General features: G+C 34.8%; 162 protein-coding genes and 3 tRNA genes (2 of these 165 cut by a window edge). 84 read left to right on the top strand and 81 right to left on the bottom strand.

Annotation, left to right across the window (positions count from 1 at the left end):
* Positions 1-202 carry the final stretch of a bifunctional aconitate hydratase 2/2-methylisocitrate dehydratase gene (locus C1H87_RS04775; RefSeq protein WP_102754720.1) on the top strand. Its footprint begins 2,573 nt before the window's first position, so 202 of the gene's 2,775 nt are visible here — the last part of the coding sequence; the start codon falls outside the window, past its left edge; its stop codon occupies positions 200-202.
* A 253-nt stretch (positions 203-455) separates the two neighbouring features.
* On the top strand, positions 456-2,723 hold the full coding sequence (locus C1H87_RS04770) for an aconitate hydratase (protein ID WP_102754719.1): 2,268 nt from the start codon (positions 456-458) through the stop codon (positions 2,721-2,723).
* A 143-nt stretch (positions 2,724-2,866) separates the two neighbouring features.
* On the opposite strand, the gene C1H87_RS04765 is transcribed toward C1H87_RS04770, so the two are convergent.
* Both C1H87_RS04765 and C1H87_RS23270 read right to left on the bottom strand, forming a co-directional pair.
* Entirely contained in the window at positions 2,867-3,766 is a 900-nt protein-coding gene (locus tag C1H87_RS04765; RefSeq protein WP_158655121.1) for a C1 family peptidase, read from the bottom strand.
* A gap of 8 nt (positions 3,767-3,774) precedes the next feature.
* Positions 3,775-3,927, bottom strand: coding sequence for a hypothetical protein (locus C1H87_RS23270; RefSeq protein WP_158655120.1), 153 nt, complete (start codon positions 3,925-3,927; stop codon positions 3,775-3,777).
* Positions 3,928-4,136: 209 nt separating this feature from the next.
* Between C1H87_RS23270 and mazG the strand changes: the two genes are divergently transcribed.
* Positions 4,137-4,910, top strand: a complete 774-nt coding sequence (mazG, locus tag C1H87_RS04760) for a nucleoside triphosphate pyrophosphohydrolase (protein WP_102754717.1) — start codon at positions 4,137-4,139, stop codon at positions 4,908-4,910.
* Between the two features lie 26 nt (positions 4,911-4,936).
* Here mazG and C1H87_RS04755 read toward each other — a convergent pair whose 3' ends face one another.
* The 8 genes from C1H87_RS04755 to C1H87_RS04720 form a co-directional block, all read right to left on the bottom strand.
* Positions 4,937-5,335, bottom strand: coding sequence for a polymer-forming cytoskeletal protein (locus C1H87_RS04755; RefSeq protein ID WP_199769332.1), 399 nt, complete (start codon positions 5,333-5,335; stop codon positions 4,937-4,939).
* A gap of 246 nt (positions 5,336-5,581) precedes the next feature.
* Entirely contained in the window at positions 5,582-7,846 is a 2,265-nt protein-coding gene (locus C1H87_RS04750; protein WP_233783349.1) for a DUF349 domain-containing protein, read from the bottom strand.
* 108 nt (positions 7,847-7,954) lie between these two features.
* Positions 7,955-8,692 carry a shikimate dehydrogenase family protein gene (locus C1H87_RS04745; RefSeq protein WP_102754716.1) on the bottom strand — a complete coding sequence of 246 codons (738 nt, stop codon included), beginning with the start codon at positions 8,690-8,692 and terminating at the stop codon, positions 7,955-7,957.
* The gene (locus C1H87_RS04740) at positions 8,689-9,705 is read right to left on the bottom strand and encodes a DUF368 domain-containing protein (protein ID WP_102754715.1); all 1,017 of its coding nucleotides are present in this window, start codon (positions 9,703-9,705) and stop codon (positions 8,689-8,691) included. The genes C1H87_RS04745 and C1H87_RS04740 overlap by 4 nt, the downstream gene beginning before the upstream one ends.
* Entirely contained in the window at positions 9,706-10,626 is a 921-nt protein-coding gene (locus C1H87_RS04735; RefSeq protein WP_102754714.1) for a DUF368 domain-containing protein, read from the bottom strand. It abuts the gene before it with no gap.
* Positions 10,627-10,762: 136 nt separating this feature from the next.
* Complete coding sequence (locus tag C1H87_RS04730) at positions 10,763-12,151, bottom strand: tetratricopeptide repeat protein (RefSeq protein WP_102754713.1); 1,389 nt, start codon at positions 12,149-12,151, stop codon at positions 10,763-10,765.
* A 162-nt stretch (positions 12,152-12,313) separates the two neighbouring features.
* Positions 12,314-13,492, bottom strand: a complete 1,179-nt coding sequence (locus tag C1H87_RS04725; RefSeq protein ID WP_102754712.1) for an aspartate aminotransferase family protein — start codon at positions 13,490-13,492, stop codon at positions 12,314-12,316.
* Between the two features lie 17 nt (positions 13,493-13,509).
* Positions 13,510-15,306 (bottom strand): OstA-like protein, encoded by a 1,797-nt coding sequence (locus C1H87_RS04720; protein ID WP_102754711.1) that lies wholly within the window; start codon positions 15,304-15,306, stop codon positions 13,510-13,512.
* A 281-nt stretch (positions 15,307-15,587) separates the two neighbouring features.
* Here C1H87_RS04720 and C1H87_RS04710 point away from each other — a divergent pair, with 281 nt between their 5' ends.
* Together C1H87_RS04710 and C1H87_RS04705 are read left to right on the top strand one after the other, a co-directional pair.
* Entirely contained in the window at positions 15,588-16,805 is a 1,218-nt protein-coding gene (locus tag C1H87_RS04710) for a BspA family leucine-rich repeat surface protein (protein ID WP_102754709.1), read from the top strand.
* A gap of 314 nt (positions 16,806-17,119) precedes the next feature.
* The gene (locus C1H87_RS04705; RefSeq protein WP_102754708.1) at positions 17,120-18,982 is read left to right on the top strand and encodes a BspA family leucine-rich repeat surface protein; all 1,863 of its coding nucleotides are present in this window, start codon (positions 17,120-17,122) and stop codon (positions 18,980-18,982) included.
* Positions 18,983-19,120: 138 nt separating this feature from the next.
* On the opposite strand, the gene C1H87_RS04700 is transcribed toward C1H87_RS04705, so the two are convergent.
* From C1H87_RS04700 to C1H87_RS04685, 4 genes are all read right to left on the bottom strand, one after another.
* The gene (locus tag C1H87_RS04700; RefSeq protein ID WP_102754707.1) at positions 19,121-20,407 is read right to left on the bottom strand and encodes an adenylosuccinate synthase; all 1,287 of its coding nucleotides are present in this window, start codon (positions 20,405-20,407) and stop codon (positions 19,121-19,123) included.
* A 12-nt stretch (positions 20,408-20,419) separates the two neighbouring features.
* Positions 20,420-20,872 (bottom strand): Fur family transcriptional regulator, encoded by a 453-nt coding sequence (locus tag C1H87_RS04695; RefSeq protein WP_102754706.1) that lies wholly within the window; start codon positions 20,870-20,872, stop codon positions 20,420-20,422.
* Positions 20,873-20,898: 26 nt separating this feature from the next.
* Positions 20,899-23,118, bottom strand: coding sequence for a RelA/SpoT family protein (locus C1H87_RS04690; protein ID WP_102754705.1), 2,220 nt, complete (start codon positions 23,116-23,118; stop codon positions 20,899-20,901).
* 71 nt (positions 23,119-23,189) lie between these two features.
* Positions 23,190-23,762, bottom strand: a complete 573-nt coding sequence (locus tag C1H87_RS04685) for a non-canonical purine NTP diphosphatase (RefSeq protein WP_102754704.1) — start codon at positions 23,760-23,762, stop codon at positions 23,190-23,192.
* A gap of 151 nt (positions 23,763-23,913) precedes the next feature.
* Between C1H87_RS04685 and hpf the strand changes: the two genes are divergently transcribed.
* The 8 genes from hpf to C1H87_RS04645 all read left to right on the top strand — a co-directional run bounded on the left by hpf (position 23,914) and on the right by C1H87_RS04645 (position 33,289).
* Positions 23,914-24,213 carry a ribosome hibernation-promoting factor, HPF/YfiA family gene (gene hpf / locus C1H87_RS04680; RefSeq protein WP_102754703.1) on the top strand — a complete coding sequence of 100 codons (300 nt, stop codon included), beginning with the start codon at positions 23,914-23,916 and terminating at the stop codon, positions 24,211-24,213.
* 21 nt (positions 24,214-24,234) lie between these two features.
* On the top strand, positions 24,235-24,594 hold the full coding sequence (locus C1H87_RS04675; RefSeq protein ID WP_102754702.1) for an MmcQ/YjbR family DNA-binding protein: 360 nt from the start codon (positions 24,235-24,237) through the stop codon (positions 24,592-24,594).
* A 176-nt stretch (positions 24,595-24,770) separates the two neighbouring features.
* The gene (locus C1H87_RS04670; protein WP_102754701.1) at positions 24,771-25,301 is read left to right on the top strand and encodes an RNA polymerase sigma-70 factor; all 531 of its coding nucleotides are present in this window, start codon (positions 24,771-24,773) and stop codon (positions 25,299-25,301) included.
* A gap of 277 nt (positions 25,302-25,578) precedes the next feature.
* On the top strand, positions 25,579-26,109 hold the full coding sequence (locus tag C1H87_RS04665; protein ID WP_102754700.1) for a sigma-70 family RNA polymerase sigma factor: 531 nt from the start codon (positions 25,579-25,581) through the stop codon (positions 26,107-26,109).
* Between the two features lie 91 nt (positions 26,110-26,200).
* On the top strand, positions 26,201-27,421 hold the full coding sequence (locus C1H87_RS04660) for a FecR family protein (protein WP_102754699.1): 1,221 nt from the start codon (positions 26,201-26,203) through the stop codon (positions 27,419-27,421).
* 92 nt (positions 27,422-27,513) lie between these two features.
* Positions 27,514-27,999: a hypothetical protein gene (locus tag C1H87_RS04655; protein ID WP_102754698.1), complete on the top strand. Its 486-nt coding sequence runs from the start codon at positions 27,514-27,516 to the stop codon at positions 27,997-27,999.
* Positions 28,000-28,576: 577 nt separating this feature from the next.
* The gene (locus C1H87_RS04650) at positions 28,577-31,840 is read left to right on the top strand and encodes a SusC/RagA family TonB-linked outer membrane protein (RefSeq protein WP_102754697.1); all 3,264 of its coding nucleotides are present in this window, start codon (positions 28,577-28,579) and stop codon (positions 31,838-31,840) included.
* 18 nt (positions 31,841-31,858) lie between these two features.
* Positions 31,859-33,289, top strand: a complete 1,431-nt coding sequence (locus C1H87_RS04645; RefSeq protein ID WP_233783347.1) for a RagB/SusD family nutrient uptake outer membrane protein — start codon at positions 31,859-31,861, stop codon at positions 33,287-33,289.
* A 254-nt stretch (positions 33,290-33,543) separates the two neighbouring features.
* Here the strand turns inward: C1H87_RS04645 and C1H87_RS04640 are convergent, their stop codons facing one another.
* From C1H87_RS04640 to rlmH, 3 genes are all read right to left on the bottom strand, one after another.
* Positions 33,544-35,139, bottom strand: coding sequence for a MauE/DoxX family redox-associated membrane protein (locus C1H87_RS04640; RefSeq protein WP_102754696.1), 1,596 nt, complete (start codon positions 35,137-35,139; stop codon positions 33,544-33,546).
* Between the two features lie 241 nt (positions 35,140-35,380).
* Positions 35,381-35,665, bottom strand: coding sequence for a DUF6520 family protein (locus tag C1H87_RS23710; RefSeq protein ID WP_394337955.1), 285 nt, complete (start codon positions 35,663-35,665; stop codon positions 35,381-35,383).
* Between the two features lie 455 nt (positions 35,666-36,120).
* Positions 36,121-36,594 carry a 23S rRNA (pseudouridine(1915)-N(3))-methyltransferase RlmH gene (gene rlmH / locus C1H87_RS04635; protein WP_102754695.1) on the bottom strand — a complete coding sequence of 158 codons (474 nt, stop codon included), beginning with the start codon at positions 36,592-36,594 and terminating at the stop codon, positions 36,121-36,123.
* 146 nt (positions 36,595-36,740) lie between these two features.
* On the opposite strand from rlmH, the gene nadC reads away from it, so the two are divergent.
* From nadC to priA, 4 genes are all read left to right on the top strand, one after another.
* The gene (gene nadC / locus C1H87_RS04630; RefSeq protein ID WP_102754694.1) at positions 36,741-37,601 is read left to right on the top strand and encodes a carboxylating nicotinate-nucleotide diphosphorylase; all 861 of its coding nucleotides are present in this window, start codon (positions 36,741-36,743) and stop codon (positions 37,599-37,601) included.
* Between the two features lie 71 nt (positions 37,602-37,672).
* Positions 37,673-38,614, top strand: a complete 942-nt coding sequence (locus tag C1H87_RS04625) for a YihY/virulence factor BrkB family protein (RefSeq protein ID WP_102754693.1) — start codon at positions 37,673-37,675, stop codon at positions 38,612-38,614.
* Entirely contained in the window at positions 38,614-39,039 is a 426-nt protein-coding gene (locus tag C1H87_RS04620; protein ID WP_102754692.1) for a DUF2147 domain-containing protein, read from the top strand. Before C1H87_RS04625 ends, C1H87_RS04620 begins: the two co-directional genes overlap by 1 nt.
* An 18-nt stretch (positions 39,040-39,057) precedes the next feature.
* Positions 39,058-41,511 (top strand): replication restart helicase PriA, encoded by a 2,454-nt coding sequence (gene priA, locus C1H87_RS04615; protein WP_102754691.1) that lies wholly within the window; start codon positions 39,058-39,060, stop codon positions 41,509-41,511.
* 43 nt (positions 41,512-41,554) lie between these two features.
* Here priA and C1H87_RS04610 read toward each other — a convergent pair whose 3' ends face one another.
* Positions 41,555-42,250: a LytR/AlgR family response regulator transcription factor gene (locus C1H87_RS04610; RefSeq protein ID WP_102754690.1), complete on the bottom strand. Its 696-nt coding sequence runs from the start codon at positions 42,248-42,250 to the stop codon at positions 41,555-41,557.
* Positions 42,251-42,452: 202 nt separating this feature from the next.
* On the opposite strand from C1H87_RS04610, the gene rpsF reads away from it, so the two are divergent.
* From rpsF to hisS, 10 genes are all read left to right on the top strand, one after another.
* Entirely contained in the window at positions 42,453-42,791 is a 339-nt protein-coding gene (rpsF, locus tag C1H87_RS04605; protein WP_102754689.1) for a 30S ribosomal protein S6, read from the top strand.
* 2 nt (positions 42,792-42,793) lie between these two features.
* Entirely contained in the window at positions 42,794-43,090 is a 297-nt protein-coding gene (gene rpsR, locus C1H87_RS04600) for a 30S ribosomal protein S18 (RefSeq protein WP_019388303.1), read from the top strand.
* Between the two features lie 13 nt (positions 43,091-43,103).
* Positions 43,104-43,550: a 50S ribosomal protein L9 gene (rplI, locus tag C1H87_RS04595; RefSeq protein ID WP_102754688.1), complete on the top strand. Its 447-nt coding sequence runs from the start codon at positions 43,104-43,106 to the stop codon at positions 43,548-43,550.
* Between the two features lie 133 nt (positions 43,551-43,683).
* Complete coding sequence (locus tag C1H87_RS04590; protein WP_102754687.1) at positions 43,684-46,836, top strand: TonB-dependent receptor; 3,153 nt, start codon at positions 43,684-43,686, stop codon at positions 46,834-46,836.
* A 160-nt stretch (positions 46,837-46,996) separates the two neighbouring features.
* Positions 46,997-47,464, top strand: coding sequence for a DUF6495 family protein (locus tag C1H87_RS04585; RefSeq protein ID WP_102754686.1), 468 nt, complete (start codon positions 46,997-46,999; stop codon positions 47,462-47,464).
* 52 nt (positions 47,465-47,516) lie between these two features.
* On the top strand, positions 47,517-47,978 hold the full coding sequence (locus tag C1H87_RS04580; protein WP_102754685.1) for a hypothetical protein: 462 nt from the start codon (positions 47,517-47,519) through the stop codon (positions 47,976-47,978).
* 99 nt (positions 47,979-48,077) lie between these two features.
* Positions 48,078-48,986 carry an MBL fold metallo-hydrolase gene (locus tag C1H87_RS04575; RefSeq protein WP_102754684.1) on the top strand — a complete coding sequence of 303 codons (909 nt, stop codon included), beginning with the start codon at positions 48,078-48,080 and terminating at the stop codon, positions 48,984-48,986.
* A gap of 43 nt (positions 48,987-49,029) precedes the next feature.
* On the top strand, positions 49,030-49,728 hold the full coding sequence (locus C1H87_RS04570; RefSeq protein ID WP_102754683.1) for a hypothetical protein: 699 nt from the start codon (positions 49,030-49,032) through the stop codon (positions 49,726-49,728).
* 162 nt (positions 49,729-49,890) lie between these two features.
* Positions 49,891-50,367 (top strand): nuclear transport factor 2 family protein, encoded by a 477-nt coding sequence (locus C1H87_RS04565; protein WP_102754682.1) that lies wholly within the window; start codon positions 49,891-49,893, stop codon positions 50,365-50,367.
* 256 nt (positions 50,368-50,623) lie between these two features.
* On the top strand, positions 50,624-51,994 hold the full coding sequence (gene hisS, locus C1H87_RS04560; protein WP_102754681.1) for a histidine--tRNA ligase: 1,371 nt from the start codon (positions 50,624-50,626) through the stop codon (positions 51,992-51,994).
* A 93-nt stretch (positions 51,995-52,087) separates the two neighbouring features.
* On the opposite strand, the gene C1H87_RS04555 is transcribed toward hisS, so the two are convergent.
* The 3 genes from C1H87_RS04555 to C1H87_RS04545 all read right to left on the bottom strand — a co-directional run bounded on the left by C1H87_RS04555 (position 52,088) and on the right by C1H87_RS04545 (position 67,581).
* A complete protein-coding gene (locus tag C1H87_RS04555) occupies positions 52,088-56,989 on the bottom strand; it encodes a LamG-like jellyroll fold domain-containing protein (RefSeq protein WP_102754680.1) in 4,902 nt (1,633 codons plus the stop codon).
* Positions 56,990-57,343: 354 nt separating this feature from the next.
* Positions 57,344-62,263: a LamG-like jellyroll fold domain-containing protein gene (locus C1H87_RS04550; protein WP_102754679.1), complete on the bottom strand. Its 4,920-nt coding sequence runs from the start codon at positions 62,261-62,263 to the stop codon at positions 57,344-57,346.
* Positions 62,264-62,472: 209 nt separating this feature from the next.
* Positions 62,473-67,581, bottom strand: coding sequence for a LamG-like jellyroll fold domain-containing protein (locus tag C1H87_RS04545; RefSeq protein WP_158655119.1), 5,109 nt, complete (start codon positions 67,579-67,581; stop codon positions 62,473-62,475).
* A 587-nt stretch (positions 67,582-68,168) separates the two neighbouring features.
* Between C1H87_RS04545 and C1H87_RS04540 the strand changes: the two genes are divergently transcribed.
* Both C1H87_RS04540 and C1H87_RS04535 read left to right on the top strand, forming a co-directional pair.
* Positions 68,169-72,569, top strand: coding sequence for a sulfatase-like hydrolase/transferase (locus tag C1H87_RS04540; RefSeq protein ID WP_102754677.1), 4,401 nt, complete (start codon positions 68,169-68,171; stop codon positions 72,567-72,569).
* 187 nt (positions 72,570-72,756) lie between these two features.
* Complete coding sequence (locus tag C1H87_RS04535; protein ID WP_102754676.1) at positions 72,757-76,008, top strand: LamG-like jellyroll fold domain-containing protein; 3,252 nt, start codon at positions 72,757-72,759, stop codon at positions 76,006-76,008.
* A 92-nt stretch (positions 76,009-76,100) separates the two neighbouring features.
* Here the strand turns inward: C1H87_RS04535 and C1H87_RS04530 are convergent, their stop codons facing one another.
* Together C1H87_RS04530 and C1H87_RS04525 are read right to left on the bottom strand one after the other, a co-directional pair.
* On the bottom strand, positions 76,101-81,353 hold the full coding sequence (locus C1H87_RS04530) for a LamG-like jellyroll fold domain-containing protein (RefSeq protein WP_102754675.1): 5,253 nt from the start codon (positions 81,351-81,353) through the stop codon (positions 76,101-76,103).
* A 521-nt stretch (positions 81,354-81,874) separates the two neighbouring features.
* On the bottom strand, positions 81,875-82,726 hold the full coding sequence (locus C1H87_RS04525) for an AraC family transcriptional regulator (protein WP_102754674.1): 852 nt from the start codon (positions 82,724-82,726) through the stop codon (positions 81,875-81,877).
* 153 nt (positions 82,727-82,879) lie between these two features.
* Here C1H87_RS04525 and C1H87_RS04520 point away from each other — a divergent pair, with 153 nt between their 5' ends.
* The 9 genes from C1H87_RS04520 to C1H87_RS04480 all read left to right on the top strand — a co-directional run bounded on the left by C1H87_RS04520 (position 82,880) and on the right by C1H87_RS04480 (position 95,522).
* Positions 82,880-83,962, top strand: coding sequence for a mandelate racemase/muconate lactonizing enzyme family protein (locus tag C1H87_RS04520; RefSeq protein WP_102754673.1), 1,083 nt, complete (start codon positions 82,880-82,882; stop codon positions 83,960-83,962).
* A 1-nt stretch (position 83,963) separates the two neighbouring features.
* The gene (locus tag C1H87_RS04515) at positions 83,964-84,725 is read left to right on the top strand and encodes an SDR family NAD(P)-dependent oxidoreductase (protein WP_102754672.1); all 762 of its coding nucleotides are present in this window, start codon (positions 83,964-83,966) and stop codon (positions 84,723-84,725) included.
* Positions 84,726-84,734: 9 nt separating this feature from the next.
* The gene (locus C1H87_RS04510; RefSeq protein ID WP_102754671.1) at positions 84,735-85,673 is read left to right on the top strand and encodes an aldo/keto reductase; all 939 of its coding nucleotides are present in this window, start codon (positions 84,735-84,737) and stop codon (positions 85,671-85,673) included.
* 1 nt (position 85,674) lies between these two features.
* Complete coding sequence (locus C1H87_RS04505) at positions 85,675-86,691, top strand: zinc-binding alcohol dehydrogenase family protein (protein WP_102754670.1); 1,017 nt, start codon at positions 85,675-85,677, stop codon at positions 86,689-86,691.
* A gap of 22 nt (positions 86,692-86,713) precedes the next feature.
* Positions 86,714-87,973, top strand: a complete 1,260-nt coding sequence (gene fucP / locus C1H87_RS04500; protein WP_102754669.1) for an L-fucose:H+ symporter permease — start codon at positions 86,714-86,716, stop codon at positions 87,971-87,973.
* Positions 87,974-87,978: 5 nt separating this feature from the next.
* Positions 87,979-88,677, top strand: coding sequence for an L-rhamnose mutarotase (locus C1H87_RS04495; RefSeq protein WP_102754668.1), 699 nt, complete (start codon positions 87,979-87,981; stop codon positions 88,675-88,677).
* 26 nt (positions 88,678-88,703) lie between these two features.
* Entirely contained in the window at positions 88,704-90,218 is a 1,515-nt protein-coding gene (locus tag C1H87_RS04490) for an alpha-L-fucosidase (RefSeq protein WP_102754667.1), read from the top strand.
* 192 nt (positions 90,219-90,410) lie between these two features.
* Positions 90,411-92,219 carry an arylsulfatase gene (locus C1H87_RS04485; protein ID WP_233783343.1) on the top strand — a complete coding sequence of 603 codons (1,809 nt, stop codon included), beginning with the start codon at positions 90,411-90,413 and terminating at the stop codon, positions 92,217-92,219.
* 48 nt (positions 92,220-92,267) lie between these two features.
* Positions 92,268-95,522 carry a glycoside hydrolase family 2 TIM barrel-domain containing protein gene (locus C1H87_RS04480; protein ID WP_102754666.1) on the top strand — a complete coding sequence of 1,085 codons (3,255 nt, stop codon included), beginning with the start codon at positions 92,268-92,270 and terminating at the stop codon, positions 95,520-95,522.
* 428 nt (positions 95,523-95,950) lie between these two features.
* Here the strand turns inward: C1H87_RS04480 and C1H87_RS04475 are convergent, their stop codons facing one another.
* Positions 95,951-97,519 (bottom strand): alpha-L-fucosidase, encoded by a 1,569-nt coding sequence (locus C1H87_RS04475; protein WP_102754665.1) that lies wholly within the window; start codon positions 97,517-97,519, stop codon positions 95,951-95,953.
* Positions 97,520-97,977: 458 nt separating this feature from the next.
* Here C1H87_RS04475 and C1H87_RS04470 point away from each other — a divergent pair, with 458 nt between their 5' ends.
* The 3 genes from C1H87_RS04470 (at position 97,978) to C1H87_RS04460 (ending at position 101,374) form a co-directional block, all read left to right on the top strand.
* Positions 97,978-98,187 (top strand): hypothetical protein, encoded by a 210-nt coding sequence (locus tag C1H87_RS04470; RefSeq protein ID WP_102754664.1) that lies wholly within the window; start codon positions 97,978-97,980, stop codon positions 98,185-98,187.
* A gap of 435 nt (positions 98,188-98,622) precedes the next feature.
* Positions 98,623-100,833: a M48 family metalloprotease gene (locus C1H87_RS04465; protein ID WP_102754663.1), complete on the top strand. Its 2,211-nt coding sequence runs from the start codon at positions 98,623-98,625 to the stop codon at positions 100,831-100,833.
* Positions 100,834-100,840: 7 nt separating this feature from the next.
* Positions 100,841-101,374, top strand: coding sequence for a hypothetical protein (locus tag C1H87_RS04460; RefSeq protein WP_102754662.1), 534 nt, complete (start codon positions 100,841-100,843; stop codon positions 101,372-101,374).
* Positions 101,375-101,501: 127 nt separating this feature from the next.
* Here C1H87_RS04460 and C1H87_RS04455 read toward each other — a convergent pair.
* Positions 101,502-101,575 (bottom strand) — tRNA-Met (locus C1H87_RS04455).
* Positions 101,576-101,707: 132 nt separating this feature from the next.
* Here C1H87_RS04455 and C1H87_RS04450 point away from each other — a divergent pair.
* Together C1H87_RS04450 and C1H87_RS04445 are read left to right on the top strand one after the other, a co-directional pair.
* On the top strand, positions 101,708-102,097 hold the full coding sequence (locus C1H87_RS04450; RefSeq protein WP_102754661.1) for an START-like domain-containing protein: 390 nt from the start codon (positions 101,708-101,710) through the stop codon (positions 102,095-102,097).
* A gap of 62 nt (positions 102,098-102,159) precedes the next feature.
* Positions 102,160-103,002 carry an aminotransferase class IV gene (locus tag C1H87_RS04445; RefSeq protein WP_102754660.1) on the top strand — a complete coding sequence of 281 codons (843 nt, stop codon included), beginning with the start codon at positions 102,160-102,162 and terminating at the stop codon, positions 103,000-103,002.
* Here C1H87_RS04445 and C1H87_RS04440 read toward each other — a convergent pair.
* The 5 genes from C1H87_RS04440 to C1H87_RS04420 all read right to left on the bottom strand — a co-directional run bounded on the left by C1H87_RS04440 (position 102,999) and on the right by C1H87_RS04420 (position 107,532).
* The gene (locus C1H87_RS04440; RefSeq protein ID WP_102754659.1) at positions 102,999-103,559 is read right to left on the bottom strand and encodes a YqgE/AlgH family protein; all 561 of its coding nucleotides are present in this window, start codon (positions 103,557-103,559) and stop codon (positions 102,999-103,001) included. The genes C1H87_RS04445 and C1H87_RS04440 overlap by 4 nt on opposite strands.
* Before the next feature lie 121 nt (positions 103,560-103,680).
* On the bottom strand, positions 103,681-103,953 hold the full coding sequence (locus C1H87_RS04435) for an HU family DNA-binding protein (protein ID WP_102754658.1): 273 nt from the start codon (positions 103,951-103,953) through the stop codon (positions 103,681-103,683).
* A 189-nt stretch (positions 103,954-104,142) separates the two neighbouring features.
* Entirely contained in the window at positions 104,143-105,090 is a 948-nt protein-coding gene (fmt, locus tag C1H87_RS04430) for a methionyl-tRNA formyltransferase (RefSeq protein ID WP_102754657.1), read from the bottom strand.
* The gene (locus tag C1H87_RS04425) at positions 105,087-106,991 is read right to left on the bottom strand and encodes a RecQ family ATP-dependent DNA helicase (protein ID WP_102754656.1); all 1,905 of its coding nucleotides are present in this window, start codon (positions 106,989-106,991) and stop codon (positions 105,087-105,089) included. Before C1H87_RS04425 ends, fmt begins: the two co-directional genes overlap by 4 nt.
* A 1-nt stretch (position 106,992) precedes the next feature.
* Positions 106,993-107,532: an AAA family ATPase gene (locus C1H87_RS04420; RefSeq protein WP_102758174.1), complete on the bottom strand. Its 540-nt coding sequence runs from the start codon at positions 107,530-107,532 to the stop codon at positions 106,993-106,995.
* A 358-nt stretch (positions 107,533-107,890) separates the two neighbouring features.
* Between C1H87_RS04420 and C1H87_RS04415 the strand changes: the two genes are divergently transcribed.
* The 3 genes from C1H87_RS04415 to murA all read left to right on the top strand — a co-directional run bounded on the left by C1H87_RS04415 (position 107,891) and on the right by murA (position 110,213).
* Complete coding sequence (locus tag C1H87_RS04415) at positions 107,891-108,184, top strand: DUF493 family protein (protein ID WP_102754655.1); 294 nt, start codon at positions 107,891-107,893, stop codon at positions 108,182-108,184.
* A gap of 67 nt (positions 108,185-108,251) precedes the next feature.
* Complete coding sequence (locus C1H87_RS04410; RefSeq protein WP_102754654.1) at positions 108,252-108,893, top strand: DUF4290 domain-containing protein; 642 nt, start codon at positions 108,252-108,254, stop codon at positions 108,891-108,893.
* A 9-nt stretch (positions 108,894-108,902) separates the two neighbouring features.
* Entirely contained in the window at positions 108,903-110,213 is a 1,311-nt protein-coding gene (gene murA / locus C1H87_RS04405; protein ID WP_102754653.1) for a UDP-N-acetylglucosamine 1-carboxyvinyltransferase, read from the top strand.
* Positions 110,214-110,271: 58 nt separating this feature from the next.
* Here murA and C1H87_RS04400 read toward each other — a convergent pair whose 3' ends face one another.
* The gene (locus C1H87_RS04400) at positions 110,272-110,496 is read right to left on the bottom strand and encodes a KTSC domain-containing protein (RefSeq protein ID WP_102754652.1); all 225 of its coding nucleotides are present in this window, start codon (positions 110,494-110,496) and stop codon (positions 110,272-110,274) included.
* Between the two features lie 207 nt (positions 110,497-110,703).
* Positions 110,704-111,528, bottom strand: a complete 825-nt coding sequence (locus C1H87_RS04395) for a class I SAM-dependent methyltransferase (protein WP_233783341.1) — start codon at positions 111,526-111,528, stop codon at positions 110,704-110,706.
* Positions 111,529-111,895: 367 nt separating this feature from the next.
* On the opposite strand from C1H87_RS04395, the gene C1H87_RS04390 reads away from it, so the two are divergent.
* Positions 111,896-112,231: a hypothetical protein gene (locus tag C1H87_RS04390; protein WP_233783339.1), complete on the top strand. Its 336-nt coding sequence runs from the start codon at positions 111,896-111,898 to the stop codon at positions 112,229-112,231.
* Between the two features lie 68 nt (positions 112,232-112,299).
* Here C1H87_RS04390 and C1H87_RS04385 read toward each other — a convergent pair whose 3' ends face one another.
* The 12 genes from C1H87_RS04385 to C1H87_RS04335 form a co-directional block, all read right to left on the bottom strand.
* A complete protein-coding gene (locus C1H87_RS04385; protein ID WP_102754650.1) occupies positions 112,300-113,796 on the bottom strand; it encodes a PA14 domain-containing protein in 1,497 nt (498 codons plus the stop codon).
* Between the two features lie 344 nt (positions 113,797-114,140).
* Complete coding sequence (locus tag C1H87_RS04380) at positions 114,141-115,445, bottom strand: cryptochrome/photolyase family protein (protein ID WP_102754649.1); 1,305 nt, start codon at positions 115,443-115,445, stop codon at positions 114,141-114,143.
* Positions 115,446-115,509: 64 nt separating this feature from the next.
* On the bottom strand, positions 115,510-115,971 hold the full coding sequence (locus tag C1H87_RS04375) for an SRPBCC family protein (protein WP_102754648.1): 462 nt from the start codon (positions 115,969-115,971) through the stop codon (positions 115,510-115,512).
* A gap of 2 nt (positions 115,972-115,973) precedes the next feature.
* Positions 115,974-116,435: a TspO/MBR family protein gene (locus C1H87_RS04370; protein ID WP_102754647.1), complete on the bottom strand. Its 462-nt coding sequence runs from the start codon at positions 116,433-116,435 to the stop codon at positions 115,974-115,976.
* A complete protein-coding gene (locus C1H87_RS23265) occupies positions 116,432-116,599 on the bottom strand; it encodes a Lacal_2735 family protein (protein ID WP_158655118.1) in 168 nt (55 codons plus the stop codon). Before C1H87_RS23265 ends, C1H87_RS04370 begins: the two co-directional genes overlap by 4 nt.
* A 5-nt stretch (positions 116,600-116,604) precedes the next feature.
* Positions 116,605-117,144, bottom strand: coding sequence for a glutathione peroxidase (locus tag C1H87_RS04365; RefSeq protein WP_102754646.1), 540 nt, complete (start codon positions 117,142-117,144; stop codon positions 116,605-116,607).
* A 3-nt stretch (positions 117,145-117,147) separates the two neighbouring features.
* Positions 117,148-117,831: an SDR family NAD(P)-dependent oxidoreductase gene (locus C1H87_RS04360; RefSeq protein WP_102754645.1), complete on the bottom strand. Its 684-nt coding sequence runs from the start codon at positions 117,829-117,831 to the stop codon at positions 117,148-117,150.
* A 10-nt stretch (positions 117,832-117,841) separates the two neighbouring features.
* Complete coding sequence (locus C1H87_RS04355; RefSeq protein ID WP_102754644.1) at positions 117,842-118,057, bottom strand: hypothetical protein; 216 nt, start codon at positions 118,055-118,057, stop codon at positions 117,842-117,844.
* Between the two features lie 167 nt (positions 118,058-118,224).
* Entirely contained in the window at positions 118,225-118,449 is a 225-nt protein-coding gene (locus C1H87_RS04350; protein WP_102754643.1) for a hypothetical protein, read from the bottom strand.
* A 4-nt stretch (positions 118,450-118,453) separates the two neighbouring features.
* Positions 118,454-119,140: a GTP cyclohydrolase I FolE gene (folE, locus tag C1H87_RS04345; protein WP_102754642.1), complete on the bottom strand. Its 687-nt coding sequence runs from the start codon at positions 119,138-119,140 to the stop codon at positions 118,454-118,456.
* Between the two features lie 88 nt (positions 119,141-119,228).
* Entirely contained in the window at positions 119,229-119,657 is a 429-nt protein-coding gene (locus tag C1H87_RS04340; RefSeq protein ID WP_102754641.1) for a hypothetical protein, read from the bottom strand.
* Positions 119,658-119,988: 331 nt separating this feature from the next.
* On the bottom strand, positions 119,989-120,645 hold the full coding sequence (locus tag C1H87_RS04335; RefSeq protein ID WP_102754640.1) for an MIP/aquaporin family protein: 657 nt from the start codon (positions 120,643-120,645) through the stop codon (positions 119,989-119,991).
* Positions 120,646-120,855: 210 nt separating this feature from the next.
* On the opposite strand from C1H87_RS04335, the gene C1H87_RS04330 reads away from it, so the two are divergent.
* Positions 120,856-121,704, top strand: a complete 849-nt coding sequence (locus C1H87_RS04330) for a DUF2911 domain-containing protein (RefSeq protein ID WP_102754639.1) — start codon at positions 120,856-120,858, stop codon at positions 121,702-121,704.
* Between the two features lie 66 nt (positions 121,705-121,770).
* Here the strand turns inward: C1H87_RS04330 and C1H87_RS04325 are convergent, their stop codons facing one another.
* The 7 genes from C1H87_RS04325 to C1H87_RS04295 form a co-directional block, all read right to left on the bottom strand.
* The gene (locus C1H87_RS04325; RefSeq protein WP_102754638.1) at positions 121,771-121,971 is read right to left on the bottom strand and encodes a helix-turn-helix transcriptional regulator; all 201 of its coding nucleotides are present in this window, start codon (positions 121,969-121,971) and stop codon (positions 121,771-121,773) included.
* Positions 121,961-122,437 carry a hypothetical protein gene (locus C1H87_RS04320; protein ID WP_102754637.1) on the bottom strand — a complete coding sequence of 159 codons (477 nt, stop codon included), beginning with the start codon at positions 122,435-122,437 and terminating at the stop codon, positions 121,961-121,963. The genes C1H87_RS04325 and C1H87_RS04320 overlap by 11 nt, the downstream gene beginning before the upstream one ends.
* A 111-nt stretch (positions 122,438-122,548) precedes the next feature.
* On the bottom strand, positions 122,549-123,535 hold the full coding sequence (locus C1H87_RS04315) for a Gfo/Idh/MocA family protein (RefSeq protein WP_102754636.1): 987 nt from the start codon (positions 123,533-123,535) through the stop codon (positions 122,549-122,551).
* On the bottom strand, positions 123,513-125,225 hold the full coding sequence (locus tag C1H87_RS04310) for a sodium:solute symporter (protein WP_102754635.1): 1,713 nt from the start codon (positions 125,223-125,225) through the stop codon (positions 123,513-123,515). Before C1H87_RS04310 ends, C1H87_RS04315 begins: the two co-directional genes overlap by 23 nt.
* A 116-nt stretch (positions 125,226-125,341) precedes the next feature.
* A complete protein-coding gene (locus tag C1H87_RS04305; protein ID WP_102754634.1) occupies positions 125,342-127,864 on the bottom strand; it encodes a PIG-L family deacetylase in 2,523 nt (840 codons plus the stop codon).
* Between the two features lie 96 nt (positions 127,865-127,960).
* Positions 127,961-128,482, bottom strand: coding sequence for a mechanosensitive ion channel domain-containing protein (locus tag C1H87_RS04300; RefSeq protein WP_102754633.1), 522 nt, complete (start codon positions 128,480-128,482; stop codon positions 127,961-127,963).
* Positions 128,483-128,518: 36 nt separating this feature from the next.
* Entirely contained in the window at positions 128,519-129,475 is a 957-nt protein-coding gene (locus C1H87_RS04295; RefSeq protein WP_102754632.1) for a septum formation inhibitor Maf, read from the bottom strand.
* 209 nt (positions 129,476-129,684) lie between these two features.
* Between C1H87_RS04295 and C1H87_RS04290 the strand changes: the two genes are divergently transcribed.
* Positions 129,685-131,625 carry a right-handed parallel beta-helix repeat-containing protein gene (locus C1H87_RS04290; RefSeq protein WP_102754631.1) on the top strand — a complete coding sequence of 647 codons (1,941 nt, stop codon included), beginning with the start codon at positions 129,685-129,687 and terminating at the stop codon, positions 131,623-131,625.
* 20 nt (positions 131,626-131,645) lie between these two features.
* Here the strand turns inward: C1H87_RS04290 and C1H87_RS04285 are convergent, their stop codons facing one another.
* From C1H87_RS04285 to C1H87_RS04265, 4 genes are all read right to left on the bottom strand, one after another.
* Positions 131,646-132,239 carry a Maf-like protein gene (locus C1H87_RS04285; protein WP_102754630.1) on the bottom strand — a complete coding sequence of 198 codons (594 nt, stop codon included), beginning with the start codon at positions 132,237-132,239 and terminating at the stop codon, positions 131,646-131,648.
* Complete coding sequence (locus C1H87_RS04280; RefSeq protein WP_102754629.1) at positions 132,239-133,156, bottom strand: geranylgeranylglycerol-phosphate geranylgeranyltransferase; 918 nt, start codon at positions 133,154-133,156, stop codon at positions 132,239-132,241. Before C1H87_RS04280 ends, C1H87_RS04285 begins: the two co-directional genes overlap by 1 nt.
* A 589-nt stretch (positions 133,157-133,745) precedes the next feature.
* Entirely contained in the window at positions 133,746-134,276 is a 531-nt protein-coding gene (locus C1H87_RS04270; protein ID WP_102754627.1) for a KdsC family phosphatase, read from the bottom strand.
* A complete protein-coding gene (locus C1H87_RS04265) occupies positions 134,257-135,024 on the bottom strand; it encodes a Rossmann-like and DUF2520 domain-containing protein (RefSeq protein WP_102754626.1) in 768 nt (255 codons plus the stop codon). The genes C1H87_RS04270 and C1H87_RS04265 overlap by 20 nt, the downstream gene beginning before the upstream one ends.
* Positions 135,025-135,320: 296 nt before the next feature.
* Here C1H87_RS04265 and C1H87_RS04260 point away from each other — a divergent pair, with 296 nt between their 5' ends.
* The 3 genes from C1H87_RS04260 (at position 135,321) to C1H87_RS23410 (ending at position 139,481) form a co-directional block, all read left to right on the top strand.
* A complete protein-coding gene (locus C1H87_RS04260; RefSeq protein WP_102754625.1) occupies positions 135,321-135,704 on the top strand; it encodes a group III truncated hemoglobin in 384 nt (127 codons plus the stop codon).
* Between the two features lie 421 nt (positions 135,705-136,125).
* Positions 136,126-139,311 (top strand): cytochrome c biogenesis protein CcsA, encoded by a 3,186-nt coding sequence (gene ccsA / locus C1H87_RS04255; RefSeq protein ID WP_102754624.1) that lies wholly within the window; start codon positions 136,126-136,128, stop codon positions 139,309-139,311.
* Positions 139,312-139,319: 8 nt separating this feature from the next.
* On the top strand, positions 139,320-139,481 hold the full coding sequence (locus tag C1H87_RS23410; protein ID WP_199769330.1) for a hypothetical protein: 162 nt from the start codon (positions 139,320-139,322) through the stop codon (positions 139,479-139,481).
* Here C1H87_RS23410 and C1H87_RS04250 read toward each other — a convergent pair.
* The gene (locus C1H87_RS04250) at positions 139,475-140,140 is read right to left on the bottom strand and encodes an HAD family hydrolase (RefSeq protein WP_102754623.1); all 666 of its coding nucleotides are present in this window, start codon (positions 140,138-140,140) and stop codon (positions 139,475-139,477) included. The two genes, C1H87_RS23410 and C1H87_RS04250, sit on opposite strands and share 7 nt — an antisense overlap.
* A 197-nt stretch (positions 140,141-140,337) precedes the next feature.
* Here C1H87_RS04250 and C1H87_RS04245 point away from each other — a divergent pair, with 197 nt between their 5' ends.
* Genes C1H87_RS04245 through rlmF form a run of 4 tightly spaced genes read left to right on the top strand, consistent with a single transcriptional unit; the run spans position 140,338 to position 143,463 of the window.
* Complete coding sequence (locus C1H87_RS04245) at positions 140,338-141,744, top strand: MATE family efflux transporter (protein WP_102754622.1); 1,407 nt, start codon at positions 140,338-140,340, stop codon at positions 141,742-141,744.
* A gap of 6 nt (positions 141,745-141,750) precedes the next feature.
* The gene (locus C1H87_RS04240; RefSeq protein ID WP_102754621.1) at positions 141,751-142,104 is read left to right on the top strand and encodes a DUF1801 domain-containing protein; all 354 of its coding nucleotides are present in this window, start codon (positions 141,751-141,753) and stop codon (positions 142,102-142,104) included.
* A gap of 7 nt (positions 142,105-142,111) precedes the next feature.
* Positions 142,112-142,543, top strand: coding sequence for a VOC family protein (locus tag C1H87_RS04235; protein ID WP_102754620.1), 432 nt, complete (start codon positions 142,112-142,114; stop codon positions 142,541-142,543).
* A complete protein-coding gene (gene rlmF, locus C1H87_RS04230) occupies positions 142,543-143,463 on the top strand; it encodes a 23S rRNA (adenine(1618)-N(6))-methyltransferase RlmF (RefSeq protein ID WP_317048200.1) in 921 nt (306 codons plus the stop codon). The genes C1H87_RS04235 and rlmF overlap by 1 nt, the downstream gene beginning before the upstream one ends.
* A gap of 231 nt (positions 143,464-143,694) precedes the next feature.
* Here the strand turns inward: rlmF and C1H87_RS04225 are convergent, their stop codons facing one another.
* The 3 genes from C1H87_RS04225 to C1H87_RS04215 all read right to left on the bottom strand — a co-directional run bounded on the left by C1H87_RS04225 (position 143,695) and on the right by C1H87_RS04215 (position 147,984).
* Positions 143,695-144,378, bottom strand: a complete 684-nt coding sequence (locus tag C1H87_RS04225; RefSeq protein ID WP_102754618.1) for a DUF2490 domain-containing protein — start codon at positions 144,376-144,378, stop codon at positions 143,695-143,697.
* 116 nt (positions 144,379-144,494) lie between these two features.
* Positions 144,495-146,117, bottom strand: a complete 1,623-nt coding sequence (gene pckA, locus C1H87_RS04220) for a phosphoenolpyruvate carboxykinase (ATP) (RefSeq protein WP_102754617.1) — start codon at positions 146,115-146,117, stop codon at positions 144,495-144,497.
* Between the two features lie 37 nt (positions 146,118-146,154).
* Positions 146,155-147,984: an SLC13 family permease gene (locus C1H87_RS04215; protein ID WP_102754616.1), complete on the bottom strand. Its 1,830-nt coding sequence runs from the start codon at positions 147,982-147,984 to the stop codon at positions 146,155-146,157.
* Positions 147,985-148,386: 402 nt separating this feature from the next.
* Here C1H87_RS04215 and bshB1 point away from each other — a divergent pair, with 402 nt between their 5' ends.
* From bshB1 to C1H87_RS04200, 3 genes are all read left to right on the top strand, one after another.
* Entirely contained in the window at positions 148,387-149,106 is a 720-nt protein-coding gene (gene bshB1, locus C1H87_RS04210; RefSeq protein ID WP_102754615.1) for a bacillithiol biosynthesis deacetylase BshB1, read from the top strand.
* A 117-nt stretch (positions 149,107-149,223) separates the two neighbouring features.
* Positions 149,224-149,297, top strand: a tRNA-His gene (locus tag C1H87_RS04205).
* A gap of 777 nt (positions 149,298-150,074) precedes the next feature.
* Complete coding sequence (locus C1H87_RS04200; RefSeq protein ID WP_102754614.1) at positions 150,075-154,913, top strand: galactose-binding domain-containing protein; 4,839 nt, start codon at positions 150,075-150,077, stop codon at positions 154,911-154,913.
* A gap of 131 nt (positions 154,914-155,044) precedes the next feature.
* Here the strand turns inward: C1H87_RS04200 and C1H87_RS04195 are convergent, their stop codons facing one another.
* From C1H87_RS04195 to C1H87_RS04185, 3 genes are all read right to left on the bottom strand, one after another.
* Entirely contained in the window at positions 155,045-156,052 is a 1,008-nt protein-coding gene (locus tag C1H87_RS04195) for a M28 family metallopeptidase (RefSeq protein ID WP_102754613.1), read from the bottom strand.
* Between the two features lie 61 nt (positions 156,053-156,113).
* Positions 156,114-157,166, bottom strand: coding sequence for a M28 family peptidase (locus C1H87_RS04190; protein ID WP_102754612.1), 1,053 nt, complete (start codon positions 157,164-157,166; stop codon positions 156,114-156,116).
* Positions 157,167-157,325: 159 nt separating this feature from the next.
* Positions 157,326-157,643, bottom strand: a complete 318-nt coding sequence (locus C1H87_RS04185) for an FUSC family protein (RefSeq protein WP_102754611.1) — start codon at positions 157,641-157,643, stop codon at positions 157,326-157,328.
* A 276-nt stretch (positions 157,644-157,919) separates the two neighbouring features.
* Here C1H87_RS04185 and C1H87_RS04180 point away from each other — a divergent pair, with 276 nt between their 5' ends.
* Both C1H87_RS04180 and C1H87_RS04175 read left to right on the top strand, forming a co-directional pair.
* Entirely contained in the window at positions 157,920-158,759 is an 840-nt protein-coding gene (locus C1H87_RS04180) for a universal stress protein (protein WP_158655117.1), read from the top strand.
* Between the two features lie 92 nt (positions 158,760-158,851).
* The gene (locus C1H87_RS04175; protein ID WP_102758172.1) at positions 158,852-159,193 is read left to right on the top strand and encodes a DUF4870 domain-containing protein; all 342 of its coding nucleotides are present in this window, start codon (positions 158,852-158,854) and stop codon (positions 159,191-159,193) included.
* 255 nt (positions 159,194-159,448) lie between these two features.
* On the opposite strand, the gene dnaN is transcribed toward C1H87_RS04175, so the two are convergent.
* The 7 genes from dnaN to C1H87_RS04140 all read right to left on the bottom strand — a co-directional run bounded on the left by dnaN (position 159,449) and on the right by C1H87_RS04140 (position 165,353).
* On the bottom strand, positions 159,449-160,567 hold the full coding sequence (gene dnaN / locus C1H87_RS04170; RefSeq protein ID WP_102754609.1) for a DNA polymerase III subunit beta: 1,119 nt from the start codon (positions 160,565-160,567) through the stop codon (positions 159,449-159,451).
* A gap of 86 nt (positions 160,568-160,653) precedes the next feature.
* Complete coding sequence (gldG, locus tag C1H87_RS04165) at positions 160,654-162,321, bottom strand: gliding motility-associated ABC transporter substrate-binding protein GldG (protein ID WP_102754608.1); 1,668 nt, start codon at positions 162,319-162,321, stop codon at positions 160,654-160,656.
* Entirely contained in the window at positions 162,314-162,799 is a 486-nt protein-coding gene (locus tag C1H87_RS04160) for a hypothetical protein (RefSeq protein WP_102754607.1), read from the bottom strand. The genes gldG and C1H87_RS04160 overlap by 8 nt, the downstream gene beginning before the upstream one ends.
* The gene (gldF, locus tag C1H87_RS04155; protein ID WP_102754606.1) at positions 162,796-163,515 is read right to left on the bottom strand and encodes a gliding motility-associated ABC transporter permease subunit GldF; all 720 of its coding nucleotides are present in this window, start codon (positions 163,513-163,515) and stop codon (positions 162,796-162,798) included. The genes C1H87_RS04160 and gldF overlap by 4 nt, the downstream gene beginning before the upstream one ends.
* A gap of 153 nt (positions 163,516-163,668) precedes the next feature.
* Positions 163,669-164,214, bottom strand: coding sequence for an isochorismatase family protein (locus tag C1H87_RS04150; protein WP_199769329.1), 546 nt, complete (start codon positions 164,212-164,214; stop codon positions 163,669-163,671).
* Positions 164,215-164,216: 2 nt separating this feature from the next.
* The gene (locus tag C1H87_RS04145; protein WP_102754604.1) at positions 164,217-164,513 is read right to left on the bottom strand and encodes a putative quinol monooxygenase; all 297 of its coding nucleotides are present in this window, start codon (positions 164,511-164,513) and stop codon (positions 164,217-164,219) included.
* Positions 164,514-164,519: 6 nt separating this feature from the next.
* A complete protein-coding gene (locus C1H87_RS04140) occupies positions 164,520-165,353 on the bottom strand; it encodes an SAM hydrolase/SAM-dependent halogenase family protein (RefSeq protein ID WP_102754603.1) in 834 nt (277 codons plus the stop codon).
* 145 nt (positions 165,354-165,498) lie between these two features.
* Here C1H87_RS04140 and C1H87_RS04135 point away from each other — a divergent pair, with 145 nt between their 5' ends.
* Together C1H87_RS04135 and C1H87_RS04130 are read left to right on the top strand one after the other, a co-directional pair.
* Positions 165,499-166,452 (top strand): PhoH family protein, encoded by a 954-nt coding sequence (locus C1H87_RS04135; RefSeq protein WP_102754602.1) that lies wholly within the window; start codon positions 165,499-165,501, stop codon positions 166,450-166,452.
* A 132-nt stretch (positions 166,453-166,584) separates the two neighbouring features.
* Positions 166,585-167,532: a phosphoribosylaminoimidazolesuccinocarboxamide synthase gene (locus C1H87_RS04130; RefSeq protein ID WP_102754601.1), complete on the top strand. Its 948-nt coding sequence runs from the start codon at positions 166,585-166,587 to the stop codon at positions 167,530-167,532.
* Positions 167,533-167,741: 209 nt separating this feature from the next.
* Here C1H87_RS04130 and C1H87_RS04125 read toward each other — a convergent pair whose 3' ends face one another.
* The 6 genes from C1H87_RS04125 to C1H87_RS04100 all read right to left on the bottom strand — a co-directional run bounded on the left by C1H87_RS04125 (position 167,742) and on the right by C1H87_RS04100 (position 171,758).
* Entirely contained in the window at positions 167,742-168,659 is a 918-nt protein-coding gene (locus tag C1H87_RS04125; protein ID WP_102754600.1) for a tail fiber protein, read from the bottom strand.
* Positions 168,660-168,776: 117 nt separating this feature from the next.
* Positions 168,777-169,292, bottom strand: a complete 516-nt coding sequence (locus C1H87_RS04120) for a cupin domain-containing protein (RefSeq protein ID WP_102754599.1) — start codon at positions 169,290-169,292, stop codon at positions 168,777-168,779.
* Positions 169,293-169,295: 3 nt separating this feature from the next.
* Positions 169,296-169,913, bottom strand: coding sequence for an FMN-dependent NADH-azoreductase (locus tag C1H87_RS04115; RefSeq protein ID WP_102754598.1), 618 nt, complete (start codon positions 169,911-169,913; stop codon positions 169,296-169,298).
* Between the two features lie 268 nt (positions 169,914-170,181).
* Positions 170,182-171,012 (bottom strand): sigma-70 family RNA polymerase sigma factor, encoded by an 831-nt coding sequence (locus tag C1H87_RS04110; protein ID WP_102754597.1) that lies wholly within the window; start codon positions 171,010-171,012, stop codon positions 170,182-170,184.
* Positions 171,013-171,094: 82 nt separating this feature from the next.
* A complete protein-coding gene (locus C1H87_RS04105; RefSeq protein WP_102754596.1) occupies positions 171,095-171,541 on the bottom strand; it encodes a PaaI family thioesterase in 447 nt (148 codons plus the stop codon).
* A gap of 132 nt (positions 171,542-171,673) precedes the next feature.
* Positions 171,674-171,758: transfer RNA gene (locus C1H87_RS04100), tRNA-Leu, on the bottom strand.
* A gap of 252 nt (positions 171,759-172,010) precedes the next feature.
* Here C1H87_RS04100 and C1H87_RS04095 point away from each other — a divergent pair.
* Complete coding sequence (locus C1H87_RS04095; protein WP_102754595.1) at positions 172,011-173,825, top strand: sodium:solute symporter family protein; 1,815 nt, start codon at positions 172,011-172,013, stop codon at positions 173,823-173,825.
* 214 nt (positions 173,826-174,039) lie between these two features.
* On the opposite strand, the gene C1H87_RS04090 is transcribed toward C1H87_RS04095, so the two are convergent.
* The 5 genes from C1H87_RS04090 to C1H87_RS04070 form a co-directional block, all read right to left on the bottom strand.
* A complete protein-coding gene (locus C1H87_RS04090; RefSeq protein WP_102754594.1) occupies positions 174,040-174,561 on the bottom strand; it encodes a sigma-70 family RNA polymerase sigma factor in 522 nt (173 codons plus the stop codon).
* An 80-nt stretch (positions 174,562-174,641) separates the two neighbouring features.
* The gene (locus C1H87_RS04085; protein WP_102754593.1) at positions 174,642-175,745 is read right to left on the bottom strand and encodes a cadherin repeat domain-containing protein; all 1,104 of its coding nucleotides are present in this window, start codon (positions 175,743-175,745) and stop codon (positions 174,642-174,644) included.
* A 17-nt stretch (positions 175,746-175,762) separates the two neighbouring features.
* Positions 175,763-177,181: a RagB/SusD family nutrient uptake outer membrane protein gene (locus tag C1H87_RS04080; protein WP_102754592.1), complete on the bottom strand. Its 1,419-nt coding sequence runs from the start codon at positions 177,179-177,181 to the stop codon at positions 175,763-175,765.
* Between the two features lie 11 nt (positions 177,182-177,192).
* A complete protein-coding gene (locus C1H87_RS04075) occupies positions 177,193-180,786 on the bottom strand; it encodes a SusC/RagA family TonB-linked outer membrane protein (RefSeq protein ID WP_102754591.1) in 3,594 nt (1,197 codons plus the stop codon).
* Between the two features lie 90 nt (positions 180,787-180,876).
* A complete protein-coding gene (locus C1H87_RS04070; RefSeq protein WP_102754590.1) occupies positions 180,877-182,001 on the bottom strand; it encodes a FecR family protein in 1,125 nt (374 codons plus the stop codon).
* A gap of 106 nt (positions 182,002-182,107) precedes the next feature.
* Between C1H87_RS04070 and C1H87_RS04065 the strand changes: the two genes are divergently transcribed.
* The 17 genes from C1H87_RS04065 to C1H87_RS03985 all read left to right on the top strand — a co-directional run bounded on the left by C1H87_RS04065 (position 182,108) and on the right by C1H87_RS03985 (position 213,074).
* Positions 182,108-182,650 (top strand): RNA polymerase sigma factor, encoded by a 543-nt coding sequence (locus tag C1H87_RS04065; RefSeq protein ID WP_102754589.1) that lies wholly within the window; start codon positions 182,108-182,110, stop codon positions 182,648-182,650.
* A 110-nt stretch (positions 182,651-182,760) separates the two neighbouring features.
* Positions 182,761-183,909 (top strand): FecR family protein, encoded by a 1,149-nt coding sequence (locus tag C1H87_RS04060; RefSeq protein WP_102754588.1) that lies wholly within the window; start codon positions 182,761-182,763, stop codon positions 183,907-183,909.
* A 9-nt stretch (positions 183,910-183,918) separates the two neighbouring features.
* Positions 183,919-185,124 carry a TlpA disulfide reductase family protein gene (locus C1H87_RS04055; RefSeq protein WP_102754587.1) on the top strand — a complete coding sequence of 402 codons (1,206 nt, stop codon included), beginning with the start codon at positions 183,919-183,921 and terminating at the stop codon, positions 185,122-185,124.
* A gap of 51 nt (positions 185,125-185,175) precedes the next feature.
* Positions 185,176-186,372: a TlpA disulfide reductase family protein gene (locus C1H87_RS04050; protein WP_102754586.1), complete on the top strand. Its 1,197-nt coding sequence runs from the start codon at positions 185,176-185,178 to the stop codon at positions 186,370-186,372.
* A 19-nt stretch (positions 186,373-186,391) separates the two neighbouring features.
* Entirely contained in the window at positions 186,392-187,558 is a 1,167-nt protein-coding gene (locus tag C1H87_RS04045; protein ID WP_158655116.1) for a TlpA disulfide reductase family protein, read from the top strand.
* Position 187,559: 1 nt separating this feature from the next.
* Positions 187,560-188,060 carry a protein-disulfide reductase DsbD domain-containing protein gene (locus C1H87_RS04040; RefSeq protein ID WP_233783336.1) on the top strand — a complete coding sequence of 167 codons (501 nt, stop codon included), beginning with the start codon at positions 187,560-187,562 and terminating at the stop codon, positions 188,058-188,060.
* A 155-nt stretch (positions 188,061-188,215) separates the two neighbouring features.
* A complete protein-coding gene (locus tag C1H87_RS04035; protein WP_102754584.1) occupies positions 188,216-191,008 on the top strand; it encodes a M16 family metallopeptidase in 2,793 nt (930 codons plus the stop codon).
* Positions 191,009-191,427: 419 nt separating this feature from the next.
* Positions 191,428-194,007 carry a ligand-binding sensor domain-containing protein gene (locus C1H87_RS04030; RefSeq protein WP_102754583.1) on the top strand — a complete coding sequence of 860 codons (2,580 nt, stop codon included), beginning with the start codon at positions 191,428-191,430 and terminating at the stop codon, positions 194,005-194,007.
* Positions 194,008-194,014: 7 nt separating this feature from the next.
* Positions 194,015-194,419 (top strand): ATP-binding protein, encoded by a 405-nt coding sequence (locus C1H87_RS04025; RefSeq protein ID WP_102754582.1) that lies wholly within the window; start codon positions 194,015-194,017, stop codon positions 194,417-194,419.
* 11 nt (positions 194,420-194,430) lie between these two features.
* Positions 194,431-195,180, top strand: a complete 750-nt coding sequence (locus C1H87_RS04020; RefSeq protein WP_102754581.1) for a LytR/AlgR family response regulator transcription factor — start codon at positions 194,431-194,433, stop codon at positions 195,178-195,180.
* 74 nt (positions 195,181-195,254) lie between these two features.
* Positions 195,255-195,425 carry a LytTR family transcriptional regulator DNA-binding domain-containing protein gene (locus tag C1H87_RS04015; RefSeq protein ID WP_102754580.1) on the top strand — a complete coding sequence of 57 codons (171 nt, stop codon included), beginning with the start codon at positions 195,255-195,257 and terminating at the stop codon, positions 195,423-195,425.
* Between the two features lie 344 nt (positions 195,426-195,769).
* Positions 195,770-196,540 carry a hypothetical protein gene (locus C1H87_RS04010; protein WP_102754579.1) on the top strand — a complete coding sequence of 257 codons (771 nt, stop codon included), beginning with the start codon at positions 195,770-195,772 and terminating at the stop codon, positions 196,538-196,540.
* Positions 196,540-204,774 (top strand): PKD domain-containing protein, encoded by an 8,235-nt coding sequence (locus tag C1H87_RS04005; protein WP_102754578.1) that lies wholly within the window; start codon positions 196,540-196,542, stop codon positions 204,772-204,774. The genes C1H87_RS04010 and C1H87_RS04005 overlap by 1 nt, the downstream gene beginning before the upstream one ends.
* A gap of 790 nt (positions 204,775-205,564) precedes the next feature.
* Positions 205,565-208,723, top strand: a complete 3,159-nt coding sequence (locus tag C1H87_RS04000; protein WP_102754577.1) for a SusC/RagA family TonB-linked outer membrane protein — start codon at positions 205,565-205,567, stop codon at positions 208,721-208,723.
* Positions 208,724-208,744: 21 nt separating this feature from the next.
* Positions 208,745-210,631 carry a RagB/SusD family nutrient uptake outer membrane protein gene (locus C1H87_RS03995; RefSeq protein WP_102754576.1) on the top strand — a complete coding sequence of 629 codons (1,887 nt, stop codon included), beginning with the start codon at positions 208,745-208,747 and terminating at the stop codon, positions 210,629-210,631.
* A gap of 48 nt (positions 210,632-210,679) precedes the next feature.
* Positions 210,680-211,873: a DUF5000 domain-containing lipoprotein gene (locus C1H87_RS03990; protein WP_102754575.1), complete on the top strand. Its 1,194-nt coding sequence runs from the start codon at positions 210,680-210,682 to the stop codon at positions 211,871-211,873.
* Between the two features lie 55 nt (positions 211,874-211,928).
* Positions 211,929-213,074, top strand: a complete 1,146-nt coding sequence (locus C1H87_RS03985; RefSeq protein WP_158655115.1) for a DUF4998 domain-containing protein — start codon at positions 211,929-211,931, stop codon at positions 213,072-213,074.
* Positions 213,075-213,520: 446 nt separating this feature from the next.
* Here C1H87_RS03985 and C1H87_RS03980 read toward each other — a convergent pair whose 3' ends face one another.
* Positions 213,521-223,192: a DUF4332 domain-containing protein gene (locus C1H87_RS03980; protein ID WP_102754573.1), complete on the bottom strand. Its 9,672-nt coding sequence runs from the start codon at positions 223,190-223,192 to the stop codon at positions 213,521-213,523.
* Positions 223,193-223,975: 783 nt separating this feature from the next.
* On the opposite strand from C1H87_RS03980, the gene C1H87_RS03975 reads away from it, so the two are divergent.
* The 3 genes from C1H87_RS03975 to C1H87_RS03965 form a co-directional block, all read left to right on the top strand.
* Positions 223,976-226,771, top strand: a complete 2,796-nt coding sequence (locus C1H87_RS03975) for a helix-turn-helix and ligand-binding sensor domain-containing protein (protein WP_102754572.1) — start codon at positions 223,976-223,978, stop codon at positions 226,769-226,771.
* A gap of 226 nt (positions 226,772-226,997) precedes the next feature.
* Positions 226,998-230,033 (top strand): SusC/RagA family TonB-linked outer membrane protein, encoded by a 3,036-nt coding sequence (locus C1H87_RS03970; protein ID WP_102754571.1) that lies wholly within the window; start codon positions 226,998-227,000, stop codon positions 230,031-230,033.
* A gap of 5 nt (positions 230,034-230,038) precedes the next feature.
* Positions 230,039-230,686, top strand: partial view of a RagB/SusD family nutrient uptake outer membrane protein gene (locus C1H87_RS03965; RefSeq protein ID WP_102754570.1) — the beginning only. 906 nt of this gene lie beyond the right edge of the window; the window shows 648 of its 1,554 coding nt (coding positions 1-648); the start codon lies at positions 230,039-230,041; its stop codon lies beyond the right edge, outside the window.

The raw sequence follows: 230,686 nt of genomic DNA, 5'->3' as shown, positions 1-230,686 counted from the left end.
GGCTACATCTACACGTTTATTCCAGGGAAGGGTTGTTAAAGATTCTGGAGAGAAAAAGGGAGAGTCCTTATTATCATCAACACCAGTAGTAGTGTTGTCTACAATATTAGGTAGAACACCTACTATGGAAGAATATGAAAAGGCTGTTGAAGGCATCGTATTAACTAAATTCAAGCCATCGCAGAAACAGTTAGTAATGTAATTTAAAGTTAAACCATTATAAAAAGAAGGAGGCTGTCTAAAAAGTGTCATTCAGAACATAGTGAAGAATCTCTTAAAAATTAAACATTTGTTTATTAGGGTATTGAGATTTTTCGACTGCGCTCAAAATGACAATTAAAAAACTTTTTAGACAGCCTTTTTTACGTTTATGCAGGAGCGATTTTCTGTTTTTCAATCGTGTACATATTTTGTATCTTGGTGGAGCACTTAAGCAAAAATAATAATACACTTTTATGGCATTTGATATTGATATGATAAAAGGGGTTTACGCTAAAATGAAAGACCGCGTAGATGCTGCCCGAGAAATTGTTGGACGACCACTAACACTTTCTGAAAAAATATTGTACAATCACCTCTGGGATGGTACACCTACCAAGGCCTTTGAAAGAGGAAAAGATTATGTGGATTTTGCACCAGATAGAATTGCATGTCAGGATGCTACGGCGCAAATGGCTTTATTGCAATTTATGCAAGCTGGAAAATCTAAAGTCGCAGTGCCAACAACGGTGCATTGCGATCACTTAATTCAAGCAAAGGTAGGAGCGGCTGTAGATTTAAAACACGCTAACAATGTTAGTAGTGAAGTTTTTAACTTCTTAGAGTCCGTTTCTGATAAATATGGTATAGGTTTCTGGAAACCAGGAGCCGGTATTATCCATCAGGTGGTATTAGAAAATTATGCATTCCCTGGAGGGATGATGATTGGTACAGATTCACATACCGTAAATGCTGGCGGACTAGGAATGGTTGCTATTGGTGTTGGTGGAGCCGATGCCGTAGATGTTATGGCAGGTATGGCTTGGGAGTTAAAATTCCCTAAATTAATTGGTGTACGATTAACAGGAAAACTATCTGGTTGGACAGCTCCGAAAGACGTGATTTTAAAAGTAGCCGAAATTCTTACTGTAAAGGGAGGAACCGGGGCAATAGTTGAATATTTTGGTCCGGGAGCAATAGCAATGTCGTGTACAGGTAAAGGAACTATATGTAACATGGGCGCAGAGATTGGTGCGACCACATCTACGTTTGGCTATGATGAATCTATGGATCGTTATTTACGAGCTACAGACAGAGCAGATGTGGCTAATGCTGCTAATGAAGTTAGAGATTATCTAACTGCAGATGACGAAGTATACGCGAATCCAGAACAGTATTTTGATCAGGTTATTGATATAAATTTATCTGAACTTGGGCCACTTTTAAACGGACCATTTACTCCAGATTTATCTACTCAGGTTGGTTCAGATATGACCAAAAAAGCAACTGAAAATGAATGGCCATTAAAAGTAGAATGGGGCTTAATAGGGTCTTGTACCAATTCATCTTACGAAGATTTGTCGCGCGCATCATCAATTGCCCAACAAGCTTTAGATAAAGGCTTAAAAACAAAAGCTGAGTTTGGTATTAATCCGGGCTCAGAGCAAGTACGTTTTACTGCAGAGCGCGATGGTATTTTAGAAGTATTCGAAAAATTAGAAGCCAAAATATTTACGAATGCCTGTGGGCCATGTATAGGGCAATGGGCTAGATATAGCGATCCAAAAAATGCACCTAAAAACAGCATAGTGCATTCGTTTAACAGAAACTTTGCTAAACGTGCGGATGGTAATCCAAATACACATGCATTTGTTGCTTCACCTGAATTAACAGCCGCGATAGCTATTGCTGGACGTTTGGATTTTAATCCATTAACAGATAAGCTTATCAACGAAAATGGAGAAGAGGTGATGTTAGATGAACCAACAGGATGGGAATTACCTCCAAAAGGTTTTGATGTAAAAGATAATGGCTATTTAGAACCAGTTGAAGATGGTAGCGGAGTTAATGTGGTTGTAAAAGACGATTCGGAGCGCTTACAATTATTAACACCTTTTGTACCTCTTGGAGATACTATTACTGGTGCTAAACTATTAATTAAAGCATTTGGTAAGTGTACTACAGACCATATTTCTATGGCGGGACCTTGGTTACGTTTCCGTGGTCATTTAGATAATATAGCTAACAATACGTTGATTGGAGCAGTAAATGCCTTTAACCAAAAAACAAACTTTGTTAAAAACCAATTGACAGGCGATTACGGAGGCGTACCAGATGTGCAAAGAGCATATAAAAAGGAAGGCATAAAAACGATTGTTGTTGGTGATCATAACTATGGAGAAGGATCTTCTCGCGAGCACGCCGCCATGCAACCAAGGCACTTGGGTGTAGCAGCTGTAATCGTAAAGTCGTTTGCCCGAATTCATGAAACAAACCTTAAAAAGCAAGGGATGTTAGGGTTAACATTTGCTAATGAGACAGATTACGACTTAATTCAAGAAGACGATACCTTTAACTTCCTAGATTTAAATGCATTTGCTCCCGGCAAGCAACTAACATTAGAAGTTGTACATGCAGACGGTAGTAAAAATGAAATTAAATTGAACCATACGTACAACGATTCTCAGATAGAATGGTTTAAAGAAGGTTCTGCATTGAATTTGATTAAGAAACAAAACGCTTAATTAAGGTTTAAGTTTTTGTAGAGACCTGTCAGGTTTTTAAAACCTGACAGGTCTTTTTTATTCTCAGTCTAAACTCTTGGCTAGTGGCTTGTTTAAACGAGTGTTATTTTGCTTTTTTATTAGAAGTAAGGCTGCCAGTGATTTTATATTTCGATTAAGTATGATTCTTTTACTAGTTTTTCAAAATCTGCATAACTTATATATCCATATCCATTATCACCCCAATTTTTACCCCATGAATTTTTAAACTTGATAAGTTGTTTATTATCATCATATCCTACCAAGCAAATAGCATGTCCACCCATAGGTTGTTCATCAACTTTCGGGTAAGTCATTAGTCCATTCTTATTATTGTAATTTGATTGATAAATAATCAAACCTGACACAATAGCCTTATTTATATTTAGAAGATTCTTGGTTTCTTCTATAGAACTAGAAGTTCTTCTGAAATATTTTATTTTAAAATGTCTTTTATCTTTTGACTCTGAGGGAGGTTTTAGCTTATATTCCCCTGGCTTATATTCCCAAAACCTACTTTCTATAATTCCCGTTTTTATAGAAAAATTAAAAGCATCAACGAAAGTAGCACCATAATCCTGTCCATTATTAATATTATTGTATAAGTATCTAGGACTCAAATCTATCTTAAGTGATTGCTTTTTTAAGTATAAAAATTCTATGGCTGATGTAACCGCAAATGCTACTGTTGAACCTTCTGAACCTTGATCTTTAACAATTCCATAATCGCTAGAATGATCAACATTACTTTTTATATCGCTAACAACTGTAGTGTCTAAAATTGTATTTCTTGATCCAGAAATTGGGGATGTTGAGATATTAATTTCGGAAATTTTCTGTCTAGTATATACCTCTAATTGGCTTTCAATTATCGATTGTTTTGAGTTTAAAAGAGTGGCTACTTGGTTTTCTGTTTCATTCCGTAAAAGCTGATTTAGCTGTTCTTCTGTAATTTCGTTAAGTCTCTTTTGAGCAATTTCTTTTGAATAGTCAATAACTGATTTAATTCCAAATAGCCCTATCACAAACAAGGTTATTCCTCCAATTGTGTACCATTGAACAAGTTTTTTTTAGCTTTTTCAAATACTCTTTTAGCCATCAACTCCTCCTCAAGAGTTTCATAATCTTTGAGCTTACTCTTTAAAAGCTTATTCTCTTCTAATACTTTTTCAATATCTTCTTCCATTTTTAATTCCCCATGATGCAAAAATATAAGTCGTTTTTAATGACCTTTATCGGTTGTTAAACGAAGTTAATGTATTTTTCTTACAACATCAAACAATGTATTTAATGCTCCTACTAAATTTTTGGGGACAAATTATTTGTTAATTGCTTTTGAATAAATTATTATCAATTTAAGGCTGTCAAAATTGTATTTTTACAAAAATTTCTAAAATGAATTCCAGACAAGACCAACTTAAAGCCTTCGATAGACTGTTAACCATAATGGATGAACTTCGTGAGCAATGCCCATGGGATAAAAAACAAACCATGGAAACGCTTCGTCATTTGACTATTGAAGAAACTTATGAGTTAGGAGATGCTATCTTGGATAACGATCTGGATGAAATAAAAAAAGAGTTGGGGGATGTGTTGTTGCACATTGTTTTTTATTCAAAAATAGGAAGTGAAACTAACGATTTTGATATTGCCGATGTTTGCAATAGTATTTGCGAAAAACTAATTAACAGACACCCGCATATTTATGGCGATGTAAAAGTTGAGAACGAGGAAGATGTTAAACGAAATTGGGAAAATTTAAAGCTAAAAGAAGGTAAAAAAAGTGTTTTAGAAGGTGTGCCCAAAAGTTTACCTGCATTAGTAAAAGCTAATAGAATTCAGGAAAAGGTAGCCGGAGTTGGTTTCGATTGGGAAGAGCCTAATCAAGTTTGGGAAAAAGTAGAGGAGGAGTTGGCCGAATTTAAAGCAGAGGTACAATCTGGTAATCAAGACGCTATAGAAAGCGAATTTGGAGATGTTATGTTTTCTATGGTAAACTATGCTAGATTTTTAAATATAAACCCAGAAAACGCTTTAGAACGAACCAATAAAAAGTTCTCAAAACGATTTCAATACTTAGAAGAAAAGGCTACGGCCATTAATAAGCCTTTAAAAGATATGTCTTTAGCAGAAATGGATGTATTTTGGGAGGAGGCTAAGAAGCTTTAAGGTTTGATGTAATATCTCACATATATCTAATAAGCATCCTTGAAAAAGAAAAAGAAGAATCCTGCGGTCCATTTACGATTACCATCTTCGCATTTACCAATTTTACTTCCTTTATAATAAACATCTCCATCATTTTCAACTTTACCTATCTTTGAACCTTTCATGTATACATCGCCATCAGATTCAATTTTACCAATTTTTGCCCCTTTTTTGTATACGTCACCATCACTTTCAATCTTACCGATTTTACAACCTCCTATATAAACATCCCCATCAGACTCGAACTCACCTTCACGGGAGCCATTTACATAAACATCTCCATCGTTTTCAATTTTACCAATCTTACTTCCTTTGTAATAAATACTTTGCCCATAAAAGGTATTTCCAAAGCATAGAACCAATGTTAACAATAGTAGTCTTTTCATTTTTTAAGATTTGAACATGAAGCTTACTACAATAATTGTTCCGATTACTATTACCTAGCATTATAATTAAAAGAAAAGTATGCAGTGAATATTCTTCAAATAAGATAAATGAAGAAGGTTTTTTAATAGGTTTACGATCGATTCGAATCTGAAAATGTAAATGATACTCACGATCTTAGGCAAAATCGTGAGTTATAATTTCTGTTCTAAATGGTTCTAGTTTAGTACGCTATAATGCATTCTAGATTAATAAAACCCTTTAATTTTTTTAAGCTTGGTTTCCCAAAGCTTAAGAGCTTCTTTATGAGTTTTAATGTTTTGATGCACTTCCTTTACAAGCGGGTTGTCGTCATTAACATTGGTGAAAAACTGTAAATTGTTTTCCAACTGGTTGATTTGACTTTTTACCTCGTCTATTTTCTTACGAATAAAGGAGTGTTCATTGTCTAAATTTCTGTGATCGACATCAGACTCGTTGATATTATCCAGCTTGTTTTCAAACTTAATCATTTCAACCTCGTTCTTATCCATTTCTAAGCTAGCAAACAAGCCATCAATCGCTTTTTGAAACTTACCTTCTATATAGCGTTTGTCGTTAGGTACTTTTCCAATGTTTCTCCACTTTGCGATTTGTTCTTTTATAGCTGCCAGATTTTCATCCTTAGACCCTGATAATTCTAAATCTTTTAGGGTATTTAAGAACTCATTCTTTTTATTAAAGGCATCAATATTTTCTTGACTTGCAGCATTTCTTTTGGTATGTAGTTTATCAAAATAATAGTTACATGCTGCTTTAAATTGCTTCCAGATTTTATCACTGTCTTTTCTAGGGACGTGGCCGATTTTTTTCCAATCACTTTGGATTTTCTTCATTAAAGGCGTGATAGTTTCAAAATCTTCACTGTCCTTGTTATCTTCGGCTATTTTAATTAAATCTAATTTGAGCTGTAGATTTTTGTACTGTTCTTTTTTAAGTCCTTTGTAAAACGCATTTTTTTGTCTGTTAAAATGACGTACAGACTCTTTAAATTTAGCCCATGTACTTTCGTTTACTTTTATAGGAACTTTTCCAGCATTAAAAAACGCATTACGTAGTTCTTCAACTTCTTTGATTTTCTTTTGCCAAGCACTGTGCGATTTGCTTTCTTGTGTGTTAATAGCATCAATACCAGCTATAATCTCAAGCTTAGTTTCAAGATTTTTTTCGTAGACCTTATCTATTTCTTGGTAGTAAACCTGTCGTTTATCGTTAATAATTTTTGTGGCAGCTTTAAAGCGTTCCCAAATCTCTTCTCTGTGCTCTCTAGCTACAGGTCCAAGTTCTTCCTTCCACATTTTATGTAACTCTTGCAGCTCTCTAAAAGCACGCATTACATTATCATCCTGAGCCAATTCTTCAGCACGATTAATAATCATTAACTTCTTTTCTAAGTTATGTTTGAAATCTAAATCGCGTAAGTCTCTGTTTAGGTGTAAGAAATCGTAAAATATCTCTACATGGTGGTGGTAACTATTCCAGGCATTATTGTACTTGTCTCTTGGAATAGGTCCTGTTGCACGCCAACGTTCTTGTAATTCTTTAAAGTGTTTGTACGTGGTATTTATGTTCTCTTCGAGATTAATTAAGCCTTTTAATTCTTCAATAATCGCGAGTTTATCAACTAAGTTTTGCTTTAGGTTTTTTTCTAAACTTTGGTAATGCTCGTTTAGCTTTTTTCTATAGCCTCTGTAAGCTTCCTTATACCTTTTTTGAATAGGGGAAGAGTAGTAGAAATCGATTTCGTTGCCGCCATCATTTAAAAATTCTTCCTTTTTTTCGTCTATAAGAGCTTGAAACTTGCTTTTAAATACATTATTTATCTTATCTACATGAGATTTTATAGCTTGTACTTTTTCGTTTTTTATAAGCTTCTCTAACTCAATAGCTAAAGCTTCTAACGACATGCCATCGTACTCTTTAACCTCTATAGTGTGTCGCTCTTTGTTACCTTCGTCTTCGGCGTCTTCGGCGTTAGACTCTTCTATTTCATTAATAACTTCATCATTTTCTTTTGCCTCAGAAGTTTCATCCTTTTTCTCTGCCTCAACATTTTCATTTGTATCTGGCTTTTCAATGGCTTCATCCGGAGCTTCATTAGTCGGTTCGGTGGAAGTGTTATCTACTTCCTCTGGAGTGGCAGCAGTTTCTACTTTTTGGGTTTCAACCTCAGGCGCTGAGCTTTCATCGGTTTGATCTGTAACCTCAGTGTTACTTTCTTCTGTTACTGAAGCTTCAGTTTTTTCATCTGTCCCAACATCTTCGCTTGCATTAGGCGTTTCATCACTTTCACTTGGGGCTTCTTCAACAACTTCATTAGTTACATTAATCGTTTCCTCAGGATTGGCAGTATCTGCTTTTTGAGTGTTATCTATTTCTTGTGAAGTGTCATTCGTTGAGTCGTTTTTAGATTGACTTACGGTTTTATCTTCGTTACTTTCCCCTACTTCTTGAAGTTTGTTAATATCAGACATTTTGAAAAATGTTAAGGTTCATCAAATACTTTCGACTTTAAAGATACTAACAAGTCTAGTATTTACAAAGATTAAGAAGGGGTTTTAACTATTACAAACGCATTTTATCTATAAATTCCATATAGACCAAGCTTTTTCGGCTTGTAATTTTAACATATTTAACCCATTAATTGTTATAGCACCGTTCGATTTGCCAGATTTTAGGAATTTAGTTTCTTCTGGATTATATATTAGGTCGAATAAAATGTGTTGGTTGGATATGGCTTGATATGGGATATCAGGGCAATCGTCTACATTAGGAAATGTTCCCAGCGGTGTGCAATTTATAATTATTTGATGTTGTTTTATGGCATCTTCTGTTAACAAATCGTAGGTAAAACCAATACCTTCAGATTGTTTTCTTGATACGTATTGATACGTAATGCCTAATTTTTTTAAGGTATATGCTATGGCTTTACTGGCACCTCCTGTACCTAAAATTAAAGCGCTTTTGTGGTGTGGTTTTAAAAAAGGTTCAATGGATTTTTTAAACCCGTAACAGTCTGTATTGTATCCTACCAGTTTCCCTTTTTTAGTAACTTTAATTGTGTTTACTGCGCCAATAGCCTTTGCTTTTTTGTTTACTTTGTCAAGGTATGGCATAACAACTTCTTTGTACGGAATTGTTACGTTTAAACCTTTTAAGTCTGATGTGTTTTTTATTATGGAAGGAAATAAATCGATGCTTTTTATATCGAAGTTTTCGTAGGTTGTATTTGTTATGTTTTCGTTTTCGAATTTCTTTTTAAAATATGTTCTCGAAAACGAGTATGAGATATCCTTGCCTAATAATCCTAATTTGTTCATTTATTTTTTCTAGTTTTTTGTCCATACCATTCTAAAGCCAATACAATAATAATTCCTAAAAACGTGAATGCTATGGCGTAATAAGTTTCAGTATTTAGTTCTGGTATGAAGCGCTCGTAATTTTCTATTATTTTTTGGCCTGTAGAATCTAATACATAGCTGCCATCTGTAGCTTTTTTATATGTTGTTTCTTTCCATGGCCATACAACCCCTAACGACCCAATAATAAAGCCTATAATGGCAGATAATGTTATACTCTTGTAGTGCTTTAAAATATAGCTTAAGGCATGCGAAAAAGTAACCAAACCGGTTATAGACCCTAAGGTAAATACGACTAATACTTTAAGCATTCTTATGCGTTCTGTATTATTAACAAAGGTGAAATTTCCTCCTAGAATTTCATAAAAAGTGTCGTAAAGCGCATTTACCGAATCTACCAGTAGTAATACGTAATTACCAAGGAGTATAAGTATAAAAGACCCGGAAAACCCAGGAAGTGTCATGCCAGATACGCTTATGATGCCGCAAAAGAATACAAACCAAAGATTATCGTTTTCCTTTGCTGGGTTAAAAAAGCTAATGCCTAAACCTACTATGATTCCAATGGCTAAGGATGTGTAGGTTTTATAATTCCAATCTTTAAAATCTTTATTGATGTAATAAATGGAGCCGACAATCATTCCGAAGAAAACACTCCAAACATAAAGCTCGTAGTGCTTTATTAAATAATCTAAAACTTTAGAAATACTAAAATAGCTAATAACCATCCCTAAAAAGAGAAGGCCTAAAAACCGACCGTTTATGTAATTGAAAAAGCTTTTAAACCGGCCGTTTATAAATAGTTTAAATGCTTTACTGTTTACTTTTTTAAGAGAGTATATAAATTCTTCGTAAAAGCCAGCCACAAAAGCAACAACACCGCCAGATACACCGGGAACTTTATTAGCTGCTCCCATGCCCAATCCTTTTAGAATAAGAAAAATTTTATCGGCAAGTGTTCTGGTACTCTCCATTTATTGTTTTTTTGAACCTATTTTTTCTAGAATAAAAATAGTTAAAAAACCAACAATCATTAAAATTATGGAAAACATAAGTTGATTTTCGCCATCGAAAGAAAAAGGAGAAATGCTTTCTTGTAAAACAGGCGTTTTTATGCCTTTGGAATTTGTGTGCCATGTTAAGGTTTTTTTCCAAGGCCATACTTTGTTCAGTGATCCAAAAATAAAACCGGTAAGTAATGCTAGTGTAATATTGTGATAGTGTTTGAAAAGCCACTTTAAAACATGACTAAAACTAAGAAGACCAATTACGGCACCACTGGCAAAGATTGCGATCTTTTTTATATCTACATCGTGAATGGCATTACTGAGAGTTTTATAGGCGCCTAGTATTATTAATATAAAAGATCCTGAAATACCAGGTAATATCATGGCGCAAATAGCAATAGAACCTGCTAAAAACAAAAACATTGAGCTTTCGTTCGATGCTAAAGCAGGAAGTCTTGTAATGTAAAACGCTATACTGGCTCCTATAATTAAAGCCAGGATTATTGGTATGCTCCATTTGGTGATCTGTTTTCCAACAAAATATATACTGGCTACTATGAGCCCAAAAAAGAACGACCAAATTAAAATAGGGTGATTTTCTAATAAATACTTAGCTAGCCTCATAAAAGAAACAAAACTTACTATAATGCCAGATGCCAGTGCTAGTAGGAAGTTACCATTTAATTGTTGCCAGAAGGCCTTAAAACCTTTACTGAAAAGTGTTTTAAAAAGCGATGCGTTTATATTACTGATTGAGGAAATTAATTCTTCATAAATACCAGATATAAACGCAATGGTACCTCCTGAGACCCCTGGTACGGCGTCTGCTGCTCCCATAGCTAAACCTTTTAGAGAAATAACGAAATAATCAATTAAGCGTCTTTGCATGTTCTAATTTTTAAATGATAATCAAAGGTATGTTTTAATATGCTGCTATTAAAAATTCTATAGGGAGAAAGAATAACTTTATATTAATGTATCTCTAATTTCTTTAAAGGATAACAAAATTATATGATACGTTAGCTTATAGACTTGTTTTAAGTAGTTTTTTTACCAAGATTCTATTGGACACTTCGGGGAAAAGTTCTTCAATTATAAAAGCGTAATCTTCATTGTAGCGTATACCGTTTTTTAAATGAAAAGTACCTTTGTCAATTTCATTTAAAGAAAAGTATAAACCTGCCAGACGATATTCCAATTCTGCGTTTTCTGGATAAAATTCCAAAGCTTGTTCAAAATTATAAATAGCGGCTTGTGATTCGCCGAGTTTAATTAATAAATCACCTCGAGATAGCCATGTGTTGAGTTCGTAATTTCCTAACTCTAAAGTTTTTTTAAATCCGCGTTCTGCTTCTTCGTAAAGATTAAGGCGTTGGTTAATTTGCGAGTATAGTTTCCAATAGATAACATTCTCGGTGTCTATATTGATTGCTTTGTTTATGTAGTACAAAGCTTTTTGGTAATTTTTCTTTCTGTTGTAATACTTCGTTATGGCAATCCACCCTTTATCTAATAAGGGATCTTCATGTACGGTTCTATAATAGTACTGAACTGCCAAACTATCATTTTTTAACTGTTCGTAACAACTACCAATACGCAATAAAGCGAAGGATGTTGGTTCGTCTAGTTTTAAGGAAATACTGTAATTTTCGATAGCATCTTCGTAACGGTTCAATTTTTCAAGAACTTTTCCTTTTTCAAGGTATGCTCCTACAAAGGAATCGTCTGAGATAATTGCAAAATCGAAAGCAGCAAGGGCTTTTTTATAATTGCCTAATGCGTAGTATTGTTTTCCTAATTGATGCCAGGCTACTTCGCAATACGGGTTTTTATCTAAAAATATATTTAAATAGGTAATGGCTTCTTCATTCTGTCCTAAGAACTCAAAGCAATAGATAACATTATATAGTGCTGAATAATCCTCTAAATCTACTTCCAAACATTTCATGAAGTACACTTTGGCTTCTTCAAATTGGTCTAAAAACAAATACTCCATACCAATTAGAGAGTATAAGTCTACAACATCGTCGGTAAGCTCTAATGCTCTTTTTAATACATCAATGGCTTGTTGGTGCTCATCTTTTTTCGATAGTATATTTGCTTTTTGAATGTAGATTTCCTCATTCGTAGGATCTAAACTATGGAGTTCGTTAAGTAAGGTATCTGCTTCTATTAACTTATCTTCTAATACATAAACTTCAACTTTAAAAAGCCTTAAGTTAATTGAGGTGGTGTGCTGGTCTAATCCTAATTTGATAGCCTTTTTTGCTAAGGCAATCTTTCCCTGATTAAGATAGTGGTGAATAATGTTTTCAAATTCTTCTGAATCGAAAAACAAAACATGGTTTGTTTTTAACATCGATTCAAATTTTGATAGAGGCAAATTGTTGTTGTCATTATGACTAAACTCCATAAGCACTTTTATAAGTTTCTACTTCGAATAAATTTAAGCTTCTATTTGTCTTTATGTCGACAGACAAAGCAAATGTTTTTAACAAAGTAATCAACAACTATGCCTTTTGCTAAGTTTGTCACCCTTTATTGTGGTTTTCAGAACATTGAACTGACAAAAATGTTATGAGATGCTGTTTAAAACATCAATAATTATAGCACACCCTTTAGTTATTTCTTCATTTGTAATGGTTAATGGAGGCGTAATTCTTACAGCTTTAGGTTCAAAAAGGAGCCAGAATAGTATTAAACCTGCTTCTTGGCATTTAAGAATTAGGGTATTTGCAATGTCTTCTGAAGTCATTATAAGAGCAAGCATGAGCCCTATACCTCTAACTTCTTTAATGAGCGGGTGGACTAAAAGTTGACGGAACAACGTTTCTTTTTCCAATGCGTCATGCATGAGGTTGCTTTCTGTAATTTCTTGTAAGGTCGCTAAGGCAGATGCCGCTATAACCGGGTGGCCACCAAAAGTGGTAATGTGTCCTAGTTTAGGTTTATCCTGCAATAAGTCCATGAGTTTGGCAGATGCTGTAAAAGCGCCTATAGGCATACCGCCGCCTAAACCTTTACCAGTAACTAATATGTCTGGAGTGCAGTTATAATGCTCAAAACCAAAGAGTTTTCCTGTTCTGCCAATACCGGGTTGTATTTCATCTAAAATTAAAAGTGCACCTACTGCGTTGCAGCGATTCCTTACCTTTTCTAGATACCCATTTTGAGGTGCTATAAAACCAGCACCGCCTTGTATGGTTTCTAAGATAACACATGCAGTTTTTGTGGTGATGTGCTCTAGATCGGCTTCATTGTTAAATGAAATAAATTGCACATCGGGAAGTAGTGGTCTGTAGGCTTGTTTTCTTTCTTCATACCCCATAACACTCATAGACCCCATGGTGTTGCCATGGTATGCCTTATTTGCGGCTATGATTTGACTTCTCCCAGTAGCTCGTTTAGCTAGTTTTAAGGCACCTTCAATAGCTTCGGTACCAGAATTGGTTAAATATGTTTTTTCTAAAGGGAGGGGTAGGTTTTTTGCTAATAATTTAGTGAGTTCTACGGCTGGTTTTAATATGTATTCGCCATAAACCATAACGTGTAAATAGCTATCCAGTTGCTTTTTAATAGCATTTATAACTTTAGGGTGATTATGTCCTAAGGGGCAAGCAGAAACACCAGCAACAAAATCCAGATAGGCTTTGTTATTAATATCGTAAATATAAGAACCATTGGCATGGGAAATTTCCATAGCCAATGGGTGAGGGGTTGTTTGTGCTTGATATTTAAAAAAATCAGACGTCATTATTTTTAACCTAAACCTTAACTTTTTTCTTCAGTCTTTTTTAAAACATTTGGTATTGATGCAGGTTTTGGCACCTTTTTTATAGGAGCAGGTATATGCCTTGACGCCTTCGAAGGTGTCTTTTTGTCAGCTTTATCCCTTTTATCGGCAGCTTCAACACGTTTTCGCATGTCTTCATCAAAGAAATCCTCTTGTGGAACATAATCTTCCAACCCTTTTATAACTGGTAAATCCAGAGGTGGGTCGTCACTAAACAGATCTTCAACACTCATGGGACGTTCATTTTCGCGCCAATCAAAACCTTTTAAAATCTTTTCTTTTTCAGGGTATTTAGATTCTGGATGCAGTTTACCATCAACTTGATTTATTCTGTTGTATTCTTCAATATCGCCATCGGCAAAAAGCATGGATATGCTTCCGGATTTAGCTTTGTCTATACCTATAAGTTCTTGCTTATCGTTACGTGTGTAAAAAATAGATTGGGCGTTTTTAATAATATCTACTTGTCGTAATTCATTCTCGTCGTTAAACAACCCAATTAATCTCATACCGGAAATTTGGTTATATCCGTTTTCGCTTATAGTATCTTTACTAATAATAAAGGCATTATTGAAAACTCTTAAGGAGTCTATGCGTTCTGTTTCGGAATTTGAAATTAAATGAATGGTATCTCCAGTCATTTGGTTTGCAACATTCCAGAGAATAGGTCTACGTTTGGTAGAAAACTTATCTCTGGACGAAAATCGGTCTAAGTTTATTAATTCGGTAATCCCGGTTTTTTGATTTGAACATATGGAATCTGCTTTTCCGCTAAGATCGGTTTTATATAGTTTAGCATTGTAATAAGCCCGGACAATACGGTGATCGGGTTTGCCGGTTACCATAATCTTATCGGCGTGTATATAAATAGAATCGTTTTCTTGTTTGGTAATAGCTAAAGCGCGTTTGGTAATAAATACGGAATCTTTTTCTTTAAAAACCTCGGCATAATGGCCTTTTATAACACTATTGTTAATGGTATCGGTAACCTTTATATTGTTACTTGCCGAAGCAAAACTTGTATTATTATCAAAATATAAGCTGTCTCCTTCTACAATACGGTTGTCGTAATCAATTCTTGCTTTTTTTACAGCATACCCTACGTCACTCTTGGTGTCGTAAAATCCTTTTTCGCAATAGGTAACACTTGTTTCGGTTGTTATTGTTGAAGGGCCATATAAATAAGCATAACCACTATCTGGATAGAAATCGAAAAAATTAGAGTTAATAGTTGATTCCTTGTTTACCAGTACTACATCTTCAACAAACTGATATTTTGGTATGGCCATGTAGTAGCGCCCAATTTTACTGGTAATCGTTCCAGAAGAGTCTTTTACAACCGTACCACCATTTTTATAATAGGCTTGTTGCTTAATACGATCGAAATATAAAGTGTCTGAAGATATTGTAGAGTTTGGATCTTTTAAAATAACATCGCCACTGGCAAAGGCCAAGCCAGTTGCACCGCTATACTCAACATATTTTGAAGTCATGTTAATGGTATCACCTTGTTTTATGATTACATTACCATAAGCCTCAATAAAGTTTTCTTTGCCGTAGTGTATGGCTTTATCGCACCACATGTTGGCTCCTTTATGTTCTATATGTACTTGCTGCGCATCGTCGCGCGTTAAAACTTTGGCGCCCGGATAATTTTCTTCATCTACGTGTAAAAATCCCGAATACTTAATTTCTATTTTCTTTTTCTCTTGTGCCTTTGTTATTGAAACAAATCCAATAAGAAGAATAAAAAGTAAAACGTGTAGTTTGTTCAAAATATAAAAAGTTTGTCGCAAAAATAACGATTATAATAATGTTTAATTATGTGTTACCATTTTTTTATGATTTGAGTAAAATATTTTTTGAATGCCCTTTTTTAAACAAGATTCAATTTAAAATAAATAAAAATGGTTTATGTGTAGTTATAGAAATCGCTTACCCTTTTTTTGTATTGGTTAACCATGAAAACGATACTGTTTACCATATTAATTTTACTGTACTTTTTTAACTGACTAAGTTTATATGAAATAAAAATAAATTTTTAACCCCCCAAATTATGATTAAATTATCTAAAATTACAATGGCACTTACAGTTGCCATATTAGTTTCTTGTTCTAAGGAAGAACCGAACTTAGAACCAAGTGCAGACACAATTTCACCCGAAGCTCTAGAAGGAAAAGTAGCCAAAATTACAAAAGGCTCTGAGTTTATTACTACCTGGGAAGGTACAGAGATTACCATACCTACAGCTCCTGTTAATACTTATAGTTATAATGTTGATTGGGATAACGACGGCATTGCAGACCAAACCGGAATTACGGGCGATGTAACTCATACATTCGACACACCTGGAAAACATACTATTCGAATTACAGGCTTGTTTCCTTCAATTAACTTTAATCTTTCCAGTGAGGAAAATGCTGATCAAATTATCTCAATAGACCAATGGGGAATTAATGCCTGGGAAAGCTTTAGTTTTGCTTTTACATCTTGCAGTAACCTCAAAATAATGGCAACCGATGCTCCAAATTTAAGTAAAGCAACCTCTTTGGGAGCAATGTTTTATAATTCAGGCGTAGGTAGTTTTGATGCGAGTAATTGGGATGTTTCAAATATTACCAATATGTCACATATGTTTAGAGAAACATCATTTGCCAACCCAAATGTAAGTAATTGGAATGTTTCAAATGTTATAGACATGGAAGCTATGTTTTATCACGCAAAATCGGCCAATCCTAATGTTAGTAAATGGGATGTTTCAAAAGTGCAAGACATGGATCAAATGTTCATGGCGGCGGTATCGGCTGATCCTGATGTGCGTAATTGGGATGTTTCCAGTGCATATGACCTGAGTTTAATGTTTGCTTGGGCAACATCGGCTAATCCAGATGTAAGCAACTGGGATGTTTCAAATGTGATTAAAATGGATCATACGTTTGCAGGAACAGTATTGGCTAATCCAGATGTAAGTAACTGGGACGTTTCAAAAGTTATAGATATGGACGGTATGTTTAGCGGAGCGAAATCTGCAAACCCCGATGTAAGTAAATGGAGAATAACTAGTCTCTACCACATGAATGGTATGTTTAGGGAAGCTCCGGCATTTTCTAATGCAAATTACGAGAAACTTTTAATAAACTTTGCTTACCAGCCGCATCGAGGGTATATGTTACTTACAACAGAAGCGACGGCTGTATCTGCCGAAGCAATAGCTGCAAGACAAGTTTTAATTAATGACGGTTGGATTATAAAGGATGGTAATAATACGCCATAATATAATGTGAAAAGGCCCAAGAAGTATGTTCTACTTTTAGTTACAGTTTAATAGCTCACAACCTGATAAATTAAATAGTAACAGCTTTTTAGACCTTATATAGCCTCGAAAGCCTCGTCGTTTTTAGTAACTGCGGGGCTTTTTAATTAAGTAAATTGTAATTATGAGGCTGCTTTTTTAAGGATGCCATTCACCATTTCATTTTATTAATTAACCATGAAAACAACCCCACTGACCATATTAATTTTAAGTGGGGTTTTATATTGTCTAAGTTTATAACAGTTTCAACTTAAAAATCTTAAAACCCCCAAATTATGATTAAACTATTTAAAATTGCAATGCTATGTACGGTATTAGTTATGGTATCATGCTCAAAAGAAGAGCAGCCCGACGAGGCTGCCTTAAAAAAAGAAACGGTAGAAAAAGAGATAGAAACTAAAATTGTTTTAAAAGGATTAACAAGACAATTGAAACTAGCCGATATGCCGTATGGAAATAAAAATATTATTTGGAGCAGTGATGACGCTTCAGTCGCAACGGTAGATGACACAGGGCTTGTTAAAGGTGTTGCTTTAGGAGAAGTTACCATTAAAGCAGAAACACCGGAAGGAAAAACTCTTAAATGGATTCTAGCCGTAGAAAACCAACCTGCCCCAGGAACAGAGTTTATTACTACCTGGATAGGAGAGGAAATAACTATACCTACATGGCCTTTTTATAAATATGATTATAATATTGACTGGGATAATGATGGCATTGTTGATGAAATCGGAATCACTGGTGATGTAACGCACAAGTTTAAGTCTTATGGAGAGCATACCATTCGAATTAGCGGACGCTTTCCCTATATTCTTTTTTCCGTTTCGGAGCCAGAGAATCGAGATAAAATTATCTCTATAGATCAATGGGGAACTGGAGAATGGGAATCTATGGATCAGTCGTATTATTATTGTACCAACCTTATTGTCCGGGCAACCGATGCTCCTAATTTGAGTAAAACTACAAGTCTGGGCGGAATGTTTTATAGGGCTCATGCTGAAGCATTGAATACAAGTAATTGGGATGTTTCAACCATAACAAACATGGCTTATATGTTTTACGGAGCAACATTAGGTAAAACCGATGTTAGTAACTGGGATGTTTCAAATGTAACAGACATGACAGCTATGTTTTCGGAAACACAACTATTGAACCCAGATGTTAGTAAATGGGATATTTCAAAAGTAGAAAGTATAAATGGAATGTTCGATAAAGCTTTATCTGCTAATCCAGATGTTAGTAACTGGAATGTCTCACATTTAACTGAAATGATTTCTGTATTTTCAGATACAGAATCTGCGAATCCCAATGTTAGTAGTTGGGATGTTTCTAATGTAACAGATATGTCTTTTTTGTTTAGTGGAGCAAAAGCGGCTAACCCCGATGTTAGTAAATGGGATGTCTCTAAGGTAACCAATATGAGGTTTATGTTCGAAGAGACTGTGTTGGCTAATCCTGATGTAAGTAACTGGGATGTTTCAAACGTAACCGTTATGGCCAATATGTTTAATGATTCTCAATTAGCTAATCCTGATGTGAGTAACTGGAATGTTTCTAAAGTAACAACAATGGGACGTATGTTTGATGGGGCACTATCTGCAAACCCCGATGTAAGCAATTGGAATGTTTCAAATGTTACACGAGCGTATTATATGTTTGCTAATACACCCTTAGCAGATCCGGATGTTAGTAATTGGGATGTTTCAAATGTTACAAGTTTTCAGTCTATGTTTGAAAACACAACTTTAGCGAACCCAGATGTAAGTAACTGGAATACTTCGAACGTAACAACTATGAGATTTATGTTTGAAGACGCTGTATCTGCCGATCCAGATGTGAGTAAATGGGATGTTTCGAACGTAACAGATATGTGGAAAATGTTTAAAGGAGCCACATTGGCTGAGCCTGATGTTAGCAATTGGAACATTGGAAATGTAACAAATATGAAAGAGATGTTTACCGGAGCTGTTTCATTTTCTGTTGAAAATTATGAGCAGGCGTTAATCAATTTTGCGAATCAACCACATCAAAAAAATGTTGTATTGGATGCAGATGTTATGCCTGCTTCAAAAGAGGCATTGACAGCGATGAAAGCACTAATAAGTGATGGATGGGTTGTAAACGGATTGCCGGAATAAGCTACAAGAATTGTTGATGGTAGTTCTATACCTTAAATAAAATAGAGTAGTCGCTTTTATAGTTCTTTGCTAAACCATCTAAAAAGCCTTGTAAATAATGAATTTACAAGGCTTTTTTTATAAAAAATATTATAATTTTTAAGAAACCAACTGCTCCCTAAAAATAGTCTGTTTTCTATCTGGTCCTACAGAAACAATAGTAATAGGAATTTCCAATTCTTTTTCTAAAAAGTCGATATACTCGTTTAAGGCTTGTGGTAATTGAGAGGTTTCAGACATCGTAGTTAAATCTTCTTCCCAACCATTCACTTCTGTGTAAATAGGCTCTACATTTTCCGGTTCAATATTATAAGGGAAATGTTTAATGGTTTCACCTTTATATTTATAAGCGGTACATACTTTTAAGGTTTTAAAACCAGAAAGTACATCGCCTTTCATCATCATTAATTGGGTAACACCATTAACCTGACATGCATATTTTAAGGCAACTAAATCTAACCAGCCACAACGTCTTGGACGTCCTGTGGTAGCACCAAATTCATTACCGACACGTGCCATAGTTTTACCATCTTCATCAAAAAGCTCTGTTGGGAAAGGTCCAGAACCTACACGGGTTGTGTAAGCTTTAAATATACCGAATACTTCACCAATTTGGTTTGGTGATACACCTAATCCGGTACAAGCTCCTGCAGCTGTTGTATTACTTGATGTTACAAACGGATAAGTTCCAAAATCAATATCTAATAACGAGCCTTGCGCACCTTCGGCAAGAATAGTTTGTCCTGATTTTTGAGCCTGATAAATGTATTCTTCAGAATCTATGAATTTTAAAGATTTTAAAGTTTCAACGGCTTTAAAAAACTCTACTTCAAGTTCTGCTAAATCGTATTCTATATCTACATCGTAATAAGCGATCATAGATTCGTGCTTATCAGCCAAAGCTCTATAACGTTTTTTCCAGTCACTTAGTTCTAAATCACCTACACGAATACCATTTCTGCCGGTTTTGTCCATGTAAGTTGGACCAATGCCTTTTAGGGTTGAACCTATTTTAGCTTTTCCTTTAGAAGCTTCGCTTGCCGCATCTAATAAGCGGTGCGTAGGTAAAATGATGTGGGCTTTACGAGAAATTACCAAGGATTTTCTGTAATCTACATGTTGTTCTTCTAACTTATCCAGCTCTCCTTTAAAAATAACTGGGTCTATAACTACGCCATTACCGACTAAATTAGTTGCATCGTCATGAAATATTCCTGAAGGAATGGTGTGTAAAACATGTTTTCTTCCGTTAAACACTAAAGTATGTCCTGCATTTGGACCTCCTTGAAAACGAGCAATAATATTGTAGTTAGAGGTAAGTACATCAACAATTTTTCCTTTGCCTTCGTCTCCCCATTGTAGTCCTAGTAGTAAATCTACTGCCATCGTAAAAATTAATTATTTAGTTGTTTTTCTATTTCCGTAAAAATAGAGTGAATGGTTATTGATTTCGATATCGAAAATTTCTTCGATAGTTTTTTTTATGGATTGTATTCTGGGATCACAAAATTCTATAACTTCCCCAGTGTCTGTAAGTATCACATGATCGTGCTGTCTGTCGAAATACGATTTTTCGTAATGGGCTTGGTTTTGTCCGAACTGATGTTTTCTTACCAAACCACATTCCAGAAGCAATTCTATGGTATTATAAAGTGTAGCACGAGACACACGATACTTTTTGTTTTTCATAGTAAGATATAGCGATTCTATATCGAAGTGTTCCGTACTGTTATAAATTTCTTGCAGTATAGCGTATCTTTCGGGGGTTTTGCGGTGCCCGTTGCCTTCTAAAAAGCTGGTAAATACGCTTTTAACTATGTCTTGATTTTTTGTATCTGCCTTTGCATTCATAATTCCATCGCAAATTTACACTTTTTTTACACTCTGGTAACCTTATCTATACCATTAATTTTTTTAAGTTTTTCCAAAAGTTTTTTAATTATCGTGTTATTTTTAACAATTACACTGATTTTTCCGGAAAATAACCCATCTTCACTTTCAAAACTTAGGCTTTTCATATTAACATGCATGTTGTCTGAAACAATAGATGTAATGTCGCTTACCAGTCCAATATGATCTATTCCTGTAATTCTAATTTGGGCTAAAAATTCTTGTTGGGAAGAGTCGACCCACTTGGCCAACATAATTCTATAAGCATAATTAGATTGCAAACTAAGTGCATTGGGACAATTTTTTTTATGTACCTTAATTCCTTCGTTAACAGTTAGAAAACCAAAAACGTCGTCGCCCGGAATCGGGTTACAGCAATTCGATATTTTATAGTCTAGTTTTTCTTCCTCTTTACCAAAAACTAAAGAATCGTATTTGGCTGTAACTTCTTCTTTTTCTAACTCTTCCTTATTAATAACTGTTTTTCTTGAAATTTTATTTTTAATAAAACTCATTAAAACGTTACTTCTGGACGTTGCATAGTTTTTAAGCATGGTATTGTCGATAGTACCAATGCCGACTCTATAAAACAGATCGAGGCTCGTTCTAAGCTTAAAATAATTAACTAGTTCGTTTGTAGAAGCTTCATTCAGCGTAATTTTTAGTTGTTTTAGTTTTCTTCTAAGAATTTCTTTACCATCTTCGCCAATACGTTTTTTATCTTCTCTTAAAGCAGATTTAATTTTACTTCTAGCTCTGGCCGTGGTAGCATAGTCTAACCAGTTTGCATTAGGCTTGGCACTCTCTGAGGTTAAGATATCTACTTGGTCGCCACTTTGTAGTTCATGGCTCAACGGTACCAATTTACCATTAACCTTAGCACCTCTGGTTCTCATACCAACTTCGGTATGAATGTTAAAAGCAAAGTCTAAGGATGTGGCACCTTTAGGTAAGGATTTTAATTCTCCTGTGGGCGTAAACACAAATATTTCTTGCGAATAGAGGTTGAGTTTAAATTGCTCAACAAAATCTACAGCATTGATATCTGGGTTTTCTAAGGCTTCCTGTAGTTTATTAATCCAGCTTTCTAAATTGTCTTCTTTTTCGCTTCCTTGTTTGTATTTGTAATGAGCGGCATAGCCTTTTTCTGCAATTTCATTCATGCGCTCGCTACGTATTTGAACTTCAACCCAACGACCTTTTGGCCCCATAACGGTAATATGCAAAGCCTCGTAGCCTGTAGATTTAGGTGAAGAAATCCAATCGCGGAGACGTATGGGGTTGGGACGAAAATGGTCTGTTACTACAGAGTATATTTTCCATGCGAAAAACTTTTCATTAACCTCGTCGCTTTTATAAATAATCCGTATTGCGAATTTATCGTAAACTTCGTCAAAGGACACGCCTTGTTTAAGCATTTTTTTTCGAATGGAAAAAATAGACTTTGGGCGTCCTTTTATAGTATATTCAAAATTTTCTTTATTTAATGAGGTTTTTATAACTTCACTAAATTCTTCAATATATGTATCTTGCTCTTCCTTGCTTTCTTTTATTTTATCGAAAAGATCATTATAAACATCCGGTTCTGTATATTTTAAACCAAGATCCTCCAGTTCGGTCTTTATATTGTACAAACCGATTCTGTGTGCTAAGGGCGCATAAATATATAAGGTTTCCGAAGCTATTTTTTCTTGTTTATCGGGACGCATAGACTCCATGGTTTGCATATTATGGAGTCTGTCTGCAATTTTTATTATAATAACTCGAACATCGTCATTAAGGGTAAGCAGCATTTTACGAAAGTTTTCTGCTTGCAAAGACACATTCATGTCTTTTTCCTTACTTAGTGAGGATATTTTTGTGAGTCCATCTACTATAGTGGCTATAGTTTTTCCAAAAAGTTTCTCAATATCTTTTACTGTATAATCCGGACTATCTTCAACAACATCGTGGAGTAGGGCAGCTGCAATAGATGTGGCATCCAGCCCAATTTCCTGGGCCACTATTTTAGCTACAGCTAAAGGGTGAAAAATATAAGCTTCACCAGACTTTCTACGTTGATCCTTATGACCGTCTATGGCAACATCAAAAGCTTTACGAATTAGTTTTTTATCATCATCAGATAATGTCGTGTAACTAACTTTTAATAATTCTTTGTAGGCTTTAGTAATTGCTGCATTCTCTTTTTCTATATCTTCCTCTGTCATAAATTAAAAGTAACATAAAGAATATTAATCACCAACATGAAATTTGGTTTTTTATCCCTCTTTTATTAAGATTAAGCATTTAAAAAATTTACTAATTGAAGAATGGCTTTACCACGGTGTCCGATACTGTTTTTTAGCTTTAAATCCATTTCTGCAAACGTTTCTTGGTGTCCTTTTGGCTTAAAAATAGGATCGTAACCAAAACCCTGCTCGCCACTTTTGGAGCTGGTTATTTCTCCTTCACAAATACCAGTAAAGGTATGTTGTTTGTTATTAAGTTGAAGTGTGATTACGGTTTTAAATTGTGCGTTTCGGTTGGTTTTAGCATTTAGTTCAGTTAGTAATTTATCCATATTGTCATTAGCATCGCGTTGTTCGCCTGCATAACGAGCAGAGTACACGCCCGGAGCACCGTTTAAAGCATCTACTTCCAGTCCGGTATCGTCGGCAAAACAATCATAGCCGTAATGTTTCTTTACGTAAGTTGCCTTTTGAATACTATTGCCTTCAATGGTATCTTGGGTTTCGGGAATATCTTCTAGGCATCCAATGTCATTTAAGCTTAATAGCTTAATATGCTCTGGAATTAAGGCTTGTACTTCTTTTATTTTGTTAAGATTGTTGGTTGCGAAAACGAGTTGCATGAATGAAATAAATTTTAATCTTCAAAAATACATATATATTGATTTATAAGTAAAAATTTTTTTATGACTTTTTTATGACTTTTGTTACGGTTAATTACTTAAAATTCGTGTATTTTAGATACATAATTAAAACCAATAAAGAGAAATAGATATGACAGTAAATATTCAATATGTTGGAGTAGATGTAAGTGAAACACTTTCAAAGTTTACAGAAGAAAAGTTAAAGAAAATATTTAAGAAGTACGAGTTTTTAATAAGTGCAACAGTGTACTTTAAACAGGATGAGAACCAACATGATACTGGGAAGATTTGTAATATAGAGTTGAGTTTACCTGGGCCTCGTATTTTTGCAACATCTAACGAACGTAACTTTGAAGTGTCGGTAAGAGAAACCATTAGTGATTTAGAGCGTCAGTTGCAGAAAAGGAAAGAGGTTTTTAAAACGCATTAATCAAGGTTCAGATATATATTTATGAATATTGAAACGTATAGGCAGTATTGCTTATCTAAAAAAGGAGTAACCGAATCTATCCCATTTCCTAAGCTACCCAGTGTTCTTGTCTTTAAGGTAAAAGGGAAAATGTTTACGGCTACAGATGTAGATACGTTTAAAAGTTTTAGTATTAAATGCGAGCCGGAAACTATAGAGGAACTTCGTGCGCAGTATGATGCCTTACAAGAGCCGTCATATTTTAGTAAAAAGCATTGGAGTAGCGTTGTGGTTGATGGCTCAATTCCAGATAAAATCTTATATGAATGGTTGGATGTTTCCTATAACTTAGTTGTAGCTAAACTTACCAAGAAAGAGCGATTAGAATTAGAGAATTTATAACTAACTAAATATTTAAAAGACACCTTAATAATTCATTTCGATAAATTCTTTGTTTTTTCGGAAAGACTTTAATTATACTAACAGTTTCCTAAACATGTATTTTTAAACCCCGAAAGGTACAGTGATCGTTATTTAAAATAGGTGTTTTCCCTAAGGACCTTTTCTAAAACGAATAGATGGATCAAAACAAGCTACGCAAGTTAACCTCGAAGGAGTTTGAAGAGATTTTCAATCGTCTATACGATTCACTATGTCTTTTTGCCCATAAGTACGTTAATGATTTAGGTGTTTCTGAAGATATCGTTCAGAATGTGTTTATAAAAGTGTGGGAAGACAAGGTTGTGTTTCGTGACGAAGATAGGATAGTAGGCTTTTTTTATACTGCGGTAAAAAATAAATCCCTCGATTATTTAAGAAGCAAATATGCTAAAGATGTTAAGGCTTATACTTCAGAGGATTTAGAGACTCTACAAACGGAAAATTACTTTTTATCGGAAGCTATTCTAATAGAAACATCGGATGTTATTGAAAAAACAATGAAATCGCTGCCTAACAAATGCGCTGAGGCTATGAGATTAAGCATTGAAAATTATACAAACAAAGAAATAGCCGAAGAAATGAACATATCCATTTATACGGTCAAGGAGTATAAGAAAATGGCATACCAAAAATTCCGAAAAGCTTTAAGTTACTTAAGGATTAAATAATTTTTTAATCTTTTACCCCCTCTCTTTCTTTTTCTTTACGTTATAGTTATAAACAACTGTATACAATTTTAAACGACTATATACAGAGATGTGCAAACGTAATTATTTTTTGATTTTTTGACGGTTCAGATAAAATTAAATCCTTTATTATTCTGGAAAAAACAGATAATTCATTGCTAAGTTTTTTTGAAGACAAATTTTTAGTATCCCCAAAGATACAGTGATCGTTCTTATTTAAAATGGATGTTTCTCTTACGAACATTTTTTTAGCGAATAGATGGATCAAAACAAGACATACAAGTTAACTTTGAAGGAGTTTGAAAAGGTTTTCAAACGTCTATATGAACCATTTTGTCTTTTAGCATATAAGTATATTAAAGATTTAGATCAGGCTAAAGATATCGTTCAGGAGGTCTTTGTAAAAGTATGGGAGAAAAAGGTGCCCTTTGAAAATGAAGACAAGATTGAAGGCTATATTTATAAAATGGTAATTAATAAGGCTATCGATTTTTTAAGAAGTAAAGACGTAAAATATTTTGAGACGCACTCTCTGGAGAAATTGAAAACGCTACAAAAAGAAAATTACTTTCCATGGGAAGACGTTATAACAGTGTCATCAGATCTTATTGAAAGCGCATTGAAATCACTACCTAATAAACAAGAAGAGGTTATGAGATTAAGTATTGAAGATTATAAGAACAAGGAAATAGCAGAAAAAATGAGCATAGCCGTTAATACGGTTAAGGGGTATAAGAAAGAAGCCTATAAAACACTCCGAAAAACTTTCAGTTATATAAGAGATATTTAAAAGTTATTTAAGTTTTTTAAACTTTTTACCCCCTCCCTTTCTTTTTCCTTACGTTATTATAATATAAGAGATTATTAATTCTTAAAAAATTATGAACAATTCAGATAAAATCAAATCACTTTCGGAGAAGATTGTAGCTTCGTTATTAAAAGGTGAAGCCCCAATTGATTTAGAGGAATTTAATGAGCTTACCGAAGATGATAAAGAATACATCCTTTCCAGTATAAAAAATAAAAGCAAAAGAGAAGAACGTCTAGAACTTAGAAAGAAAATAAATAAACAAAAAGCCTGGGAAACGATAATCGGTAAAGAAAAACAAAGTTACTTCAAACCAAAAACGTTTTGGTATAGAGCGATTGCGGCATCTATAGTCATTTTAATTGGCATTGTATTTCTTTTAAATAAAAATGAAGGGTTGCAAATTGATACAGTAGTTACAGCAGAAAACAATATTAAAATAGGCACAGACCAAGCAATTTTAACATTGGATGACGGTTCTGAAGTGTATTTAGAAAAAGGTCAAGTTTACCAATCAGGTAACGTTAATAGTAACGGTGAAGAAATAATATATCTGGCAGACCACTTAGAAACAAGAACAAAAGATATTGCTTATAACATATTAACGGTTCCTCGAGGGGGGCAGTTTCAAATAAAACTATCAGATGGTACTAAAATCTGGCTAAATTCTGAGTCCCAACTAAAATATCCAGTAACATTTAATGGTATGGAAAATAGGCGAGTGGAGCTTATTTATGGCGAAGCCTATTTAGATGTGTCACCAAGTACATTACACCAAGGAGCGAAGTTTAATGTGTACAATCAATATCAAGAAGTCGAAGTTTTAGGAACCGAGTTTAATATCAAGGCCTATAAAGATGAAACAAATATTTATACCACTTTAGTAGAAGGCAAGGTGCTTGTTAAAACAAATACTTATACCTCTTTAGTGGAAGACAAAGTACTTGTTGACTTCCAAGATAAAAAACAACATCTTGTGCCTGGCCAACAATTAAATCTAGACATCCAAAATAACAACTTAAGCGTAACAACAGTTGACAATACGTACAAAGACATCTCTTGGAAAAAAGGCAAATTTAGTTTCAGAAAAAAAACCTTAAAAAATATCATGAAAGACCTTTCCCGTTGGTATGATATGAAAGTGATATTTGAAAACAAAGAAACGGAAGATAAAGTGTTTACGGGGTCATTTAAGAAAAGCTTTTCAATAGAAGAGGTCATGACATTCATTAAACACTCAAATAGCATCAATGACTATTATATAAAAGATAAAACATTAACTATTATTAGGTAGAAGACATTATGTAAAAGTACCTAGAGCCTATTTTAAAGAATGAGCTAGAGATAAAACAAAAAAATTAAACTAACGATTAAATGGCCCTACCCATGAAAACAAATATAATTTTATTCAAATTTTTTGATTTTGATACGAATACCACCGGTAACAGAGATGGTGTCACAGAAATAGATGGTGATATTATCGTAACCTTATCAGGTGTATCAGGACTAGGATTGTCCCAATTAGGCCCAACAGGAGGTGAAGCCCCAAATCTCATCTCCGTTGGTCTAAATTGTATCGATACCATTTCCTTTACAGTAAAAGCATCTGCGATTGAAATTGATGATGTATTAGCCGATTCTTTTCAAACAAAAGTTAATAATAATGATGATCCAGATTCGGTAGAATATATGTTGGATGTAAAAGATGTCTCAGGCTTTAAGTTTATACAAGTATTTAATGATTTACACGAAAAGGTGTTACAGGTTAAAAGTAAAAGTGCTGAGGCCAGCCGTCTAAAAAAAGGTTTGTATTTTTTTAAAGATTTACAGTTTAGTGCGGTGCAGAAACCAAACAGTATGAATGATAAATAGGGCATGGAACGTATAAAAAATAATCTTGTGGATTATTTTGATGGACGAACAACCAGCTAACGAGAGACAAAAGCGCATAAAAAACAAATAAAATAAAAAATCAATTAAAAAAAGGGAACAAGAATGTTTTTAGATTTATTAAATTGGAGAGATAAAAAAATTTAAATCATCTTTTCCCTTTTTTGATTAAGTATAGTATCTTAAAAAAAGCTTATGCAAAATAAAACTGATGGTTTATGAATCATATCAGTATGAATGAGAAAGATAAGAATAATATAAATTGAAGACAAATCGGTTTATCCGAAACTTAATAAAAACGCACGAACTAACCTCATGAAAAAGGGCATGACTATTTTAAAAAATTAAAACTGAACAAATAAAATGAATATAAAATAAAACAAGCATAAAAAATATTAAGAAGGAAGGAATGTAACTTACGTCTAACAGTTTAAGATTACATTCCCTTTTTTTGGTGTTTATTACTTAACTAAACTTTTTTAATTAAGTAATAGCAGTCAAATTACAGAAATTAGGTGAACCATGTTTTTATTTAATAAAAACACTCTCAAAATTTATTATGCGCACATTTATACTGTTGTTTTGTGTCACATTTTTCAGTTTTACACCAAAACATACTAACTCTCAAAACACCAAGGTTGTTATAGATTCAACCATGGAGGTGACCGTTTATAAGGTATTCGATATTATTACAAAAGCGGATTTTTCGTTCTTTTATGAAGAAGATTGGTTTAAAGACTATCCTAAAGTTGTGCTCAAAAAAGGAACTATTCGTGTTAAAAAGTTATTAAATACCTGTATTCCAACCGAGGCTTTTGATCTCAAGATAGTGGGGAAAAGTATTTTTATTAAGAAAAAAACAAATGAAGATAAAAACTCACAACGAAGATTTTTTGGTGTAGTTAAAAATCAGGCTGGTCAAGCCATAATGGACGCTACCGTTTTAATAAAAGGATCGGGTAAAGGAACTGTCACCAATTCCGATGGTCGGTTTAGCATTACTGAAGCTCACCCAAAAACAGTTTTAGTATTCTCATCATTAGGTTATAAAACAGAGGAGATCACAATCGGTAATCAAAATAGTATTAATATTACCCTAGAAGAAGATGTCTATAAATTAGAAACTGTAGAAATCGTGGGGCACTACTATGAAAGATCTCAACGAGAGAATCCAGGAAGTGTTTATAAAATAGAAGCTAAAACCATAGAAAGGCAACCCGTATCTAATCCGTTAGCAGCTATGAATGGTTATATTCCGGGAGTCAATATTGTTCAAAACACAGGACTTCCCGGTAGCGGTTATAAGATTGAGATACGTGGTAAAAACTTTATAAATGCAGATACAGAACCACTTTACATCGTAGATGGTGTTCCTTATAGTTCCAAATCATTGTCATTTCCTCTTGTTAATTCTATCTTACCAAAAGAAAGCCCGCTTAGTTTAATAAATCCTATTGATATTGAAAGCGTTGAAGTGTTAAAGGATGCAGATGCCACGGCTATTTATGGCTCACGTGGCGCCAATGGTGTAGTGCTTATCAAGACTAAAAGAGGTAAAGAAGGAAAAACCCGAATTAGAGTTAATGTCTCTACGGGACTGGCAAGCGTGCCTCGTTTTATAAATTTATTAAATACAGAGCAATATTTAAACATGCGATTGGAAGCGCTTGCTAATGATGGTTACACACCTGAAACGGCACCGGATGCTATACAAGAAATTATGCCGGACTTATTTGATTGGGATCAAAATCGTTATACAGATTGGCAAGAGGAGCTTATAGGAGGTACAGCTAATCGGAATATGGGACAGATATCTTTTTCAGGAGGTAATGAACAGACACAGTTTTTATTTAGTGGCAGTTATCAAAATGAAACTACAGTATTTCCCGGAAATTCAAAATATGGAAAGGCTTCGGTACAAAGCAATATAAACCACCAATCACCAGATGAGCGTTTTCAGGTAAATGTCTTAACGAATTATGTTGTTGACGATAATCGTCTCCCGCTTGGTGAGCTTACAGTAGAAGCCTATAACTTGGCACCAAATGCTCCGGACCTTTATAATGACCAAGGCAATTTGAATTGGAATGGATGGACTCTATCATTAGTAGATAACCCATTGAGGCTATTAGAAGGGGAATATCGAGCAAAGAATAAAAGTCTTCTATTGAGCACAGTGATTTCTTATAACCCCATACCTGATCTGGAATTCAAGGCCAATTTAGGTTACACAGATTACCGCAGGGAGGAGTATAAGGCATCTCGACATACGATGTTTAATCCTGATTTTGGGTTTACAAGTGCTAATGGGTCGTCGATTGTTACTAATAATGCCTCGCGCCAATCCTGGAATGTGGAACCACAGGTTAAGTGGGAAAAGAACTGGGGCGAAGCTAATTTTAATATTCTGGTAGGAACCACATTCCAGCAACGTTTAACACACCAGGTTAGTATAACGGGACAAGGGTTTCAAAATAACAATCAAATCCTGGATGTTTTCGCAGCCATTGAAATCGAAGATGGGATAGATCAAGAATCCAAATATAATTACCATGCCATATTTGGGAGACTAAATTTTAAATGGGCAGGGAAGTATATTATGAATCTTACAGGTCGACGGGATGGCTCCAGTCGGTTTGGACCTGGCAGACAATTTGGTAATTTTGGCGCTGTTGGAGCAGCCTGGATCTTTTCAGAAGAAACTTTCTTAGAAGATTATGAGTTTTTAAGTTATGGGAAGCTCCGTACCAGTTATGGGGTTACAGGTAGTGATAATATAGGGGATTATGGCTTTTATAATACCTACGATACTTTTACTTTGAATGATAGAAGTTATATCGCATCAATACTACTGCCAAACAAGTTATTCAATCCAACATTTGGATGGGAAGAAACCACAAAGTTTGAAGTAGGTCTGGAATTGGGCTTTTTAAAAGATCGCGTACTATTTACAACTGCATGGTACAGTAATCGCTCTTCAAACCAACTGATTGGAATTCCTTTACCTAGAACTACTGGTTTTAATTCTGTGAATGCCAACTTTGATGCTACGGTAGAAAATACAGGTTTCGAAATAGACTTTCGGTCTACAAATGTTGAAAAGAACGATTTTAAATGGACCACAACTTTTAATATTTCGATACCCAAAAACAAGCTGGTAAGATTTGATGGGTTGGAGCAGTCTACTTTTGCAGATCAGTTTGTAGTTGGGCAGCCCTTAAGTATTCAGAAGCTGTATCATGCAACCGGTGTCGATCCGGAGACAGGTGTGTATCAGTTTGAAGATTATAATAAAGATGGCGATATAGATCCAAGTGCTCTTTCGGAAGATCGCCAATGGATTGAGGATACATCTCCAGAGTTTCATGGAGGTCTTAACAATAGTTTTAGTTATAAAAACCTGAACTTGGATATATTTTTCCAGTTTAAGAAACAAAGAGGAACTAATGTTTTCTATAATTCAAGTTATCCTGGCGATTTTTTTAATCAACCCGAGTCTGTATTAAATCGCTGGCAGAAAAATGGAGATGTGGCTCCGGTACAGAGATATAGTGTCGTAGGTAGTGAGGCAATATCTGCTTTTTCTAATTATCGTAATAGTAGTGCGATGTATACGGACACTTCCTTTATCCGACTAAGAAATGTCTCTTTAAGTTATACTATTCCAAAAGCGTTCATTCCTGGATTGGATGCCAATATCTTTTTCCAAGGACAGAACCTCTTAACGATTACAAAATCCCTAAAGGCAGATCCGGAACACTCAGGAGTCATGACGCTTCCTGTGTTGCGACACTTTACAGTAGGATTAGAACTAAGTTTTTAACATGAAAATTAGATGTTTATGAGATTTAAATACAGAGATACAATGCTATATCAATGGTTTTTTGCCTTAGCTTTCCGAGGGTACAATCTATTACACTCAATTATTTTAATGGGATGTTTAACAGCCTGTACAGATTTTGTAGAGGTAGATCTACCAAAAAACCAACTATCGTCCGAGTCCATTTTTGAAGATGTATCAATGACGGAGTCCGCGATCTATGGAGTCTACTATCAAATGCGCACCAGTGGATTGGTATCTGGTGACGGTTTGAATGTCTCTATGGGTGTATATACCGATGAGTTGGATTATTACAAGCTTGGTCGGGGAGAAGCGCTAGAGAATTACCAGAACCATACCGTAGGAGCAAACGACCTTATTATTGCAGATTTGTGGAACAATGCCTATACCCAAGTTTATACGGTCAATGCAATTATAGAAGGGGTTGAGGGTTCAGTGAGTTTTACCTCAGAAGATAAGGATCTATTTAAAGGAGAAGCTTTGTTTGTAAGATCTTATCTGCATCTATTGCTTGTAGAATTCTTTGGAGACATTCCCTATATTACTGGGACAGATTATGTAGAAAATCGAACCGCAACGCGTATGTCCAGAGCTTTGGTTTACGATCGCATTATAGAAGATCTAAAGTTGGCTATAGACTTGTTACCTGATTATGATATTAGTGGCGAGCGTATACGTCCCTATGCTGCAGTTGCAAAAGCAGTACTTGCTCGAGCTTATTTATATACTGAGCAATGGGGCTTGGCAGAAGCGATGGCAGATCAGGTTATTAATGAATTTGGGGCTTTTTTGGAACCTGATTTAAACAAGGTCTTTCTAAAAGAGGCTTCCGGAACGATCTGGCAATTTAAACCAAATGCCGATGGCAATAATACTAGTGAGGGAACAAGGTTTATATTCGCAACCGGACCTCCATTAAATATAGCGATGAGCGATCTCTTATTTGATGCATTTGAACCTGGTGATCTGCGCCAATCTTCTTGGGTGAAAGAAGTTAATAATACTACAAATACACAAACATGGCACCATGCTTTTAAGTATAAGGAACAAGGTAATACTGATAGTTCTGTAGAATATTCGGTACAGTTGCGTTTGGCGGAACAATATTTAATTCGTGCAGAATCGAGAGCACACCTGGATGACATCTCTGGAGCGCAAGCCGATATAAATGCTATCAGAAACCGAGCTGGCTTGAGCGATACATATGCCGCTACGTTAAATGAATTGCTAGATGCTATTTTGCATGAACGTCGTGTCGAATTGTTTACAGAACAAGGACACCGTTGGTTCGATTTAAAACGTATGGGTAAAGCCGCCGAAGTATTAGGAGCAATCAAACCCAATTGGAAGGACACTCATGTATTGTTGCCCATTCCTGATGCGGAGTTAACGCTTAATCCGAATTTATTGCCGCAGAATAAAGGCTACTAAGAAACCAGATAAAAAGTAAGTTTAAATACCATGAATCTTGGATAAGAAAATTTATGTCAGTGAGACATCCAATAAAAATTTTATCTAGTGTAAAATATTGACGTAATGCCTCCTCGAGTACTTCGGCTGTGCTCAGCATAAACTGAAGTCGAGAGGTCTTAAGGAGGTCTCGACTGTGCTCGACCAGACACAGGTTTAAGGATATAAGAACAATGTTCTCACTAATTTTATGCTGGTGATTCCAGAACTCTATTCTAGATTTTGGGATCTACGTTCTCTTTTGAATCGGGTAATAGATTCTTAAACAGATTCGTGTTGAGTTGGTAAGTTACTATGTGATTGCCAACGAGCCCGATAAACTTATCATGAAGTACCCTGAATGATCTTAGTTTGTCTTTTTTAATACCATAAACATAAAAGCTAAATTCGTAAGTGTTATCTACAAGGTTGTATACATCAATAATTGAAGCCCGTTTCCATATATGTTTAGGCTCATTTTTCCCGATCAATTTAGAGTTTACAAAAAGGTAGTCGCCATAGGTTGTACTACTTCTATTTACTATTAGAGGTGGTGCGGCCATTTTTAGCTGATCTTTAGATGCTATGGTTCCCACTTCTATTTGAGCATGGCTTATGGTGTCTATGGTTTTTCCAAGATGGCTTAATTGGAGATTGGTATCGGCAACTATAAATTGATTACGATAATAATAGGTATACACCAACTTTTGTAACTGGCGATTGTATTGGAGGGAGCCATCGGTATCAAAAATGCCGTCGATTTGCTTTTGCAGCAGGTCGTGAGTGAGGTCAATCTTGCCTGATTCTAAAAGGTTTACTTTACCCAGAACATTTTCTCTGGTCTCACTGCTTACGCCTCTAATAAGCAAGCTAACTGAGTCTATAGGTTCTACTTGTGAAAAATAGACTGGTTTATTTATAACAGAACTAGCTTTCCAATCGGTTGTATTACCCCTAAAAATATAAGACTTAACACCATCCATAAGAAAAAAATGAGGTGGGATTACCCGGAGCTGCATAGATTTGTAAGGAAGACTGTCTTGGTCTAAAGTCAAACGAATGGTTTCTTTGTTCTGAAGTGTCGTATCTAAAGTAATCAAATGAAATGGAGAGATGCTGTTTCCCAAATATATTTTCCCCTGGTCGGCTCCGGCAATATAATAAGAGTTGTAAGCCAGATCCAATTCTTTTGATTTTATTGCAGGATGACCAGCAAACAGGCGTGTAAAACTATTGTCCCTGTGTATTTTATGTTCTGAAAGAGAGAATAATAAAAACATGAGCCCTACACCACATACCATACAAATAAAAAGGAGAGCGTATGGTTTTTTATGTGGCATAAGGCTCTTTATTACATATTTAGGGTTATCGTCATTTTTTTGTGGACTTAATATTATAACCCCAATAAAGGCAAGAACAACAAAAATGATATTAAATACTAAATGCTCGGTCCAATTCAATTTTTCCAAAACACCTCCACAAGAACAGGGAATAAAATCACTAAAATTCAAAACGATAAAAATATAGGAAGTAAACATGACCATGAGCATAAAAGCAGCATACAAGGCCGGTAACCTAAATCGTGGAATGACCAACATTAATGAAATTAGGATCTCAACAGAAGGTACTATCCAAACCACCCACCCAGCATAAGCTGTAAGAACGGGAGATTGCCCTATTTGAATCTTAAATTCGTCAAAAACTAAAAGTTTGCTTACAGCGGCATATACAAACAATAGTATATATAGCATACAAATAAGTTCTAACAAACTATTTTTATGTTTACTGTAGGTTTTTATAACATTGTAGTGAAAATAATTTTTTAGCAACATAAATACGAATTAAAAAATGTTTTTGAATGGTAAATGTTTGAGCAAGAAATTTTTAGGAAAGGGTGGGGTTGGTTTTTTGAAGGGGTAATAGTTTATGCTAATTTTAGCAACGAAACTTATCTGTTTTTTAAGGGTGGGATGCTGCCACTATGTTCGGTTATTGAAAATAAAAATATGTATTCCTAATAATACAAATAAAGAAGGTTGCTGAAAAAAGCAACCTTCTTTATTAAGTTTTATTTTATAGAGGCAACCTGTATGGATCCATACATAGAAGTCCCCAGGCTCTAGAATATAAGTCCCGAGTTACCCCTGACTCAAAAGTCGTACATTGCGCTCCCCAGTTGTTGATTGAGCAACCGTATGGTAGTGACATTGTTTGTAGTTCACAATTGGTTGGAAGGGCTCTCTGGATGTATACATCACCCGAGACATCATTTGGAGCAGGTGTAAAAGCAAATGAGGCTACAATGGCCAGCAGAAAAACAAAGGCAGGCAAAACTTTTTTTAAAGATTGACGTTTCATAATATAAATATTTTAAAATTAAAAATTATTGACCTACTCGTTTTTACAGGTTTTCGGTCTAACTCCTGACTGTACAGTATGTTTTGTCTCGAATTTATCATTCGTGAGTGTAATTCAGGGATAGTTTTGAAGCGTATAATGGTTTTTAAAACAATTTTTGTTTATAGCTCATCAAAAAAATTCATGAGTTTATCTAGAGTGCTAGAACTATTTGGCACTGAAGTTAAATAACTTGAATTCTTGATGTTATAAACACCTATGGAGATAACGGTTTTAATGGTAGTACAATCTGGTTAGCTTGTCTATTTAAATATGTTTACCCAAAGGTTTGTGTTAAAAAAACAAACGTAGATGAAAAAACTTACTTCAGAGGGATAAAAACTTACCTGAGAGGGATTAATGTGATTGAGGGGTCGTTGTTTACTTTTTTGTCTTGTACTAAAGTTTAATTGGTGTTACCTATGATGATAAGGTTCATTCTTTAAAATAGTAAACCCTCTATATAATTGTTCAATAATAAATAAACGTACCATTTGGTGGGAAAAGGTCATTTTAGACAAGGATATTTTTCCATTAGATTTGTTATAAACTTCCTGAGAGAATCCGTAAGGACCACCAATAACAAAAACCAGTTGTTTAATACCAGAATTCATATGCTTTTGTAAGTAATTTGAAAATTCAATAGAGTCCAGTTGCTTACCCTTTTCATCCAATAAAATTAAAACATCCGTGGTATTCAGTTTGCTTATAATGAGTTCACCTTCCTTTTGTTTTTGCTGTTCTTCACTTAAATTTTTAACATGTTTTATATCTGGAATAATTTCTAAAGAAAACTTTATATAAAACCCTAAGCGCCTTGTGTATTCATCAATTAGGGATTTAAGTTCCTTATTATCGGTCTTTCCAATGGTGAGAAGTTTAATAGTCATAATAGCAAAATTACTATTTAGTATTTACGAAAAACATATTTAATAATTAAAAAAATAAAAATTTAATAAACGTAAATTTAATTTAGTAAATCAATTTCTTATTTTTGTTGCAAACCAACTAACTTATACAATAACAGACTAATTATATGATAACACAAGAGCAGTTTGATACAGAAGTTAAAATGATAATTGCTAATGCTATACGAGAAGATGTTGGAGACGGAGATCATAGCTCTTTAGCTTGTATCCCTGAAAACGCAAAGGGTAGAGCAAAAATTTTAGTTAAAGACAAAGGTATTATAGGCGGGGTTAATTTTGCCAAAAAAGTACTGGCTTACGTAGATAAGAATTTAAAATTGGACGTGAGAATCGAAGATGGCACAGAAGTTACCTATGGTGATGTTGTTATGTATATTGAAGGGTCTTCGCAATCTATTTTAAAAGCAGAACGCACTGTTCTTAACGCTATGCAGCGTATGAGTGCGATAGCTACTAAAACAAGAACCTTTGTTGATTTGGTTAAAGGAACGAATACTAAAATTCTCGATACCCGTAAAACAACACCAGGAATTCGTGTTTTGGAAAAATGGGCTGTTGTGATTGGAGGTGGAGAAAACCACAGGTTTGCATTGTATGATATGATTATGCTTAAAGACAATCATATCGATTTTGCTGGCGGGATTACCAAGGCCATTGAAATGACAAAATTATATCTAAGAGAGACCAATAAGGATTTAAAGATTATGGTAGAGGCCAGAAATTTAATGGAGGTTGAAGAGATATTAAAAAGCGATAATATTTATAGAATATTACTTGACAATTTTGATTATGAAGATACCAGAAAAGCTGTAGAGCTAATTGGTAATAAATGTCTTATTGAATCTTCTGGTAATATAAATGAAACCACCATCAGGCATTATGCAGAATGTGGTGTAAACTATATTTCGTGCGGCGCTTTAACCCATTCTGTTTATAACATGGATATAAGTTTAAAAGCTATTAAATAGTTCTTTATTACTTTTTTAATTAGTTTAGTTTTTTGTGCTAAACACGAAATTTTAAACTTTTAAATTAAATAATGACCAAACCCATTGAAGACAAGCTTGATAAGATTCCAGTAATAAATGTCTTGGTACGGTTTTTTAAACGAATTAAATTACCAGGTCTAGAAGGGTTGTCGTTTTACGATTTATTGGAATTGTATATTATTGGAATTGTAAAAGGAGCTTTAACAACTCGTGCCAGTGCCATTGCCTTTAGCTTTTTTATGGCATTATTTCCATTTTTGTTATTTGTACTAATTGTTATTCCGTACGTACCCATTGACGATTTTAAAATAGAGTTCCTAACTTTTTTAGAATCCTTTTTACCCCCAAATACATCCGATTTTTTCTTCGAAAATATCTTCGAAAATATAGATCAAAGACAACGTGGAGGTTTGTTATCATCTGTTTTTGTACTATCCATTGCTTTAATGGCAAACGGGGTAAATGCAGTGTTTTCCGGTTTCGAAAACTCGTATCACGAACAATTAACCCGTAACGTTTTTAAACAATATTTATATGCTTTGAGCATAGCATTGATACTGGCATTTCTACTTATTGTTACCATAGTGGTTTTAGGGTATTTTCAAATATATGTGGTACAAGAACTGTTTGAGGTGTTAGAAGGGCAGGGGTATAAAGTGGATAGCCAAAATGTACTGTGGACAGATTTGGCAAAATATGCTTTCTTTATTATGATGGTGTACTTGGCCACAGCAACGCTGTACTATTTCGGAACACAGGAAGGCAGACATTCTAAATTCTTTTCTGTAGGCGCCTTGTTTACAACTGTACTCATTATTCTGTCGTCATATTTATTTGGTATTTATATTGAAAATTTCGGGCAATACAATAAGCTTTATGGTTCCATTGGTGCATTATTAATTCTGTTGTTTTATTTGTGGCTAAATGCCAATATTTTATTGTTGGGCTACGAATTAAACGCCTCTTTAAATAAATTGCGTAAACAATGTTGATGTTGAAGAAAGGTCTTTTAATAGTCTGTTTTTTTATTAGCCTAAGTTCTTCTTCTCAAAGTATTTTTGGAAAGTGGCGAACGATTGACGATGTGAGTAAAGAAGCAAAATCTATAGTAGAGATTTACAAAGAAAACGGAAAGATTTTTGGAAAAATAGTACAGATATTAAATCCAGAAAAAAAAGATGCTTTATGTAAAAAGTGTTTAGGCGATGAAAAGGATAAACCTGTTTTGGGGTTGGTATTAATTAAAAATATGGAGCGTGATGGCGAATATTATGAGAACGGAACGATTTTCGATCCGGAAAAAGGTAAAACGTATAAGTGTAGACTAGGATTAACAGATAATCCGAATATTCTACAAGTTAGAGGTTACATCGCCTTTTTATATGCAACCCAATATTGGGAACGTGTTATTGAATAACTTAAAATCCCACTTTTTTTGAACCACTTTATAGACGTTATAATTCCCGTACCCTTAAAAAAGCTCTTTACCTATAGTATAAGTGCTTCGGAATTTGATTTCTTAAAACCCGGAATGCGCGTTGCTGTTCCCTTCGGAAAGTCGAAAATCTATACAGGTATTGTTTTTAGGGTTCATAACGATCCACCTATAGCATACGAAGCCAAAGATATCCAGCAAATTTTAGATGACACACCAATAGTAAACAACAAACAGTTGCAATTGTGGCAATGGATAGCAGATTACTACATGTGTACATTAGGGGATGTAATGCGTGCCGCTTTGCCCAGTGCTTTTATTTTAGAAAGCGAAACGGTCATCTTAAAAAATAACATCAAAACCATTGACGAATCTATATTAAAGGATGATGAGTTTTTAGTGTATGAAGCTTTACATCATCAATCATCTTTAAAGATTCATGATATCTCTAATATTCTCGATAAAAAAAATGTGTTGCCGGTAATTAAGCGATTAATTGAAAAGGAGGCTATTTCTGTTGAAGAAGAGGTATATGAAAAGTACAAGCCTAAATTGGTTCGTTATGTCAAGTTACATTCGAGGTTTTCTTCAGAAGAAGGACTTCAAAAATTATTAGACGATTTAAGCAGGGCACCAAAGCAACGTCAGGTAATCTTAACCTTGTTTTCAGTTTCGGCAACGACAAAAAAGCCTGTAAAAGTTTCAGATTTAGTTGCTCAAAGCGGGGCATCCACAGCTATTATAAAATCATTGATAGATAAAGAAGTTCTTGAGGAATATTATATTCAAACCGATCGTGTTCAATATTCGGGAGAAGAAAACGAAGCTACAAAAAAACTTAACGAACATCAGGAAACAGCCCTAAAGGAAATTAAAGAATCCTTTGAAAAATATATGGTTACATTGCTTCATGGGGTTACTTCTTCTGGCAAAACCGAAGTATATGTTAAGCTTATAGAAGAGGCCCTAAATATGGGGCAGCAGGTTCTTTATTTATTACCAGAAATAGCTTTAACGGCGCAATTAATTACGAGATTACAGAATTATTTTGGAGAACAAGTAGCCATTTTTCATTCAAAGTATTCAACTCAGGAGCGGGTTGAGGTCTGGAACCATGTTTTAAATAAATCTGAGAAAGCTAAAGTAGTTTTAGGAGCACGCTCTTCCATATTTTTACCATTTGATAATATAGGACTTATTATTGTTGATGAGGAGCATGAGCAATCTTTTAAGCAATTTGATCCCGCGCCACGTTACCATGCACGCGATACCGCTGTTGTGCTCGCAAATATGCATAAAGCAAAAATACTTTTAGGGTCTGCTACACCAAGCCTGGAAAGTTATTTTAATGCCAAGCAAAACAAATATGGCTTTGTTGAGATAACAAAACGTTACAATAATGTTTTAATGCCGGATATTGAGCTGATCGACATTAAAGATAAGTTCAAGAAAAAGTTAATGAAAGGGCATTTTAGCGATAGGCTTATTGAAGAAATGACTGAGACTTTACAAGAAGGCCATCAAATAATATTATTTCAAAACCGACGTGGTTTTTCTCCTATCGTAGAGTGTAATACCTGTGGTAATTCACCTCAGTGCCCAAATTGCGATGTAAGTTTAACGTATCATCAATATAGAAACCAATTGCGTTGCCATTATTGTGGCTATAATTCTTCAATGATAAAGGATTGTGCGGCTTGTGGTAGCCCGGAATTAGATACTAAAGGATTTGGTACGGAGCAAATAGAGGAAGAGGTAAAGTTATTATTTCCAGATTACAAAGTAGCAAGAATGGATTTAGATACTACCCGAGGAAAATACGGGTACGAGAAAATAATAACGGCTTTAGAGCAGCAGGAGATAGATATTTTAGTAGGAACACAAATGCTAACGAAAGGCTTGGACTTTAGGCATGTTAAATTGGTTGGTATTATGAATGCCGATAACATGCTTAACTTTCCAGATTTTAGAGCGCACGAACGTAGCTTTCAGCTTATGTTGCAAGTGTCGGGTAGAGCAGGGAGAACAGATCAAAGAGGAAAAGTGTTGATACAAACATATAATCCGTATCATAACATTTTACAGCAGGTATCTACCAATAATTATATAGATATGTTTAACGAGCAAATGAACGATCGGTATAATTATAAATACCCGCCTATTTACAAGCAAATAAAAATCACGTTAAAACATAAAGATTATAGTAAAGTAGATGCAGCTTCGGTTTGGTTGGCGAAATCTTTACGACAGGTTTTTAGGGAATATGTTTTAGGGCCGGAATCGCCACCTATTTCCAGAATAAGAAATCAGTTTCATAAAAACATTCTCGTGAAGATTCCTAAACAGCAATCTTTGTCAAAAACGAAAGAAGCTATCATTAAAATAAACAATAGCTTCTTGAATATAAAAGATTTTCGGTCGGTTAAAATAATCTTAAATGTCGATAACTTTTAAATTTAGCTAAGCCTTTGGTTAAATTTTGGTTAGTTAGTTAGATCTAAATATTGTTTAAGGCATCAACCAACTGAGTCTTTTTATTTCTACTTAACGGAATTTCATAAGCTCCGACTTCAACGTTCTTACTGTTAAACCTGTCAATTTTATCAAGATTAACAATGTACGATTTATGAATTCTTAAAAACTTACCTTCGGGTAGTTCAGCTTCAAAAGATTTCATTGTAGATAATACTACCAAACTAGTTTCTTCTGTAACTAATTTTACATAATCACCTAGAGCTTCGATCCATTTAATATCTTTGATATAAACTTTACGTTTTTTAAGGTTACTCTTTACAAAAATATGTTCACCTTCTTCTTCGTTAAAGTCTAGAGTCAATCTATGTTGCTCTAAGGCTTTATCAACAGAAGTGTTAAAACGTTCTCTTGTAATTGGCTTATGCAAATAGTCGGTAGCATCGTAATTAAATGCTTTAAATGCATACTCTGTTTTACCAGTTACAAAAATAATTTGAGGTTTGTTGTTTAATACATCCAAAAGCTCAAATCCATTTAACACTGGCATTTCAATGTCTAAAAAGATTAAGTCCACTTGATGGGTATTTAAACCATTTTTAGTTTCTAAGGCACTACTATACTCTGCAATTAAGTTAAGTGATGGATGATTTTCTACTAACTTCACTATTGAAAGACGTTGTATTGCCGAATCGTCTACTACTACACAGTTTAATGTCATAACATTTTATATTATTTCGGTTAAGATATCGACAATAGTACAAAAAATTCGGCTAAAAACCAAAAATCATCGTTAAAGCGTTCGTTTTAACATAATTTTAACATTTAAATTAATCCAATATTATACTTAAAAATAATTGTTGTTTTATATGTATATATTAACTATTTTTGCACCCAATTTTTAATAATAAATATAGATTTTTATGAATCATTATGAAACTGTTTTCATCTTAAATCCCGTTTTATCTGAAGATCAGATAAAGGAAACAGTAAAGAAATACGAAGATTTTCTTGTTTCTAACGGAGCTAAGATGGTATCTAAAGAAAATTGGGGGCTTAAAAAACTGGCCTACCCAATACAAAACAAGAAAAGTGGATTCTATCACTTGTTTGAGTACACCGTGCCAGGTGAAGTAATTAATGCTTTAGAAGTAGAGTTTAGACGTGATGAGCGTTTTATGCGTTATTTAACGGTATCGTTAGATAAACACGCTATTTCTTGGGCAGAGAGAAGAAGAGAAAAACTTAAACAAAAAGCTTAATTATGTCATCGATAGAACAACAATCAAAAGGAAAAAAAGACGGAGAAATTAGATATTTAACGCCGTTGAATATTGAGACAAACAAACAAAAGAAATACTGTCGTTTCAAAAAATCTGGTATTAAATACATAGATTATAAAGATCCAGATTTCTTATTAAAGTTTGTAAACGAGCAAGGTAAAATTTTACCAAGACGTTTAACAGGAACTTCTTTAAAGTATCAAAGAAAAGTATCTGTAGCCGTAAAAAGAGCACGTCACTTGGCCTTAATGCCTTACGTAGCAGATTTATTAAAATAAAATACCGATAACAATGGAACTTATATTAAAACAAGACGTTGAAAATTTAGGATTTAAAGACGATGTTGTAACAGTTAAGAACGGTTATGGTAGAAATTTTTTAATTCCTCAAGGACAAGCTATTCTAGCTACAGTTTCTGCAAAGAAAGTTTTAGCGGAGAATTTAAAGCAAAGAGCTTTTAAAGAAAAGAAAATAGTTGACGATGCTAACAAAGTTGCTGAAGCTTTAAAAGCATTAGAAATTAAGATACCTGCGAAAGTAGGAGCAGGAGACAAATTATTTGGTTCTGTAAATAATATCAACATAGCTGAAGCTTTAGAAAAAGAAGGTCAAGCTATCGATAAAAAATTCATTACAGTTACTACAGTTAAACGTACAGGTAAATATAATGCTGTTGTACGTTTACACAGAGAAGTATCTGTTGATTTACCTTTCGAGGTTATAGCACAAGCTAAATAGTAGTATTAACAATTAGTTAATAAAACTTTTAAATATTGTAAAGCCATTCTTATGAATGGCTTTTTTTTCTTTATTTTTGTTTCGACATGTTACTATGCATGCATAGTAGACAACTAAACTAAACTATACTCATATGAAAAAAACTACCCTCGCAATTTTTTTCTTGTTCTTTGGTGCGCTTGCATTTTCGCAGGTCACAACATCGAACATTAAAGGTCTAATTCTAGACGAAAAATCCGAACCTCTTCCAGGAGCCAATGTACTGGCCATTCACACACCAACTGGTACAAAGTATGGAGCAGCTACGAACTTTGATGGAAGATTTAACTTATTAAATTTAAGAGTAGGGGGACCTTACTCGATTACAGTGAGTTTTATAGGGTTTCAAGAACAAACATTTAATAATGTGTTCTTAACTTTAGGTAAAACAACCAATTTAGATGTTACGTTAGTAGCAGATAACGAAGAACTGGAAGCGATAGTTATTCAGGGAACCGGAGGAACAGGAACTTTTGGTAGCGATCGTACTGGTGCAGAAACCAGTGTGGGACGCCGTGAATTAACACGCCTACCAACTATTTCCAGATCGGCAGCAGATTTTACAAGATTAGAACCATCTGCTAGTGGAAATTCTTTTGGAGGTAGAAACGATCAATACAATAATTTTTCTCTGGATGGTGCTATTTTTAATAATCCTTTTGGTTTAGATGCTCCTACTCCCGGAGGACAAACTGGAGCGCAGCCTATCTCATTAGATGCCATAGACCAAATATCTGTTTCAACGGCACCATATGATGTTACCCAATCAGGATTTACAGGAGCTTCAGTTAATGCGGTTACTAAAAGTGGAACAAATGAGTTTCATGGTACTGTTTACGGGTTCTTTAGAAATGAGGATTTAACAGGAGGAAAAATAAAAGGAGAAGATGTTACGAAACCAGATTTAGAGCAAGTACAATATGGTATTAGTATTGGAGGCCCTATAATAAAAAGTAAACTGTTCTTTTTCGCTAATTTTGAAAAAGATGATAGAACAGATTTAGGAACTAATGGTTGGATACCTAATACAGGTTCTGGAGCAATTAACGAATCTAGAGTAAGTGAAAGTGACTTAATGAGTGTATCAAATGCTCTGGCAACATTAGGATACAATACAGGTGCTTACGAAGGATTTACCTATGGATCTGAATCTACCAAAGGAATTCTTAAACTAGATTGGAATATCAATGATAATAATCGTTTAGCGATTATCTATAACTTTTTAAACGCATCAAAAGAAAAACCAGCACACCCCACCGCTTTAGGGGTTAGAGGGCCAAGCTTTACAGTACTTCAGTTTGAAAATTCAGGATACGAAATAAATAATGGGATACAATCATTGCAATTAGAACTAAATTCAACATTATCTGGAGATATGACAAACAAATTCCAAGTAGGTTATACTCATTTTGATGATTTTAGAGATCCTTTATCGACTCCAGCACCAGCTATTACTATTCAAGATGGAAGTGGTTCTAATTATATTATCGCAGGTCATGAGCCATTTTCTATTAATAATAGATTGGATCAAAAAGTATTTCAACTTACCAACAATTTAAATGTAGTTAAAGGAAGTCACACATTTACTATAGGATTCTCTTTTGAAAAATTTCAATTTGATAACTCTTTTAATTTGGGAGCTTTTGGCTATGATGAAGATGGTGATTTTAATCAGGAAGTGGGAGCATTTGCAGCTTATCCTGATTTAAATGCTTTTCTAACTGATGTAAATGATGGTACATTAGCTGCTGCATTAGCTAATGCAGATAATGTTTTTAATACTAATAATGCTTTGGCTGCTGGCGATGGATGGTCTTTAGCCGAGACAAATGTTGGACAATTGGCGTTTTATGTACAGGACGAATGGAATGTAAATGATAATTTCAAATTAACTTACGGTATTAGATTTGATAAGCCATTATATTTTGATACCAAGAATAAAATAGATGAAAACATAGCAAGAAAACCTTTTACTTTCGATCCAACGATTCCTTATTTTAACCCCAACACAAATCAAGAAACTTTAATAGATTCTAGAAAATTACCAAATAATAAATTTCTTATTTCTCCACGTTTAGGTTTTAACTGGGATGTTAATGGGGAAAGTAAAACACAAATAAGAGGTGGTACAGGTGTATTTACTGGTCGTTTTCCATTTGTATGGCTAGGAAATCAAGTACAAGGATTAGATTTTTTCTTTTATCAAGTGGTAGACCCAGAATTTAAATGGCCACAAGTATGGAGAACCAATGTAGGAGCCGATCATAAATTTGAAAATGGTATTGTTTTAACAGGAGATGTATCTTATACTAAGGATATTAATGGTGCTCATGTACAAAACTGGGGATTAAGAAATCCATCAGGTACACTTAATGCGCCTGGCGATAACAGACCAACTTATTTACCTGCTGATAGAGGTAATAATGCCTATGTATTTACAAATTCTGATAAAGGGCGTATTTGGAATGCTAGTTTAAAAGCTCAAAAAACGTTTGAGAATGGTATTTATACAAGTTTAGCATACAACTATTTAAATGCTAAAGACGTAAACTCCATAGAAGCTGAAATTACAGGGGATGCTTTTGATTTTAACCCTAATTTAGGTAACGCGAATAATGATGTGTTGTCTTATTCCAAATATGGAGATACACATCGTTTTATAGGTTTAGCTAGTAAAAAATGGTCGTATGCAAGTGATAAAATGGCGACTACAGTTTCTGCATTTTGTGAATATGCGCAAGGTGGTCGTTTTAATTATACATATGCAGGTAATATAAATGGAGATAGTTCTTTCCAGAACAATGACCTTATTTATATCCCTACAGCAAGTGAAGTACAACAGATGCAATTCTCTGGTCCTGGACAAGCGGAAGATTTTGAAAGATTTATTCAACAGGACGATTATTTAAGTGAAAACAGAGGGCGTTATTTTGAAAGATATGGCGCTTTATCGCCATGGAGAAGCAGATGGGATATTAAAATCTTACAGGATTTTAAATTTAATGTAAGTGGAGATAAAACAAATACACTTCAGTTAAGTATTGATGTTCTTAATTTTGGAAACCTATTAAATTCAGATTGGGGTGTGGTAGAGCAGCCTAATAACATGTCTCCTATAAGTGTTGATACTTCTGGAGCTACACCGGTTTACACTTTTAGTGAAGGATCTGATGCTCAAAGTTTCGGGTTTGATTCCAGTTTAGCTTCCAGATGGCAAGCTCAATTTGGGTTACGTTATATTTTCTAAAAATAATACCATATATATTCTTAAATTTGCGCCTCTGAAAAGAGGCGCAAATTTTTTTAGTGAAACTCAAGTTTTAGGAGTTAATAAACGAACTAAAACTTGTTAGTTGAACTAATCCCGCTTTTTAGCGGGATCTCATTATAATTATATTTTAACTTAAATGAAGTACGCAAGACTTACCAAAGAACAGTTTGAAGAGTTACATCAGGAGTTCATTAACTTTTTGGCAACACAATCCGTTACTGCAGAGGAGTGGACCAATTTAAAAACAAATAAGCCAGAGTTAGCAGAAACAGAACTGGATGTTTTTAGTGATTTAATTTGGGAAGGTGTTTTAAATAAAGCAGAGTATTTAGAGCACATATCGCCACAGCATATGTATTTGTTTCATTTAAAGGAAGATAAAATGCAGGCTATAGTGATTAACTTAAAAAATGACATAGATATTACTACGAAAGAAGGCTATGCTTGGTTACGTGAAAACTTAATGGATGAAAATGTTGAGTTTTTACAAGCCGATAAGGATTATACAGACGATAAAAATCTGGATAAGTTTAAAATGATTGAACAGGGTGCTGTTATTACTAAAGGCGACTTGTTTAATTATTTTGATAAGTTGATAAACTGATTGCTTGTTTAGAACTCAAGCCAAAAATACATTATTACTTAACCGATAAATTTTGGCGGATATTCATAACATAGCTAATCTTATTTTTGAAAAATCACTAGATAAAAATAAAGGTTCTCGAAAATTTGTTGAGAATATTAGTACTGGAAATCTCGAAGTTTATGTTGCCTGGACAAAGCGTAAATACAAACTCAATATAAAATACAGAAAATCTAACTTATTCGAGGATTTTCCGAAGTGTATCATCAAAAGATCTGTTTTTATGGAATTTGTTACGCGCTCTGAGTTTCTAACAATGAGCGGAAAAAAAAGTAAAGCCAATGCATTTTTACTATCAAATGAAATCGCTATTTCAATTCTTGATTTAAAAGGTTCAAAAATTGGTGTTGATGGTAAGTTCTTAACATTTCAAATGCATGTTAATAGAGACGATAAGAGTTTTATTTCCGATTTGTTCTGGTCTCTTGAGGTTCTTGGCGAACAATTTGATGCCTATTTGAAGAATAACCGATAATGTTACATAACGGCAAGCGATGAATCCCTAATATTTGGTAACTTAGGGCTTATCCAGTCTCAACCATAAACAAATACCCTTTTAATTAAATTTGAAACGATGCACAGAAAAAAAAGTATTATAAATGTCTTAATCATAATTCTTGTTAATTATACCTGTTGTTTATCTGTGATAGGACAGGTTGATCTTGAAAAACTAAATTGGATTCACGGATCGGAGGACTGTAAAAAAAACACAGACGATTTAATACAAGTCGTAAAGTATGATGCCAATACTTGGATATTAAGGCAAAATAAGTGCACAAACTACGAAGCACCGTTTATGTTTTTATTTTTAGGTAAGGATAAGGCGCTATTAATGGATACGGGAGCAACAAAAGAGGAAGAAACATTTCCTTTATACCGAACCGTTAATAAGATCGTAAAAAATTGGGAGGAGCAACAAAGCAAAAAAATAGAATTAGTAGTAGCGCATACGCACAAACACGGTGACCATTATGCCGCAGATACACAATTTATCAATAAGCCAGAAACAACAGTTGTGGGTCTTGAAAAAAATGATGTTATAGCGTTTTTTAGGTTTACCAACTGGCCTAAAGATATAGTGGATTTTGAACTCGGAGATAGATTGATAAAAATAATTCCTATACCGGGGCATCAAGAAACATCAATAGCATTATACGATACCTCTTCTAAGCTGTTGCTAACAGGAGATACTTTTTACCCTGGACGTTTATATGTTGACGACTGGTTATCATTTAAAGCGAGTATTAGCAAACTTGTCGATTTTACAAAAACACATGAGATTAAGTATATTTTAGGTAATCATATTGAAATGTCAACAACAAGTGGTGTGGATTACCCTATAGGATCTACCTATCATCCCAAAGAACAAAAGCTACAATTAACTGTAGAGGACTTAAAAGAACTTCAATCAACTCTTAAGGAATTAGGAGACAAACCAATTAAAAAGGTATTTGAAAAATTTATCATTTACCCAATCAAATAACAATAGACTTTGTATATCAATAACAATTTTATTTAACTAACTAATGAAAAAAATAACGCTCATCATCGCTTATGTTTTATTTTCAATAAGCACCAATGCACAGCATGAACATGCACAACACAGTAAAGATAAACCGTCAACTCATGGTATGCTTCTTTTTGGAAGTGAGATGATTTATGCGTCTCATTTACCAATGTTCCATACTCCTCACGATTATCAGGTTATATTGAAATTAACGTTATCAAATAAAGATAAGGCGTCCTATCTGGCAGATAAAAAAGAACATCCTAACAATCCAACGTATACTATCGAGCCAGAACGATTTGTGTTGCCGGATATGGTTAGTGACCCTAAACCATTTAAAATAAACCTTTATAGAGGCCATTTTGAAAGAGGGGGCGTAGCGATATTAAAAAATATTGAAGTTACAATTAAGGAGGTTGTTTACTTTAAAAAGTTTAATCCAGAAGAAGCTAAAGCAACAACAGCTAATTATATTTTATTCGGAAATAAAAAGCAACAATTTATAGCTCATGAAATAACAAATAAGCCAGATTTTGAGCAAATTATTGAAGTGAATACCGATATAGACGCCATTTTAAAAGGTGAAAAATTTTCTATTCTTAAATTGAGCGAAACAGGTAATACCCCTATAGGTGTTAGTGGTAATAAATTAAAGATAAATGATTCTTCGTTGCATCTATTAGAACAAGTGTATTTAGAATTTGGTGATTTAAAATAATAGAAAGTATTCTGATTTTTAATTCCTCGGATGTTATATGAAAAAGTAATATTTTTAATAACAAGTTAAAAATATTGTTAGAAAACATTAGTTTTAGTGTTGAGAGATTAAGTAATAAAGTGTTGTGTGCTAGCTTTTTATTAGAATCAAAAACCCAAACTTATGAAGTTATTTAAAACATTTTTATCCATGGCATTGGTTTTAGCTTTTTTCAACTGTACAGATAAGGAAAAAGTAAAGAAAACCCCAGAAACCGATTTAACTCAATTAATGGAATCGATAGATAAATTTAACAAAGCTTTTCAAGAAGGTCATGTAAAGGTTTTGGAATCTATGATAACCGAAAATTATCTGCATACTAACGGTAATTTAAAATCGATAAGAAAAAATGATTGGATTAATTACTTGAGCAAAAGGGAAAAGGAAATTCAATCGGGAGCATTAGAAGTCATTGAATATAAGCTGGAAGAAACAGAAATTGAATTGCATGGAAATACAGCCATTGTAACAGGAAAGGTTACTGTATCAAATAAAAGGAACAATGACATTAAAAAGAATGAATATCGAATTACTAATATTTGGGTGTATGAATCTGGAGCGTGGAAAAGAGCTGGATTTCATGATGGGAAAATAAAATAACGAAAGTATCATTGTGAGGAAGCACGACGAAGCAATCTGCTTTTTTTTAATTCAGTTTCAATTTAATAAACCCTCAGGCTTTTTTCTATTGAAAAAGCAGGTAATAACAATTTCATTATATATTTTTGCCGTTGATTAAAACATTGCGTTGTTTTGTCATTCCTGCTTGGTCACTGAGCGAAGTCGAAGTGATAGCAGGAATCCACTATTGAAAAATAATAATTTAAAGAGATTCCCGACTGAGCGGGAAGTTGATATGGCTCAAAAACCAAGTATACCAAAAGGAACCAGAGATTTTAACCCAGAACAGGTAGCAAAGCGTCACTACATCTTTAATACCATTCGAGGCGCTTTTGAAACGTTCGGATTTCAACCCATTGAAACACCTAGTTTTGAAAACTCTGATACCTTAATGGGTAAATATGGGGAAGAAGGCGATCGCTTGATTTTTAAGATTTTAAATTCGGGAGATTATTTATCTAAAGCTAACAGTGAAGCTTACGATTCTAAAAACTCCAATAAATTAACGCCAAGTATTTCGGAAAAAGCACTTCGTTATGATTTAACGGTGCCTTTTGCACGCTACGTAGTACAACACCAAAACGAAATTGAATTTCCATTTAAGCGTTACCAGATTCAACCAGTTTGGAGAGCAGACAGACCGCAAAAAGGGCGTTTTAGAGAGTTTTTTCAATGTGATGCCGATGTCGTTGGTAGTCAATCGCTTTGGCAAGAGGTTGAGTTTATTCAATTGTATGATACTGTTTTTTCAGCCTTAAAATTAGAAGGTGTCACCATAAAAATTAATAACCGTAAAATTCTATCTGGAATAGCTGAGGTTATTGGTGCTTCAGATAAGTTAATAGATTTTACTGTTGCGTTAGATAAATTAGATAAAATAGGCGAGGAAAAAGTAAAAGAAGAAATGCTAGGTAAAGGGATCTCGGAAGAAGGTATTGCTAAGCTTCAACCATTATTTACATTGTCGGGTTCTTTTGAGTCTCAAATAGATAGTTTAAAAACTATTTTATCGGCTTCTGAAGAAGGACAAAAAGGGATTGAAGAATTAGCGTTTATAAATACAGCGATTTCAGAATTAGGATTAAAAACAGCAGCTTTACAATTGGATGTAACGCTTGCCCGTGGATTAAACTATTACACCGGAGCTATTTTTGAGGTGTCTGCACCAAAAGATGTGAAAATGGGTTCTATTGGCGGAGGTGGTCGTTATGATGACTTAACGGGTATTTTCGGCATGAAAAACGTGAGCGGAGTTGGTATTAGCTTTGGGTTGGATAGAATTTTTTTAGTGCTTGAAGAGTTGGACTTATTTCCAGAAACAGTGAATAAAAATGTTGAGGTTCTGTTTATCAATTTTGGTGAGAAAGAAGCGTTATTCAGTTTAAAGGCTATTAACGAATTACGATCTCAAGGTATAAATTCTGAACTGTATCCAGATACTGCAAAAATGAAAAAGCAAATGAATCACGCCAATAAACGTGCTATTCCGTTTGTTGTTTTGGTAGGCGATCAGGAAATAGAATCTAATACCTATACCCTTAAAAACATGGCTACCGGGGAGCAACATAAAGTGCCTTTAAAGGAGTTGATTTCTCTTGTAAAATAAAAAGAGTCCTAAAAATTAATTTAGGACTCAAAGTATGGCTAAGCGGAAAATAGATTTGGGGTTTGACTAACTCAAATAATTAAACTTAACATACTATTTTATTAATACTTTTTTAGAGAGTGTTCCATATTCGGTTTGTATTTTCACGATATAACTTCCCGTTTTTATTTGACTGGCATTATACGATAGATGCTTTTTATTGGTGTTGGTTTGAAATTTAAATAAGGACTGTCCCAGTATATTAAACATTTCAACAGTCTTTATTAATTTAGATGCTGGATTGTTAATGATAATAGAATTCTCTTCGTTAGAAAAGTAAACGTCTATAGGATTATCGTTACCAACATCGTTTACATCTAAGGTTTGAGCGTTTGAGAATGCAATTTCAAAACGATTTAAATACTCCCCAGCTGTTAAAAAGATATCATAATTACCTTGCTTTAAATTTTGGAAGACGCCTGACTCTTTATCGTGTAAATACAGCTCTAAGTTATCGGATGCGTTTTCTAATTCATCAATTGTTATGGTGTTAATGCCATCATTTTTAATGTGAATACCAATAGGGATAATGGTTTGTTCGTTAATTTCATTAATACCTTGAATAACAAATTTTTCGTTATTGATCATCCAGTACATGTCGTCAATCTGGGTATCTATATTTTTTGAATCGTATCCCCAATCGTAATCAGCAGTGGCATTTTCGTCAACAGTAACCAATAACTGTCTGTGAATTTCATTTACAGAGTTAAAGCCAATTCTTAGTTTCATTCTAGTATCTCCATGGTTGGATTTATTACTGGAATTTGCGTTGCTTTTTTTAGTATTGGATGACTTTACAAATAATGAGTTAATGCCATCTTCGGTTTGAAAAACACGCTGTCCGTTGTTAAACCTGATAGTTCCACCGGTTTCAGCAGTTACAAAGAAACCTTGTGCAACAGGTATATATCTGCCCGGTATTTTAGTTGGAGTACCTCCGGTAGCCACATCAGGATCGTTTGTACCTATCGATGCTGCTGGTACGCCTCCAGAAAGTGAGTAGGTTGCGTAACCCCCTTGGTATTCGCGAAGAATATGAGAACCACCTCCCCAGTGTTCCCAGAAATACAATGTTCCGGTTGTAGAACCTGCACCAGCAATAGTAGCGCCATTATCTAAAATAAATTGTACAGCATCTATCGCAGATGGATATGGATTACCAACTAAATAATCGTTTCCTGAACTTATAGTTAAGTTTATATCGCCATTATTAGGCTTGCCATTTAGTACATAGTTTTGGGGTGTGCTAATTGAACCGGTACCAGGACCTTTCATAATAAAACCTTCCCCTGCAAGCAATGTTCCGGTACTTCGCACATGTTGCCATTTGGAGTAGTTGTCGCTTTCTTGATTGCTAAATTTCCAGATCCAATAGTCAGCAACTGCTACGGGTGATGCAGAACCATCGTACCCAGAGGTTAAAAAACCAACATTGGTGATAACATCGGGTACTTTATAACTATTATTGTTAGTGGTGTTATTGGAAACTCCAACGGGAGACGACCAATAATTATAGGTGTAAGTATCTGCTGTTCCTTGTTGATCTTTTTCAAGTGTTCCGGAACTGGTTGCATCTAGCGTACTATCTTCGGTTTGAATTAACTGGGAGTCGCCTTCTAAATCAATATCACCATCCAGTTTTAAATACCAGGAGTTGTATAATCCAGAATCTCCGTTAACTTCAAGGGAGCTACCACTATCAATAATAAGCCCAACCGTAGAAAGATCGCTGCTTATTTCTAGATTACCTTTTATTTGAACAATAGAACAACCAGGAGCTGTACTACTAATATCCCATGAATTTCCTTGTTCCCAATTACTTGAATTTGTCCAATTACCACTACATGATACTGTCGTAACATAAGGAAGCGGAGCTGTTTGTCCATCAATGAGTTTGGTGTTGTAAATTTTGGCACCTGAGCCTACATCTACAGCAGCTGTTGTTAAATCATCAATAATATCATCTTTATAGGTGTCTAATCTGTAATATCGCTGTAAAGCGTTCCAATTAAGAGGTGTAATGGTAGACGTATCAACAAAATCTGTGATGTCTAAAGGAATAGTAGAACCTCTCACGATACCACCATTATTTTCTATTTCCTGATGTATCATTTTATGGAGTTCGTTTTCGGATAAGGCTTTATTAAATACCCGAATTTCATCTACATACCCTTTAAAATAATTGCTATTTGTATCTGGTTGCCTGCCAATGGTAAAACTGGAACTATCTGAGTTAAGTGCTCCAGAAATCGGTAGGCTGGCACTCATAGTACCGTTAACGTATAATTTAAAAATACTATTAGAATCGCTGTAAGTAGCAGCCACATGTATCCATTGGTTTGTGTTTAATGGTGTGCCATTAGTAATGGTGTTACCATCTGCAAAAGCAGATACGCTTTTATCTGCATTAAGGCGCACATAAAATTCGTTTTGCCCTAATACTATTTGTGTTCCTGTGGCTGAAGGATCGATTTTTATCCAAGCCATTATTGAGACTTCGCCCCAACCATCAATTACAGAACTTTCGGCAGCATAATCGTTGCGACCGTCAAAGTACAATTGTAATTTTCTGTTTAAATCTCGTGGAGAGCCAAAAACAGTATCGTCTGTATCGAATAAATCAAGAATACCATCGCCTTCCGCATCATTCGTATCATCAATTAAACCATCGTTATTGGCATCTAAGTTTGCGTATAAAGTATGCGAAATATCGAAAGTTGATCCATCTGAGGTTACGTCGAGATAATCCGGTATATTATCATTATCGGTATCGGCTACATAATATGCCCAACCCGATCCTGTAGCCCCTTGATTGGAATTACCATATGCTGTTGCAAAAGTGCTACCATTAAAGAAATCGTATAAATCTAAAATACCATCGGTAAAGTATTCTGAGGTACCATCGGAATTAATATCGGTTTCCCTAACGGTATCCGTGTCGGTTCCATCGCCAACACCATCCCCGGTAATATCGCCATCCCCGTTTTGATATGTGGCACTGCCAGAGTTTGTGGCTCCCGATTCATCTACATCAAAAATCGTATCGTTATCAGAGTCTAAGTCTAAATAATTTGGCGTACCATCTAAATCTGAATCTAAAGCCGTATGGCCTTCACTTAAATCGTGCATACCATTGTTGTTGGCATCTACCCAGCTTCCGCTATTGGTAAGCGTTGCGTTACCATCGCTATAGTTTCCTAAACCGGCTTCAACCACATCTGGGATACCATCGTTGTCTGAGTCTAAATCGAAAATGTCTGCAACATTATCACCATCGGTATCACATAATGTTTGCGATATTACAATATCGTCTATAGCTAAATCGTTACCAGCGCCACCAACTTCATTATTAATAAAGTAAACATAAAACTCGCTAACATTAAAAGTAAGATTAGCTGTAAATTGATGCCAGCTTCCATCTGGATCGCCATTTATTGAAGGCGGAATGTCTCCTGTGGTTATAGAGGCTAAGAGATTATTATTTACATCTCTAAACTCTACCAATATGTCTGGTCGTAATCGGGTTGCTATACCCGGAGCTGTAGTTGTATCTAAATTTAACACCCAAAAGCTATAGGTAATAGGTACATTTGGCAATGATCCTATAATGGTTGCTGTATAAAAAGTACCAGGGTCGTAAGAGGCATTAAACATGGCCATTCTTCCGTTGGTATCTCCCGGGGTATGATCTTCGCCGGTATACCAGTAGTTATCTGCCCAACTTGCAACTTCTGCATTGGGGGTATCGTCTGTGCCATCACCGTCACCAGCTTTGTAGTACACAACATATTCGCCATCACTTAAGTCGTCATTACCTAAACTAGGGCAAGTGGTTGTGCTTGCCCCGTTAGATCCGTCTTCATAGCAATAGGTTGTTATAGCGTCGTACGTAGTATTAATAGTTGTTCTGTTTCCATCCCCAAATGTTTCATTTAAGAATTTATAATTTGTTGTTGTAGCTATTGAAGATGTACTACAAGCGTTCTCTTCTTGCGAATCCAATATACCATCATTATCATCATCGATATCATCATTATCAAGTATACCATCGCCATCACTATCAAAAAAGTTCTGTTCAGAACGGGCATCGATATCAAATTGATACGAGCCTTCATCCGAATCGTTATTGGTAACCGTAACGGTACATGTTTTTGTTCCTAATGTTGGCGGATTAAATTGTATCGTAAATGCTGTTGTTCCTGTTGATGGTAGTACCGGGGATGCATATAACGGTGCGATGATTGAAAAATCGGTGGTATTTGATAAGGCTATATTTGAAATTGTTAGGTTGCTACCGCCTTTGTTGTAAACCATATACGTTCTTGTAACCAGAGTTCCTGCATTTGAGGTCCCAAAAGAGGTGTGATCTGCATTCGTAGGGGTAATATCGCCATTTGAAATGGACAGGCCGTTACCTGCAATATCTATTTCGGGTGCAGAAACCTTTACTAATATGTCGTCAAAATAACTGTATTCTCCGTTAGCATTTGCTGTACTACTAAACCTGAAACGCGAATTAGAAGAAAGTCCACTGTTTATGGTTTGGTAAAAGGTGTAGACGTAGTTATTTGATGTAAAATCTGTTCCTAATACATAGGTTTTAATTGTAGACCAGCTAGACCCGTTGTAATACTGTAAAGAAAAACCTTCTCCTGTATCGATACCACTACCTATAAACGAAAACGAAAAATCGATGGAACTATATGCTGAAAGGTCTAAAACTGGCGATGTTGTATAGTTTTGTGATGTGTCGTCGTCTTTTGAGTAAATAGATTGAGAGCTATTGTTAGCATATATGGCATTCGTATTTAAACCAGAATCTGAGCCACCATCTGTCCAACTTTGCAGACCGCTTTCAAAATCATAAGACGCTATGGTTTGCGACATGGTATCATGACAAACATATAAACAGAATGCAAGAGTGAATAATGAGTATTTACAGATAATACTTCTCATAAGTAGGTTAATTTAGTTTGGGACTAAAAGGTTACTTGTTAGAGTTTGGTTAAACGAATTTCGGGGTAAATATACATTTTTATTTTATAAAAATACGACGAAATGTATAAAAAAATCGACAAAGTGTAGTTTTTTGAACAAATGACATCTTTTGGCTCGTGTGTCGTGAGCAAAAAAAAGAAGCTTAAATTTTGAGTTTTAACTCAGATCTAAGCTTCTTTTTATTAGTGAAACTCTATTTTGAATAGTTGCGAAGCAACGCATTCAAAATAGTAAGAAGAACTAATCCCGCTTCTTGTGCTGAACTCGTTTCAGTATCCAGCGGGATCATTTACTTAATACAGTGCTTTACTTTTAGTGCATAAGTATCTTTTTTGATTGTACTCCGTTTTCTGTATTTATATTAACAATATAAATACCGGTCATGGTTTGTTTTAAGCTATTCTCTTCAATAAATTTTTTATTTGTGTTTTTACTTTTTGAAAGTAACTTTTGCCCTAGGGTTGTGAAAATTTCAATAGATTCAACGGTTATACTTTTGGGATTGTGTATAATTAAACTATGCTTTTCTTTGGAATAATACACTTGCAGTACATCTTGCGTTTCTATATCATTTTTAGATAGTACCGTATTCGAAAATACAATTTCAAACCTATCGTTATACGTCCCTTTTTCTAAGTAGGTTTGATAGTCACCGTTTATGAGATTATGATAAGTGTCTAATTTTTTGTCATGTAAAAAGACATCTAAATCGTCATCAATATTATTTAGAGAATCAATTTTTATATTTATAATTCCTGTTCCATTGGTTTTAATTCCTAAGGGTAATTGTTGATCGTGATTAAAGTTATTTACGGCCTGAATAACCATTTGGCGGTCATCAATAATCCAATACATATCTTCTTTTCCGTCTTCTATTAATGGGGCATCGTAACCAATATCGAAGTTATTGGTAGTATTATTATCTGCTCCTACCAACAATTGACGGTGATATCCGTTAGGCGAATCGAACATTAATTGAATCTTTTGTCTATCATCTATATTCTTGTTGACTTTTGAGGTTGATTTAATAAAAACCGAAGCCCCAGAACTTTGTTTTTGGAAGACTCTTTGGCTGTTTTTAAAAGTAATGATTCCGCCTTGGTCTGCAATTAGGTAAAACCCTTGTGCTACGGGAATGTATCGTTCCGGAACTTTAGTCCCTAATTTGCCAGTAGCATCTATCCTTTCATCATTGCTTATGGCAACCACCGATCCCATTAATGAATATGCGGCATAGCCTCCTTGATACTCTCTTAGTATATGGCTATTAACAGCAAAGTGATCCCAAAAGTATAAGGAGCCATTAATAATATTGCTAGAAGCTCTTCCAGCTCCATCTCTTATGTTGTCGAGAATAAACTCGTTGGCATCTAGTGCAGACGGATAAGGGTTACCAACTAAATAGTCATTTCCGGCGCCTATTGGTAGTCTTATATTTCCGTTATTAGGTTTTCCGTCAAAAACATAGTTTTGGGTTGAGTTATACGAAGATTCTGAGTGTTCAACACCTTTCATTGTAAAGCCTTCTCCAACATGGATTAATCCGTAACTTCTAACTTGTTGCCACTCCGAATAGGTGTCGTTAGGTTTATTGGCATATTTCCAAATCCAATGATCTGCTATGGTAATATCACTCCCGGAAACACTACCATCGAAAGTAGATTGCGTAAAATTTATTTCGGTTGGTGTAGAAGCGTTTGTCCCATTCTTTAAAATATTGTCAATTAACCTGTAACTTTTATTATTAGAACTAGGACTCATTACGCTTACAGGGGAAGACCAATAGTTATAGGTATAGAGATCTTTAGTACCTTGTTGATCTCTCTCCAACCTTCCAGAACTGGTAACATCCAGTATACTGCCTTCGTTTTGAATTAATTGAGATTCTCCTTCTAAATCGATAGTACCATCTAATTTTAAATACCAGGAATTGAATAATCCGGAATCGCCGTTGACTTTTAGTGAGCTATCTGTATCAACAATTAGTCCGACGTTAGATTGGTTGGAATTGGTTTTCAAATGTCCTCGTACTCGAACAATGGCACAATCTGGAGTATTACTGTTTATATCCCAAAAATCACCATTTTCCCAGTTACTGGAATCGGACCAATTACCGTTACAATCTACTTTTGTAACATAGGGTAGCGGGGCGGTTTGCTTGGTGATAATTTTTGAATTGTAGATTCTGGCACCTGAGTCAACATCTGTATCTGGGGTTGTTAAATCATCTATAATATCGTCTTTGTACGTGTCTAACTTATAGTATCGTTGTAAGTAACTCCAGTTAAGTGGTGTTGAAGTTGAGGAATCTACATAATCTGTAATGTTTAAAGGAATAATGGCGCCTCTAATAATACCTCTGTTGTTGTAGATTTCCTGATATACCATTTTTTTAATTTCGTTTTCGGTTAGTGCTTTGTTAAAAACCCTTACTTCGTCTATGTATCCATGGAAATAGTTGCTATTTGTATCGGGGTGTCTTCCAATGGTAAAACTTGAGCTATCTCCGGTTAAAGGACCATAAATGGTTTGACTGGAAACTAATGTACCATTTATGTACAGGCTGAAAAGGTTGTTCATATTGCTGTAGGTAGCTGTTACATGAACCCATTGATTGATGTTTAATGGTGTGCCATTGGTTATAGAGTTTCCTCCTGCTAATGCCGTAATACTTTTATCGGCGTTAAGGCGTAAATAAAATACATCTTGTCCAACTATAGTTTGCATGCCAGCGGCAGCTGGGTCAATTTTAATCCAAGTCATTATAGTGGTTTCGCCCCAGCGATTAATAACGGTACTTTCTGCGGCGTAATCATTTCTACCATCAAAGAATAGTTGCAAATTTCCGCTTATATCTCTGGGAGAACCAAAAGAAGCATCGTTTGTATCGAACAGATCAACAATTCCGTCGCCATCAGTATCATTAGTGTCATCAATTATTCCATCGCTATTTGCATCTAAATTAGCGTACAGGGTGTTGGAAATATCGAAAGTTGCACCATTTGAGGTTACGTCGAGGTAATCGGGTATGTTATCGTTGTCGGTGTCTACCACATAATCTTTCCATCCTGGACCCGCAGCTCCTTGGTTGGAATTGCCGTATGCTGTTGCATATGTACTCCCGTTAAAGAAATCGTATGAATCTAATATACCATCGGGGTAAAGCTCTATGGAACCATCAGAGTCAATGTCCGTTTCTCTAACAGCATCTGTATCTGTACCATCTCCAACACCGTCTCCGTTAATATCTCCGTCTCCGTTTTGGTATGCGATATTTGCGGTATTTCCGGCACCGGACTCATCGACATCAAAAATAGCATCATTATCGGAGTCTAAGTCTAAATGATTAGGGGTGCCGTCGCCGTCTGAGTCTGGTATAGTACGTCCTTCGCTAAAATCGAGCATACCATTATTGTTGCTATCTACCCAACTGCTGCTGTTAGTTAGTGTTGCATTTCCTTCGCTGTAATTCCCTAAGCCATTTTCAACAACATCCGGAATACCATCGTTATCTGAGTCTAAGTCGTAAATATTGGCTACACCATCACCATCTGTATCGCACAATGTTTGTGAAATAACAATGTCGTCCAAGGCAAGGTCGTTTCCTAAGCCACCTATTTCGTTATTAATAAAATACACTTTAAACTCACTAACGTTAAAAGTTACACTTGCTGTAAAATTATGCCAGCTGGCATCTGGGTCGCCATTAACCGATGGCGGAATATCTCCTGTTGTTATAGAGGTTAGAAGGTTTTCGTTTGCATCTCTAAATTCTACCAATATATTAGGTCTGAGTTTGTTTTCAATACCCGGAGACGTTGCGGTATCTAAATTTAGAACCCAAAAACTGTACGTAATAGGTACGTTTGGTAAGGCACCTACAATGGTTGCCGTATAGAAGGTTCCAGGTTCGAACGAGGCATTAAACATAGCCATTCTTCCTTTTGTATCTCCAGGAGTGTGGTCTTCACCTAGATACCAATATCCGTCTGCCCAACCGGCAATCTCACCATCTGGAGTATCGTTTATACCGTCGCCATCTCCTGTTCTGTAATAAACGACATATTCCCCATCGTTTAAATCGCGATCGTTTAAATCTGGACAGGTCACTTCACTAGTACCATAGAATCCGTTTTCATAACAATATCGAGTATCGGTGTCGTAGGTAGTGTTAATTGTTGTTCGGTCTCCTTGTCCAAAAGTCTCATTTAGATATTTATAGTTTGTAGTAATCCCAACAGAGGAAGTACTACATGTTGATTCTTCATCTAAATCGGGGATACCGTCGTTGTCGTCGTCTATATCAATATTGTCCAATACACCGTCGTTATCGCTATCGAAGAAGTTTTGTTCGGAACGTGCTTGAATATCAAATTGAAAAGAGGCTTCATCGGAATCGTTGCTGGTAATGGTTACAGTGGTTGTTTTTAAGCCCATAGTAGGGGCATTAAATTGTACTGTAAATGTTGTACTTCCTGTTGATGGTATTACTGGTGATGTATAGAATGGTGCTATTATAGAAAAATCGGTTGTATTGGATAGACTAATATCCGAAATCGTTAAATCTGTTCCACCTTTATTATAAATAGTAAATGTTCTGATTGCTGAAGAACCAAAATTTGAAGTACCGTAAGCCGTATGATCTGAGTCGGATGGCGTTATGTCTCCATTCGAAATGATTAGGCCGTTACCGGTTACGTCAATTTCTGGTTCTGAAACCTTTATTAATACATCATCAAAGTAACAATATTCATTATCATCACTGGTTGTACTGGTAAATCTGAATTGGGAATTCGCAGAAAGTCCGGTACTAATAGTGTGGTAAAATGTGTAAATACGGTTAACTGAAACAAAATCGGTTCCCAAGGCATAGGTTTTAATGGTAGACCAACTGGTACCATTATAGTACTGTAACGAGAAGCCTTCTCCAATATCAAGTCTTTGATGCCCTATGAATGAAAAAGAAAAATCTATCGAACTGTAAGTTGATAGATTTAAAACGGGGGAGGTGGTGTAGTTTTGGTTGGTGTCGTTGTCTTTTGAATAGATCGATCGGGTTCCGCCACTGGCATAAATATTATCGTAGTTTACGCCGGAGTCGTAGCCACCGTCGGACCAGCCTTGCAGGCCGGTTTCAAAATTGTAAGTGGCAATTGTTTGTGAATGTGCGTTATAAAAGAGTAATAACGCCAGCACCAATAACAGTTGGTAGCTGAAATAGTTTGTGTTCATAAGTAGGTAAATTAGGGTTAAAAATTTGTATGTAAAAAATTACTAACCAAATATAATTTTTATTACCATATGTATGAACATGAGTGTTAAAAACACGATGAAGTGTATGTTTTTTATCGAGGTTTTTATTATATGTTTGTTTTTTAAACAAAAAAAATCCGGGTATAGATTTTACCCGGATTTTTCTCCTCATTTTCAATGTGCTAGAATTACGGTATGCGTATTTTTTTTGAAAATGATGTGCTGTCTGTATTAATATTTACAATATAAATTCCTGAGGAAAATGGTTTAAGTTGATTTTCAATGTATTTTATATTTGTGTTACTAGCTAGGGCTAACACCTTTTTACCTAGGGTTGTATAGATTGTAATCGTGTTAATGCGTACTGTGTTTGGGTTGTGTACGATTAAACTATTTTTTTCTTTTGAATATGCCACTTGTAGGTTGAGCTCTTCTTTATGGGTATTAGACAATGATGCATTCGAGAACAGCACCTCAAACCTATCGTGATAACTACCTTGTGCTAAATACACTTCGTAAGCCCCATCTTTAAGGTTGTGATGTATATCCAGTTCCTTATCATGTAACACAATGTTGAGTGTATTGTCTATGTTTTCCAAGCTATCAATTTTTATAGAAGCTATACCGGCATGACCAATTTTTATGCCTAAAGGTAATTTTTGGTCTTGTCCAAAGTTGTTTACAGCCTGAATAATCATATGTTCGTTGTCATTAATCCAGTACATGTCTTCCATATTATCTTCAATTAAAGGCGCATCGTAACCGATATCGAAAGCATTAGAGGTGTTTTCGTCTACACCAACTAATAATTGACGGTGGTAACCTTGAGGTGAATCGAACATTAATTTTATCTTTTCTCTCTGGTCTGTAGTTGTTTTACTGGTCTTGCTCTTTTTTTGATCTGATTTTAGGAATAGGGACGAGGCTGAACCTTCAGTTTGAAAAACACGTTGACTGTTTTTAAACGTGATCGTACCGCCTGTATCTGCAATTACAAAAAAGCCCTGGGCTATTGGAATATACTGTCCCGGAGTTTTAGAACCAACTGCGCCAGTTGCATCAATTCTTGTATCATTGCTTATGGCTACAGCGGTACCCAGTAACGTGTAAGTGGCATACCCGCCTTGATAATCGGTAAGTATATGGGAATTAACAGCAAAATGGTCCCAGAAATATAGAGTTCCGTTTATAATATTACTGCCTGCTCTACCGGCACCATCGCTAACGTTGTCTAAAATAAATTCATCAGCATCAATAGCAGATGGGTACGGGTTTCCAACTAAGTAATCATTACCAGCATTAAGGGTTAAGGTAATGTCGCCATTGTTGGGTTTTCCATCAAAAACATAGTTTTGAGTGGATGTAAAGGAGCTTCCGGAAGTTTCTACACCTTTCATTATAAATCCTTCCCCGGCATTAATCAATCCATTGCTTCTTACATGTTGCCATAAGGAATAGGTGTCGCTTGTATTGTTGGCATATTTCCAAATCCAATAGTCCGCTATACTAATGTCGTTACCAGAAACGCTACCATCGAACGAAGAGGTTAAAAATGTTATATTATTTGGTGTAGAGGCTATCGTTCCGTTTTTTAAAATATTATCACTAAGCCTATAGCTATTGTTATTGGTGGAGGTGTTACTAACACCTACTGGCGAACACCAATAATTATAAGTGTATAAATCTTTAGTGCCTTGCTGGTCTCGTTCCAATACCCCGGAACTTGTAACATCCAGGTCGCTATTTGTTGTTTGTATAAGTTGCGACTCACCCTCAAGATCAATTTTACCATCTAGTTTTAAATAATGGGATACTGTAATACTATACCCGGTGTTGGTAGATGTGTTCCCAGCTAATTCTAATTCACCACCACTATTAACCATTAAGCCCAGTACGGTTCTGTTTCCATTTCTGGTAGCTGGAATAAGGGATGTGTCTGAGTTGTCCATAGTTATGTTATGGTCGATTTGTACAATATTATAATCGATGGTTTCTAATGCATCTAAGTAAGAATCCACCCCAGGGAGATATTGCACATCGCCATTTTCCCATGTGGTTGAGGTATCCCAATCACCATTTTGTGTTGTTTTATATGGTAGTGGTGCAGTTTGTTCGTCTAGGTCGTCATATCGTATCATTGAGGCATCGTTACCGCTATTGGATTCATCTTTTACACAACCAAATACGATATTACTCATGGGGTAATAGGCAATTAAATTACTCCACGGAATGGGATTTATTTCATTTTTGGTAGTAGCAGTTGGTAAAATTTTACCGTCTGCAAAATTGGAATTGTTCTCAATTTCCTGATTCATGATATATCTGATCTGATCGCCAGAAAGCGCAACATTCCATACACGTACTTCGTCTACACTACCTCTCATTTTTTGCTGTCTTTTTATATGATGCGCAGCACCTATTAAAAAGTGGGAATCTGATGGTGTATTGATTGGGTCTAAAGTATCATCGCTATCTTCTAAATAACCATCAATATATAAGCTTACCATATTGGTTCCAGAATCGTAAGTTGCTGCAATATGATGCCATTCGTTTTCTGGTATAGTCGCTGAGGTTTGCATCACATTGTTAGCACTATCGTTGGGATCTCTCCATACCATTCTAAACTGACTGGTCGAGTTTATTCTAAACGCATAGCCGTGCGTATAAGTTTCGGAAGGAGGTCCCGGTGCTTCATGGAAATAATTCCTTTTGGAGACAATATCGAATTTGTTTTCACCAGCATCACGTTTTACCCAGGCGCTAATGGTGAAATCTGTATTATCTAAGTCGTTTACATCACCGGCATCTAAATAGGTATCGGTAGTTGTATAATTTCCAAAATATGCTGAACGGTCGCCAAGAGCGACTTCTGGCGCAGAGCCAAAAGTGATGTATTTTGTACCTTCAAAATAAAAGTCAACTTCTAATTCTGTACCCACATCTTCCATAGTGGCAGATGTTACGTTGGTTGTAAAAGATTCGTCGTCTGCAACGATCATCACATAATCTTCTCCACCGGCATTGGTACCCGATACCATGGATTCGGGAATAGAAAGTTTTATAGTAGGTATAGAATCTGTAACTACCATTTTCCATTTTCTGGTAATTGGCGTAACACTAGCGCTACTGGTAACCGTGGTACCAGCACTAAAGTCTTTGATAATATCGGTGGCAGATGATGTGGAACCATTGTCGTGCCCCCACATTAAAAAGGTTTTATCGGCCATAAAAGTATTGGAGTTGCCTTTGTTTGTTGTACTTATGCCTTTTATACCTACTGTAATATCGTCTGTAGCGTTAATCGATTTGGATTGTTTTTGATTTAATCTGGAGCTATTGTCCTGACCTATACCAGAAACATTATAGTTATACCCGACATTAGCGGATTGATCCCAGATAACACGTCCATCTGAATCTACATAGTCTTGGGATGTACCATTAGCACCCAATGTAACGCCATACTTAATAGCTAAGTAAGATTCAATCTTGTCTCTTTCGGCATTTGTTATAGATCCGGTATATATAATAACTTCTGCTATACCACCATCCCATCTTTTTGCTGTATTTGAAGGGTGTCCACCTATATTGGCTATTGGACTTGTTGGGGCATAGGTGTTTGTGGCGTCTGTACCAATTGAAGTACCGTTAATAAAGAGCTCGGAGTTGCTGCCTGAGTATACATCGTAATTTGCAATAACGTTAACGTTATTTGCTACAGCTGTCGTGGTTTGTATTTCTCCTGTATCCACACCGTCATACATTCTTGCTCTAAAAGTAGGTGTGGCATCTTCAAACTCTACAATAATATTGTCGCCACCGTTTAAGTTTAATATTTGTTTTTGAACGCCACTTACCCCTTCAGCAACAGTAAATACCGTCATATCGGAATTAGAGGCTACAGCAGGAGTTTGTAAAAGGTCGTCACCATCAAAATCAATTGTTGGGTTAAAGTTAATGGCGTCTTCGTCTAGTACGGGCTGATTGCCTACTGTTATTTGAGTTGCGTCGTTGTTGTTATCTGTGTTATCCAACCAGTTTAATATAGAATCTGCATCTTCAGCACTATCGCCTACAGCTTCTTCGACTCCAGAATCGGCTTTGAGCCATAATTCAAGGTTAGCAGTAATACCTCCGGGTGCTGTGGTATAATCGAAATTAACAATTTGGATGTTAGTACCTAAGGTAGAGGTACCACTACCTGCACGGTGTACCCAATGCTCGGCTTGTGTTAAAGAGTTTAGTTTGTAATTTCTCCATCCTCTACCATATCCGGCTCCTGTTCCACTGTGATATGTGGAGCCAACAATCATAGCTTGGTTTAAATCTGTTAAGCCGGCAGAGGTGATATCTATAGTAAATGAACCTGCAGTAGAGGAATCGCTATATCTGGTTACAACTATTTCGGGATTGTTCAGTACATGTACGAAATGGCGATTCGTTCCATCTGAATCGTGAGAATTATCAAAAGTCCAATTTACACTTCTGGTATCGCTTCCGGGATCGGTCATAGGCCAGTTATCGGAATTTGCATCGTTCGCGCCAGCCGTAGCAGTATCTCCCCTGTGTTGACTGAATATAATAGCATTGGACCAACTAGTTACGTCTGTTGTAGTACCAGTACCATCAGACATAGCTTTAAGGGTAATGGTTCCGGTATCGTTGGCTGAATCGCCGGAATCACCATGAAGTACAGTCCAATTTGAACCTGTAAACTCAACCAAAGTAATATAAACTCTAACATTAGGTGTATTGGTTCCTCCTTTTTCTACACGTAGGTTTGTTCCAGATGTTAAATAGGCAATCGCTGTTGCCGAATCGGCATCATCGGTACCAGAATCGTTCATTATCCCTGTAATGAAAGGGATACAGTTATCTTTATTTATAATTCCAGAGATGGTTTGGTCTACTGTGTAAGTGCCTCCGTTGAGGTCTATAGCATACCTGTCTCTTACTATAAATTCGTTAGCATCGCCTGGAGCACCTGTATATTCCCAGATAGATGTGTTAAATCTGGTGTTTTCGTTTTGAGAGCCGGATTCACGATAGTACGTAAGAGTTCCTACGGTTGTTAATACACGGCCTCCCGCCATATCGTCTCCTTCTCTGGCTGCGGTGACGCCGTTCGATCCACCATGCGTTTTTCTATTATTGTTGGCTAAAGCGACGGCATTGTTTAATGAAGAAACAGCTGTAAAACTGGTATTGCTGCCTCCACCATTACCAATATCATCTTGTATATGTTGTACTTTGAAATCTTGTGCAAATGCATTAGAGCAGAAGCATAAAAATATCCCCATAAGGATAAATTTAGAAAGAGTATGAACCTTTTCCATAAGCGGTTAGAATTTTAGTTTGGGACTAATAATTTGAAGCAAACTTACTACAAAATTCTATGAAATGCAAAAAAAGACGACAAAATACATAAGTTTTGGAGTACGGTTTTATTTTTGAATTGACTATAATGTGCTGTTTATCAGTTATTTAGTGCGTATTTTGTTGTATGTAATATTTGTATTATATATTGTAATATTTAACACTTTTATTTATAGTATTTTTCTTTATTATTTATTGTAAATATTTTAAAATAAGGTATTTGTAATATTGTTTTTTAAGTATTATTTATCAGTTTTAAATTGAAATAAAGTGTATTTCGTCGAGTTATTTGATTTTTGCGTTTGTATTTTATGAAATGAGTGTAGGAGTAGCGTAATTCTTATGTTTTAAGTCTTATATGTAATGCTCTGTAAATCTTTTAGTTATACTGTTAAAATAATTTGTAATTGTTAATAAAGTAGGATAATGTTTATTAGTTTTGTTGGAATAATCACATTTTTTTAAAAAAAAGCACTAAATTGTTTTCTTACTAACCAATCTTTTTTTAAACATGAAAACAATAAAGCGTTTATGTTTATTGCTATTTATTCTATTTTTTAACTTTCTCTCCTCTCAATCCCCAAATGTTATAGTTGTAATCGCCGACGATATGGGTTGGTCTCAAGTTAGTACAGGGCTTACGAACTTGAACAATCCCAGCGATTTTTATGAAACTCCAACCTTGGAGACATTGGCGTCTGAAGGCATAGCATTTCCTTATGCTTATGTTAACGGAGCCAATTGTGCCCCTACAAGGGCAGCAATGTTAAGTGGTCAATATGCTGCAAGACCAACAAATAACATATTTAACGTCTATGACTTAAATAGGGGTAATACCAGTTCTAATTCTACTTTAATTGGACCTGATATGGGATTAGCCTCTAATAACAATATAGACGAGATCCCATCAAGTGCCATAACTATAGCCGAAACTATGAAAACAGCGGGATATACTACGGCACATTTAGGTAAGTACCATGTTGGGGAAAATGAATCTTCAAATACATCGAACAATGCACCTACAGACCAAGGGTTCGATTATAATTATGGAGGTGGTACATCTGGAGCGCCGGGAAGTTATTTTGCTTCAAGTAGTTCACCCTACACTTTTAGCGGTAATATAGGGCCGGAACTGGATGCCTACGCAGCACCTTATACAGCCGCAGAATCTTTAATGCTTGCCGGAGATAATTCTTTAGAGGGAACAGCAAAGCATGTTACAGATGCCATGGCAGATGCCGCAATTGATTTTATGGAAGCTGAAAAGAATAATCCTTTTTTCGTTCATTTTAGCAACTATGCTATCCATGGGCCGTTTAATCCAAGCGATGCACGACCAGATTTAAGAGCTAAGTATGATGCTAAAGCGATTAGCAACCCTAGTTCGATGGGGCATGATAGAAAACCAGGGCAGGCAGCTTTGGCAGAAGGCATGGATCAAACCATTGGAAGGTTGATCGATTATTTAAAAACCACTGCAGACCCAAGAAACCCAGGTAATATGCTATCTGCTAATACTTTGGTTTATTTTATATCAGATAATGGGGGGGCTGTACATAGTGACGATGCCGGACCATTACGTGGTATGAAGGGCGAGTATTATGAAGGCGGTATTAGATCGGTAACTCTTGCTTGGTCTGAAGCTTCTTGGTTGGCTAACAAGGGAACGGTAAATACCACACCAATAATAGCATTCGATTTATATCCTACTTTAGTAGAAATGGCAGGTGGTGCGTTGCCCGGAGGTGGTTACGATATTGACGGTGCCAGCCAATGGCAAATGCTTACCAATGGAACCAGTATGACTCGGGAGTCCATTTATTGGCATTTTCCTGGATACCTTATTGATTCTAACAGAGATCAAAGACCGGTATCTATAGTACGAAAAGGCGATTATAAATTGATTTACAATTACGAAACAGAATCGTACGAGTTGTACCATCTTATAAATGATATTAGTGAAACCACAAACCTATTGTCTGGTAGCCCAGATCAGGCTACTTTAATAATAGGCAATGATATGAGTACCGATTTACGGAATCATCTTATAAATACATCGGCACCATTGCCTACATACAGAAGCGATGGTACTACAGTTGATTTACCTTATATAATAAGCACCAGTGGGAATCCTAATTCTACAGATGGTTGCCAGGCTATAAGCGGATATGATGCTTATTGGGATTTCGATACGGCTAGTGATGCTAACGACGCTTCTGGAAACGGTAATGACCCTAATCCTATAAATGGCACATTAACTTATGATACTGTAGATTTTAAAGAAGGCGATCAATCTGTTGTTTTTGATGGTACTGTGGATATTAATTATAGTTCTGCCACTTTTATGTCGCCAGCAACATCAACCAGAACAGTTTCGGCTTGGATAAAACCAACAGGATTAAGTGGTATTCAGGAAATTTTTGATGAAGGCGGAAATACGGTAGGTATGGCTATTCGTTTAAATGGTACTAATTTAGAGTCCATTGTTAGGAGTTCGTTAACTGTAGCAGACAGTTTAGCAACAGCATTTCCTAATGATGGGGATTGGCATCATATAGCACTAGTTTATGATGGCGCAAATACTAGTCAGAAGTTATTTATTGATGGCGTGGTACAAGTTTCTAGTAACACAGCACCAAGCACCCTTGGTTCCCATAACACAACCGGTGGAGGTATTGGCGGTGTTATTGGTAGTTGGGATAGTTTTGAAAATGCTGCCGACAGTTATTTTACGGGGAAAATGGATGCTTTTGCTGTATATGATGCTGTGTTGAGCGATTCACAGATATACGATGCTGCTTGTGTGGCGCTAACGAATTCAACAGCAGGATGTCAGCCAACAAATGGGTTTGAGGCATTTTGGGATTTTGATATTGTAAGTGACGCCAATGATGCTTCTGGAAATGGACATGACCCTAGTCCAATGAACGGTACATTAACTTATGATACTTCCGATTTTAAAGAAGGTGATCAATCTGCCGTTTTCGATGGCACTGTAGATATTCAATATAGTTCGGGCTCTTTTTTAACGGCTGCCCTTACAACTAGAAGTTATACAGTTTGGATAAAACCGACTGCATTATCCGGAATTCAGGAAATCATGGATGAAGGAGGCGGAAATCAAGGATTGGCCGTAAGACTCAACGGGAGCAATCTGGAAGCTATTATTAGAAGTGGTACGACCAGTTTTACACAAATAAGTGCGGCGTATCCAAATGATGGTGATTGGCATCATGTTGCTTTTGTTTACGATGGGGGTATTACCAGTATGAAGCTTTATATAGATGGAACAGAAGTAGCTTCAGACGGTAGTGCCTTGAGTTCGGTGCCTTCACATACGGGCATAGGAGGTATAGGAGGTGTTATTGGCGGAAAAGATAGTTTTGACAATACTTCGGATAGTTATTTTATTGGAAAAATGGATGCCTATGCAGTATACGATAATGCGCTGTCGCTTACCGAAGTTCAGGAATCAGCCTGCGTTAGCCAACAAGTTGTTGCCAATGCCGGACCGGATGTTACTATTTGTGATGGCGATACCACCACGCTAACGGCTTCTGGTGGTACCACATATTTGTGGAGTACTGGAGCCACTACGGCTAGTATTAACGTGAGTCCAACTTCAACAACCACATACACGGTAACTGTTTCAGATGGAGTGACTTCAGATGATGACGATGTTGTTGTAACCGTTAACCCGATACCAACAGCCAACGCAGGCGCAGATGTAACCATTTGCGATGGTACTTCCACAACGTTAACTGCAACTGGTGGCGATACTTACCTGTGGAGTACTGGAGCGACCACGGCGAGCATAAATGTGAGCCCTTCGAGTACAACAACCTATACGGCAACAGTAACCTTAAACGGTTGTAGTGCGAATGATGATGTGGTTGTAACTGTAGACCCATCACCGACAGCAGATGCCGGACCTGATGTAACGATTAATGATGGCGATTCCACTACATTAACTGCGAGTGGTGGCGGGACTTATTTGTGGAGTACCGGAGAAACTACAGCTAGTATTACAGTAAGTCCAAGTGTAACAACTACGTACACGGTAACTGTTACGCAAAGTGGTTGTAGTTCTAATGATGATGTGGTGGTTACGGTAAACACGGGCGGGTGTACTTACTCTGTTTTAGATACTGAAGGGTTTGAAACAGGCTGGGGCATATGGAACGATGGTGGCTCCGATTCTTTCAGAGATGGCAATTCGGTTTATGCGACTACCGGAAGTTATAGTATGCGACTTAGGGATAATACATCAACTTCTGTTGGTACTACAGACGACATGGATTTAACGGCTTATGAGGAAATTACGGTAGATTTTGGTTATTACTGTAGAAGTATGGATAATAGTAATGAAGATTTCTGGTTGCAAATATCTACAAATGGAGGAAGCAGTTATACAACGGTAGAGGAATGGAATAGGGATGATGAGTTTGTTAATAATCAATTTTATACAGATCAGGTTATCATTTCAGGGCCTTTTACTTCAACCACCAGATTACGATTTAGAGCTGATGCCTCTGGAAACTCAGATTGGGTGTATTTAGATGATATTGTTATTAGTGGATGCAGCTCGGGAGGATCTTCTAAAACAATTTCCAAAGAAGAAATAGCACCAGATTTTGCGAATAATGAAAAAGAGGAAGTGTTTAAGCTTGGAGAGCTAGGAGCTGTACTTTATCCTAATCCATTTAAAGAGCAATTCATTATTAGAATTCAAGGGGAGTATACGCAAACGGACGTGAGCATGTTTAATGTACTTGGACAATTAATTTTTGAAAAACGTTATTTTAAAGAACGATTAGTTAAAGTACCAACTTCCAATTTAAAAAGTGGTCAATATTTAATCCATATAAACATTGATGGAAAAACCATTCGTAAGCGGGTTATAAAAGATTAAAATAAGCTAATTATTTTGTGATTTTACTGAAAAGAGAAGGAAGAAAACCTTCTCTTTTTTGTGTTGTTATGTAGGGTTATTACTAGTATAAATGTAATATTTGTAATAATAAATCGACAAAAAGCTTTTTTTATCGATTAAATGCTATTATATTTGTCAACATAATTAATTGCTAACCACAAATCTTATGAAAACAATAACTACTTATTTATTGCTATTATTTTTTATTGTAGTTACCAAAGTTTACTCTCAATCTCCAAACGTCATAGTTATTATAGCAGACGATATGGGGTGGTCTCAAGTTAGTACAGGATTAACGAATTTAAATAATCCAAGTGATTTTTTTGAAACGCCCAGATTAGCAACATTAGCCAGCGAAGGCATTGCTTTTCCTTATGGTTATGTTAATGGTTCAAATTGCGCACCAACAAGAGCCGCAATTTTAAGTGGGCAATATGCTTCGCGACCAACTAATAACATTTTTGCTGTCGATAATTTAAACAGAGGCGGGAATTCAACTTTACTTATAGGTCCGGATAATGGCTTGCCAAGCGGTGTAGATGAGCTACCAGTAGCTGCGATAACCCTTGCGGAAACCATGCAAACAGCAGGTTATGAAACAGTGCATTTAGGAAAATATCATGTTGGAGAAAATGAAGCTACGAATGTAACAAATAATGCCGCAACAGATCAGGGGTTCGATGTTAATTATGGAGGAGGTACCAAAGGGAATCCAGGTAATTATTTTGCTTCCAATAGTGGCGTTCCATATACTTTTGGTAGTAGTATTGGTCCTGAATTAGACCCTTATGCGGAGCCATATACTGCAGCAGAATCTTTAATGTTGGCTGGCGATAATTCTTTAGAAGGTACAGCAAAACACGTTACAGATGCCATGGCAGATGCCGCCATGGATTTTATTGATGCAAATATCAATAGTCCATTTTTTATGCACTTTAGCAACTTTGCAATACATGGTCCGTTTAATCCAAGTGATGCACGACCAGATTTAAGAGCCAAATATGAAAACAAGGCAATTAGCAACCCAAGTTCTATGGGGCACGACAGAAAACCGGGACAGGCAGCTTTGGCAGAAGGTATGGATCAAACCATAGGTAGATTGATTGATTACTTAAAAACGACTGCAGATCCAAGAAACCCTGGTAATATGCTATCTGAAAATACTCTGGTTTATTTTATATCAGATAACGGAGGAGCGGTTCATAGTGATGATGCTGGACCTTTACGGGGTATGAAAGGCGAGTGGTACGAAGGTGGTATTAGGTCTGTTAGTATTGTATGGTCTGAGGCTCCATGGTTATCAAATAAGGGAACTATTAATACGACACCTATTATTGGATTTGATATATATCCAACTTTTGTTGAAGCAGCGGGAGGTACTTTACCTGGCGGCGGTTACGAAATAGATGGTGTAAGCCACTGGCAAATGTTAACCAACGGAACTGCGTTAAGCAGAGATGCATTGTATTGGCATTATCCTGGATATCTTATAGATTCAAATCGAGATGCCAGACCTGTTTCTATTATTAGAAAGGGGGATTATAAATTAATTTATAATTATGAAACTGAATCGTACGAGTTATACGATCTTATTAATGATATTAGTGAAGTAACGAACTTATTGTCTGGAAGTCCAGATGAGGCTACTTTAATAATAGGTAACGATATGAGTACTGATTTGCGTAATCATTTAATCAATATATCTGCCCCGTTACCAACTTATCGGGTTGGTGGTGCAACGGTAGATTTACCTTATATAATAAGTACTAGTGGAGGTGGTTCTAACTCATCCGATGGATGTCAGGCGGTGAGTGGTTATGAAGCGTATTGGGATTTTGACACAGTGAGCGATGCCAATGATGTTTCTGGGAATGGCCATGACCCAAATCCTGTAAATGGTACTTTAACGTACGACACGGTAGATTTTAAAGAAGGGGATCAGTCTGTAGTGTTTGACGGTACGGTGGATATAAATTATAGCAGTGCGACATTCATTTCCGAAGCGACCACAGCGCGTACGGTTTCGGCGTGGATAAAACCAACCAGCTTATCCGGAGTTCAGGACATATTTGATGAGGGCGGTAATACTGTAGGTATGGCAATGCGTTTAAATGGCTCAAATTTAGAATCTGTAGTAAGGCAAACAACAATCATTACAGATGTTTTGACTGCTACATTTCCTAATGATGGCGATTGGCATCATGTTGCTTTTGTTTATGATGGAGGTAATACAAGTCACAAGCTATATATAGACGGTGTAGAAGTTGCCACAAGTAGTTCTGCGCCAGCTTCTATTGGATCTCATAATACTACTGGAGGTGGTATTGGAGGTGTTATTGGCAGTTGGGATAGTTTTGCTGTTTCAGCAGATAGCTATTTTACAGGGAAAATGGATGCGTTTTCTGTTTATAATACAGCTTTATCTGCTTCACAAATTGAAGATGCTGCCTGTCTGGTAATTGCTAATTCAACGGCAGGTTGTCAACCCACTAGTGGTTATGAAGCTTTTTGGGATTTTGATCTGGCCAGTAATGCCGATGATGCATCAGGAAATAATCATGATCCAACAGTAGCGCCTTCTGGAGCGATTACTTATGATGATGTAGATTTTAAAGAAGGGGATCGATCTGTTGTATTTAATGGTACTGAGGCTATTCAATATGCCACAAATTCTACTTCGCCAGATAGTTTTTTAAATATAATAACGAATTCCAGAAGTGTTATGGCATGGATTAAACCTTCGTCTTTAACGGGTATTCAAGATATTTTTGATGAAGGTGGACAAAACAGAGGCATAGCTATTAGGTTGAATAATTCTAATTTGGAGGCTATAGTAAGAGAGACATCCAGTGTGGCTGATCAAATAAGTGCTGCATTCCCTAATGATAGCGATTGGCATCATATCGCATTTGTATACGATGAGCTAAGTACATCTCAAAAATTATACATTGATGGTGTTGAGGTGGCTAGTAGTAATAGTGCTCCTGCATCGATAATAAGTCATTATAGCTATGGAGGTATTGGAGGTAAGCTAAGTGGAAATGATAGTTTTCAAAATGCATCGGATGCTTTTTTTACAGGAAAAATGGATGCATTTACTGTGTATAATGATGTTGTTTTAACACCAACCCAAATATCAGATTCAGCATGTTTGGGTACTTTGGGAGAGCAAGAACGACGTGCTGGTTTTATTGTTGTACATCCAAATCCGTTTGTAGACCATTTACAGGTTAGTATTAAAGGTGTTACTGATCATGTAGAAGTTACATTATACGATATTCTCGGCAAAACAATTTTAAACAAAAATTATAAAGAACATTCTTTTACATTACCATTAGAGCATTTAGATAGGGGTATTTATTTGTTGCAAATTAAATCGAATGGTAAACTAAAAACCGAAAAGGTTGTAAAAGAATAAATAGGAGGTAGTTTTATAAAGCTAAAGCCTTAAATTAAATTTAAGGCTTTAGCGTTTTTAGCAAAATACAGACGAGGGATAAGAGAGAATAATTATTGTTTTACTAGTACTTTTTTAGAGATGGTTTCTGCATCCGTTTTCATTTTAACAATGTATGTACCAGTTGTAATATCTTGTGTTTTGTGTTCTATGTATTTTTCGTTGGTTTCAATATTGAGTTTGTAAACAAGCTGTCCTAAAATATTGTATATTTCTATAGATTTAATTTGTTTTAAAATAGGGTTGTGAACAATGAGGCTTTTCTTTTCATTGGAATAATAAATTTGTAATTCATCATGTTCGATAGCCTCTATATTTAATAGCGTATTATTCTTCGAGAATGTAATTTCAAAACGTTCTAAGTAATCGCCAGGAGTTAAATAAACCTCATAGTTACTTTGTTTTAAGTTATGATAGGTGTTAAGTTCCTTGTCGTGCAAATAAATATTTTGACTGTTATCGATATTTATCAATTCATCAATTTTTATTGTTGTGATGCCTTCGGTATTTATTTTAATACCTAAAGGGAGTACTTGTTCTTCGTTAAAATTATTAACGGCCTGAATAATGAGGTTGGAATTATTCATATGCCAGTACATATCTTCGTTATTCGATTCAATAAGCAGTGCATCGTAACCTATATCGAATCCGTTGGATGCTTTTTCGTCTGCACCAACTAGTAATTGACGATGATAACCACCTGGAGAGTCAAACATTAACCTGATTTTTTTTCTTTGGTCTGCTTTTTTAAGTGCTGTAGCTGCTTTTCCTTTAGAATTATTTTTTAGGAATAGAGACCCTGTATTGGATCCGGAAACAATTTCTCTTTGGAATACACGATGACTATTTCTAAATGTAATAGTGCCCCCATTAACGGGTAAGGTTATTCCGGGGTCGTTTGCTTCTCCAATTAAATCGGGATCTAATACAGCAGAAACAAAGAATCCTTGGCCTACAGGAATGTATCTTTCGGGGAGTTTGGTTCCTGCGGCTCCACTAGCGTTAATTCTTGTGTCATTTGAAATGGCAACTGCACCTCCCATTAGGGTGTAAGTAGCATAACCACCTTGGTATGCTGCCAATATATGAGTGTTATTTGCAAAATGATCCCAGAAATAGAGCGCGCCATTTATAATATTTTCTGTTAGGTTTGAGTAGTTTCCACCTTCTGTAACACTAATATGATCTAAAATAAAAGCATCTGCATCAATCGCCGAAGGATAGGGATTTCCTACTAGATAGTCGTTGTCGTCACTTAGGGTTAATGTTATATCACCGTTATTCGGCTGTCCTAAGAACTCGTAATTTTGATCTGAGGTTAATGTCCCAGGTCCTTTCATTGTGAATCCTTCTCCTGGTGAAATTGTTCCTGTGCTTCTAACATGTTGCCACGCAGAATAGGTGTCGCTAACTCTATTGGCATATTTCCATATCCAATAATCTGCAACAGCAACAGGTGCTGCTGTACCATTATAGCCAGAACCCAAGAAATTAATGTTGCTGAATATACTTAGCGGGGTGTAATTAGCATTACTTGTAGGAGCTATGGGCGATGACCAATAGTTGTACAAATAAGTGTTTGAGGTACCTTGTTGGTCTCTTTCTAAAGTACCGGTACTTGTAGTATCAAAATCACTACCTGTAGTTTGGATGAGTTGGGATTCTCCTTCTAAATCTATAGAACCATCAAGCTTTAAATAGTGCGTTACGGTTAGTCCATGTCCTGTATTTAATGACGTATCACCATTTACAGTAAGTTCGTTATTGTTTGAAATTAAAGCTAAAACACTTAAATCTCTATCAACAGAAATATTATGATTAATTTCTACAATATTCCAATCTACAGCTGTTCCATTAATTGTCGTGTTAGGAATGTACTGTACACCATTGTTTAACCATGTTGTTGCAACATCCCAGTCTGTATCAGCATCCGAAACAAATGGTAGGGGGGCAGTTTGGCTTTCAAAAGAACTGGTAGGTATGTTATAAAGTCTTCCGTTTTCTGTTGTGTTTGATGATTCGTTTAACACGCAATTACCTCTTACTTGAGAGAATGGGTAGTATGCCATTAAATCTGCTAAAGGTATACTACTGGTTTCGTGTTTTGTTACGGTTTGAGGAATTATTGTACCGTATATGTTTCCACCGGAAATTTCAATTTCCTGATTCATAACAAATCGAAGTTGGTCTACGGTTAAAGCACGGTTCCAAACTCTTAGCTCATCCATTTCTCCAGAAAAGAAGTTGCTGGGCGAGCTTCCAGAAGCCCCAATTAAAAAGCTTTCTGAGTTGGCAACCGGATCGGTGCTAATATTAGCTGTACCATCTTCTATACCATCAATATAAACTTTTGTAGTTGACCCGTTGTAAATTACAGCAACATGATGCCAAACATTTTGAGGCACATTGTTGGTAGACGTTACGGTTTGTGTACCGGAATTAAAACTCATAACCAGATTTCCGGAACTGTTAATAGTAAACTCATAGCCCGCAGCGCTTCCTTTGGAAACTATGGTTCTACCGTTGGCATTACTTTTAATCCATGCAGAAATCGTGAAATTTTCGGTTAGATCGTTGGTGTCTCCTAGATCAACATATCTGGTAGTACCATTAAAACTTAAATGGTAATTGCTTGTGTAGCTTTCAGTAGTACCTAAGGTGAAATATTCTGCGTCTTCAAAATTTATACCTGTAAAGGTTAAAATATCTGTAGTTGCGTTATAAGAACCTGCTATATTTTTGTAATTATTGAAGCTGGTATTATCAGCTATTAATAATTCTAAATTGGTTGCTTCTGCATCAGTAATGGAAGATGTGCTTAAATCGAATTCTAAAGTAACTGTTCCGGCATCATTAGTACTTTCTCTGGCACGCCATCGTCTTTCTAAAATATTTGTTGATCGTACAGGAAGTCCTGTAGTGATTAGCGCTACATTATCGCTATTGTTACCAATTAGTAAATAACTTAAATCGGCATTTAAAGAACCAGCCTCAGCTTCCATGGTTAAAATAGCTTCTGGAATAATACTAACACTTTTAGACCTTTGTTGTAATAAATTAGAATCGTCGTCTCTGGCGACACCAATAATATTATATCCAAAACCGGCATTTGTTGTGCCATTCCAAATGATACTGCTATCTGAGGCTACATAATCATTACTGGTTCCTGCATACCCAAATGGGGAAGAGGTGTTTGTTGAGGAATCCCAATAAGCATCATTAGAGCCTAAGGTAATACCGTATTTTATAGCCAGATAGGTTTCTACTTGTTGTTGTTCTGTGGCATTAAGGTCCCTGTCGTACATTATAATTTCTGCAATGTCTCCATTAAAACGAAAGCCCGAACCGGTATTAATACCATTTCTTCTTGCCCCAACCAGAACGTCTGTAACAGAGCTTCCTGTTGAAGTTCCGTCGTTTCTATCGGCGGGATCAATCACTCCATTTACATATGGAGATAATCTGGTAAGGCTGTTACCGGTGTCTGCAACAATACCAGTTGTAAGTTTAGGTTCATTTAATGCATAAATGGTTCCCCAACGCACTGCTTGATTTCCTCCTTGTCTTCCCAGTGTATTGTGTAATACACGGTCTGTTGATCCAAACCAAACCTGATAGTTACGTGTAGAGTTATTTGATTTGCCAAATACAGTCCCGGATCCGTTTGCAACTACCACAGTAAATATGGTCATTTCGTCTGTATTGGGTTGTAAGTCTAATTGGGACGGGTTACCTAAATTATAAAATGAATTACCAGAAAACCTTATAATAGGATTAAAGTTAAGATCTGAAGTAACGTATTCGGCATCTGCACTTCCTCCTGACGCACCAGTAAATCCGTTGGTAGATTGATCTGTCCAAGAGTCTACATCTGTTCCCGTTAAGGCAATCCCTTGATCTGCACGTAACCATAATTGTAAATTGGAGTCGACATCTCCAGGTGAATGATTTAGTAAAGCAGAGCCCTGTACCACAAAGGTGTATGGGTTTTCGTCGCTATCGTCATTGTCAATAGAAACAGTAGCTTGTAAATTGGAGCCAACGACCGTAGGAGCAAACCTAACTACAAAGGTTAAATCGCCACCACTGGTTATACTACTGGAACTTGGTTGCGTTAAAATAGAAAAGGCTGCGTTACCGCTAATATCTACTAAAGGAGCGCCTCCGGTTAAATTTAAGGTAGACGTACCTGTATTTTGAATGGTAAATGTGTGGTCAATTGTTGTTGAGGTGGTAGTTACACCAAATTCTGTATCATCACCAAAAGCAGGTGTGTTATCACCTGAGGCAATATCGATCGAATTTCCCTGAATGTTTATTTCGGGAGCCAAAATAACAGAAGTACCTTGAACCGTAAACGTATAAGGATCTTCGTCGCTATCATCATTATCAATGGAAATAGTGGCCTGTAAATTAGTACCAACTGCAGAAGGAGCGAACCTAACTACGAAAGTTAGGTTTCCTCCACTAGTAATCGTGTTTGAACTTGGTTGTGTTAATATGGAAAAAGCGGCATTGCCACTAATGTTAACTAATGGTGTTCCTCCTGTTAAATTTAAGATAGAATTGCCTATGTTTCGAATGGTAAATGTACGATCTAAGGTTGTTGTATTAGCAATAGTACCAAATTCGGTATGATCTCCGCTTGTAGGTGTTGTGTCTCCTGAAACAATACTGGTCGCGTTACCTTGTATTTCCATTTCTGAACCAACAATTAAGGTGCCGTTTATTAAGAGATCATCAATGGCAAAATCACTTTGATAATAATCGCCAGTGTTTGATGTGGTACCATGAAATCTTATTTGAACAGTATCTCCCGTATATGCAGAAAGGTCTATGGCAGAAGACAATGTATTAGACCAGGCAGCTCCATTACTAAATTGTTGTTGCCCGGATATAGTAAGTAGAGTTGTCCAACCGCCGCCATCGTTAATGTCAATATTTAAATCCCCCATATTACTTCCATACATATGATAGTAGAAGGACAGAGTAGGATTATTGTATCCTGTTAAGTTTATAGAAGGGCTGGTCATTATAGCTTCTTTAAAAAAAGCATTGGTTCCCGAAGATTCAACAAAAGCATAATAACTCCCTGTATTAGCTCCACTAGGTCCTGTTCCTCCAGATGGTGTTCCTCCATTTCCTCCTTCCCAGTTCATATTGCTGGTAGGGCTAGATAATGTCCAACCATTTGTATCCACATCGAAGTCTGTTTCGAAATCTTCAGAGTATATTACCTGAGAGAAAGTACTAATAGAAATTAGCAAACTTAATATGTAAGTTATTGATTTAGTGTGAGAGACCATTTTTTTTAAGAGTGGTTAACGATAGTTTTAGGGTTATAATTTTAGTTTCAAATGTATAGGTGAAATCGATGAAACGCAAAAAAAATCGACGAAGTGTATTTTTGATGTAATTTGTTGATTATCAATAAATTAAAATGAAAGATTTTTCAACAATATCGCTTTTTTGTAAGTGTATATTTATTGCTTGTAAGTGTAAGTTTATTAGTTTTTTTCGAGTTTTTCATTTAATAGCTCTAATCGTTTGCTTTTTTATTAAAGGCTTTTATAGGGTAAATGGGTTATTATGAGCTATCCAGATTCGGTGCTTTTAATAATGATGTAATTGTTGTAAAACAGTTCGTCGGATATTTGGATGATAAATTCTTTATACCAGAATTTATACGCATTTCAATCTAGGTAGAGCGATTGGTTTTTAACATAGAAACTCATGTTAGTTAGCGCTAGAATTATAACTTTAGCTCTGTAACCCTAATTGGTTATTCCCAAATATTTGAATAAGGTTACACTAAAAAAGATATATTCTAAATCCTCTGATACAATTGCCTATAAGTATTCGGAGATTTTTGTTTGTACTTATTAAACTGCCTATGGAAGAAAGAAAGGTTGTTAAACCCAGACTCATAACCGATTTCGGAAACAGATAAATCCGTTTCTATAAGCATTTTACTGGCAATAGTAATTTTATATTCATTAACGTAGTTCGAAAATGTTTTGTCGAAAGTCTTTTTAAAGAAACGGCAAAAAGCCTCCTTGCTTAGAGATAGCTTATTGGAGATTTCCTCTAAAGAAGGTTGGTTTAAAAAATTATCCTTTATATAATTGTTTACAACATTAACGCGATGACTCTCTTTTGGAGAAAGTGCTTTACCAAAACTGGGACCTGCCAATAATTTAATGGAAGCCTTGGTAGCTAACACATTTAAAATATTTAAAAAAGTTAAGAAACGCTCAAAAGGATTTTGATTAAAAATAGAATTAAAGGAACTTTCTAAAGAAAATGCCGTATCCTGATCGAAAGCAATGCCATACGACGATTTTAAAAGCATATTTTTTATACTTGTAAACTCGGGTTTTTCAATCCAATCCTTAAATAAGGCATCGTCCCATTGTATTACAACACACTTAACCTGCTCGTTTTTGGTGTCTATCGTCTTCCAGGAGTGCGGTACATTTTTTCCAACTAAAACCAAATCACCTCTTTCAAATGGATGCATAGAATCTCCCACATATCTAATTCCTGTGCTTTGTATAATATAGGTAAGTTCGTATTGTGGATGAAAATGCCACTCTGCCTTAAATTCCTTTTCCTCAAATACTTTAACTTTAAAAGAATTGTTGGGAGAGGTTGTTACTTGTCTTAATTGCGCTTTCATGAGATTAAAAATACTAAAAAACGACAATTATTGGTTAAAATAAAATATTAATGCCTTAAAAAAATCAATATAGTGTACAATAAGTGTAGTATTCTGTATAGTTTCAAAAATCAATTTAAAGATATTTGTAACGATAAACTAAGTAATACAAAAATGAACGATTTAGACATAAGAGATTTAAAGATTTATAAAGCTTCTACAACGTTAAAAAAACCGATTTCGGATGCAACACACACACTAACTGAAATCTCATTTGTTGTTTTAAGAATACAATTAGAAAATGGAATAATAGGAGAGTCTTATCTACTATCATTTCAATATTCACCTAATGCTATTATAGGAGCATTAAAAGATTTAATTCCAATAGTTAAAGGATATAAAGCATACGAAACTGGATTATTGTACCAAAAGCTTGAAGGCTTATTCGAATATTTTGGAAATCAAGGTCTATTAAGATGGGCACAAGCTGCTATTAATATTGCCATGTGGGATGCCTGGGGAAAAGCTCAAGGAAAACCTGTATATAAATTATTGGGTGTTACAAAAGAAAAAGTAAGCATATATGGTAGTGGTGGCTGGATATCTTATACTATTGATGAGCTTATTGAAGAGGTTACCGATTATGCAAGCAGAGGATTTAAGGCCGTAAAAATTAAAGTAGGCTCTCCAAAAGTGAGTACCGATTTAGAACGCTTGAGACAAGTAAGAGAAGCTGTTGGAGATCAGGTGGATATTATGATGGATGCCAATCAAGGTATGGATTTACCCTCGGCTATTAAACTTTCAAATGGTGCCAAAGATTTAAATATTAACTGGTTTGAAGAGCCTGTAAATCATCAGGATTTTCAAGCTTACCAAATATTAAAGAATCAAACCGGTATTTCTTTAGCCATGGGAGAACGGGAGTACGATACCCTGCCACTTCGAGAACTGGTTACCAGAAATGCTCTGGATATTTGGCAACCAGACATATTAAGAATAGGAGGCGTAGAGGCTTGGAGAGAAAGTGCAGCTTTGGCAGATAGTTTCCACTTACCAGTATTGCCCCACTATTATAAAGATTACGATGTACCATTACTATGTACCATACCAAATGGCGTTGGAGCAGAATCTTTTGATTGGGTAGACCCTTTAATTGATAACCCAATGAAAATTGATAATGGTTTTGCTAAACCTCATGATTTACCAGGATGGGGATTCCGTTTTATTGACGATTGTTTAACAGAAATTAAATAATATGGCACTATCTGTTTTTTCATTAAAAGGAAAACTAGCTTTAGTAACCGGTGGAGGCACAGGGATTGGAGCGGGTATTTCAAAAGCTTTTATAGAAGCTGGCGCACGTGTTGTTATTACTGGGCGTAGAGAAGATGTACTAAAAAGCGCTGTTAAAGAATTGGGAGAAGGTGCCCATTATCGCGTAAACGATATTACGGATAAAAAAGGAATTCCGGATTTAGTAAACGATATTGAAACTAATATTGGTCCTATCGATATATTGGTAAATAATGCAGGCATTCATCATAAAGGTATGGCGCAAGATACTACCGATGAAGATTTTGAAAGAATCTTGCAGACCAATGTAATGAGTGTATTTGCCTTAACCCGCGAGTGTGCTAAATATATGTTAGAAAGGAAAAAGGGTTCTGTTATTATGATAGGCTCTATGGCCGGATTATTTGGTATAGATAAAGTTGTAGCCTATGGTACTTCAAAAACCGCTTTAACAGGATTGGTAAATGCTTTGGTAACCGAATATTCCACAAGTAATGTACGTGTTAATGCGATAGCGCCCGGTTGGATAGAATCTAACATGTTTTTAAACGCGATTAATAATGACGAAAAAAGAAAACAGCAAATTACAAACCGAATAGCTATGGATGGCTTCGGGAAAACAAGTGATATTGGTAATGCAGCAGTTTTTTTAAGCTCGGAAGCAGCAAGATATATAACAGGAGTCGTGCTTCCGGTTGATGGTGGTGCAACAGTAAATTTTTAAATATATTAGATGAAACCAACATATATAAAAGGAGACCATTCTAAAAGCCCAGCATTTAATAACGAAAGCAGATTAGTTTACGGTACTTCAGGTTTAGGTGGTGTTTGGGGAGAAGTTGATCAAAGAGATTCTATAGATGCTTTATTATATGCGCTAGAACATGGTATTTCTACTTTAGATATGGCACCATCTTATGGGAATGCCGAATATTATGTAGGAATGGCTTTGAGAGAATGGAAAGGCAAAAAGCCCTTTGTGAGCACTAAGATAGGACGTTTAAAAGGAAAAGGTGCTTTTGAAATGAATCTGGATTATAGTACCGATGGTATGAAACGCAGTCTGGATAATAGTTTAAAAACAATAGGACTAGATAAAATAGATTTGTTGTTTTTACACGAACCTCAATTGGTTCCAATTGAAAACATAGAAGACATATTAAATACTTTAAAGGGCTTCAAATCTGAAGGATTAGTAGATTCCATTGGAGTAGGAGGAAACCCATCACCTGAATTTATGCCATTTGTTACCAAAGAAAACTTTGATGTAGTTTCTGGGTTTTTACGTATGGATGCCTGTAGTTTATCGGCATTTAATGGTGAAATTCAAACGTACAAAAAAGAAGGGATAGCCTATTATGCGGCTTCGGCATTACATTTTTCATTACTGGGAAATCGTTTTGAAGCCTATAAAAAAGAAGGTGCAGATGGTAAATGGATAACACAACTAGATTTGGATAATGCTATTAGGGTAAAAACAGTGGCAGATAAATATGATATGCCACTGGCAACTTTATCGCAGCGCTATTTGTTTTCAATTAAAGAAGCAGATAGGGTGGTTATGGGAGCAAGAACCCCGGCACAAATTAAAGCAACAATAAATGACTGGAACACTGGAAAATTGTCTGAAGAAATTTTTAATGAAGTTACAGCTTGCATTTTAACGAAATAATATGAAGGTAATTAGATTAAAAGAACCCGGAGCATGGGAACATTTAGATGTTGAAAAACCAGGCGATGCCTTATCATCTGGAAATGCACTTTTAAGAGTAAAGAAAATAGGTGTCTGTGGTACAGATTTACATGCTTTTAAAGGGCAACAACCCTTTTTTAGTTATCCACGAATTTTAGGACATGAATTAGCTGTTGAGGTTGTTGCTGTAGCAGATGATGTAACCCATGTATCAATTGGAGATAAATGTTCCGTAGAGCCTTATTATAACGATATTATCGGGCAAGCAGTACGAAGAGGTAAAACCAATTGTGGAGAACATTTACAAGTTTTGGGAGTGCATGTAGATGGAGGTATGCAGGAATATTTTGTATATCCAGCTAAATTTTTACATGCGACCAACTCATTAACAGATGACCAATTGGCCATGATCGAGCCTTTGGCTATTGGATGTCATGCCGTTGATAGAGCTGATATTAAAGAAGATGATATTGTACTGGTCATTGGAGTAGGGCCTATTGGTTTAGGAACCATACAGTTTGCCCAGTTAAAAGGCGCAAGGGTGATTGCTATGGATATTGACGATACTAAATTGAAAAAGTGTCGGGAGATTACCAAAGTAAAAGATACTGTTAATGCTTTGGGTGATGTGGAGGCAGAATTAGCAACACTTTTAAATGGAGATTTACCTACGGTAATTTTAGATGCTACAGGTAATTCAACGTCTATGATGAACACTTTTAAGTATGCGGCAGCAGGAGGAACCATTGTTTTTATAGGACTTTTTATGGGCGATGTCGTTTTTCATGATCCGTCTTTTCATAAAAAGGAATTGACCTTAAAAGCGAGTAGGGCAGCTATGGGTGAGGATTTTGGAAGGATTATCAGATTAATCGAGGCAGGTAAAATTGATGCAACATCTTTTATTACACATCGTATGAATTTTGATGATATTCCAACAGAATTTGAAAAGCTTTATACGCATAAAGATTTAATAAAAGCCATTATAGAATTTTAACTAACTAAAAAAATAAGATTTAATGCAATCAAAAAAAGAAAGTTATTCGCAGTTTTTAGTGCCGCTAATTATAGTAATGGCATTGATGTTTTTTTGGAATTTAAGCAGAAATATTAATGATGTATTAATACCTCACCTTAAAAGAGCATGTCAGCTGACTGATTTTCAGTCATCATTAGTGCAATCTGCTTTTTTTGGAGCTTACTTTGTGGTCGCATTACCTGCAGGTTGGTATATCCAGAAAAAAGGGTACCGTATGGGAATGATTACTGGGTTGCTTATTGCAGCAATTGGAGCTTTTCTATTCTATCCGGCAGCAGAAACACGCGTATATTCATTTTTTTTGTTAGCCTTATTTGTTATGGCTGCAGGATTTGCCGTTTTAGAAGTTACAGCATCTCCTTATATTACCAAGTTAGGGAGTCCAGAAGGCGCTTCAAGTCGTTTAAGTATGGCATCAGCTATTGGTTCGGTAGGAGCAACTATTGCACCTTCATTAGCGGCAGTACTACTTTTACATGAAGTGGATGTGCCACAATCAGCAATTGATGCTTTTACACCCAGTGAGTTAGAAACGTTTTTATCTGGAGAGGCCAATTTAGTAAAACCACCATATATCGTACTAGGAGCTATACTGGTTTTAATAGCCTTAGTGGTCGTTTTTACAAAATTACCAACCATTAAAGATGAAGCAGGAGGAGATAAAAAGCCGCTAATTGATATATTAAAATTTAAACACACGCTATATGGTGTTGGAGCAGAGTTCTTTTATGTAGGTGCCGAAGTAGGAATTGTTAGTTTTATTATTAGGTATGCTAAATGGTTTAACCTGCCAGAACTTACAGAACAAAAATCAGCACAGTATATTACTGCATTTATGGGTTTAGTGCTTATAGGCAGGCTCTTAGGTGTTTATATCTTAAAAAGATTCAAACCTCAAAACGTACTAGCCTTTTGCAGTATCAGTGCTTTTATTATGGTACTTTTAGCAATCGTTACTAATGGCTACTTCTCATTAACATGCTTATCTATAGTTGGGTTTTTCACCTCTATTATTTACCCGATTATATTCAGTTTAAGTATGAAAGATTTAAAGGAATATACAAAAACAGGTTCCTCGGTATTTTTATTAGGAATCGTTGGTGGAGCTATTGTACCTCCTTTAATGGGATATATTTCAGATACCGTTGGAATTAAATATTCGTTTATTATTCCACTAATTTGTTATGTATACCTGTTGTTTTTTGCATTAAAAGGTCACGTGGTAAAAATTAAAGCCTAGCTAAAATGAATGCTAACCAATTTCGTCGGTTCACTTATCTGGTTACTATAGAAAATCTGGATATTTCAGAATTTGTAGCGCAGATAAAATCAGAGCGTATTCAAAAGCAGTTGGAAGTATTAGGGGTGTTCTCCTTTGAAATATATCAAAAAGAGCAAGACTGTTTTTTGTTGGTGGATACATCATACAATATGGATAGCTTAACCCTAAGTAATACCTTGTCAAGTGTACAGGTAGACATTAATTTTCAAGGTTTTTTACAAGAAGAAAATGAAGCGTTTTCATTTGAATCATCCCCATTAGAGCGTATTTATAAATTTGAACAGAAGAAGGTATATAAGGCTAAAGAGGGACAACTAAAAACCGACATTGGACCAAAAAAACGTTTTGTTTGGACCTTATTATTGCAGGAAGATCCAGAATTGATGGCCGAATACAAAAGAGTTCATAGCATGGGTCAGGCATGGCCCGAAATTACTGCAAACATGGAATCTGTTGGTGTCAAGGATATGGAAATCTATTTATCAGGGACGCAAGCTATTTTAATTATGGATACCATACCCGATTTTAATCTAGAAGAAATAGGACCAAAATGGCAAAAATTACCAAGAGAAGAGGAATGGCAAGCGTACGTTGCTAAATTTCAAAGAACAGATCCAGATAGCTCTATTCAGGAGAAATGGAAAGATATGATTGCTTTATAATTATAAAATACTAACAATAATCAGTAATGAATAAAAACATAATAGTACTGTTGCTTTTAACGGTTATCTGCTTTAACTGTAAAAGTAAAAAGGAAGAAGAAGTAAAAGAAGATACAGTTTTTAAGTATGAAGAAAACTGGGAAAGTTTAAAAGAATACAGTATCCCACAATGGATGAAGGATGTTAAATTCGGAATTTTTATTCATTGGGGACCTAACTCTGTAGCCAAACTTCACACCGATTGGTACCCACGATGGATGTATCTGGATTCGGGAATTGTTAATCCGCAAACAGGTGAAGTGATTAACGACAAACCTCACCCAGCGGTAGCTTACCATAAAAAAACATTTGGTGATCAAAAAGACTTCGGATATAAGGATCTTATCCCTATGTTCACCATGGAAAAATTCAACCCTAAAGAATGGGTAGATATATTCAAAAAGTCCGGAGCGCAATACGTGGTGCCTGTTGCCGAACATCATGATGGTTTTGCTTTATACGAATCGAGTATTACACCATACAATGCTGTAGATATGGGACCAAAACGCGATATATTTAAAGCACTTACTAATGAAATTAAAAAACAAGGATTGATATCTGGGGCGAGTTCGCACTTGGCTTTCAATTGGAATTATTACAATCAGCAAGATTATTTTGATACAGGAGACCCAAAATACGCCGATTTATATGCACCGCCTCATAAAATGGGAGATTCGGTAAGTACAAAGTGGTTAGCTGATGTTTGGTGGCCTAGAACAAAAGAAATTATAGACTTATATCAACCAGATATTTTGTGGTTTGATTTTTATTTAGATAGACCGGAATTTGTACCATACCACAAAAAGTTAGCAGCCTATTACTATAACTCTGGAGTTGCTAGAGGTAAGGATGTGGTGTTACAAACTAAAAACTACAAGTTCGAATCGTATCCAAAAGGAACGCATATGCTGGATTTAGAGCGTAGCAAATTAGATTCCATTCGAAATGAATATTGGCAAACCGATACCTCTATAGGGAAAAATTCATGGTATTATGCAGAGAATTGGATTCCAAAATCGGCAGAAGAACTGGTAGCGGATTTAGTAGACATTGTTAGTAAAAATGGATGTCTGCTTCTTAACATTGGACCTAAATACGACGGTACTATTCCCGAAGACCAACAAAAAACATTATTGGATATGGGTAAATGGTTAAAAGTTAATGGCGAAGCTATTTACGGAGCAACGTATTGGGAAGTCTACGGAGAAGGGCCTACAAGAACAAATTTAGGACACCTTTCTGAAAGTAAAAACAAGAAGTTTACACAGCAAGATATTCGATTTACAACAAAAGGCGATGCACTTTATGCTACGGTATTAGTTCCTCCAACTGAAGAGGTTCAGATTAAATACCTGAAAACTTCAAAAATTAAGGTGAAATCAATTGAACTCTTAGGTTATGAAGGAGAAATAAAATTTGAACAAAACGATGAAGGGTTAAAGATAGCATTGCCAAAAGAAGAAAATTTGGAGTATGCCTGGGTGTTTAAGATTAATAAATAATAAAGACTATCTGAGGCAATATATTAGAGTTGTTGATATTTAAGACAGGAATAATCAAATACAATAAAACAGTATACAGAGAACATCAATCTTTGTACGTTTTACCAATATTTTACGATTTCAATATGCTATAGCGTATGGCATTGTTGATAGTGTAGTGAGTATATTTTAAAATACATTGCTTAAAAAACTATGGGGGGTTATAGAACATATTCAGTAAAAAGTTTATTACCAAGTATGTGGTTGCTTTTGTCTGTACTTTCCTGTTCGCCAAATACTCAACAACCAAATGTTATTTTAATTGTTACCGACGATCAAGGTTATGGCGATTTGGCCTGCCATGGTAATCCGTATATAAAAACACCCAACATAGATAAGTTACACGGACAATCGGTTCGTTTTACAGATTTTCATGTCGATCCCACTTGCGCACCAACGCGTGCCGCACTTATAACAGGGAAATATGCACATCATGTAGGCGTTTGGCATACGGTTAGTGGTGGCAATCATTTGCGTGCATCTGAAGTTACCATGGCAGACGTTTTTAAATCTGCAGGCTATAGAACAGGGCTATTTGGAAAATGGCATTTAGGTTCAAACTATCCGTATCGTCCAATGGACAGAGGCTTTGATGAATGGCTAGGACAAGGCGATGGTGGTACGGGAACCACCGATGATTGGTTCGATAATGATCGTGTGAATGATTATTACTGGCATAATGGAGAACGAGAGCAACGAAATGGATTTGCCCCAGATGTATTTTACGAAGCAGCAATAGATTTCGTAAATAAAACAAACGAAAAGGATAAGCCTTTTTTCTTGTATCTACCTACTTATTTGCCTCATCATCCGCACACCCTACCAGACAAATCATGGGCGAATAACGAGAACTCGGAAGTGTCTAACTATGTATCTTACTTTTTTGCTGGGATAGAACGTATAGATTGGAATATTGGTCGATTACGAGAAGCATTGGAAAAATCTGGTCAGTCAAAAAATACCATTCTCATTTTTATGAGTGATAACGGAGGAACAGCGGGAGTAAAACTGTTTAATGCCGGAATGAGAGGTCATAAAGGACAGGTTTACGATGGTGGTCATCGGGTGCCATTCTTTGTACATTGGCCAAAAGGAGCGTTAAGTCAGAATAAAGACGTAAAAGACCTTACATCTCACATAGACGTATTACCAACATTAATAGACTTATGTAAGCTAAAGTTGGAAAATGAAATAGATTTTGATGGACGTAGTTTTAAACAACAACTTTTTAATCCGGAATTAGCACTTTCTGAACGTACACTATTTGTAGAAACCCAACGAAACTATAAACCCGAATCATGGGAAAATACCGTAGGAATGACTAATGAATGGCGATTGGTTGATGACAAGGAACTGTATAACATGAGTAACGATCCTGCACAAACACAGAATGCGATAGATGCGCATCCAGATATTGTAAAAAAGATACGTGAGTCGCATGAGGATTATTGGACTAAAGTTACTCCCGGAGATCGCGATCGACCTAGGTTTATTATTGGACATCCAGACGACCCTGAAACATTTTTGACTCCATCCGATTGGTATTTACCCAATGTGCCTTGGAATCATGCACAGGTTGCAAAAGGGAGTCCGCAAGTAGGTAGTTGGCAGGTGACCATTTCAAAAAAAGGGATGTATAGATTCGAAGTTAGGCGATGGCCTAGAGAAGCTGATACTGAGATACAAGGCGTTCCGGTATTTAAAAAAAATGTGGATGCCTGGGATGCTAACGGTGGCATAGATAAACTTATTTATGGCAACACGATTACGCCGATGCCTATTGAGACCATTACGTTAGAAGTAAACGGATTTTCCAAGACAATTGAAGTTAACCCAGAAGATAAGAGGATTATATTCGATATACCCCTAAACCCTGGAAATACAGAAGTAAAAGGAACTATGTTTAATAGTGAAGGTAAAGCGTTAGCAGGAACCTATTATGTGTATGTAAACCTTTTGTAGCATACATGGTAAAACCTTAAAGCAAAATTTAAAATTAAAAAAGACTAAATGAAACAGATTGTATTTGCTCCAATTTTTAAACGATTGTTGACAAACGATATCATGTTTAACTCAAGTAATCTAAGATTTACCTTTGTGCTAAGTATGCTTGTATTGTTAAGTGGGTTTAATGTAGACGGACAAACGGTTCAACCGGAATTATGGCAAAACCAACATGTTTTCGGTATTAATAAGTTGCCAGCCAGAGCTACTTCATATTCTTATAAAGAAACAGGGAGCGCTTTAGAAGGAAATAGGGAAGCCTCCAGGTTAATGATGCTTAATGGCGCGTGGAAATTTAAATTTGCTAAGCAAGTAAAGGACAAACCCAATGATTTTTACAAACTAGACTTTGATTATAGCTCTTGGGGTTCCATAGAAGTACCTTCATGTTGGGAAATGAAAGGCTATGGAACTCCAATTTATACCAATTCAACATACCCCTTTTCAGCCAATCCACCATACATAGATCGAGCTAACCCAGTTGGCTCCTATATTAAAGAATTTGAAATTCCATCCAATTGGAATGATGATGAGATTGTACTTCATTTTGGAGGCGTAAGTTCTGCATTTAATTGTTGGCTAAACGGTGCGTTTATAGGCTATAGTCAAGATAGTCGATTACCAGCAGAGTTCAATATTACCAAACTTTTAAAGCCCGGGAAAAACACGTTGGCAGTACAGGTTTACCGTTGGAGTGATGGTAGTTATTTAGAAGATCAAGATCATTGGCGGATGAGTGGAATTCACCGAGAGGTTATGTTGCTGGCGCAGCCTAAGGTTGCAATTAACGATTTTTTCGTTCGTACCAAGCTAGATTCAACTTATACCAATGCTGTGCTTCAGGTAAGACCAGAAATAGCCATAGACGAAGCGTTAGATGCTAAAGCGTATACTATAACAGCACAGCTTTACGATCATGAAAATAAACCGGTTATAAAAAATGATTTAAGCATTAATGTGGATGACATTGTAAATGAATTTTACCCACAAAGGGATAATGTATATTTCGCATTGCTTGAAACCGAGCTTAAAGGCATTAAAACATGGAATTCGGAACATCCATACTTATATACACTTGTATTTAACCTTAAAGATAAGGCCGGGAATACGGTAGAGGCTAGAAGTACTAAAGTTGGGTTTAGAGATATAAGATTCTCTTCATCCCATGAACTATTGGTTAATGGCGTTCCGATTAAGATTATAGGGGTTAATCGTCATGACCATAGTCCAACAGGAGGGAAAACTGTTACCAGAGCCGAAATGGAACAGGATATATTTCTTTTAAAACAAAACAATTTCAATTCAATTCGTACGTCCCATTATCCCAACGATCCTTTTATCTATGAGCTTTGCGATAAATATGGTATTTATGTCATGGACGAAGCTAATATTGAGTCTCATGGTGTACGTGGTGAATTGGGAAATACCCCATCTTGGAATGCGAGTATGATGGATCGGGTTATTCGTATGGTGGAGCGCGATAAAAATCACCCTTCTATTATTTCATGGTCTTTTGGAAACGAATCTGGCTGTGGACCAACATTTGCAGGTATGTCTGGCTATGTAAAAGATTTTGATCCGTCCCGATTTATTCATTACGAAGGGGCACAAGGAGACCCAAATCATCCGGAGTATGCCAAAATAGAATCGGAAAAGTATGAGGCTTATATGGAGAAGTTTTATTCTAATCCAACCGATCCAAGATATGTAGATGTGCTTAGCCGCATGTATCCTTATTTGGAACAACTGGAAGGTATGGCAATCAGTCCATATATTAACAGACCTATCTTAATGTGTGAGTATGCACATTCTATGGGGAATTCCCTTGGAAACCTTAAAGAATATTGGGACATGATTTATTCTTATGATAATTTGATAGGGGGCTATATATGGGATATGATCGATCAGGGAATTGAGCGAACAGCAAAAAACGGTAAAAAATACTTTGCCTATGGTGGTGATTTTGGAGATACTCCCAACGATGGTAATGTAAGCATAAATGGCGTTTTCAATTCAGATAAAAGCTTACGTCCGCAGTCTTACGAGTGTAAATATGTATTCCAACCTGTAGTAATAAGTGCGGTAGATATTAAAAAAGGTACGATTGCATTAGAGAATCGTTTCAACTTTACAGATCTTTCGTCTTACCAATTTACTTGGGAGCTTGTTAGAAATGGAAAGAAAATGCAACAAGGAGAGTTTGATGGACCAAACATAAAGCCAGGAAAGACAGGAGAAGTGGATTTGAATTTCAAAAAGATCAAATTTCAAAAAGAAGATGATTATTGGGTACAGATTAAAATGTTTAGTAAACAAAAGAAAGATTGGGCAGATACTGGATACTTAATTGCCGAAGAACAATTAATGATTCAAGAAGCACAACCTCAATTAAAACAAATAAAAACCAAGTCTCCTGAGTTAATTGAGGATGATAAACTTATCCAGATAAAAGGCGCTGGCTTTTCGGTGGTTTTTAACAAAGAACTTGGAGCCTTGTCTACAGTAGCCATTAAAGGAAAAATAGCCGTTGAAAAGCCATTACTACCGAATCTATGGCGAGTACCTACCGACAATGATGGTTGGGGATGGAATACACCAAGAGAACTTGAAGTTTGGAAGAATGCTAAAACCAATATGAAACTTGAAAGCTTGAATGCTGAAAAACAAGCTAACACGATAGTGGTGAAAATAAAACGTGAGGTACCGGATGCTGCAATAATTGAAGAAACGTATACTGTATTTGGTAATGGAGCCATTGATGTTGATTTTAATATTCAGGTTAATGAAACTGCACCAGAACTAATCCGTGTGGGGATGCAAACAGCCATTAACAAGAATTTTGTAGATGTTCAATATTATGGAAAAGGGCCTCACGAGAATTATATTGATCGTAACCGTTCGGCATTTAAGGGCATTTATTCTATGAAGACAGATGCATTAACCGAATCTTATGTTAAACCTCAGGAATGTGGAAATAGAACAGGAGTAGAGTGGTTAGTACTTAAAGGAGATAAAGGATCAAAGTTAAAGGTAGAGGCAAAAGATAAAATTGCATTTTCTGTTTGGCCTTTTAGTGAGGAAAATTTAGCGACATCCGATTTTACATGGCAACTTGAGGAAGCCAAGTATTATACCTTAAATATCGATTTGATTCAGGCAGGAATAGGAGGTATTGATTCTTGGAGTATAAAAGCCCGACCAATAAATACCTACCGTTTGTTGAAAAAAGAATATGCATTTGGGTTCAGATTGAGTTTTTAGTTGTTCTCTAGTTGCTTGTTTATAGTGTAGTTATTTTGAGTTAAAAAGGAAGCTACTAAAACCCTTAAATGCTGAATTTCACGAATTATCACAAATGGTTCTAAATATGAACTGTTTACAAATAAGTAATTTTAGTTTACTTATTTGTAAATTAAAACACGGAAATATAATAGAATTAAATCGGGTTTGGATTGTAAAAACAGACTGAAAGCCTGATTCGTGATTATGAATAGTCTAGAGAGCTATTCATTATGTTGAGGCTTTATTCGTGTAAATTTGTGTAATTCGTGGCTTGATTAAAGAGTCTTGATTTCTATTACGAGTGTAACATAAATTTTCATCTTAATTTCTTTTTAATAAGGATGAAAAAAAAAGATTGTTACATAATCAAAAATGTTAAATGATTGAACTTATTTAAGTTGTATCAATTATTTAAACGCTACCTTAAAAACAGTTGCAATCTCGTCCATCTCAGAAGCTTCTGGAGTTGTCACAGTAAGATTATCACCATCTATAGACCACTTTATCTCAGTTTTACTGCCAACTAAAGCGACATTTTTAATGGATTGGTTTTTCGAATTATCTATTACATGTCTAATTTCTATATTCATTTTTTCATCAGGAAGCCCTAGAATATAAATGTATAAGGTCTTTTTATCTTTTGATGTTGTAAATCGTATGTCGTCTTTAGTGTATTTCATTGTAGCAGATTGTCCACCATGAACATTATCTTCTGAAGCAGCGATTCCGTAACCATACGTTGTATGAGTTCTTGTTCCATAAACCGCTTCTTTGTGTTTTTTTATCCAGCTACCAATAGATTTTAGAACATCTTGCTGCTCATTCGGTATTGCTCCACTAGCACGAGGGGATACATTTAATAAGACGACTCCTTTTTTACTCCAAACGTCTATCATGTTACGAATCAGCATTTCTGCGCTCTTGCATTCTAATTTATCCGTATAACTCCAGCCCCATTTTGTTATTGTTATATCTGTTAACCAATACTGTTCTGATATTCCTTTTTTGCCGCCTTGTTCAATATCTAAAAGACCAATATTATTGGGTAAATCTTGTTGTTTATAAAATACAACGGGTTCCTGTCCACGGTTGATACCAGAATTAAAGTGATGAGCTACCATTTTTTTTCGATGATTTTCAGGGATTAAATGAAGCCAGGAATCAAACCAAATCATATCGGGAGCATATTTATCAACAACTTCGTTCACCTGGTTCAACCAGTAGTCGTTAAACTCTTGTTCTGAAAGATTTCCGTACAAATACTTTAATTCAGGATCTTTGGTAGATGTTATTAATTGAGGGTGGTATGGATAGTAGCTGTTGTTAGACATCATTGGAGCAGTGCACTTATCTGCCCATTGCGTTGTATCTTTTGCATGACGTGCTAAGTTTCGGGCATGATGAAATGTTGCAATGGTTTTAATATTACGGTTTTTCAACTCCTCAAATAATTCACCAGTAATATCTTTATGTGGCCCTTTATCTTTTGCATTAAATGGGTTTACTTCACTGTCCCACATCGCAAAACCATCATGATGTTGAGCTACTGGTCCTGCAAATTTAGCACCAGATAATTCAAATAAGTCTACCCATGCTGCTGCATTGAATTTTTCAGCCTTAAACATTGGTATAAAATCATGATAGTTAAAGTTTTCAATACCTCCATAGGTTTCATTATGGTAAGGACGAACTGGTCCTCCCCATCCTTTTACGGGGAGTTTTTCAAAATACATCCATCTTGGGTACTTTTCATCATAATACTCTGGAACCGTGAATAATCCCCAGTGAAAGTATATTCCAAATTTTGAATCTTTAAACCATTCTGGTTCTGTATTATGCGTTGCTAAAGACTCCCATGTCGGTTCGAAGATTACTTTTTTACTATCTGTTTTTGCTTTGTTATTGTTGCAGGATGCTATTGTTAAGGCTATCGAGAGTACTAACACTATATATATTCTTCCTTTTAATCTAATCATATTATACCGTATTATTCGTTTTCTAGTTTGTTTAACCATATGACCGTTTACGATTTGTGTATAGTTACGTAGTTAAACAACTAATTTAATAAAACATGGAACGAATCAGGGGAAAATCCACAGGATTTTTCGGGTAGACTAGAACCAAGCTATTATTTTTATTCAGTTTCGGTTTAATGTTCTCTAAATTAATGGGCGCAAATCTCTTTAACCGTAAAAAAAGCATTAGCTTTGGTAAACAATTTCCCTAGTAAAGTTTGGCCTTCAAATTTGTTTAGTAAAGCACAAATTAAATTTTAAGTTAAGAGCAAAATGTATATATTTACAATCATCACTCTTCCTTAATTAATCATTAATAATTAAAATTTTATAGAATTTTAACTTAAGGTTTCTTTATGTTGAATTTTAAGTAACAGATAACTAATCTTGAATTATATGTTCACGAAACTTTTTAAATTATGAGTGATAAAACAAAAATATCAAAAGAGTTTTTGAAAGATTTTAACTGGGGGTATCAGGTTGCTAAAGAACTTGGATTAAAACCTAATGATATTACAGGTATGAGTGCCAGTAAAAATAGAACACAAGCAATTAAGGATGGTGTAAAGCAATACCAAAAAGAGCAGGCCCATAAAAAGAATAGGGAAGAAGAAGGCATTAAAAGGTAAATCCTTTTAGGTACCTTGTTCGTAAGATGAGTAGGTTGTGTGGGGAGCATTGAACCTCTTGAAAAATTTAAAGTTATATCCGTTAACAACAACGATCGTTCTTCAAGAAATGTCTCCTTAAAACTAAACAGATAAATCTTTAAAGATAGTGTTATAAGATAATCTTGATTTGTTAGGTATGCTTTATAAAAGTAAAACCCAAGATTATAAATCTTGGGTTTTTATTTCCTTGTTGTTCCTGAAAAAAAGGTTAAGCTCCTATATTCCTATTATTATTAAATAAACTTAAGAAGAAATGTCGCAGGGACTCTTAAGTAGAAAGAACTTTCTTTTTTGATTTAGATATTTCAGTATAATTTTAAATTCTAAAATGTTTAAAATGATATGCTTACATTTAAGATTTTTATTACAATACACTTTAATTTGTAAATTAATATGGATTTTAAATCAATTTATATTCAATTATGTATTACCGTTTTGTTTTCATGTTCGACTAGAGTAGTAGCGCAAAAAGAAGAAATCTGGAAAGAAGCAACTGTTTTCGAGTTTAATAAACCTTATGAAACTATTACTGTTAATTATGACGGTGAAGAGTTTGTTTTAGATGTAACGAGAAAAACGAAATTTTTACTTGGAGAGAAAAAATATATTTCTAAAGAAAAAATTTTCATAGGAAGTATTGTAGATGTTGCTATAGTTATAGAAAGTAGGAAAAGAGTATTAACTAAAGTATCACTTAATAAAGATGAATATGGAGATATAAAAAAGTTTGAGGGCGTTATTGAATCTTATAAAGGTGATACAGCAATTATAGATGGGAGAAAAGTAGCATTAACCGATAAAACTACTATTAAATGCAACGGAGGATCTGATTGTGCTTGTAGCAAAGGAAGAAGCTTTTTAGGTTTTAACGAGCTACAGTTAGGAAGTTTTTTAACCGTTTATGTAGATCGAAATGATAATGGTGTTTATATGGCATCTAAAATAGAGGTTTGTAAAAACACTTATGGTAAAGTAGATCAGGAATTTATGCTAAGCTTATCCAATGATTTTGATGCCACTAACCTGAATCAATTTAAAAGCATACCAAGTAATGTGTTTAAAGCGGCTAACGGATTGCATAATGGTACCATAAAACTAGGGAATTTAGAATTTAAATTATTAGATGATATCCGGGTTCAAGGTTATATTAATATGATAGGGAATAATGTATTACCTGTTTATGCTAAAGAAGAGAGTTTTTCTAAAGAACACAAAGTGATTTTTAGGTTTTACGTTATTGAAAGTGATATACCTAATGCCTTTGCACTGCCCAATGGGATGATATTTATAAATACTGGTTTGTTAAAACTTATGGAAAATGAAGCTCAATTAGCTGCAGTCTTAGGACATGAAATTGCACATGTCACACATGAACACAGTATAAAGGAGTATAAGATCACCAGATTTACCAATAGTAATATTGGTAAAAAGACTTCTAAATGGTTAAAACAGACTGTAAAAAAGAAAATGAATGTTGGGGAAGGTACCCTGGTAGGAAAGGCTTTAAATACAGCTTTAGAGCGTACAATTCCAGAAACAGTCATGAATTTATATAGTAAAAGATATGAAACACAATCAGATAGAGTGGGCTTGTATTATATGATAGAAGCTGGGTATGACCCAAGAGAAGCCGCGAATTTTTGGAAGATTATGATGAAAAAAACTAGTGATCGAAAATTTAAGAATAATATTTTTACTTCCACCTTAAGTATGATAAATAATATAAGAGTAGATGAGGTAGATTATAGTGTTTTAACTGAAGATGGTATAGATATATTAGTTGAAAGTCTTTTAGAAACCATATATACATCACACCCGCTTGTTATTAAAAGACTTGGTGATATTAACTACTTATTGAGTACGACTTATAGAGATAAAGATTTTAGTCTGTATGATATTAATAAAGGAGAGTTTGACCAACATTTTAGATTTGAAATAATAAATAATAAATTATTAAAGAAATATTATAAAGCTGAAAAAATGTACGATAAAGGGAATAATTTAGAAAAGAAAAATGCATTAAGAATTTGGCTAGATATCGAAGATGATGTAATTTCTTCAAAAGAAAACCTAGCTTTTTTTATTAAACTCTATAAAAACATAGCAAAAGCTTATCTGAATTTAAATGAAATAAAACTATCAATATTATATTTCAAGAAAATAAATTCTTTGAAAGATAAAGCTTTAAATGATGATTTATATAAAATACTGTCTTCTGATTCTTTAATTGAGGATTTAAACCGTAATTCAGCTAGTTTTGATGAAACGTTTATTTTGAAAACAAAGAGAATAATATTAGAAGAAACTGGCTCTAAAAAACTAGCGGATATGATGAAAAATTCAAATCAGTGTTTTGAAACACTCGAAACATTAGCTTATTTCAAAGAAAAGGTAAAAATGAATTTAACTTCTAAAAAAGAAGGTACTAAAGTATTTTATAGAAGATGGGTTAACAGAAACAATGAAAAGGCTTGGAAACCAGTATTTACTGATAAAACTTTTCCAGTTTCCAGAGCGAGGTATCAAGTAAAATATATGAAAAATGGTATCGAGATTATAGAGGATTTACCTTGCTCACAAGAATGTCATTATCAATTTAACTAAAACTAACATGTCGATTTATTTCTCTAACTTTTTGAATAAGCTAAAGAAAAATGCTCATTTATTAGGTTCAGTGGTTACTTCTTTTTTGGGTTACTTTGCCATATACAAAATAATACCAGAACCAATATACGGTTTTAAAACTTTTGGAACATTTATAATAGCTTTGGCTGTATTGGGAGCTTTTTATTGTAAAGAAAAAATTAAAAAGAATTTTATAAAATCTTTATTAGCCACTCTATTTTTATTGGCATTATTAGCCATAATGCACTTTAAATATGTTGTAAAAGTGGATTATAATGATGGCTACTATTCAAACGTTCTTATAGGGACAAGTATTTCTGATTCAGAATTAAAAATATGGAATACTCATTCAGATATCATTAAGCAAATTGGAAAAGATATGGAGGATATAAAAAACAGTTATAACAACTACTATTTGATATTAGTTATATATTCAATGTTATCATTAAGTTTTATTTTTTCCTTTGTGTTTTGTCTCAGTGGTATTTTAGAAATAAAATCTAAAAAAGAATTAGCATGAGCTTTTTTATTCATTTTGATTAATCTGATTCTCAATTATTATATTAGATAATTGAATCAAACTATGTTGTACCCAAGCAAAAAAACCAAGATCTTCTAAAATCCTGGGTTTTCCTTTGTTTACTTTGTAGCGAGAGGGGGGCACGATCCCCCGACCTCCGGGTTATGAATCCGACGCTCTAACCAACTGAGCTACCTCGCCGTTAATTGCGGGTGCAAATATAAAAACATTATTATTGTAAGCAAACAGATATCTAATAAAATATTATTAAAAATAGTTGTAATACTTGTCAATTAATGTATATATTGGGATCATAAAATTTTTAAGGTATTTATGAACGATAAAATTAGATTTGATATTGAGTTTCCAATACACGCGTCGCCACAGCTGTTATATCAATATATTTCGACTCCCTCTGGTTTATCTGAATGGTTTTCAGATAACGTAAACTCTCGTGGTGAATTGTTCACTTTTATATGGGATGATAGTGAAGAACAAGCAAAATTGCTAAGTAAGAAAAGCGGCGAACGTGTTAAATTTAGATGGCTGAATGATGAAGACGATCAGGTTTCGTATTTCGAAATAAGAATCCAGGTAGATGAGATTACAAAAGATGTATCATTAATGATTACAGACTTTGCAGAAGAAGATGAAGTTGACGAAGCTAAGATGCTTTGGGAAAACCAAATTTCCGATTTAAAGCATGTATTAGGTTCTGTTTAATTCTATATTTTAAATTATATTTGCCCCGCTCTTATAATACCCATTAGAGTGGGATTTTTTTTATGATAAATTTTAACGGAAATATTCTAGAAGAAAACAGTGTTCTTCCTATTGAAAATAGAGGCTACAGTTATGGTGACGCCCTGTTTGAAACTATAAAAGCAAGTTTTGGTAAAATTTTATTTTGGGAAGATCATTATTTTAGACTCATGGCTTCTATGCGTATTATGCGTATGGAAATTCCAATGAATTTTACCATGGAATATCTAGAAGAACAGATTCTTAATACCTTAGAGTCTAATGGGCTGCTAAAGTCATCAGCAAGGGTGAAACTCATGGTGCATAGAAATGAAGGGGGATTATATACCCCAAATTCTAATGAGGTGAGTTTTATTATTTCTGTAAAGCCTGTTCAAGATGATTTTTATATGCTTCAGGATAGCTTTTATGAAATAGATTTGTTTAAAGACTATTATGTATCGCCTAGTTTATTATCTACCTTAAAAACGAATAATAAGGCGTTAAATGTGGTTGGAAGCATTTACGTAAAGGAAAACAATTTAAACAATGGTTTGGTTTTAAATACCAATAAGCATGTCGTAGAAGCTCTTAATGGCAATATTTTTGTTGTAAAAGGTAACGTTATTAAAACAGCTCCGATTAGTGATGGTTGTTTAAAAGGCGTGATGCGTAAACAGATTATAGACATTATAAAAAGTATACCAGATTACGAAATTGTAGAAGACTCCATATCTCCGTTTGAGCTTCAAAAAGCCGATGAAATTTTTATAACAAACGTTATTGTAGGAATCCAACCAGTTACGAAGTATAGAAAGAAGGTTTACGCTAATGGAGTATCTAAGGATTTATTGCAAAAGTTGAATGTAAAAATAAGGCTGAACTAATTATAGTTTGGGTTTTCTGGCGCATTAGACCAAATACTGTACTCTCCACCAAACTCTAGCATTTTCTCTTTCCAAAATGATTTATAGTCCTTTTCTATAATACCATTTTTGTAAATATTCTCGGTAACAACCCAGGAATTAGCTTTAAGCTCATCTTCTAATTGGTTTGCTTCCCAACCGGAATACCCAAGAAAAAAGCGGATATCATTTTCCTTTATTTCCCCTTTGGTAATAAGCTCGACAACTTTGCTAAAATCGCCTCCCCAAAAAATACCTAAGGAAATCTCAATGCTTTCAGGAATTAAATTAGGGATTTTATGAATGAAGTATAAATTATCCTGTTCTACAGGTCCGCCATTATAAACCTTAAAAGCAACATCAATTTCGGGAACTAATTCATTAATAGTATAATCTAAAGGTTTGTTAAGAATAAAACCTATAGAACCATCTTGGGAATGATCTGCAATCAATACGATCGATCTGTTAAAAGAAACATCACCTATTATTGCAGGTTCAGCGATTAACAAATTACCTTTTTTGGGTTTTAATGTTATCATTCTTTCGAGGTTTAGCAATTAAATCTAACATTTATTTATTAAAAAAGCAACTGTTTTACTGATATAAAAAAAGATGCCTTTAAAAATTAAAGGCATCTTTTTAATATAAAAGAAGTAAATATTAGTTTACTGCATTTGATAAATCTGATCCAGCTTTAAACTTAACAACGTTTTTAGCTTTAATTTTTATAGTTTGTCCAGTTTGAGGGTTTCTTCCTTCTCTAGCAGCTCTTTTAGAAACTGACCAAGATCCAAATCCTACTAAAGAAACTCTGTTACCTTTTTGTAAAGCACCTTCAATTTCTATAATAGCACACTCTAAAGCTTTTTTTGCAGCAGCTTTAGTGATTCCTGCGTGTTCTGCCATTGCGTCGATTAAATCTGTTTTGTTCATAATATAAAATTTAATTATTAATAAATTGGTTAAACATTATTGTTAAATCCTACTACAAATTTATACGGATTATAAAACCATGCAAGTAATAGCAAGGGAAAAACGTGGTATTGTTAATAACTTGACCCTTTTGTTAATAAAGGAAGTGCATTTCATCGAGTTTTTGAAATATCAATGAAAATAAGGGTTTTAGAGCACTCTGGCATTTTCTTTAAAATCGTAACCGTTTAATAAAGATTTTATATCCATAGCACGTTTACCGGGCAGTTTAATTTCTTTTACAATAATGTAACCGTTTGTAACAGCTATTTTTAGCTCTTTCTTGCTACAAATAATAGTTCCAATGCTATTTGTATGAGATACAGTTTCCTTTTCTGCCTTATATATTTTTATATCCAAGGTTTGGTCTTCATTTATTAAAGTGCACCAGGCTGATGGATAAGGGCTTAAACCGCGTATTTTATTGTAAATATTATCTATAGGTGCATTCCAATCAATTTTGCAATTATCTTTATTTAATTTGTAGGCTGTTTTTATACCTTCGGTAGCTTTTTGAGGGGTTGTTTTTACCGTATTACCTTTTATCGAGTTTACAGTTTTTAGAACCAAATCGCTACCAACGTGCATTAATTTGTCATGAAGGCTTCCTACGTTTTCATCAGGTTCAATATTTACCTCTTCTTGAAGGATCATATCGCCAGTATCAATTTTTTCATCAATAAAGAAGGTTGACACTCCCGTAGTTGTTTCGCCATTAATAATTGCCCAATTAATGGGAGCAGCACCACGGTAGTTAGGTAGCAATGAAGCATGTAAGTTAAAGGTGCCATATTCAGGCATTTGCCAAACCACTTTAGGAAGCATTCTAAATGCCACGACAATTTGAAGATTGGCATTAAGTTCTTTTAGTTCGGTTAAGAAATCTTCACTTTTTAAATTGGTTGGCTGTAAAATGTTCAAGTTGGCTTCCTTTGCATATAGTTTAACAGCACTTTCGTTTAGTTTACGTCCGCGTCCAGCCGGTTTGTCGGGTGCCGTTATAACACCAACTATATTATATTGGTTTTCTACTAAAGCTTTTAAAGTGGCAACAGCAAAATCTGGTGTGCCCATAAATACGATTCTTAAATCCCTCATATATGGTTTAATTTGTATGTGTTTGTTGGAGTAATAGTTATAAGGTTATGTTCTAATAGTAATTTTAAAACTATTTTTAAATCTGATTCTTTACATTTTAGAATTGAAATGATATCTCTAGATGATAGATCACCTTTTTCTAATAATTCAAGAATATCTTTTTTCAAGGTGTTTGCGTCTTGCCGATTGGTATCTTTTTTAGAATTAATACAAACCGAGCAGATACCACAAGGCTCTATGTCTTTTTCACCAAAATAGGTGAGGAGCTGCACACTTTTACAAACAGAATCGTTTTCAATATAATTAAGAATAGCGTTAACCTGATTCTGTTTTAATTTGTTTTGCTGTTCTATGGTCTGCGCAATTCTATTAATAGTTTTATCATCTTCCCGAGGTTCAATAAAAGTGATTTGAGCATCTGTTTTTGCCAGGTTTAGAGAAATAATTTCATCTTTTTCTAGTTGTAGAAGCGTTTGTATTAATTTATTTTCGGTTACCGATGCTTTTTTAGAAATCTTCATGAGGTCAATCTTGGTAATATGGTCAAAAATACCACCATACATCCTCAATATGGATTTTATAATTATGCTATAATCCTGATGCGTTTCTAAGTAATTAAAAAGCGCAGTACTCGATATTATAAATTGAGTCGTTACTTTATTTTTAAATTGTTTCGATAAGGTGATAACACTATTTCTATCTAATAACAACAATGCATTATAGCATAAAACAGAACTAAAGTTATAGGTCTTACAAAAGGCGTTAAATTCAAAATCGAAAGTTTGGTATTCGCCTTCACCGTATGATATTTGAAAGTAACTGCATAATTTCCTGTAAACTTGCTTAACAAAATCTACAGTTGGTAAAACGCTTAAAAACTGATTTTTTACTAAAACCGGATCGCTGTTGTTTTTTAAAATTACAGCAAAAGCCTTTTTGCCATTACGTCCTGCACGACCAGCCTCCTGAAAATAACTTTCAATACTTTCGGGTAAATTAAAGTGAATAATGGTTTTAACATCAGGTTTGTCAATACCCATACCAAAAGCATTAGTTGCCACCATAACCTGTTTTTGGTTTTGCGACCATGCTGCCATGTTGTTCTCCTTTTCAATATTCGAAAGTCCGCCGTGGTAATGGGTAGACGTTATGTTTTTAGATTTTAAAAAGGCACATATTTCTGTAGTTAGTTTTCTATTTCTAACATAAATTATGGACGATGCTTTATGTTTTTTTAAGATGGTTTCCAGTCGGTAGTACTTATCATCTTCATGAAAAACCATATATGCCAAGTTTGGCCGCACAAAAGATTGCTTGAATACTTTGGGCTGAATAAAATCGAGTTCGTTTATAATGTCTTCAACAATCTCTGGTTTTGCCGAAGCGGTTAGGGCAACGACATTTACACTAGGTTGTATTTGACGTAAAAGGGATATATTCTTGTATGCAGGTCTAAAATCGCTTCCCCATTGAGAAATACAATGTGCTTCATCTACAGCTATTAAATTAACATTCATTAGTCTGATGCGATCCTGCACCAACTCTTGCTGTAAGCGTTCTGGCGATAAATACAAAAACTTATAGTTTCCATAAACACAGTTGTCTAAAAGCGTATCTAATTGATTATAGCTTATGCCGCTGGTAATGGCCATGGCTTTAATACCCTTGTTGTTTAAGGCCTGTACCTGATCTTGCATTAGGGAAATTAAAGGCGAAATAACAATACAAATGCCATCTTTAGCTAAACCAGGAATTTGAAAGCATAATGATTTGCCGCCACCCGTTGGTAATAACACAAAAGTATCCTCACCTTCAATAATGGCGTTAATAATGGCTTCTTGATTGAGTCTAAACTCTGTATAGTTCCAATAACGTTCTAATATGTTTATGGGATGTTCCATATTACATATCCAATGTGTTTAAAATAAAATCGGTTCTATTTTCAACGGTATCGAAAGGGACATCAATAAGTTTGTAATTATAATGTTGGTAGGTGTTCAATAGGCAGTTGTGGATGTTTAAAGCCTGCTCAAAATTTTCATAGCGTTCATTGTCGCTCTTGTAAATGGCTTTCCATGGCTTTAATATAAAAACGGTATCGTAAACAACATTTTTACAGACATTTTCAAAACTTTGCGGATAGGAGTCGCCAATATAATCCATATAGGCTAGTACATCTGGGATGCCTCTATCAAAAAAAACAAGGTCTGAAGATGCTTTTTCTGCATGTAGAAATTGTTCCTGCCGTCCTTTTAAAATCAATTCACTAAACAATAATGGATTGGTTAAAAACAGCTGATCTACACCATTTTTTTGCGCGTCTAAAGTAACTTGACGAGATATTTCTTCAAGACAGGTATAATTTCTATTAATCAATTCATTTATTAAGGTAGATTTACCTGTTCCTGGTCCGCCAGTTATTACTATCTTTTTAGTGCCCAAATCGGAATTATTTTGCCGCAAAATTCGGAATTAAACTGCGATAAAAAAAATATGGAGAAAAACAGTTGTTCCTGTCATTTTTTATAGGCAAAGAATTGGGGCTAAAAGTTAGCACAACTTCATCTGTTAAATACTACTTAGGCGAACTGTTCATGAAGCAGCTGGAACACCTTCAAAAAAAGGTTTGTTATGTTGTGCTTGTTTGAATGGCGAAGAAAAGCTAAAGGATCTAAAAAGTAAGATTAAAAAGATGTAGAATAGGTATAACCATCAATAATTCGTAAAACCCAAGTTAGTCAATGTAAAATGCGGATATAAGCAGATGAAACTGTATATTTGTACCATTATAAAAAAGACTATGAGTACATCTCCAAATTCTGAAGAATTTTATGAAAAACTAAAAGGGCAATTATATGAAACAACAAATTGGCCATCGGAATATTTATATAAGTTCATTATAAAATCTGATGCCGATAAATCTGAAAAGTTAGAGGCTATTTTTAATAATATGGGAGCTGTTATAAGTAAAGTAGCATCTAAAAATGGAAAATATACAAGTGTTTCTATTAATTTAAGGATGAGTAGCCCAGAAACTGTTATTGAAAAGTATAAAGAAGTTGCAGAAAAAGTAGAAGGGGTGATAAGTCTTTAGTTTTTTTTTGTATTTTGCGCAAGCATAGCACTTACATGCAGAAACATATAACTCTACACATTTAATTTTGACGATAGATAACTTAGAATACAATACAGAGCGTGAGCATTTAATCATTCCAGAATATGGGCGCCACATGCAGAAAATGATTAACTACGCTAAAACTATACAAGTAAAAGAGGAACGTAATAAAATTGCTAAAGCCATTATTTCTGTAATGGGAAATATGCAACCACATTTGCGTGACGTTCCAGATTTTCAACATAAACTTTGGGATCAGCTTTTCATTATGTCTAATTTTGAATTGGATGTAGATTCTCCTTTCGAGAGGCCAACCAAAGAACTTTTTGAAGAACGTCCTGAGCCTTTAAAATACCCACAAAATTTTCCTAAGTACCGTTTTTATGGAAACAACATTAAAACGATGATCGATGTTGCAAATACCTGGGAAGAAGGTGAGCTTAAGGAAGCTTTGGTATATACCATTGCTAACCACATGAAGAAGTGTTTTTTAAACTGGAATAAGGACACTGTTGAGGATGCTGTAATTTTCGATCATTTATTTGAGCTTTCCGGAGGGAAGATTGATCTTAAGGAATCTAAAGAAGATTTATCAGATTCATCTAGTCTGATGCGTTCTAAAAGCAAGTTTTCAGGTGGCAGTAGCAAGAAAGGTCACCATAAGAAAAAACAAAGAAAACGCTACTAGTTTACAAGCATGGGAACATTTAAAATTGAAGGGGGGCACCAGCTAAAAGGAAGTATTCAACCTCAAGGTGCTAAAAATGAAGCGTTACAAATTTTATGTGCTGTTTTATTAACACCAGAATTAGTAACCATTAACAATATACCAGATATTGTTGATGTTAATAAGCTAATTAGTTTATTAAGAAAGCTGGGTGTTAAAATTGAAAAAATTAAAGACAACTCTTATACATTTCAAGCAGACGATATTGATTTAGATTATTTGGAATCTGATGCGTTTAAAGTTGATGGTCGTGGCTTAAGAGGGTCGATTATGATTGTTGGGCCATTATTGGCGCGTTTTGGTAGAGGGTTTATCCCTAAGCCGGGAGGCGATAAGATTGGAAGACGACGATTAGATACACATTTTGAAGGTCTTATTAATCTTGGAGCCAAGTTTAGATATAGCAAAGAAGAACAGTTTTATGGTGTTGAAGCCGATAAATTAAAAGGGGCCTATATGCTTCTTGAAGAAGCCTCGGTTACCGGAACTGCTAATATCGTAATGGCGGCTGTTTTGGCCGAAGGTAGAACAACCATATACAACGCAGCTTGCGAGCCTTATTTGCAACAGTTGTGTAAGATGCTAAATAGAATGGGAGCCAAAATAAGTGGTGTTGGCTCTAATTTGTTGGTTATTGATGGTGTTGAAGCTTTAGGAGGAACAGATCATACCATGTTACCAGATATGATTGAGATTGGTAGTTGGATAGGACTTGCTGCTATGACTAAAAGTGAGCTGACGATTACTAATGTGTCTTGGGACGATTTAGGAGTAATACCGAATGTTTTTAGAAAATTAGGGATTACTGTTGAACGCCAGGGCGACGATATTCATATACCCGCACATACAGATGGTTATGAAATACAAAACTTTATTGATGGTTCTATCTTAACCATTTCAGATGCACCATGGCCAGGGTTTACGCCAGACTTGTTAAGTATTATTTTGGTAGTAGCAACGCAAGCCAGAGGTAGTGTTTTAATACACCAAAAAATGTTTGAAAGCCGTTTGTTCTTTGTCGATAAACTAATCGATATGGGGGCAAAAATTATATTGTGCGATCCGCATAGAGCCACTGTTATAGGACATGATTATAAGTCGACATTAAAAGCGACAACTATGACCTCGCCAGATATTAGAGCTGGAGTATCGCTACTTATTGCGGCACTTTCTGCTAAAGGAACATCTACCATTCAAAACATTGAACAGATTGATAGAGGTTATGAGCGTATAGATGAACGTTTACGGGCTATAGGTGCCAAAATTGAAAGAGTAGAGTAGATAGAGTTATTGAGATAGCTATCCCCTTGGGCATAAAGAGATAGCAAATAGTTACTTGTTACCTTTTTGCAAAACGTAATTCGTCGTATTGATCCTTAATATATTTTAGGAAGTAAAGGCCTTTGGAATCTGTGTCTTCAAATTCTTTCCAGGTGTCTTTTGAAAAGTTATAATACTGTCGGACTTGTTTGGGTTTTTTAAGTTCAATTTCTAAAATTTCACTCTCAGAGTCATAACCAATACTATTAAGTATCGAAGACTCAATTTGTTTTCGTTTAATCATGGTTAAATTTTTTAATTAGGGGTAATACCAAAAGTAAGATTTTTTAATCGGAAATAAAACACCTATTTATACGTTTAAGCGCAGTATTTACTTATTTTTTAATACTGGTTTTAATACGCATTAAGTCGATTTTTAAACAAAACAAATTCCTTTGGAATAAGTAATTTATTGATATATAATTATTTAAAGGTGGTTGCGGATGTGCTGTTACTCGTTTGATTTTTTGCCTAAAATATAAAGGTAATCTCCCAAATTGTTTTGATAAGTCTGGGTAATTTCATCGAATTTACCACTATGAATGTCTTTTTTTAAATCGATTAACCCCTGTTTAACTTCCTTTTGATTAGCCAAAGATGAAAATGAAGATATACCATGTCTAACCTGTTCGTTAAAATAAAGTTCAGGATTTTGTTTTCCACAATACAGAAATTGATCTTGTAAATCTGGTTTAATAAAGTAGTTTTCTGTTCCTAAAAATGTAATACCAGTATCCTTCATAGCAGATTTAACGCTTTCTAAAGTAGGCATTTGGTTTATAGAGTCTAATAGCATTTTTGGAAAATAATGATTGAGCCAATAACCTTCCATTTGTTCTGGTGTAGATGTAAAGATTACCATATTACCATTTGGTTTTAAAACTCTTTTTAGTTCTAAAAAGGCTGTTTTTAAATCAGTCCAATGATGAATTGTTAAAGAGCCAACGATTCCATCTACATAATTATCAGGCAATCCGCTGTGTTCTGCAGTACCAATTTTCCATTCAATGTCTTTGTTTTTACTTCTTGCCTCTTCCAACATTTTTTCGGAAGGATCAATACCAATAAACTGAAACCCTTTTTTCTGCAGTTCGTTTGTGTAATTTCCTGTACCACAGCCAATATCCAAATAAATACCGTTCTTTTTAGGATTTAGATGATGCAATAGTTGCTGTGTTAAAAAAGGATCGGCTTTTCTGGTAAGATTGTAATCAATACCTATTTTATCATATTTGACATCCATAGCAGTAAAGTGTTTAAGGTAATATTTAACCATTCAAATTTATTAAACCTATAGCCATTATCCAATCCATACATGTAGTACTTTATCGTAAAGTATTATATTATGATAAACTGGTTGGGGATCTAAAAAGTGTTATTCAGAATGACCTGTACGGAGTATTTCGGTTATGCTTAGCATAAACAAGAAGGGCTTAGTAGGTTATTATCAGTAAGTAAGAATTATTTTTATTGAGCAATTTTCTTAAACAAAATATTGAATTTTTTTTTCACCTATGTCTAAAAATAATAGACGAAAAGCAATCTATAATAAAAAACAGTTATATTTTTTGATTTTATGATGGTGATTATTTTCTGGTGTTAGAAATAAAAAGGATATTTGGATAACCCCAAAAAAACAGAAAATGTATAAAAAAATCACATTAGTATTAGTTATTGCACTAAGTTTAAGTTTCATTTCTTTTTCTTCAATGGAGAATAGTGTAAATGAGGTACCTCAAGTTGAAAAAGCCGTTTTCGGAATTACATTGAGGTATTATAATAAAGATTCAAAGGACTATGAATTTAAAGTAAAGTCATGTGGATCGACAACAAAGGTTAAATTTGGTAAAAGTAGAACGGCTTCAGTAACGATTCAAACAGGATGCAGTGATGCTATTATCTATGATAATTGTAAAGAAGTTGAAGTGAAAAAAGATGATAAAATTACCATTAAAGATGGTTGTATTACGATAAATTAATATTATTAAATTAAGATTAACAAAAAGCTTTAAGATTTCTTTTCTTAAAGCTTTTTTTGTGTTTAAAATTAAAGTTTATACCAAAACCTATTAAACCCTAGTCTACCAGGTTTTTCTCCGGGTGCTTTATAATAAAGGTTAATTTCGGCTCCTCCATCAAATTGAAAGTATTCGTAACGAATAGGATGTAAGCCTTTTTCTAAATACACTACTGTAGATTTTTGCTCGAATGCCGCATGTCTCCAGTCGTTATTAATCATTAATTTATCATGTATATAGAATTTAAGACCATCGTCTGAAGTTAAGGCAAAATAGTGGTATCCACTAGTTTTAGCTTCAAAATATCCCTTAAAAACACTAGCAAAGGATGTTTTTTTAGGAAAAGATTGTAATTCAAATCCTTTAGTTACAACACCAGTTTTTAAACTATTTAAGGTATCAAAATCGGGAAGTTTCTTAAAATCACCCTCATAATAAGTATAGTGTAGACCAGCTAAATACTTTTTACCTTTTTTTATACCTTTTAGCTTTTTACCTTCAACAAATTCACCACTTATAGCAGGTCGTGTATTGTCTCTTTTTAAAGGGATCTTTACCTTAAAGGTGGTCGGCTTAGATATGCTAACGGAGTCTTTCATGAATTCGGAGTTGAAATCCGGTTCACTTCCGTCTAAAGTATACCTCAATTTTTCGTAAGGCTGCATCATGAAAATAGATAAGGGAATACCAGGAATAACTTCACCTTGATTTGGTACAAACCTAATCGAGCTGTTTCTATGATCTTGAGATATAAATTTTATACCATCATAATTTAGTTTATAAATAACACTATTATGAGTTTCGTCTTCGTAAGCTACAATTTTCCAATCTAAATTATCAGGAGCATGTTCTTTTAAAGCAGCTTCCATAGAATCAATACCCATACCTTTATACGGACCACCTTTTCTAGCTCCAATAAATAAAGTTTTACCACCAACGTTAGGTAATTTTTCTTTAGCCAATTTTACCAAAAGTTGATTGTCGTACCAAAATGAAGGGTCTCCCACCAAGTATGAATCAAAATACTCTGGAGATCTAAGCAAGGCGTGCATAACGCAAAGTCCACCAAAAGAGTGTCCTGCAAATGTGTTACGACCAGATGTTTTGTATTTGGATTCTACAAAAGGCATAACTTCTTTTCCAATAAAATCGATAAAATTTTCGGAGTTACCAGATGTTGGTAAATTATTCAATTTTGAAGGGGTCATATCAGAAGTTCTGTCGGGGCTAACCACTCCAACAAGAATTATTCTTGGAGCCATGGTGTTATTGTGCATAAAGTCTAACAACGATTTTCGCAGCTTCATATTCCATTTGGGGTCTAACATGTACTGTACATCGTATTCGGTCCATTCATTATAACCTTTAGGTAGGGCTATTTGTATTTCACGATCGCCTTCCATATACTTAGATGTTATGGTAAAGGATTCTCCGGGCATATCTTGTGCATGTATTAAAGAACCAGATGCCAGAATGAATAAAATAAAAAGTGTTGATAAATGATTTTTGATTGATACTTTCTTCATTGTAAAGATTATTTTTAGTTATTGTTTTTTAGACCCACTATTATCGTGCCGTGATTTAAGTTGTTGGTATATATTCGTTTATAGGGATTTTATTTTTTAAAATATATGAAAATGATACAGAATTGTTCGATACTGATATAGCTTTTATGATGGTATATTGGGCAGTATGATACTTTGGGAAATAAAAGATATGTTTTAGATTTAATTATGTTAGAGTTTGATTGTGTAATTAGACTACATAATTTCTACATTGTTACACAAAATCAGCAAAATATTCAACCTATTAAGAAACTTGGGTTAGAATACTAAGAAGTTTATTATATGATCTTTATAAGGGAAAAGTTTTATTGAAGCGCTTCTTTATAGACCTGTAAACAGCGTTCGCGAGCAAATTTATGATCTACTATAGGGGTAGGGTAAGTGAGCTCTTGAAAATCTGGCACCCATTTTTTTATGTATTCTAAGTTTTTGTCGAATTTTTCAATTTGACTGGTTGGATTGAAAATTCTAAAATAAGGAGCAGCATCTACACCGCAACCTGCTACCCATTGCCAATTACCTATGTTGCTTGCCATATCGTAATCGTGTAGTTTTTCAGCAAAATAGACTTCACCCCAGCGCCAATCAATAAGTAAATGTTTGCATAAAAAACTACCAACCAGCATGCGTACACGATTATGCATAAAACCAGTCTGGTTGAGTTCCCGCATACCTGCATCTACTAAAGGATACCCCGTTTTTCCTTCGCACCACGCTTTGAATTCAAGCTCATTGTTTTTCCATGGAATACGATCGTATTTTGGTTTAAAACTTTTTGTTTTAGTGTGCGGGAAATGCCAAAGTATTTGCATGAAAAATTCGCGCCAAATAAGTTCTTGCCAGAATATTTCATTGTCTTCTGCTATAGCCTTGTTTACTATATCTCTAATACTAACAGTGCCAAAGCGTAAATGAGGGCCTAATTTGGAAGTGCTATCCTTTGCTGGGAAGTTACGAGTGGCTTCGTAGTTTTGAATAAGGTTTGATGTTAAGGAATAAGGCTTAATGATTTGATTAGACCTAGTGAAACCAATATCTGATAAACTTAAATTAGGCAGAGATGTATCTTTAATGAGATTAGATAACAAACGCTCTGAACTATGGTTTTTAAGATCAAGTTTTTTAAAAGTTTCCTTCCACCGTTTCATATATGGTGTATATACCAGATAAGGAGTTCCATTACTTTTAAGGATATCGTCTTTTTCAAAAATAACCTGATCTTTAAAAGTTTTTAATTCAATTTTATGACTATTTAAAAATGTCTTGATCTCTGTGTCTCTTGTTCGTGCATATGGTTCGTAATCGTGGTTTGTGTAAACCGCTGCAATCTTGTAATCTTGGATTAATTGCTTGTAAACCTCTAGCGGATTTCCATGATATATGGCAATGCTGCGGTCAAACTCATTTTTAAGTTTTGTGTTAATATTTTGAAGTGTGTCGTAAATGAATGTAACCCTAGCATCATTTTTAGGAAGCTTATTTAATATCTCATGGTCGAATATAAAGATGGGTAATACAGGATAATTACTTTTTAAAGCTTCAAATAATGCATGATTATCATTTAGCCTGAGGTCGCGACGGAACCAAAATATGTTTGTTTTTTCATGCATACAATAATACTAGGTTGTTTTACTTTAGAGAAAACTTCGAATTCCTATAATCGGTCTTGTTGCGTTAATATTTACCAAATAATTCTTCTAACTTTTTGGTTCTGTAATTAAATATCTCTTCAAGTTTTGGCTTTACTAAAAAGGGATGAACAAGCTGCCCTAAAATGCCAAAAGGTATTTTATAATCAATAATATCTTCCATTTCTATACCTCCATCGATCTTCTTTATAAAATGCTTATGGTGCCATAAGGCATAGGGTCCAAAACGTTGTTCGTCAACAAAGTATTGTTTGTTTACAACATGTGTTATTTCTGTAACCCATTTCGTTTTAATTCCCAAAACAGGTGTTACTATATATTGAATGATCTGTCCGGCGAACATAGGTCTGTCTGCGCCAGATAAAATATTAAACCCCATATATTCTGGCGTGATTGTTTTTAAATTCTTTGGGTCTGAAAGAAAATCCCAAGCCAGATCAACACTAATAGGTAGATTTTGCTTTTTATGTAATCTGTAAATTTTCATGTTTAGTTGTTTAGCAGAATATAAGCGTTTAAGGATGTCGCAATGCACAACCAGATTAAGTATGGCAGAATTAATATGCTTTTAAATGTTAGAACTTTTATATAGTCATATAAAAACTTTGCAACAATGATGGTTAATAGTACAATAGTTAATAATCCCAGGCCAATTAAATGTTGGTTAAAGAAAATATAATTCCAGATAATATTGAGTATAAATTGAATACCGAACAAGCGGATTAATTTAGCTTTTGGAACTACTTTATATAAATAGCCCATGTATACAGAAAAGCAGATCATTATTAAGGTCCACGCTGCTCCAAATACCCATCCGGGAGGAGTCCACGGTGCTTTGTTCAAGTCTTGATACCAAATAGTTTGTGGGCCATTAGCCATGAGCCAACTTCCTATAGCCAAGGCACCGAAGTTAATGGTCAAGAATACAAAAATGTATTTAAGTAATTTCATTTGCTAAGTGCTTCAATTTGTTCTGCTATAACTTCAGCTTCGGCATATTTCTTATCACTTTTAGACCTGTCTATGCTAGATAAAGCATGCCACTCTTTCATTAGCGATTTATATTTGTCTTGCAGTTTTTCTAATTCGGATTTCTTTTTAAATAAACCAAACATTGTTTTTATTTTAAATGTTTTACAATTTTCGTACTTAAAGGACTGGTTATAGAAAAATAATAATCTATTAGCCTTCCATTTGGATCAACTAAATATTTTTGAAAATTCCATTTTACTTTGGAATTTGTTTTGCCATTTTTAGATTTTTGAGTTAACCAAGTATAGAGTGAATGCTGATTCTTGCCTTTTACATCAATCTTTTCTGTAATTAGAAACGATACACCATAGTTGACTTTACAAAAAGTTTCTATTTCATTAGTGTTTCCCGGTTCTTGACCTCCAAACTGGTTGCATGGAACTCCAATAATTTGAAGTTTTTCCTTGTGCGCATCATACAACTTTTGTAAATCTTTATATTGAGGTGTAAAACCGCATTTTGAAGCTACATTTACAAATAGGATGTATTTTCCTTTATATTCAGATAGGTTAATAGGGCTTCCGTTTAACGCGTTAATCGTTACCTCGTAAATAGATTTTGGTTCTATGTTATGAGACTTGTTTCCTTTCGAGAACAAGGTTGTTGTAAAAAACTTTAACACACTCATATTCTAAATTTTAAAACTTACAATACCGCAGTCCATTTGTATAACTTGACCTGATAGCGAAGCTGCTTTATCAGACAATAAAAATTCTGCCATATCTGCCACTTCATCAGGGTTTAAAAATTTTTTAAGCGGATGTCTTTCTGTAATGTTAGCTATCATTTTTTCATTACGAAGTAATTTTGAAGCTAATTCTGTATTGGTGACAGTTGGAGCAATGGCATTAATTCGAATTTTTGGCGCAAATTCGGCGCCTAACGATTTTACAAGCCCTTCAACTCCAGCCTTAGATGTTGCTATGCTTGCATGAAAAGGCATGCCTAATTTAACAGCTACTGTGCTAAAAAGTACGATGGCAGGCTTGTTTCCGTTCTTTAAAACGGACAAATACTTTTGGATTACTTTAACAGCGCCTAATACATTAATCTCGAAGTCATTTTTGAAATCGTCTATGCTTAATCGGGCTATGGGTTTTAAATTGATGCTTCCTGGGCAGTAAACTAGGCCATCGGCAGTATTTATTTCGGGGAGATCATCATTTAAAATATTGCAGTTATAATGAGTTAAATTCTTGTGTACTTGTTGGGGAGATGTTCTACTAATATTCACTACTTTACAGTAGTGGAGAAGTTTTTTTAAAATGGTATTTCCAATTCCTTTACTTCCTCCAACTACTATAATAGTGTTCATTTTTAGTTTTTTAAGGCCTCCCTTTGAGGCGTTTTTCTATCTTTTGTTTCACAGCAGTAAGGCGTTTCATTAAATCCATAATGTCCTTGTCCTTATCCTTTTTGTAAATATCGTTTAGGCTTAATATAAGGTCTTTAACCTCTCTTGATGCTTCAATACGCTCACTGGTAGTTTTAAATGTATGTTTACGCTGTTCAAATTCTATCGCTTTCTCTATCAGTTCCATAATCTTAATCTTATTAACTTTAATTTTACTCGGGTAAAATATTGGTATTTACCCACAATTTGACAATATAGTAAAATCTGCGATATTTTTGATTTTTATATGGATTAATTAAATAAATTTTAGTATTTGCAATAAAATATTGACTTTAAAACTTTTTTTAAAATAATTTATGCTGTTAACGGAGCGCCTTTTAATCGCTTTTCAACTTTACGCTTAATTGCGGTAAGTCGCTTCATAATATCCATAATCTTTTCATCTTTTTTAGCCTTATATATTTGATTTAAATCTAAAATTAATGCTTTTGCTTCTCTTGAAATCTTTACTCTATCACTTGTAGATAATGATCTCATTTTTCTTTGCTCAAATTCCAGAGCTCTGTCTATTAAATCCATGATATTAATTATTTAAATAGTTTTGTAATTCTCTTATTTTTTCTGGAGTATCGAATTGCCCTCCATAATATGCTGTTACGGTAGCAGAAGTATCATCTTTTATACCTCTGGATGAAACACATAAATGTTTTGCGTCAATTATAACGGCTATATCTTCTGTATTTAAAATGTTTTTCAATTCATTAGCGATTTGGTTTGTTAACCGCTCTTGAACTTGTGGACGTTTTGAGTAATACTGTACAATACGATTAAGTTTAGACAGCCCAATAACTTTGCCAGAAGATATATATGCCACATGTGCTTTACCGATTATAGGTACAAAATGATGCTCGCAATTAGAGTAGAACGTCATGTTTTTTTCAACTAACATTTGGTTGTACTTATATTTATTGTCAAACAAGGCGACCTTAGGTTTGTTTTTTGGGTTTAAACCAGAAAATATTTCATCTATGTACATTTTTGCAACACGCTGTGGTGTTCCCTTTAAGGAATCGTCTGTTAAATCTAACCCCATAACGTCCATAATCTCTTCGAATAAAATAGCAATACGCGCTTTCTTTTCAGAATCATTTAGTTTAAAAGCATCTACTTTCATTGGAGTTTCTAGTCCTGTATATAAATGGTCGTCTCCAATATCTTCTGTTGAAAAACCATTTAATTTGTAACCATTTGTTTTAGTTTCAATATTCATAGTTGTCTTTTTTTATATACAGTTTTAACGAACTACTTGATTTTATCCCATGAACGTTTTCTTAAGTTATTTCTTTAATCTGTATCGTTCATATATGGTTAAAATTATAAGCTAAGTCGTATTTTAATTTTTCATCTAACATTTTAGCGAAAAATCTTTTATTTTCCTTAAAGGTTCTATTGTTGCTAAAATGTATGAAACGTCCCTGTGCGTGAATACTTGAACCATTGATTTTATAAATTACTAATTGGTAATAGGGTATAGCCCAAGTGAACGTTTCCAAACCTTTATTGATGTATATCAAAATACCTTTCGTTCGTAATTCTATATTGGCATAATTTATAGTTGATACGGTATTTAAATATGATTTTAAATTAGGACTTACGTCTTTTATAATCATACGTTTCGATCCTACACCTTTCATTTTTATCGATTCAAAAAACGAAAAGGCTCTTCCAACAATATCATCAAGGATTTGTTTGTTTTTTTTGTTTTTGTATGTTGAGTTTAAAATCATATGTATCAGCTACATTACCAAAAATACAAAATGTTTAATTTATTTTTGTTTTTGTTAAACAAAAAATATTGATAGTACTATCAGTAATATTTATGGTTTGTGGGCTTAATCTGTTTGACATTGCAATTTCTATCTTAAATAGCTTTATGGAGATAAGTTTATCCTCAATAATAAAGCCTAATTATTTTGCCTACTACTAAATAGGGTGATATTTATTTTACAAAAAGTATATACGGATTTTAGGTTTTCTTTACCATAAAGTCTGAATTTATGGTAAAGACATAAAATGTTTAAGACTAAAAAATGCTAAATAAAATAATTAAGAAAGGACTTAGCAGCAATTATCGTTTTTTACAAGTTTACAACTTGAAACTGCGGTTATGGCTCCGAGAATTGGTGCTGTGATATAGAGCCATAAATATTGAAAATTACCAGTAAATAATGCTGGGGCTATAGAACGTATTGGGTTCATGGATGCTTTGGTCATAGGACCTGCAAACATGGCCTCCAAAAGAATAACACCACCAACAGCAATGGCTGCCATGGTGCCAATTTCTTTACTACCGGTAGAAACATTAATAATAACGACCATAAGGAAAAAGGTGAGCAAAAATTCCAAAACAGCAGCTTTGTATGGTGGAAAACCTTCAGCTGGTGTGGTTTCTCCTAAAAATTGACTTTCTGGAAACAAAAACCATAAAACAAAACATGCTAAAATGGCACCAATAGCTTGTGCCAGTATATATTTAGGAACTTCTTTCCACGAAAACTTTTTTGCAAAGGCAAAGGCAATAGTAACGGCAGGATTAAAATGTGCTCCGGAAATTTCACCAAAAGCGTAAATCATGGCCATAACAATAAGTCCCCAGGTAGCAGCAACACCAACATGAGATATGCTACCATTTGTAATTTCGTTTATTGTCATAGCTCCACAGCCACAAAATATCATACCAAATGTTCCAATTATTTCAGAGTAATATTTTTTCATCAACTTTACTTTTTAGGATAGCAACTGCAAGTTTTCGATGTCTTACAGGAAAACTAAAAGCTAAAAACCACTTCATTTAGCAGGCTTTTAGCGATTTAATATTGCGCAAATATACAATCTCTTATTTTAAGTTTTTGTTAACAATAAAAGGATTTTTGATGTGTAATTTTATGATCATTATTATAAACGCTTAATTTAACTTAATCAAAAATGAAAAAAATACTATTAATCGCCTTGGCACTTACATTTTCTTTTAGTGTAAATGCGCAGGTTAAAACACCACAACCTAGTCCGTTTTCTAAACAAGAGCAAAAGGTTGGTTTAACAGACGTAACTATAGAGTACTCAAGACCTAGTATGAAAGGTCGTACGATTTTTGGAAATTTAGTACCTTATGGAAAGCTTTGGAGAACTGGAGCTAACAAAAACACGACCATTACTTTTAGTGATGATGCCACTATTGACGGACAGACACTTAAAGCTGGATCGTATGCTATTTTTGTAAAACCTGACGCGGAATCGTGGGAGGTTATATTTTATGCAGATACGAATAACTGGGGAACACCTCGTGAATGGGATGAAGCTAAAGTTGCCGCTAAAACAAGTGCACAAGTTTTTAAACTACCAGTAAAAATTGAAACGTTTACTATGTCGTTTGATGACTTAAGCAATAGTGCTGCTACTTTAGGTTTAATGTGGGAAGATGTATATGTAGGTGTTAAGTTTGAAGTGCCAACAGACAAGGCTGTAGTAGCTAGTATAGAGGGCGCTATGAATGGACCAAGTGCCAACGAGTACTATTCTGCTGCTGCATATTATTTAGCAGAAGGTAAGGATGTTAAAGAAGCTGTAAAGTGGATCGACAAGGCTGTTGAGATGACAAAAGATAAGCCTCGTTTTTGGTTTTTAAGAAAGCAGTCTTTAATCCATGCAAAAGCTGGAGATAAAAAAGGTGCTATTTCTGCTGCTAAGAAATCTTTAGAAGGTGCTGAGAAAGCTGGAAATGCAGATTACGTAAAAATGAATAAAGATTCCCTAAAAGAATGGGGAGCTCTGTAAATAGAAGATATTATTAATATCACATAAAAGAAAAGCGCAACTCAAAAAGTTGCGCTTTTTAATTTTTTAATCCTCGTCTTCCAGAAAGAAAATCTCTTCAACAGATTTTTTAAAGAGTTTTGCTATTTTTAGGGAAAGTACAGTTGATGGTACGTATTTGTTTTTTTCCATGGCATTTATGGTTTGCCTGCTTACTCCAATTCTTTCTGCTAAATCTGCTTGAGTCATGTCGTAAATAGCACGTTGTACTTTAATATTATTCTTCATGACTATTTGATTTAAGTTTTAAGAAATTAAAACGGATAATAAAGAATAAGAGTGGTGTAAACATATTAAAAACTAGGATATGGAAAAATGTAAAATTATAAACAAATGCAATTGTAAAAGTTAAGATTGCATAATTAAAAATAATTGCCCAAATTAATGAGTCTTTTCTTAATTTATAAATGAACTCATCTTCAATTTTTTCCTTAGAAAACCCAACTATTAATCCTCCAAAGATAATTGCTAGTGCAACTAGTTCATCGACAATGCTATTTTCAATAATTTTAAAGAATTCTTGCTTATCGTCGAAAATAAAATCGCCACTACTAAATATTGATAATACATTTATAGTTAACATTTTCGATTCATAGCCGATTGAATAAACATAAATTCCGAGTATTAGTCCTAATACTAAAAGTATCCAACCTAAGATTTTGTACTTGTTGGGTAATAAATAATTTGTTTTCATAACTGTTCGTTTTAAATTGATTTAAATGATTGATAAATCAAAAGTAAAACAAACTTTACATTTAGACAAATAAAAATGACTTAAAGTAATGTAAACTAGTCTTTTTTGTGTTTAATATTCTAATTTAATATTGCTTCTTACATCATCAAGAAGCTTGATAAGCTTTTTACTAAACTCAAAAGTCATAACGTCACTTTCAACTTTACCTTCTCGTAAAAGATTATTAAAATGAAGCGTTTCGTAGTTATAGCCAATGGTTTTGTAATTAAAATCGATGGTTTCTTCTTTATTATCGGAGATTAAAGTAACTGTGGTAGGCATAAAAAAGCCGCTATTAATCTTAATAGTACCTTTTTCGCAATAAAATGTAGCTTCGGTAGGAGTATCTTCTAAAAGTGTACTTTTTAAATTAGCAGTTGTTCCATTATCGTAATTAAAAACGATATTGCATGACGAATCTGCTCCGTTTTCAAAAAAAGTAGCATCAGCTTTTATATCCTTTGGTATACCAAGAGATGACAATGCTGCAAAAATAGGGTAGATGCCAATATCCAGTAAACTACCACCGCCTAAAGACTTTTTAAAGAGCCTGGTAGACTCATCGAATTTACGGTAAAAGCCAAAATCTGCTTCTAGCTTTAAAACTCTGCCAAAGGTTTCATTTTTTAATTCTTGTAAAACGTATTGATAGTGCGGTAGAAAATAGGTCCAAAGTGCTTCCATAAGAAGTACATTTTTCTCTCTGGCTTTAGCAATCATGGTGTTTACTTCTTCTGCATTCATAGCAAAAGGCTTTTCACATAATACGGCGATACCGTGTTCTAGACACAATAGTGTATTTTCTTTGTGTAAAGCATGCGGTGTAGCAATATATACAGCATCGATATTGGAATCTTTTACTAAAGCTTCATAACTATTATAAGCTTTATTGGCATGATATGTTGATGCAAAAGCGTCTGCTTTTTCTTGAGATCTTGAGGCTACTGCATATAATTGAGCATCCTCTATAGTTAATAAATCTTGTGCAAATTTATTGGCAATATTTCCTAGGCCTATAATGCCCCAGTTTATGGTTTTATGTTGTGATTGTTTTGTCATTTGGGCTAAATATTTGAAGCATACATGCAATAGTAATAACTATAGCGCAACCAACAAAATTTAACCATAAAAAAGGTAGATTAATAATATCGTATAAATCCAAAATATATAAAGCAATAACCAAAACCTGAGTAATTAATGCGCCAACAAAAACGGCATTCCCTTTTACGAATTTAAAAAAGAAGGCCAAAAGGAATATGCCTAATACATTACCGTAAAAAATAGATCCTATAATATTAACCAATTGGATTAAGTTTTCTGCAAGATTGGCAACACAAGCCACACAAATAGCCATAACACCCCAACCAAATGTAAACCATCTGGATATTCTAACCATTTCTTCTTCGGTTTTTTCACTGGTGTTTCGTTTATATAAATCGATAGTTGTGGTAGAGCCCAAAGCATTTAATTCACTGGATGTACTAGACATGGCCGCACTTAAAATAACGGCAAGTAATAACCCAATGAGCCCTCGTGGCAAATTCTCTAATATAAAGTGAATGAAAACATAGTCCTTATCATTACTTTCAATTTTTATATTTTGTTCTTCGGCAGCTTTATCAATTAGTATTCTTGCTTCTTCTCTAATATTATCGCTAGCGTCATTAGCCAAAGCTATATGCTCTGAAGCGTCGACATTATTTGAAGCCATAAACGATTTTATATGAGCCTGTTTATCGTTAAAAACTTGTTTTTGTTCTTCTTGAAGCAGTTTAAACTCGTCGGCATATTTAGAGTTTAAAACGACACTCTCTGTCGTTGGGTTAAAGTTGATAGGAGCCTCGTTAAATTGATAAAAAACAAATACCATAACACCCACCAGTAAAATAAAGAATTGCATGGGGACTTTTAATATACCATTAAAAATAAGTCCTAATTGCATTTCTTTTACAGATTTACCAGATAAATAGCGCTGTACTTGACTCTGGTCTGTACCGAAATACGAAAGCATTAAAAACGTACCACCAATAATACCGCTCCAAAACGTGTAACGATTATTTAAATTGAACGAGAAGTCCAGAACTTCCATTTTGCCACTGGCGCCAGCAATACTTAAAGCTTTGCTAAATGTAATATCTGCGGGAAGTTTACTTACTATTAAAAAGAAGGCGACCAGCATCCCTATAAAGATAATTACCATTTGGTGCTTTTGCGTTACGTTAACCGCACGAGTACCACCAGAAACCGTGTAGATAATAACTAAAAGACCAATAATAATGTTAAGTGTTAACAGATCCCAACCTAAAACAACCGATAGTATAATGGCGGGAGCAAAAATAGTAATACCAGCTGCTAAGCCTCGCTGAATTAAAAACAAAATAGCAGCTAATGTTCTGGTTTTTAAATCAAACCTGTTTTCTAAAAATTCGTAAGCAGTATAGACTTTTAAGCGATGGTATAGTGGAATAAATACCATGCATATAACAACCATAGCTATAGGAATACCAAAATAAAACTGCACAAAGCCCATACCGTCGTTAAAGGCTTGTCCGGGAGTTGAAAGGAAGGTTATGGCACTGGCCTGTGTAGCCATCACCGAGAGGCCGATAGTCCACCATTTTGATGAATTACCACCTTTAAGATAGTCCTTAACATTTTTACTGCCTCTTGTTTGATAGGTACCATAAGCCACAATAGCTGTTAGCGTTACTCCAAGTACAACCCAATCGATCCAATTTAAAATCTGCATAGCTTAAAACGATTGTGTTATTAAATAAAACACTAGGAAATATATGGCGTTAGCAATTAATACAATAGAATAAAGCTTAAGCCAAGGCTGTTTGGTTTGTTTATTATCCTCCATAATTAATTGCTTAGTTTCGTCTTTTGTTTTAAATCTTCTTTTCCAATAGAAAGCATGTTGGCAAATAGACGGTAAGCTCCGGAAACGCCTTCTGGAAATTCCCTGAAAAAGCTTAATCCCGTGTAGATATAATGTCCTTTACCATGTTTAGCAACTAATAAACTTCCTTTTTTGGGTTTTTCATTTTTATCGTTCATAGATAGGATAGGCGTGAATTCTTTAGACCATTTGTTAGGAAAATATAACCCACGTTCCTGTGTCCAGCCCTTAAAATCGTTTTGAGTAATTTTATTAGGATAATTTAAAAGTGTATGTTCTGGTTCTAAAATACGTACTTCGGCATTCTCGTCTGTAACCCTGTCGCGAGATAGTTCTAACTCGTAAGGTGCCAATTCTGGTACTTTTAAACGGTGTCTTGTGTTGTATTGAACGATCATATTACCACCTTGAGCAACAAAATCGAAAAGGATTTGTTGTTTAAATTTTAATGCTTCAACAGTATTATAGGCACGAATTCCAACAACCACGGCATCAAACCTGCTTAAAGTTTCAGTGTTTATATCTTCAGGTTTTAAAATTCTAACGTTATAGCCAATTTGCTCTAAACTTTCAGGAACCATATCGCCAGCTCCTTGGATGTAGGCAATATTTTCACCCTTCTTTTTTATATCCAAGCGAACCACTTTGGTTTCGCTAGGCAGTAAAACGGTTTGAAAAGGAATATGGTCGTAGTTAATCTCTATAAGTTCTTTTGTGTACGCTTTATCGTTAACATGAACAATGGGGCTAATGTAGCCTTCACTTTGATTTTTCGGAGGAATAATAGTAAAAACAAGACTTTGCTCTTCTCCTTTGTTTTTTATGCTTACTTTTTGTTTTTCAGGATAAACATTCCAGTTTTTAGGATGATGAATTTCTGCATAGCCTTCTAAGTTATCATGTCCTGCTTTAACAACCACAGTGATGTTATGTTGCTGGTCGTTATCAAAAATAATAACCTTTTCTGTTATTCTGGCTGAAGCTTCTGGAATGATTTCAAACGGACGGTACAGCTCACCTTTATCGGGTTTTGAAAAGCGTTGAATAATAGGTTTGGTAAATGTAATAGGTACATTGTTAACAAGTAGGTTGAAATCAATATTGAATAATCTTGGAGTTTCCGGTAAGCCAATAAATTTTTCATCAGCTTTATACATTCCCAACGATCCTTTCTCATTTAGCCAATACGGGGTGGTTGGAGATGTGGTGTTATCAATTTTTATGGCATCCTTAAAGGAAAACTTTATATTATTTTCTAGAAGGATGTTTTTTGAAACATTTAAATCACTGGAGTTATTGAAACTCACTAGGGTAATTGGCGTGTTGCTTCTGTTTAGTGCTTCTATGTTTAAGTTTATAGATTCACCTTGTGTTGCCCAATTAGTTTCAGCTGAGGCTTCTAAATACAAGCCAGCACACATTTCAATAATAGCTTTTAATTCTTTAGTTTTTTGAGCTTTCCAATGATCATCCTCAATCTTTTGAAGCAATTGGTATGCTTTGGTTAATTGTGGAATATGTTCTGAAGGGTTTACAAAATTAAACTCGTTTTCAACTTTGTACAGAATATCGCCAATGGCTTTTCCTCCCTTAACACGATTCCAGGATGTGTCTATGCCATCAAAAAAATCTTTATTATCTGTTAATGGTTCTCCTTTTAAAAATTCTATATATTCTTTTTGAGTGCCTCGCTGCGATAAACGTCCGAACCCTTGGCATAGGTGCTGACTGCTTGCCAAAGCGGCAACTTCATTATTTGATAAGCCTTTTAGCGGGTAGTATACACCAATATCGAAGTTTACCATGTTACTTTTATCTGCTTTTTCAAATTTTTTCTGGCTACCGTAAAACCACCAGCTTGTGTTGAAAAATAAGCGTTTAGGCTGCCATAAACTATTGTGCTTTAACTGGTTTGAATATGCAGATGCATCGTTAGCCAGATCGAAAGCCTCAAAACTTAGCATAGCAGAACTTGTGTGGTGTCCATGGGTAGTACCTGGGCTTCTATGGTCGAATCGATTAATAATAATGTCCGGCTTAAATTTTCTTATAGCTAAAACCACATCGCTTAACACCGTTTCTTTATCCCAAATGGCAAGTGTTTCATCGGGATGTTTTGAATAGCCAAAATCGTTAGCTCTGGTAAAGATTTGCTCTCCGCCGTCTACACGCCTTGCTGCTAATAACTCCTGGGTTCTCATAACTCCTAACAACTCTCTAATCTCTGGACCAATAAGGTTTTGTCCGCCATCTCCTCGTGTAAGCGATAAATATGCTGTTCTGGCTTTTACATGGTTAGACATGTAAGATATTAATCGCGTATTTTCATCATCAGGATGTGCTGCGATATATAAAACCGAGCCTAAAAAATTAAGCTTTTGAATAGATTCATATATCTCTGAAGATGCTGGTTTTTTTGGTTTTTGAGCATATGAAAGGGAAAATAAAAAGAGTAATACTAATGTATGGAGTGTACTTTTTTGCATAATCAATTAGTTAGCTAAAAACCAAATATAGCAAAGTAAAATACCCAAAGGGTGGGTTTTAATGTTTCTTTAACGTATGGAGATGTATTTTAACCTTTACTTATCTAAAGCGTCCTTTTCTATAAGTGTTACGGCTTTTTGCAATAGCATATTATTAGGATAAGTTACCAAATCTCCGTTGTCTTTTCTTAAATGAATTTGATACGATCTTATATCTTCTATAATAGCTTCAATTTCAAATTCTTTATCATGAATTTTAATTTTATCGCCTATTTTGTATGGGAAAGAGAAAAATAGAATAATACCAGATGTTACATTGCTCAATATAGACCAACTGGCAAATAGAGCAAGACCTATAATGGCAAAAATTGATGAAAAAACAACAACCAGATCGTCAACATCTATACCAAAAATAAAGGCAATAATGAGTAATGTGATTAGAAAAAGACTTACTGAAAAATAGCGTGCTACAATTTTTGCACGGCTTACCAGAATTTTTCTAGATTTACCTATAGCACGGATTATAATCCCAATAATAAGTTGAAATACAAAGAATACTATAAGTACAATAGCAGTATTTATTATTTTATCTAGATGTTGGGAGAGGTAGTCGAGCATGTTAGTAATTTTAAAGATACCCCAAAGATAAAATAACTATTTCAATTGAAGTTCTTTTCTCAAAATTTCATCTTTGTTACTGTTTTTGCCCCAATATGCAGATTTGATTGTTTTTAGCTTTGTGGCTTTGGTTTTCAATACCTTAGCGTTAGCTCCGAATCCGCTTTTAAACGCTTCTTCCCAACTTAAAATATCATAAGGAAAGTTAGGATTAAAAGTAATCGATAATGTTCTGTTGAGCTCTGGGTAAGAAATAGAGTAAACGTTATTCTGCATCGTCGCAGAGGCTTTGTAGGCTTTTATAGGAACATGTCTTAATCTGGTATATTCAAAAGAAGGGATAATTTCGATATCTCCGGTAGGAAGCGATTTAGGATCGATACGCAATTGAGTCCACAATTCGTTCTCTAAAATGGTTTTATCTAAGTTGAAGCTTTTATCGGCTTCACCTTCAAAATAGGAGTGAGACATCACTTCGAATTGCGCTTTGTTGTTAAGTTGCGAGTAAACATGTCCGCACCATTCTTGCATGGAACTGGATATTTTTATAGCATGTTTGTTGTTGGAAACAGGGTAGAAGGTACTTTGCATGATGGAATACGGGTAAATACCTGTATTAAACTTTTTTGTAGCATTTAGTTTTAAAACGGAAACATTGTTTGCACTTTGTCCATCAGCTTTCACCTGAACATCTGGTAAAAAATCTTCTGTTACATATATTAAAACCGCTTGTCCGCTTCTTATTTCGCCGTAACGGGCTTGTTCTAACTTATATGATGATATTTCCGCTTCACCAGCATACCAGTAGTTTTTAAACGCTTTAGAAGGTTCTTTTTCTTCTGAAGGCAATGCTATTGTTGAAGGAGTTTCTAAATGATGCGCTAATGTTTTAGAGGCCGTTTCTTTTTTACAAGAAGCGAATAAACTTAGAATCGCTATTATGGTATAGAAAGCTAATTCAACCTTAACGATTTTTTTGAATGACTGTATCATAGCTTTTGTTTTTAGTATATAAAGTTACAAACTTAAGAAGCGTTTACAATATCATTTAACGTTTTGTAAACAGGCATATGTAAGATTTGTCTTTTTTTTAAATCAAGTAATGTTTTGGGGGTATGATTTATTTTTTTACAATTAGTTAGAGCCAGATACGTTAGTATTTTCGTATAACTAATATTCGTATAACTAACAAATGCCCCAAAATGAAAAACCTACTTTATTACCTACTCATGTTTATTGTCTGTGTTACAGTATCATGTGGAAAGGATGACCTTGATAACCCAGAAAAAGACATTGTAAAAGATGTTCCACCAAATGTAATCACTACGCCATGTGAATTTGGTTTATCTGATGCTTCAGCTAATTCAACAATAAAAATAAATTGTTTATTAGATCTTAAGGGTGAAACCATTGACTTACCTGAAAATATTGTCGTTGAATTTGATGGAGGTGATATTATTAATGGAAAATTGAATTTTACAAATGGTGGTAAAATTGATGGAAGACTTTTAAGTTCAAAACTAGAACTAGAAGGTGACGTTAAATTAATAGATCCTACATTTAAATTTTATGCCATAAGATGGGATATTGTTGAAGGTAAAACGACTTTTGAAATTGCCTTAAAAAACAATACCAACTTAGAAGGTGTTATGTTTTTTACAAAAAGTTTAGGAGCCACAACATTTAACATCGATAAACTTGATGCTTATTTTGAAATTGCTACAGTTACCAGTACGACCACTAATGCAAACTGGTATCCTTCTAAGGAGGCTATAAATATTCCTTCGGATTTTAATTTAGTAATGACAGATAATACGCATTTACGTGTATTTCCTGCTCAGTTAGGAGTGAGCAGAGAAGGAGGAACCTTATTGGCGGTAAGACATGAGTCTAATGTCACCGTAAAAGGTGGTACTTTGCATGGTGATAGAGAATTACGACAATATTCCGAAGATGATGGTCAGGAAGGTAGTCATCTTTTTCATATCCATTCAGGAAAGAATGTAACTCTAGATGGTATTAAGTTCGTAGAAGGATCTGTAGGGTCAATAACTATTTATTCTACCGGATTTTCTTTTAATCCTAATTATGATCCTACAACCGGTGTTGTTATCAAAAACTGTGAGTTTTTAAGATCCAGAAGAATGGCAATATCGCTAACAGATGGACGTGATGTTATCATTCAAGGAAACACATTTACCGATACCGCTTTAGCTTCTCCTAATTCAAAAGGAGGAGAAGTAGGTTATGCTATTAATGTTGAGCCAGACAGATATAGAGATGAAAATGATGTGTTAAAGGAAAGACAACGTGCTTTTAATGTCCTTATTAAAGGAAATACAGAAACTGGTAGTAGAGGTGGATTCGCCACATTAACTATTGGACAAAACATAACTGTAGAAGACAATGACATAGGAACTAGGGTTGTTTATTCTCTGGTTTCTGAAAGTAAGGTTATTAATAACAGATTTAAAGCATCTGGTACTGCCATAGATAGTTGGGCCATTTTTGCAGCCGGGACTGGTGTTACAGTATTCGATAATGAAATCGCTGAGAATACTATAGAAGGATATAGTCTTGGAATTGTTGTAGGGTCTAATGAGGCCTATGTGCGTGAAAATGTGATAAAAGATTGTGGGTCAGGAATTCAGTTAAGTAAGGCTTTTAAAGCTCGAATTCATAATAATACTATTAATGTTACAGGAAATGGTATACAGGCAACCAACACACATAGTGATGATGTAGAAATTAAGGGTAATGACGTGACAACATCTGGTAATTTTAATATCTACTTAGCAAATTTGAATAATAAAGAGGAACATAAAGATTATAAGATTGTACTTGATGGTAATAAGCTTTTAAGTACTAAGAATGTTAGTATTTCTAATGCTACCGGAATAACCTTTAAAAATAATGAAGTAAATGGAGGTATTGGTGTTGGAAATGTTTCCAATGTTGAAGTGGCTTTAAATACGATTAAACCTAATGAAAGTGATGGTATTCGTGTATTTGGTTCAAATGCGTCTTTTTCTATTATGAATAATACTATAACGGAACCAACTGGGGCCGCCAGATATGAATGTATTAATAATGATGCAGATAATCCGGATGCTACTATTATGACTGGTAATACGTGTAATTAGTCAATTAAATTGTATCGTGATTATGATGTTTCTACGATATCATTCAAAGTTTTATAAACAAGATGTGTAGGTAAACCCATAACGTTAAAATAAGAGCCCTCTAATTTGGTGACTCCTATTTGTCCTATCCATTCTTGAATACCATAAGCACCTGCTTTGTCCAAAGGCTTGTAGGTGCTTATGTAGTATTTAATTTCTTCGTCGGTTAAGTCTTTAAAAGTCACTTTAGTTATAGCATGTAACGTTTTTTTATAAGTTTTTGTGGTAAAACAAACCGATGTAATGACTTCATGTGTTTCATTACTTAAAGACTTTATGATACTAAAAGCTTCATCTTCATCTCTAGGCTTTCCTAAAGCTTTGTTGTTATGCCATACAATGGTATCGCTGGTAATAAGAATATCGTTGTCTTTTAGTTCATCTTTAAAAGGAAGTGCCTTTAATTGCGAGAGGTAGTTGCTAATTTCAAAATGCCTTAACCGTGGCGGATACTCTTCTTTTACAGGTTTTAAAATGATTTCGAAATCTAATCCCAGGTTTTTAAAAAACTCCTGTCTTCTGGGAGAACCGGAGGCTAAAATAATACGATGGTCTTTTAGTTTTTCGTTAAGCATTAATTATTTAGAAAAATATACTTGTATAAAAGTAAGGAAAGCATTCCGAACAGCATAACCAATTTAAGCATGTTGCTAATATGGTGATAATCTTTCTTTGTTTTAGCCATAAAGATTTTAATACTTAGATAAAACAATGGACCAATTATAAATACTAAAAAGTAAATAACTGCTATTTGACTTTCATATAGTGAATCGACCGTATAGTATATAATTGCAAAAAGCGGAATAAGCGATAGAACAAATAATATATTAGTAGCTCGTTCTCTGCCAATAGCAATAGGTAAAGTGTTCATGCCTGCTTTATGGTCACCATCAATATCTTCGATGTCTTTGGCTATTTCCCGCAATAGGTTAATGGCAAAAGCAAATATGGCATAATTAAAAATGGTCTTAAAAAAGGCTAGTTGTAAATGTTGGTTATTGGGGGTTATGGTGGGCAGCAATTCGAAAACACCTACAACGATAAGGCTTAACGCTACTAATACCGAAATAACGATATTACCTATTAAAAGGGTTCGTTTTAAATAAGTAGCATATACATAAAGTAAGACTGAAATAACGACAAAAATGGAAAAGAAAGGACTTTTTCCAACCAAATGGGATACGTAAAAGCCTAAGCCAACACCTATAACATTAAAAGCTATAAACATATTATAAGCTGTTTTCTCCGAAATGGATTTGCCTATAATAAGCTTATTCGGTTTGTTTATGGTATCGGTTTCAACATCATAAATATCATTAATAATATTTCCTGCGGCTGCAATAGAAATCGTTGCCAGAATTAGAAGGGTAATCCCTAAAGGCGTTAAGCTTAATTGAACCCCGTAAGGGTCTAAATAAGCATACTTAACAAGCAATTGCACAAAAGCAATCATGAGCAGGTTTTTCCAGCGAATCAGGTTTAGAAAGTTCAAAGTGAGAAATGTATGTTTAGTTTATAAGCTTGACATAAAACTGTCAATTAACAATTTAATTATGAAAAGGACTAATATAAAAACAAAAATAGATACAACAATTGTTTTTTGCCTCCTGATTTTCTCTCCTTTTCTAATCTTGTTTTTTATGGCTTCTTTTTCAAGTCTGGTTAAGCTCTTATGGGAAAAATTAAGTTGATGATGAAAATAGGTTTCGTTGTTTAATTTTTCCTTAAGGGTAGAAAAAGGTTTTCTAGACTGCCGATTAAATACACTTTGGTTATTTCCAAAGCCTATGTAACCAAATCCGGTACTATGTCTCCTTTTGTTTCTTGCCAAGTTTTATGTTAATATATTCGTGTCTTCAGACTTCTGTAATTGTTATATTTAGTCATCAGTCATCAGTCATCAGTCATCAGTCATCAGTCATCAGTCATCAGTCATCCTTCACGTCTTAGCGGCTTCGCGAGCAATCAACTGCATTAATATAAAATCCAAAAAACTAAAAAATACAGCCACAGTATATATTAATTGCGAATCACTGCCAACTGCTACTGCAAACTGAGTACCGCGTACTGCAAACCATATTTTAATCATACTTAGCCCCAAAGTTACCATTCCATTTTTCCTGTACTTTCAATACCTGTTCAATAACATCGCGAACAGCTCCCTTACCACCTTTTTTATGAGACACGTATTTCGATATATTCTTTATCTCAGGAACAGCATCTTGAGGGCAACAAGGCAAACCGATACGTTTCATTACAGGAAAATCAGGAATGTCATCACCCATATAAAGTACATTTTCAGATTTAATGCCATTATTGCTGAGGTATTCGTCCAGTTGTTCAATTTTGTTATGAGCCCCTAAATAGATATGAGGAATCCCTAAACCTTTTAAGCGTATACGAACCCCTTCATTAGAACCTCCGGAAATAATGCATACATTAAAACCTGCATCAACAGCCGTTTTTAAAGCGTAACCATCTTTAATATTCATATTACGCAACATTTCACCAGAAGAGGTTATGGTTATGGTACCATCTGTTAAAACGCCATCAACGTCGAATATAAATGTAGTGATGTGTTCTAAGTATTCTTTATAGCTTTTTTCTTCCATGGGTATGTTGTATAGAGGTGGTTAATAATTCGTAAATATCTTTGTGGTGTTGATTTTCTAAAAGTTTTAAATGCTTACGTATTGTTTTTTTGTCATTACGCATGGCAGGTCCGGTTTGCGCTTTAAAAGGAGATAAATCCTGTACTTTTTTAGCAGTCTCCATAATAAGCGGCTTTAATAGGTCGAATTCTGCACCTTCACTTTCGGTTACTTCATGACCAATTCTATAAAGCTGATTCGTAAAATTGTTTACAAAAACAGCAGCCAAATGCAAAACCCTACGTTGGTCGCTATTCACCCTTTTAGTTGGACTACCTATAGCCACAGCCAGATCTTTTATGATAGGGTAGCACTTTTTATCAATAGTTTCAACACAAATTGGCACTTGAGCAAAATCAATGTCGGCATCCTTACTTAACGTTTGCAACGGATAGAATACACCGCGTTTATGCTTTTTGTCAATGTCGTAAATATTAACACTCCCCGAAGTATGCATTACCAACCTATTTTCAAAAGGAAGTTGGGAGGAAAGCTCGGATATAGCGTCGTCGCTAACCGCTAAAATGTAAGCATCAGCATCTTTAATTAATGACAGATCATCAATGACCTCAGTATCATTTTTATAAGAAGCTATTGCATTTATATTTCTGCTATACCACTGATTTATAACAATGCCATCCGCTTTATTAAAAGCCTTAAACAAGTGAGTCGCAACATTACCGGAACCGAGAATTACTACTGAAATCATGCTGCAAAAATACTAACCAATTACGAATTACGAATTATGAATTTCGTTTTTTTGGTTTATTAGTGTTCAGTGTTCAGTGTTCAGTGTTCAGTGTTCGGTGTTCAGTGTTCGGTGTTCAGTTGCAGTACCCAGTGTTCGGTGATCAGTTAGCATTTATCTACATTCTTAATACTCTTAGCGCCTTGGCGGCTTTGCGAGGGAAAGTTTTCAATGATCAGTTACAGTAATCAGTATTTTTGGCCCCTTTGCGACTTTGCGTCTCACCAAATCAATAAATAGCTTAATTTTGCAGTTCTATGAATAAAAAAGACCTTAAATCCAGAGACGACGTATTTTTACTAGTATCTTCTTTTTACGATAAAGTGCGGAAAGATACGGTTTTAGCTCCCTTCTTTAATAACACTATAGAAGATTGGGATGCGCATTTAGAACGATTGACTACTTTCTGGGAATCAAGCTTATTCTTAAAAACAAAGTATTTAGGAAACCCTTTAGAAGCGCACATTAAAGTCGATAAAGACAATGGGCATAGTATCTCTGAATTACATTTCGGATTATGGTTAAACTTATGGTTTGAAACGGTCGATGAACTTTTTGAGGGCGATTATGCCGAAAATGCCAAAAGACGCGCCAGAAAAATGAGCACGTTTTTGTATTTAAAAATATTTGAAGCGAGGTGAATTTAGTGTTCGGTGTTCAGTATTCAGTGTTCAGTGTTCGGTTGGCAGTATTCAGGCAATAATTTTTTTAAATATTTAGGCTTAGCGTCTCCGCGCCTTAGCGAGTTGTATTTGTAACTGGGGGAGTATTCAGTAATCAGTAACCAGTGTTCAGTAAGCAGTGATCATTCAAAGTATTCAGACAATAGTTTAGGGAAACAACTTTACTTAGCTTCTTGGCGTCTTAGCGACTGCAAATAGTGCGGATATTGTTTTCTTAGAAGAGCATAATATGACTTTTATAGAAATAAAGTCTTGGCGTTATTATAAATGCATAATACAACCGAGATACCATTAATTAACATAATATTAGTGAATTTGTGGTAGTGCATATTTGGTATAAATACGTAAATTTGCACAACCTTAAAAACGAGGTAAAGTCATGCAAAATAAACTTACCAATATTCTTTTTTCAACACGTCTTACAGCTATTTTATTTATTGTTTTTGCAGCAGCTATGGCAACTGGAACATTTTTAGATGCAGGACAGGAAACATCGCCAACACCTTATACCAGAAATTTAATTTATAATGCTTGGTGGTTTGAAGCCATTATGGTGTTTTTTGTCATAAATTTTGCCGGTAATATTTTTAGGTTCCAATTGTATAAAAAGGAAAAATGGGCAACTTTTACTTTGCACTTGGCCTTCCTTTTTATTTTGTTAGGTGCTTTTGTTACGAGATATGTGAGTTTTGAGGGGATGATGGCTATTAGGGAAGGCGCAACCGAAAACACATTTTTATCGAGAGATACTTATATAATAGGGCAAATTGTTGGTGATTATAAAGTAGATGGACAACTACAGCAACGTTATATAGAAAGTAAGGTTGATTTTTCCGGACGATTGGATAACGATTTTAGCATAGAAACCGATTACAATAAACAGCCTGTTTCTATTGAACTAGAAAAGTTTATCGTTGGAGCAGAAGAAGATATTGTACCCGATGATAATGGAGAAGCATACTTAAAAATAGTTGAAGCAAGCGGAAGCGGACCGCATAATCACTTTTTAAAAGCAGGAGAAGTACAAAGTATTCATAATATTTTATTTGCACTAAACAAGCCGACTAATGGAGCTATAAACATTATTCACAATAATGGCGAGCTTACTATTCAATCTCCTTTTGAAGGGGAGTATATGACCATGGCTACCAGAGCACAAGGAAAACTGGTAAAAGATAGTATACAACCCTTAATGCTACGTTCGCGCTATGTGATTGGTAACATGCAAATGGTATTTCCAAAACCAGTAGTTAAGGGTGTTTTCGATATTGTACAAAAATCACAACTTTTAAAGAACGATGCAGACGGTGCGGTATTTAAAGTAACTGCCAATGGAGAAACAAAATCGATTGGTGTATTGGGGGGCCGAGGAATTAACGGAAATTATAAACAAGTAAATATTGGTGGTTTAGATGTAGCATTAAAGTACGGCTCTAAAATATTGGAGCTGCCTTTTAGTATAAAACTAAACGATTTTGAAGCAGAACGCTATCCCGGAACAGAAAAAGGATATTCGGCATTTTCTAGTCAAGTAACTGTTTTGGATAAAGAAAAAGGCGATTTCGATTATAAAATCTTCATGAATAATATCCTGGACCATCGTGGGTATCGTTTCTTTCAATCAAGTTTCGATGTTGATGAAAAAGGAACCATCCTTTCCGTAAATCATGATGGTGTAGGTACGATGTTAACCTACATTGGTTATTTTCTACTTTATTTTGGATTAATGGCTATTATGTTTGTTAAAGGATCACGTTTTGGAGACTTAAAAAGGCAATTAAACAAAGTAAAAGCCAAGAAAGCCAAATTACTTACCGTGTTATTGCTATGTTTTGGATTGAATGCGTTTTCACAAGAGCATACAGCTAATGATGGACACGGTCATTCCAAACCAACTAAAACCCAAATTGATTCTATTTTAGCAGCAAATATTACGCCTAAAGCACATGCCGGTGAATTTGGACATTTAGTTATTCAAGATCTTAGCGGACGGATGATGCCTGTAAATACTTATGCGTCTGAAATGTTGCGTAAACTAAGTAAGTATGATACTTATGGAGAATTTGATGCCAACCAGGTGTTCCTTTCTATGCAGGAAAGCCAAATGCTTTGGTATAATGTGCCCATTATTTATTTAAAACCGAAAAAAGGCGATTCCATTCGAAAAATGATTGGTGTTCCAAAAGAGAATAAATATGCCACATTAGCCGATTTTTTTACAGAGCGCGGCAGATATAAATTGGCGCCATATTTAGATGAAGCATACAAAGCTCAAGTGCCTAACGGATTCCAGAAGGAATTTAAAGAAACCGATCAGCGGGTTACATTGTTGTACAATACCATAGAAGGCATGTCTTTAAAAATATTTCCAATTCCTGATGATGAAAATAACACGTGGACTTCTACTTACGATTATAAACACGGGAATCTTAAGATAAAAGATTCACTTTACGGAAACTTTATAAAAAATGGATTTAGTGTATATCTCTATACTTTAAATCAGGCAAAACAAACAGGTGATTTTACTGAGGCATCCAAGCTTTTAAAAGCGTTCAAAAAAACGCAGCACCAATACGGAGCAGAGGTGATGTTAAGTGATGATAAAGTGCATACCGAGATTTTATACAACAAATACGATATTTTCAAGAAGTTGTTTAGTTGGTATATGTATGCGGGAAGTTTGCTATTTATATTACTTATTGTTCAAATTTTTAAAGACAAGAGCAAGCCTATAGATATCACTGTAACCGTTTTTAAGTGGATTATTCTTGGGTTGTTTTTATTGCATACGGCAGGTTTGATTGTACGTTGGTATATATCTGGACATGCTCCATGGAGTGATGCCTACGAATCTATGATATATGTGGCTTGGGCCACCATGTTTTTCGGTTTAGCCTTTGGTCGTAAAAGTGATTTAACTATAGCATCAACAGCATTTGTGACTTCCATGATTTTAATGATAGCCCATTGGAACTGGATGGACCCAGCTATTGCGAATTTACAACCCGTATTAAATAGCTATTGGTTGATGATACATGTAGCGGTTATTGTGGCGAGTTATGGTCCTTTTGCTTTAGGAATGATATTAGGAGTAGTGTCATTATTATTAATGATTTTCACAAACAAAGAAAACAAAAAGAAAATGCTGCTCAATATTAAAGAGCTTACTATTATAAACGAAATGTCTTTAACAGTAGGTTTAGTCATGCTAACCATAGGTAACTTTTTAGGTGGTATGTGGGCTAATGAGAGTTGGGGACGTTACTGGGGCTGGGATCCAAAAGAAACCTGGGCACTTATTAGTATTATGGTTTATGCATTTGTGGTTCACATGCGATTAGTTCCCGGACTTCGTGGGCGTTGGTTATTTAATTTAATGTCTATCGTAGCGTTTTCAAGTATTTTAATGACGTATTTTGGAGTTAATTTCTATCTGGCAGGTTTACATAGTTATGCCAGTGGAGATCAAATTGTGAGTGTGAAATTTATTGGAATTGCCTGTGTTATTGTAGCTATTTTAGGCTTTTTGGCTTATAGAGGTCATGCCAAGTACTATAAAAAATAGTTTGGGCTATGGCAAAAAAGGGTCGCGAGAAGAATACAAAGAATAAGTCAAAGCATTCTAAGTTGATAGCCCAAAAGAAAAATAAAAAAAAGACAGAGGAGGCCTTAAGAAAAGAACGCTTAAAAGCGATCATCCAAAAAGCAAATTCGCAAAATACAGATAATCAATAAGAGGGAGTTAGTGTATTTATTTTATTATATACAATATCCTTAAAATCCGTGATTACCATATCTGCCTGGCTATAGTCTTGATTTTTAGAATGAAAACTATCAAAGCCAACACAAAATATGTTAGCGGCTTTTGCAGCTTTAATACCGTTAGTAGAATCTTCAATAACAATACATTCATCATTGTTAAAACCAGAAGCTTCGGCTGCTTTAATGAAAATTTCGGGATGCGGCTTAGAAGCCTTTAAATCACCGCCACTTAGTTTGGCAACAAAATATTGGTCCAGGTCGAAACGTTCAAAAATTTGATTGATACTTGTCATAGCAGCAGACGATGCTAAAACTAAAGTTAAACCATTATTGTAGTAATCTTTTATTAAATCTAAAACACCGTCAATAAGAGTTAAATCGGAGTTGCTTTCAAAAAAATGCTTGTAATATTTTCGCTTTAGCGCTACTAAATGTTCCGGGGTTTCGGTTAAATTAAAATGATCGCATAAACGCTTACAAATATTAATAGTAGACTGCCCCGTAAACGATTCATACAGTTCGTTGGAAACGTCTATACCCACTTCGTTAAACATGTCGTGATACGCTTTATTATGCATGGGTTCACTATCAATTATAACCCCATCCATATCAAAAATAACCGCTTTTACCATCGTTTAAAATTTCTGCGAAGATATTGGAATGGACATTAACAGCCTAAAAAATCATTTTGTAAATTAAAATTAATTATACATCTTTGTGCTATGATTGATTAACTAGACTTCCGTACCGTGTCGAGGTTCTCTCGAACTAAACAATGCCAAGCCTGTTTCAGGAGCTTGGTAACTACTTATATTTAATACAATCAAAAATGCAATCAGATAAATTATCTTTTAAGAAGATCCTTCAATATTTTAAAATAGCTGTAACTGGTAAAGAACAAAGCTTTACAACAGGCAGTATCCGTCGTGCCGTATTTATGTTATCCATTCCCATGATTTTAGAAATGCTCATGGAATCTATTTTTGCACTTGTAGATATTTTGTATGTATCTCAGGTAAGTGTAAATGCCGTAGCTACCATTGGTTTAACCGAATCGGTAATTACCCTAGTTTATGCCGTTGCCATAGGTTTAAGTATGGCTGCTACAGCTATAGTAGCAAGGCGAGTGGGCGAAAAAAATTTAAAAGAAGCCTCGAAAGCAGCGGTTCAGGTTATTTTTCTTGGTGTTATTGTAGCCGCCATTATTAGTGTGTTTGGAATCCTGTACGCTAAGGAAATTTTAGCACTCATGGGTGGAGAGCCAGATCTTATTGAAGAAGGTTATGGCTATACAAAAATACTTATTGGTGGAAACGTAACTATCGTGTTACTGTTTTTAATCAATGCTGTTTTTAGAGGTGCCGGAGATGCATCGGTAGCCATGTGGACGTTAATCCTATCAAACGGACTCAATATAATTTTAGACCCAATCTTTATTTTTGGTTTTGGACCAGTTCCAGCTTTAGGAGTAGAAGGGGCAGCTATTGCAACGACAATAGGGAGAGGAACAGCCGTAGTATTTCAGCTAGCTATTTTATTTCTTGGATATAGCAAAATTAAAGTAGGTGTTAAGGATTTGGTTATTCGTGTTGGCGTTATGTTTAATTTAATTAAAGTATCATTAGGAGGCATTGGTCAGTTTTTAATTGGTACCTCTTCATGGGTGTTTTTAATGCGTATCATGAGCGAGTTTGGTAGCGAAGTATTGGCCGGTTATACCATTGCAATTCGTGTGGTTATGTTTACTTTAATGCCCGCTTGGGGTATGAGTAATGCCGCCGCAACGTTGGTAGGACAAAATTTAGGAGCTAAAGAACCCGAACGAGCCGAACAATCTGTTTGGAAAACAGGAAAGTACAGTGCCATTTTTATGGGGGTGGTTTCTATTATTTATTTGGTGTTTGCTCGGCAAATAATAGAAATGTTTAACGATACCCCAGATGTTGTTGAATATGGAAGCTTATGTTTACAGGTTATGGCTGCCGGCTATATTTTTTACGGATACGCTATGGTGGTTGTAAATGCCTTTAATGGTGCAGGAGATACCAAAACACCTACATATATAAACTTTGTATGTTTCTGGCTGTTACAGTTGCCTTTTGCCTATGTTATGGCAATAACTTTAGATTTTGGACCTGTTGGCGTGTTTTGGGCGATAACTTTAGCAGAAATAGCAATAGCTATTGTTTCTATTATTTGGTTTAAAAAGGGGTATTGGAAAACGGTTAAAGTATAGTGAATTATGATTAAAGAAACCGATACCTACTATTTGAATATAAGCGAGCCAAATAAGAGTACATTATTGGCGTTAAGACATGTTATTTTAGACTTGGATGAAACCATCTCTGAGGTTTTAAAATTTAGAATACCTTGCTTTAAGTACAAAGGAAAGGTGTTATGTTATCTATGGATTGATGAAGAAATTAAAGTTCCTTATTTACTTATGCAGGATGGGAAAAGTATTAACCATCCGGGTTTGGAAAAAACAGGACATAAGCAAATTGAAACTTTAAGAATAGATCCAAATGAAGATTTGCCAATACAAACCATTACTTCAGTTTTGAATAAAGGAATAGATTACATAAATAAAAAATAAAACCACTATGGAGCAAAGGTTAACAATGGTTGGATTAGGTGTGGATGATTTGCAGGTGTCCAACGATTTTTATGAAAATAAGTTTGGTTGGAAAAAGATGAAATCAAGCAATGACGACATCTCATTTTTTCAGTTAAACGGACTTTTATTATCACTTTATCCACGAGAGAAATTGGCCGAAGATGCTGGGGTTAGTCCTGAAGGTAATGGGTTTAAGGCATTTTCTTTGGCATTTAATACCAGAACAAAGGAAGAGGTTGATGCCCTAATAGAAACCTTAGAAGCAAAAGGCGTAAACATAGTAAAAAGACCAGAAAGTGTTTTTTGGGGAGGCTATAGCAGTTATATTTCAGACCCAGACGGGAATCTATGGGAAATTGCTTTTAACCCTTATTTAGGTTTGGATGAAGAGGGAAACACTATTGAAGAAAAAGGGTAATCACAATTAAAAAAAGAAAGATCAAAACAAATCTTAATTTTCATAAAAGGAATAAGCACAAATCCGGATACGATTTAGACACGTTATGTCGCTCGTATCCGGATTTAAAACCGTTTGTATTCGAAAATGAATATCAAACCCAAACTATAGACTTTGCAAATCCTAAAGCCGTAAAGGCATTAAATACAGCACTGCTGTTTGTGCATTACAATATTAAATTTTGGGAATTTCCAGATACTAATTTATGTCCTCCCATACCGGGGCGTGTTGATTATATCCACTATTTGGCAGATTTATTAAAACAATCAGATGTAGATAAAAATATTAATGTTTTAGATATAGGAACCGGAGCTAGCTGTATTTATCCTGTTCTTGGTAAGGCAGAATACGATTGGCATTTTGTTGGGACGGATATCGATAAAAAGTCTTTGCAGTACGCACAGAAAATTATTGCAAAAAATAAATTGGATACTTCAATTAAATTAAGACATCAAAGAAATAGTTCAAATATTCTTAAAGGTGTTTTAGAAGTGGCCGATAAGTTCTCTGCGGTTATGTGTAATCCTCCTTTTTATAAGTCGGAAACAGAAGTATTAGAGGCTACCACGCGAAAATTAATAGGCTTGAATAAAGACCGTACTGATGTAGTTAGAAATTTTTCAGGCACGCATCATGAGCTTTGGTACAAGGGTGGCGAAAAGGCTTTTATTCATAATTATTTATATGAAAGCACTTTGTTTAAAGACCAGTGTTTATGGTTTACGACTTTAGTATCTAAAAAAGATTTAATAAAAGGCATACAAACATCTTTAAAAAAGCTTGGCGCTACTAAAATTAAAGTTATTGATATGGGGCAGGGTAATAAAAAATCACGTATTGTAGCTTGGACTTTTTCTGTTAAAACGAATATGTTGTTATAACAGAAAAAGTTAAGCTATCTTTTTAAAATAGAAAGATTAAGGTTGTCTCTAAAGTGTTATTCTGAATTAAAATGACCTGACTTTGTCAGGAGGGGAATCACTTAAAAATAAACATCTAAACATCAGAATTATGGGATTTATTGGTTTTGTCCCGTCTTGAGTCTAAAGATAAAGCGAATGACTCAAAAGACAGTTTTTAAACCGTTGGAGACAACCTCAAAAAAGTTGCTATTAACCTTCTTTCTTTCTATGATCTGTTTTAATGAATAGTCCCACCTGTAATCGGTGTAAGTTTATGTCTTTTCTAAAGAGGTGGCGGTTTAAGTACCCTAATTGTAAATTGCTGGATTTAGTGAGTTTTATGCCAAGCGCCGTATAAAACCTGTTTGCAGTAGAGAAATCGTCTTCAATGGTAGAAAGTACTTCATTGTTGATACGAATAAAAAGCAACTTGTTCAATTTAATTTTTGTTCCCAATCTGTAACGTAGCCTACGTTTATCTGAATGTCCGTTTGGAAGATTAAACATACGATGCTCAATTCTAAGGCGATGATCTATAGGAAGCTTGTTTAGTTTATGATTATAGGCAATTTGTCCGGATAGCCTGTTTTCGAATACATGACTACCAGCTTTAGGCACTATGCTTTTATCGATATCTAAAAAACTGTAACCCAGTTCAACTTTTAATTTATTATTTATGTGGTAGTTTAAGCCTAATTTGGCAAGGAATAAATTGAGATTTGTTGCGGGCTCATATGCCCAGATTTGTCCACCTGCAACAATACTTATTTTGTTTGATAATCTGTGATTGCCAAAATAAGTATACCATGCCCCAAGTTTGTCTTCCGGAGACGTTTGTGCATGACTTAAGGATATGGTTAAAATAATGATTAAGGTGGAGATGTAATACTTCATAATGTATGAATTTGCGGTTCGGTAAAATAATTTTTGTCTTTTGTTTTTCTGTTTGACTAATAAGTAAGATAAAAGGAGCTCAGAATGAGCTCCTTTTAAGGTTAAATAAGAACCTATTAAAAGTGTTCGTGTAAGTGATGATGTTCATCAATTAATGGCCCACCTTCAATAATTTGTGTAGATGCTTCAGAGGAATACTTTTCAAAATTTAAGTGAAAAGAATGCGCTAACTGAATCGCTTTACCAACGTAAGCACCTTTTTGTAACCATGTGTTCATAGGATCCAAAATTTCTGATGGAACTCCTGGACAGTATTTAGGCATGTGTAAGCCGAAAATAAAGTTTTGTTCATAATCTACATTGTCTAAATCGCCGTTAAGGATCGCTGTAATCATCGCTCTTGTATACTTTAATTTTATACGAGCTCCTACACCATAAGGTCCTGCGCTCCATCCTGTATTAATCAACCATACATTTACGCCAGCTTCTTTCATTTTTTTGCTTAACATTTCACCATAAACGGTTGGATGTAGCGGCATAAAAGGCTCTCCAAAACAAGCAGAGAAGGATGGTACCGGTTCTGTAATACCAGCTTCTGTTCCTGCTACTTTAGCAGTGTAACCAGAGATAAAGTGATAGGCTGCTTGCCCAGGTGTTAATTTCGATACCGGAGGCAATACACCAAATGCATCACATGTTAAAAAGAATATGTTTTTTGGGTTGTCTGCATAAAGTGTTTCCTGAATATTGTCAATATGATAAATTGGGTAGCTTACACGTGTATTTTGAGTAATGCTACTGTCTTTATAATCGACCTCTCCATTTTCTTTAAATACAACATTTTCTAATAAAGCTCCTGGTCTAACAGCTCTAAAAATGTCTGGTTCTTTTTCTTCAGATAAATCAATAACCTTGGCATAGCATCCACCTTCAAAATTGAAAATGGTGTTGTCTTTTGTCCAACCATGCTCATCGTCTCCAATTAATTTTCTGTTAGGATCTGCAGATAGTGTTGTTTTTCCTGTTCCAGATAGACCAAAGAAAATAGCAGTATCTCCGTATTTTCCAACGTTAGCAGAGCAGTGCATTGGTAATACATTTTTCTCGACTGGTAAAATCATGTTCAATGCAGAAAAAATACCTTTTTTCATTTCACCTGCATAGGCCGATCCTGCAACCAAAGCTATTTTTTGTGTAAAATTAAGAATCGAGAAATTGCCCTGACGAATGCCGTGACCCTTCGGGTCTGGACAAGTATATCCAGGAGCGCAAAGGATTAACCAATCTTCTTCAAAGTTTTCTAATTCTTTTTCACTTGGTCTTAAAAACATATTGTAAATAAATAAGTTAGACCAAGGTAGTTCTGTGATGGTTCTGATGCCTGTTCTGTACTCTGGTTCAGCACATACAAAACCATCTCTTGCATAAACTTCTTTACCAGAAAGATATTTTATGACTTCGTTTTTAAGTTTGTCAAAGTTTTCCGGGGATACTGGTTTATTAGTTTTTCCCCACCAAACTCTGTCTTTAGTGTACTCATCTTTCACCAGAAAACGGTCTTGTGGAGACCGCCCTGTAAATTTCCCTGTGTTAATAGAAAGTGTTCCGTTAGTAGTTTCTCTCCCTAGACCTTTTTCAACTGTAATTTGCTGAAGCTTCTCTGGAGATAAATTCCAATTCACTTTCACGTTTTTCAGACCATACCGCTCTAGGGTAGGATCTTTCACTGTTGTTTTCATCTTGTAAGATTTTTTAAAAGGTTCTTATTAATAAGTTTTAGAATGGCCAAATAATTGGCACAAGTACAAGGGTTATTATAAAGAATAGGAGTAATAATGGTGCTCCCACCTTTAGGTAATTTAAGAACTTATAACCGCCAGCGGTCATAACCATAGCATTGGTAGTTGTTCCTATTGGTGTTAAAAATGCCGTTGATGCGCTTATAGCTACTACAATCATAAAAGGAGCAGGCGAGAGGCCTAGCGAATTTGCAGCAAGTATAGCAATTGGGGCCATTAAAACGGCTGTTGCCGAGTTGTTGATTACCTGGCTAAATGTTGTTGTTAAAAGAAATACACCTCCTAATAAAGCAATAGGGTGAATAGCTCCTAAATAATTTACCAAGCCATTAGCGATAACTTGTGCTGTTCCCGTTTTTTGTAATGCGATTCCCATGGGTATCATGGCAGCAATCATAACGACACTTGTCCAACTAATGCCTTTGTATGCTTTAGAAATAGGCACACAACCAGTTAGTAAGACGATACCGGCAGATATTAATGCGGCAATTGAGCCTGGTACTATTTTAAAGACCATGAATATGATCATAAGTATTAAGGCCCCTAAGGCAATAAATGATTTCGAGTTAAGGCTTTCAACATTTTTAGCCATTCCTTCTGGACTACCAATTATTACCAGATTTTCGTGTTGCTTTTTTAAATCGTCAATACTTTCCCAAGTACCACGTATTAAAAAGGCATCACCGGCTTTTACGGTAATTTCCTTCTCTTGTAAAGGTTTGTTGTTTCTGGATGCAGCTAAAAGTTGAATACCATATCGTTTAAAGTAATCACCCAATTTATATTTTCTGCCTACTAAAATAGAGTTTGGGTTTACGATAACTTCTGTCATACCGACCTCTTGGTTAATTAAATTATGTTTTAACTCGTCGGTAATTGGCTCAAGAGGTAATAACCCTAGTCTGAACGAAATCATTATTTTGTTAATCGCCTCAGTATCTCCTTTCACGGTTATAATGTCGTGATAGTACAATTCTGTTGATGGGCTTGGAAATTCTTCAAAAGCTTGAATTTTTTTCAGAACATTAGGGTGTCTTCTCTTTATACGAATAATAGAAACATTGTAATTTTTTTCAAATTGCCAATCTTCAATTTTCGAATCGATTAAAGGAGATAACGATCTTATACGCAATCTATAATAACCGTTATCTATTTTATAAGCCTCTATCCAGTTATGTAAGGTAGATTCAATGTTTACAGGCTTATTGTTTGTTTTATTTTTAGGTAATAATTTGTATCCAATATATCTAAAATATAGTAAGGCTACTATTAATAGAGGTAAGCCTATTAATGCAAATTCAAAGAATGAAAATCCTTCAAAACCAGCTTCAGTTAAGGCATTACTGGCAATAATGTTAGGAGGCGTACCTGTTAAGGTTAATAAACCACCGGTATTGGAACCGAAGGCTACGGGCATTAACATTTTTGATGGTAATGTACCAATACTCCAGGCCGATGATATTGTAAGAGGCATTAAAGTTGCTACTGTACCGGTATTACTAACGAAACCAGATAATACACCTGCACCTAATGATACGATAACTAATAGTTTAGGAACGCTTTTTCCTGCCCATTCTACAAATTTCTTACCGGCTAAAGCTGTCCACCCTGTTTGTGCAATACCTTCACCTATAATAAAGAGTGCGGCAATCATAACAACAGTTGGATTACTAAATCCGCTAAGCGTTTCTTTAGCAGTTAAGATTCCTGTTAAGAATAAAGCTATCATAGACATAAGGGCTACGATATCTGGCGTAAACTTTCCCCATACGAAAAAACCAATTGTGATTACTAAAATGAGGAGCATTAAATAGATCATAGTTTGTAATTGTTTGTTAACTTTAGTGTTTTATTTTATTCTTAAGTAAAATTACTGCTGATTGCGACTAATAAGTATGATTAATGTCATGCTTTTTGCTTGTATGTTATTTTTTCGAAATTGTGATTTTTTAGTGCTATTATCTATTGAAAATGAATACGAAAACGTGAGAGTAGTAATGAGTCCTTAACGATTTGTTATACGATTGAATAAATGAAAGCTTAAAATTGTTAAAATGGTGCTTAAAAATTAGAATTAAGGGTACAATAAAGGAGAATTACGTGTAAATGAACATATTTTTTTGCATTTTTAAAGAAATGTTTTGGGGTTAATTACGTCTGTTTTCAACAGGCAATTTTAGCAAAATAAACCAACAAAAAAAGGTAATAGATGAAATTAGATATCCTCGCTATTGGAGCACATCCCGATGATGTAGAGTTAGGTTGTGGTGCTACCATAGCAAAAGAAATAGCCAATGGCAAAAAAGTAGGGATCATAGATTTAACCAGGGGAGAGTTAGGGACCAGAGGAACAGCAGAAACAAGAGATGTTGAGGCCGATAATGCAGCTAAAATACTTGGAGCTACTGTTCGGGTTAACATGAAATTCGCCGATGGTTTTTTTACGAATGATAAGAAGCATCAATTGGAAATTGTTAAAATGATTCGTAAATACCAACCAGAAATTGTGCTATGTAATGCTGTTGACGATAGGCATATAGATCATGGTAAGGGGAGTAAGCTGGTTAGTGATGCTTGTTTTTTAAGTGGACTGATTAAAATTGAAACTCATGATAGTGAGAATACACTACAACAGCCATGGCGACCTAAACAGGTATACCATTATATACAATGGAAAAATTTAGAACCAGATTTTACGGTTGATGTATCTGGCTTTATAGATAAAAAGATGGCTTCTGTGCTGGCTTATAAAACACAGTTTTATGATAGTGGTAGTAAGGAGCCGGAAACACCTATATCCAGTAAAAACTTTACAGATAGTGTTATTTACAGGGCCAGAGATCTGGGAAGACTAGTAGGTGTTGAGTATGCCGAAGGTTTTACGGTTGAACGCCAAATTGCTATTGATAGCATCTTCGATATTAAATAGTTAGAATAATGATTAATTTTTATTTTTAATATTAGCATAAAATATTGAAAAAAGTCTTTGTAGATAAGGCTGAAATCAATTACATTTGCACACGCATTACAAAATGCATGTTACACGGTGGTTGTAGCTCAGTTGGTTAGAGCATTGGTTTGTGGTACCAAGGGTCGTGGGTTCGAATCCCATCATCCACCCAAAATAAAAGCCTTTCAAGAAATTGAAAGGCTTTTTTTGTTTTTAATAGTACAACTCATTTATAGGAGGTGTCCAAACGGGGATCAAGACAAATTGGGATCATGACTAAAAGTTGTGTTTGGTCAAAATATGCTTTTAATTATCTATATCTTTTTTGCATTGACCAAAAAAGAAACAAAAAAGTCTAGCCTTAGATTCTCGGCGGTCAAATTAGTTTTCGATGCCTAAAAGAAATGAACTCGCCCGATGACCATTTCTCACTTGTCAATCCTATTGCCCAACCTATTGTCCTGACTCTTTGTTTTCTTCGGGCATGTGCTCAAACAGCATTTCTTTTTTAACGACATCTTCAAACATTTGACACTCGCCTACAAATCATAGGGCATTTTACTTCGATCCATGTTTTGGCTAGTTCATAAAACAAACTGTAACTCATCATTTGCGAGGCTTTTTAATGCAAGTTCAAATTCACACACAGCTTTTGGGATTGATCCGTCCAAACTTTCTGGAGTCCAAATTACAATTTGGACGACGCGAGAACCCATCTAAACTTTCGAATACTTTATACGCCTTTACTGAACTAATTGTCGACGCTATTCATGTAAATGACTGTTTTTAAGTTGAATAATGACTATATGTAGGTAGAATTGTGACTATTTTTCATAATGACTACAAATTTATATAGCTAGTTTTACAGACCTATTCGAATACAAATTGATTTTGATTTTATATAGAACAAAAGACATTTTACATTCTAATTTTTAATAAAACTTATTATGCCAAATCATTACTATTTATTTAAAAAAAATCTGTTGATTAGAGGGTTTTTATTGCTAATCTTTCAGTTTTTTGCTCTTACTGCTTGGTCTCAGGTTCTTATTTCGGGGGCAACCGGGAATGGCAATTTTGAGAACATTTCACCAAGTGATGCTCCAATTCAGAATGCTGTTAGAAGAGCAGCCAATTCCCCTTCAAGCTTCACCATACCCGACTGGACTATTAAGTGGAATTTTGGTTATATTGGAGTTGATGGTGTTAAAGGAGGCTCCAATGGACTTCAATATGCATTTGTAAATCAGAGCTCATCTGCAGCTTTTCTTACCGATACAATCAATAATATTAACGTCACCAAAGGTAAAGGGCTAAAACTGAGTTTTAAAGCCACCGATGTCAAGGCTGGAGGTATGGCCCATTATGATGTATCCTATATCATTAATGGAGAGGAGTTAAAACTAGCCCGAAAAAGTGTGACGGTTGTTGCCTCGGATGTCTATCAGGATGTTGAATTTAAAGAACAACTCTTTACAGATTTGACCAGTATTGCTATAAAGATTGAACTAAGAAACAATGTTGATGGAGCTACTGGCGGACAGCCCAGGTTCGATGATGTGATTCTGGAGGTTGTTCCAGATACGGGCTTCCCGCCTTTTCAAGATCGCTATTTTGTTTCTACTACGGGTAACGACATCAATAGCGGAACCATCGACAGTCCTTTTAGAACGATCCAGAAAGCAGCAGATGTTGCGCAGTATGGGAGCACAATTGAAATTAGGGGAGGTACATACCATGAGAAGGTGATTGTGAAAAAAAGCGGACTTTCCGGTAACCCAATAACTTTTAAAGCCTACAATAACGAAAAAGTCGTGGTGAGTACATGTGACCCAGTAACTGGCTGGGTTCTTGCAACCGGTGATACAAACCAGGACGGAAGCCCCGATACCGATGTATGGAGCACTACCATGAACTGGGATGCAGGTGAAGACCTCCCGCCAAGCGAGCGATCGCGTTGGATAAAGAATGATGCTTCTTTTAACAATACGATGTTTGTTAATGGCGTTTTGCGATATCCTGCAAGAGAAAGAGGGGAGAACAACCCGGTTTATGTAGATGATTGGGGTATTATACCATATGGGGCAATGAAACACGAAGGTTTTACTGCACCAGAACTGGCAGGATGGCCAGATAATTTCTGGAACGGTGCACAAGTGTACCACCATTCATCCGATTGGTCGGCCCAATATTCTGAAATTGGAGATTATAACCCTGATGGTAAGGTTACATTTTCTAGCCCACTTACCTATTTTCCTTCTCAAAAGATGCGATTTGGGTACTTTATTACCGGAACAATTAAAGCTATGAACCGTCCCCATGAGTGGTTTAAAGCACTTGGGAATAACACATTGTATTACAAGGCAGAATCAGGGGTAGACCCAAACAGCCTTGAAATAGAAATGAAGAAACGCGATTTTACCTTTGACCTGCAGGGTGCCCAAAATATTGAGATCAAAGGAATTATTCACCGTGGAGGAGGCCCTACTTCATTTACGCCCTGTAAAAACTTTGTTTTTCAAGAGAACGAAGTATATGGTATTAATGAGAATAACTACGGTTATATGAGAATACTTGGCGATAATGTTAAAATAATAAGCAACACCTTTAAACGAACCCATACATCTGTTTTTCAGGCCGATGGAGACCGTTGGGATATTGTTAACAACCTTTTTGAGGATATCAGTTATCAGATCGATGCAACAGGTGTAGAAATTTCTTCAAGTTCTTCGAGATTTTTAATTAGTTACAATACATTTAGTGGTGTAGGAAGAGGCGTTTTCCGTTTTTATCCCCTTAAATCTATAATTTCATATAATTTATTTGAAAAGTTTTGTCGTAATTCATGGGATACTGCTTTGCTTGATGGAGATAGCGAAAGTGGCCAGGGTGGTGGTACCTTGGTACACCATAATATCTTTCGGGATGCACCAATTTACAATCGGGATGCACGTGGTCCTGGAACTAATGGATCGGGATTTGCGGCATTCTATTCCGGGCTCGATCTTACTGTGTACCGAAACATTGTTTTAGATGTGGGTACTGAGGCAACAATACGTTCTCGTCTTAGTTTTCATAATTTTTACCACAATACCTTTATTTCTAAACACCAAGGACCTTGGGTTGATAATATGGGCAGACCTCCAATCGAATCAAGCTACCAGAATAATCTACAACTAAATTTAGAAAGAATAGTTACACCAGGCTTAACAGTCGATGGAAATATAAATTATACAGCTTCAGATTTTGTAGATTTAGCAGGAAATGATATTAGGTTATCAATGTCTTCGGCTGCTATTGATAAAGGTGTATTAATCCCTGGTATAAACGATACTTATATTGGAGATGCCCCAGATGTGGGTGCTCTGGAATATGGGAGTACTATTTGGAAAACCGGACACGATTTTAATGCCCCACCTTCTGTAATATATGATTATAAGTTGCCTAAAGGGAGTAACCTTATTGGTGATGGTGGTTTTACAGATCATTCTGAATGGGATTTTGTTTATAATTCATCTCCATTCAATTCTAACCAATGGAACCATGGCGCTCTGGGTCCTTATGGCAAGCATAGCCTGAAACTATGGGATAATGGAGTCATTGAAGGTGTATTTGACAATCTTAAACCCAATAAAACCTATGAGATAGGTGTAGAAGCTCTGTTGGTATATCCGGCGATATATGCTCATAACTACACATCAATTAACGGTTCTGCATCAACAGGCAATCACCGTTCGGAAGGTTACATTACAGGTTTAGCTGATGGTGAGTCTACCAGTTATGCTAATATTGACTTTGGTGATGGGACCATTTTTGATCATGCCGAGCTTAGTTTCGCCAGTGAGACTACCATAAGCACTGAAATGGCAAAAAACAATAACCTCGAATTACGTATCGGAAGCCCAGCTGGAGCTTTGTTGGCCACCATGGAATATAGGGAAGCAGTTTCTGATGTTTGGGCTATTTCACCGATTTCTAAATTTAGTACAGCTTCCCCTTCAGGATTACAAACAATATATCTTGTTCCTAAAGGTCCTGATTCTGAAAGTATGCGAATTAGTTCAATACGATTCTTAAAAGAACGAATAGAAACAAGCGATAAGTTCCTAGTACAGATAGAAGGACATGGATATGAAAAAGAGATAAGCCCAATAGGAAAAAGTTCATGGACTGGTCAATTCGAAAAGATGATGTTTCATACCGGAAATTCGGTAGGAAATGTTAAGGTGAGCTTTAAAAACTCTGGACCATATGAAGTTTATATTGGTCGTGCTTACCTATCAGAAATTAGTGATTATGAAAATATTGCACCAAATGGAACCTCGATTCAGTCGTCAACATTTACAGATAAATATTCTAGCAATGCTCATGATGGCGTGAGGAATCAGCAGTCTGCAACTACCAATCCAGATGCGTTATCGTTCTGGCAATTGGAGTTGCCTTATGACGAAACATTAGAAGCAGTACGTATAAGTTCTTCAGGAAATGTGGATGATTTGGAGAATGTAAGGTTGAGTTTGTACGATCAGGACCCCGGTTTAGGGGCAGGACCTTTATTGTCTAGGGATTATGTGTTATCTAATCTAAACTTGAACGGAGGACAATCCTTATATGCCTCAATTTTTGACTGGGTTAGTGATGAGGGAACAATTGCCGCACTGCCATTGATAAAGTATGTACGCATAGAGCGATTGGATGGCAAGGCTTTATCTCTTTCTGAAGTTGAAGCGATTACTTTTAACGACCATTCTGGTGATTTTAGCAGTTTGGTAAAAAACGAAAATGAGTGGAAATACACTTTCACCCATGAATTTAATCCAACACATATAACAGTTGTCAACTCTAACAGTGCACCTGTAGAAAGCATGAAAATTGTAGTTAGGGATGCTTCTGAAGCAGTTGTTTGGGAAAAAACTTATGAGGGAGTTAGTTTCAACATCCCACAAAACGAAAGGTATGAAATTCCTGGAAACGAAATTTCTGCAGATGGCGTTACACGTCTGGCATCTGTACTTGGATATTCTATTTCGGTAGAGAAGGTTGGGGGAATTCTAGCATTGCGAGACTTTAGGGTTTATGATGGCAACTTCAGAATTCCTTTAGGCAATCTGGCTATTGCAGGAAGTGCATCTCATATAGGTAACTTCTATAGGAGTAGTGGTTTTGCCGAAGCTGCAAACAATGGGTACCTTTTTCCAAAAACAGATTTCACAAGCTCCGAAAAAACCGCCAATCCATGGTGGGAATTAAAACTAGATAAGGTATCTGATATTGATCAGATTGTTTTATGGAACCGTAAGGATGCAGGATACCGGATCGGAAATTTCAGAGTTTCTGTTTTGAACGATTCCCGTCAAACCATTTGGTCGAAGAACTACTCTTTCTCTAACGGTGATTTGGCAAATGATAAAAGTCTTACCATTGACATCGATCATAGTAATGCGCGTTATGTAAGGGTGCAGTCCTTTTCATCTCAAACTTTACTCCATCTGGCAGAAGTACAGATATGGCCAAAATCAGGAGCTCTTTCATTATTAACTCTCCAAAATAACAATTATAAAGTCTACCCCAATCCTTGTAAAGATCAAATACACATAAAAGGATCTCAATTTTCACAAGATGATTTAGAATATAGAATAATAGATATATCTGGAAAGGAAGTATTTAAAGGTACGGTTAAAAATAACAATGCTTTCCGTATTCCGAACATTGATAATGGACTATATATCCTAGAGATTCGAAATGATAATAGAACATATTTTAAAAAGATTTTAGTTCAAAAATAATAGCCTTTAACTCATTAAGCCCCTTTTTTAAGGGGCTTTTTGTTTATAGAGAAGTTTATCTTCAATCTTGTTTAAGAGAAATCTTTTTTCTTTACAAAACCTGGCTTATGATCCCATTTGTATGAGTGCGTTCAATCTACTTTTACACGTTCATCACGATTAGCCAATTCCCAAGCGGTATGGAAAATGAGGCGAGCCCGTGTTTCTAACAGGTCGTATTGAATCTTGTCTGGAGTGTCTGAAGGTCTATGATAATCGGCATGTGTACCATTAAAATAGAAAATAACCGGGATGTTGTTTTTAGCAAAGTTGTAATGATCTGAACGATAATAAAAACGATTCGGATCGTCGTCGTCGTTATAAGTATAATCAAACTTCATGTTGATATATTTTTTGTTCACTTTTTCAGAAATGTTGTGCAATTCCTTACTCAGTTTATCCGATCCTATTAGGTATAAGTAGTTCCTGTTGTTTTTATGTTTCCGATCTACACGACCTATCATATCTATATTAAGGTTTGCCACAGTATTTTCCAAAGGAAAAATAGGGTCTTTATCTGTATAGTAGCGCGATCCATATAATCCCATTTCTTCGCCTGTAACGTGTAAAAATAATACAGAGCGTATTGGTCCATGACCTTTTTCTGAAGCTATTTTGAAGGCTTCTGCCATCTCTAAAATAGCTACGGTACCAGATCCGTCGTCGTCAGCACCATTATAAACCTCGCCTTTTTTGGTAACACCAATATGATCCAAGTGTGCAGAAATTATAACAACTTCATCTGGTTTTTCTGTACCTTTTATATAAGCTAATACATTTTCAGAAGCTTTTACTTTGTTTGGGAAATATGATTCGGGAATTTCTTGAAAATAGTCGCCTTCTGCTATGGGGGAAGGAACGCCTACAGACATATAGTGATTTTTAATAAACTCTATGGCTTTCTTTTGTCCTGGTTCTCCAGTTTTTCTACCTTCAAATTCATCCGAAGCAAAGATATAGAGGGCTTCTTTTAATTCGTCTGCCGTAATGGTTTTTGCATAATCTATGGCACGACCAGTATTTTTTGAAGCTTTTTTATTTTGGGAACTGCACGCAATTACAGGCAGCGAGATGTATAGAAGAATTATTAATTTTTTCATTTAGCATAATATATTTGCGCTATATTACAAAAATGAATTAATAGAGCAGCAATTTTTGAGTCTATTTTAACAGCTCATTGTATTCGTCGATAACAATGCGATGTTCTTGATTAGCAATTTGCCAAGCTGTAGTAAATATGAGTTTTGTTCGTCTTTGTAACAGTTCATAATCTATTTTATCTGGAGTATCAGTTGATCTATGATAATCGGCATGTTCACCGTTAAAATAAAAGATAACAGGAATCCCATTTATTGCAAAATTATAATGATCTGAGCGAGAATAGTATTGATGGCTTTCACCTTCTATATTATACCTATAATCCATATTCATATTAAAATAGGAGTTGTTTACTTTTTCAGATAAATAATGAAGTTCTTTGCTAAGTCTATCGGAACCTATAAGGTATATGTAATCTTTATTATTTTTATGTAAATCGTCAACTCTACCAATCATATCTATATTTAGGTTGGTAACCGTGTTTTCTAAAGGAAATATAGGGTGTTGTGTATAAAATGCAGATCCTTGTTTTCCTATTTCTTCGGCGGTAAAGTGTAGAAATAATATACTGCGTTTAGGGCCGTGGCCTTCTTTTTTTGCTAGATTAAAAGCTTGTGCCATTTCCATAATAGCCACAGTGCCAGAACCGTCATCGTCTGCTCCTCGATTTATTTCTCCGTTATCGGAAATGCCAAGATGATCAAGATGCGCGGAAATAATAATAACCTCTTCAGGTTTTTCGGTACCTTCTACATAGGCTAAAACATTTTCTGAACTTTTAATGCCATTTGAAAAGAATTCCTTTGGAATAATTTGATAATAGTTGTCGCCTTCAAATGGGGATGCGATATTTTCGCTGAGGTAATATGATTTTAAAAATTCAGCAGCTAATTTTTGTCCTTTTTCCCCAACTTTTCTACCTTCAAATTCCTCAGATGAAAATTTATATAGATGCGTTTTTAGCTCCTTTACGGTGATCGTATTGGCATATTTAACAACATGAATACTGTCTACCAGTTCGATGCTGTTTTTAAGGTTTTGTATTCTTGCAGTATATTTTGGTGTAGAGCAGGTGCCCACTAATGCAATTACAGATAGAATGTAAAATGTTTTCATGCGTATGAATAGTAAGATAGTCACATCTTAACCTATACAGTTAAATCATTTTCAAGGGCGAGAAAACTTTTGGTGTACTAGTTTAATTTTAAGCTTTAAAGGTGCTAATATAAACAAAACCGAAGAAATTACTTACCAAATAGGGTTAAATATATACCACTAATCTCTAAAATTTTTTAAGCCTTTTTTATTTTCTGATTTTGGTTTTGTGGTTTCTTGAGCTTTAGCGTCTGCTATTTCTATTTTGTTGAATATTGATTTATAGGTAGTTATTGCTAAGGCCATAATGTTTAGCATAAAGGCAAATTGGATTATTTTCTTTATTTGTTTTCTTTTTTTAAATAGGTAAAATGTTAGCAATCCAAATATTAAACCTAGAATGCTGGGAACAATTGCTAACTTATAAATAAGAAGCGATGATAGCACTAAGGCCAAAATAGAGGCTAAAATGGTTAAAAAAAGAAATGTTTTTTTCATCTGTATTATTTTACTCTTCAAACAGATTGATTATTTAGCGATTTACAGTACAGTGTTATTTAGTTTGTTAAAGCGTTATTATGAAAAATAATTTATGGTGAGAGCCATGATTTCGCTGTTGTTTATTTGTATCATTTATTATGCCAAAAATGCATTAAAAGAAAAATATATTGGTTTTTATGCTTAAATTGTAGGTAATGTTTTACAACTGACATATGTCATAGTTTTTTTTGGAAGGTGATGATATATTTACTTATAATCCTATTCTTTTTTACAATGAAAACTATATTGTTGCCTACCGATTTTTCTAAGAACTCTATAAACTCCATTGATTTTGCTATGGCATTGTTTAAAGATGTTGAATGCGATTTTTATTTGCTTAATGTGCAGAAGGCTTCTTCGTTTATTTCTGATGATATGATGACCGTTTCTTCTTCTACGACCATTTATAATACCATTATTGATGCTGCCAAGAAATCTTTAACAAATATTATATCTAAAATAAAAAAGCGCCATAATAATGATAAACACCATTTTCATTCTATGGTCGATTACGATAATTTTATTGATTCTATTAATCAGGTCTCAAAAAAAAACAAGGTCGATTTAATAGTAACAGGTACTAAAGGTGCTTCTGGCTTGCAGAAGGTGATTTTTGGAAGTAACACGGTTCGAGTTATGCAACGTTGTTATGCACCGGTATTGGCAATTCCAGATAATTGTGCTTTTTCAGATTTGAATAAAGTGGCATTCATTACTAATAATACCACTTCGTTTACTATGGATCATATAAAACCTCTTGCCGATTTAGTGACGTTAAGTAACTCCAAATTACATGTGTTGCATATTGCAGACGAGAATCATTCAGTACAGAATCAAAGTGAGAATATTGATTTTTTTAATTCGAATTTTGTGAATGTCATTCATGATTATATTGATGTGAAGGCTAAGGATATATACCATACGGTTCATAAGTATATTGTTGAGAACAATATAAGAGTGTTGAGCATGGTAGGAGAAAAACATTCTTTTTTAGAACGTTTATTTAATAGGCATCTAGTTGAAACTTTTGCGTTTAGTATTGATGTCCCTTTTCTTGTAATGAAAAATGGCTAGTTAGAAGCAGCCATACGGAAATTAACACACCTAGAAATGTAACATTTTTTGAAATGATGCGTCAAATAAGTATCAATCAAAAAATCACGATCATGCAACGACAAGACAATCAATTAATTGTTATTACACATTTAAGCCAATTAATATTTTTAGTAACTGGTTTTGGAAGTTTAATTTTACCTTTAATTCTTTGGCTTACTCAAAAAGAAAAGGTGTATCAAATGGATGCTCATGGTAAGCGCATTATAAACTTCCAGTTGAGTTTAATAGTTTACTGTTTAATATGTGTGCCTTTAATATTATTATTTGGCTTAGGAATATTGGGCTTTATAGTTTTAGGAGTTATTTCTATAATATTCCCTATTATAAATGCCATTAAAGCTAGTAAAGGTGAAATACCAACATACCCTTTGTCTTTTAATTTTGTGAATTAAAAACAACAAATAACGATTAATTCAAAATATCCTTTATCTCTAGATTTTTATTAGTTAGTTAAGTAGCATGAGATAAATTAAACGTCTGCTTTTAGTAGGCGTTTTTCATTCCTGCTAGGGCAGAAGTATTTTAGATTAAATAAAAAAGGCTATCAAAATTTTGATAGCCTGTTTGTCTTTTAACGATTATTTTTAATCTCCTATTAATAAGATTCCTGCCTTACTGAAACAAGTTCAGCACATGGTTATAGGAATTTAACTGTTTAACATGACAGGCATAACGAGCATTGTAACTTGTTCGCCTTCGTCTAATCCATCAATAGGAGTTAAAATACCTGCTCTGTTAGGCATACTCATTTCTAATTGTACTTCGTCTGAACCAAGATTATTTAACATCTCGGTTAAAAAGCGTGAGTTAAAACCAATTTGCATATCATCGCCTTGGTAATCGCATGTTAAACGCTCTTCCGCCTTGTTGCTGTAATCGATATCTTCTGCCGAAATATTAAGTTCTGCTCCGGCAATTTTTAAACGTATTTGGTGTGTTGTTTTATTCGAAAAGATACTTACACGTCGTACAGAGTTTAAAAACTGTGTTCGGTCTATAACTAATTTGTTTGGGTTTTCTTTAGGGATTACCGCTTCATAATTAGGATATTTTCCGTCGATTAATCGACAAATCAACTCAGAGTTTTCAAATGTGAATTTTGCGTTCGATTCGTTATATTCAATAGTTACTTCATCTTCACTGGCTGCTAAAATACCTTTCAAAAGATTTAAAGGTTTTTTAGGCATGATAAACTCAGCAACTTGATTGGCTTTAATGTCTTCTCGTGTATACTTTACTAATTTATGTGCATCTGTAGCCACAAAAGTTAAACCTTCTGTTGAGAATTGAAAAAATACACCGCTCATTACTGGGCGTAAATCATCGTTTCCAGCAGCGAAAATAGTTTTGCTAATAGCGGTAGCCAATACATCTCCGGTAACTACTGTTTTACTTGGATCTTCTAATGCTACAGCTTTTGGAAACTCATTACCATCGGCGTAAGCTAGGGCATATTTACCATGATTAGAACTAATTTCTATAGTATTGTTTTCCTCTACAACAAATGTAAGCGGTTGCTCGGGAAATGTTTTTAAAGTATCTAATAGCAAGCGCGCAGGAATGGCAACACTACCTTTACTATCACTTTCTACATCAAGAGAAGAAGACATTGTTGTTTCTAAATCACTTGCAGAAACTGTAAGTTTAGTCTCGTCTAATTCAAATAAGAAATTATCCAAAATTGGCAAGGTATTAGAACTATTAATTACGCCTCCTAAAACTTGTAGCTGTTTTAATAAATAGGTACTGGATACTATAAATTTCATGTATTTATACTGAGTTTTAAATTTTAATAAAGGTACTTACAAATATATTCGATACCGACTAAAATTGGAAACAAACTTATTAACATTCAAGAAACATATTTTTTCTTTCTAACATAATTGTATCCTAACCCGAACAAGGTTAGTAATACCAGTGGTAATGCGATATTTATGAAGAGCCACTTGTTTTTTTCGGCTGCAATTTTTTGTTGATCGAGAAAAGCCACGGCAATTTCTTTAGACCGAATGTTTATAAGTCCATCGTCATCTAAAAGGTAATTAACGGCATTTAATGAAAATTCTTTGTTACCGTAGGTTTTTCCTGTCCAACGATCGAAACCTAATTCCTGGGGGATATTTTTAACAACGTCGTTCTTAATAATATCGCCATCTGCAATAACAATCATTTTAGTAGGTGTACTACTATTTTTTTCTTTTTCTAGTTTAAAGGGTTTTATACGGTTGTTGTACATTGAAGTAAATGTACCTTCTAATAAAACCGCCAAGGTTTGATTGCCCTTATTAAAAAGTGTAGGATCTGGATTTTGTGTTACCAGTTCTAAACTTATTTCCCTTGGTGTGCCTTCTAGCTTTGTTAAAGGCGCCGTTTCTAAAAGAATTGTTTTGTTAACGTTATTCTTTAAGGTGTCTATCTGGTTGGCAAAATCGAATTTTACTAAGTTTAGATTATTAACTATAGGATGGTTGCTGTTGGATGATGCTAATGGTGAATAAGGCCATTTTAAATGCTGAAATTGCGATTCGCTACCTTGTCCCATAGCTAAAGTAATTGGAGCAGAGTAGAGGGTGCTTGTTATTACGGGGTTTATACGGACACCGTATTTAAAAAAGAAATCGGTTAAATTTAGATCTCTGGTTACAGCAAAATTTTTGCCTGCATCATTGTAAAGACTATCTTTTTCCATAGCCACCGCATCTATGAGCCATAAACTTTTACCTCCGTTCATAGTATATTGATCTAAAACCAATTTTTCTTCTTCTGTAAAGGGTTCTGTAGGTTTGGCAGAGATTATTAAATCGAAAGCGTTTATGTCTTTTAGTGTTTTTTGCGGATTGTTTGCAGTACTATCTAAAGTAAAAGGCGCTATAAAATAATAGGCTCCAAGCTTTTTAAGAAAGTCTGCAATGTATATATCTTCTAATTGATTATTCCCTTTTAAAACGGCAATTTTTTTACGCTTAGGCTTGGTTAGTTTGCTAAACCCGTCTGAGAAAGCATATTCTAAGTGTTGTACAGAATTACTAACTAATTCTTGCTGGGTCGTGCCTATTTTATTCTTGATTAAGGGAATAACAATAGTTTGGTCGTTGTAACTTGCTAAAGCCCAAGGAAAGATTACAGCTTTTGTTGATTTACCACTTTCTTGTACGCTTAATTGCATAGGGGTTAATCCACGTTGTGTAAGTTGCTGAATGTTTCGTTCCCTTGTAGATTCATCTTCCAACGGATTAATAAAATTGAAAATAATTTGACTGTTTTCTGCTGCAAACTCTTCCAATAATTGTTTGGTTTCTCTTTGAAGGCGTCTAAATTCCGAAGGAAAATCATCACCATTTAAAAACACGTCTACAACAATTGGAGATTCAATATCCTTTATAATGTTTATAGCCGATTGACTTAGTGTATAGCGGCTATCTGCAGTTAAATCGAAACGTTTAAAAAGGTTACTACTTAAAAAATTAATGGCAATTATTGCAAGTAGTAGTATGGCTATATGTTTAATGTTTTTATTCAAAGGTTTTTTCTAATTGATATTGTTTAACACTTACAACTGCGTTGTTATTAAATACGAGTTCAATACACTCTTGCATATTATTAAAAGCACCAGGTTTGAAACCCAAATTGTAATTCCATTTATCTGGTGAGTTTGCTTTTATACTACGGTCCCAGCCAAACCATTCGCTTTTTCCTAAAATGGTTTCTACTTCTTCTTTGGTTTTGCTAAGAAACAAATTTTCATCCACTATTTCTCTACTCATTTCGTAGCGTAGAGCGGGCTTATCTTTCCACATTTCAGCATCGAAGTGTTTTTGATGATGGTAACTGCTAAAAATATTTAGTACCGGGTAAAATACATAAAAATAAGCAAAAGGAGTTAACACTAAACTTATTAGTAAACTAACCCATTTACGTTTGTCTATAGTATTAGCAAACAGCCAAACCAGTACAAAAACAAGCACCAAAAAAGTAATAAATAGAGGCGTTAAAATCATTTTTTTGCTTTGTTAATATTTATCTTGGTTAACATTAAAAAGAAAATAGTAACGCTTAAAAAGTATAAAATATCTCTGGTGTCGAGCACCCCACGGCTCATACTTTTAAAATGTACGCTCATGCCCAATTGTTCTATAAAATTACTAGAAACAAAATCTGCAATACCCTCAAAGCCTATATAAAATAGAAAGCAGATAAAAACGGCTATGATAAACGATACGATTTGATTATCTGATAGGGAAGAGGCAAACACACCAATTGCGGTATAGGCTGCGATTAAAAATAATAATCCGAAATAGGAACCAAGTGTACTTCCCATATCTAGATTGCCAATTGGATTGCCTAATTGGTAAACGGTATAAACATACAGTAGTGTTGGAAGAAGTGCGATTAAAATTAAAATAAAAGCACCAAAATATTTTCCTAAAATGATATTTATATGCGATATAGGTTTTGTGAGTAAAAGCTCTAGAGTCCCTTGTTTTTTTTCATCAGAAAAGCTACGCATGGTAACCGCAGGAATTAAGAAAATTAAAATCCAAGGAGCTAGTAAAAAGAAGGATGATAAATCTGCAAACCCATAATCCAGAACATTAAAATCGCCTTTGAATAGCCATAGGAATAAACCGTTTAAAACTAAAAAAATGGCAATAACTAAATAGCCAATAGGGGATGCGAAAAATGAATTTATTTCTTTCTTAAGTATTGCTATCATGTATTATATTTTGTGCACTGTTACAGAAATCCGTTCTATTTTGTTAAGGATTAGCTAGTAATGTGGTTAATTTTGCTTTTTGATTTAAAAAGATTGTCGCAGCAAATTTATTAATTGTGTGCTAACAATGACATTTTATTATGGATTAAAATTTTATAGCGTGTTTAAAATAGTTTCAAAACGTTTCACCTTAATAACTCCTTTTGTGGGTATCATATTTTGCCAAACCCAATTATAATGTTCTATTACTTTTTCAGCAGTGATATGCGGTCGGTTTCCTGTAGTATGTCCATTTTCTACAACCGTTATTGTATAATCCTTTGCTAGAGCAGATTGTACCGTTGCTTCTACACAAAAATCGGTAGCACAACCCGTAATATATAAATTATTGATGTTGCGTGATTCTAACTCTAATTTAAGATTTGAATTATAAAACACATCATTGGCATATTTATTAATCAGGATATCTTCGTCGGACACCTTCAATCCCGATAGTATTTCCCAAGCTTCTGTTTTAGGAATAAATTCGTTGTTTTTAGTGCCATCGTGTTGGATATAAAACACATGGTTTCCCGTAGTTCTAAATTTATTGGCCAGCAAATTAATTCTATTGATTACACCTTGAGTATCATATCGTGGGGTTTCCGGTGCGAAGGAACCCTTTTGCATATCGATTACCAGAAGCGCTTTTTTAGTCATTATTAGTTTAAAGTTTCTAATTTATCAACACTCCAAGCCATTGGAGGAATATTAAATAAAGGTTTGGTTTTAGCCCAAACATTTTTAAACAGATCAGAGTGCCTGTAGTTTTCTAAATCGTCTTCAGTTTCCCAATAACTATATGTAAAGAATACCGTAGGATCGTTTTTGTCTCTATAGAGTTCTAAAAAATTACAGCCTTTAAAATTTCTGATTTTTTCTTTATTAACGTCAAAATTAGCAAGAAAGGTTTCGATATTTTGTTCGTGAAATCCCATTTTCACAATTCTTACAAACATATTTTATTATTTTATAAAATTAACGCTAACAGCGTCCATTAAACCAAGCCCCATAAGCGTTGATGCACTGCCAACGGTACCGCTGTTACTTTTGTAAACAGCAATTTCTAAAAAATCACCTGAATTAAAAACGACCAAGCCTCTGCCTTCATCCTGACGTTTGCTTTCCTCTATATCGAAATTAACAATATCGCTGTATTTTTTATAAATGGTTTTAAACTTATTATTTCGTGCCGAAATCTCGAAAGGACGTCCTTTCTGTATCGCTTCAAAAAAGCTCCTTTTTATATTGGTAACGACATTGCCATAGTTATCAATGTAAATAACACTTCCAATAATCTGCGTTTTATCATCATTAACATACGGTACTATGTTCTTAATAGGCTTAATTTTATTAATAGTTTTTCCGATAACCTCTAATGTGCCGCCACGTGCTATGTGGCATGCTGCTTTTACAAAAACATCCAATACAGGAAAGCTGGTTTGTATTTTGTCGTGAATATTGATTTCTACTATTTTTTCGGGAGCAATTTCGGAACAAATCATACTCATAATACCATTATTGGCACAGATAAAAAAGTGATCGTCGAGCTTTACAGCAATATGTTTATTTTCTGGGTTTATTTCAGAATCAATACCTATAATGTGTATGGTGCCTTTAGGAAAACTGCCGTAAGCATTTTGTATGATATATGCTGCCTCGGGAATGCTAAAAGGCGATATGGAGTGGGAGATATCAACAATTCTAACATCGGGAAGTTCGCTATAAATGGCTCCTTTTGTTGCACCTGCAAAATGATCTTTTTCACCAAAATCGGTGGTTAAGGTTATTATCGCCATTGGCAAAATTGTTGATATGTTTTTAGCGTTAAGTCACTCAAATTTATGTATTTTTGAGTTTTAACAAAACTAATAAAATCATTTCATCGAATTAAATATTATTTTCATTAAAATCGGATGAAATGCAAAAATTAAATTCACGCCTTTGAACGAAATTATAATCGAACTTGAAGAAATAAGTCCAAAAGAATTTTTTGGAGCCCAAAACACTAATATCGCACTCCTAAAAAAGTATTTCCCTAAACTTAAAATTGTTGCTAGAGGTAATAAAATTAAAGCATTTGGCGATGAGGAATTGTTAGAAGAATTCGATCGCAGAATCACCATGCTTTTAAAACATTTTGCAAAATACAATAAGCTAGACGAAAATGTAATTGAGCGAGTGTTAACAAGCCAAAGCAGTGATGATTATACGACCTCAAAAGAAAGTGGAGAGGTTATCGTTCATGGTGTTGGTGGTAAACTTATAAAAGCACAAACGGCAAATCAGCGAAAGTTGGTAGAACTTATTCGTAAGAACGATATGGTTTTTGCCATTGGGCCAGCGGGTACAGGTAAAACCTATACTGGTGTAGCATTGGCAGTACAGGCTTTAAAAAATAAGGAAGTTAAGCGTATTATTTTAACAAGACCGGCAGTAGAAGCAGGGGAGAACTTAGGGTTTTTACCAGGCGATTTAAAAGAAAAGCTAGACCCGTATATGCAACCATTATATGATGCCTTACGGGATATGATAGCACCTGAAAAGTTAGCACATTATATAGAAAACGGAACGATTCAAATTGCGCCATTGGCGTTTATGCGCGGTCGTACATTGGATAATGCTTTTGTAATTTTAGATGAAGGGCAGAATACTACGCATGCGCAAATGAAAATGTTTTTAACCCGTATGGGAAAAAATGCTAAGTTTTTATTAACAGGTGATCCTGGACAAATAGATTTACCCAGACGTACTATTTCTGGTTTAAAAGAAGCGCTTTTAATTTTAAAAAATGTAGAAGGCGTGGGCATGATATTCTTAGATGATAAGGATGTGATTCGCCATAAACTGGTTAAAAAGGTTATTGCTGCTTATAAGAGTATAGAGAATAGGGATTAGGCTAGTATTCAGTGTACAGTGTGCAGTATTCGGTTTGCAGTATGCAGTGTTTGGTCTCGGTGTTCAGTTCAGGTAGGTTCACTTTTCTTAATGACAAAATAATTAACAAATAAACTCGTAAAGAGTAAAGTAATGAGTAATACAATAATAGACACTAATTTCAATTTTCCTAACCAAAAAAATGTTTACAAAGGAAAAGTAAGAGAGGTATATAATATTAATGATGATGAATTGGTTATGATTGCAACCGACAGGCTTTCTGCGTTTGATGTTGTGATGCCAAAAGGAATTCCTTATAAGGGACAAATTCTAAATCAGATTGCTACTAAAATGATGAAAGCAACAGAGGATTTGGTGCCTAATTGGTTAACGGCTACGCCAGATCCTAATGTAGCAGTAGGGCATTTATGTGAGCCTTTTAAGGTGGAAATGGTTATTCGCGGGTATATGTCTGGTCATGCAGCGCGTGAGTATAAAGCGGGCAAACGTATGCTTTGTGGTGTGCCTATGCCGGAGGGTATGAAAGAAAATGATAAGTTTCCTGAACCTATTATAACACCGGCTACCAAAGCAGAACAAGGAGATCATGATGAGGATATTTCGAGAGAAGATATTTTAAAGCGTGGTATTGTTTCGGAAACCGATTATGTTGTGTTGGAAGATTATACACGAAAATTATTCCAACGCGGCAGTGAAATAGCTTCATCTCGCGGTCTTATTTTAGTGGACACTAAATATGAGTTTGGAAAAACCAAAGATGGACAAATTGTATTGATTGATGAGATACATACACCAGACTCTTCGCGTTATTTTTATGCAGAGGGCTATCAAGAACGTCAGGATAAAGGAGAAAGTCAAAAGCAGTTATCAAAAGAGTTTGTGCGTCAATGGCTAATAGGTAATGGGTTTCAAGGATTGGAAGGACAAACTGTGCCTTTTATGAGTGATGATTATATAGAAAGTGTTAGCGAACGCTACATTGAACTTTATGAAAATATAACAGGAGAAACTTTTGTAAAGGCGGATGTTTCTAATATACAGCAGCGTATTGAGGGTAATGTTGTGGCGTATTTAAAATAAAGTTTATCTCCATGAAAATTTTATAAAATGGAGATTTCAAAAGTTGAATTTAATGTCATTGCAAAGAAGAAACGACTGTGGCTATCTGTTTAATTCTAGTTTCGATTTAACAGATTCCCTGCCTGCCGGCAGGCAGGTTCACTTCGTTCTGAATGACACAAAATTCAACTTTTGAAACCTCTTTTTCTTTTTCATATAAATGTATGGGGCTATTTTTTCGATTCCAATTTATCAACCCGTAATTGTAATTCAATAAGCTTTTGGTTCAAAGCTTCTAATTCTTTTATTTTCTTTTCTTGAGCTATCGTGTAAAGTGTTAACTCTTCTATTTTTTTAAGAAGATTCATATCCATTTCTGCTTGCATCACGCCGTTTTGTTCAAATTCTTTGGCAGATGGGATTTCTGGCAGATGACTATTTTCTATTATGAACCTTTCTACTTCTTCTATGCTTCTAAGATTGTAATTTTCTTTAAAGACATAATCTGGAGCAGGAACACTTAGATCAATTTTTACTTCTTCTGCATGAATTTTGCCTTTCACGGTAAGTTTCATATCTGGATTGGTTGTTCCTATTCCAATGTCTCCTTTATGGTTTATCCTCATTTTTTCTTCAGAGGCTCCATTTTGTCTTACATGAAAAGATAGCCTACCATTGCTTGAATCTGTTTCAGAAATAGTTCCGGCTTCTATAATGCCAAAAATTCTATTCAAAGGGTTAGGAGTGTCATCTTCAGTTAACGATAAAAGAATTCTGCTTGTTTCATTTGTGCCTGAATTTGCTCCGTAATTTTTTCTGTTGTCTATGACTAAACCATTAAAATTCCCATCCACTTGTCCAAAGACATGAAGTTTGGAGTTTGGGTTTGCAACTCCAATACCAATATTTCCATTGTCTAATATGGTGAAATATCGTTTGTAAATACCATCATGCCAAAAAATAGAAAAGTTATTATTAGCTTCATAAGACCTAGGACCACTTAAATGCCAAAAACCAGTAGGGTTTTTCAAATTTAATGACGTGGAAGTGTTGTCTGTTTTTTCTACAGTGAAAGTAGAAGGGTTTTGAGATTGAATAGTGATAAAAATGGAAAAAATAAAAATAATTGATAAAAATGCTTTTTTCATATTTGTTTTTTTTGATGAGACTATTTGTGGTAAAAAATACGTAAGTAAAATTAACAAAAGCATATAAGATTTTGCTAAGGTTTATCCTTGCAATTAGTAAGGATAAACCTTAGTTTTTTAGTCTCTAATCGGTATCATATTTGAAGTGTCTACAGGAAAACTATCATATTTATTATATAGTTTTAAATACTTTTCAGGATCGATGGGAACTTCGCTTAACGTTTCATGTAGCCCTTTAAAAAAGCCTTCACGTTTTTGAGACGGATTAAAAATTAATGTCAGCTTTACAGGTTCATTAGTGTCGTTTTTAAATCCGTGAGGTGTAAACTTAGGCACATATGCAACAGTTCCTGGTTCAGCTGGAAATTCTTTATCGCCTACCTGCATGGTTAAAACACCTTCATCAACAATAAAAGTTTCATCCATAAACCTATGATAGTGCAATTTTGCACCAATAGCCATAGGAGGTAGGAATATCTCATAAACCCCTAATTGATCGTTAGACATTTCGCTGGTAACTTTAAAGGTTATGGAAATGGTGTTGAGTTCTAATTTTTCACCTTCGTTAGGTTTTATTATGGATGCATTATTTTCTAATTCGTCTTCAAAATAGTTTTCTTTTTGATTAGTCATAGTTTATACTTGTTTTTTGAATGATTGGTTGATTTCATTTTCTAAGATTACTTTATTCTGTTTTAAAGTTTGTTGATCGCTAGAGCCTTCTAGTGAAAATAATTCTTGAGTTTTTATCCCCATATGTCCAAGAATAGCTCTTAAATAGGGTTCCTGAAAATCATATGGTTCCATAAAAGTCCCTTTGTACACACCTCCTTTTACTGTTACCAGATAGGCTGATTTTTCTTCTAATAAACCGTAATAGCCATTTTCATTAATATTGAATGTATAACCAATTCTAACAACCTGATCTAGATATGCTTTAAGATTGGATGGTATATTTAAATTATACAAAGGGCTGCTAATTAAAATGTCGTCTGCAGATTTTAATTCTTCGATTAATTCGTCAGATAAGGCAGTAGCCTCTTTAATTTCGGGAGACATATGCTCAATAGGCGTGTAGAAGCCTTCAATGGTATTGTTTTGAATATGGGGAAGATCCTGTTTTGCTAAATCCCGATAAATAATGGTTCCGTTCGGGTTTGCAATTTTCCAACTTTCCTCGAAATAATTAGCTAATGTTCTGGAATGAGAACCTTCGGTTCTGGAACTGCAATCGATTCTTAATAATGTTTTCATGTATTGATTTTTTAATTACAATACAATGACAAAATAGATCAAGAAAACGTGACAGGTTTATTAGTGAAACCCGACTTTGAGAATTCCAATTTACATCGGGAGCATTCAAAATTGTAAGTAGAACTAATGCCACTTCCTGTACTGAATTTCCTGAACTAAATTCAGAATACATGTTTTAGTATCTGACGAAATCTTAAGTGTAACTCCTAAAAGCTATCTTCTAAGCTTTAAAATAATTTTTTCCCTTTGAATGCTCGTGGATGATTTACTAAAAAAGTGATTTTAATTTATTAGGGTCAACGATAGAAAATATGCTTTTTATCTTATTGTCTTCAAAATCAAATACCTGGCAATTGATTAAAGTATTTTCATTATAAAACAATAAAGCTGGTTGATGGTTAATTTGAGTAATTTTAATTGATAAAAAGTCCAGATAGGTTTTATAAACATAAAATAGTAATTTTAAAGAAGCAGATTTCCCAACCGTTAATTCTCTTACAACCTTAATGTTTTCGCCACCATCGGCATGTAATGAAATGTCTTTTGATAGCATTTCTTCCAAGCGTTTTACATCACCATTTTTAATTGTTTTAACGTAGCTCTCCATGTAGGAAGGCATGGGAGAAGCATAGTTACTGTGACTTATTGTTTTAAAGTTAACCAACTTGTTTTTTCCCCTACTTAACAGTTTTCGTGAGTTTTCAATAGTAAGACCGATAGTATTTGCTATATCTTTATGTGAATAATCAAAAGCTTCTTTTAAGATAAAAACAGCACGTTCTTGAGGAGTTAATTTTTCAAGAAGTACGAGCATTGAGTATGATATGATTTCGTCTCGATCGATATTAGCATCAGCTTTTTCAGTAGATAAAGGTTCGGGAAGCCATACCCTATTAACAGTAGTTTTGCTATTCCGCTTTTTAATATTAATGGATTGATTTATTACCGACTTAGTTAAGTATCCAATTTCATTTTCTATATGATTTTTTTTGGCAGAAAGGTGTTTGGTTAAAACATCTTGTATGGCGTCTTTTGCATCTTCAACAGATCCTAGAATGTTGTAAGCGTATGGAAATAATTGGTTTTGGTAGTTTTTCAATTGCAAATTATTTAAGTTCTATAAGAGTGACAAATAGAATGATAAAAACGTGACATTACATTTTTAATAAATGTAGATTTGTTTATTTATCGGGCTTATTTTTTAATTCAATCAATGTTGTTTGGGAAGCTGCACAGAGTTTTTCTTTACCGTTTTTTCGAATAAATACTTCAGAGCGACAAATCGTTAAGGTTTTTCCATTTTTTAAGACGTTTGCTTTACCTATCAATAAGTCTCCATCTCCGGGAGACATAAGATTTAACTTAAATTCAACAGTTAATACAGACGAGTGTTCTTCCATTAATGAAAAAGCGGCGTAACCAGCTGCATTATCTGCTATGGTGCTTATAATGCCAGCGTGAAAAAAACCATGCTGTTGTGTTAAAGAAGCGTTGTATGGTATTTGAATTTCGCAGTAGCCAGGTTTAACATCAACCAATTTGGCATTGATGAGTTCCATAAATTTTTGTCTATGGAAGCTGGCTTCAACTTTCTGTTTAAAATCGGAAAACTTTGGTTTAAAATTCATTAACTGTGCCTTGTTGCCTTTAAAACGAAGATACAAAAAGTAGAAAATAATAAGAGAAGTCGAAGAGCTACTCGTAAAATAAAAAACTTTGAAGCTTATAAAGCGATTAAGGGTAGTTTAGAAGGTAAATTGTGCGCACGAGAAGATTCGAACTTCCACATCCTAAACGGATACTGGCCCCTCAAGCCAGCGCGTCTACCAATTCCGCCACGTGCGCATTAAGAATTGTGCAAAAATAGAAAAAGTTAATCAATATTACTCAACTTTTTCCTGCGTTTAATTGAGGGCTAAATAGAAAAGGGAAGAAACTTATTTTTAGAAGTCACAACTCATTATTAATTATAAAGTTAACAACTTGCTTATAGCATACTTAATAGCGTATTTGTATAAAAAAGTGTGATAAAGAAACTTTTTAATGTATATTAAGCCGTTAAAAAAATAAGGTATTTCATTTTTAATCTAAGAGTATATGGTAGCGCTAAGCACATTTGATTATTTACTAATAATAGCATTTTTCACGATTACGTTGTCCATTGGGATTTATGTTTCTAAAAAAGCTGGTAAAAATTCGTCGGAGTTTTTTCTTTCTGGACGTACAATGCCTTGGTGGCTATTGGGTGTTTCGATGGTAGCTACTACTTTTTCGACAGATACCCCCAATTTAGTTACCGATATTGTAAGAACCAATGGAGTATCTGGAAACTGGGTATGGTGGGCTTTTTTAATTACAGGTTTGTTAACCGTTTTTGTGTACGCCAAACTATGGCGTAAATCTAATGTTAATACAGATATCGAATTTTATGAATTGAGATATGGCGGAGCGCCAGCCACGTTTTTAAGAAAATTCAGGGCAGTTTATTTGGGTGTCATCTTTAATGTTATTACCATGTCGGCAGTTACATTAGCCGCTATAAAAATTGGTGGTATCATGTTAGGGTTAGAGCCTTGGCAAACCGTTATAAGTGCTGGGGTTATAACAGTAGTTTTTAGTGCTCTTGGAGGTTTTAAAGGTGTGGTTTATACCGATTTTGTATTGTTCTTTGTAGCTATGGGAGGCGCTATAGGTGCTGCTTATTATCTTGTAAATATTCCAGAGGTAGGAGGGATAGATAAATTGATAGCAAATGAACATGTAGCAGGTAAGCTCTCCATACTTCCTGATTTTAGCGATACACATGCCTTGATAACCTTATTGATTATTCCAATAGCAGTACAATGGTGGAGTTCTTGGTATCCGGGGGCAGAACCTGGAGGTGGCGGTTATATTGCTCAGCGAATGCTAGCTGCTAAAGATGAAAATCACGCTATAGGAGCTACTTTTTTCTTTAATATAATGCATTATGCGCTGCGTCCTTGGCCATGGATTCTAGTAGCACTGGCTTCTCTAGTGGTTTTTCCAGATCTGGCGAGCATACAAGAAGCTTTTCCTAATGTGGCCGATGATAAATTAGGGCACGATCTGGCTTATTCAGCCATGTTAACAAAATTGCCCAGTGGCTTGCTTGGTTTGGTTTTAGCCTCTTTAATAGCAGCTTATATGAGTACAATCTCGACCCAATTAAATTGGGGATCTTCTTATATGGTTTACGATTTTTATAAACAACAAATTAACCCCAACGCTTCAGAAAAACGTTTGGTGGCTGTTGGACGATTGTCTACTGTAGTGCTTATGGTGCTTAGTGCACTATTGGCTTTATTGCTCCAAAATGCCTTACAGCTTTTTGAAATATTATTGGTTTTTGGAGCAGGAACAGGGCTTATATTTATTTTAAGATGGTTTTGGTGGCGTATTAATGCTTGGAGTGAGATCACAGCTATGTTTGCTTCGGGAATCATTTCTATTGTACTAAAATTGACGCCAGTGGGTGCTTACCTTTTTGATGCGAAAACGGGTGTTTTTGAAGATTATTATCAGTACCCAATGGTTGTATTGGTCACAACGGCGATTTGGCTATTAGCTACTTATATGACCCAACCAGAGAGTAAGGACATATTACGAGGGTTCTATAAAAAAACACAGCCTGGTGGACCGGGCTGGGCTAAGGTAATCTATGAAGCGAATGAAGAGGCTATTACTTTAAATGACACAAATGAAGGATGGAGCGTACCATCGGGAATATTAGCCATGCTATTAGGTTGTATACTTATTTATAGCTGTATGTTCGCTACGGGATATTGGATTTATGGAAACTATAATTATGCTTTAATACTAACGGGAACGGCCTTGATTTCAGGTTTTTTTCTCGTTAAAATATGGAAGAAAATTAGAGCTACAATATTATAATTTAAGGTGAGCTCGATTTAACTTAAATTATTTAAATTCATTGTAAAGTTCTTATTATTAGACTTATAAAGTATTTTGTATTTAAAAATCCCCTCCTTAATCCTCCCTCGAGGGAGGAATCTCATTCGGTAAAATTGTCCCCTTGAGGGACCTTTAGGGGTGTTTTCAACGATTTTAAAGAATTTCACATCCCTAATTTTTAATAACTCTATTCCTAATTTGTATTTGAAAAATAAGTTCTTATGGCTTCATAAGCTTGTGATTTAATAGTTTTAACAGTCTGAAGTTTTATATTGAGCCTAGTGGCTATTACGTCATTACTTAAACCCTTTAAGGACAATTTTATTATGTCACGTTTTCTTGAAGAAAGTTGTGATATGGCCGCATCTAGCTGTCTTGTAATCTCTTCTTTATATATCGCTTGATTTGATCTACTGATATCATTTTCAATTAACATAGTATCTTTTCTATAGTTATCTTTAACTTTTTGCTGCTCTAGTTTATTTAAGCATTTGTTTTTTACAGAAGTATATAGATAAGACCGTAAGGTTAATTCATTAGTAAATTCTAGTTTCTTGTTCCACAATTTGATAAATACTTCTTGTACTACGTCTTTACTTTCTTGCTCTGAGTGCAAAAACCTAATGCCATAATGTAAAAGTGCTTTATAGTAAATTTCAAAAACTATTTTAAGAATAGCCTTGTCTTTAATTTTAATAGGTTCTCTTAAAACCATAACATAAAATATAGATTAATAAGTGCACTGCTTTTTATAAGCAGTGCACTTTACATTGGAAAAAAAAGACTTGACTAATTCTAATTTGGAGTGATTACAATATCTCCTGTAAAAAATTCTTCACCATCAATATAAAAAGCATAAGTAAAATCAATAGTTGAGGTATCCTCATTATACGTACCTGTTGCTTCAATTTCTAAGTTTTCACCAGCATTACAATTGTAATTTTGCCTTTCCATAACTGCAGTCCCAGTCGTAGCCCCATCTGAATCGGGTGTAAAGCTGATTTCTAGGGCAGGTAGGAGGCCACTGTCGCAACCCCAGTTCAAAATATCACCACTTATCTCTAAAGTATTGCAGCCACTCTTTCCTGTTCCTGAGACAACAAAAAAACCAGGCTCTTCAACGGTTAAATTTCCATCCCAGATAGCTGTATTTACAACAGGTGTGCAGCTTGAAGCATCAAAAAACAAGGTGGTAGTTCCTGTGCTGTTTATACTGTTGTTTTCATACAAGGTGTAATTAAGAGTTGTAATGCCTGTATCCTGATCGTACTCTCCATCTGCTTCAAGTTCTAGATTACTTCCAGAAACACAATCATAGGCTTGTCTTTCAACAAGAATAATTCCTATGTTAGAGTCAGATTCTTCATATTGTATTGAAATTTCTGCTTCTACATCACAGGTTAATCCTGCTACATCACCTCCTTGTAAGGTTAAAATACTACAGTCATTTTCAATACCAAAAGCAGCGGTTTGCGTACCATTATTTACCACAGCGATCTTTCCCAACCAATCGTTAATGTTTACATCGGGGCAGGGTTCTTCTATTGTAATTGAAATATTTGTGTTTTCTGTAATTTCATTTTTTGAAACAGAAACTACCAAATTCATTTCAGTATTTATTTCAGGATCAAAAGCACTGGCATCCTGAACGATAAGTTCTCCATATGTTTCTCCAATAGAAAGCGCATTGGGTACAGATTGAGATACAATTGTGAATGTTACAGAGCCTTTGTTTGATGTTCCAGGAATATTCCCTATGGTATCTTGTGCGCTTACTGCATAATCTACAAGTACCGTATAGTCTGAGGTAGTTATTACTGTTGGTTTTACTTCTTCTGTATAACAGGAAAAAAAACAACTAATAATACCAATTAAAAGAATGTTATATATATGTTTCATTGTCTTAAAGTTTTAAATTAATCTCTTGGATTTTGAATAATCTCTGGATTAAGTTGAATGTATTTTTCACTGATGGGGAATGCCCAGTTTAAACTATTGGGTTCTATAGACCCAGAAAGGCTTCCAACAGTATGACTTAAAGAAATATTGTCATTGTCAAAACGGTTGTAGCGCTTAATATCAAACATTCGCTGCATGCTGCTCACCATTTCGCGTCTGCGTTCCGCTTTTACGAAAGTGAGTAACTCTGTAGGATCGGTAATCATTAATGGGGTATAAGTATCTGTAAAAAACCTGTTTTCTCTTAGTAGATTTAAACTTGTATTTGCTGCCTCTGTATTACCAAGTCTCGCATTGCATTCTGCTACAATAAGGTACATGTCTGCTGTAGTAATTCCTACTGTAGCATAGTCTTCTGAGTTCAATTGTGATATATACGCAGAGCCATCTATGCTTTGACCAAAGAAATTTTCGAGGGTATCATACCACAAACTACGAGCATCATCAACCTCATAAGAATCTACAAGTTCCTCTGTAGCAAATATGGGGTCTAAAAAGAGATAGCTTTTAGCCCAAATGACCTCTACATTGTTTATTGCCAATGGTTGAAGTATCACATTGGGGTTTTCCTGACTCCTTTCGTCATCATTAATATCTCTAAGAACATCGTTATAGCTTAGTGCTTCATTTGCTGCGTTTAGGGCCAAATTGTAGTTTCCCATATACAAATATATCTTGGCAAGTAAACCTTGTGCTGCTGCTTTTGACGGACGGAAAATGACATTTTGAGGTTGGGAATCTTTTAAGTCATTTAAACCCATAGTAATATCATTTAAAATGTAATCGTATGTTTCTTGAACAGACACTCTTGTTAGGTCGAGTCCTTCAAGCTCTATGCCTTCTCTAATGGGCATTCCTAAATCTGTAGATGCCGAAGCGGGGTCATAATGTACACTATAGATATTCACTAAATTAAAATAGGCAAAAGCGCGGTGTAACCTAGCCTCAGCCTTTAACTCATTTATTTGGGAGCTTGTACCATCTGTAACTTCATCTAATCCTTCCAGTATAAGATTTGCTCCATAAATCTGATTGTAATATAATAACCAATCTAAATCTTCTTCTTGTGGAGAATAAAAACTCTCCTGAAATGTATAGGCTCGTATTTGACGTCTGTTAAGCCCAAAAGACGTAACAATGTCTTCATTTATGTTTTGATTATCTGTTACAAAAGATGGAAGTGAATGTGACCGTCCAAATCCGAGAGATAAACTAGGCTGCATAGGCGGGCCTAATACTTGATCCAACAATGCTCTGTAATCTTGTAAAGTGCTCGGAATAACAGTGCCTTTAGGCTTTATATCTAGGAAAGAATCTCTTGTGCATCCACTTACAATAAATGCAAAAGCGATGATTATATATATTATTTTTTTCATTTTTATGGATATTAAAATGTTGTGCTTATGCTAAATGTAAATCTTGGCTGTATTTGTATTAATGAATTGTTTGGATCAATATTCCATTTATTAAAATTCCAAACTTTCACATTATTGGCTTGTAGTGATAATTGAAGCTGATCTACTTTTAATGCTTTTAACGTTTTAGCATCAAAAGCATAGGATAGAATAATTTCTTGCAGTCGTATGGTAGAAGCGTCATCCACGAACTTGTCTGAAGAAAGGTAATTCTGGTAACCACTGGCAAAAAGATCTGTAAAGCTAGATATTTGTGCGGGTACATCTGTCGTATTTTCATCACCACGTTGTTGCCATCGATTGTTAAAATCCCTGAATGTGTTCCCAAAGGATGCAGCCGGATCAAATACATCACTATTTCTAAAAACATGCCCTGCGGTAAATGTTGTTAACGTACGTAACGACCAGTTTTTATACGATAAATCATTAATCCAGGAACCATAATAGACAGGTACTTCTGTACCCATTTTTACCAAGGCATCTGTGCTTGTAATATCTGTCGTAAAATCTACAATCTCACCAGTTTCATCAATAAATTGGGGCCTTCCGTTTTGATCTAATCCTGCATAATTAAAACTGTAAATAGTGCCTAATGCATTGCCTTCTATAGCACCTGTTCCAGTAATGAAAGTAGACACATCAAAGTCTTCTACTTCGGCATTGGTCACTTCATTTCTATTATAGCTAAAATTTGCCTTTGTGGTGTAGTTGAGGTTTTCAGAAGAAACAAGACGTAAGCTAAGCCCTGTATCAATACCCCTATTAGTAAGGTTTCCTACATTTAATAAAGATCCTCTAATGCCAGAAGTAGCATTAAGTGCCCTAAACGAGAGTAAATCTTCGCTATCTTTATTGTAGTAATCTATGTTAGCTTCTACAATGCCATTCCATAATGTTATATCCAAACCAAGGTTTGTTGTTCTAGTTTTTTCCAATCTTAATTGTGGGTTTGGCACGGTAGAAACAAAGGCGCTATTGGTTGTAAATACTTCATTGCCTTGAAAAAAACCTGCTTGTAAGAATGGACTGGTAGAAGTATCTACATTTCCATTGGTACCATAGGTAGCTCTAAATTGCAAATCTGAAATTGCAGCAAGATTGAAGAAATTTTCATTTGCAATATTCCATTTAACACCTAAAGAGTACAATGGGATATTTCTAAATTCTTTTGATGCCCCAAAAAGATTCGTATCATCTAATCGTGTACTTCCTGTAATGGTATAACGATCATCATAGGTATACCCTAAATTTGCATAATAAGACAAGAATCTGTTTTCTACAAAGCGATCTCTAGAAGGGTTGGGTATTTGTTCAGCATCTTGAAAAACGGCAAGTTCATACGTAGTCGTAAAGTCTGGGTTTGCATTTGTGAGTGTTTCACTATTATAACCAAAAAGCCTACGTTCTCTTCGTTCTACAGTTACCTTTCTTGCTTCATACCCAATAATACCGTTTACTTTGTGTTGTCCATTTTTAAAATCGTTATCATAATTTAATTGTGTTCTAAACGTATGTGAGTTAAGATTAGTTTCTACAAAATCTGCAATGCTTCCATCAGGCACAGGAGTAGATGTTATCGTTCCATCTGCATCTCTCTGAGTATACAGATTAATAAGGTTTCTAGTTACAAATCGTTCTTGATTGTAAATATTATTAGCGTTTCCAGAAGACGTTTCGTACTGATAACTCACTTCTGCTTTCAAAGCATCACTAATGTCATAAGATAAAGCAGTCTGAAATCGTAATTCGGTTTGTCTTGCTGTGCTATTATGATTGTCGAATTCTTGTTTAATATTATATTCCCAAGGGTGTAAAAAACCACTGTCTAATGCTAATTGTGAGGTTTGAGCATTTGAACCAATACCAACAGTTGGCAAGTAATTCCCATTAGTGTCTAAAATTTGGGTATTTAAAGGAATCTGGAATAAATATCCTAACGGATCAACATCAGAACTTTGTATAGATTGCAAATCGGGATTTGATGTAGAAAAACGTTGTTTAGTAAAAGAAGTATTAATATTTGTTCTTAAATGAAGCTTAGAATTAAAATCAAAGTTGTTTGTAATATTTGCAATTATCTGATCACTCTTATCATTTAATAAATCTTCTTTATTACCATTATAGGTCAATGACGCTCTGTAGTCGTTATTTTCGCCTCCGCCGCTAAGGGCAATAGTATATTGATTCCATATCTTCGGACGAACAAATAAGCGCGTATATTCATCTCTACCATCAATACGTCTTAATCTGTCCAATCTATTTTCGGCTTCTTGTGATGTTATTAGGCCTTCTTGAGCTAACAGTAAAGCTTCAATTACAGGGTGTACTACTTCAAAACTGGTTTGGTTTAACGCTCCAGAAAACAACACGTCCGAATCAAAAATTCCTGCGTTAAACAACCCTTCATAAAAATCTACTTGTGCATCTGCAGAGGCTAAATTGTTATCTGTAAGATTAATAGTAGGAGTAAAACTTGTCGTTACATTGGCATCTACGGATAATGATTTACTTTTTTTTCCGTTTTTAGTTACAACCACAATCACACCATTGGTAGCTCTAATGCCCCATATGGAAGCTGCAGCAGCATCTTTCAAAATGGTAATACTCTTTATGTCGTTTGGATTAATGTTATTGATACTTCCCTCAATTGGAAAACCGTTTACCACAACTAATGGAGAGGTATTTGCATTGATAGAACTCAAACCACGAATAATAATTCTATCTATATCCCTACCAGTACCATCACCATTAAAAAGCACTCCCGAAACTTCGCCATTTATTTTTGATAATATATTTTGATCGGTTTTACGCTTAAGCGTTTTTTCTCTTACATTTTCAAAAGAACCCGTTGCACGTTCTTCAGGAATTTTTTCATAACCAGTATATAAAATATCTACATCGTCTAATACTATTGTCGAATATTTCATTACCACATCATAAACCGTGTCCATACCAACAACTATTTCCTGGTCTATAAAGCCAATACCTGTAAAATACAACGTGTCACCAACGGCAGCTCGGATTTTATAAGAGCCATCAAAATCTGTAAATGCGCCTTGTTGCGTCCCTTTAATAATAATATTTACACCAGGAATAGGATCGCCATAACTATCCAATACCCGTCCTGTAATTGTTTGTTGATCTGTTATAGTGGAAGTAGAGGTTTTAATTGACTGAACGGGCTTATTTATTTGAGGTTTAGATTTGTTAAATAGCCTAAGTATGACTTGCCTATCTACAATTGTAAATTTTACATTGGTACCTTTAAATAGTCGTTTCAAAACTAACTTTAATGATTTGTTTTCTACATTAATAGTTACTTTTCTATTTATATTTATACTATTTGAATTGTATAAAAATTTAAAATTTGTCGATGCCTCAACTTCTTCAAATACTTTTTCAATGGATTCGTTTTCAAAACTCAAACTAACTTTAGTCCCTTGTGAATAGCCATTTGCCTGAATTTGAAGAAATGTAGAGAAAAACAAAATATAGGTTAGTTTCATCTTTAAATCGGGCTTGTACAAATTGTTGAGTACCCGAAACTCATTTAAAAGTTTTTTCATATTTTTAAAGTGCTTTTAAAGTGATTAATTAGATAGTTAATTGCTTGCTTAAAAACCGAGTGATGTTCGAGCATCACTTGGTTTTGTTTTTTATTCTATTCGTATTTTATTTCCTTTAATAGTATACTCTAATTCATAACTTATTTTAAAGTATTGCATAACTTGTTCAATGGTTTCTGTATCGAAACGAGCAGTGAATTTTTGAGTTAATAATTTTGTGTTATTGTTTTCAATTTTTACATCATATTTACGCTGTAGTTTTTTAATAATCGTTTCGAAATCATCGTCTTTAAAGACCAATGAACCATCCATCCAACTGGTAAAAGGATTTGTTCTTACCTGTGTTTTATTAAACTGGACTTTACTTTTGTTAGTAATTGCTTGTTCGTTTGGCTTTAGTACCATCGAGTTTTGAGGATTCATTATCTCTGTTAATTTGATAGCGCCTTCTGTGAGCGTTGTAATAATTATGTCATCGTCTGGGTAGGCAGATACATTAAATTGTGTACCCAATACTTCAATGTTTTGAACTATCGATTCGACTATAAAAGGACTATTAGCATTTTTAGCAACGTCAAAAAATGCCTCACCAGAAAGAGAAACGATACGTTTTTTGTCTTTTGAGAAACGAACAGGATACTTTAGGCTACTTCCTGCATTAAGGTGCGCTATCGAGCCATCGCTTAGCTGAACTTTAAACTGTTGCCCATAAGGAATACGAATAATGTTATAACCAGTCAATTTACTATTGCTAGTATTCTGATATGTTAAACGGCCATTGTTTAGAATACCTATTATACTTTGTGCTTTTGTACGTACCGTATCTGTTTGACTTAATACAAGACGCTGTATAGAACCGTCTTCTAACTCGAGTTCTACAAAATTAGAAACTTCAACAACTGGGGATTTCCACTGCGATTTTATTAAAAAACCAAGACTAAGGGCTATAATAAAAATTGCTGCATACTTGAAATAAGGTTTTAATTTTTGCTGAAACCTTACTGGGGATATTCTACCCTTTATCCTTTCAAAAGATGCTAATCCGTTAAAATCGACACCATCAGTTATTAGTAAATAATCATCTTTAACAATGCTCTTAAAAATCCCAAGATTGGTAGCGTCTTCTAATGCTAATTCTAAATTCTTTAATTCACTATCTGTAATAGTATTTGACAGAAATTTTTCGGAAAGAACAACAATATCAGGGTTGTACATAATAAACTTATTTATAGATATGACGTTTTAAAATGAAAAAATACTTAAGAGGTTGTTAATTATTTTGTTTTATTTGTTATTTAAAAGTTAATTTATAAAGTCAGGAATGCTACCCAAAAAAAGAGTAAAATACTTATATGTTGCGATGAAAAAGGGCGACAGAGAAGCCTTTGAAGCGCTTTATAAGTTATTTTATGAGCGCTTGTCTAAGTATATTTTAAGTATTAGTAAAAATACAGTTGAAGCTGAAGATATTGCTCAAGAAACACTTATTTGGTTGTGGGAGTCGCGAAAAGATATTACGATCAACTCTTCATTAAATGCCTATTTATACCGTTCCGCACGTAACAGGTATATGGACTTATATCGAAAAAAGGAACGCCGTAGTAAATTAATAGAAGAAATACGCCAGGATATTATTATTTACATTGAAAACTCAGATGCTGTAGAAAAAGAACTTCGTTTAAAACAATTATATGCGGCTATTGAAGAACTCCCGGAAAAATGTAAAGAGATTTTTATTTTAAGCAAGCTTAAGCGATATAAGCAGAAAGACATCGCTATACAATTGAATATATCTCAAAGAACTGTTGAATCGCAAATACGTAACGGTTTACTGGCTATTAGATCCAAATTGGATATCAATTAGAACACCTACCATAGTACATTCATTATTCCTTTTTTTATTTTTTTTGAAAAAATTGTCCTCTTCAATAGTACCATTTCACTTTTCGCCTGTATTAGTGAAAAAGAAGAACAGTGAAAGACGTTTTTTATATAGCAAGGCTTACAATAAAAAAATGGTTTGGTTTTCAAACTGAGAGGGAACAAGAGGCTCTTGATGCACATCAGGAAATACTAAATAGTACCTCTCAAAAAGAAATTGAAGAAAATCTTGAGAGTTATAATGTGATCGATTTGGACGCCGAGTGGGATGATTTTGAAAACTTACTTTCAGTACATAAAAAGACATCAAGTCATAGAATCATTTCGTTTAAACCATACCTAAAATATGCTGCAATTTTTGTTGGATTACTTGTAGGAAGCTATTTTTTTATTGACAATCAGGATGTTTCCGGAATTCCTCCTGTAATTGCACTAAATGAATTGACATCGGCACAAATAACGCTGGAAGATGGCAGGGTTATTCGTTTAAATGCTTCAGAAAGAAAAGAAATAAGAAATAAAAAAAGTGAGATAATAGCTGTAGCATACAACAATGAAATAAACTATGTTTCTATTTTAAATACTTCAGAAAGACAACAACATATATTAACTGTTCCTTTTGGTCAAAATTTAAAAGTACGTTTAGCCGACGGAACAAAAATATACTGCGATGCAGGTACTACCATCACGTATCCAACTCATTATTACAGAGACACTAAAAGAAACCTTCATCTTATAGGACAGGCATATTTTGATGTCGCAAAAGATAAAGATCATCCATTTATTGTGACTACAAAAGATATGAAGATTGAGGTATTGGGGACTCAATTTAATGTAAATGCTTATCCAGAAAATTTAAATACAAGCACTGTTTTAGTTGAAGGAAGTGTGGCTATACAACCTACAAAAAAACCGAAGGCGTCGAAACAGTTTCTAGTCCCCGGACAACGTGCTGCCATACAATCGCGGTCTGGAAAATTAAAAATAACAGATGTTAACACTTATAATGCAACCTCGTGGGTGTCTGGGAAACTGGTATTTAAAAAGACCCCTTTTAATACCATTTTAGAAACGCTTTCAAGAAAGTATAATATAACGATCATCAATAAGAATGAATACTTGAGTAAGCAATTATTTACTGCCAAGTTTGATGTTGAAACACTCGAGCAAATATTAGAGGCATTTAAAGCAGACACACCATTTACGTACACTAAGAAAGGAAATACATTAACTATTAATTAAAAATATGTTATGAAAAACATCATAAGAAACTGTATATATATCATTACCATTTGTATCCTACTAACGGGGTTTTCACAAGAATTATCTGCTCAAAAACACTATACGCTTTCTGGAACCATCAAGGGAATTCCTGATGTAGAAATTAAAATGGTAGAAGGGGAACAAGTAGATTTAGCAAAGATAATTTCGACTTCGAAAATTAAAGACAGCAAGTTTGAATTTTCTGGACAGATAGATAACATTAAATTAGTGTCATTAGTATTTAAAAAGGCAAAAGAAGACGAGGTTTCTTATTTCGTTCCGTTGGTATTAGATGAAGGAGAAACTACGATCTCAGTGGATGCTTCTATCTGTTTTGATGATCCCTCGAATAGCCATTTACTAGTATCGCCTAACCTTGTAATAGCCTCTCAAATAACAAAAGATTTCCAGACATATATTAAAGCAAGAATGGATTTAATGTATACTGAAAATGGTAAAAAACAAACCGCTTTTACTGAAGATTTTGAAAAAAATATTAAGCCCACAGGCAACGAACCTAGCGAAGATTGGTATGTTAAAAGAAGTGAGTTAAACAGTGCATTATTTGCAGATTATGAAGTGGTTATAAAAACATGTGTTAAGCAACTAAGTAACTCTTTGGCGGGAATCATCATATGTAATAATGCATATTTTGATGTTTTTAGTGTAGCGGAAATGAAAATGATTCTTACCAATTATAAAAAGAATTTTGAAGCCACACCTCAGTTTAAAATTTTAGAAAAGAAAATAAATAGAATTCTAAATGTGGAAGTGGGGGCAATCGCTCCACAGTTTACGATGGAGAACGATAAAGGAGGGCAAACATCACTTTCAGAATTTAAGGGGCAATACCTATTGGTTGATTTTTGGACAAGTACATGTAGTCCATGTATAGCGAGCTTTCCACATCTTAATAAACTATATAGTAAGTACCATGATGATGGTTTTGAAATTATCCATATCTCAACAGACCATGAAAAAAAATATTGGTATGAAGCATTAGAAAAACATAAAAACCCATGGCCGCAGGTTATAGAAAACGTAGAGGTTAAAAAAGGGGAATCAATTACAGATATATACGTTGTGAAGTACAACCCTTACGTCTATTTACTGGATAAGGAAGGTAGAATAATTGCAAAAAACCCGAAAGACGAAGAATTAGATGCAAAACTGAAAGACATTTTTGGACACTAATAGCTGGGTTACTAAAAAAGGGAATACATTAATCATTAATTAAACTATTTTATGAAAAACATCATAAAAAACGGTACTTATATCATTACCATTTGTATCCTGCTAATAGGATGTAAGCAAGAATCACCCGTTCAAAAAGGCTATACACTTTCTGGAACCATATCTGGAATTCCTGATATAGAAATTAAATTAGTTGAAGGAGATTTTATCTACGAAGCAGAGGTCATTTCAACTTCAATAATTAAAGGAGGTACGTTTGAGTTTTCAGGACAAATAGATGATGCCAAAATAGTGTCGTTGGTTTTTCAGAAAAAAAAAGAAGAAGACGTTTTCTATTACATTCCGTTAATTTTAGATAAAGGAAAAACCACCCTAACAGCAGATGTTGCTACTTATATTGAACCTGTAATGGATTCTAATATATTGGTATATCCTAACATAACGACATCCTCTTCAACCACAAAAGATTTCCAAACCTATATAACGGCAAGAAAAGATTTTATGGATTCTGAAAAAACCAGAAAATACAGGGCTATTCTTACTGAATATGATAGCATTAGTAAGCGCACAGGTGAAGCACCCGACGACCCTTTGGTTGATAACGCATTTACAAATTTGTTAGCAACTTTTGAGGCTGCCAAAAAAGAGAGTATCATACAATTAAGCAACTCCTTAGCAGGAATAATCATATTGAACAATGAAAACTTAGAAATTTTTAGTGCAGCGGAAATGAAAATGTTTTTGACCCATGGCAAAAAGAATTTTAACGCGACACCACAGTTTAAGGTTTTAGAAAAAAATATTAATAAATCCATAAACCTGGTTTTGGGTGCAACCGCTCCACAATTTACAATGGAAAATGATAAAGGAGGGCAAACATCACTTTCAGAATTTAAAGGACAATATGTATTAGTAGATTTTTGGGCGTATTGGTGCAAGCCATGCGTAGAAACCTTTCCACACCTTAACGAGTTGTACAGTAAGTACCATGATGATGGTTTTGAAATTGTCCATATCTCTAGAGATCCAAATAGAGCGGCTTGGTATAAAGCATTAAAAACGCATAAAAACCCTTGGCCTCAGTTAATAGAAAAGGAAGAAGCCGAAGAAGAAGAGCTAGTATCGTACACATATAATGTGCCGTACATACCCTATTTCTATTTACTGGATAAAGAGGGAAAAATAATCGCAAAAAACCTTCGCGAAGAAGAATTAGATTCAAGACTGAAAGACATTTTTGGTCACTAATAATTTAAATGCAAGTACCGTGCAGTTTATAAAACACATATGTATATTCATTTTGGTCTTTCAGCTTATAGGTTGTAAGACTAACAACGAAGGTACGTATCAAATTTCCGGGACGATTAACGGACTTGATACTGGTACCATTTCAATTGTTGAATGGACAGGAAATGGCGATGAGTTTATCATAGACCAAACCACTATTAAAGACGGAACGTTTTCTTTTTCTGGAAAAATGCTCCACTCCAAACCTGTTAATATACTTATAAATGAAGTGTATGGTTTCTCATTCTTTTTAGAACCAGAAGATATTATGATTACCATAGATTCTTTCCCAAAAATAGAAGAAGAATTTACGGTTTTAAAACCCATTATTAAAGGGGGTATAGAAAATCAATCATACCAGAGTTTTAGCAGAACTAGAGATTCCATAAAAGCATTACCCAGATTTAAAAAAATAGATAAACTTATCGAACGCTATGCAGTAGCACTTAAAAATAATAATGAACAAGAGATATATGCTATAGAAGAGACGTTAAATGCTATAGAAACAGAACAATACACTTTACTGCATAATACGCGTAAAACATTCATATTAAATCATCCTAAAGCTATCGCAGCACCATATGTTTTGCTTCATGAAGGAGACGGCATGAGTACAGAGGTATTCACAGAGGAAGAACTAGAAGCTATGATAACCAATTTTGATAGTTCCATTGCTTATAGCAGTGATTATAAGGAATGTGTCCACAATTTAGAGGTCATTAAAAAATTGGCTATAGGTAAAACTGCACCAGATTTCACCTTGCAAAATCAATCGAATATCCCTGTTTCATTGAAGGACTATAGAGGTAAGGTTGTGCTGCTTGACTTTTGGACTTATTGGTGCGCACCTTGTGTAGATGAGTTTCCATATTTAAAAGAACTTTATGGTAACTATAAGAATAAGGGCTTTGAAATTATAAGTATCTCGGACGATCCGGATATTGACTCCTGGAAAAAAGCATTGACCGAGAACAATCTTCCCTGGACACAGTGCATCATAGCCTCAGATAAAGAAACCGATGTTTCCAGAAGCTATTATATAGAAGCATTACCCACTAAGTATCTAATAGGAAAGAATGGGGAAATCTTAGATAAAAATCCGGATAGAGAAACTCTAGAAAACATATTAAAAAGCAAATTGAATTAAAATGGCACCATTCTTAAAAACAGCAAGCATGCTATGGTTTTTCATATTTGGGTTACAGACAGTTGTTGCACAAATGCACAAACCTGTTACTTGGCGAACAAGTGTAGTGCAAATTTCTGATACCGAATTTGATTTGATAGCTACATCTGCTATAAAAATAAAATGGCATATGTATTCTCAACAGGTACCCGAAAACGGCCCGCAGCCCACAGTTTTTAGTTTTATAAAAAGTAATGATTTTGAGCTGGTAGACACACCACGAGAAGTAGGCGGTAAAACAAAATACGATCCTGTTTTTGATATGCGCATTACATATTTTGAAAGAAAAGCTGTTTTTAAACAGCGTATTAAAATTAAGAATGGAAATGGCTTTAACGTAAAAGGAAAGGTAGCATTTATGGCATGTGATGATGTACGTTGTATCCCTCCAAAATATGTAGACTTAAGGTTTGATGTGCCTGCAATTTCTACGGAAACAGTTGTTAAAGTAAATACACATTAAAACATGCTAATTCGAAATTCATCTTTGGTAGAAGTTGTTTTTAGCAGTTAAGATATAATGAAACCATTTGTGTTATAAACGGGGCTTATTATAGGGCAGGAAAAATTAAGAGTTTAATAGTATTTGACTAAAAATTTAATTTAAAAGTAGTAATAATGAAAAAAAATCAAATAGCAATTTTTGTCTTGATGATAGCGATGTCTATACAGGCACAAGTATCAACAACAATCCCTTTACCCGAAGATGTAAAAATGGGTAAACTAGATAATGGGCTTACTTATTACATTCTACAAAACGATGAACCCAAAGATCGTGTTAGTTTTTACTTTGCTCAAAATGTTGGTGCAATCTTAGAAGAAGATGATGAAGACGGTCTCGCTCATTTTTTAGAACATATGGCTTTTAATGGCTCCAAAAATTTCCCCAAAAAAGCTCTAGTTAATTTTTTAGAAGAAAATGGCCTTGTATTTGGTCGTGATTTTAACGCTTATACAGGACATGATGAAACGGTATATAATATTGATAATGTTCCTGCTAAAGATGATTTAATAGATAAATGTTTATTGATACTACATGATTGGTCTGGTTCTCTCTCGTTAAAAGATAAAGAGATTGATAATGAACGTGGTGTCATTGCCGAAGAGTGGCGCCAAAGTAGAAGTGGGAGAAGGCGTATTTATAAAAAAGTACAACCTGTATTATTCAATGACTCACAATATGGTAAAAGAGATATTATAGGAAATTTGGACTTTATAAATAGTTTCCCCTATCAATCTTTGCATAATTATTATAAAAAATGGTACCGTCCAGATTTACAGGCGGTTATTGTTGTGGGGAATATAGATGTTGCAAACATAGAACAGAAAATAAAAACGGTTTTTGGAGCTATAAAAATGCCAGAAAACGCAAAAAAACGTCCGTACTATTCTGTTCCAGATTTTAAAGAAACCCAATATATCCTTACCAAGGATCCAGAGGTGACTGTGGCAAGTATAGATTGGACCTTCAAGCAAGAGCTGTCCAAAGTTCGGGATGAATCATCAATGCGTAAAGACTTGGTACAAACCATTACCGCATCTATGTTATCAGATCGTTTACAAGAAAAAACACAGGATCCAAATTCTACGGCACATTATATGGCAATGTCTTATGAACCCCTTGCGCTAGATAAAGGAAGTTGTTCTATAACGATAGCAGCCAAAGATGGTAAAATCAGAGAGGCATTTCAGGAGTTTTATGAAGAATTGGTTCGTGCACAGAATTTTGGGTTTACTACTTCAGAATTTGAACGTATCAAAAAAATAATTCTCAATGAATATCAAGCAGCAGTTAAACAGGAAAAAGATAAGACGAATGATGGTTTGGCAGGAGAATTAAGTATGCACTTTTTACAGGCACAACCTGTAATGAAAGCCAAAAAATCATTGGAAATCGTAAAAAAACAACTTGCCGGTATTACACAGGAAGAAGTAAGTGCGTTACTGCAACAACTTAAGAATACAGACAATAGCATTTTTAGTGTTACCGGACCAAATGATAGCAGTATAAGTTACCCAACAAAAGAAGAATTGCTGGGCTTTATTGCCAACGTAAATAATTTAAAAATTGAAAACTATCAAGATGATACGAATAATAGTCCATTGATTTCCGAAACATTGGAAACCAAACCTGTTCTAAAGAAGTATACCATTAAAGGTATTGAAAAAGCCCAGGGATTTATATTGGCTAATGGCATCGATATGGTACTCTATCCATCCAAAGAAAGCGAAGATGAAATCTCTATGGAAGCAGTTAGTTTTGGAGGGAGGTCAAAAGTAGAAACCGATGATTTATATAGTGCATCTCAAGCTATTTCTTTGGTGGAGAATTCTGGTCTCGGTGATTTTACACAAACACAACTCTCTAAGAAAAGGGCAGGTAGCCGCATTCTTCTAAGACCAGATATGTCAGAATTTACCGAATCTATATTTGGAATAACCACTCGCAAGGATTTAGAAACATTACTACAGTTAACGTACCTCTATTTTGAGAATCCTCGTTTTGATAAGGCTCTTTTTGAGTCTCAGAAATCATCGATTAAAGAAGCTATACAAAAACGCTATAAGCAACCTAGAAACGTATTTATGGATTCAATAAGACGTGCAATAACCAATAAGAACAAGCGAAGTCTTCCACTTACTTTAGAAAATTTAGATAAATTAACTTTCGAAAAAGCCAGAAATATTTACAAGCAACGTTTTGCTGATGCTGGTGACTTTACATTTGTAATTTCAGGTAACTTTGATGTTGAAAAAGTATTGCCTTTGTTTCAGAAATACCTAGGGAATCTAAAAACTGATAATACAAAGGAAAAGTGGATAGACCACAATTTGAAACCAAAAGATGGGGAAACATTAATTTCCTTTAATCAAAAAATGGAAACACCAAAGACCACGGTGTTCTATCAATTATCTGGTGATATTTTATATTCTGAAAGAAATAAAATATTATACAATATCATAACAGGAACTTTAGATAGACGATATACTCAAACCATACGTGAAGCAGAAGGTGGTAGTTATGGGGTAAACGTTTCGGGAGGGTTGTCAAGAATCCCTAATGATAAATTTAAAATTAATATTGAGTTTGATTGTAATCCGGATAAAGCTGAAAAGCTATTAACAATTGTACCTGAAGAAATAAATGTCATTGCAGAAAAAGGACCCAGTGCCTTGAATCTTAAAAAAGCAAAAGAAACCTTAATTAAAGGCAGGACAGAAGCAGTTAAAATAGACTATTTTTGGAGTGAACAAATTCTTCAATATAAGCTACACGGCAGTAATTACCTCAGTCTTAAAGAATATAAAAAATTAGTAGAAACAATCACTGAAGAGGATGTCAAAAACTTTGCAAAACAACTACTTAACAACAGTGACGTAGTTGAAGTGGTAATGAATCCAGAAAAGTAATAGTTTCTTTGAGTATTTATATGAGTTTTAATTAGTCATTAAAACAATATTATTGATCACTCACCGAAAATTCAGTTAACACAAGGTTGCTTTTATATGACCTTATTTTTATGAGATAAAAGAAATGTTGGTGACTATACGGGGAAAGGCAGGATGTTTAACTTAATTTTGCTAGAGAGTAAGTAAGCAAAATGATCTTGTAGCCCCATAACCCCGTAAGTCACTAGTTTGAGTTCAATTCCCGTTACTATTGATAACCGTTTCATATTGAAGTGGTTATTTTTCATTTTGGTGATTTTTTCTTTTCGAATATTCTTAACTACTATCACGTTAGCAGATGAAACCGCTTTTTCAGAAAGTGAGCGTATTACAACATAAAGAAATATACTACGTTTATAAAATTATTTATGATCTAACTTTTGCGATTTCTTCTAACCATACTAGTTTTTCTCCTCCAGATATTTATTATTTACGGCCAACATCCCGACTATTATCAGTTTACAGCAAAAGATGGGCTTCCAGATACCGAGTTCTACGATATGATAATAGACCGTAACGGGTTTATTTGGCTAGCAGCAAATAAAGGACTGTACCGATATGATGGGCAAGAATTTAAAAACTATACAAATCCAGAAAAAAGAAGTTTATCCGTTTTTGGGTTATTAGAAGATGATAAAGGAACGATCTGGTGTAATAATTTAGGTGGGCAAATATTTTTTGTTAAAAATGATTCTCTAAAAATATTTATAGATATTAACCAATATACGAATGCTTCTCGATTACATGAATTTAGAATGTGGAAAAATTCTATGTTTATAACTTCGGATAAAGGTTTAATGCAAGTTGACTTAAAAACAAAGAAAATAGATTTTATAAAATCTAGTCTAGCTGCAGATACTCTTGCAATGAGCTATTCACCACGAATCGTTAACAATCAGTTATTATATATCGAAGACAAATATAATCCACATTTAATGTCTTTTAAGGATTGTGTACCTGAGGTTTTAAATAGTTTAGAATATGGTTTTTGGGAAATATATACTACAAAACAATATATTTTAATAAATAAAAGTTATAGAACAGGTCTTTACATATGGGATATTAAACAAAAAAAACTTATCAAGATTACAAATGTCCCCGATAATTTAGATTTAGAAAGAACGGTTCATCTATTTGAAGACACAAATGGTTTTTTATGGTTAAGTACAACTAAAGGGGCAATTCGATTTAAGTTAGAAAATAGTAAAATGACTCAGGTAAAGAATTATTTTCCTGATAAATTTGTAACCCGGGTGTTACAGGATAAAAAAGGAAATTATTGGTTTACTACTTATAAAGATGGAATATTTGTAATATCTAACCTTGATGTGATTCGATATACAACACAAAATTCACGAATTGGAATCAATAAAATAAGAGCTATTACTAAAGATACTTCGCAGAACTTATATTATACAGGTAATGATAAAGATTTAAGAAGATTTAATATAAAAACCCAAACTTTTTCTAAACTAAAGGATTCTAAAACTAAATATAATTTTGTAGCAGTTGAAAATCTTGCTTACGAAGAAACATTAAATGCCATTATATCGGTTGGCCCCAAAACAAGTCTCTGGACAAAAGGATATAAAAAAATATTAATTGTTGGGGCTAACTGGAGGAGTTATAGTTTTTTACATAATAATAAACTTTTATTTTCTTCAACTAAAGAGTCAGGAATTATTGATAACATATTTTTTGAGCGAGATCAGTTTGAGTACAAGAATTTTTATAAATACTTGAAAAACAATACCTATCGTTCATTAAGAAAAAAGAGAGCATATACCAATCACTTTAATAAAAAAAATAAAGCACTGTATATTGGTTATATAGATGGTTTGCGTTATTATGACGAATCTTTTAACGAGGAACCTATACTATATAAAAACAATCCTCTTTTTGCCACAGATATTACAGAAACCAAAGATGGAATTGTATGGGTGTCTTCTTTCGACTATGGATTGTTAGGCTTTAGTAAGGATTCTATTGTAAAACATTATGATGAGCAATCGATATTGCTTTCTAATAAAGTTAGTATAATTGAGGCAGATGGCAATGACCTCTGGGTAGCGACTCAAAAAGGGCTTCAGTATATCAAAAGAAATGAAAATAATGATTCTTCCTCAAATATTATCACCATTGATAAAAATGATGGATTAGAAACTACGGAAATTCTTGATATTGAAATTATAAAAGATGACGTATTCCTGGCTACAATGAAAGGTTTAATAAAATTATCTAAAAAAAACCGATACGAGAATAACAGTAGACCCGATATTTATATCAAATCCATAAAAATTAACGGCAAAGACACAATCATTAAAAAAGAATATAAACTGTCATATGATAAAAAAATAGAAATACAATATAATTCAACTGGATTTCTAAACCCCAACAAGCAAAAAAGATACCAATATCGATTAAAAGGCCTTGATGATCAATGGAATGAAAAACACACATCATTTGTTCAATATTCTTCACTCCCAAGAGGAACTTATACTTTTCAAGTAAAGGCTTTAAATGAGGATGGTTTAGAAAGTGAAAATATTGCAGCTATTAACTTCATCATCACTCCTCCCCATTGGAAAAGCTGGTGGTTTTATACCCTTTTAGTGATTTTTACATTACTAGCTGTAGGATTGTTTTTTTATTCTAGAATTAAAAGAATCCAAAAACAAAATATCTTATTGAAACAAAAAAGAGAAATAGAACTAGATCTTATCAACTCAAAATTAGTAGCGTTGAGAGCACAAATGAACCCTCATTTTTTATTCAACGCGTTAAACTCTATACAGGAATATATACTGACCAATCAAAAGGACCTTGCTTCTGATTATTTAGGGAAATTTTCGGATTTAATGCGAATCTATTTGGATCACAGTAGAAAGAACCAAGTAACCATAGATGAAGAAGTCAAAGCATTAACATTGTATTTGGAATTAGAAAAAAAACAGATTTGAAGATTCTTTGGAATTTAAAATAAAAATAGATGATTCCAAGATTTTTCCGAAAACCTATAAAATCCCTTCACTTTTAATACAACCTTATGTAGAGAATGCTATTAAACATGGGTTGCTTCATAAAAAGATAGATCGTAAATTATGGGTAACTTTTTCTAATGCCGAAGAACAAAACGATGTGATCGTTTGCACCATCGAGGACAATGGAATAGGAAGAGAAAGATCTGCAGAAATAAACCGAAATCGACCTGATAACCATAAGTCATTTGCTTCAGATGCAGGAAAGACGAGGTTGGAATTATTAAACCAAGACACTAGTAAACAGATTGGAGTGGATATTATTGATATGAAAGAAGATCGTGTCCCCAAAGGTACTAAGGTAATTTTAAGAATACCTTTTTCACATAACTAACCCCCAAAATCATGAATGCAATTATTATTGACGATGAAAACAAAGCAAGACAACTACTAAAAACTATTTTAGTAGAGTATTGTCCACAAATAAAAGAAGTTTATGATGCCGAAGATTTACTTTTAGGCGTAGCTTCAATTAAGAAACATAAACCAGATGTTGTTTTTTTAGATATAGAAATGCCGGAATACTCCGGATTACAAATTTTGGATTTTATCGACCAAAAGGATTTTGATTTTGAAATCATTTTCACTACAGCTTATAGCGAATATGCCATTAAGGCATTTAAATTTTCTGCAATAGACTATCTCATGAAACCTCTTAGGCCAAAACAAATTCAAGAAGCTATTATAAAACTCGAAAAACAGGTTAAAAAAAATAGGGTATACGATAAACTACAGGAACTTTGTTATGCATTTAAATCAAACTCATTCGCTAAAATAGCACTCCCGACAGGAGAAGGGGTACACTTTTTTGATATTGAAAATATTATTTGCTTTAAAGCAGACGGTATGTATACCAGAGTATTCTCTATTTCTGAAGATTCACTTTTAATAAGTAGACCTCTCAAATATTTTGCAGATTTGTTAGCTGAGCGAACTTCGTTCTATCGTCCTCATCGATCTTTTTTGATTAACCTAAAACATATCCAACAATTCGTGAAAAAAGATGGATCATATCTGCTTATGAAAAGAGATATCGTGGTATCCATATCTAAAGAAAAAAGAGAAGAGTTCCTTTCTTTTGTTAATACCATTTAAAAAAGATGAAAAACACAAGATTATTGTATATAAATCTTGGCAAATCACTAATTAACCCTTTACTATTGGAATAGATGTTGATAGAGCAATCCAATTTCTATCGTCCACATCGATCGTATATCATCAATATACAGCACATTAAACAGTATATAAAAAAGGATGGAAACTATATTCTTATGAAGAATAATGTAAGTGTCCCTATTACCAGAGAGAAAAGAAAAGAGTTTTTAGCTCTTATTTATTAGTGAAACTCTATTTTGAAAAGTTGCGAAGCAACGCATTCAAAATAGTAAGAAGAACTAATCCCGCTTGCTGTACTGAATTCGTTTCAGTATCTGGCGGGATCTTAGGTCTAATACCTCGAAGCTAGCTTCGGAATTTATAAAGAATATTTTCAATTGAATACCTCGTGTGCTTGCCTTGAAGATCATTTACTCTTAATCCTCTTTTTCTTCTTTAGCAGTTCAAAACTTCATTTCATCAAGTGATCATACTGGTTTAGCAAATTATCATAAAAATAACGGATGACAATTTCTTTCTTTAATAGATAAAAGGCTGATTAAAAACAAAAAACAAATCCAATATAATAATGAAAAAAACCACAAAATTTACTGTATTTATCCTGCTGCTCTTTGGCTTTTTATGGAGTGGGTATGGGCAAGAAAAAAAGATCAAATATAATTATAATGACAATGGACAAGTTGAATCTATTTCTTTTGGAAATCAGCACAATAAAGGCTTTGTGAAAAAAAAAGAACTGGAAGAGATCAACCCACATTATAATATTTCTAATAAAAATGTATTAGGGAAATCAACAAACCAATGGCACTCTACCAGTTTTACTATGAACCCTAAGAAGTATGTAGGAGTTTCATTCATTTCAGAGTCATTCGATAATGATATGCATAAAAGAGAATCCACAATCCATGTTTATAATTCACTGGGTAAAGAAATTGCAATATTTAACAAGCTTCCGGAAGACTGTTTAGACCCGATGATATCTGAAAATGGCAAATACTTAGGATTTTATTATGGGACGGATATTGCCCACAGTGGTAGTTTAGTTAATAGAGGATTTAGAATTTATGATATAAAGAAAAAAAAGATTTTTAAAGAAATCAAAGGGGAAGTAAGAGGTTCTGTGGCTCTCGGAAATCTATTGGTTTTTAACATTAGAACAGAAGGGAATAATACTGAGTATTATGTTTTTGACACTTTTAAGGATACGTTGTATAAAAAATATTTTAGGCAAAAGGAGCTTTGGTATTTTAAAAATTTCTCTGATGACGGGATGCTCCTGTTATTACCCTCTGGCCAAGAAAAGATAATCCCATTTAGTGACTTTATAATTATTGAATAATGAAAAAAATAATTCTATTTACTTTTTTTACGTTTAACGTAATAAGTTTATTTTCTCAGACCAATTTAACTTTGCAATATGAAGCTTGCACAAATTGTCAGAATAACTACCCCACCTATGGTAATGTTTCTAATATGAAATCTAGTGATATAAGTAGTGATTTTGGAAGAAGGGAAGGAAATAGTAGATGGCATGCAGGCCTTGATGTAAGCCCAGCTGGTCTTGATGATGATTTAGGCTATCACCTTAAATCTTTAGTGTCTGGTAAAATCGTTAAGATACAAAGAAACGGCTATAAATATATAGTAATTGAAGATGAATCACCACAAAGGATTCCACCACCAAGGCATTTTGCGTATGGCCATATATTTGAAGATACCAATTCTTCAAATCGTGTTGGAGATATGTACTTAACTTCATTATCACATGGAAGTAACACATACTCTGCAATAATCTATGACCCGCTCAAGAGTTCAGGACGTGCCCCATATTGTTTAACAGACGCTCCCTTACCGCCAAATAATGGACCTCATTCATATTCTTTAAATTTCTCAAGGCCAGTTGGAGATGGCAGAGGAACAATTGTATTTAATCATGCAAATCAAAATATTAAAAATAGAGTTAACGCAGGAGACATAATTGCTCCTATAGGGAATTCAGGAGGAAGAAGATATAGTGCTCATTTACATTTGTATAGTTTGGTTGATCCAGGTGTAACTAATCTTTTGGGTAAAGGAAATACAAAGGATCCCTTAGAATATATAATCCATGATGAACCAACCTATACTCCTAATATTTCTGATGTCAGAAATGAAAATAATATTTATCCGAACGGACCATATTTTGGAAAAATAGATTTTAAAGTAGAGGTAGATTGGAATGGTACAAAGGTAAATAATAGTAATCTAAAATATAGTAATGCAGTTTTGGATTTAAATGATGTTGAGGTACAGATAAGAAGGAGTGGTCAGGAAGATTACGAGCTCTTACAAGGAGCCTATTTCAAATCCATAATTTCTAATGGGGCAAGAGTTGTAGCTCCCTATGATATTAGATATCCTTCACATGATAACCCTTCAGGCAATGTTACAGGAGGAGACCCGGCTCGCACGTCTACTAATGGGCCTCTTTATTATGGCACTGGACCAGGTGTGGATATTGCCCAAAAAAAAACAACAAACAAATATAAGGCTGGATTTGGTGATCATGAAAAAACAGGTATTGTTGGGCAATCATACGGAAGCAATAGTACATATAATCCAAAAGAGGTGTATTTTTTTAATGATTATCACACCAAAATAAGAGTTGACGATAGTCTAGGTAGAAATAATGCCAAACTGGCTAGATATAACGGCGAAGCCAGGTATCCAGATGGGAATTATAATCTGCGTACCCTTGTTCGTACAGTTAATTTGAGAGAAACGAAATCGAATCCAGTTGATATTACCATTGACAACTTCAAACCATATATAGAAAAAGTAGCTGTGTTTACAAAACCTGTTTTTGGTCCAGAATTAAAAGTATATGAAGGAACCTGGAGTTGGGATCCTGTTGAACCAATTAGTGGATTAAGATTTGATGCTAATACTAATTTAATTAGTGGATTAGTAAATAGTCTTAGGATAGAGATTCAAGCTAGTGAACCCATAATAAATACAAGTTTAACTATTCAGGGCTTCCCTGTTAATTTGCAGACTACTAGTATTGATCAGAAGACATATACTTATGTTGTGAATTCTAATCAAATTAACTTTAATGGGGATATAAAGCTTGATATACAAGCCAATGATTTCGCAGGTAATACACTTCTTACTCCAAATTCTGATTTTATCAACGAGAGGGAAATTCCTATTCATCAAAGCAATGGTACATGGTCGGGTGCCATTCCTCAAGGAACAGATAGTAGGCATAGTTTTAAGTTACAAAACTCTTGTACCAATCCAAAAGCTAAAAACCGTAAATCCAGCGACTGTATAGATGTAGACTTTAGCTATAATCCTAATCAAAATATAACAGTTAATCAGGAAAATCAATTTACGGCAGATGTTTCTGGAGGTACTGGGGAATTACGATATACCTGGGATTTTGGAGATGGATCGACCAGCACATTTAAAAACCCTAAATATACCTATAACAAAACAGATGTATATAGCGTAACTCTAACGGTTACTGATGCTACTGGAGACGTTGCTATTGTAAAAGAGATTCCGGTTTATGATAATGGAAATGTTAGTACTACGGGGTTACAACTCATATCCGATATTACCCAGGGGTTACCTCCATTGACCGTACAGTTTGGGGTTCGTGCATCTAAAAATATAACTAATTATGATTGGTATTTTAGAAAAGGAGATTTTTCATCTGATAAAGAAACCTCAACAGAAAAAAATCCAACTGTCACTTATGATGAATTTGGTGCTTATGATGTCTCTTTAACAGTAACTTATGAGGATGGTACTCAAGAAGAAATTACTGAACATAATTATATTAAAGTTGATCCACCCTTACCTCCCTTTTCTATAGAAATAGAAAGTGCTTGTAACAATAATGACTACATTAATAATGTTAATCCCTGTACCAATGACTACGCAGTAGGTGGAATGATTCATTTTACGGCTGATGATGCATTTGGTTCCTTTGGAATTCCTCAAACCTGGGAATGGGATTTTGGTAATGGGAATACAGCGACTACCTCAGGAATCGTATCAACAGTCAATAATAGTTTTAGTTCTGGTGGAGAAAAGACGATCACCGTTACTTGTATAAATAAAGATGGACAAACAGCTACTGCTACTAAAGAAATTTATGTGAGAGATCCTACTCCTAGTATTGAATCGAATTTCATAATAGCAAATAATGTTCATACCATAAGCTCTGGTCCTACTACTTTTACAGATAATTCGATTACTAAGAATATTGCCCCTGAATCCTTATTATATTATTGGGATTTTGGCGTGGGAGCTTATCCCAAAACTGCCAATACTAAAGGGCCACACTCTGTATGTTATGAAAATGATGCAACACCAGATAAAAAACAGGTAAGTTTAACAGTTAGTGCTGATGTAAATATTAATGGACAAAACAAAACCATTAGTAATCACTATACCAATAAAGATGCAGTATATGTAGAAGCAAACACTAGCCATTTTGAATGCGGAAAAGGATGCGAAATTAATATACAAGATTTATCAGTTGATAAGATAAATAAACAAGGTACTCCAGCTATATATCTCAGTGAAAGACCAACATTATATATAAAAATGCCTGCATCTGGATGTAATTTAGGGTGGTATATTGTTGATAAAAACAATAATGATAACATTGTTGCTTCAAGAACTTATGAGCCTCCTGGAAATGGAAACCCTGAGGGGGCACAAGATTGTTATTATGCTGCTAGGAATGTTGGTGATCAATGGTTTTGTATACAAGAAGGTCAAGGAACAGGAATACCATTTTATAATTATCGACAAGTCAAAACACTAGAATTAGCTCCTTATATTAGAGAGAGAGTAAAATCCTCAGGAGAAAAATACCCTATCGAATTAGATTTGGAGATTTATATTAGGGATATAACAAACGTGAATGATGGTAAAAAATTTAGAATCACTACAATCATTGATAATCCAAGTTTAGATATCCCTAGTGATCAAAATATTTGCTTAGATACCGAAACAGAATTATGGCCAGATAAAATTCAAAACCCTAAAGAAGAATATCACTGGACTGCCAAAGATGTTAGTCATTTAGAATATTTAAGCACAATAAATGCTCCTAATCCAATATTTAAGTCGGATAAAAGAGGGGTATATACTTATACGCTTACTGTGAGAAATATAGAAACAGATTATACTTATTCTAAAGATATCGTTATTAATGTCGATAGACCTGAGTATAAAGACCGTGTAATCTATACAACGGTAAACACGTCTGTAGATCTAACGGATAGCGCTTTTTTGGTGTCTTCAGGTTTTGGATCAGAGTTAAGGCATTCTTGGTCCACAATCAATCATCTAACCATAGGACAAAGTGGGTATGCTAGTTTTAATACCGATAAACCGGGTACTTATAGTTATACACTTGCGGTAAGTGATGATGTATGTGCCACTAAGACAACCTCAAAAATAACAGTAGTTGTCAATACTCAGAACTATTGTAATTCTTTGAATGTCTATAAAGGTGATTTTGAGGTTAATAATCAGTCTGATGTAGAAACAATTAATCAATATTGCGAGATCAAAGGGATGTTGTTTATAAATATGAGTAGTAGCCTTACCGAATTAAAAGGGTTAAACAATATTAAGATAGTACGGGGCGATGTTTTCATTGTAGGAGACACGGATTACAACGGGCTTTATGATTTTCAAGATGCTCTTCAAAGTCTTGAGACCGTTGGAAGCCTTACCATTGTAGACTGTAAGGGTTTTGGTAAAGGATTTAGCTCTTTAAGGACTGTTGTGGGTTCTTTTGACTTTGTACGTAATAATGGACTGGCTGTAGATATGTTTGATAAGCTTAAATTTGCTGATGAAATAGGAATAAGTGACAATGAGATTGATGGGGATATTAGTTTGCATAGCCTTTCAGCTACCTCTAACCTATTAATAGTTCGCAATAAAGTTGGTCAGATCAATGATTTTAACAAATTAGCAACTATTGGTGAGATCGCCATTGTTGATAATATTGGTTTGTCAAATATCTCGGGATTTAAATTGATCGATAAAATTGAAGGAAATTTAATTATAAAAGGGAATTCGACATTGAATTCTATAGGAATACCTAGTTTACGAAGTGTAAAAGGAGACTTTAGAATTATCGAAAACCTTTCTCTTACAACCTTATCTGGACTAGGAAATTCATTATCGTTTATTTTTGGAGAACTTTCTTTATTTGGTAATACGTCTTTAACCAATGCATGTGCCTTATCCTCGATTTTAGAAGAGCAAAGAAGAGTTGGCAGTCATGTTATTGACATTAGAAACAATACTGAATTTACTAATTCGGTAAATGCTATTATTGATGCTTGTGATTATCAGGGATGCATATATCGAGGAGATTTGGTACTAAATTCGCAGGCGGCTATTGATAATTTTAGATATTGCAAAATTGAAGGAAGTCTCACTATTAGCCAAGGCGAAAATAGTACTATTGAAAATTTGTTAGGACTTTCGTCCCTGTTGGAGGTAACTCATGATTTCAAAATAATAGGGAATGCTAATTTGAATAGCTTGTCCGGTTTGTCCAATTTAAATACTATTGGCGGGATGCTTGTAATTACAGAAAATGACCTAGGACTCTCCGACGGTTGTTATATTTTACATGTTTTAGAAGACCAAGGAGCCATAGGGGGCAACATTACTCTGGATAACAACCAGGGCTTGATATACGATCTTCCTCTTATCCAAAATGTTTGTTCTGGTGGTGATTGTATGCCAAGTACAACATCAACTATTTATTTAAGAAATCAGGATGATGTGGATAGGTTTGATTATTGTGAGGTGGAATCTTTGATAGTAGATAATGAATTCGGGCTTCCTATAACAAATCTTAGAGGTCTTTCTTCATTAAAAAGAATAAAAAACTTAGAAATAAGAAACTGTCGTAGTCTAAGACGTCAAACAATTCAATTAGATAATTTAGAACTTGTAGAAAATCAATTGACCATTGAAAATAATCATTCACCATATAATAGTGTATCAGGTGCTAAGTGGATTATGATTCCTAATTTAAAGTTTGCAAAATCGATTAGTATACAAAACAATAATGTTCTCGAATTTATTGATATTAAAAGTTTTGAGAATACCCAAGTTGAAAATCTTATATTAAAAGGCAACAAAAAACTAAAAGATGCTTGTGGTATTGCTAACATTCTAAATAACAACCCATCTATAAATACAATTATAGAAAATAATGGAACTAATACAAGTAATTCTGTAACCATAATCGATACTTGTAATAATATTTGTATTTATAATGGGGATATTGTAAGTTCTAAACAAGTAAATGTTCAAAAATTCAACTATTGTGAGATCAATGGTAATTTAACGATTGGAGGAACTGCTGCTGCAAGCTCGGATATAATAGACATAACTCCTCTATCATCCCTCAAAAGAATTTCAGGAGATTTGATCATTCAATATAATGATAATCTTACCACACTTGACGGTTTGCGAAACCTTGAGTTTGTTGGTGGCCAAATTCGTATTGTTAATAATAATAAACTTACTAGTTTAAGAGATTTATCGAACATTAATGAAATAAAAAAGAATTTAACGATATTAAACAATCTTAATCTTTCCAGTATTAGTGGTTTTTCTGGGTTATCAAGAATTGGAGGCACTTTTTCTATTGGAGGTAATAATCTTGAAAATTTACATGGATTAGATAACCTATATACTATAGGGGGAAGATTTTTGTTGTATCAATCTAATTTATCAAATTTGGACGGTTTATCTAGACTTATATTTATAGGAAATGCAATCCAGATCATTGACAATCCATTATTAAATAATGTTGATGGATTAACTGGTATTACAAGTATCTCTGGGTCTATAGGTAATTTGGATATTGTGAATAACCCAGGATTAGAACAATTAAATGGATTAAGCAATATAATTTCTGTAAATGGTAATTTAGATATATCTAACAATACACGTTTGCAAAATGCTTGTGGTATCAGCCAATTAATAGATAACGAAGGTTATTCAGTGAAGGGTACCATCACAATTGCAAGCAATGATGTAACGACCAGTTTAATACAAGATATTTTAGATAATTGTGCAGATTGTAAAATATATGACAATGGAAACTATCTTATAGATTCACAAGAAGATATCAACACTTTTGAGTATTGCGAAATAACCGGGAATCTAACGATCGAGGAAGCGGTTCCTGGCAATATCACAGACCTATCTGGTTTATCTAAATTAGAAACGTTAGGAGGAGGCCTTTATATTAAAAATAATACCAGTATTACCGATCTTGATGGATTAAATAAGCTGACGGCCATAAATGGCTCTCTTGAGTTATCAAAAAATGCCATTTTGGCAAATATAGATGGGTTATCTAGTGTAGAAACAATTACAGGTAATATGGTAATTTATGGCAATAAAAAAATAACTTCTTTAAAGGCATTCAATGCGTTAACAACCTTAAGTGGTAATTTAAATCTGCTTGGCAATGAAGGGTTAACCAATTTAGATGGTTTTATAAATCTAAAGCAAATAGGAGGTTTTCTGGAGATTAAAGGACACAGAAATATGAGCAGTTTTACGGGGTTTGGTAATTTAACTACTATCGGTACAGATTTACGGGTTATTGGTAATGATTTATTAAACTTAAATGGTCTGGTTAATCTTAAAGAAGTAAAGGGGAATCTTGAATTAACCAATAATTTTAAACTAAGTGAAATACATGTGCTTTCTAATATAGCATCAATCAAGGAACTTAGGGTTGTGAATAATAATCTTACTGATTTAAGTGGTTTTTCTGGGCTGAAAGATGTTGGAGCAATAGTTTTAAATAATTGTGATATAACAAATCTAGACGATTTGTCTAACTTAACTTCTCTTAATAATAGGTTGGTATTATATAACAATAAAAATCTGGAAAGTATTTCAGGTGTTTCTAATGCTCTGAATGCTAGTGTAGTACTTGTCGCTATTGGTGGTAATGCGAGCTTAGTATCGCTTTCAGGACTCGAAAAACTGGAACGTATTACGGCATTTCTTGCAATTTATGACAATCCAAAATTAAAGAATTTAGATGCATTACGGAATGTGAAAAGCATTGTTAAAACCTTACAACTAACAAATAATAAGAGTTTAACAAATGCTTGTGGTATTCTTCAGCTAGTAGCCAATAATACGGCTGTTGGAGGTACTACTACTATTCATACCAATAGTACCAATACTAGTTCTGCACCAGATATTATTGATTTCTGTGGTAGTAAAGTTTCAAGTCGATCGATTGGTGTATTAAATTCTGATATCGATATAAAATCAGGAAACAAAATTAGACTGTATCCTAATCCGGTAAATAATGAGTTACATATTGAAAGTGATCAAACAATTCTTGGCATTTCTATATATAACTATATAGGGCAAACTATATATCAAAAAATGAATACCAGTGTAAATACGTTCACAATTTCTGATATCAAGTATCAATCTGGTATCTATTTTGTTAAAATTAATACCTCAAAAAGAAGTACTGTTAAGAAAATAGTTGTGGAGTAATTAGAATCTGTTATAGATTCTTGTAAATTGAGGGTAAGTATATTTTCTAAAAGCGCATTGATGTAAAATTATCAATGCGCTTTTATAGTATTACAAGGATGTAGAGCGTATTTTTATCTCAATTCCATAATCCACACTTTTTATTAAACAAGTCATTATAAGAACGAACGCCCTTATTTGACCTATCAATAGGTTGGTAGTTTCACAATCAGGGATTAACAGGGGGTATTATTGGTAAAAACACTAAAGCCTTTTAAGCTTGTTACAGTTTTAATATTTTAATTCTCTTTTTTCTTTTTTTGCTTTTCTCCAGAATGGGCTTATCCAATAAAAGATAGGTCATCTGTTTACCATATAGCAGAGTTTTTGTTTCTAGGTTACTTATAATAAATATGAATACTCTGAAAAATAATTATTCTATTGTGGAAATCAGAAAAATAAACATCTCTTATCTGAAAATAAATCATCAATTGTCTGAATAATTAATTCTCATCTATCAGAAAAATAAATTGACAATTGTTCAAATAAACTCATTTTTCATCATTAAAATAGAGGGTTTTAGTACAATTTTATAAGTATTTGATACTTGTGTATAGATAATTAAAAGCAAGAGCAGATAGATTTGTGAAAGACAATTAATTCTTAACCATTTAAATCGAAAATATGATAAAAACCATTACAGTTTTAAAATTAAAAAATAACCATTTTAGTTTTATTTTAAAAAAAAGAAGTAGAACAATATTGACAAAGTTACTACCCCAAATTAATTAATGACTAACATACCTATTTAATGAAAAAACATAAATTTAAATGTACAATACATAGTTATTGTAGAGTTCTTATTGCATTAGTGCCTTTTATTTTTAATGTTGAGATTGGATTTTCTCAATCGGAAAAGACTTATGAGGTTAAAGGAGTTATTGTAGATGGTAACGACAATACTCCCCTTGTTGGTGCAACAATACAAGTAGAAAATAGTTCAATTGGTGCGGCCACTGATTTTGATGGAAACTATACTTTGAAAATTCCTGAATCTGCTGAAAAAATCCTTATATCGCATATGGGGTATTACCCAATAACGATTTCTTTTAAACCAGAAAAGCTCGATGTTTTTCGTGTTATTCAGATGTTTGAAGACGAACAATCACTTGATGAGGTTACCATTGTGGCATTCGGGACTCAAAAGAAAGAGAGCATAATTTCTTCAATATCAACCATTAAGCCTTCTGGGTTAAGAACTTCTAATGGTAATTTAACAACCGCATTGGCAGGTAGGGTAGCAGGATTAGTATCTTACCAAAGAAGTGGAGAGCCTGGTTTAGATAACGCCGAATTTTTTATTAGAGGTGTTACAACGTTCGGCTACAAAAGAGACCCTTTGATTCTTATTGATGGTATCGAGAGTTCTACGACTTCCCTTTCAAGATTACAGCCAGATGATATAGAAAGTTTTTCAATTATGAAAGATGCTACAGCAACTGCATTATATGGAAGTAGAGCTGCTAATGGTGTTATTCTTGTTAAAACTAAAGAAGGTATTGAGGGGCAGGTTGTTGTTCAATTGAGAGTTGAGAATTCACTTTCTATGCCTACTCGAAACATTGAGTTGGCAGATCCTATTACATACATGAGGTTGCATAACGAAGCCGTTAAAACACGTGATGGATTAAGTGCTCTTCCTTATACACAAGAAAAGATTGATCGAACTATAGCAGGAGTTAATCCATATGTGTATCCTGTTACAGATTGGAGAAAGGAGCTTATTAAGGATTATACAATGAATCAAAATGCCAACATTAATGTAAGAGGTGGAGGTAAAGTTGCTCGTTATTATGTTGCAGGAGCATTTAATCAAAATAATGGATTATTGAAAGTCGATAAGCGAAATGATTTCAATAATAATATCAATTTGAAAACATATTCATTGAGATCTAATGTAAATATAGACTTAACCGAAACAACAAAGATGGATGTTAGGTTAAGTGGTGTATTTGATGAATATAAAGGTCCAATAGGAGGGGGAGCTAAAGTTTATGGTGATGTTATGAAAACTAATCCGGTGCTTTTCCCAGCTTTCTATCCTGCAGATGAAGAGCACAGTTATGTAGAGCATATTATGTTCGGTAATTTCGATGGTGGTTCAGGATTTTATTTAAACCCTTATGCAGAAATGGTAAAAGGGTACAGGGAATATTCAAGATCTACAATGTCCGCACAATTGCAATTAAGTCAAGAACTATCTTTTATAACCGAAGGGTTAAAAATGCGTACCATGATTAATACCTTGCGAAAATCTTTTTTCGAAGTATCACGTTCTTACAGGCCTTTTTGGTATCAAGCTACCAGTTATAACAAGCTTGAAAACACATACAATATTATTGGTCTTAATGAAGATTCAGGAACCGAATATTTAGACTATACCCCTGGAACAAGGCAAGTTGAATCAAGTTTTTATCTTGAATCTGCGATAGATTACAGTCGTAAGTTTAAAGATATTCATGAGATTACTGGACTTTTTGTGTTTATGGCTCAAAACCGATTAAATGGTAATGCAACAACTCTACAACATTCCTTGCCTTACAAGAATGTTGGCTTAGCTGGTCGTGCAACGTATGGGTATGATTCACGTTATTTTGTGGAATTAAATTTTGGTTACAATGCATCCGAGCGTTTTCATAAATCAAATAGATGGGGCTTTTTTCCATCCGCAGGGATAGCTTGGAATGTTGCTAATGAAAAGTTTTTTGAAAAACTAACGGGAACTATATCCAGTTTGAAACTTAGGGCTACACATGGATTGTCGGGTAACGATGCGATTGGAGGTCCAGATGATCGATTTTTATATCTATCAAATGTCAATATGAGCGATTCAAGTAGAGGCGCAGCTTTTGGAACCAATAATGGTTATAGGAGAAGCGGTATATCTATTTCGAGATACTCAGATCCATTAATCAGTTGGGAAGAGTCGCAAAAATCGAATATAGGTATAGAAATGGGTCTGTTTAATGAATTAAATATATTGGTAGACTTATATAAAGAACAACGAACTAATATTTTACAAACTCGAGCGTCTATTCCACAGGAAATGGGGCTTACAGCAGATCCTAAGGCTAATGTAGGTAAAGCCATAGGCTCGGGAATTGATATTTCACTGGATTATAGTAAAAGTTTTAATAATGGTTTTTGGTTACAAGGACGTGCGAATATGACGTATGCTAAATCTGAGTATAAAGTTATAGAAGAATATGATTATCAAGATGCATATTGGAGATCGCGTATAGGGTATTCTTTAAACCAGGAATGGGGATATCTTGCCGAAAGACTTTTTGTTGATGATATTGAAGCTGCAAATTCACCTAAACAAAATTTTGGTGAATATGGAGGAGGGGATATAAAGTACCGTGATATTAATGATGATGGTCAAATAACGGAACTAGATCTTGTGCCTATTGGATTTCCAACGATACCTGAAATTGTATATGGTTTTGGTTTTTCACTTGGCGTAAAAAACTTTGACCTTTCCATGTTTTTTCAAGGTATAGCTCGCGAGTCCTTTTGGATTGATGCTGATAAAACGGCACCATTTATTGGAGAAAAGCAGCTGCTTAAAGCATACGCCAATGATCATTGGTCTGAAGAGAACCAAAACATCTATGCGCTTTGGCCACGTTTAACCGCTACAGAGGCAGGTTCAAAAAATAATTCGCAACGCAGTACTTGGTTTATGCGTGATGGTTCTTTTTTACGATTAAAGCAAATTGAGGTAGGGTATTCTCTTCCAGAATCTATTCTATCTAAGCTATATATGACTTCTTGTAGATTTTACATAACGAGTACTAACCCTGTACTTTGGAGTAAATTTAAATTATGGGATGTTGAGATGGGTGGAAACGGTTTGGGGTATCCCATTCAAAAAGCGTTTAACCTAGGGGCTAATTTTTCTTTCTAACTTTATTTAAATGATATTAATATGAAAATTGTATTAAAAACAATATTTGTAACTATAATAGCGCTACAAATGCTATCATGTGATGAATATTTGGATGTGACTCCAGATAATATAGCCACACTAGATAACGTCTTTAACCGTCGAAATACTGCTGAACAGTACCTGTTTACTTGTTATTCGTATATACCCTCTCATGCATCAGTAAATGATAACCCTGGTTTTCTTGGAGCAGATGAAATGTGGTCGGTACCTTCAAGTAGCAATGGTAATTTTCAAATAGCAAAAGGAAACCAAGGTGTTGTTGAACCCTATACAAATTTGTGGAAAAGGATGTATCAAGGCATTCGAATTTGTAATATATTTTTAGAGAATATTGAGACAGTACCTGATTTAACATCAGCTGAAAAAAATCGTTGGGTTTCCGAAGTGAAGTTTTTAAAAGCATATTATCACTATACATTACTAAGGATGTACGGACCTATTGTTTTGGTAAAAGAAAATCTTTTGGTGTCTGATGATGTAGAGACAGTTAAAGTTCCGAGATCACCAATAGATGAATGCTTTGATTACATTATAGAGTTGCTTGACGAGTCTTATAAAGACCTTCCCGATAGAATTGAAAATGAAGTTAGTGAACTTGGCCGAATTACAAAGGCAATTAGTATCTCCTTAAAAGCACAGATTTTGGTTTCTGTAGCTAGTCCACTGTTTAATGGTAATTCTGATTACGGAGGATTTAGAAACAAAGACGGTACACCACTTTTTAATTCTGTTTATGATGAGGCTAAATGGCAAATTGCCGCTGATGCCTGTAAAGCTGCAATTGAATATTGTGAATCTGTTGGTCATAGGTTGTATTTATATGAACCCCGATTCTCTCAGTATGATCTTTCTCCTACAACGCTTACAAAATTAAGTATAAGAAATTCTCTTACTGAAAAATGGAATCCAGAAATAATTTGGGCTAACACGAACAGTTATGTTATAGATTTACAAGGTAAAGCTACACCTCGTGGATTAGATCCAAACCTTGGAGATAATGGGGAAACTCGTGGCGATATGGCTCCGCCCCTTAAAATCGTGGAAAAGTTTTATAGTGCCAATGGCGTACCTATTAATGAAGACATAACATATGATTATGAAGGACGGTTCGACCTTGAAACGCCTACAGCAGAACATAAATACAACTTAAAGGAGGGTTACACTACAGCTAAATTGAATTTTAATCGAGAGCCTCGCTATTATGCAAGTTTGGGTTTTGATGGAGGAATCTGGTATGGTCAAGGTAGATACGATGACGAATCGGATGATTTACTTTTTGTTTCAAGTAAAATGGGACAGCCTGCATCCATGATTGTTCTTCATGCATTTTCAACTACTGGATACTGGCCGAAAAAGTTTGTTCATTTTCAAAGTATAGTGAATCCAGGAAATACATATACTACTGAAAATTATCCTTTTCCAGTAATTCGTTTAAATGACTTGTACTTATTATATGCTGAAGCTTTAAATGAAGCTAGAGGTCCATCAACCGAAGTATATGAGTATTTAGATAGGGTTAGAACTAGAGCAGGTATTCCTAATGTAGAGCGCGCATGGTCAGATTTTTCAAAAAATCCAGGAAAAGTAAGATCTAAAGATGGGCTACGAGAAATTATTCATCAGGAAAGAACTATAGAGCTTGCGTTCGAAGGATATCGTTTCTGGGATTTAAGACGATGGAAAACTGCTGTAAATGAATTAAACAAACCTATAACAGGTTGGGATTTAGATCAAGAAGAAGCATTGGGGTATTATCGTGAAAAACTTATATACAAACAAACCTTTATACCAAGGGACTATTTTTGGCCAATTGAAGAAAAAGCAATTTTATCGAACAGTAATTTGGTTCAAAATCCAGGTTGGTAGTTCCTAAACAAAGTAAAATGAATAAATATAAATATAAATAGCAACCATATGAAAAATAACGTTTATTTCTTAATTATTCTGAACTTGCTATTACTGGGATGTGATAGCGATGTCGAAAAATCAGCATTGATTAACGCCTCAGATGCAGCTCCTGATCAAGTATCAAATGTTCAGATAGAAAATATTATCGGAGGTGCTGTAATTTCTTATAATCTACCTAAAAGTGAAAGTCTACTTTACATAGTGGCAGAATATGAGTTAAATAATGACAAAAAAGTTGAGCAAAAAGCGTCATACTTTAACAACGAAATTAAATTAGTTGGTTTTGGTGAATCAAAAGAATATGATGTTCAACTCTATTCCGTATCGCGAGGTGGGAAAAAATCAGAACCGCTTAACGTGGTTATAAACCCTTTAGAACCGCAATTTAAAACTACATATAAATCTTTAGAGTTAATTCCAGATTTTGGAGGATTTAAATTAAATTTTGAGAATTTAAGCGAATCAGATTTGAGAATCTTCGTATTGGCAACAAACTCTGAAGGAGAGGTTTATACTCCTGAAACTTTTTATACAAAACGAAAAGAGGGTAGTTTAGCTGTACGTGGATTTAAGGATGTAGAACAAACCTTTGGCGTTTATGTTAAAGATCGTTGGGACAACACTTCCGATACGCTTTACAAAAAGATAACGCCGCTTTTTGAAGAAAAAATTGATAAATCAAAATTCAAACCTTTAAAACTTCCAGGTGATACGCATCAACATCACATTGATTCTAATTACAGAATGGAAGCTATGTGGGATGATGTTTGGGGAGTTGGTTTTAGTTTTCACACAAAACCAATAACAGGAATGCCTCAATGGTTTACTATAGATTTAGGAACGAAGGCTAAACTAAGTAGATTTAAGTTACATCATCAGGGGTCGCCCTTTGATCATCCTTCTGGACCATACAAGGCAGGTTCTCCTGAAAAATTTGAGTTATATGGAAGTAACGATCCTAATGCTGACGGTTCTTGGGATAGTTGGACGCTAATAGGAGATTTTGAATCAAGAAAACCTTCAGGACAAGCAGAGCGTACACAAGAAGATTGGCATTATGCAGCTATAGAAGGTGAAGATTTTGATTTTGATTCTCCTGAAGCATATCGATATATACGTTTTAAAACTACAAAAACATGGGGCGGAGTTACTTACATATATATATGTGAGTTAACCTTTTTTGGTCAGGTAATTGAGTGATGGTTTTTTATATAAACTCGAGCCAATTATTTAAATACAACTTAATTTAATGAAAATGAACAATCGAAATTTTAAATATAGAAATATAAGATTATTAGGCATACTGCTCATACTTACGTTGGGTTTCTTAATAGGCTGCACAAAAATGGATAATACTTATGAGCAGTTTTGGAAAGATGGAGAAAGAATTTACCCAGCCCCAATTAAATCTGTAACTTCTTTTTCAGGGTTTAACAGAATACTTTTAAAAGGTACTATACCTAAAGACCCCACTGTAACCAAAGCTCGTGTGTTTTGGAACTATGGTAATGATTCAATTGAAGTTCCCATAGCATCAGATAGGGACGATGATACATTCAGTCTTTATTTAGAAGATATGGAGGAAAGCTTATATTCTTTTATTATCCATACTTATGATGAAAACGGAAACAAGTCTATTCCTGTTAATGCTATTGGTAATTCTTATGGTGAAACATATAAAGCATCCGTTTTACCAAGATTAATGTTATCTGCAAGTCATAGTGATGGTGAATTAGAAATAATCTGGGGAGGCTCTAGCGAAGCTTCAGCGATTCATACAGAGATACAATATGAAGGTGTCTCAGGGAAAATGGAAAGCCATATAGCTAAAAGCGATGAGCAAATAACAACCATACTGAATTATGATCATTCTGGCAATCAAACACTTAAGTTTCGTACTTTTTATTTGCCGGATCCAACAGCTCTAGATATTGTACATACTGATTTTGAAACCTTTAAAGTTAAAGGAGCTATACGTATTTTACCTAAAGATAATTGGACTGCAACAGCATCAAGCTTTGATGGTAGAAATGGAACGGGTAGAATGGCTACAAGTGCTATTGATGGTGATTTAAGCAGTATCTGGGTTAACCAAATTTCTCCGCAAACCTTTTTTCCGCATGATATTACAATAAATCTCAATGAGGTTGTTGTGGGGGTTGAAGGCATTCAAATTCTTTTTGGAGATAGAGCAGATACTCCTAAGAATATTGAGATTCATGGCAGTAAGAATGGTGTAGATTGGTCTTTAATGGGGACTTACCCAGTTTTAAAGAATAATAATGTGCAAACGTTCGATTTGGCTGCTCCTGAAGATATTCAATATTTTAAAATTGTTGGCCTTGATTCTTATGGCTCAAATAATATTGTAATATATGAGATTTGGGCTTTTACAAGATAAATAGTATAACAATTAAGTAATCGAACTACTTAGGATAATATTGAAAACAATACAATATTAGCAACTATAGAAAACTGGACCGATAATTATTTTTTGTTTAAATGTTTTTAAAACAAAATCATGGGTGCAATTCGTAGTTATAAATATTTTATAATATAGTTTTAGGTAGTTTTAATTAGTAGCGAAATGAGGTTTGATTTTTTCAAACCTCATTTTTAATTATATAATATGATGAAATCAATAAGAATATTAGTTTAGTTATTGATATGCGTACCTATTTTGTAATTAATTTAAATACCTGAGCATACATGTGTTGTTTTTAATAGGGTATCTTTTATCATTATAATTTATGTGATAGAACCATATTAAATTGGATGGCAGTTTTTAGTATTATTTTTGAATTCTAGTTCAGATACAACGGAATCACAAATTAGAATCTTTACTCTTTATTCAAAAAGTATTGGTACATCAGGCAGAATTGGCAAATCAACAGTATCAATACCCCTAAACCCTCCAGGATCAATTTTATTTACACCAATGGTATTGGATTTTAAGGTTTCAATAATTTGCTCTAGCTGCGATACTGGCTGGTCCGCAAGAATTACATGACCACCATCTCGAGAGATTTGGTCTGGTCGGGGAGTGCCAACATGAATATTGATAAGTTGTCCGTCTATTGTAATTGAGTTATTTGGCGAATTTTTTTGAATGAGCATTTTTTCACCATTTTTTCCAAAATAGATGGCTCCCTCAATAACACGATTCGCGCCCATCTCAATGCGGATACCAAAAATAAGACCCGCATCCATTTGATTAGCATATTCACGGAAATGTGCCAAGGAAGGGTCATTTATGATATCATTTACGCTTGTTCCTTCTTTTAGAATTAGACTAACAGCATTGCGTGGCATAGCAATAATGGCTGCACTGGGAACCAGGGCTTTGGCATTATTGAGATTTTCCATAAGCATACGAACATCACTTGGGAGGTCTACAACAGTACCATCACTTCTATGAACAATTTCACGCCCATTAGCTAAGTTGAGCCTGGCAAAGCGCAATGAGGCACTAGGAACTGTACCTTCAGGTAAGATAAACTCAACAGGTGCAGTTCGACCTATTGTTACTCCTTCACCACGAGTCCAACGCAATTGTACCTTGTAAACTTCTGTATTGCGTAATTGTACATCTATACGGGTTTCGGTGTTAACTTTAGTTTCTTTGATTCGCCAGCGTGTTTGCACTATAAAACTGTCTAAGGTCCCATCTCTAAACCCGCGTTGTATATCATGTGCAGTATCTCTTAAACGCAATGCCTCTGCCAACCTGCCTTCAGCAAATAGTGTCTCTGCCCTCAATTCCATTTTAGAGGCTGTTATCATTGTATGGGCTAAAGTACCTTGTTCAGCATGAAACCCTGCAGAATTCGCTGTACCAGGTTTAGATTCACCTCCTTTGGCCTCTACAACGGCAAAACGAACCTGTCCTTTGGCATTTCTATAAGCTACTACCATATCAACTTCACCAGCACCACCGCCACCTACTTGATCAGCAAAAATAACCTCTGCACTTGGCCCTAGGTATTCCTTAATAGCTGCCTCAGCACCAAGTCCACCAACTTCTTTTGACAGATTCTTGAGTTTTGTAACATTATTATTTAAGATAGATTCAATTTCATTGATTCTTGTAACATTCGAAGGATCTATCGTATTGAGTTCTTGTTTTAAATCAAAATTTTCTTGTGATATACGTTCATATTCGCTGCGTATATTTTCATATTGTCCTTCATTATTTCTAAGATGTGTGGGAGTTTCTGGAGTTTGCACACGTATATCTGGAGTTGGTCTGCGCTTTCTGTTTTTGATGATTATTGTACCCTCAACAATAGCAGACATACGATCAAGAAGCCTGGCCATTTCCAATTCTAGACGATATTGTTGCTCATGAATGGTATTGATATGTTCTTGAGTCTCCTCTCTACGTCTAATACCATCAGGCGTTGTATCATTCTGAAACTCTAGCTCAGCCATACGTTCTTCAGCATTGTAACGAACCTCGGTTCTATTAATCAACTCTTTAATGCGACGATCAAGTTTTTCGCTTAAACGTTCAACAGCACGTCTTGCCGTTTTACTCAAGGTTTGTAATACCAAAGGGTCGCCAGGATCGAAAGTTCGTTCGGTAATCTCTAAAAACCTTCTGCGATAGGAAGGTACCGATGCGCTGCCTGTAACTGATAAAACGATACCTTCTCCAGGTTGGGACAATACCCGATTTGGTAATCGGCCTGATTGTATGCTATTTAACCTGGCACGCCAGTAAAGTGAAAACCGAATAGACTCTTGCTTACGTTTAGACATTGGTGCATCTCTGTAAACTTCACGTTCCATACGTGAATAAGAATTGAACTCTACCATGGCTTGCATTTCTATCGTAAAGGGTTTATCTAAAAAACCTAAGCGTTGAATTTCATGTAGTTTATATACTTCGTTTAAGGCATCAGCTCTGGTAGTATTTTTATCTACATGAATTCTTTGGCGTCCATCTGCAGTGATTTCCATAGCAGCACGAGTACCCTTAGGAAGCGGTTTGCTACTTGGAACTAACTCAATACCTGCTTTGGCAAGATCATTCCTTACCTGCGATTTGTCAGCCCAATTCTCAAATTTCTGTTCTAGAATATCCCTATTGGAAAGCCTTCTTCCCGCTGGAGTATACAAGGTATCAATCGCGGCTTCTCTGGCTGGGTCAATACTTTGTTGTCTCCGCGGTAATAATCCACCCGTATGTTTAGGTATGTTGTAGCCTAAGGATTGAAGTGCTCTTTCCATTAGTTTGGAACCCATCTTGTTGCCACTATGGAGCATATAGACCATCATGAGATTTCTTAAGAAAGCATCCAATGTAAGGCCTTCTCCAGAAGATACACCTTCTATACCAGCAAAAATAGTAGCTTCGGTAGTCATTCGCAGTGCAGGTGCAGCCATTTTATAGAACGCTGTTAAAGATTTGCTTTGGGTCATTTTTAACACACTTCCAACAGTTTGACCAGCTGTTCCTACTGCACCCAAAGTGAGGAAGATGGCTAGGTTGTGGTAGTAATCTTCGAAAAAACCAGGGCGGTCTTTACGTAAATCGCCACTAAACCAGTCCATGCCATATCCAATAGGGTGGCTAACAGCTGTAAATACAAGACTCTCGAAAGCTGCCCTTAATACCATACCTCCAACTATACCATCTAATGCTGTGCCTACCGCAAGACGAGTTGTAACAGACGCTATACCTCCTGGTATTAAAACTGTTCCAATCAATTTAGTAACACTCCATGGATTCAATAGTTCATCCCAGGCCGAACGTGTGGGTAGGTTTAGTTCATCATCCAAACTGGACAGTCCTAGTGAGGTTGGTGTTTGCAATTCATAACCACCCTCATCTGTTTCGGTAATGAAACCTAATTCTATTAACAATGCTCGCTGTTCTGCACTAAGGTTTTTGTTATGAGCGGCATCTAATAATGCTTTAGAGAGTTCACGGTTTTCTTGCGTGTAATTTTGTAATCTAGTTTTAGTAGCATTATAGCTATGACCATTGGGATCTTCTCGAAAAATTTGCGCAATATGAAGATTCCAAAGTTGTACGATACCACGTTTGTAAATAGGAGTATCTACGTATTTAACAAAATCATAAGCGCGTTCGGTAGCAAGTTCACTTAATGCCATAGCCAATGCTCTGAAATACTCTTGACGACTAATTTCTGTTCCACTATGACCGCTGGTTTCCCCAATAATTTTAATAGAGCGCAATTCTGGTACGCTTTCACAATATGCTTTAATTGCAGTAGCTCTAGCACGTTCGTTAGCTGCAAAATTTGTTAATGGTTCGAAAATAGAATTATCTAAACTATTAGCTCTAGACATTCGTACGCGTACATCTTCATCTAATGTACTTACAAAAAAGTCTAATCTGGCTTCTGGGGTTAGTGGGGCACCATTGGCATGATCTATCATAGGACCAGAAAGGATTAAGCGCGTTCTGCGTTCTTCAGTTCTGGCTAGACGGTCTTTCATCATAGTATAGCGCCATTCATATTGATTTTCATCATCTGTCCAAGCAAATAAGCTTCGTGCATTAGACCAACGTTCAACTTCATTTCTGAGGCCTCTTATTTCATAATGTCCTGAGTAAGCATTGCGTTTTCCATTTAATGATGTTGTTAGCGAACGTACCTCAGCTTCAGCGGAGGTAAGATAAAGCCTATTGTATCGATCCCAAGTTTCCGTATAAGGTTGTTGAGTGATACGCCAATAAGAGTATGTTTCTGCAATAGCATCTGAAAGAGCTATTTGAGCTCGGTAGCGATCTAATTCCTCATAAGTCTCTTCAATATTTTGATCATCAGATAACTGCTTTGCATGTGTATGTGCCTCAGCTTCAAGGCGTGTTACATTCATGATAGCTTCATTTTCTAAGCTGATAATTTCTTGCAGGCGTGCTTGATCATCTAAACCAATTAGTTCGGCTTTAGCGCGAGCATTGGTTACTGCACGAGCTTGTCCTATTAAATCGTGTAATTTGCCTTGAATACTTTCAACATTGGTTACGGCTTTGGAAAGATCTTCGTTTTCTACTTCTGCAAATAATTTTCCAATACGCACAATTAGGGGCCAAACAACTTCATCCTGCTCATCTTGTAAGGTAATAGTTGCCGAACGTAACTCGCTTTGGCAAGCAATGATTTCAACTTCTATATTTTGAATTGTTGTTTCTGAAATTGGACGCACCAGATCCCGAACCCTATTAATGCGTTCACGAATATCCGTAGCCGTTTGGGTATCTCCTCCAGTTTCTAGAGTGCGTGCTTCATTTTCAAGTAATTTAATATAATCACTTATTTGGTGAATACGCATTTCGGGAGCAATGCCTCCGGCTTGGGCATATACTTTTATCGCTTCTTCGACTAATGCATAATCTCTTACGTTAATAGCACTTCCTACCAGGGTTGGTATTTCTGCAGCAGGTAACGTTTGTGTTTGAAATTTCTGCTTGTTTTCTTCATAAATATTGACACCATCCCTGAGTTTCTGGATCTCAATACGCAAATCTTCAATTTCTCCATTGGTAAGGGTAGTTGTTGGAATTAACCCTTCAATAGTATTGAGCTTATCTTGCATGTTAGCTAACTGACTTGGGTCTTTTGCCATTATATAAGACAGTACCATGCCAACTTGGACCATTATTTTTGATTTGCGCTCATCAGAAATATTGGCCTGTGAGATAGCGGATTCATAGGCTTGAATTTGCTGTTGGTCTGGGGCTCCTTTAAAAATACTTGCTGTAATTATAGCATCATAAGCATTAGTATCTGATAATGGAGCACGTTCCAGAATACTTATACCAGAAGTGATAAAAGCGTCATTTATTTCTGGTTCATCTTCGAATAATAGTTTCATATCCATTCGAACAATGATTGGGTTATCTGAATCTAAAGCTTTGGCCTGGTGAAATAGTTGTCTTGCAAAAACATGACCACCATGCTTTTTTTGCAAATCCATTCGGGCTAGTATAGCCGCAGCTTTGGTTTCATTATCCTTACTACAATTGGCAAGTTGTTCTAAAAGCCGATCTTTTAAAAGCCACGGGGCATAACCAGAGCGAACTTCCCCAGATTTTTCTATATTGTCAAGTACTGTCAACCCTTGGCCAATAATAGATTTTTTCCATGCTAAAGCCTGATCGTCATCGCTAACATCGGTAGATTCTAATACGAGAATAGCCGTAAAAATATCTCCAGATTGTATAAAGTGCATGGCAGAAGCCATTGCTGCTCTACGTGCTTTAGATTTTAGGTCTTCTTGCTGGGATGTATTTTCGGGATCATTAGCTTTGTGATTATACAAATGAGCAAGCTGTCGTAAATCTTCTGCGATTTTTTCATGGGTCTTCTCACTAACGCTACTTTTATTTTTACCCAAGCGTTCCAAAATAACATTCCAAACTTCGATACGTGATAATAATAATCGCTGAGCCGTTTCACAATCGCCCGCATCAAGGGCATCATTTAGGGCGCTGTCTGTTTGACTACAAACATCTTCTACTCTTTGTCCGAAATCTGGTTCTTTTTGTTCAGAAATCTGAACCGAAAGGCGCGCAGCAATAGCCTGTGTTCTTAACACCAAACCTTCGGAAGTATATCCGGCAGATGTAGCTCTGTCTGCTTGATTATCATAGCTTTCCGCCAAAACAAGTTGTGCTTTTTTTGCTTCCAGTTCTAGTTTTTTCTTTTCGGATGCCGTTACGGTGTTTTGGGTCTTGGATTTATCGGACAATTCTTCAAGAGCATATGCGTAGCGTGCTTGCATACGTACAACCTTGTTCCAGTCTCTATTAATCCATGGTTCTTTGATTAATTGACCAACATATAACCTTTTAAGCAGTTTTGTTGAGGTTCCAGCGGGTTTCTCATTACCATCATTCTGGTTTTGCTGTTGTTGAACCATAAACGCCTGCACTGCTGCGTTACCTACTTCTTCTGTAGCTTGATTGATCATTTCCACTATGGGGTTCAAAAGAAATGGTAACCCTGTGATTTGTGAACTTACAAAAGTAGTGGTCTCTATATTGGAATTATTGTTAGATACTGTCGTGGCTGAAGCTTCTGCATTTTCAAATTGCTCCAATTCTATTTGATACCCCTTTAAAACTTCTTCAAGATGCTCCAAATAAGTTTGATCTGTGGCCGAAGTTCTTATTGAAGAAATGTTTTCTTCTACGGTAGGAATTGAACGTTTTAAGAATCTTATACGTCTTTGGCGAGCGGATAACGGTGCATGAGTTTTTGGATTTCTCCTGTTTTTTTCAGTGCCATGAGAAACTGGCTGTGCTTGTTGAACTTGCTGTGCTTGTTGCGCATTGCGTGCACCCTGACTGGGAGGGAGGCCTTTGGCATGATTGTTTAGGGCGTCTCCTAAACCTCCAGTTATCGGGTTGTTGGGTTCAATAGTAATTTTACGGCGTCCTGTAACACGCATACCGCTTTGGCCAAGAGCCGTTTTGGTTTGTTCTATTTGTTCTTCTGTTCTCCCCAAACGCTGTCTTCGTTCGTCTATATTATTATTGCGTCGGTTTTCTTGACCTGTTACCCGCAATGAATTTTCTATACTAGGGTTGAGTGCAGCTTTAAGACGGTCGGCATCTTGGTTAAGCCCTTCCAAACGCTGTAGATTGCGTAATGTATCTTTAAAGAAACCACGTGCCTTAAGAACATTTATATCACCATTGTCTTCAAAAAAGTCACCCAAAGACTCATTATAATCACGTACCACCTCTTGATTTTGCTCAAGACCCACCATAGGGTTTGTAAGCACCAAATTATCCATGTTTTTTTCAATCTGACCTTGCAGTGCATCCATACGGAAAGCACTTTGTCTTATGTCTTTGGCCAAATTAGCTTCTGCATTCTGGAGGCTTCTGAGCTCATTTCTCATATTGAGAATTTCCTGTTGCTCCTGCGGTGTACCATGTACTGAGGTGTTATGTTCGGAAGTACCTCTTCGGCGTAATTCTTCACGAATTTGTGCGCTACGTTGGCGTATATTACGAATGCCTTCGCGAGAACCTTCTATTTTTAGTCTAAGCCCATCACGATGTGTGCTATCATTAGCAATATCTCTGTTGAGTTGTTCAACTAGGTCTTGAGCATTATTGCCACTATTGGGAAGATTGCCGGGTTGCCCAACCTGATCAATTAAAGTATCATAACCATTTATTGCTTTATCTAAATTGTCTTGATATTGATCGAGCTCGCTACCAGACATGCTCTGAATTCGGCGAATTCTATTTATGTTTTCATGTGCACTATCTTGAAGTCTGCGATCGCTAGGAAAGCTTTCTCCTACTGTATTCTCATGAAGCAAATCCACATAATGCCCCTCTGTAGAATTTTTATAAGCATTGGTGAAATCAATATCCTGTGCTTGTTCTTGAGCTTCAAGTGTGGTTTTTTTTTGCTCAAGGTTTTGACGCGTTTGGTCATCTAAATTTGGATCTTCCAATTGTGATTTGACATCTTCCAATTCAGCCCGTGTGGCATCCAACATATCTCGTAAAGGACCACCGTTTAACTCTGTACGTGCTTTATCAATATTATCTGTGAGTTGTTGGCGTTCACGCTCTTCTTCTGGGGTCAACGGTGGGTCTAATGCATCTAATTGATCTGCTCTTTCTTGCATGTCATTAATATGACCTTGCTGATTTCTTATTTCCTTAGCAGTGTTACGTTCTTTTAATTCTGATTCTGTTTGTCCATAACCACGATCCATCAAATCCTCAAATTCGCTTGCATCATCTTGGTACTCTTTTAAATCACGACTAAATTTTTGAGAGTCGCGTGCTAGGTCATCAAAATCATTCATGTTCTTGTAGCGTTCCTGCTGGTTTTGAACACGCTCGGTTTGAACATTACGACATGCTGTAGAACGACAATTGGGGTCTGCTGGCGGACCTTTACGAATATTTTGCTCCCGTTCGCGGAGTTCTTGATCATCTCGCTGAATACGGTCTTTATCTTTATCCAGATTTTCCCTACGATTTTCTAATTCATCGCCGCGTTCGCCCAAATCCTTACGACGATCTCTAAGGTCTCGTTCACGATTGCGGCGATCTCGATATCTTGGATTTCTGCGACGGCGTTCCTCTTCTTCTTTAACACGCTTTTTTTCTTTTTCTAATCTTTCGCGTTCGTCCTGTAATCGTTTTTTTTCAAGCTCATCTTGTTCTTTTTTTCGTTTGCAAGCATGTTCAATAGCTCCACAAATTATTTCTTCTTCTTCTTGGGTAAGCTCATCTTCGGGAACTGGTTGGTTGTCAACCGGCGCTTCGGGAGGCATGGGTGATGCTTTTTTTGCAGGGGTATCATCCTCTGTGTCTGGAACAACTACTGGTTTTTTTTCTGGAGCAATTTCTTTGGAATCTCTCACCGGACCATACCATAATGGAATTAGGGGTAGTCCAGTAATCCACCAACCAAAATTATTCTGATAAGTGTGAAAAGAAAACGGTATAAGTGGTGTTTCCCTCAACCAGGTTGGTGTTGTGTTTACTTTATTTTGGTTAAAACTCATCTCTGAATTGCGCCAAAGTTCTATATGTTGAGGTAAGTATGGACCATACAGAGGGAATTCTGGTTGAAAAACGTCTGCTAGCTCTGGCATGGCACCTGTAAGCACTTGGGCATGTACGGTATCATTTTGAATTTTATCTGTACTTGCTTCAAGTATATTTTGTGCAGCTGTAATCCACAACTCCACATGTTCAAGGAAAACTTCGACCTTATATACCTCAGCAAAAAAGAGAACGCTTTCATAGAGGACTTTGGGGTCGCTTAGGGCTAATTGTTTCAGGGTGGTTATTCCAGTATCTCTTAGCATCATTGCAATCTCTTTTGTGATTGCGGGGACAGACATTAATGCTGCCACGGGAGCCCAAGCCGAAATTTTTGTTTCGGCAATTCCTGAAGCTTCTGCTAGTTTCTTTTTGCGCTCTACAGAGCCTGAAATAGCAGACATGTCTTCTTTATTTTTGATACCAATTTCGTGCAAACGTTTGTTTTCTTCTTCTTCAAAACCAGGGAAAGCAGTATTTTCTTTGTAATCATTACGATTGATAACAGCAGATAGCTCTCTTTTTTCAGAATGGGAAAGCATTTTATAGACCTCAATAGGGTGTTTAAAATCTTTGCCATACTCTAATCGTGCTTTACGCATCTTGTTTTTTAAACTATGGGGATAACTTCCAGAAGTACTGGTTGTTGAAACCCCATTATTTGCCAAGGAAATTAAGGCTTCGGACTTGCCGTCTTCAATAGCCATCATTTCTACAAACGGATAAAGGGCTGTTTTTATAGTATAGAGCTCTTCATCATTTAAAACGCGACTAAGGTTTTCAAGATTTGCAAAATCACCATGTTCTTCTCTATTATGATATATTTTTTTAATAATTTCACTATTACCTTCAAACTGGTTAAGTAATGCCTTTTCAAGGATTTCGAATGAAGTTTGGTTTAGAAAATGTGTAAGGGCTTTGTCTTCCGACTGGGATATAGGAATTAATTCATCAGCCATAAAGTATTTTTTAATCGAATTATTATTCAGTTATATCTAAGGCTTAATCCTTTGATAAAAATGAGTTTGATAAGATGTTATATTTTATGGGGCCCTTTTTTAACATTTGATTTATCACTCACAAATGTGTTGATCTAAGGGTTAATCTATTTAGATGAAAAATGAATTTACAATAAAATTTATATATTCTGTATAAATCAATGTTAAATATATATTTATGTAGAGAAAGAGGAGAGCTATAACGTATTTTAGAATCACAGGTCCATTACACGTACTAGTCCTCTTTCTCTATAAAATTGCTGTCAGGGTTACTGTTTTTTCATGATTTTTTAAATTTTGTACAAAGTAAAAGTTAGTTTAAACAAAAATCGATTGACGACAGTCAAGAAACACGACTCCGAATTCTACTTATTGTTTCGGATTCTACTCCAATATATGAAGCGATGTATTTTAAAGGGATGTTCTTAATTATACGAGGTTGATTTTCCAAAATAAATTGATATCGATATAATATAACATCCTTCTTTTAGAATTTCAAAGTACATTTGATTAGCTGAATCAATAATGAAAATTTCTCCGGAAAAGTAAAAGTCTAGTGAAAACTACTGGAAGCTTTTTGTCTTTTCTAGGGCGTTCAATAGAATAGTACCCTAAGTAGTTGTATTCGAGTCTATCTTGATAATAATTCATAGTAATCCAAACAACTAAAGTTGGTTTAAAATTTTAATATAATTTTGATTAGATTTGTGCTAATTCCCTTTTCTCTTTAAAATATCAACAATAATGCAACTTAAGCACTATAAAGTTCTTTTTCTGTTTAGCTTCTTTATAGCGTCTTATAATGTAACCGCTCAATACATACCATATTTTAAGAATTATACGCTTACAGAATATAATGCAGGAAACCAAAACTGGGATGTTTCAAGAGCAGATAACGGTAAGTTATATGTTGCAAATGATAAAGGCTTAGTTGAGTTTGATGGTTTAAAATGGAATTTTTATCAGTTACCAAACAAAACGATCATACGTTCAGTATTAGCTCATAAAGATCTTATTTACACAGGATCTTATGAAGAGTTTGGATATTGGAAAAAAAACTCCAAAGGAAAATTAATTTATACTTCATTAAGTAATTTTAAAGAAGACGAAACGCCTTCAGATGAAGAGTTTTGGCAAATATTTTTTCATGACGATGCGATATTGTTCCGGTCTTTCTCAAACCTTTACATCTACAAAAACGGAGAAATAAAGCAAGTAAAACCAGAATCGACCATTCTGTCATGTAGTGTAGTAGATAACAGGGTTTATGTTTCAACAGTAGGGAATGGTATTTTTATTTTAGAAGGCGATCTATTAAAACCTTTTATAAACACAAGAGAACTAGTTGATGCTAAAATCATTTCAATAGTTAATTACAACAAGGAAGAATTATTCATAACTACGGCGCTCAATGGTTGCTATCTATATCATAAAGCCAACAATAAACTCGAACCTTGGGAGTCAGACATTAGTAACATTATCAAAGAACAGCAGCTAAATACGTTTCAAGTTCTTAATAATGGCGATATGGTTTTCGGGACCATAAAAAATGGTGTTTACGTTACCAATAAATCGGGCCACGTTAAATATCATATTAATAAGGAAAACGGTTTATTGAATAATACCGTTTTAGGCCATGAATTAGGAAGTAACAATAATTTATGGGTGGGATTAGATAATGGTATTGCTGAAATAGACCTAGACTATAACCATACCTTATACAATGACACTTCGGGGAAATTAGGGGCAGTTTATGATGTAATAAGCTATAAAAACACGCTATATCTGGGAAGCAATACAGGGCTGTTTTATTTAAAAGAAGGCAATCTTAATTTTATTGAAGGCTCTCAAGGACAAGTTTGGGATTTAAAGGAAATTAACGGACAACTATTATGCGGACACAACGACGGAACCTATCTTGTTGAGAATAATAAACTAAGAACAATATCTGAATTCACAGGAGGCTGGGTAATTAAAAAAGTTCCTGAAGCAGAAAACACTTTTATTCAAGGTACTTATGGAGGCTTGGTGCGGTTTGATATTTCTGAAGGGAAATGGAACACTAAGCACATGGGCAATAAAACAATACCCATAAAATATTTAGTTTTTGAAGATACACACACCGCATGGGCAGCCCATGCTTATAAAGGTCTGTTTAGGGTGCGATTTGATAAAAATTATGATAGTATTTTAGCCTTTGATGATTATAAGAATAAAGGACTATGGTCAGATTTTAGTATTAAGGTACATAAAATTAAAAATGATATTTGTTTTAAAACAAATATAGGCTGGCAGAAGTACGAAGCCTTGATCGATAGTATAGTGCCACATGATCTATTAAACAAGTCCTTTGGAACAGATACAGATATTATCTCCGAATCTGGTGCCAATGAATTAGTAACCAACAATGCCAATGATAAGATTACTTTTCTATCATTAACTGAGGATAAAAAAGGCTTAAACCTTCCTAATGAACTTATTCAAAAAAGACTCGTAGTAGATGCAGAAAGTGTGTCGCAACTTAATGATTCCATATATACATTAAACCTCTATGATGGTTTTATGTTAATAAATAATACCGCAAAAAAGAAAAGGGATACCCTCCAAAAACCTATTATTGAACACATAGAAATAGGTAAAACCCTTGTTGATATTGATGAAGAACAAGTTTATGAGTTTCCCTTTAATAAAAGCATAAGTGTTTCTATATCCTCACCATTATCACAAAACCACTTTTTTGAGTATGCCATTGCTACTTCAGACGTTTTAAATTGGTACAAAATGGATCATGAGAGATTAGAGTTATCTAGTTTAGGTGATGGGGATTACAATATTCATTTTAGAGCAACAAACTTGTCAGGTGAAGTCTCTCCCGAAAAAATAATTCAGATAACCATTTTACCACCATGGTATAAAAACAGTTTATTTTACTTTATGGTGGCGCTAATTATAAGTGGTGTTGTATATGGATTACATAAACGAAAAATTAAAAAAGAACAAAAGATTTTACACGATAAACTTGTAAAGGAGCAAGAAATACTTTTAAAGGAGAAAACTATAGAAAATGATAAGAAGATCGTACAGTTAAAAAACCAATCCTTAAAAAGAGAAGTCAAATTAAAAAGTAAGCAATTGGCAAATACAGCCATGGCCTTGGTGAAGAAAAATGAGTCCATGCTGGAAATTAAAAATGAACTCATAAAAAATAAAGAGGGGTTTGATAACTCATCTACCTACAAACGCTTGTTGAGAAAAATAGATAATTCCATAGGGCACGAAGATGAATGGGAAATATTCGAATACAATTTCAATCAGGTACACGAGGAGTTTTTCAACCAATTAAAAGCTAAACATCCTAAACTAACTCACAAAGATTTAAAGATTTGCGCCTACATTAAAATGAATTTATTAACTAAAGAGATTGCACCACTAATGAATGTGTCAATTAGAGGTCTAGAAACTCATAGATATCGATTAAAACGCAAGATAAATTTAGAAAGTGACAAATCTTTAAGTGAATATTTGCGAGATTTCAAATAAAACAGTGTCGAAATCATTAAATTCCCATTTGAATTACTACGCCAAAACTACGTCATAACTTATCTAATCCTAATGTTTTTGGTTATTTTTTGCAGCTATAATATACGTCAATAGTGATTTTTCCAACTTTTTTGATGTATGACGTAATTTATGTGTAAGTCATTTTTTGACCAGCCCCTTCCTGCTTTATAATTTAGTATCAAACTAACAATCTAAATCAAACTATATGAAAACAAGATTTACTTTACTGCTATTTCTTTTGTTTACACTTCATGCTTTTGCACAGGATAAAACTATCAGTGGTACTGTTGTAAGTGCCGAAGATAATATGCCTGTACCAGGAGTTAATGTTATTGTACAGGGAACAGTAAGAGGGGTAAGTACAGACTTTGATGGTAGATATACTATTAAAGTAAGTGAGGGAGAAACATTAGAATACAGTTCTCTCGGATTTAAAACTGTATCAGTCCCAGTTCAAGACCAAACACAAATCGACATGACATTAGAGCCGGATATTGAGACTCTAAATGAAGTGGTGGTTATTGGTTATGGACAAATGAGATCAAAAGATTTAACATCAGCAATTACTACAATTAAATCTGAAGAACTACAAGCAGTTCCAACCGGTTCTGTCATGCAGGCATTACAGGGGAAAGTAGCAGGGATGCAAGTTGTAAGTAATGGATCGCCAGGACAAGGTCCAACGATTAGGGTTCGTGGTATTGGATCTTATGATGCTAACTTAAACGATGCGAATGATCCTTCTTCTCCTTTATATGTTGTAGATGGTATGTTTTTCGATAATATCGATTTTTTAAATACGGCAGATATTACATCCGTTTCCGTGTTAAAAGATGCCTCAGCGGCAGCAATTTATGGAGTTCGAGCGGCAAATGGCGTGGTATTAATCGAAACAAAATCTGGAGGTTTCAATAAAAAAGTTGAAATCACTTATGATGGATATTCAGGTGTCCAGATTGCGCAAAACGTATTAAAGGTTGCAAATTCAGAACAATTTACAACGCTTGCAATAGAATCTGGTTCAGCACCAGATGCTCAATTTATTTTAAACGCCATGCAACGCTATGGTCGTAGTAGAGTAAACCCGAATGTACCAGACGTAAATACAGATTGGTATGATGAAATTATCAGACCGGGATTCATTCAAAATCACAGTATAGGTATTACAGGAGGCGCCGAAAATATAAGTTATGCCGTAGGGGTAAACTATTTTCAGCAAGAAGGTATTTTGGATATGAAAAATGAGTACGAGCGTTTTAACCTAAGAAGTAAACTAGAATTTAAGGCGAACGATTGGCTTAAAGTAGGTGCCAATACAGTGTTGAGTAATGCCACACGATACGATGGCGAAAACTCAGCATGGCGTCTGGCATATTATGCTGTGCCTATCATGCCGGTTTTAGACCCTAATTTAGCCAACGACCCCAATGTATTTCCAAAAAATTATGCCAATGCACAGGACTTAGGTTATAGAGGTGGTCAAAACCCATTTCCGCTATTAGATTTAAGCGAAAACAGAGCCAAAATAAGAAATATACTGGCCAACTTTTTCGCAGAGTTTACCATAATCCCCGATAAACTTAAATTTAAAACAGCATATAATCATAATTTTCAAACCATTGAGGATAGAAATGTAAGACTACCATATTTTGTTGGTAACCAATTTCAAAGAGAAGATGCTTCCTTGAATAAAGTGAATACAACCATTTCTAATCAGATTTGGGATAACACACTAACCTATACAGATAATATTGATAAACACAATTTTACGGTACTGGCGGGGTCTTCATTTCGAGATGAATCCTTTCAGAATTTACGAGCCAGAGGTTTAAATTTTCCGCTATCAGGTGAAGAAGCTTACTATTTAGATCAGGCGCAAACCATAGTTGTTGAAGATGTAAGAGACGGAGGGGCCAGGGAATATGGGTTGTCATACTTTGGAAGAGTATCCTATAATTACGATAACCGCTATCTGCTATACGGAACGTTTAGAGCAGATGGTACCAACAAGTATCAGGAAAAATGGGGCTATTTCCCAACTATTGGAGCAGGTTGGGTACTTTCGGAAGAAGCTTTCATGGAAAATAATGGCATATTCGATTTCTTAAAACTACGTGGTAGTTGGGGAGAGTTAGGTAACGATAATGTACCCGCAAGTAATGGTTCAATCACATCAACAGTAGTTGAAACTGCTCTGGGAGATACCCGATTTAGCGGTTTAAGTACAGGAAGTGATTTTACCGCACTTAAATGGGAAGTTACAGAAGAAATCAACGTTGGTATTACAGCCAGACTGTTGAATGATAATTTATCACTCGAAGCAGACTATTATGTTAGAGATACGGAAGATGCCGTGATACCAGTTGAAAGACCTTTAATTCCAGGCGTTACACGTGAAAATGTTGGAGAAATTAGAAACTCCGGATTTGAGATTGCTTTGAGTTGGAACAAAAGTGTTTCAGATGATTTTAGTTATAATATAGGAGCAAATTTTGCGACTTTAAGCAATGAAGTTTTAAACCTTAGCGGACAGCCTCATCTGGATGCAGGTAGCGCAGAATTTCGTCAGCGTTCTATCGTTGGAGAATCATTATTTGCGTTTTATGGTAGAGAAGTCGCAGGTGTTTATCAAAATCAAGCCGAAATAGATGCAGACCCCGTAGCCGTTTCAAACAATTTGGTTCCCGGAGATTTTAAGTATAAAGAAAATGGAGGCGACCCGAATACAATCGATGACGACGACAGAGTTGTTCTGGGATCGTTTTTACCAAGTTACACATTTGGTTTCAATATCGGTTTTAATTACAAAAACTGGGATTTTAACACAACAGCCACAGGTCAAGGCGGTAATAAGATTTTAAACCGTAAAAGAATGGAAGTCATATTTACCAGTGATACCAACTGGGACAGAGACTTTGCAATCAACCGTTGGCATGGAGAGGGAACTACCAATTCCTATCCGTCAGCAGCAGCAGTGAGAAAAGGTTGGAACCAACGCTTAAATGATTATTACATCGAAGATGGAGATTATTTTAGAATACAAAATATCACCTTAGGGTATACCATCAATAAAGCAGGAAAAAATTCAAGTGTTCCTAAGATTAGAATCTATATGACTGCTGAAAGACCTATAACATTATTCAATTACAATGGGTTTAATCCCGAAGTTGCAAATGGTGTAGATAATCAAACCTATCCAATTCCCGCAGTGTATACTGTAGGCGTTAATGTAAAAATTTAAGAGCTATGAAAAGAATATTAAAAAACATTTACGCGCCTTTAATATCAATGACCATATTCGCTTTTTTATTGGCAGGTTGTTCAGATAATTTAGATGCGCCTCAAGAAAATAACAATTTTGCAGGAGGAACAGACTTTACAAAGACAGAAGATATGATTCTGTCTATCGTAGGTGTTTACGAAGCATTTCAATCAAGAGGTTGGGAACAACCCTTATTAATCTCCGTTAGGGGAGATGATGTGAACTCAGGAGGTCTGGGAGATCAACAGGATTTTACAGAAACAGATCTTTTTAACTATAACAAAGATTACTGGATGTACAACTCGTTATGGGAAAATGTATATGTAGATGTTATAACAGCACATACAGGTATGGAGCAAATTGTGAGATATCAGGAATTCGCAGATGAAGCCGGTATTGCAAAAGGCGATCAATATATAGCTGAAGCCAAGGTGTTACGAGCTATTATGCTTTTCGATATTTCCAGAGTTTGGGGCAATGTGTTTATTCCTGAAACTTCCAATACAGCAGAACTTTTAGATGTTACAACAGTACCCACTAAAAATGAGGTGATGCAGCACATATCAGACCAAATGGATGAAGCTATTCCACATTTACCAGATATGCGTCCAAACGAACGTACAGATTTACCG

The organism is Flavivirga eckloniae, from assembly GCF_002886045.1.
Lineage (GTDB): Bacteria > Bacteroidota > Bacteroidia > Flavobacteriales > Flavobacteriaceae > Flavivirga > Flavivirga eckloniae.
Note: the sequence above shows the minus strand (reverse complement) of the source record. Positions and strands in the feature narration are given on the sequence as shown.

Bases quoted from the DNA above. Each gene is read 5' to 3' on its own strand.
- C1H87_RS04770 (WP_102754719.1), top strand. From the start codon at position 456: ATGGCATTTGATATTGATATGATAAAAGGGGTTTACGCTAAAATGAAA.
- C1H87_RS23270 (WP_158655120.1), bottom strand. From the start codon at position 3,927: ATGGAAGAAGATATTGAAAAAGTATTAGAAGAGAATAAGCTTTTAAAG.
- mazG (WP_102754717.1), top strand. From the start codon at position 4,137: ATGAATTCCAGACAAGACCAACTTAAAGCCTTCGATAGACTGTTAACC.
- C1H87_RS04755 (WP_199769332.1), bottom strand. From the start codon at position 5,335: ATGAAAAGACTACTATTGTTAACATTGGTTCTATGCTTTGGAAATACC.
- C1H87_RS04750 (WP_233783349.1), bottom strand. From the start codon at position 7,846: ATGTCTGATATTAACAAACTTCAAGAAGTAGGGGAAAGTAACGAAGAT.
- C1H87_RS04745 (WP_102754716.1), bottom strand. From the start codon at position 8,692: ATGAACAAATTAGGATTATTAGGCAAGGATATCTCATACTCGTTTTCG.
- C1H87_RS04740 (WP_102754715.1), bottom strand. From the start codon at position 9,705: ATGGAGAGTACCAGAACACTTGCCGATAAAATTTTTCTTATTCTAAAA.
- C1H87_RS04735 (WP_102754714.1), bottom strand. From the start codon at position 10,626: ATGCAAAGACGCTTAATTGATTATTTCGTTATTTCTCTAAAAGGTTTA.
- C1H87_RS04730 (WP_102754713.1), bottom strand. From the start codon at position 12,151: ATGGAGTTTAGTCATAATGACAACAACAATTTGCCTCTATCAAAATTT.
- C1H87_RS04725 (WP_102754712.1), bottom strand. From the start codon at position 13,492: ATGACGTCTGATTTTTTTAAATATCAAGCACAAACAACCCCTCACCCA.
- C1H87_RS04710 (WP_102754709.1), top strand. From the start codon at position 15,588: ATGATTAAATTATCTAAAATTACAATGGCACTTACAGTTGCCATATTA.
- C1H87_RS04705 (WP_102754708.1), top strand. From the start codon at position 17,120: ATGATTAAACTATTTAAAATTGCAATGCTATGTACGGTATTAGTTATG.
- C1H87_RS04700 (WP_102754707.1), bottom strand. From the start codon at position 20,407: ATGGCAGTAGATTTACTACTAGGACTACAATGGGGAGACGAAGGCAAA.
- C1H87_RS04695 (WP_102754706.1), bottom strand. From the start codon at position 20,872: ATGAATGCAAAGGCAGATACAAAAAATCAAGACATAGTTAAAAGCGTA.
- C1H87_RS04690 (WP_102754705.1), bottom strand. From the start codon at position 23,118: ATGACAGAGGAAGATATAGAAAAAGAGAATGCAGCAATTACTAAAGCC.
- C1H87_RS04685 (WP_102754704.1), bottom strand. From the start codon at position 23,762: ATGCAACTCGTTTTCGCAACCAACAATCTTAACAAAATAAAAGAAGTA.
- hpf (WP_102754703.1), top strand. From the start codon at position 23,914: ATGACAGTAAATATTCAATATGTTGGAGTAGATGTAAGTGAAACACTT.
- C1H87_RS04675 (WP_102754702.1), top strand. From the start codon at position 24,235: ATGAATATTGAAACGTATAGGCAGTATTGCTTATCTAAAAAAGGAGTA.
- C1H87_RS04670 (WP_102754701.1), top strand. From the start codon at position 24,771: ATGGATCAAAACAAGCTACGCAAGTTAACCTCGAAGGAGTTTGAAGAG.
- C1H87_RS04665 (WP_102754700.1), top strand. From the start codon at position 25,579: ATGGATCAAAACAAGACATACAAGTTAACTTTGAAGGAGTTTGAAAAG.
- C1H87_RS04660 (WP_102754699.1), top strand. From the start codon at position 26,201: ATGAACAATTCAGATAAAATCAAATCACTTTCGGAGAAGATTGTAGCT.
- C1H87_RS04655 (WP_102754698.1), top strand. From the start codon at position 27,514: ATGAAAACAAATATAATTTTATTCAAATTTTTTGATTTTGATACGAAT.
- C1H87_RS04650 (WP_102754697.1), top strand. From the start codon at position 28,577: ATGCGCACATTTATACTGTTGTTTTGTGTCACATTTTTCAGTTTTACA.
- C1H87_RS04645 (WP_233783347.1), top strand. From the start codon at position 31,859: ATGAGATTTAAATACAGAGATACAATGCTATATCAATGGTTTTTTGCC.
- C1H87_RS04640 (WP_102754696.1), bottom strand. From the start codon at position 35,139: ATGTTGCTAAAAAATTATTTTCACTACAATGTTATAAAAACCTACAGT.
- C1H87_RS23710 (WP_394337955.1), bottom strand. From the start codon at position 35,665: ATGAAACGTCAATCTTTAAAAAAAGTTTTGCCTGCCTTTGTTTTTCTG.
- rlmH (WP_102754695.1), bottom strand. From the start codon at position 36,594: ATGACTATTAAACTTCTCACCATTGGAAAGACCGATAATAAGGAACTT.
- nadC (WP_102754694.1), top strand. From the start codon at position 36,741: ATGATAACACAAGAGCAGTTTGATACAGAAGTTAAAATGATAATTGCT.
- C1H87_RS04625 (WP_102754693.1), top strand. From the start codon at position 37,673: ATGACCAAACCCATTGAAGACAAGCTTGATAAGATTCCAGTAATAAAT.
- C1H87_RS04620 (WP_102754692.1), top strand. From the start codon at position 38,614: ATGTTGAAGAAAGGTCTTTTAATAGTCTGTTTTTTTATTAGCCTAAGT.
- C1H87_RS04610 (WP_102754690.1), bottom strand. From the start codon at position 42,250: ATGACATTAAACTGTGTAGTAGTAGACGATTCGGCAATACAACGTCTT.
- rpsF (WP_102754689.1), top strand. From the start codon at position 42,453: ATGAATCATTATGAAACTGTTTTCATCTTAAATCCCGTTTTATCTGAA.
- rpsR (WP_019388303.1), top strand. From the start codon at position 42,794: ATGTCATCGATAGAACAACAATCAAAAGGAAAAAAAGACGGAGAAATT.
- rplI (WP_102754688.1), top strand. From the start codon at position 43,104: ATGGAACTTATATTAAAACAAGACGTTGAAAATTTAGGATTTAAAGAC.
- C1H87_RS04590 (WP_102754687.1), top strand. From the start codon at position 43,684: ATGAAAAAAACTACCCTCGCAATTTTTTTCTTGTTCTTTGGTGCGCTT.
- C1H87_RS04585 (WP_102754686.1), top strand. From the start codon at position 46,997: ATGAAGTACGCAAGACTTACCAAAGAACAGTTTGAAGAGTTACATCAG.
- C1H87_RS04575 (WP_102754684.1), top strand. From the start codon at position 48,078: ATGCACAGAAAAAAAAGTATTATAAATGTCTTAATCATAATTCTTGTT.
- C1H87_RS04570 (WP_102754683.1), top strand. From the start codon at position 49,030: ATGAAAAAAATAACGCTCATCATCGCTTATGTTTTATTTTCAATAAGC.
- C1H87_RS04565 (WP_102754682.1), top strand. From the start codon at position 49,891: ATGAAGTTATTTAAAACATTTTTATCCATGGCATTGGTTTTAGCTTTT.
- hisS (WP_102754681.1), top strand. From the start codon at position 50,624: ATGGCTCAAAAACCAAGTATACCAAAAGGAACCAGAGATTTTAACCCA.
- C1H87_RS04555 (WP_102754680.1), bottom strand. From the start codon at position 56,989: ATGAGAAGTATTATCTGTAAATACTCATTATTCACTCTTGCATTCTGT.
- C1H87_RS04550 (WP_102754679.1), bottom strand. From the start codon at position 62,263: ATGAACACAAACTATTTCAGCTACCAACTGTTATTGGTGCTGGCGTTA.
- C1H87_RS04545 (WP_158655119.1), bottom strand. From the start codon at position 67,581: ATGGGGATATTTTTATGCTTCTGCTCTAATGCATTTGCACAAGATTTC.
- C1H87_RS04540 (WP_102754677.1), top strand. From the start codon at position 68,169: ATGAAAACAATAAAGCGTTTATGTTTATTGCTATTTATTCTATTTTTT.
- C1H87_RS04535 (WP_102754676.1), top strand. From the start codon at position 72,757: ATGAAAACAATAACTACTTATTTATTGCTATTATTTTTTATTGTAGTT.
- C1H87_RS04530 (WP_102754675.1), bottom strand. From the start codon at position 81,353: ATGGTCTCTCACACTAAATCAATAACTTACATATTAAGTTTGCTAATT.
- C1H87_RS04525 (WP_102754674.1), bottom strand. From the start codon at position 82,726: ATGAAAGCGCAATTAAGACAAGTAACAACCTCTCCCAACAATTCTTTT.
- C1H87_RS04520 (WP_102754673.1), top strand. From the start codon at position 82,880: ATGAACGATTTAGACATAAGAGATTTAAAGATTTATAAAGCTTCTACA.
- C1H87_RS04515 (WP_102754672.1), top strand. From the start codon at position 83,964: ATGGCACTATCTGTTTTTTCATTAAAAGGAAAACTAGCTTTAGTAACC.
- C1H87_RS04510 (WP_102754671.1), top strand. From the start codon at position 84,735: ATGAAACCAACATATATAAAAGGAGACCATTCTAAAAGCCCAGCATTT.
- C1H87_RS04505 (WP_102754670.1), top strand. From the start codon at position 85,675: ATGAAGGTAATTAGATTAAAAGAACCCGGAGCATGGGAACATTTAGAT.
- fucP (WP_102754669.1), top strand. From the start codon at position 86,714: ATGCAATCAAAAAAAGAAAGTTATTCGCAGTTTTTAGTGCCGCTAATT.
- C1H87_RS04495 (WP_102754668.1), top strand. From the start codon at position 87,979: ATGAATGCTAACCAATTTCGTCGGTTCACTTATCTGGTTACTATAGAA.
- C1H87_RS04490 (WP_102754667.1), top strand. From the start codon at position 88,704: ATGAATAAAAACATAATAGTACTGTTGCTTTTAACGGTTATCTGCTTT.
- C1H87_RS04485 (WP_233783343.1), top strand. From the start codon at position 90,411: ATGGGGGGTTATAGAACATATTCAGTAAAAAGTTTATTACCAAGTATG.
- C1H87_RS04480 (WP_102754666.1), top strand. From the start codon at position 92,268: ATGAAACAGATTGTATTTGCTCCAATTTTTAAACGATTGTTGACAAAC.
- C1H87_RS04475 (WP_102754665.1), bottom strand. From the start codon at position 97,519: ATGATTAGATTAAAAGGAAGAATATATATAGTGTTAGTACTCTCGATA.
- C1H87_RS04470 (WP_102754664.1), top strand. From the start codon at position 97,978: ATGAGTGATAAAACAAAAATATCAAAAGAGTTTTTGAAAGATTTTAAC.
- C1H87_RS04465 (WP_102754663.1), top strand. From the start codon at position 98,623: ATGGATTTTAAATCAATTTATATTCAATTATGTATTACCGTTTTGTTT.
- C1H87_RS04460 (WP_102754662.1), top strand. From the start codon at position 100,841: ATGTCGATTTATTTCTCTAACTTTTTGAATAAGCTAAAGAAAAATGCT.
- C1H87_RS04450 (WP_102754661.1), top strand. From the start codon at position 101,708: ATGAACGATAAAATTAGATTTGATATTGAGTTTCCAATACACGCGTCG.
- C1H87_RS04445 (WP_102754660.1), top strand. From the start codon at position 102,160: ATGATAAATTTTAACGGAAATATTCTAGAAGAAAACAGTGTTCTTCCT.
- C1H87_RS04440 (WP_102754659.1), bottom strand. From the start codon at position 103,559: ATGATAACATTAAAACCCAAAAAAGGTAATTTGTTAATCGCTGAACCT.
- C1H87_RS04435 (WP_102754658.1), bottom strand. From the start codon at position 103,953: ATGAACAAAACAGATTTAATCGACGCAATGGCAGAACACGCAGGAATC.
- fmt (WP_102754657.1), bottom strand. From the start codon at position 105,090: ATGAGGGATTTAAGAATCGTATTTATGGGCACACCAGATTTTGCTGTT.
- C1H87_RS04425 (WP_102754656.1), bottom strand. From the start codon at position 106,991: ATGGAACATCCCATAAACATATTAGAACGTTATTGGAACTATACAGAG.
- C1H87_RS04415 (WP_102754655.1), top strand. From the start codon at position 107,891: ATGAGTACATCTCCAAATTCTGAAGAATTTTATGAAAAACTAAAAGGG.
- murA (WP_102754653.1), top strand. From the start codon at position 108,903: ATGGGAACATTTAAAATTGAAGGGGGGCACCAGCTAAAAGGAAGTATT.
- C1H87_RS04400 (WP_102754652.1), bottom strand. From the start codon at position 110,496: ATGATTAAACGAAAACAAATTGAGTCTTCGATACTTAATAGTATTGGT.
- C1H87_RS04395 (WP_233783341.1), bottom strand. From the start codon at position 111,528: ATGGTTAAATATTACCTTAAACACTTTACTGCTATGGATGTCAAATAT.
- C1H87_RS04390 (WP_233783339.1), top strand. From the start codon at position 111,896: ATGTATAAAAAAATCACATTAGTATTAGTTATTGCACTAAGTTTAAGT.
- C1H87_RS04385 (WP_102754650.1), bottom strand. From the start codon at position 113,796: ATGAAGAAAGTATCAATCAAAAATCATTTATCAACACTTTTTATTTTA.
- C1H87_RS04380 (WP_102754649.1), bottom strand. From the start codon at position 115,445: ATGCATGAAAAAACAAACATATTTTGGTTCCGTCGCGACCTCAGGCTA.
- C1H87_RS04375 (WP_102754648.1), bottom strand. From the start codon at position 115,971: ATGAAAATTTACAGATTACATAAAAAGCAAAATCTACCTATTAGTGTT.
- C1H87_RS04370 (WP_102754647.1), bottom strand. From the start codon at position 116,435: ATGAAATTACTTAAATACATTTTTGTATTCTTGACCATTAACTTCGGT.
- C1H87_RS23265 (WP_158655118.1), bottom strand. From the start codon at position 116,599: ATGTTTGGTTTATTTAAAAAGAAATCCGAATTAGAAAAACTGCAAGAC.
- C1H87_RS04365 (WP_102754646.1), bottom strand. From the start codon at position 117,144: ATGAGTGTGTTAAAGTTTTTTACAACAACCTTGTTCTCGAAAGGAAAC.
- C1H87_RS04360 (WP_102754645.1), bottom strand. From the start codon at position 117,831: ATGAACACTATTATAGTAGTTGGAGGAAGTAAAGGAATTGGAAATACC.
- C1H87_RS04355 (WP_102754644.1), bottom strand. From the start codon at position 118,057: ATGGAACTGATAGAGAAAGCGATAGAATTTGAACAGCGTAAACATACA.
- C1H87_RS04350 (WP_102754643.1), bottom strand. From the start codon at position 118,449: ATGGATTTAATAGACAGAGCTCTGGAATTTGAGCAAAGAAAAATGAGA.
- folE (WP_102754642.1), bottom strand. From the start codon at position 119,140: ATGAATATTGAAACTAAAACAAATGGTTACAAATTAAATGGTTTTTCA.
- C1H87_RS04340 (WP_102754641.1), bottom strand. From the start codon at position 119,657: ATGATTTTAAACTCAACATACAAAAACAAAAAAAACAAACAAATCCTT.
- C1H87_RS04335 (WP_102754640.1), bottom strand. From the start codon at position 120,645: ATGAAAAAATATTACTCTGAAATAATTGGAACATTTGGTATGATATTT.
- C1H87_RS04330 (WP_102754639.1), top strand. From the start codon at position 120,856: ATGAAAAAAATACTATTAATCGCCTTGGCACTTACATTTTCTTTTAGT.
- C1H87_RS04325 (WP_102754638.1), bottom strand. From the start codon at position 121,971: ATGAAGAATAATATTAAAGTACAACGTGCTATTTACGACATGACTCAA.
- C1H87_RS04320 (WP_102754637.1), bottom strand. From the start codon at position 122,437: ATGAAAACAAATTATTTATTACCCAACAAGTACAAAATCTTAGGTTGG.
- C1H87_RS04315 (WP_102754636.1), bottom strand. From the start codon at position 123,535: ATGACAAAACAATCACAACATAAAACCATAAACTGGGGCATTATAGGC.
- C1H87_RS04310 (WP_102754635.1), bottom strand. From the start codon at position 125,225: ATGCAGATTTTAAATTGGATCGATTGGGTTGTACTTGGAGTAACGCTA.
- C1H87_RS04305 (WP_102754634.1), bottom strand. From the start codon at position 127,864: ATGCAAAAAAGTACACTCCATACATTAGTATTACTCTTTTTATTTTCC.
- C1H87_RS04300 (WP_102754633.1), bottom strand. From the start codon at position 128,482: ATGCTCGACTACCTCTCCCAACATCTAGATAAAATAATAAATACTGCT.
- C1H87_RS04295 (WP_102754632.1), bottom strand. From the start codon at position 129,475: ATGATACAGTCATTCAAAAAAATCGTTAAGGTTGAATTAGCTTTCTAT.
- C1H87_RS04290 (WP_102754631.1), top strand. From the start codon at position 129,685: ATGAAAAACCTACTTTATTACCTACTCATGTTTATTGTCTGTGTTACA.
- C1H87_RS04285 (WP_102754630.1), bottom strand. From the start codon at position 132,239: ATGCTTAACGAAAAACTAAAAGACCATCGTATTATTTTAGCCTCCGGT.
- C1H87_RS04270 (WP_102754627.1), bottom strand. From the start codon at position 134,276: ATGGAAGAAAAAAGCTATAAAGAATACTTAGAACACATCACTACATTT.
- C1H87_RS04265 (WP_102754626.1), bottom strand. From the start codon at position 135,024: ATGATTTCAGTAGTAATTCTCGGTTCCGGTAATGTTGCGACTCACTTG.
- C1H87_RS04260 (WP_102754625.1), top strand. From the start codon at position 135,321: ATGAATAAAAAAGACCTTAAATCCAGAGACGACGTATTTTTACTAGTA.
- ccsA (WP_102754624.1), top strand. From the start codon at position 136,126: ATGCAAAATAAACTTACCAATATTCTTTTTTCAACACGTCTTACAGCT.
- C1H87_RS23410 (WP_199769330.1), top strand. From the start codon at position 139,320: ATGGCAAAAAAGGGTCGCGAGAAGAATACAAAGAATAAGTCAAAGCAT.
- C1H87_RS04250 (WP_102754623.1), bottom strand. From the start codon at position 140,140: ATGGTAAAAGCGGTTATTTTTGATATGGATGGGGTTATAATTGATAGT.
- C1H87_RS04245 (WP_102754622.1), top strand. From the start codon at position 140,338: ATGCAATCAGATAAATTATCTTTTAAGAAGATCCTTCAATATTTTAAA.
- C1H87_RS04240 (WP_102754621.1), top strand. From the start codon at position 141,751: ATGATTAAAGAAACCGATACCTACTATTTGAATATAAGCGAGCCAAAT.
- C1H87_RS04235 (WP_102754620.1), top strand. From the start codon at position 142,112: ATGGAGCAAAGGTTAACAATGGTTGGATTAGGTGTGGATGATTTGCAG.
- C1H87_RS04225 (WP_102754618.1), bottom strand. From the start codon at position 144,378: ATGAAGTATTACATCTCCACCTTAATCATTATTTTAACCATATCCTTA.
- pckA (WP_102754617.1), bottom strand. From the start codon at position 146,117: ATGAAAACAACAGTGAAAGATCCTACCCTAGAGCGGTATGGTCTGAAA.
- C1H87_RS04215 (WP_102754616.1), bottom strand. From the start codon at position 147,984: ATGCTCCTCATTTTAGTAATCACAATTGGTTTTTTCGTATGGGGAAAG.
- bshB1 (WP_102754615.1), top strand. From the start codon at position 148,387: ATGAAATTAGATATCCTCGCTATTGGAGCACATCCCGATGATGTAGAG.
- C1H87_RS04200 (WP_102754614.1), top strand. From the start codon at position 150,075: ATGCCAAATCATTACTATTTATTTAAAAAAAATCTGTTGATTAGAGGG.
- C1H87_RS04195 (WP_102754613.1), bottom strand. From the start codon at position 156,052: ATGAAAAAATTAATAATTCTTCTATACATCTCGCTGCCTGTAATTGCG.
- C1H87_RS04190 (WP_102754612.1), bottom strand. From the start codon at position 157,166: ATGAAAACATTTTACATTCTATCTGTAATTGCATTAGTGGGCACCTGC.
- C1H87_RS04185 (WP_102754611.1), bottom strand. From the start codon at position 157,643: ATGAAAAAAACATTTCTTTTTTTAACCATTTTAGCCTCTATTTTGGCC.
- C1H87_RS04180 (WP_158655117.1), top strand. From the start codon at position 157,920: ATGAAAACTATATTGTTGCCTACCGATTTTTCTAAGAACTCTATAAAC.
- C1H87_RS04175 (WP_102758172.1), top strand. From the start codon at position 158,852: ATGCAACGACAAGACAATCAATTAATTGTTATTACACATTTAAGCCAA.
- dnaN (WP_102754609.1), bottom strand. From the start codon at position 160,567: ATGAAATTTATAGTATCCAGTACCTATTTATTAAAACAGCTACAAGTT.
- C1H87_RS04160 (WP_102754607.1), bottom strand. From the start codon at position 162,799: ATGATTTTAACGCCTCTATTTATTACTTTTTTGGTGCTTGTTTTTGTA.
- gldF (WP_102754606.1), bottom strand. From the start codon at position 163,515: ATGATAGCAATACTTAAGAAAGAAATAAATTCATTTTTCGCATCCCCT.
- C1H87_RS04150 (WP_199769329.1), bottom strand. From the start codon at position 164,214: ATGACTAAAAAAGCGCTTCTGGTAATCGATATGCAAAAGGGTTCCTTC.
- C1H87_RS04145 (WP_102754604.1), bottom strand. From the start codon at position 164,513: ATGTTTGTAAGAATTGTGAAAATGGGATTTCACGAACAAAATATCGAA.
- C1H87_RS04140 (WP_102754603.1), bottom strand. From the start codon at position 165,353: ATGGCGATAATAACCTTAACCACCGATTTTGGTGAAAAAGATCATTTT.
- C1H87_RS04130 (WP_102754601.1), top strand. From the start codon at position 166,585: ATGAGTAATACAATAATAGACACTAATTTCAATTTTCCTAACCAAAAA.
- C1H87_RS04125 (WP_102754600.1), bottom strand. From the start codon at position 168,659: ATGAAAAAAGCATTTTTATCAATTATTTTTATTTTTTCCATTTTTATC.
- C1H87_RS04120 (WP_102754599.1), bottom strand. From the start codon at position 169,292: ATGACTAATCAAAAAGAAAACTATTTTGAAGACGAATTAGAAAATAAT.
- C1H87_RS04115 (WP_102754598.1), bottom strand. From the start codon at position 169,913: ATGAAAACATTATTAAGAATCGATTGCAGTTCCAGAACCGAAGGTTCT.
- C1H87_RS04105 (WP_102754596.1), bottom strand. From the start codon at position 171,541: ATGAATTTTAAACCAAAGTTTTCCGATTTTAAACAGAAAGTTGAAGCC.
- C1H87_RS04095 (WP_102754595.1), top strand. From the start codon at position 172,011: ATGGTAGCGCTAAGCACATTTGATTATTTACTAATAATAGCATTTTTC.
- C1H87_RS04090 (WP_102754594.1), bottom strand. From the start codon at position 174,561: ATGGTTTTAAGAGAACCTATTAAAATTAAAGACAAGGCTATTCTTAAA.
- C1H87_RS04085 (WP_102754593.1), bottom strand. From the start codon at position 175,745: ATGAAACATATATATAACATTCTTTTAATTGGTATTATTAGTTGTTTT.
- C1H87_RS04080 (WP_102754592.1), bottom strand. From the start codon at position 177,181: ATGAAAAAAATAATATATATAATCATCGCTTTTGCATTTATTGTAAGT.
- C1H87_RS04075 (WP_102754591.1), bottom strand. From the start codon at position 180,786: ATGAAAAAACTTTTAAATGAGTTTCGGGTACTCAACAATTTGTACAAG.
- C1H87_RS04070 (WP_102754590.1), bottom strand. From the start codon at position 182,001: ATGTACAACCCTGATATTGTTGTTCTTTCCGAAAAATTTCTGTCAAAT.
- C1H87_RS04065 (WP_102754589.1), top strand. From the start codon at position 182,108: ATGCTACCCAAAAAAAGAGTAAAATACTTATATGTTGCGATGAAAAAG.
- C1H87_RS04055 (WP_102754587.1), top strand. From the start codon at position 183,919: ATGAAAAACATCATAAGAAACTGTATATATATCATTACCATTTGTATC.
- C1H87_RS04050 (WP_102754586.1), top strand. From the start codon at position 185,176: ATGAAAAACATCATAAAAAACGGTACTTATATCATTACCATTTGTATC.
- C1H87_RS04040 (WP_233783336.1), top strand. From the start codon at position 187,560: ATGGCACCATTCTTAAAAACAGCAAGCATGCTATGGTTTTTCATATTT.
- C1H87_RS04035 (WP_102754584.1), top strand. From the start codon at position 188,216: ATGAAAAAAAATCAAATAGCAATTTTTGTCTTGATGATAGCGATGTCT.
- C1H87_RS04020 (WP_102754581.1), top strand. From the start codon at position 194,431: ATGAATGCAATTATTATTGACGATGAAAACAAAGCAAGACAACTACTA.
- C1H87_RS04015 (WP_102754580.1), top strand. From the start codon at position 195,255: ATGTTGATAGAGCAATCCAATTTCTATCGTCCACATCGATCGTATATC.
- C1H87_RS04010 (WP_102754579.1), top strand. From the start codon at position 195,770: ATGAAAAAAACCACAAAATTTACTGTATTTATCCTGCTGCTCTTTGGC.
- C1H87_RS04005 (WP_102754578.1), top strand. From the start codon at position 196,540: ATGAAAAAAATAATTCTATTTACTTTTTTTACGTTTAACGTAATAAGT.
- C1H87_RS04000 (WP_102754577.1), top strand. From the start codon at position 205,565: ATGAAAAAACATAAATTTAAATGTACAATACATAGTTATTGTAGAGTT.
- C1H87_RS03995 (WP_102754576.1), top strand. From the start codon at position 208,745: ATGAAAATTGTATTAAAAACAATATTTGTAACTATAATAGCGCTACAA.
- C1H87_RS03990 (WP_102754575.1), top strand. From the start codon at position 210,680: ATGAAAAATAACGTTTATTTCTTAATTATTCTGAACTTGCTATTACTG.
- C1H87_RS03985 (WP_158655115.1), top strand. From the start codon at position 211,929: ATGAACAATCGAAATTTTAAATATAGAAATATAAGATTATTAGGCATA.
- C1H87_RS03980 (WP_102754573.1), bottom strand. From the start codon at position 223,192: ATGGCTGATGAATTAATTCCTATATCCCAGTCGGAAGACAAAGCCCTT.
- C1H87_RS03975 (WP_102754572.1), top strand. From the start codon at position 223,976: ATGCAACTTAAGCACTATAAAGTTCTTTTTCTGTTTAGCTTCTTTATA.
- C1H87_RS03970 (WP_102754571.1), top strand. From the start codon at position 226,998: ATGAAAACAAGATTTACTTTACTGCTATTTCTTTTGTTTACACTTCAT.